Annotated in this window: 222 protein-coding genes, 3 tRNA genes, 1 other RNA gene and 3 pseudogenes (2 of these 229 only partly in view); 123 read left to right on the forward strand and 106 right to left on the reverse strand. The window is 61.6% G+C overall.

What is annotated here, in order from left to right; translation table 11 throughout:
- Positions 1-882: the 5' portion of an NAD(P)-dependent alcohol dehydrogenase gene (locus FFM53_RS11740; RefSeq protein ID WP_138332226.1), read on the reverse strand. Its footprint begins 174 nt before the window's first position; 882 of the gene's 1056 nt are visible here — the first part of the coding sequence; it begins with the start codon at positions 880-882; its stop codon lies off the left edge, out of view.
- 11 nt (positions 883-893) lie between these two features.
- On the reverse strand, positions 894-1325 hold the full coding sequence (locus FFM53_RS11745) for a GlcG/HbpS family heme-binding protein (protein WP_138388399.1): 432 nt from the start codon (positions 1323-1325) through the stop codon (positions 894-896).
- Between the two features lie 280 nt (positions 1326-1605).
- Here FFM53_RS11745 and FFM53_RS11750 point away from each other — a divergent pair, with 280 nt between their 5' ends.
- Entirely contained in the window at positions 1606-4470 is a 2865-nt protein-coding gene (locus FFM53_RS11750) for an ATP-binding protein (RefSeq protein ID WP_138388400.1), read from the forward strand.
- 207 nt (positions 4471-4677) lie between these two features.
- On the opposite strand, the gene FFM53_RS11755 is transcribed toward FFM53_RS11750, so the two are convergent.
- Entirely contained in the window at positions 4678-5208 is a 531-nt protein-coding gene (locus FFM53_RS11755) for a dihydrofolate reductase family protein (RefSeq protein WP_138388401.1), read from the reverse strand.
- Between the two features lie 212 nt (positions 5209-5420).
- Positions 5421-6302, reverse strand: coding sequence for an AraC family transcriptional regulator (locus FFM53_RS11760; protein ID WP_138388402.1), 882 nt, complete (start codon positions 6300-6302; stop codon positions 5421-5423).
- Between the two features lie 288 nt (positions 6303-6590).
- Here FFM53_RS11760 and FFM53_RS11765 point away from each other — a divergent pair, with 288 nt between their 5' ends.
- Complete coding sequence (locus FFM53_RS11765; protein ID WP_138388403.1) at positions 6591-7082, forward strand: GNAT family N-acetyltransferase; 492 nt, start codon at positions 6591-6593, stop codon at positions 7080-7082.
- 106 nt (positions 7083-7188) lie between these two features.
- Here the strand turns inward: FFM53_RS11765 and FFM53_RS11770 are convergent, their stop codons facing one another.
- From FFM53_RS11770 to FFM53_RS11780, 3 genes are all read right to left on the reverse strand, one after another.
- A complete protein-coding gene (locus FFM53_RS11770) occupies positions 7189-7734 on the reverse strand; it encodes a YbhB/YbcL family Raf kinase inhibitor-like protein (protein WP_138332222.1) in 546 nt (181 codons plus the stop codon).
- 38 nt (positions 7735-7772) lie between these two features.
- Positions 7773-8624 carry a helix-turn-helix domain-containing protein gene (locus tag FFM53_RS11775; protein ID WP_138332221.1) on the reverse strand — a complete coding sequence of 284 codons (852 nt, stop codon included), beginning with the start codon at positions 8622-8624 and terminating at the stop codon, positions 7773-7775.
- Positions 8625-8823: 199 nt separating this feature from the next.
- Positions 8824-9720: a LysR family transcriptional regulator gene (locus FFM53_RS11780; RefSeq protein ID WP_138388404.1), complete on the reverse strand. Its 897-nt coding sequence runs from the start codon at positions 9718-9720 to the stop codon at positions 8824-8826.
- Positions 9721-9825: 105 nt separating this feature from the next.
- On the opposite strand from FFM53_RS11780, the gene FFM53_RS11785 reads away from it, so the two are divergent.
- Together FFM53_RS11785 and FFM53_RS11790 are read left to right on the forward strand one after the other, a co-directional pair.
- A complete protein-coding gene (locus FFM53_RS11785; RefSeq protein WP_138388405.1) occupies positions 9826-10200 on the forward strand; it encodes an Atu4866 domain-containing protein in 375 nt (124 codons plus the stop codon).
- Positions 10201-10341: 141 nt separating this feature from the next.
- A complete protein-coding gene (locus tag FFM53_RS11790) occupies positions 10342-11076 on the forward strand; it encodes an SDR family oxidoreductase (protein ID WP_138388406.1) in 735 nt (244 codons plus the stop codon).
- 33 nt (positions 11077-11109) lie between these two features.
- On the opposite strand, the gene FFM53_RS11795 is transcribed toward FFM53_RS11790, so the two are convergent.
- Positions 11110-11673 (reverse strand): methylated-DNA--[protein]-cysteine S-methyltransferase, encoded by a 564-nt coding sequence (locus FFM53_RS11795; RefSeq protein ID WP_138388407.1) that lies wholly within the window; start codon positions 11671-11673, stop codon positions 11110-11112.
- 272 nt (positions 11674-11945) lie between these two features.
- Between FFM53_RS11795 and FFM53_RS11800 the strand changes: the two genes are divergently transcribed.
- The 4 genes from FFM53_RS11800 (at position 11946) to ybaK (ending at position 14726) form a co-directional block, all read left to right on the forward strand.
- Positions 11946-12545, forward strand: coding sequence for a 2'-5' RNA ligase family protein (locus FFM53_RS11800; protein WP_138388408.1), 600 nt, complete (start codon positions 11946-11948; stop codon positions 12543-12545).
- Between the two features lie 105 nt (positions 12546-12650).
- On the forward strand, positions 12651-13712 hold the full coding sequence (locus FFM53_RS11805; RefSeq protein ID WP_138332216.1) for a M14 family metallopeptidase: 1062 nt from the start codon (positions 12651-12653) through the stop codon (positions 13710-13712).
- A gap of 160 nt (positions 13713-13872) precedes the next feature.
- Positions 13873-14223 carry an ArsC family reductase gene (locus tag FFM53_RS11810; protein WP_138388409.1) on the forward strand — a complete coding sequence of 117 codons (351 nt, stop codon included), beginning with the start codon at positions 13873-13875 and terminating at the stop codon, positions 14221-14223.
- Positions 14224-14252: 29 nt separating this feature from the next.
- The gene (gene ybaK, locus FFM53_RS11815; protein WP_130703749.1) at positions 14253-14726 is read left to right on the forward strand and encodes a Cys-tRNA(Pro) deacylase; all 474 of its coding nucleotides are present in this window, start codon (positions 14253-14255) and stop codon (positions 14724-14726) included.
- A gap of 50 nt (positions 14727-14776) precedes the next feature.
- Here ybaK and FFM53_RS11820 read toward each other — a convergent pair whose 3' ends face one another.
- A complete protein-coding gene (locus FFM53_RS11820; protein ID WP_138332213.1) occupies positions 14777-15220 on the reverse strand; it encodes a MarR family winged helix-turn-helix transcriptional regulator in 444 nt (147 codons plus the stop codon).
- A gap of 83 nt (positions 15221-15303) precedes the next feature.
- On the opposite strand from FFM53_RS11820, the gene FFM53_RS11825 reads away from it, so the two are divergent.
- Both FFM53_RS11825 and FFM53_RS11830 read left to right on the forward strand, forming a co-directional pair.
- Positions 15304-15987 (forward strand): glutathione S-transferase family protein, encoded by a 684-nt coding sequence (locus FFM53_RS11825; RefSeq protein ID WP_138388410.1) that lies wholly within the window; start codon positions 15304-15306, stop codon positions 15985-15987.
- Between the two features lie 127 nt (positions 15988-16114).
- Positions 16115-17368 (forward strand): aminopeptidase, encoded by a 1254-nt coding sequence (locus FFM53_RS11830; protein WP_138388411.1) that lies wholly within the window; start codon positions 16115-16117, stop codon positions 17366-17368.
- Here FFM53_RS11830 and FFM53_RS11835 read toward each other — a convergent pair.
- Entirely contained in the window at positions 17316-18227 is a 912-nt protein-coding gene (locus FFM53_RS11835) for an EamA family transporter (protein WP_138388412.1), read from the reverse strand. The two genes, FFM53_RS11830 and FFM53_RS11835, sit on opposite strands and share 53 nt — an antisense overlap.
- 81 nt (positions 18228-18308) lie before the next feature.
- Here FFM53_RS11835 and FFM53_RS11840 point away from each other — a divergent pair, with 81 nt between their 5' ends.
- Positions 18309-18809, forward strand: coding sequence for a MarR family winged helix-turn-helix transcriptional regulator (locus tag FFM53_RS11840; RefSeq protein ID WP_011650088.1), 501 nt, complete (start codon positions 18309-18311; stop codon positions 18807-18809).
- Positions 18810-18812: 3 nt separating this feature from the next.
- Here the strand turns inward: FFM53_RS11840 and FFM53_RS11845 are convergent, their stop codons facing one another.
- Together FFM53_RS11845 and xseA are read right to left on the reverse strand one after the other, a co-directional pair.
- Positions 18813-19406: an NAD(P)H-dependent oxidoreductase gene (locus FFM53_RS11845; RefSeq protein WP_138332209.1), complete on the reverse strand. Its 594-nt coding sequence runs from the start codon at positions 19404-19406 to the stop codon at positions 18813-18815.
- 1 nt (position 19407) lies between these two features.
- Complete coding sequence (xseA, locus tag FFM53_RS11850; protein ID WP_138332208.1) at positions 19408-20988, reverse strand: exodeoxyribonuclease VII large subunit; 1581 nt, start codon at positions 20986-20988, stop codon at positions 19408-19410.
- Positions 20989-21327: 339 nt separating this feature from the next.
- On the opposite strand from xseA, the gene FFM53_RS11855 reads away from it, so the two are divergent.
- Positions 21328-21573 (forward strand): hypothetical protein, encoded by a 246-nt coding sequence (locus FFM53_RS11855; RefSeq protein WP_138332207.1) that lies wholly within the window; start codon positions 21328-21330, stop codon positions 21571-21573.
- 119 nt (positions 21574-21692) lie between these two features.
- On the opposite strand, the gene FFM53_RS11860 is transcribed toward FFM53_RS11855, so the two are convergent.
- Complete coding sequence (locus FFM53_RS11860; RefSeq protein WP_138388413.1) at positions 21693-23561, reverse strand: hypothetical protein; 1869 nt, start codon at positions 23559-23561, stop codon at positions 21693-21695.
- A gap of 160 nt (positions 23562-23721) precedes the next feature.
- Here FFM53_RS11860 and FFM53_RS11865 point away from each other — a divergent pair, with 160 nt between their 5' ends.
- Positions 23722-24729, forward strand: coding sequence for a glycosyltransferase (locus tag FFM53_RS11865; protein ID WP_138388414.1), 1008 nt, complete (start codon positions 23722-23724; stop codon positions 24727-24729).
- Positions 24726-25103, forward strand: a complete 378-nt coding sequence (locus FFM53_RS11870) for a GtrA family protein (RefSeq protein WP_138388415.1) — start codon at positions 24726-24728, stop codon at positions 25101-25103. Before FFM53_RS11865 ends, FFM53_RS11870 begins: the two co-directional genes overlap by 4 nt.
- On the opposite strand, the gene FFM53_RS11875 is transcribed toward FFM53_RS11870, so the two are convergent.
- Entirely contained in the window at positions 25104-26090 is a 987-nt protein-coding gene (locus FFM53_RS11875) for a Gfo/Idh/MocA family protein (protein ID WP_138388416.1), read from the reverse strand.
- Between the two features lie 178 nt (positions 26091-26268).
- Here FFM53_RS11875 and FFM53_RS11880 point away from each other — a divergent pair, with 178 nt between their 5' ends.
- On the forward strand, positions 26269-27216 hold the full coding sequence (locus tag FFM53_RS11880; RefSeq protein WP_138388417.1) for an aldo/keto reductase: 948 nt from the start codon (positions 26269-26271) through the stop codon (positions 27214-27216).
- A 14-nt stretch (positions 27217-27230) separates the two neighbouring features.
- Complete coding sequence (locus tag FFM53_RS11885) at positions 27231-27674, forward strand: GNAT family N-acetyltransferase (protein WP_138388418.1); 444 nt, start codon at positions 27231-27233, stop codon at positions 27672-27674.
- A gap of 8 nt (positions 27675-27682) precedes the next feature.
- Here the strand turns inward: FFM53_RS11885 and FFM53_RS11890 are convergent, their stop codons facing one another.
- Positions 27683-28336: a hypothetical protein gene (locus tag FFM53_RS11890; RefSeq protein WP_138388419.1), complete on the reverse strand. Its 654-nt coding sequence runs from the start codon at positions 28334-28336 to the stop codon at positions 27683-27685.
- A 113-nt stretch (positions 28337-28449) separates the two neighbouring features.
- On the opposite strand from FFM53_RS11890, the gene FFM53_RS11895 reads away from it, so the two are divergent.
- Complete coding sequence (locus FFM53_RS11895) at positions 28450-28947, forward strand: YciE/YciF ferroxidase family protein (RefSeq protein WP_072639965.1); 498 nt, start codon at positions 28450-28452, stop codon at positions 28945-28947.
- Positions 28948-28992: 45 nt separating this feature from the next.
- On the opposite strand, the gene FFM53_RS11900 is transcribed toward FFM53_RS11895, so the two are convergent.
- A complete protein-coding gene (locus tag FFM53_RS11900; RefSeq protein ID WP_138332199.1) occupies positions 28993-29901 on the reverse strand; it encodes a LysR family transcriptional regulator in 909 nt (302 codons plus the stop codon).
- Between the two features lie 125 nt (positions 29902-30026).
- On the opposite strand from FFM53_RS11900, the gene FFM53_RS11905 reads away from it, so the two are divergent.
- A complete protein-coding gene (locus tag FFM53_RS11905; protein ID WP_138388420.1) occupies positions 30027-31022 on the forward strand; it encodes an aldo/keto reductase in 996 nt (331 codons plus the stop codon).
- A 107-nt stretch (positions 31023-31129) separates the two neighbouring features.
- The gene (locus tag FFM53_RS11910) at positions 31130-31489 is read left to right on the forward strand and encodes a nuclear transport factor 2 family protein (protein ID WP_003544625.1); all 360 of its coding nucleotides are present in this window, start codon (positions 31130-31132) and stop codon (positions 31487-31489) included.
- A gap of 54 nt (positions 31490-31543) precedes the next feature.
- On the opposite strand, the gene pheT is transcribed toward FFM53_RS11910, so the two are convergent.
- The 5 genes from pheT to infC form a co-directional block, all read right to left on the reverse strand.
- A complete protein-coding gene (gene pheT / locus FFM53_RS11915; protein ID WP_138388421.1) occupies positions 31544-33967 on the reverse strand; it encodes a phenylalanine--tRNA ligase subunit beta in 2424 nt (807 codons plus the stop codon).
- A gap of 16 nt (positions 33968-33983) precedes the next feature.
- Entirely contained in the window at positions 33984-35066 is a 1083-nt protein-coding gene (pheS, locus tag FFM53_RS11920; RefSeq protein WP_138388422.1) for a phenylalanine--tRNA ligase subunit alpha, read from the reverse strand.
- 150 nt (positions 35067-35216) lie between these two features.
- The gene (gene rplT, locus FFM53_RS11925; protein ID WP_003544622.1) at positions 35217-35621 is read right to left on the reverse strand and encodes a 50S ribosomal protein L20; all 405 of its coding nucleotides are present in this window, start codon (positions 35619-35621) and stop codon (positions 35217-35219) included.
- A gap of 38 nt (positions 35622-35659) precedes the next feature.
- Positions 35660-35863 (reverse strand): 50S ribosomal protein L35, encoded by a 204-nt coding sequence (rpmI, locus tag FFM53_RS11930; protein ID WP_012759782.1) that lies wholly within the window; start codon positions 35861-35863, stop codon positions 35660-35662.
- 311 nt (positions 35864-36174) lie between these two features.
- Complete coding sequence (gene infC, locus FFM53_RS11935) at positions 36175-36711, reverse strand: translation initiation factor IF-3 (RefSeq protein ID WP_072640862.1); 537 nt, start codon at positions 36709-36711, stop codon at positions 36175-36177.
- Positions 36712-36888: 177 nt separating this feature from the next.
- Here infC and FFM53_RS11940 point away from each other — a divergent pair, with 177 nt between their 5' ends.
- A complete protein-coding gene (locus tag FFM53_RS11940) occupies positions 36889-37740 on the forward strand; it encodes an alpha/beta hydrolase (protein ID WP_138388423.1) in 852 nt (283 codons plus the stop codon).
- 138 nt (positions 37741-37878) lie between these two features.
- The gene (locus FFM53_RS11945) at positions 37879-38478 is read left to right on the forward strand and encodes a transglutaminase-like cysteine peptidase (RefSeq protein ID WP_062941438.1); all 600 of its coding nucleotides are present in this window, start codon (positions 37879-37881) and stop codon (positions 38476-38478) included.
- A 294-nt stretch (positions 38479-38772) separates the two neighbouring features.
- Here the strand turns inward: FFM53_RS11945 and mbfA are convergent, their stop codons facing one another.
- Positions 38773-39756, reverse strand: a complete 984-nt coding sequence (gene mbfA / locus FFM53_RS11950; protein ID WP_138388424.1) for an iron exporter MbfA — start codon at positions 39754-39756, stop codon at positions 38773-38775.
- A 172-nt stretch (positions 39757-39928) separates the two neighbouring features.
- On the opposite strand from mbfA, the gene FFM53_RS11955 reads away from it, so the two are divergent.
- A complete protein-coding gene (locus FFM53_RS11955; protein ID WP_138388425.1) occupies positions 39929-40396 on the forward strand; it encodes a group III truncated hemoglobin in 468 nt (155 codons plus the stop codon).
- Between the two features lie 45 nt (positions 40397-40441).
- On the opposite strand, the gene FFM53_RS11960 is transcribed toward FFM53_RS11955, so the two are convergent.
- The 3 genes from FFM53_RS11960 to FFM53_RS11970 all read right to left on the reverse strand — a co-directional run bounded on the left by FFM53_RS11960 (position 40442) and on the right by FFM53_RS11970 (position 43036).
- The gene (locus FFM53_RS11960) at positions 40442-41353 is read right to left on the reverse strand and encodes an EamA family transporter (protein ID WP_138388426.1); all 912 of its coding nucleotides are present in this window, start codon (positions 41351-41353) and stop codon (positions 40442-40444) included.
- Between the two features lie 72 nt (positions 41354-41425).
- The gene (gene recX, locus FFM53_RS11965; protein WP_138388427.1) at positions 41426-42001 is read right to left on the reverse strand and encodes a recombination regulator RecX; all 576 of its coding nucleotides are present in this window, start codon (positions 41999-42001) and stop codon (positions 41426-41428) included.
- A gap of 9 nt (positions 42002-42010) precedes the next feature.
- On the reverse strand, positions 42011-43036 hold the full coding sequence (locus tag FFM53_RS11970; protein ID WP_138332188.1) for a histone deacetylase family protein: 1026 nt from the start codon (positions 43034-43036) through the stop codon (positions 42011-42013).
- Positions 43037-43169: 133 nt separating this feature from the next.
- Here FFM53_RS11970 and FFM53_RS11975 point away from each other — a divergent pair, with 133 nt between their 5' ends.
- On the forward strand, positions 43170-43781 hold the full coding sequence (locus FFM53_RS11975; RefSeq protein ID WP_138388428.1) for an HAD-IA family hydrolase: 612 nt from the start codon (positions 43170-43172) through the stop codon (positions 43779-43781).
- Positions 43782-43796: 15 nt separating this feature from the next.
- Here FFM53_RS11975 and FFM53_RS11980 read toward each other — a convergent pair whose 3' ends face one another.
- Together FFM53_RS11980 and FFM53_RS11985 are read right to left on the reverse strand one after the other, a co-directional pair.
- Positions 43797-44315, reverse strand: coding sequence for a GNAT family N-acetyltransferase (locus tag FFM53_RS11980; RefSeq protein WP_138388429.1), 519 nt, complete (start codon positions 44313-44315; stop codon positions 43797-43799).
- Positions 44316-44339: 24 nt separating this feature from the next.
- Positions 44340-44906 (reverse strand): helix-turn-helix domain-containing protein, encoded by a 567-nt coding sequence (locus FFM53_RS11985; RefSeq protein WP_017989989.1) that lies wholly within the window; start codon positions 44904-44906, stop codon positions 44340-44342.
- A 138-nt stretch (positions 44907-45044) separates the two neighbouring features.
- On the opposite strand from FFM53_RS11985, the gene tenA reads away from it, so the two are divergent.
- The 4 genes from tenA (at position 45045) to FFM53_RS12005 (ending at position 48239) form a co-directional block, all read left to right on the forward strand.
- Entirely contained in the window at positions 45045-45743 is a 699-nt protein-coding gene (tenA, locus tag FFM53_RS11990) for a thiaminase II (protein ID WP_138388430.1), read from the forward strand.
- A gap of 76 nt (positions 45744-45819) precedes the next feature.
- Positions 45820-47652 carry a translation elongation factor 4 gene (gene lepA, locus FFM53_RS11995; RefSeq protein ID WP_138388431.1) on the forward strand — a complete coding sequence of 611 codons (1833 nt, stop codon included), beginning with the start codon at positions 45820-45822 and terminating at the stop codon, positions 47650-47652.
- 57 nt (positions 47653-47709) lie between these two features.
- Complete coding sequence (locus FFM53_RS12000) at positions 47710-47940, forward strand: type II toxin-antitoxin system CcdA family antitoxin (protein WP_138388432.1); 231 nt, start codon at positions 47710-47712, stop codon at positions 47938-47940.
- Positions 47940-48239: a CcdB family protein gene (locus FFM53_RS12005; RefSeq protein ID WP_138388433.1), complete on the forward strand. Its 300-nt coding sequence runs from the start codon at positions 47940-47942 to the stop codon at positions 48237-48239. Before FFM53_RS12000 ends, FFM53_RS12005 begins: the two co-directional genes overlap by 1 nt.
- A 32-nt stretch (positions 48240-48271) precedes the next feature.
- Here the strand turns inward: FFM53_RS12005 and FFM53_RS12010 are convergent, their stop codons facing one another.
- The 4 genes from FFM53_RS12010 to FFM53_RS12025 form a co-directional block, all read right to left on the reverse strand.
- Positions 48272-48862 carry a hypothetical protein gene (locus FFM53_RS12010; RefSeq protein ID WP_138388434.1) on the reverse strand — a complete coding sequence of 197 codons (591 nt, stop codon included), beginning with the start codon at positions 48860-48862 and terminating at the stop codon, positions 48272-48274.
- 14 nt (positions 48863-48876) lie between these two features.
- A complete protein-coding gene (locus FFM53_RS12015) occupies positions 48877-49329 on the reverse strand; it encodes a GFA family protein (protein ID WP_138388435.1) in 453 nt (150 codons plus the stop codon).
- Positions 49330-49520: 191 nt separating this feature from the next.
- A complete protein-coding gene (locus FFM53_RS12020) occupies positions 49521-50069 on the reverse strand; it encodes a sugar O-acetyltransferase (protein ID WP_138388436.1) in 549 nt (182 codons plus the stop codon).
- An 11-nt stretch (positions 50070-50080) separates the two neighbouring features.
- Entirely contained in the window at positions 50081-50857 is a 777-nt protein-coding gene (locus tag FFM53_RS12025; protein WP_173883576.1) for a type 1 glutamine amidotransferase, read from the reverse strand.
- A 90-nt stretch (positions 50858-50947) separates the two neighbouring features.
- Here FFM53_RS12025 and FFM53_RS12030 point away from each other — a divergent pair, with 90 nt between their 5' ends.
- Positions 50948-51241 (forward strand): Rdx family protein, encoded by a 294-nt coding sequence (locus FFM53_RS12030; RefSeq protein ID WP_003544579.1) that lies wholly within the window; start codon positions 50948-50950, stop codon positions 51239-51241.
- Between the two features lie 9 nt (positions 51242-51250).
- Here the strand turns inward: FFM53_RS12030 and FFM53_RS12035 are convergent, their stop codons facing one another.
- Positions 51251-51673, reverse strand: coding sequence for a BA14K family protein (locus tag FFM53_RS12035; protein ID WP_138388438.1), 423 nt, complete (start codon positions 51671-51673; stop codon positions 51251-51253).
- A 168-nt stretch (positions 51674-51841) separates the two neighbouring features.
- Between FFM53_RS12035 and FFM53_RS12040 the strand changes: the two genes are divergently transcribed.
- The 10 genes from FFM53_RS12040 to FFM53_RS12080 all read left to right on the forward strand — a co-directional run bounded on the left by FFM53_RS12040 (position 51842) and on the right by FFM53_RS12080 (position 59917).
- A tRNA-Leu gene (locus FFM53_RS12040) sits at positions 51842-51928 on the forward strand.
- Between the two features lie 724 nt (positions 51929-52652).
- Complete coding sequence (locus FFM53_RS12045) at positions 52653-52937, forward strand: poly(hydroxyalkanoate) granule-associated protein (protein WP_138388439.1); 285 nt, start codon at positions 52653-52655, stop codon at positions 52935-52937.
- A 545-nt stretch (positions 52938-53482) separates the two neighbouring features.
- Positions 53483-54256, forward strand: a complete 774-nt coding sequence (gene rfbF, locus FFM53_RS12050) for a glucose-1-phosphate cytidylyltransferase (RefSeq protein ID WP_138388441.1) — start codon at positions 53483-53485, stop codon at positions 54254-54256.
- Positions 54247-55311, forward strand: coding sequence for a CDP-glucose 4,6-dehydratase (gene rfbG, locus FFM53_RS12055; protein WP_138388569.1), 1065 nt, complete (start codon positions 54247-54249; stop codon positions 55309-55311). The genes rfbF and rfbG overlap by 10 nt, the downstream gene beginning before the upstream one ends.
- On the forward strand, positions 55308-56543 hold the full coding sequence (locus FFM53_RS12060) for a class I SAM-dependent methyltransferase (protein ID WP_138388442.1): 1236 nt from the start codon (positions 55308-55310) through the stop codon (positions 56541-56543). Before rfbG ends, FFM53_RS12060 begins: the two co-directional genes overlap by 4 nt.
- Positions 56540-57082 (forward strand): dTDP-4-dehydrorhamnose 3,5-epimerase, encoded by a 543-nt coding sequence (gene rfbC / locus FFM53_RS12065; protein ID WP_138388443.1) that lies wholly within the window; start codon positions 56540-56542, stop codon positions 57080-57082. Before FFM53_RS12060 ends, rfbC begins: the two co-directional genes overlap by 4 nt.
- Complete coding sequence (locus FFM53_RS36835; protein ID WP_281385730.1) at positions 57079-57204, forward strand: hypothetical protein; 126 nt, start codon at positions 57079-57081, stop codon at positions 57202-57204. Before rfbC ends, FFM53_RS36835 begins: the two co-directional genes overlap by 4 nt.
- A 76-nt stretch (positions 57205-57280) precedes the next feature.
- Positions 57281-58429 (forward strand): DegT/DnrJ/EryC1/StrS family aminotransferase, encoded by a 1149-nt coding sequence (locus FFM53_RS12070; protein WP_138388444.1) that lies wholly within the window; start codon positions 57281-57283, stop codon positions 58427-58429.
- A gap of 32 nt (positions 58430-58461) precedes the next feature.
- Positions 58462-59220 carry a cephalosporin hydroxylase family protein gene (locus FFM53_RS12075; RefSeq protein ID WP_027669193.1) on the forward strand — a complete coding sequence of 253 codons (759 nt, stop codon included), beginning with the start codon at positions 58462-58464 and terminating at the stop codon, positions 59218-59220.
- A 22-nt stretch (positions 59221-59242) separates the two neighbouring features.
- Positions 59243-59917 carry a GNAT family N-acetyltransferase gene (locus FFM53_RS12080; protein WP_138388445.1) on the forward strand — a complete coding sequence of 225 codons (675 nt, stop codon included), beginning with the start codon at positions 59243-59245 and terminating at the stop codon, positions 59915-59917.
- A 6-nt stretch (positions 59918-59923) separates the two neighbouring features.
- Here FFM53_RS12080 and FFM53_RS12085 read toward each other — a convergent pair whose 3' ends face one another.
- Together FFM53_RS12085 and FFM53_RS12090 are read right to left on the reverse strand one after the other, a co-directional pair.
- Complete coding sequence (locus tag FFM53_RS12085; protein ID WP_138388446.1) at positions 59924-60256, reverse strand: hypothetical protein; 333 nt, start codon at positions 60254-60256, stop codon at positions 59924-59926.
- Between the two features lie 61 nt (positions 60257-60317).
- Positions 60318-61949, reverse strand: a complete 1632-nt coding sequence (locus FFM53_RS12090; RefSeq protein WP_138388447.1) for a GumC family protein — start codon at positions 61947-61949, stop codon at positions 60318-60320.
- 134 nt (positions 61950-62083) lie between these two features.
- Here FFM53_RS12090 and FFM53_RS12095 point away from each other — a divergent pair, with 134 nt between their 5' ends.
- The 12 genes from FFM53_RS12095 (at position 62084) to FFM53_RS12150 (ending at position 77844) form a co-directional block, all read left to right on the forward strand.
- Positions 62084-63133, forward strand: coding sequence for a glycoside hydrolase family 5 protein (locus tag FFM53_RS12095; protein WP_138388448.1), 1050 nt, complete (start codon positions 62084-62086; stop codon positions 63131-63133).
- A 2-nt stretch (positions 63134-63135) separates the two neighbouring features.
- A complete protein-coding gene (locus FFM53_RS12100) occupies positions 63136-64416 on the forward strand; it encodes a hypothetical protein (RefSeq protein WP_138332168.1) in 1281 nt (426 codons plus the stop codon).
- Between the two features lie 160 nt (positions 64417-64576).
- Complete coding sequence (locus FFM53_RS12105; protein WP_138388449.1) at positions 64577-65596, forward strand: acyltransferase family protein; 1020 nt, start codon at positions 64577-64579, stop codon at positions 65594-65596.
- 216 nt (positions 65597-65812) lie between these two features.
- Complete coding sequence (gene purU, locus FFM53_RS12110) at positions 65813-66697, forward strand: formyltetrahydrofolate deformylase (protein ID WP_138388450.1); 885 nt, start codon at positions 65813-65815, stop codon at positions 66695-66697.
- Between the two features lie 113 nt (positions 66698-66810).
- Complete coding sequence (locus FFM53_RS12115) at positions 66811-69732, forward strand: aminotransferase (RefSeq protein ID WP_138388451.1); 2922 nt, start codon at positions 66811-66813, stop codon at positions 69730-69732.
- A 521-nt stretch (positions 69733-70253) separates the two neighbouring features.
- Entirely contained in the window at positions 70254-70448 is a 195-nt protein-coding gene (locus tag FFM53_RS12120) for a hypothetical protein (RefSeq protein WP_003544544.1), read from the forward strand.
- A gap of 227 nt (positions 70449-70675) precedes the next feature.
- The gene (locus tag FFM53_RS12125; RefSeq protein ID WP_138388452.1) at positions 70676-71671 is read left to right on the forward strand and encodes a P1 family peptidase; all 996 of its coding nucleotides are present in this window, start codon (positions 70676-70678) and stop codon (positions 71669-71671) included.
- A 55-nt stretch (positions 71672-71726) separates the two neighbouring features.
- Positions 71727-72647: a LysR substrate-binding domain-containing protein gene (locus FFM53_RS12130; protein ID WP_138388453.1), complete on the forward strand. Its 921-nt coding sequence runs from the start codon at positions 71727-71729 to the stop codon at positions 72645-72647.
- A gap of 150 nt (positions 72648-72797) precedes the next feature.
- Positions 72798-74327, forward strand: coding sequence for an ABC transporter substrate-binding protein (locus FFM53_RS12135; protein ID WP_173883577.1), 1530 nt, complete (start codon positions 72798-72800; stop codon positions 74325-74327).
- Positions 74328-74601: 274 nt separating this feature from the next.
- Positions 74602-75549 (forward strand): ABC transporter permease, encoded by a 948-nt coding sequence (locus tag FFM53_RS12140; protein ID WP_138388455.1) that lies wholly within the window; start codon positions 74602-74604, stop codon positions 75547-75549.
- Positions 75550-75552: 3 nt separating this feature from the next.
- The gene (locus FFM53_RS12145) at positions 75553-76416 is read left to right on the forward strand and encodes an ABC transporter permease (RefSeq protein WP_138388456.1); all 864 of its coding nucleotides are present in this window, start codon (positions 75553-75555) and stop codon (positions 76414-76416) included.
- A gap of 36 nt (positions 76417-76452) precedes the next feature.
- A complete protein-coding gene (locus FFM53_RS12150) occupies positions 76453-77844 on the forward strand; it encodes an amidase (protein WP_138388457.1) in 1392 nt (463 codons plus the stop codon).
- On the opposite strand, the gene FFM53_RS12155 is transcribed toward FFM53_RS12150, so the two are convergent.
- The 3 genes from FFM53_RS12155 to FFM53_RS12165 form a co-directional block, all read right to left on the reverse strand.
- Positions 77845-78702 carry a C40 family peptidase gene (locus FFM53_RS12155; protein WP_138388458.1) on the reverse strand — a complete coding sequence of 286 codons (858 nt, stop codon included), beginning with the start codon at positions 78700-78702 and terminating at the stop codon, positions 77845-77847.
- Between the two features lie 11 nt (positions 78703-78713).
- A complete protein-coding gene (locus FFM53_RS12160; RefSeq protein ID WP_064247479.1) occupies positions 78714-79064 on the reverse strand; it encodes a MarR family transcriptional regulator in 351 nt (116 codons plus the stop codon).
- A gap of 178 nt (positions 79065-79242) precedes the next feature.
- Positions 79243-80634, reverse strand: coding sequence for a leucyl aminopeptidase family protein (locus tag FFM53_RS12165; protein ID WP_138332156.1), 1392 nt, complete (start codon positions 80632-80634; stop codon positions 79243-79245).
- A gap of 144 nt (positions 80635-80778) precedes the next feature.
- Here FFM53_RS12165 and FFM53_RS12170 point away from each other — a divergent pair, with 144 nt between their 5' ends.
- Complete coding sequence (locus FFM53_RS12170) at positions 80779-81615, forward strand: tetratricopeptide repeat protein (RefSeq protein ID WP_138388459.1); 837 nt, start codon at positions 80779-80781, stop codon at positions 81613-81615.
- A gap of 47 nt (positions 81616-81662) precedes the next feature.
- Here FFM53_RS12170 and FFM53_RS12175 read toward each other — a convergent pair whose 3' ends face one another.
- The 10 genes from FFM53_RS12175 to FFM53_RS12220 all read right to left on the reverse strand — a co-directional run bounded on the left by FFM53_RS12175 (position 81663) and on the right by FFM53_RS12220 (position 91421).
- Complete coding sequence (locus FFM53_RS12175) at positions 81663-82295, reverse strand: LysE family translocator (RefSeq protein ID WP_138332154.1); 633 nt, start codon at positions 82293-82295, stop codon at positions 81663-81665.
- 202 nt (positions 82296-82497) lie between these two features.
- Positions 82498-83484, reverse strand: a complete 987-nt coding sequence (locus FFM53_RS12180; RefSeq protein WP_138332153.1) for a type II secretion system F family protein — start codon at positions 83482-83484, stop codon at positions 82498-82500.
- Positions 83485-83499: 15 nt separating this feature from the next.
- Complete coding sequence (locus FFM53_RS12185; RefSeq protein ID WP_138388460.1) at positions 83500-84507, reverse strand: type II secretion system F family protein; 1008 nt, start codon at positions 84505-84507, stop codon at positions 83500-83502.
- Between the two features lie 5 nt (positions 84508-84512).
- Entirely contained in the window at positions 84513-85988 is a 1476-nt protein-coding gene (locus tag FFM53_RS12190) for a TadA family conjugal transfer-associated ATPase (protein ID WP_138388461.1), read from the reverse strand.
- Positions 85989-86120: 132 nt separating this feature from the next.
- The gene (locus FFM53_RS12195; RefSeq protein ID WP_138388462.1) at positions 86121-87398 is read right to left on the reverse strand and encodes a CpaE/TadZ family protein; all 1278 of its coding nucleotides are present in this window, start codon (positions 87396-87398) and stop codon (positions 86121-86123) included.
- A 14-nt stretch (positions 87399-87412) separates the two neighbouring features.
- Positions 87413-88165, reverse strand: coding sequence for a CpaD family pilus assembly protein (locus tag FFM53_RS12200; protein ID WP_138388463.1), 753 nt, complete (start codon positions 88163-88165; stop codon positions 87413-87415).
- Entirely contained in the window at positions 88162-89661 is a 1500-nt protein-coding gene (locus tag FFM53_RS12205; RefSeq protein WP_138388464.1) for a type II and III secretion system protein family protein, read from the reverse strand. Before FFM53_RS12205 ends, FFM53_RS12200 begins: the two co-directional genes overlap by 4 nt.
- A gap of 11 nt (positions 89662-89672) precedes the next feature.
- On the reverse strand, positions 89673-90488 hold the full coding sequence (gene cpaB, locus FFM53_RS12210; protein ID WP_138388465.1) for a Flp pilus assembly protein CpaB: 816 nt from the start codon (positions 90486-90488) through the stop codon (positions 89673-89675).
- Between the two features lie 110 nt (positions 90489-90598).
- The gene (locus FFM53_RS12215; protein WP_138388466.1) at positions 90599-91111 is read right to left on the reverse strand and encodes an A24 family peptidase; all 513 of its coding nucleotides are present in this window, start codon (positions 91109-91111) and stop codon (positions 90599-90601) included.
- Positions 91112-91235: 124 nt separating this feature from the next.
- Complete coding sequence (locus FFM53_RS12220; RefSeq protein ID WP_020052412.1) at positions 91236-91421, reverse strand: Flp family type IVb pilin; 186 nt, start codon at positions 91419-91421, stop codon at positions 91236-91238.
- Between the two features lie 379 nt (positions 91422-91800).
- Between FFM53_RS12220 and FFM53_RS12225 the strand changes: the two genes are divergently transcribed.
- The 7 genes from FFM53_RS12225 (at position 91801) to FFM53_RS12255 (ending at position 97367) form a co-directional block, all read left to right on the forward strand.
- A complete protein-coding gene (locus FFM53_RS12225) occupies positions 91801-92211 on the forward strand; it encodes a pilus assembly protein N-terminal domain-containing protein (RefSeq protein ID WP_138388467.1) in 411 nt (136 codons plus the stop codon).
- Between the two features lie 114 nt (positions 92212-92325).
- Complete coding sequence (locus FFM53_RS12230) at positions 92326-92961, forward strand: TadE/TadG family type IV pilus assembly protein (RefSeq protein ID WP_138388468.1); 636 nt, start codon at positions 92326-92328, stop codon at positions 92959-92961.
- Positions 92961-93542, forward strand: a complete 582-nt coding sequence (locus FFM53_RS12235) for a TadE/TadG family type IV pilus assembly protein (protein WP_138388469.1) — start codon at positions 92961-92963, stop codon at positions 93540-93542. Before FFM53_RS12230 ends, FFM53_RS12235 begins: the two co-directional genes overlap by 1 nt.
- Before the next feature lie 211 nt (positions 93543-93753).
- Complete coding sequence (locus FFM53_RS12240; protein ID WP_138388470.1) at positions 93754-94974, forward strand: phosphopentomutase; 1221 nt, start codon at positions 93754-93756, stop codon at positions 94972-94974.
- On the forward strand, positions 94971-95939 hold the full coding sequence (locus FFM53_RS12245) for an adenosine deaminase (protein WP_138388471.1): 969 nt from the start codon (positions 94971-94973) through the stop codon (positions 95937-95939). Before FFM53_RS12240 ends, FFM53_RS12245 begins: the two co-directional genes overlap by 4 nt.
- A 103-nt stretch (positions 95940-96042) precedes the next feature.
- A complete protein-coding gene (gene upp / locus FFM53_RS12250; protein ID WP_003544477.1) occupies positions 96043-96672 on the forward strand; it encodes a uracil phosphoribosyltransferase in 630 nt (209 codons plus the stop codon).
- A 125-nt stretch (positions 96673-96797) separates the two neighbouring features.
- Complete coding sequence (locus FFM53_RS12255) at positions 96798-97367, forward strand: TIGR02281 family clan AA aspartic protease (RefSeq protein WP_138388472.1); 570 nt, start codon at positions 96798-96800, stop codon at positions 97365-97367.
- A gap of 6 nt (positions 97368-97373) precedes the next feature.
- On the opposite strand, the gene deoA is transcribed toward FFM53_RS12255, so the two are convergent.
- From deoA to FFM53_RS12300, 9 genes are all read right to left on the reverse strand, one after another.
- Positions 97374-98681, reverse strand: a complete 1308-nt coding sequence (gene deoA, locus FFM53_RS12260) for a thymidine phosphorylase (protein ID WP_138388473.1) — start codon at positions 98679-98681, stop codon at positions 97374-97376.
- Between the two features lies 1 nt (position 98682).
- On the reverse strand, positions 98683-99459 hold the full coding sequence (gene deoC, locus FFM53_RS12265) for a deoxyribose-phosphate aldolase (RefSeq protein WP_138388474.1): 777 nt from the start codon (positions 99457-99459) through the stop codon (positions 98683-98685).
- Between the two features lie 113 nt (positions 99460-99572).
- Positions 99573-100373, reverse strand: a complete 801-nt coding sequence (locus tag FFM53_RS12270) for a purine-nucleoside phosphorylase (protein WP_138388475.1) — start codon at positions 100371-100373, stop codon at positions 99573-99575.
- Complete coding sequence (locus FFM53_RS12275; protein ID WP_003544464.1) at positions 100370-100759, reverse strand: cytidine deaminase; 390 nt, start codon at positions 100757-100759, stop codon at positions 100370-100372. Before FFM53_RS12275 ends, FFM53_RS12270 begins: the two co-directional genes overlap by 4 nt.
- 1 nt (position 100760) lies before the next feature.
- Positions 100761-101732, reverse strand: a complete 972-nt coding sequence (locus tag FFM53_RS12280; protein ID WP_138388476.1) for an ABC transporter permease — start codon at positions 101730-101732, stop codon at positions 100761-100763.
- Positions 101733-101742: 10 nt separating this feature from the next.
- A complete protein-coding gene (locus tag FFM53_RS12285; RefSeq protein WP_138388477.1) occupies positions 101743-102846 on the reverse strand; it encodes an ABC transporter permease in 1104 nt (367 codons plus the stop codon).
- 7 nt (positions 102847-102853) lie between these two features.
- On the reverse strand, positions 102854-104365 hold the full coding sequence (locus FFM53_RS12290; protein ID WP_138388478.1) for an ABC transporter ATP-binding protein: 1512 nt from the start codon (positions 104363-104365) through the stop codon (positions 102854-102856).
- Positions 104366-104453: 88 nt separating this feature from the next.
- A complete protein-coding gene (locus FFM53_RS12295; RefSeq protein ID WP_029873712.1) occupies positions 104454-105446 on the reverse strand; it encodes a BMP family lipoprotein in 993 nt (330 codons plus the stop codon).
- Positions 105447-105762: 316 nt separating this feature from the next.
- Positions 105763-106080, reverse strand: a complete 318-nt coding sequence (locus tag FFM53_RS12300) for a hypothetical protein (RefSeq protein ID WP_003544459.1) — start codon at positions 106078-106080, stop codon at positions 105763-105765.
- 228 nt (positions 106081-106308) lie between these two features.
- Here FFM53_RS12300 and FFM53_RS12305 point away from each other — a divergent pair.
- Positions 106309-106398, forward strand: a tRNA-Ser gene (locus FFM53_RS12305).
- 103 nt (positions 106399-106501) lie between these two features.
- Here FFM53_RS12305 and FFM53_RS12310 read toward each other — a convergent pair.
- Positions 106502-106978 (reverse strand): Lrp/AsnC family transcriptional regulator, encoded by a 477-nt coding sequence (locus FFM53_RS12310; RefSeq protein ID WP_138388479.1) that lies wholly within the window; start codon positions 106976-106978, stop codon positions 106502-106504.
- A 41-nt stretch (positions 106979-107019) separates the two neighbouring features.
- Between FFM53_RS12310 and FFM53_RS12315 the strand changes: the two genes are divergently transcribed.
- The 3 genes from FFM53_RS12315 (at position 107020) to FFM53_RS12325 (ending at position 108749) form a co-directional block, all read left to right on the forward strand.
- A complete protein-coding gene (locus tag FFM53_RS12315; RefSeq protein ID WP_138388480.1) occupies positions 107020-107640 on the forward strand; it encodes an RBBP9/YdeN family alpha/beta hydrolase in 621 nt (206 codons plus the stop codon).
- A 245-nt stretch (positions 107641-107885) separates the two neighbouring features.
- Positions 107886-108095, forward strand: a complete 210-nt coding sequence (locus FFM53_RS12320; RefSeq protein ID WP_138332131.1) for a KTSC domain-containing protein — start codon at positions 107886-107888, stop codon at positions 108093-108095.
- A gap of 414 nt (positions 108096-108509) precedes the next feature.
- The gene (locus FFM53_RS12325) at positions 108510-108749 is read left to right on the forward strand and encodes a CrpP-related protein (protein WP_003544454.1); all 240 of its coding nucleotides are present in this window, start codon (positions 108510-108512) and stop codon (positions 108747-108749) included.
- Here the strand turns inward: FFM53_RS12325 and pncB are convergent.
- The 8 genes from pncB to FFM53_RS12365 form a co-directional block, all read right to left on the reverse strand.
- Positions 108731-110035 (reverse strand): nicotinate phosphoribosyltransferase, encoded by a 1305-nt coding sequence (gene pncB, locus FFM53_RS12330; protein ID WP_012759708.1) that lies wholly within the window; start codon positions 110033-110035, stop codon positions 108731-108733. The genes FFM53_RS12325 and pncB overlap by 19 nt on opposite strands.
- A gap of 187 nt (positions 110036-110222) precedes the next feature.
- On the reverse strand, positions 110223-110570 hold the full coding sequence (locus FFM53_RS12335; protein ID WP_029873715.1) for a hypothetical protein: 348 nt from the start codon (positions 110568-110570) through the stop codon (positions 110223-110225).
- A gap of 89 nt (positions 110571-110659) precedes the next feature.
- On the reverse strand, positions 110660-111619 hold the full coding sequence (locus FFM53_RS12340; protein ID WP_138388481.1) for a 2-hydroxyacid dehydrogenase: 960 nt from the start codon (positions 111617-111619) through the stop codon (positions 110660-110662).
- Between the two features lie 8 nt (positions 111620-111627).
- Positions 111628-113265 carry an ABC transporter ATP-binding protein gene (locus FFM53_RS12345; protein WP_138388482.1) on the reverse strand — a complete coding sequence of 546 codons (1638 nt, stop codon included), beginning with the start codon at positions 113263-113265 and terminating at the stop codon, positions 111628-111630.
- Positions 113262-114410, reverse strand: coding sequence for an ABC transporter permease (locus tag FFM53_RS12350; protein ID WP_138388483.1), 1149 nt, complete (start codon positions 114408-114410; stop codon positions 113262-113264). Before FFM53_RS12350 ends, FFM53_RS12345 begins: the two co-directional genes overlap by 4 nt.
- Positions 114410-115498 carry a microcin C ABC transporter permease YejB gene (locus FFM53_RS12355; RefSeq protein WP_138388484.1) on the reverse strand — a complete coding sequence of 363 codons (1089 nt, stop codon included), beginning with the start codon at positions 115496-115498 and terminating at the stop codon, positions 114410-114412. The genes FFM53_RS12350 and FFM53_RS12355 overlap by 1 nt, the downstream gene beginning before the upstream one ends.
- Before the next feature lie 150 nt (positions 115499-115648).
- Positions 115649-117481, reverse strand: a complete 1833-nt coding sequence (locus FFM53_RS12360) for an extracellular solute-binding protein (protein ID WP_138388485.1) — start codon at positions 117479-117481, stop codon at positions 115649-115651.
- A complete protein-coding gene (locus FFM53_RS12365; protein WP_173883578.1) occupies positions 117482-117646 on the reverse strand; it encodes a hypothetical protein in 165 nt (54 codons plus the stop codon).
- A 99-nt stretch (positions 117647-117745) separates the two neighbouring features.
- Here FFM53_RS12365 and mepA point away from each other — a divergent pair, with 99 nt between their 5' ends.
- The 6 genes from mepA to FFM53_RS12395 all read left to right on the forward strand — a co-directional run bounded on the left by mepA (position 117746) and on the right by FFM53_RS12395 (position 123807).
- Positions 117746-118822 (forward strand): penicillin-insensitive murein endopeptidase, encoded by a 1077-nt coding sequence (gene mepA / locus FFM53_RS12370; protein ID WP_138388486.1) that lies wholly within the window; start codon positions 117746-117748, stop codon positions 118820-118822.
- Between the two features lie 127 nt (positions 118823-118949).
- Entirely contained in the window at positions 118950-119330 is a 381-nt protein-coding gene (locus FFM53_RS12375) for a methylglyoxal synthase (protein WP_138388487.1), read from the forward strand.
- Positions 119331-119347: 17 nt separating this feature from the next.
- On the forward strand, positions 119348-120373 hold the full coding sequence (locus tag FFM53_RS12380; protein ID WP_138388488.1) for a glucokinase: 1026 nt from the start codon (positions 119348-119350) through the stop codon (positions 120371-120373).
- A gap of 149 nt (positions 120374-120522) precedes the next feature.
- Positions 120523-122310 (forward strand): ABC transporter ATP-binding protein, encoded by a 1788-nt coding sequence (locus FFM53_RS12385; RefSeq protein WP_020052382.1) that lies wholly within the window; start codon positions 120523-120525, stop codon positions 122308-122310.
- Positions 122311-122325: 15 nt separating this feature from the next.
- Positions 122326-123150 carry a 4-hydroxy-tetrahydrodipicolinate reductase gene (gene dapB / locus FFM53_RS12390; RefSeq protein WP_138388489.1) on the forward strand — a complete coding sequence of 275 codons (825 nt, stop codon included), beginning with the start codon at positions 122326-122328 and terminating at the stop codon, positions 123148-123150.
- Between the two features lie 21 nt (positions 123151-123171).
- Positions 123172-123807, forward strand: a complete 636-nt coding sequence (locus tag FFM53_RS12395) for a 2,3-bisphosphoglycerate-dependent phosphoglycerate mutase (protein WP_138388490.1) — start codon at positions 123172-123174, stop codon at positions 123805-123807.
- A gap of 39 nt (positions 123808-123846) precedes the next feature.
- Here the strand turns inward: FFM53_RS12395 and phnF are convergent, their stop codons facing one another.
- The gene (phnF, locus tag FFM53_RS12400; protein ID WP_138388491.1) at positions 123847-124584 is read right to left on the reverse strand and encodes a phosphonate metabolism transcriptional regulator PhnF; all 738 of its coding nucleotides are present in this window, start codon (positions 124582-124584) and stop codon (positions 123847-123849) included.
- A 117-nt stretch (positions 124585-124701) separates the two neighbouring features.
- Here phnF and phnG point away from each other — a divergent pair, with 117 nt between their 5' ends.
- The 15 genes and pseudogenes from phnG to FFM53_RS12475 all read left to right on the forward strand — a co-directional run bounded on the left by phnG (position 124702) and on the right by FFM53_RS12475 (position 137393).
- Positions 124702-125178 (forward strand): phosphonate C-P lyase system protein PhnG, encoded by a 477-nt coding sequence (gene phnG / locus FFM53_RS12405; RefSeq protein ID WP_003544420.1) that lies wholly within the window; start codon positions 124702-124704, stop codon positions 125176-125178.
- The gene (gene phnH / locus FFM53_RS12410) at positions 125178-125786 is read left to right on the forward strand and encodes a phosphonate C-P lyase system protein PhnH (RefSeq protein ID WP_138388492.1); all 609 of its coding nucleotides are present in this window, start codon (positions 125178-125180) and stop codon (positions 125784-125786) included. Before phnG ends, phnH begins: the two co-directional genes overlap by 1 nt.
- 4 nt (positions 125787-125790) lie before the next feature.
- Positions 125791-126897 (forward strand): carbon-phosphorus lyase complex subunit, encoded by a 1107-nt coding sequence (locus tag FFM53_RS12415; RefSeq protein WP_138388493.1) that lies wholly within the window; start codon positions 125791-125793, stop codon positions 126895-126897.
- Entirely contained in the window at positions 126894-127769 is an 876-nt protein-coding gene (locus tag FFM53_RS12420) for an alpha-D-ribose 1-methylphosphonate 5-phosphate C-P-lyase PhnJ (protein WP_003544415.1), read from the forward strand. The genes FFM53_RS12415 and FFM53_RS12420 overlap by 4 nt, the downstream gene beginning before the upstream one ends.
- Positions 127766-128542 carry a phosphonate C-P lyase system protein PhnK gene (gene phnK / locus FFM53_RS12425; protein ID WP_003544413.1) on the forward strand — a complete coding sequence of 259 codons (777 nt, stop codon included), beginning with the start codon at positions 127766-127768 and terminating at the stop codon, positions 128540-128542. The genes FFM53_RS12420 and phnK overlap by 4 nt, the downstream gene beginning before the upstream one ends.
- 97 nt (positions 128543-128639) lie before the next feature.
- Complete coding sequence (phnL, locus tag FFM53_RS12430) at positions 128640-129347, forward strand: phosphonate C-P lyase system protein PhnL (protein WP_138388494.1); 708 nt, start codon at positions 128640-128642, stop codon at positions 129345-129347.
- A complete protein-coding gene (locus FFM53_RS12435; RefSeq protein ID WP_138388495.1) occupies positions 129344-129961 on the forward strand; it encodes a DapH/DapD/GlmU-related protein in 618 nt (205 codons plus the stop codon). The genes phnL and FFM53_RS12435 overlap by 4 nt, the downstream gene beginning before the upstream one ends.
- A 118-nt stretch (positions 129962-130079) precedes the next feature.
- Entirely contained in the window at positions 130080-130922 is an 843-nt protein-coding gene (phnC, locus tag FFM53_RS12440; RefSeq protein WP_138388496.1) for a phosphonate ABC transporter ATP-binding protein, read from the forward strand.
- Between the two features lie 73 nt (positions 130923-130995).
- Entirely contained in the window at positions 130996-131907 is a 912-nt protein-coding gene (gene phnD / locus FFM53_RS12445; RefSeq protein WP_138332115.1) for a phosphonate ABC transporter substrate-binding protein, read from the forward strand.
- A gap of 69 nt (positions 131908-131976) precedes the next feature.
- Positions 131977-132957, forward strand: a complete 981-nt coding sequence (gene phnE / locus FFM53_RS12450) for a phosphonate ABC transporter, permease protein PhnE (protein WP_138388497.1) — start codon at positions 131977-131979, stop codon at positions 132955-132957.
- Complete coding sequence (phnE, locus tag FFM53_RS12455) at positions 132957-134309, forward strand: phosphonate ABC transporter, permease protein PhnE (RefSeq protein WP_138388498.1); 1353 nt, start codon at positions 132957-132959, stop codon at positions 134307-134309. The genes phnE (FFM53_RS12450) and phnE (FFM53_RS12455) overlap by 1 nt, the downstream gene beginning before the upstream one ends.
- Before the next feature lie 120 nt (positions 134310-134429).
- Positions 134430-135125 (forward strand): DUF1045 domain-containing protein, encoded by a 696-nt coding sequence (locus FFM53_RS12460; protein ID WP_138388499.1) that lies wholly within the window; start codon positions 134430-134432, stop codon positions 135123-135125.
- A gap of 13 nt (positions 135126-135138) precedes the next feature.
- Positions 135139-136278 (forward strand): alpha-D-ribose 1-methylphosphonate 5-triphosphate diphosphatase, encoded by a 1140-nt coding sequence (locus FFM53_RS12465; protein ID WP_138388500.1) that lies wholly within the window; start codon positions 135139-135141, stop codon positions 136276-136278.
- The gene (phnN, locus tag FFM53_RS12470; protein ID WP_138332111.1) at positions 136275-136871 is read left to right on the forward strand and encodes a phosphonate metabolism protein/1,5-bisphosphokinase (PRPP-forming) PhnN; all 597 of its coding nucleotides are present in this window, start codon (positions 136275-136277) and stop codon (positions 136869-136871) included. The genes FFM53_RS12465 and phnN overlap by 4 nt, the downstream gene beginning before the upstream one ends.
- A gap of 19 nt (positions 136872-136890) precedes the next feature.
- Positions 136891-137393: pseudogene (locus FFM53_RS12475) on the forward strand (GrpB family protein).
- Between the two features lie 34 nt (positions 137394-137427).
- Here the strand turns inward: FFM53_RS12475 and FFM53_RS12480 are convergent.
- Together FFM53_RS12480 and polA are read right to left on the reverse strand one after the other, a co-directional pair.
- A complete protein-coding gene (locus FFM53_RS12480; protein ID WP_138388501.1) occupies positions 137428-139773 on the reverse strand; it encodes a DNA translocase FtsK in 2346 nt (781 codons plus the stop codon).
- A 275-nt stretch (positions 139774-140048) separates the two neighbouring features.
- Complete coding sequence (polA, locus tag FFM53_RS12485; protein WP_138388502.1) at positions 140049-143048, reverse strand: DNA polymerase I; 3000 nt, start codon at positions 143046-143048, stop codon at positions 140049-140051.
- Positions 143049-143592: 544 nt separating this feature from the next.
- On the opposite strand from polA, the gene FFM53_RS12490 reads away from it, so the two are divergent.
- A complete protein-coding gene (locus FFM53_RS12490; RefSeq protein WP_003583451.1) occupies positions 143593-144009 on the forward strand; it encodes a MarR family winged helix-turn-helix transcriptional regulator in 417 nt (138 codons plus the stop codon).
- 73 nt (positions 144010-144082) lie between these two features.
- Here FFM53_RS12490 and FFM53_RS12495 read toward each other — a convergent pair whose 3' ends face one another.
- On the reverse strand, positions 144083-146467 hold the full coding sequence (locus FFM53_RS12495) for a bifunctional diguanylate cyclase/phosphodiesterase (RefSeq protein ID WP_138388503.1): 2385 nt from the start codon (positions 146465-146467) through the stop codon (positions 144083-144085).
- Positions 146468-146681: 214 nt separating this feature from the next.
- On the opposite strand from FFM53_RS12495, the gene FFM53_RS12500 reads away from it, so the two are divergent.
- The 7 genes from FFM53_RS12500 (at position 146682) to FFM53_RS12530 (ending at position 156465) form a co-directional block, all read left to right on the forward strand.
- On the forward strand, positions 146682-148070 hold the full coding sequence (locus FFM53_RS12500) for a dipeptidase (RefSeq protein ID WP_138388504.1): 1389 nt from the start codon (positions 146682-146684) through the stop codon (positions 148068-148070).
- Positions 148071-148467: 397 nt separating this feature from the next.
- Complete coding sequence (locus tag FFM53_RS12505; protein WP_138388505.1) at positions 148468-149136, forward strand: SH3 domain-containing protein; 669 nt, start codon at positions 148468-148470, stop codon at positions 149134-149136.
- Between the two features lie 542 nt (positions 149137-149678).
- Positions 149679-149900: a hypothetical protein gene (locus FFM53_RS12510; protein WP_129422292.1), complete on the forward strand. Its 222-nt coding sequence runs from the start codon at positions 149679-149681 to the stop codon at positions 149898-149900.
- Between the two features lie 201 nt (positions 149901-150101).
- On the forward strand, positions 150102-152438 hold the full coding sequence (locus FFM53_RS12515) for a transglycosylase domain-containing protein (RefSeq protein ID WP_138388506.1): 2337 nt from the start codon (positions 150102-150104) through the stop codon (positions 152436-152438).
- Between the two features lie 384 nt (positions 152439-152822).
- On the forward strand, positions 152823-154739 hold the full coding sequence (dnaK, locus tag FFM53_RS12520; RefSeq protein WP_062944862.1) for a molecular chaperone DnaK: 1917 nt from the start codon (positions 152823-152825) through the stop codon (positions 154737-154739).
- Between the two features lie 86 nt (positions 154740-154825).
- The gene (gene dnaJ / locus FFM53_RS12525) at positions 154826-155953 is read left to right on the forward strand and encodes a molecular chaperone DnaJ (protein WP_017995672.1); all 1128 of its coding nucleotides are present in this window, start codon (positions 154826-154828) and stop codon (positions 155951-155953) included.
- A gap of 311 nt (positions 155954-156264) precedes the next feature.
- Positions 156265-156465 (forward strand): hypothetical protein, encoded by a 201-nt coding sequence (locus tag FFM53_RS12530; RefSeq protein ID WP_003544370.1) that lies wholly within the window; start codon positions 156265-156267, stop codon positions 156463-156465.
- A 159-nt stretch (positions 156466-156624) separates the two neighbouring features.
- Here FFM53_RS12530 and FFM53_RS12535 read toward each other — a convergent pair whose 3' ends face one another.
- Positions 156625-156990 carry a helix-turn-helix domain-containing protein gene (locus tag FFM53_RS12535; RefSeq protein WP_017962753.1) on the reverse strand — a complete coding sequence of 122 codons (366 nt, stop codon included), beginning with the start codon at positions 156988-156990 and terminating at the stop codon, positions 156625-156627.
- Between the two features lie 449 nt (positions 156991-157439).
- Between FFM53_RS12535 and recF the strand changes: the two genes are divergently transcribed.
- The 3 genes from recF to FFM53_RS12550 are packed head-to-tail and all read left to right on the forward strand — an operon-like array spanning position 157440 to position 159855.
- Complete coding sequence (gene recF, locus FFM53_RS12540) at positions 157440-158564, forward strand: DNA replication/repair protein RecF (protein ID WP_138388507.1); 1125 nt, start codon at positions 157440-157442, stop codon at positions 158562-158564.
- The gene (locus FFM53_RS12545) at positions 158561-159385 is read left to right on the forward strand and encodes a molybdopterin-synthase adenylyltransferase MoeB (RefSeq protein WP_138332100.1); all 825 of its coding nucleotides are present in this window, start codon (positions 158561-158563) and stop codon (positions 159383-159385) included. The genes recF and FFM53_RS12545 overlap by 4 nt, the downstream gene beginning before the upstream one ends.
- Entirely contained in the window at positions 159382-159855 is a 474-nt protein-coding gene (locus FFM53_RS12550) for a GNAT family N-acetyltransferase (protein ID WP_138388508.1), read from the forward strand. Before FFM53_RS12545 ends, FFM53_RS12550 begins: the two co-directional genes overlap by 4 nt.
- A gap of 134 nt (positions 159856-159989) precedes the next feature.
- On the opposite strand, the gene FFM53_RS12555 is transcribed toward FFM53_RS12550, so the two are convergent.
- Positions 159990-160991 (reverse strand): 2-hydroxyacid dehydrogenase, encoded by a 1002-nt coding sequence (locus FFM53_RS12555; protein ID WP_011649963.1) that lies wholly within the window; start codon positions 160989-160991, stop codon positions 159990-159992.
- A 185-nt stretch (positions 160992-161176) separates the two neighbouring features.
- On the opposite strand from FFM53_RS12555, the gene FFM53_RS12560 reads away from it, so the two are divergent.
- A complete protein-coding gene (locus FFM53_RS12560) occupies positions 161177-161716 on the forward strand; it encodes an SH3 domain-containing protein (RefSeq protein WP_011649962.1) in 540 nt (179 codons plus the stop codon).
- Here FFM53_RS12560 and FFM53_RS12565 read toward each other — a convergent pair.
- A complete protein-coding gene (locus FFM53_RS12565) occupies positions 161709-162701 on the reverse strand; it encodes an adenosine kinase (protein ID WP_129422283.1) in 993 nt (330 codons plus the stop codon). The genes FFM53_RS12560 and FFM53_RS12565 overlap by 8 nt on opposite strands.
- Positions 162702-163219: 518 nt before the next feature.
- Between FFM53_RS12565 and FFM53_RS12570 the strand changes: the two genes are divergently transcribed.
- Positions 163220-164167, forward strand: a complete 948-nt coding sequence (locus FFM53_RS12570) for an AEC family transporter (protein WP_138388509.1) — start codon at positions 163220-163222, stop codon at positions 164165-164167.
- 69 nt (positions 164168-164236) lie between these two features.
- Here FFM53_RS12570 and FFM53_RS12575 read toward each other — a convergent pair whose 3' ends face one another.
- The gene (locus tag FFM53_RS12575; protein WP_065281772.1) at positions 164237-164800 is read right to left on the reverse strand and encodes a c-type cytochrome; all 564 of its coding nucleotides are present in this window, start codon (positions 164798-164800) and stop codon (positions 164237-164239) included.
- A 154-nt stretch (positions 164801-164954) separates the two neighbouring features.
- Between FFM53_RS12575 and FFM53_RS12580 the strand changes: the two genes are divergently transcribed.
- Together FFM53_RS12580 and FFM53_RS12585 are read left to right on the forward strand one after the other, a co-directional pair.
- Positions 164955-165710 (forward strand): 3-deoxy-manno-octulosonate cytidylyltransferase, encoded by a 756-nt coding sequence (locus FFM53_RS12580; protein ID WP_138388510.1) that lies wholly within the window; start codon positions 164955-164957, stop codon positions 165708-165710.
- Between the two features lie 10 nt (positions 165711-165720).
- Positions 165721-166575 carry a prephenate dehydratase gene (locus FFM53_RS12585; protein ID WP_003544355.1) on the forward strand — a complete coding sequence of 285 codons (855 nt, stop codon included), beginning with the start codon at positions 165721-165723 and terminating at the stop codon, positions 166573-166575.
- Positions 166576-166599: 24 nt separating this feature from the next.
- Here FFM53_RS12585 and FFM53_RS12590 read toward each other — a convergent pair whose 3' ends face one another.
- The 5 genes from FFM53_RS12590 to FFM53_RS12610 all read right to left on the reverse strand — a co-directional run bounded on the left by FFM53_RS12590 (position 166600) and on the right by FFM53_RS12610 (position 169562).
- Positions 166600-166968 carry a VOC family protein gene (locus tag FFM53_RS12590; RefSeq protein ID WP_138388511.1) on the reverse strand — a complete coding sequence of 123 codons (369 nt, stop codon included), beginning with the start codon at positions 166966-166968 and terminating at the stop codon, positions 166600-166602.
- A gap of 195 nt (positions 166969-167163) precedes the next feature.
- Entirely contained in the window at positions 167164-167424 is a 261-nt protein-coding gene (locus FFM53_RS12595; protein WP_064653543.1) for a hypothetical protein, read from the reverse strand.
- Between the two features lie 71 nt (positions 167425-167495).
- Entirely contained in the window at positions 167496-168191 is a 696-nt protein-coding gene (locus tag FFM53_RS12600; protein ID WP_138388512.1) for a helix-turn-helix transcriptional regulator, read from the reverse strand.
- 4 nt (positions 168192-168195) lie between these two features.
- Entirely contained in the window at positions 168196-169155 is a 960-nt protein-coding gene (gene nudC / locus FFM53_RS12605; protein ID WP_011649957.1) for an NAD(+) diphosphatase, read from the reverse strand.
- The gene (locus FFM53_RS12610; protein ID WP_012759659.1) at positions 169152-169562 is read right to left on the reverse strand and encodes an HIT domain-containing protein; all 411 of its coding nucleotides are present in this window, start codon (positions 169560-169562) and stop codon (positions 169152-169154) included. Before FFM53_RS12610 ends, nudC begins: the two co-directional genes overlap by 4 nt.
- 89 nt (positions 169563-169651) lie before the next feature.
- Between FFM53_RS12610 and ffs the strand changes: the two genes are divergently transcribed.
- The 3 genes from ffs to FFM53_RS12625 all read left to right on the forward strand — a co-directional run bounded on the left by ffs (position 169652) and on the right by FFM53_RS12625 (position 172017).
- Positions 169652-169748, forward strand: an RNA gene (gene ffs, locus FFM53_RS12615) — signal recognition particle sRNA small type.
- A 45-nt stretch (positions 169749-169793) separates the two neighbouring features.
- Positions 169794-171671 (forward strand): DNA polymerase III subunit gamma/tau, encoded by a 1878-nt coding sequence (locus FFM53_RS12620; RefSeq protein ID WP_138388513.1) that lies wholly within the window; start codon positions 169794-169796, stop codon positions 171669-171671.
- A gap of 22 nt (positions 171672-171693) precedes the next feature.
- Positions 171694-172017 carry a YbaB/EbfC family nucleoid-associated protein gene (locus FFM53_RS12625; RefSeq protein WP_003544342.1) on the forward strand — a complete coding sequence of 108 codons (324 nt, stop codon included), beginning with the start codon at positions 171694-171696 and terminating at the stop codon, positions 172015-172017.
- 30 nt (positions 172018-172047) lie between these two features.
- On the opposite strand, the gene FFM53_RS12630 is transcribed toward FFM53_RS12625, so the two are convergent.
- Positions 172048-172677, reverse strand: coding sequence for an MOSC domain-containing protein (locus FFM53_RS12630; RefSeq protein ID WP_138332091.1), 630 nt, complete (start codon positions 172675-172677; stop codon positions 172048-172050).
- 57 nt (positions 172678-172734) lie between these two features.
- Here FFM53_RS12630 and recR point away from each other — a divergent pair, with 57 nt between their 5' ends.
- Together recR and FFM53_RS12640 are read left to right on the forward strand one after the other, a co-directional pair.
- Complete coding sequence (gene recR / locus FFM53_RS12635; RefSeq protein ID WP_003555792.1) at positions 172735-173340, forward strand: recombination mediator RecR; 606 nt, start codon at positions 172735-172737, stop codon at positions 173338-173340.
- Between the two features lie 173 nt (positions 173341-173513).
- Entirely contained in the window at positions 173514-174785 is a 1272-nt protein-coding gene (locus FFM53_RS12640; protein ID WP_138388514.1) for a lytic murein transglycosylase, read from the forward strand.
- A gap of 6 nt (positions 174786-174791) precedes the next feature.
- Here FFM53_RS12640 and FFM53_RS12645 read toward each other — a convergent pair whose 3' ends face one another.
- Entirely contained in the window at positions 174792-175247 is a 456-nt protein-coding gene (locus FFM53_RS12645; protein ID WP_138332089.1) for a GNAT family N-acetyltransferase, read from the reverse strand.
- Between the two features lie 23 nt (positions 175248-175270).
- Positions 175271-176950: an MFS transporter gene (locus FFM53_RS12650; RefSeq protein ID WP_173862984.1), complete on the reverse strand. Its 1680-nt coding sequence runs from the start codon at positions 176948-176950 to the stop codon at positions 175271-175273.
- A gap of 197 nt (positions 176951-177147) precedes the next feature.
- On the opposite strand from FFM53_RS12650, the gene rimP reads away from it, so the two are divergent.
- The 10 genes from rimP (at position 177148) to FFM53_RS12700 (ending at position 189511) form a co-directional block, all read left to right on the forward strand.
- Positions 177148-177753 carry a ribosome maturation factor RimP gene (gene rimP / locus FFM53_RS12655; protein WP_138332087.1) on the forward strand — a complete coding sequence of 202 codons (606 nt, stop codon included), beginning with the start codon at positions 177148-177150 and terminating at the stop codon, positions 177751-177753.
- Positions 177754-177812: 59 nt separating this feature from the next.
- Positions 177813-179414, forward strand: a complete 1602-nt coding sequence (nusA, locus tag FFM53_RS12660) for a transcription termination factor NusA (protein ID WP_138332086.1) — start codon at positions 177813-177815, stop codon at positions 179412-179414.
- Entirely contained in the window at positions 179411-180103 is a 693-nt protein-coding gene (locus FFM53_RS12665) for an RNA-binding protein (protein WP_017989926.1), read from the forward strand. The genes nusA and FFM53_RS12665 overlap by 4 nt, the downstream gene beginning before the upstream one ends.
- A 101-nt stretch (positions 180104-180204) precedes the next feature.
- The gene (gene infB, locus FFM53_RS12670; protein ID WP_138332085.1) at positions 180205-182958 is read left to right on the forward strand and encodes a translation initiation factor IF-2; all 2754 of its coding nucleotides are present in this window, start codon (positions 180205-180207) and stop codon (positions 182956-182958) included.
- A gap of 150 nt (positions 182959-183108) precedes the next feature.
- Positions 183109-183513: a 30S ribosome-binding factor RbfA gene (rbfA, locus tag FFM53_RS12675; RefSeq protein ID WP_138332084.1), complete on the forward strand. Its 405-nt coding sequence runs from the start codon at positions 183109-183111 to the stop codon at positions 183511-183513.
- Between the two features lie 13 nt (positions 183514-183526).
- A complete protein-coding gene (gene truB, locus FFM53_RS12680) occupies positions 183527-184459 on the forward strand; it encodes a tRNA pseudouridine(55) synthase TruB (RefSeq protein WP_138332083.1) in 933 nt (310 codons plus the stop codon).
- Between the two features lie 96 nt (positions 184460-184555).
- Positions 184556-185407, forward strand: coding sequence for an alpha/beta fold hydrolase (locus tag FFM53_RS12685; protein ID WP_138388515.1), 852 nt, complete (start codon positions 184556-184558; stop codon positions 185405-185407).
- A gap of 152 nt (positions 185408-185559) precedes the next feature.
- On the forward strand, positions 185560-185829 hold the full coding sequence (gene rpsO, locus FFM53_RS12690) for a 30S ribosomal protein S15 (RefSeq protein WP_003544317.1): 270 nt from the start codon (positions 185560-185562) through the stop codon (positions 185827-185829).
- 348 nt (positions 185830-186177) lie between these two features.
- Positions 186178-188316, forward strand: coding sequence for a polyribonucleotide nucleotidyltransferase (gene pnp / locus FFM53_RS12695; protein WP_138388516.1), 2139 nt, complete (start codon positions 186178-186180; stop codon positions 188314-188316).
- 178 nt (positions 188317-188494) lie between these two features.
- Entirely contained in the window at positions 188495-189511 is a 1017-nt protein-coding gene (locus FFM53_RS12700; protein WP_138332079.1) for a class I SAM-dependent methyltransferase, read from the forward strand.
- A gap of 96 nt (positions 189512-189607) precedes the next feature.
- Here the strand turns inward: FFM53_RS12700 and fabI are convergent, their stop codons facing one another.
- Genes fabI through fabA form a run of 3 tightly spaced genes read right to left on the reverse strand, consistent with a single transcriptional unit; the run spans position 189608 to position 192212 of the window.
- Positions 189608-190414, reverse strand: coding sequence for an enoyl-ACP reductase FabI (gene fabI, locus FFM53_RS12705; protein WP_138388517.1), 807 nt, complete (start codon positions 190412-190414; stop codon positions 189608-189610).
- A 4-nt stretch (positions 190415-190418) separates the two neighbouring features.
- Positions 190419-191651 (reverse strand): beta-ketoacyl-ACP synthase I, encoded by a 1233-nt coding sequence (gene fabB, locus FFM53_RS12710; protein WP_012759646.1) that lies wholly within the window; start codon positions 191649-191651, stop codon positions 190419-190421.
- Positions 191652-191696: 45 nt separating this feature from the next.
- On the reverse strand, positions 191697-192212 hold the full coding sequence (gene fabA, locus FFM53_RS12715; RefSeq protein WP_138388518.1) for a 3-hydroxyacyl-[acyl-carrier-protein] dehydratase FabA: 516 nt from the start codon (positions 192210-192212) through the stop codon (positions 191697-191699).
- A gap of 301 nt (positions 192213-192513) precedes the next feature.
- Here fabA and irrA point away from each other — a divergent pair, with 301 nt between their 5' ends.
- Positions 192514-192933 carry an iron response transcriptional regulator IrrA gene (irrA, locus tag FFM53_RS12720; protein WP_003544303.1) on the forward strand — a complete coding sequence of 140 codons (420 nt, stop codon included), beginning with the start codon at positions 192514-192516 and terminating at the stop codon, positions 192931-192933.
- Between the two features lie 116 nt (positions 192934-193049).
- On the opposite strand, the gene FFM53_RS12725 is transcribed toward irrA, so the two are convergent.
- On the reverse strand, positions 193050-193685 hold the full coding sequence (locus tag FFM53_RS12725; protein WP_129422258.1) for a trimeric intracellular cation channel family protein: 636 nt from the start codon (positions 193683-193685) through the stop codon (positions 193050-193052).
- A gap of 171 nt (positions 193686-193856) precedes the next feature.
- On the opposite strand from FFM53_RS12725, the gene FFM53_RS12730 reads away from it, so the two are divergent.
- Positions 193857-194330 carry a hypothetical protein gene (locus tag FFM53_RS12730; RefSeq protein ID WP_138388519.1) on the forward strand — a complete coding sequence of 158 codons (474 nt, stop codon included), beginning with the start codon at positions 193857-193859 and terminating at the stop codon, positions 194328-194330.
- A 157-nt stretch (positions 194331-194487) separates the two neighbouring features.
- On the opposite strand, the gene FFM53_RS12735 is transcribed toward FFM53_RS12730, so the two are convergent.
- Both FFM53_RS12735 and FFM53_RS12740 read right to left on the reverse strand, forming a co-directional pair.
- Positions 194488-195276, reverse strand: coding sequence for a YdcF family protein (locus tag FFM53_RS12735; protein ID WP_138388520.1), 789 nt, complete (start codon positions 195274-195276; stop codon positions 194488-194490).
- A gap of 68 nt (positions 195277-195344) precedes the next feature.
- Positions 195345-196067 carry a YoaK family protein gene (locus FFM53_RS12740; RefSeq protein ID WP_138388521.1) on the reverse strand — a complete coding sequence of 241 codons (723 nt, stop codon included), beginning with the start codon at positions 196065-196067 and terminating at the stop codon, positions 195345-195347.
- A 237-nt stretch (positions 196068-196304) separates the two neighbouring features.
- Here FFM53_RS12740 and FFM53_RS12745 point away from each other — a divergent pair, with 237 nt between their 5' ends.
- Positions 196305-196541, forward strand: a complete 237-nt coding sequence (locus FFM53_RS12745; RefSeq protein WP_012759639.1) for a DUF2798 domain-containing protein — start codon at positions 196305-196307, stop codon at positions 196539-196541.
- A 111-nt stretch (positions 196542-196652) separates the two neighbouring features.
- Here the strand turns inward: FFM53_RS12745 and cysE are convergent, their stop codons facing one another.
- From cysE to FFM53_RS12785, 9 genes and pseudogenes are all read right to left on the reverse strand, one after another.
- Positions 196653-197501, reverse strand: a complete 849-nt coding sequence (gene cysE / locus FFM53_RS12750; protein ID WP_138388522.1) for a serine O-acetyltransferase — start codon at positions 197499-197501, stop codon at positions 196653-196655.
- A 106-nt stretch (positions 197502-197607) separates the two neighbouring features.
- The gene (locus FFM53_RS12755) at positions 197608-197751 is read right to left on the reverse strand and encodes a 2-oxoglutarate and iron-dependent oxygenase domain-containing protein (protein ID WP_246412968.1); all 144 of its coding nucleotides are present in this window, start codon (positions 197749-197751) and stop codon (positions 197608-197610) included.
- Between the two features lie 52 nt (positions 197752-197803).
- Positions 197804-198757: a sulfonate ABC transporter substrate-binding protein gene (locus FFM53_RS12760; RefSeq protein WP_138388523.1), complete on the reverse strand. Its 954-nt coding sequence runs from the start codon at positions 198755-198757 to the stop codon at positions 197804-197806.
- 159 nt (positions 198758-198916) lie between these two features.
- Positions 198917-199945 carry an NADP-dependent oxidoreductase gene (locus tag FFM53_RS12765; protein ID WP_138388570.1) on the reverse strand — a complete coding sequence of 343 codons (1029 nt, stop codon included), beginning with the start codon at positions 199943-199945 and terminating at the stop codon, positions 198917-198919.
- A gap of 406 nt (positions 199946-200351) precedes the next feature.
- A complete protein-coding gene (locus FFM53_RS12770; RefSeq protein WP_138388524.1) occupies positions 200352-201281 on the reverse strand; it encodes a TauD/TfdA dioxygenase family protein in 930 nt (309 codons plus the stop codon).
- Positions 201282-201769: 488 nt separating this feature from the next.
- A pseudogene (locus tag FFM53_RS36290) lies at positions 201770-201966 on the reverse strand (DUF1275 family protein); the annotation flags it as partial.
- A gap of 301 nt (positions 201967-202267) precedes the next feature.
- Positions 202268-202543, reverse strand: a pseudogene (locus FFM53_RS12775) (GIY-YIG nuclease family protein).
- 101 nt (positions 202544-202644) lie between these two features.
- Positions 202645-202720: transfer RNA gene (locus tag FFM53_RS12780), tRNA-Ala, on the reverse strand.
- Between the two features lie 149 nt (positions 202721-202869).
- Complete coding sequence (locus FFM53_RS12785) at positions 202870-203253, reverse strand: TIGR02300 family protein (RefSeq protein WP_011649932.1); 384 nt, start codon at positions 203251-203253, stop codon at positions 202870-202872.
- Positions 203254-203528: 275 nt separating this feature from the next.
- Here FFM53_RS12785 and aroA point away from each other — a divergent pair, with 275 nt between their 5' ends.
- From aroA to rpsA, 3 genes are all read left to right on the forward strand, one after another.
- The gene (aroA, locus tag FFM53_RS12790) at positions 203529-204887 is read left to right on the forward strand and encodes a 3-phosphoshikimate 1-carboxyvinyltransferase (protein ID WP_138388525.1); all 1359 of its coding nucleotides are present in this window, start codon (positions 203529-203531) and stop codon (positions 204885-204887) included.
- A gap of 69 nt (positions 204888-204956) precedes the next feature.
- Entirely contained in the window at positions 204957-205604 is a 648-nt protein-coding gene (cmk, locus tag FFM53_RS12795) for a (d)CMP kinase (protein ID WP_138388526.1), read from the forward strand.
- Positions 205605-205780: 176 nt separating this feature from the next.
- A complete protein-coding gene (gene rpsA, locus FFM53_RS12800; RefSeq protein ID WP_003544285.1) occupies positions 205781-207484 on the forward strand; it encodes a 30S ribosomal protein S1 in 1704 nt (567 codons plus the stop codon).
- A 202-nt stretch (positions 207485-207686) separates the two neighbouring features.
- Here rpsA and FFM53_RS12805 read toward each other — a convergent pair whose 3' ends face one another.
- From FFM53_RS12805 to FFM53_RS12815, 3 genes are all read right to left on the reverse strand, one after another.
- Complete coding sequence (locus tag FFM53_RS12805; RefSeq protein ID WP_138388527.1) at positions 207687-209243, reverse strand: hypothetical protein; 1557 nt, start codon at positions 209241-209243, stop codon at positions 207687-207689.
- A gap of 230 nt (positions 209244-209473) precedes the next feature.
- Complete coding sequence (locus FFM53_RS12810) at positions 209474-210100, reverse strand: ribonuclease D (RefSeq protein ID WP_138388528.1); 627 nt, start codon at positions 210098-210100, stop codon at positions 209474-209476.
- 204 nt (positions 210101-210304) lie between these two features.
- Complete coding sequence (locus FFM53_RS12815; protein WP_138388529.1) at positions 210305-211114, reverse strand: MerR family transcriptional regulator; 810 nt, start codon at positions 211112-211114, stop codon at positions 210305-210307.
- Positions 211115-211283: 169 nt separating this feature from the next.
- On the opposite strand from FFM53_RS12815, the gene FFM53_RS12820 reads away from it, so the two are divergent.
- Positions 211284-212564: a 4-aminobutyrate--2-oxoglutarate transaminase gene (locus FFM53_RS12820; RefSeq protein WP_138388530.1), complete on the forward strand. Its 1281-nt coding sequence runs from the start codon at positions 211284-211286 to the stop codon at positions 212562-212564.
- Between the two features lie 66 nt (positions 212565-212630).
- Positions 212631-214112 carry an NAD-dependent succinate-semialdehyde dehydrogenase gene (locus tag FFM53_RS12825; protein ID WP_138388531.1) on the forward strand — a complete coding sequence of 494 codons (1482 nt, stop codon included), beginning with the start codon at positions 212631-212633 and terminating at the stop codon, positions 214110-214112.
- A gap of 56 nt (positions 214113-214168) precedes the next feature.
- Here the strand turns inward: FFM53_RS12825 and FFM53_RS12830 are convergent, their stop codons facing one another.
- Positions 214169-214378 (reverse strand): SlyX family protein, encoded by a 210-nt coding sequence (locus tag FFM53_RS12830; protein WP_138388532.1) that lies wholly within the window; start codon positions 214376-214378, stop codon positions 214169-214171.
- Between the two features lie 180 nt (positions 214379-214558).
- Here FFM53_RS12830 and uxaC point away from each other — a divergent pair, with 180 nt between their 5' ends.
- Both uxaC and FFM53_RS12840 read left to right on the forward strand, forming a co-directional pair.
- Positions 214559-215974 (forward strand): glucuronate isomerase, encoded by a 1416-nt coding sequence (gene uxaC / locus FFM53_RS12835; RefSeq protein ID WP_138388533.1) that lies wholly within the window; start codon positions 214559-214561, stop codon positions 215972-215974.
- The gene (locus FFM53_RS12840) at positions 215971-217428 is read left to right on the forward strand and encodes a mannitol dehydrogenase family protein (RefSeq protein ID WP_138388534.1); all 1458 of its coding nucleotides are present in this window, start codon (positions 215971-215973) and stop codon (positions 217426-217428) included. The genes uxaC and FFM53_RS12840 overlap by 4 nt, the downstream gene beginning before the upstream one ends.
- Before the next feature lie 10 nt (positions 217429-217438).
- Here the strand turns inward: FFM53_RS12840 and FFM53_RS12845 are convergent, their stop codons facing one another.
- The 6 genes from FFM53_RS12845 to FFM53_RS12870 form a co-directional block, all read right to left on the reverse strand.
- Complete coding sequence (locus tag FFM53_RS12845) at positions 217439-219889, reverse strand: GcvT family protein (protein WP_138388535.1); 2451 nt, start codon at positions 219887-219889, stop codon at positions 217439-217441.
- Positions 219890-220765: a phosphotransferase gene (locus tag FFM53_RS12850; protein ID WP_138388536.1), complete on the reverse strand. Its 876-nt coding sequence runs from the start codon at positions 220763-220765 to the stop codon at positions 219890-219892. It abuts the gene before it with no gap.
- Positions 220766-220835: 70 nt separating this feature from the next.
- Positions 220836-221912, reverse strand: a complete 1077-nt coding sequence (locus FFM53_RS12855; protein WP_138332058.1) for an ABC transporter ATP-binding protein — start codon at positions 221910-221912, stop codon at positions 220836-220838.
- A gap of 32 nt (positions 221913-221944) precedes the next feature.
- Positions 221945-223042, reverse strand: a complete 1098-nt coding sequence (locus FFM53_RS12860; RefSeq protein ID WP_173883579.1) for a Gfo/Idh/MocA family protein — start codon at positions 223040-223042, stop codon at positions 221945-221947.
- Positions 223042-223929 (reverse strand): carbohydrate ABC transporter permease, encoded by an 888-nt coding sequence (locus FFM53_RS12865; RefSeq protein WP_138332056.1) that lies wholly within the window; start codon positions 223927-223929, stop codon positions 223042-223044. The genes FFM53_RS12860 and FFM53_RS12865 overlap by 1 nt, the downstream gene beginning before the upstream one ends.
- Positions 223922-224613 carry the 3' portion of a carbohydrate ABC transporter permease gene (locus FFM53_RS12870; protein ID WP_017962699.1) on the reverse strand. The gene runs 268 nt beyond the window's last position, so 692 of the gene's 960 nt are visible here — the last part of the coding sequence; the start codon falls outside the window, past its right edge — the gene reads right to left on this strand; the stop codon is at positions 223922-223924. Before FFM53_RS12870 ends, FFM53_RS12865 begins: the two co-directional genes overlap by 8 nt.

A 224613-nucleotide genomic window follows, 5' to 3' on the forward strand; every position in this document is an offset into this window, starting at 1 on the left:
CTGCTCGCCCGACACGCGGGGGAACAACGGGATATCGATGCGATCGCCGATGAACCCGACATCGGCATAGTGGCCGCTGATCGCCAACCGCGAGAAGGCGAGCTGCATCATCTCGGTCGCGCCGGCGCAATCGATGATCGCATCGAACTTGTCCTGGCCAGTGGCTTTCTTGAGCTCCTTGCCAACGTCCTCGGAGGACTTGCCCTCTATGGCGATGATATGATCCGCGCCATATTTCTTGGCCACCTGCAACTTTTCTTCATTGCGGGCGACCGCGACCACCGGACCGCCGGCGCCAAGCAATTTGGCATATTGGACGGCGTATGCTCCGAGCCCGCCGATGCCGAACACACCGATCACCCGATCCGGGCCGAGGCCACCGGCGTTACGGATTTTCTTGAGGCCGCGGTAGGGCGTCAGCCCGGCGTCGGTCAGCGGCGCGAGCTGCTCGAACTTCAGGTGTTTCGGCACCTTAATCACATAGCGTGCCGGTACCGGGATATATTCCGCGAAGCCACCATCACGGCCGAAGCCGGGCCAGCGGACATTGGGACAGATGTGCGTATCGCCGACCATGCAATGGCGGCAGACACCGTCGCCCCAACCGGGTGCGACCACCACGTGATCGCCTTCCTCGATACCAGCAACCTTTGGCACGACGCTGCCGATTTTCTCGATCGTGCCCGTAATTTCATGGCCGGGAATGACCGGTGGGGGGATATCGCCATAGCCCTGGAAGAAGCCGTCGATCAGCAACACATCCGACCGGCACATACCGCAGGCGGCAACCTTCACCAGCACCTCGTCGGGCTGAATATCGGGGACCGGTATATCCTCGAGAACCAGGGCCTTTTTATACTCCAAGATGCGCGCTGCTTTCATCGCAAGTCTCCCTACGGTTTCGCGTTTGGTGAAATTGCTTCTGCTGCCGCCATGGCGACCGCGATGTCTTGCTCGACCGAACCGGCGCTGGTGCCGACCGCGCCGATGATCTGGTCGTCGTACTTTACCGGCAGACCACCGCCGAAGATCACGACATTGCCACCATTGCTCTGTTCGATCCCGAACAGCGGTGCGCCCGGCTGAGCGAGCTCGGCAAGATATTCCGTCGTCTTGTCGAACATGCGCGCTGTCTTCGCCTTACTGATCGCAAGATCGATGCTCCCGGCGAGCGCACCGTCCTGGCGGGTGAATGCGATCAGCGCGCCTCCGGCATCGACCACCGCGATATTATAGGGGATGCCGAGGTTGGCTGCCTTGGCCTTGCCGGCCTGCAGCATCTGCTTCGCATCCGACAGCGTCAGTGTGTTGAGCGTGCGAGGCATGCGGCCGTTCCTTCGATCCGGTTTCCGCTCTGTCAGTCCGACACGAGCGCTACCGGGAATGGCTACCGGAGGTAGAGCGCCCAAATGCCTGAATGTTTTCCTGCCGACCGACTTGCGCCCGGACCAACCGGTTCAGCCTTTTCTCAAGTTGGCTTGGGAACGTAAATAGCATCGAGGCGCTGACGGCGCCGGTTAAAAAAGGTAAATTTAATGCAGCCGTGGAGATTACCTCGGCCAGGCCCGAGCTTGAGTCCGTGTCGTCGCAGCAAAGGGAGCTACAATGGAAGAATTGGAAGAGGCCAACGTAACAACCTATTGTTTCGGCGACTGCCGCTTCATTCCCGCTCGCCAGTTGTTGCTTCATCGCGATGTTCCAATCCGTGTCGGATCCCGTGCGATCGATCTACTTCATGCGCTCGTGCGGCGGTCTGGTATCGTTGTCAGTAAGGACAAGCTCTTTCGCGCAGCCTGGCCGAACGTTTTCGTCGATGAGAGCAACCTCAAAGTTAACATCGCAGTGTTGCGGCGCGCTCTGGCGCAGGTTGAGCCCGACCTAACTTGCATCGCAACCGTGCCGGGCCGCGGCTATCGGTTCGTCGCGCCACTGCGCGTCCTCGGTGGTGCTGACGAGGCAGCTCTTTCCGACGCGGTCAGAGGCATTACAGGGGAATTGCCGGCCCCACCGGCGCTGATCGGGCGCGACGAGGCTATGGCCGACCTCGCCGGCGCGCTTGCCGAGACCAGGCTGCTTACAATTGTCGGCCCGCCCGGCGTCGGCAAGACGAGCGTAGCAGTCGCCACCGCATGGCAGGTCGGTGAGAGCTTGAAGGACGGCGTCTGCTTCGTCGATCTTGCGGCGATCGATTCTCCGCAGCTGGTAGCGCCGGCAATTGCCTTTGCGTGTGGCCTGAACAGCAATCTCGTCAATATCCTGGCAGGTCTTGTCGAAATGTTGCGCGACCGTGAATTGTTGCTGGTGCTCGACAATTGCGAACATGTGTTGAACGCCGCGGCGACGGTTGCAGACCACCTCAATCACGCGCTTCCGAGGCTTCTCGTCGTCACGACGAGTCGGGAGCCACTCCGGTGCAGGCGGGAGTCGGTCTATCGTCTCGCGCCGCTTCGCTTTCCGCCCGCGGGGAGCGAGCTGGACGCGGCGGCGGCGTTAGGCTTTTCGGCCGTAGAATTGCTGGTACAGCGCGCGGTGACGCAGGGATATCGGCTCGACGATGCGGACGCCTCTTCGCTCGCGGCCATTAGCCGTCGCCTCGATGGTATCGCGCTGGCGATAGAATTGGCGGCGCCGCGGCTGTCCACCGATGGGCCCGCCAAGCTGGCCGACCTGTTGGAGAATGCCTTCGATGCGTTTGTGTTGCAGGGGAACGCGGCGGCGCCTCGGCATATGACGCTGACGGCGATGCTGGACTGGAGCTATAGGTTACTTCCCGAGCGCGAAGCATGTCTGCTGCATCATCTGTCACTATTTAGTGGAACTTTCACGCTGAACGATGTTGTCGGCGTCTGCGGCCATCTCGGGTCGGCAGAGGATGTCGGGGCATGGCTGGAGAGCCTTGCCGCCAGATCGTTGTCGTCTGTCAGCTATCATAGCGGACACCGATACTATCGCCTCCTTGACAGCACGCGCAGCTTCGCCAGCGAACGCCTTCGCGCGAGCGGCGAAGAGCAGGCGGCGATGGCGAGCTATACGCACTACCTGCTGGCTGTGTTCGAACAAGGCGAAGTCGAGTGGAACTGGCGAGCGCGCGAAGACTGGACCGCACGTTACGGCCGTTGGGGAAATGATCTCCACCGAGCCATCGATTGGGCGTGGCGTGATGGACACAACAGGGAACTCGGCATCCGGCTGACCGCAGCCGCCATTCCACTGTGGAACGAGTTGTCCTCCCTCTCAGAGACCCGAACGCGCGTGGCTGAAGTGGTGGAGGGGCTCAATGGTCTGGCTATGGACGATGTTGTGCTCAGATTGAAACTCGTGTCGGCGCACGCCCTCAATCTCAATTTCGGCGATGATCGTGGACCGGAGATTGAAGCGGCGTGGCGTGAAGCGAGGACCCTTGCCGACGAAACCGGGAATGTCGAGTACCGGTTGCGAACGACGATGGGCTGGGCCGGCGCGAAGACATTCGCCGGAAATCATCGCCAAGTCCTGTCCGCCCTGTCCGAACTCCGCGGCTTCCTCAACCAGGAAGGAGGTCACTCGGCGGTGCCCGATGTCACGAGACTGGAATTGGTCAACCGTTTCTACTGCGGCGATATCGAGACTTCGGTCGCGGGCCTCAAGGCGTTGGCACACAGTCATTCCACGGTCGCCTATCGCTCGCAGACGTCGAGGTTTCAACTCGATCGCTTCGTCGGAATACGGTCCTATCTCGCGCCGATGCTGTGGGTAGTCGGCGAGCATCGGGAGGCCTTCGATGTGGCGCAGGAATGCATTTCGGCCGCAACGACGATCGGCCATCCCGTCTCGCACATGCATGCGTTGGCGGTGGGGGGACTTTCTGTATCGCTTTGGTGTGGCCTTCTTGATGTGGCGCAGGACCAGTTGACGCGGCTGGAAGCGCAGTACCAAATCTGTCAGCTGGACATTTGGCCCCCCCTTATTCGATTCTATCGGGCTGCCATCGACACCGCTGGCCGTGACGCGCAGGCGGTAGACAGAATGCGTGACGCTATCGGCGGACTCAGGAGCCGCAATCTGCGGATTCATTTCGCAATGAACCTCGCAATGCTCGCGGACGCCGCTCTGTCCCATAATCGTCTCGATGTCGCGCGCGCCGTCGCGGCAGAAGCCAGCGATTGTCTGGAGCGGGACGAGGTTTGGTGTCGCTCAGAGTTGTTCCGCGTCATTGGCCTGACGCGGTGGCGCGAAGGTGATGTCCTTTCCGCCGCGGAAAATTTGGCCACGGCGGTGCGGGTGGCGCAGCGAAGCGGCGCTCTAACCCTCGAATTGCGCGCTGCGACCCAACAGGCCAAACTCGCGCTGCAAACTGGACATGGTGATATCACGCTAAGTCACTTGGCCTCCGTGTACCAACGCTTCGAAAGCGGCTTGCATACCGCCGATGTGGTCGCGGCGCGCGACCAGCTGGAGGTTGGTCAGATGATCTCACGGGGCAGCTCTTAATCTGCCCACCTCAAATCGTGATTGGGGCCGCCGCCCAATGCTTCTTTGGAGGATGAAGAGGAGGGTGACATGTCGGGTGTCGAAAACGACGCTGATCGCGTCTGCCGGCGGCGCGAAAGGGCTTCCCGTCCAGACCGTCGGCGTCATGGGGGATGGCCGCACCAAGACCAGACTTCCGCGGCGATTTTCATCTGGAGAATCCCGAGATCAAGCCGGAACGTAGGTCAACCTGATCACATCCTCGCCAATCCGGTCATGAGCCATCAGGCGGAGCGGCGGCCGGGGTCCGGCGAAATATGGCTTGCCGTGACCGAGCACGACGGGGTGCAGGTAGATTCGATACTCATCAATCAGGCCAAGTTCGGTGAGGCTTTGCGCCAAATTGGGGCCGGCAACTTCGATCTCCCCGTCGCGTTCTGCCTTCAGCGCGCGGATCGCGGCCGCAAGATCTTCCCCAACAAGCATGGCGTTGGGACCGACCGACTTCAACGAGCGCGAGACGACCCATTTCGGCTGGTTCCGCCACGCCGCCGCGAAGGCCTGTCGCTCTGCATCCCATTCAGGATGTTCGTCGTCCCAGTAACGCATGACCTCATACATCTGGCGACCGTACACACTGCCCGCCTGCCGCTGAGCCTCTTCGATGAAGTGGCGGAAGAGTGTCGGGCTTGGCGCAAACGCCATATGATCGACGTAGCCGTCCAGCGACTGGTTCATTCCGAACACAAGCTTAGCCATCTTCACTTCCTTTCCTAAAACGGCATATCCGCGCGCAGACCTGCTTGCATTATGCAATCGGTTGGAAGTTAGCTCAACTGGTTTTATATCACAATTGGTTTTTGAAGTGCACATAGATCCGCGAGCTGATGGTCGCCAACCGGCCGGCCTGAGGTGGACAACGACCTGTCCGCTACCAGCGATCAGCATGGACAAGCCGCCGTCAGAGGACGCTATTTCAGCGGCAGAAACAGCTCCGCCACCGCCTCATGCTCCGCCACCTCCGGGAAGAAGCTCAGCCGCTGGCAATAGATCGGGAAGTCGCGCACTTCCTCGCCGCTGGCCGGAAGCCAGTCGCCATAAAGGTAGAGCGCGGCGGGCTCCAGATTGTCGGTGTTGCCGACGACACGCAGCACCGCGCAGCGTCCGCCAGGGATCTCGCCGGCTTTGATCTCCTCGCCATTCGCCTCGATCGCTTGATCGGTCCCGACACAAAGGTCCACGCTATAATCGGCAGGCGACTGAGGACGCCGCTCTGAACGCCAGACATTGAAGGTCGGACTTGTCCTGGGGTGCAGGCCAGCGGCCTTGCGCCAGGCGATGAACCGCTGGATGGTGGCGCCGAGCGTGGCCGGGTCGCCCCGATGCTTCATGATCGCCACCGGCGTCGTGGGCACATTGCGAATCTTCACGTCGTCAGTGGTAAAAATCTTCTGCATGAGCTTGCTCCTTGCATTGTCGAGAGGCCCGAAGGCGGCAAGCCACGGCTCCCAGTCGGGAGACTTCCGAAACGACGAAGGCGATTGCCCGAACCGTTGCCGAAAGGCGCGGGCGAAGGCATCCGGTGCATCGTAGCCGGCATCCATCGCTATATCAGTGACGCGTTCTTCGTCCCTGTAGGCCAGCCGGTATGAAGCGCGCTTCATGCGGGCAAGCCGGATATAGCGATGCACTGACAATCCGAAGGTCGCCGTAAACTGCCGGTGGAAATGAAACTTCGAGAAGGCTGCGACACTGCTCAAAACGTCAAGATCGAGATCGTCATCGAGGTGCTGGTCGATATAATCCAGCACTCGCTGCATCCGCTGATGATAGTTCCGAAGCGCTGCGGTCATTCGTTCTGGTCTCCGTGGCAGCTCAAACTAGATCCTTCAGGCAACGCAGCGCTCGACCGATCTTGCGGTTTGGCATGGATCAGCCGGCGGGCCGCCCGATCGGAGCATCTTGCGATCCTAGCCCGGCACTGTTATTCGCATTTCCTTCTTATAGGAGAATGCCTTTGTTTGCCGTCGCAACGATCCAGAACTCACCGGCTGCGGCGGTAGGGATAAAGGCGCTCGGCATCGTGACCGAGAGCTGATCCTCGCTCTATCGCTCGGCCTTTAGGGCGCCAATGCTGGCGCATGTCTAATGTCGAGAAGACTATGATTATCGAACTAACGTCTCATGATTTTGACGCGCTGCTGAAGGGCATCGCGCCACGTTATCTGCGCCTTGTCCAAGACAGCGCCATTGCGCCTCCTGAAATCCTGGCGATGTTGAACCACCTCGCGGCTGACATCGGCGCGGAATTTTCGCCGTCGGCCTGGATGATCGTGGAGGATGACGAGATCGTCGGCCTTTGCTCTGTCATCAAGGTTCCCCAGGATGGAAAGATCCATATCGGCTATGGCGTTGCGCCTTCCCGCCAAAGCCGTGGATGCACCACGCGGGCCATAGGGCAGTTGCTTCAGTGGGCGCGGAACGACCCTCGCGTAGCCCTGGTCTCTACGGAGACCGGGGTCGACAACATCGCGTCCCAGCGCGTTCTTGAGCGCAATGGCTTTATCCGTATCGGCGAGCGTATCGATGCCGAAGACGGTCCGTTGATCTGCTGGGAAGCAATGACCGTTTAGGTTTGCAGGCCAGGGAACCCCAAACAGGAACCGGCCGGCCGAGGTTCAATCACCTCGGCCGGCCGTTGTCATGAGGGAAATGGCGACTGCGGATCCGAAGCCGGCTTCAGCGTCCGTAAGTGACCTCGACGGAGGCCTTGGCGAGCGTATTGGCCCTGACATAGAAGCCAACCATGGCGGCCGGCGCAGTCTCGGGAAGCGGCAGCTTGTCCACCGAGAGCGCGTAGACGGTAAACTGGTAGTGGTGCGGCTGATCGCCGGCCGGCGGGCATGCCCCGCCATATCCGGACATGCCAAAATCCGTGTGACCTTCGACGGCGCCTGCCGGAAGCGTCTTGTCACCGCTGGCGCCGGTGGCAATCTCCGCGGTATCTGCGGGAATGTTGAACACCGACCAATGCCACCAGCCCGAGCCGGTGGGAGCATCCGGATCGTAGGCCATGATGGCGAAGCTCTTGGTCGCCTCAGGCGCACCCGACCAGGTCAGTTCCGGCGAGATGTTCTTGCCCGAGCAGCCGAAGCTGTTGAAGACCTGCGCATCGGCCATCGCCTTGCCGGCAGCCAGATCCTTCGAGGTGAGCTTCATTTCGGCCTGTGCGGCCGTCGCGCCGAAGACGGAGGTAGCGAGAAGTACTGCTGTGATGAAACGCATGCTGTTTTCCTGCGGTTGATAATGCCGGAAAACTATCGTCACCGAGCAAGTGCATCTGCCCCGCGATGCTCAACTTCTACCCCGATCCGCTCAAAACGCTCGGCCCCGCCCCGCACATGGCGTGGATTGACGCCGAACCGCTCTTTGAACCGCGCTGCGAATTGAGAAGGGGAGTCGTAACCGACCTCAAGCGCAATCTGCGCCATCGGCAGGGTTGTCGTCTGGATGAGCCCCAAGGCGCGATTCATTCTTGTATCGCTCAAGATCTCACTGAAGCCGGTACTTTCGGCGGCGAGCTTGCGCCTGAGTGTCGCTTCGCTCATGTTGAACGAGCGCGCCGCGTGCCCCAGCGTCCAGTCAAAGGCCGTATCACTTTCGATCATCTGCCGCAGTCTGTCCTCGAGCCGAGGACTTTGGCATTGCCCCAGCACCGCTCCGCCGAGCGCAAACCAGGTGATCAGCTCCATCAAACGAGCCTTGGCAATGACGCCGGGAAGCCTCGTCAGATTGCCGGGCTGACAGCAATAGTCAAACAATGCCGCGGCTTCCTCCGGCAGGTTCGAGGTGCCTGCCGGGACAGGCCTCGATGGAACGGCGATCGATCCCATCCTGGTATAGGCTTCCTCGAAGAGCTGTCGCGGAACAGGGAGCGCCAGGGTCTGATACTTCTGCGGCGCCTTGGGAATGTTCTCCATCGTCAACGGTCTGTAGTCGGGCAGCAAGCCATAGGCGCCCGCCTCGAGGCGCAAAGCCTTGTCATCTGCCATGACGATCTTCGTTCCCGATTGCACCTGTATCAACAGGGGGCTGGTATTGACGAGACGAAAAAAACAGGCCCGCCCACCCTGACGGATCAAACTGGCCGGAACGGGAAAGACGTCGTCGAGCATATGTTCTCCGGCAACAGGATGGGAGCGCGGCGAGCGGCGGCCTCTATAGAGCGCGCGCTGCCTCGCTGGCCTCTATCATCGGGAATATCAAAGCCGGATGCCAGCGGCAACATTCAGCTCAAGCCGCAGGATTTGAGCCCGTGCGACTGGCCTGAGATCGCCGTCGAGGCTTGCGAGCGCAGCTTGAGACCAGACGGCATTACCGCCGGTCGGACCTGCGGACATAATCGACCAATGCGCGCAGCTTCAGCGGCTGCCTCTGGCGCCTGGAGTAGTAGAGATAGAAGCCCGGAAAGGGTGGACAGAAATCCTCCAGCAGCGGCACGAGTTCCCCGCGGTCGATGACGGACTGGAAAGTCTCCACCATGCCGAAGGTGATCCCTGCCCCGGCGCAGGCCATGCGGATCATCATTCCCATATCGTTGGTCGTGACTGCGGGATCGACGGAGACGTCGAAGTCGCGATCATTCTCGGTGAATTCCCAGCGATAGGGTGCCGTATCCGGGCGTGGCCGCCATCCGATGCAGGCATGGTTCTGCAACTCGCTGGGATGGCGGGGATGGCCGCGGCGCTTGAGATAGCTGCGGGATGCGGCGGCGCATTGTCGCTGCTCTTCGGAGACTGATATGGCGATCATGTCCTGTTCGATCACTTCGCCGAGCCGGACGCCAGCGTCGAACCCGGCCTCGACGATATCGAATTCGTCATCGGTGATGGTGATATCGAGTTTGATGTCAGGGTAGGCTTCCATGAAGCCGGCCAGCAACGTGCCGGATAGAAAGTTCTCGGCGATCGAAGAAACGGTGATCCTGAGCCAGCCGCTCGGGCGCGCCTGCATTTCCCGCACCGCCTGCATTGCGTCCTTGACCTGCCGGACCGATGGACGAACCGCGTCGAAGAACACTTCGCCGGCTTCGGTCAGACTGACGCTGCGCGTTGTGCGCTGGACCAGGGCGACGCCGACCCGATCCTCGAGGCGCTGCAGGGCCTGGCTGACGGCGGAGCGGGTGACGCCAAGCCGCTCGCCGGCGAGCCGGAAGTTGCGCGCCTCCGCTACCGCAAGAAAAACTGAAATACCTTCGAGATCGTCGACCATTGGTTAGCACTTCTAACCAAGCCATCCTGGATTGGCAACTTAATCACTCAGGTTCTCCGTACTATCTTTCAGTCGAGGTCAACGAAGGCTTCGAAAGGCAAGGCAATGCGAAGGATTTTCAGAAGCCCCCTCCTGCAGTTTCTCGCGGTGGTCACCCTGGCTGGCGCGGCGACCAGTTCGTCCGCCGCCGACACCGTGAACGACCGAGAAACTCAGCAACAACAAACAAGCGAGAACAGAATGCAGCAACATCCCTATGTCGGCATATGGGTTACGGATGATGGCCGCGTCCGCCACGAACTTCTGCCCAATGGCCGCTACGACGAAGCTCGTGGCAGCCGGGAAAGCGCCTACCGGGGACGCTACGAAGTCACCGGAAGCCACATCGAATATTGGGATGACACGGGTTTCACGGCCGACGGCGATTTCGTCGACGGCAACACCCTCCATCATGGCGGCATGGTGCTTCGGCGCAAATGATGTGCCGCCTGAAAGGCAACGATGCGCTACGCGCAAATTTCGATGCCTGGGCGGAGACGACGCTCAGCGCCGATTTTCCCACCTGACCACCAAAAACCCTCAGCCGCATCGCCAGGCGAGCGGCGTATAATGGAGCTTGAAATGTCTGATATCAAAGGAAAAGTAATTGCCATCACCGGCGCCAGCAGCGGTATCGGAGAGGCCGCGGCAAAGATGCTGGCTGCCGCAGGCGCCCATATCGTGATCGGCGCCCGCCGCACCGAGCGCCTGGAGGAACTCGCCGGCGAAATCGCCGCAAACGGCGGGACGGTGCGCCTGCGACAGCTTGATGTCACCGACCGTTCCCAGGTGGAGGCCTTTGCAGGCTTTGCCCGCTCCGAATTCGGCCGGCTGGACGTCATCATCAACAATGCCGGCGTCATGCCGCTCTCGCCGCTCGAGGCTCTCAAGGTCGATGAGTGGAACCGGATGGTCGACGTCAACATCAAGGGCGTTCTCTACGGCATCGCGGCGGCGCTTCCGATCATGAAGGCGCAGGGATCAGGGCAGATCATCAACCTGTCTTCGATCGGCGGCCACAGCGTCTCGCCGACGGCGGCTGTCTATTGCGCGACGAAATTCGCGGTGCGGGCGATCTCGGACGGATTGCGGCAGGAGACCGATCGTATCCGCGTGACCGTCATCTCTCCCGGCACGACGACATCGGAACTGGCCGACACCATCACCGATCCGACGGCGCGGGACGCGATGAAGGCTTTCAGGGCGATCACCATCAGCCCCGAGGCCATCGCCAATTCGATCCTCTACGCCGTCAGCCAGCCTGATGATGTCGATGTCAGCGAGATCATCATCCGGCCGACAGCCAGCCCGCATTGAGCGGCGAACGCTGTTGTTAGAGATCGCCGCCGCCTAAAAACCCAGCGACTGCTGGGCGGGCGGCGGCGGTGCAAGGTTGACGCCTTCGAGCTCCAGCATGCGGGCCTTCGATGACGACCCGCCGGGCGCCGAGAAGCCGCCGATCTTGCCGCCGGCCGCGAGTACGCGGTGGCAGGGGATGATCAGAGCGACAGGGTTCTTCGCCATTGCCTGGCCGACGTCGCGGGCGGCTTCCGGCCCGACGCCGAGCTCCTTCGCCAGCGCGCCGTAAGTGGTGGTGCGGCCCCAGCCGACGCGCCTTGCCGCCGCATAAATATCCCGGAAGAAGGCATCCTGGCCGGCAAGATCGAGTTCGACGCCGGAAAAATCCGTCTCCTCACCCTGGAAATAGCGTTTCACCGCCGCGACCGTCTCCAGCACAGCAGGCGTCGGCGTGCCGGCTTCGGCATCCGGCAGGCGGCGCAGCAAGAGCCGTTCGGTCGCTTCTGCTGCTTTGGTCGGCAGTTGGAAGCGGGTGATGCCGGCATCGCTCCAGGCAATGCCGCAGAAACCGCCCGCGGTTTCGAAGATGAGATAGTGGTGCGTTGTCTCAGCCATGACACAGCCTCCGCGTTTTCGATGACCCTCAAAATCGTATGGGACGGCCGCTGTTTCAACCCGTTTCTTGCGCGCGCCGGGCTTTCGGGAAAGATCGCGATCCCCCCAGGAAACGTACATTCCATCCGGCCCCGGGGGTGATGATCTGATTAGTTCGACGGCCAGCATATTGGGAGATTATGTTCTCTTTTTGTTCTTGCTTTTCTTTCTTTCAAGAATATCCTGCTTGCTTTTTGGAGACGACGAGGAGGGTCATGACGACCTGAAATTCTATGAATCAGATGCTCCTCGAGTTCGGAGACGACAAAAAAAGGCGCAGACGGCCGGGCAAGACTCACGATGCTAAACACCGACTTTTCTTCGCCCTCTATCCTCCTGACGCCATCGAGCAGCAGGCGGCGTCGATCGCCCATGACTATTGTCGAGCCTTCTCCCTTTCCGGCAAGCCGCGGCTGACGACATTGCATGTAACGATCATCTGGGTCGGCGACTATGCGAGCCTGCCGGAGGATGTGGTCTTCGCAGCGCTACAGGCCGGCGCCGCAGTCGAGAGTGCCCCGATCGCAATGAGCTTCGATCGGATCATGCGATTCCCGCAGGCCCGAGCGCTTGTGCTTTGCGGCGAAGGCGGTCGGAAACCGCTCACCCGACTGCGTGTTCAACTTGGCGTCAGCATGCACAATGACGGATTTCCCCACAATATTGGCGGCAATTTCAAGCCGCACATGACACTGCTCTACGACCGCAAAGCCGTGCCACCGGCGACCCTCGACACACTCGTTTCATGGACGGCGTCCGAATTCCTGCTCATCCACAGTGTTCTCGGAAAAACCGAACATCGGATCATCGATCGCTGGCCGTTGCTCGGCTGAGGAAAGCGAGATCCGCGGATCTCGGCTTGCGCTTGCCTGATTTCCGCGCATAAAGCTCCGAAAGCCTGTTCCGGGGCATTGGTGCAAACGGGGAGCGAAATCAGCATGGACGTTTCAGAGATCATCATCCCTGGAGATACGCCGGGAACGGAGTGGCGGTTGCCGGTGCTGCGCTTTAAGGGCCGCGATCCGAAGGCGCCGAAGACCTATATCCAGGCGGCTCTGCATGCCGGCGAGCTGCCTGGAACGGTGCTGCTGCATTTCCTCTGCGAGCGGCTGCGGCAGGCGGAAAGCCAAGGCGGGATCGCCGGCGACATCACCATCGTGCCGCAGGCCAATCCGATCGGTGCGGCGCAATCGCATTTTGGCGAGCTGCAGGGTCGTTTCGATTTGGGCTCACGCACCAATTTCAACCGGGATTTTCCGCTGATCTCCATTGTCGATCGCGCGACGCTGATCGAGGATCTTGATGATTACCCGGCTACCGACAGATTGAAGCGGCAGCTGCTGCATATGGCGCTTGGGGCTGATCTCGTGCTCGACCTTCATTGCGACGACGAATCCCTGCAATATGCCTATATCGACGAGGCCTTTTGGCCGGAGGCGGCCGATCTCGCCGCCGCGCTAGACATGGAGGCCGTGCTGCTTTCGGATGGCGAAAGCTCGGCCTTCGAGGAGGCCGTCGGCTTTGCGTGGAAATATGAAGTTCCAGGCGAACGCCGGCCCCGGCTGCCCGGCAAACTCTCCGTCACCGTCGAGCTGCGCGGCAAGCGCGATGTCGATCCGATGCTGGCGAAAAAGGATGCGGACGGGCTCTGGCACTTCCTCGCAACACGGGGGATCGTTGGCGACGAAAAGCCGGCGGCAACGGCATTTTCCGGTCCGGCCGTGCCGCTCGACAATGTCGAGATCATCCGCACACCAGAAGGCGGCGCCGTGCTCTTCCACCGCGATATCGGCGAGAGGATTGCGGAAGGTGACCGCCTAGTGACGATCGTCACCCGGCCGGGGCAGCCGGGCGGCAGCATCGAGCTCACCGCGCCGCAGGACGGGCTGATCCTGACCCGGACCTCCGACCGGCTGGTGCGGCGGCGCGGCGACCTGATGAAGATCGCCTGCGACGAACCCAGCAAGGCTTCCCGCAAGGCCGGCACGCTGGAGAATTGAGCCGCGAGGGCTCTGCCGGCGTTGATCGCTGCCTGAGATGCCAATCAATCCGGAGCTGTTACCATGCTCGCCAACGCGCTCGGGGATAAAACGTCGCACGGCGTTTGCGCCGGCCTTCGTGCATGTTATCTCGCTGCTATCACAGGGAGATCGATCGGGTATGGCTGTCACCATCTATGGCATCAAGAATTGCGACACGATGAAGAAGGCCCGCAGCTGGCTGGAAGAACATAGCGTCGCCTATGAGTTTCACGACTACAAGGCGCTCGGTATCGACCGCGCCCATCTCGAAGCCTGGATCGACCAGGCCGGCCTCGATACCGTGCTCAACCGCGCCGGCACCACCTTCCGCAAATTGCCCGATGCGGAGCGCGAGAAGCTCACCCGCGAGAAGGCGATCGCCCTGATGCTCGACCAGCCGTCGATGATCAAGCGGCCGGTGCTGGAGGCGAAGGGGAAATTGCTGGTCGGCTTCAAGCCGGAGATTTACGCCGGTGCATTCGGTGACTGACAGGCGCCGCTGAACTCACGAGGGAAGAGATGTCCAAGACCACGCGCGCGACACAGCTTCTTTCGCAGGCAGGCGTCGCCTTCACCGTTCATGCCTATGACTACGACCCCAATGCCGAGCGCGTCGGGCTGCAGGCGGCCGAAGCGCTCGGCGAGGCGCCGCACCGGGTGCTGAAGACGCTGATGGCGGAGGTGGACGGCAAGCCGGTCTGCGTCGTCGTGCCGTCGGACCGCGAAGTCAGCATGAAGAAGCTTGCCAGCGCCTTTCACGGCAAATCGGCCAACATGATGAAGCCCGCCGATGCCGAGCGGCTGACGGGCTACCATGTCGGCGGCATTAGCCCGTTCGGCCAGAAGAAGACGGTGCCGACCGCGATCGAGGAAGCCGCGCTTGGCGAACCGCTGGTCTATATCAATGGCGGGCAGCGCGGGCTGCAGGTGCGGCTCGATCCGAAGGCTGCGTTGAAGGCGCTGAAGGCTGTCGCCGCGCCGCTGATTGCCTGATCGGAGCATGATGCCGAAAACTGCAAGCGGTTTTCGGCATCATGCTCCTGCTATAAGAAGCGGTCGAGCAGGCCGGCGATCGTCTTCGCCTCGCTTTCGGCAAGCTTGCAGCCGATATGGGTCTCGATCGATCTGGCATAGACAGTCCACATGCGCTCGCGAAGCTTTCGGCCGGCATCTGACATCACCACCCAGCGGCCGCGTCCATCCTCGGCGAAGGCCTCGCGCCGGACCAGGCCCTCTTTTTCCAACCGGTCGAGCAGCCGGGAAAGATTATACTGGGCCAGCAAGGTCCGCTCCTCAATCTCGTAGGGCCGCAGCCTGCCGTCTTGCGAGCGCGCCAATTCCCACAGCACATCGTACCAGGCAAGCGGCGGGAGGCCGGCCGCTTTCAGGTCGGCTTCGATGGCGCCGAGCAAGCGCTCGCGGGCGCGCATGATGCTCGTCCAGGCAGAGGTGACCGCTTCGCTCGGATTCGACGTTTTTTCGGACATAAATGCAATTACATCTATCTTGAATTCCGCTGCAAGCGATATTAGATGCATCTACATCTATCATCATTGCCAAGGAGACCCCCATGAGCAAGCTTACCCTCGTCAGCCATCATCTGTGCCCCTATGTGCAGCGCGCCGCGATCGCGCTGCTCGAAAAGGGTGTACCCTTCGAGCGCATCAACATCGATCTTGCCGACAAGCCGGACTGGTTCCTGAAGATCTCGCCGCTCGGCAAGGTGCCGCTGCTGCGGATCGAGGAGGAGGATGGCAGCCAGGCCGTGCTGTTCGAAAGCAGCGTCATTTGCGAATATCTGGAGGAAACGCAGCCAGGTGTGGCGCTGCATCCGAAAGACGCGCTGACGCGTGCCCGCCATCGCGGCTGGATGGAATTCGGTTCCTCCGTGCTTTCCGATCTCTGGGGTTACGAGACGGCTGAGGATGCCGCGCAGTTGGAGGCCAAGCGCACTACGCTCATCTCCAAATTCGCAACGCTCGAGAAGGTGTTGACGGATGGCCCCTATTTCGCCGGCAACGACTTCAGCCTCGTCGACGCCGTCTTCGCGCCGGTCTTTCGGTATTTCGATCTCTTCGATACGCTCGGCGACAGCGGCATCTTCGAAGGGCTTGAGCGGGTGAAGCGCTGGCGCAAGACGTTGTCCGAACGGTCAAGCGTCAAGGCCGCCGTTGGCGAAGACTACCCGCAGCGGCTGATGGGATTCCTCGAAAAACACGACTCGATCCTGCTCAGGCTGCCTGCGGCCGCCTAAGTCCCCCACTCAACCGACCAGACACAATCCGGCCGCTGCAATTCGGCAGCGGCGCGCTTCATTTTCGCCGCAAACGGGTCTAAGTCTTCCAGCCTCCCACCGTCGATGACAGAAGGCAGGTTGCACCATGACTTTCATGCCCCAGAGCCAGAACACCGTTGATCCCGTCAAGCTGGAAAAGCTTGCGGAAGTCGCCATCAAGGTCGGGCTGCAACTGCAGAGAGGTCAGGATCTGGTGATCACCGCGCCTGTCGTGGCGCTGCCGCTCGTCCGCCTGATCACCAAGCACGCCTATCAGGCCGGCGCCGGGCTGGTCTCCGCCTTCTATTCCGATGAGGAAACGACGCTGGCGCGCTATCAGTATGGCAGCGACGAGAGCTTCGACCGCGCCTCCGGCTGGCTCTACGAGGGCATGGCCAAGGCCTATGCCAATGGGGCGGCCCGTCTTGCGGTTGCCGGCGACAATCCGATGCTGCTGTCCGAGCAGGATGCCGGCAAGGTCGGCCGCGCCAATCGCGCCAACTCCACCGCCTACAAGCCGGCGCTGGAAAAGATCTCGAATTTCGACATCAACTGGAACATCGTCTCCTACCCGAACCCGTCCTGGGCCAAGGTGGTCTTCCCCGACGATCCGGAGCCGATCGCGATCGCCAAGCTCGCCAAGGCGATCTTTGCCGCCTCGCGCGTCGATGTCAGCGATCCCGTCGCCGCCTGGACCGAACACAATGCCAATCTCGCCAAGCGCTCCGCCTGGCTGAACGGCGAGCGCTTCGCCTCGCTGCATTTCCAGGGACCGGGCACCGACCTGACGATCGGCCTTGCCGACGGGCATGAATGGCATGGCGGCGCTTCCACCGCCAAGAACGGCATTACCTGCAATCCGAACATCCCGACCGAGGAGGTCTTCACCACGCCGCATGCGCTGCGCGTCGAAGGCCATGTGTCGAGCACCAAGCCGCTGTCGCACCAGGGCACGCTGATCGACAATATCCAGGTGCGTTTCGAGGGCGGGCGCATCGTCGAGGCCAAGGCCTCGCGCGGCGAAGAGGTCTTGAACAAGGTGCTCGATACCGACGAGGGCGCGCGCCGGCTTGGCGAAGTGGCGCTGGTGCCGCATTCCTCGCCGATCTCGGCCAGCGGCATCCTATTCTACAACACGCTGTTCGACGAAAACGCCTCGTGCCACATCGCGCTCGGCCAGTGCTATTCCAAATGCTTCCTCGATGGCGCGACACTGAGCCAGGAGCAGATCAAGGCACAGGGCGGCAATTCCAGCCTGATCCATATCGACTGGATGATCGGCTCCGACAAGGTCGATATTGACGGCATCAAGCCGGATGGTTCGCGGGTTCCGGTAATGCGGCAGGGCGAATGGGCCTGACCGGCATCATCGTGCGCTGACTGAGCCACACGCTTGCAAGCACCATAGCGAAACCGCCGATCTGCACCGGCGTCAGGCTCTGGCCGAGCGCCAGCCAGCCGAGCAGGGTCGCGACCAGCGGGCTAAGGAAGCCAAGCGAGGCAACCGCCGAGGGCTCGATGCGCGACAGGCCACGGAACCAGAGCAGATAGGTGAAGGCTGCGCCGATCAGCCCGAGATAGGCAATGCCGGCAATGTTTGCGGCGGTCGGCATCGGCAGCGCCGGTTCCAAGAAAAAGGCAAAAGGCATCAGCAGCATGCCGCCCGCCGTCAATTGCCAGGCGGTGAAGATGAGGTTTGAGACCGGCGGCGCCCAGCGGCGCGTCAGCACCGTGCCGAAGGCCATCGAGACCGCGCCGGCCAGACCGGCAGCGACACCTATCGGATCGAGCCCCGCCTTCGGCGTCAGTACCAGCAGTCCGACGCCGGCCATGCCGGCGAGACCGGCCAGTACGGCAAGCGGCCGGACCGGCTTGCCGAGAAAAAGCTGCGACAAAGCGATGACGATCAACGGCTGCACGGCGCCGACCGTTGCGGCAACGCCGCCTGGCAGCCTGTAGGCCGAGACGAAGAGCATCGCCCAGAAGAACGAGAAGTTAAGCGCGCCGAGAACGAAAGCCCTTCCCCACCAGATGCCGAAAGGCAGCTTTCTGACCAGGAAGAGAAGCAGCAAACCGGCCGGCAAGGCGCGCAGCATCGCCACCGTCAGCGGATATCCGGCCGGCAGGAAAGTGGTGGTGACGATATAGGTGCTGCCCCAGATGGCGGGTGCGAGCGCGGTTGTCGCAAGATCGGCGACGTAACGTGAATTTGTCTTCATATCGAGAATCTCTATTTCAAGATAAATTCATTCTACACCCTCTTATCTTGACGTCAAGATAATGAATGATATCGATGGAGCATGAGCGAAGACGGCAAGATGGACCATGTCGACAAGATCCTGGCGCAATGGCGACGGGAGCGGCCGGACCTCGACGTCGAACCGATGGGCATCCTCGGGCGTCTGAAACGCCTGAGTACCCATCTCGGCCGCGAAGTGGAGGCCGTGCTCATGAAGCAGGGGCTTTCGTCCTCCGCCTTCGACGTGTTGGCGACACTGCGCCGCGCCGGCGCGCCCCACCGGCTTTCGCCGGGGGAGCTTCTGGAGATGACCATGGTCAGCTCCGGCACGATGACGAACCGTATCGACCAGCTGGAGAAGGCGGGCTACGTCGAACGTATCCTCAATCCGGAGGATCGCAGGAGCGTGCTCATCGCGCTGACGGAAAAAGGGCTTGCGACGGTGGAGACCGCCGTCGATGCGCATGTCGTCAATCAGCACCGGCTGTCGAAAAATCTGAGCGCGGCCGACAAGGCGGAACTCGACAGGCTGCTGCGCAAGTTTCTTGCGGACTTCGAATAGCGCCTAGCGGATTGCCGATAGCAGCTTGCGCATGCGATCGAGATGCGCCCTGCGCTTTGCATCGGTGGCGCGGTCCATGTCGTGCAGGCTGAGCATGCGGAAATTCAATCCCTTCGAGCAGAAGGCGGCGATCCCGCGTTTCAAGAGCCGGCGCACCGGATCGCCCATATAGAGACGTACCAGCCACCAGGGCGAGCCTGTCGTCGTCAGCGCATAGAGCAGCCTGATATGGGTCAGCTGCGGCACGATACGGCCGCCGGCAGCATCATGGCTGAAGGCGACGCCCGGGGCGAAGACGCGGTCAAAGAAACCCTTGAGGATTGCGGGGAAATTGAACCACCATTGCGGAAAGACGAAGATCAGGCCGTCGGCAGCCTTCAGGCGGGCGACGATATCGGCAACGGCTGAGGTGTCATAAGGCACGTCGAAATAACCGCCGCGCTCGGCCTTCGAAAGGCGTGGATCGAAATCTTCGCGGTAGAGATCAAGCAGGTCGACCACGTGGCCTGCCGCTTCCAGCGCCTCACGCGCCGTCCTTGCCACGGCAGCGGCGAAACTGTCCTCCAACGGATGGGCAAGCACCAGCAGGATCCGCATGTCAGAACAGGCTTCCCTGCTTCGGCGGATCTGCGGGTCTTGTGCTGCGCTTCTTGGCACTGGCCGGCGGTGTACCGCCTTCCGTGGTCATGGCGCCGACTCGGCCGTCGGCGAATTCGATGGCGATGCCCATGCCGGCGGAGAGGTGAGCAGCCTGCGAGACCGGCCTGTTATCCTCGTCGCGAATGACGGCGTAGCCGCGCTTCAGCACATTCTTATAGGAGAGCGACTGCAGCACGCGGTCCTGCGAAGAAAGCTCGGCGCGCGCACGGGTCAGCTGGTGGCGGATCGCCGTGTCGGCATGGCGCGAAAGATTGCCGAGGCGTTCGCGGCCGCGGTCGGTCTGGGTCTTCAGCCGGGCAGGCAGCGATGCGAGGATGGCTTCGGCGCGGTCGACGCGCGACTTCGAGCGGTCGATCAGCCGCTCGACCATGCGCTCGGCCCGGGTCATGCGCTCGTTCAGCGTCTGGCGGCGCTCGGCGATGCGGCCGGACAGCAGATCGGGGCGTAGATGCGCGCCGACGCGCTCGAAGCCGCGGCGCTTGTTGATGGTGTTGAGCTCCAGCCCGCGGCCGAGACCGGTCGCCGCCTCGTCGAAACGGCGGCGCGGCAAGGCGAGAAGCTGATCGAGCGACGGCAATGCCCGCATCAGCGCACGCACCGACTGGCGCCGCTGATCCATCTGCCGGTTCATGCAGCCCTGCAGGCGCGCGGCAAGAGCGGCGGCCTGCGCCTCAAGCTCCGCCTTGACCGGCACCGCCATTTCGGCAGCCCCCGTCGGCGTCGGAGCGCGGATATCGGCAGCATAGTCGATCAGCGTCCAGTCGGTCTCATGGCCGACGGCCGAGATCAGCGGTATCCGGCTTTCAGCCGCAGCACGCACGACGATTTCGTCGTTGAAGCTCCAGAGATCTTCCAGACTGCCGCCGCCGCGCGCGACGATCAGCACATCCGGGCGCGGGATGGCGCCTGAAGGTTCCAGCGCGTTGAAGCCGCGGATGGCGTTCGCCACCTCCTCACCGGATCCCTCGCCCTGGACCTTCACCGGCCAGACGAGGACGTGCACTGGAAAACGATCGGAGATGCGGTGAAGGATATCGCGGATCACGGCGCCCGTCGGCGAGGTGACGACGCCGATTACGCCGGGCATGAAGGGCAGCCGCTTCTTGCGGGCGGCATCGAACAGGCCCTCGGCGCCGAGCTTGCGCTTGCGCTCCTCGATCAGTGCCATCAGCGCGCCGGCGCCGGCCGGCTCCAGCGTCTCGATGACGATCTGATATTTCGAAGAGCCCGGAAAGGTGGTGACCTTGCCGGTGGCGATGACCTCCATGCCCTCTTCCGGGCGGAACTTCAGCCGTGAGAAGGTGCCCTTCCAGATGACGGCGTCGATGCGGGCGCGGTCGTCCTTCAGCGCGAAATAGGCATGGCCCGAGGAGTGTGGCCCACGATAGCCGGAAATCTCGCCACGCACGCGAACCTGGTCGAAGGCGGTTTCGACGGTGCGCTTGATCGAGCCGGAAAGCTCCGAAACCGAATATTCGGCAAGGTTGGTCGGCGAATCGCCGTCGAAGACGTTGCTCATCCCTCTTTGTATGTCGATCATCGATAAACAGGAAGGTCGGCATTGGTGCAGGAACCGGTTTTCCCCGCCGTCAAAATCGTTGGCGGGAGGGTTCATCACCGGTGCGTCGAGCGCACTCGTCTCAACGCAGCCTCACATGCACTCGTTGCAGCCAGGTGGACAAACAACAAAATCGTGTAAATCTGTTTTGTTGCGGAACGGATAGTTAGAATATGCGTTTTAGCCGAAAGGGATTGCTAACCACCGCAATACAAAGGCTTTTCGGCGAAGATCGCCGGTAAATCTTTGTTAGTTGGCGCTTCCTATGCTTCCCCTCGTTATCTCTGGGAAGGTGCTGAAATGATTATTCTCACAGCAGCAGCATTGGGCGTCAGCGCCGGGCAGACGCGTTCGGCTGGCGTGATCGCGCTGGTCGCCGCGCTGATCGGAATCACATTCGCGTTGGCGGCGATAACCTCGCCCGGGCCGGTGTCTATTCTCGCATTCATCTATGCCGTGCTCGGCTATAATGGTGGCCTCATGCTCTTCGTGCTCGGGCTCTATGCCAATCAGCGCCTTCGCCGCGCCATGCGTGTTTCGCACTGACAGCGCGTTTTCACACTGATAAGCGCGTCGCGATCTTTTAGATCGGCTTCCCGTGCTTGCTTTGTTTTTACGCATGTCGTTATCGCTACATGCTTTATCCTATCCTGAAGATGCCGGCGTCAGTTCGTCGCCGGCCGATAGCGAAAGAACTGAACGCCCACGTCCGCCGTCTTCGGAAGCGGTTCCAGATAGGGCGGGATATTGCCCTTGCCGAGCTCAGCATAGAGCCCATCCGGCTTCAGTTTGGTGATCTCGCGGGTCTGCAGGTCGCCGGGGCAGAAGGCAAGCACCGTCACGCCGGTCCCCTTCAGGAAGGCTTCCGCCTCCTGCGGCTCGGCCATGCCGATATGCAGCTCCGTCAGCATGCCGCCCTGATTGCGATGATAAGGCGCGGAGAGAACCCGGTTCGCGGTGAAGCGGAGGATGGGCACGCCCATTTCCGACGGCGCCGAGACCAGTCCGACCGGTAGCCCGGCGAGCGGCGCCAGCGCCGCTCGCGATGCGCAGGAAATCTTCTTTGCCGGCTCTGCCGCTTTCTTCTGCGCAGCATTCTCCATCTGCAGCGAGACAAATCCGCCGCCGACCGCCCAGGCGGCCGGAGCACTGGCGAGCACGGTGACGATGTAGACGAAGGCTGCTGCGACATTCTCGCTGTCGCCGTTGGAGATGCGGCGGACATCGATAATCAACAGGGCAAGCGGCAGGATGGAGATCAGGTTCGAGAACGTTGAACCGCGCACCTGGACCAGCGCGATTGCCCAGCTCGTCATCAGCAGGAAGAGCAGGACCAAGTGGATTTGCATGCGGTCACGCTGAACGACGCGGAAGATGCAGACGGCGATGCCGAACAGGCCGGCCGCATAGAAGCCACCGATCGAGAAGAGATCGGTGCGTCCGAGAGCGAAAATCGACTGCGCTTCCGAAACATTTCTCAGCCAGAGTTCGACCAGCATCGGGTCGAGACCGGCCAGCGGATCGCTCAGGCATTGCGGTGCGATCACGATCGCCGAACCGAGAACGCCGGCGCCGACGACGGCGAGTGCGGCAAAGCGCAAGGGCCGGCGCAGGTGGCTGGCAAAAACCGCCGAAAACAACAGCAACCCGCCGCCGATCGCCGCCAGGCTGTAGTAGCCGAGCGAGAGATTGTCACAGGTGACCGTCGAATAAAGCCGGGGCGGCACCGTTGCAAAGAAGAGGATGCTGATCGCAATCGCCAGCGCCAGCCCGAAGGCCTTGGCGGCGGCGGCGAAATCTTCGCCTTCCCATGCCCAGAGCAGGGCAATGGTCAGACAGACGGCGGCGACGAAGGGGGTCGTCTCGGCGCCGATGGCGATAGCAACGGCTGCCGCGATGCCGGCAACCGCATAGCTCCAGGCGCGACGCTCTGGATCCAGCAGCATCGCGATCATCGTCGCAACCAGCGCCAGCTGCGCATTGTGATGATCGATGGCGCCCGGCGCGAAACGGTTTCCGGTGTAGATCGCAAGACCGGTCAAGCCGAGACTGATATTCATGGCGGCAACCCCGCCGATGCGCCGGCCGGCAACCGCCATGGCGAGCATGGCGGGCAGGATGAGCGATACCGGCCAAACGGCGAGCGCCAGCGCTTCGGCCGTCTCGCGGGGCGCAAACAGGCCGAAGAACCAGATCAGCGAGGCGATCGGCAGATCGATCAGCCGCGACCAATGCATCAGCGTACCGCCGTCGAGGCCAAGACGGTATTGCATCAGATCGAACCAGCCCTGCCCGGCCAGAAAATCGCGAACCTCGATGAGACGCATTCCGTCATCATTGTCGGGGCCGACGTAATCGGTGGCGCTGGAAAGCTTGGTGATGAGGATGGCGGCGGCAAGGATGACGCAATAGGCGATGACGGTTGGCCAGAGACGCGTCAACAGGTCGCGCACCCCGCCGCTGGGAACGGGCAGCCCGCCCCTGGGAGCGTCGATCGCGGAGGATGCATGGGGGATCGGCTGCACAGCGTTCATTGTGGTTAGCGCTTCGTTTCGATATCCGAACTTTAGCCGCCGCCGATCAAGAAAGTGTAAAGCCGTATGTGGCAGCCGCCGATTTTGCCTGCGTCATAGGGTCTTATTAACGGCGCATGATTTAGGCTGAGCGCGGCTTTCAAGTGTAACGAGTAGAGTCATGGCCCGATCGCGTACCGATAATCTGAATATTGCCGTCCTGCTCCCCTGCTACAATGAAGCGGCGACGATCGGCGCTGTCGTGCAGGGTTTCCGGGCGACGCTGCCCGATGCTGCGATCCACGTCTACGACAACAATTCCACCGACGGCACCGCGCTGCAGGCGATGCTTGCCGGCGCGCATGTCGTGCGCGAGCGGCGTCAGGGCAAGGGCCATGTCGTGCGCCGCATGTTTGCCGATATCGACGCCGACATCTACATCATCGCCGACGGCGACGGCACCTATGCGCCTGAGGATGCCGAGGAACTGGTGCGCACGCTGCTCACCGAGCGCGCCGACATGGTGGTCGGCACCAGGCGCGGTGTGCACGCCGATGCCGGCCGTCAGGGCCATGCGATCGGCAACCGGCTTTTCAACCTGCTCTACCGGATGATCTTCGGCCCCGACTTCACCGATATCTTTTCCGGCTACCGCGCGTTTTCGCGCCGCTTCGTCAAGAGCTTCCCGGCGGTATCAGGCGGCTTCGAGATCGAAACCGAGATGTCCGTGCATGCCTCGCGACTGAAGCTGCCGGTCAGCGAGCTGGAGCTCGACTATGGCCGCCGGCCGGAAGGCTCGCATTCCAAGCTTTCGACATTCCGCGACGGCGCCAAGATCCTCTGGATGTTTGCGATGCTGATGAAGGAAACCCGGCCCTTCGCCTTTTTCAGCGCGATCAGCGCCACCTTCATGCTGGCGAGCCTCGGCTTCATGGCGCCGGTGCTGGCGGAATATTTCGAGACGGGTCTCGTCAGCCGCATGCCGACCTGGGTGCTGTCGACGGCGCTGATGATGATCTCCTTCATGCTGTTCACCGCCGGCGTCATCCTAGATTCCGTTGCGCGCGCCCGCGCCGAACAGCTTCGTATCCATTATATGGGCCTGGAAAGGCCGAGCGCGCTGAAGGCGCCGCTCGGCGACGCAGGGCCGGTATCGCGCACGCGTCCCGGCAAGGCGGATGCGGCATGAGAAAGCTCATCCGCTTCTCCATCGCCGGCGGCATCGGCTTCCTCGTCGATGCCGGCATCCTGTCGGCGCTGCTTGCTCTGACGCCGCTCGGGCCGTTTCTGGCGCGGCTCGTGGCGATCGCCTTCGCCATGGCCGCGACCTGGGCTTTCAACCGGAGCTTCACCTTCGATCGTTCCGGCCGTTCGCTTGCCGCCGAAGGTTTCCGCTACGGCTCGGTCGGGGTGACGGCGGCGCTCGTCAATTACGGGCTCTATTCCGCGCTTCTGCTGTCGCTGCCGGCGCTTCAACCGCTGGCGGCCATGGTGATCGCCAGCGTCGCCTCGATGATCTTCAGCTTCTTCGGCTATTCGCGCTTCGTCTTCCGCGCCGAGTGATCAAACTGCTTCCCAGCCGTCCTTCTCGCTGGCCCGGTAGATCGCGTCGATCACCTTCTGGTTCAGCTTCGAATTTTCGAGCGTGACGATCTCTTCCTTGCCGTTCGTCACCGCCCGGGCGAAGGCCTCGACCTGCCGCCTGTACTGGCGGCTGTCCTGGAAGCGGAAGATGCGCGATTCAGTGTGGCTGCGGTCGGCAAGCTCGATCTCTTCCGGCCCCCAGCGATTGGCGTTGAACGGCGACTTGACCTCAATGTAGCCTTCGGTGCCGTGGAAGACCATGACCTGGCGGTTGGCCATCTGCGTCGAGATATAGAAGCTCAGCTCGAAATCGCCGAAATCGGCCTTGACGCTCGAATAGATATCCGTGCCGAAATCCGCATCGCGCTCGGTGATCGCCTGGATCCAGAGCGGCTCCTTGCCGGTGGAAAAACGCGTGCCCATGACGGGATAGACGCCGATATCGGGAAGGCCGCCGCCACCGAGCTCGGGAACGTTGCGCATGTTGGCGGGGTCGCGGTTGAAATAGGTGAAGGCGCCCTGCACATGCCGGAGCGAACCGATGGCGCCCTCGTCGATCAACGAGCGCACCTTCTGCCAGACCGGCGAATAGGTGATCATATAGGCTTCGCTGATCACCACCCGGTTGCGGTCGCGGGCGGCGATCACGTCGTCGATATCGTCTGCCTTCAGCGCCAACGGCTTTTCGCAGAGCACGTGCTTGCCGGCATCCGCCGCCTTGATCGACCATTCGATATGCTGCGAGGTCGGCAGCGGGATGTAGACGGCGTCGATGAGGTCGGAGGCCAGCATCTCCTCGTAGGAGCCGAAGGCATGCGGCACCGAGAAGCGGTCGGCCATCTCCCTTGCGCGCTTGAGATCACGGCTGGCAATCGCCGTGACGACACAATTCTCCGCATCCTGGATCGCCGGAACGACATTGTCGCGGCCGATCTTCGCCGTTGAAATGATACCGAAACGCAGCATGATCCAAGTCTCCCGAATTGATTTCCGCGAACCATATTCAGGCCTTAGCTGCGGCGCAATGGCGCAATCTGAAATCACGGAAGTTTGCCTTCCCGAATGCGCGGATCGCACTAAGTTGGCCAGGGCGGCGTTCTGCCGTATCCGCGATTTCAATTCCTTCACACTTCTGGAGAGCGTCATGGAAATGCGCCGGCTTGGAAAAACAGGTCTATCGGTCGCGCCGATCGTCATCGGCGGCAATGTCTTCGGCTGGACGGCCGACGAAAAAACATCCTTCGCCATTCTCGACGCCTTCTTCGACGCGGGCCTGAACACGATCGATACGGCCGATGTCTATTCCTCGTGGGTTCCCGGCAACAAGGGCGGCGATTCCGAGGAGATCATCGGGCGCTGGCTAAGCCACGCCAAGGTTTCCCGCGACAAGGCGGTCATCGTCACCAAGGTCGGCTCCGACATGGGACAGGGAAAGACGCTGAAGGAGACCTATATCCTGAAGGCGGTCGAGGATTCGCTGCGCCGGTTGCAGACCGACTATATCGACGTCTATCTCTCGCACTGGCCGGATGCCGATACGCCGCACGAGGAAACGCTCGGCGCCTATGCCAAGCTGAAGCAGCAAGGCAAGATCCGCGCCATCGGCTGCTCGAACTATGATGCGAAACTGCTCCGGGCTTCCTTCGACGCTGCCGAAAAGGCCGGCCTGCCGCGTTATGATGTGTTGCAGCCGGAATATAATCTTTATGAGCGCGCGAGCTTCGAGGGGCCGCTTGCCGATCTCTGCGTCAAAGAAGACATCGGCGTCATCACCTATTTCAGCCTCGCCGCCGGCTTCCTCACCGGCAAATACCGCAGCAAGGCCGATACGCAAGGCCGCGCACGCGAGGGCCGGGTTTCGAAATATCTCGACGACAAAGGCCTGCGCATCCTGGCCGCGCTCGACAGAGTTTCTGCCGAGACCGGTGCCAAGCCGGCGGAAATTTCACTCGCCTGGCTGCTGCGCAAGAAGGGCGTGACGGCGCCGATCGCCAGCGCGACCAGCCTTTCGCAGCTTGAAAGCCTGGCGAAATCGGCGACACTTGCGCTGTCCGACGATGCGATGGCGCTGCTCGACCAAGCCGGTGCCTGAAAGAAAGAGACACCATGACCGTGACGATACGTGATGCCCGCCCCGAGGACGAAGCCTGCTGGCGCGAACTTTGGGCGGCTTACCTCACCTTTTACGACGTCACGGTCGATGCCGATATCACCGATTCCACATGGCGGCGGATCTTCGATCCGGCGTCGGCAATCGCGATGCGCGTCGCCGAAATCGATGGCCGGATGATGGGCTTTGCGCTTTATCTCACGCATGAGGGCACGTGGATCCGCGGCAGGGACTGCTATCTCGAAGACCTGTTCGTCGAAGCCGATGCGCGCGGCAAAGGCCTCGGGCGGGCGCTGATCGACGATCTCATCGCAACCTGCAGAGCCAAGGGCTGGTCGCGGCTCTACTGGCATACGAGCGAGCAGAACAGAACCGCGCGAGCACTCTACGACAGCTATGTCGAAAGCGACGGCCATATCCGCTATCGCATCACCTTCTGAGCACCGCATCAGTTTCTGAGCGGGGGAAATCCTTCGTAACAGGCGGCGTGATCGCCTTCCCAATTGGCCATACCCGCCTTGGTCAGGATACCGCGCGGACTGATATAGCTCTGGATCACTCGTTTTGGCCGTTCGTGCCACTGGATATTGAAGGCCCAGAGCTTCGGGAAAAAGCAGAGCGAGGCATAAGGCAGGTGGTCGTGAATCCACCAGGCAAGCCGCTGCCAGTCGCTTTCATCGTGGTAGTGGTCGACCATCCACGGCACGGCAATGCAGACGGCTGCACCCATGCAGCCGTCAAAATCCCTCATATCCCAGATGTGATGCGCGGCGGTGGCGGCATTGGTCGAGCAGTTCAGCTTGTTCTCATTGCCGAACCTGTTGACCGCGGGCGAACGATAGCCGGAACGGATATGCAGGCGCCCGAACGTCGCCTCTAGCGGCTCGAGCAATTCCTCGCAAAGCCTCTTGCCCGCTTCGATCGCCAGATCCGGATCCTCGGGGATATTGGGGATGCGATAGAAATCGGCGATTTCGGAATGCAGGAAATCGCGAAGGAAGAAGTTTTGCGAGAGCCGCACGCGGCCGAGATCCTCCAGACCCTTCATCGAATTCGGCTTTCGCATGACGTCATTCTCCTGCGCATCGACGGCAGGAATCATCGCCCGGCACCGATTTCCAGTCCACCCGAAATCGATCGGGAACAATTAGCGCGATCTTCGCTTCTTAATGTGTCGCCGCATTCGCGGTTTTCCCCAGAACAAGGATAGAGAAAATGGCCAAGGAAAAGACGTTGGAAGATCTATTCCACGACACGCTGAAAGACATCTACTTCGCCGAACGGCAGATATTGCGCGCCCTGCCGAAGATGGCGCGCGCCGCTCAATCCCCGGAATTGAAGAAGGGCTTCGAAAAACACCGCGAGGAAACCGAAGCTCAGGTCGAGCGCCTGCAGCAGGTTTTCGAGCTGATCGGCAAACGCGCCCAGGGCAAGACTTGCGAGGCGATCCAGGGCATCATCGCCGAGGGCGAGGAAATCATGGAGGAATTCAAGGGCACGGTGGCTCTCGATGCCGGCCTGATTTCGGCCGCCCAGGCCGTCGAGCATTATGAAATCGCCCGCTACGGCACGCTGAAGACCTGGGCCGCGACGCTCGGCCTCAAGGATGCCGTCCGCCTGCTCGATCAGACGCTGCAGGAGGAAACGGCCACCGACAAGACCCTCTCCCAGCTCGCCACCACGGCGGCAAACCAGAAGGCAAAGGCTGCCTGATGCACACGGCGCCCTAGTAAGAACGGGCGGCCCGGTTCCCATTCCTTACCGGCCGCCCGTATCCTGCTCGCTGTATCTGAAGAAATCGATGAAGGCGCGCAACGCCGGGCGCATCTGTCGCCGGGTGGGATAATAGAGAAACGGCCCGGCATAGGGCGCGCACCAATCTTCCAGCACCCGCACAAGTGTGCCGCCCGCCAGTTCGTCATAGACCCGCATGTCGAACAGATAGGCAAGGCCGGCGCCGTTCAGCGCCGCAAGCAGGGCCAGCCGATCCTCGCTGACGATCAGCGGCCCATCGACCGAAACGACGAGTTCCTGCCCGTTCTTTTCGAATTCCCAGCGATAGATCGAGCCGTTGGTGAAGCGCCGCTTGATACAGCGGTGATGGACGAGATCGCGCGGATGCTCGGGCTTTGGATGACGCTCGAAATATTCGGGCGAAGCGGCGATCACCGTCGTCAGATTGGGCGAGATCCTGACCGCGATCATATCGGCTTCCAGGCTCTCTTCCAGCCGGATGCCGGCATCGAAACCCTCCTTGACGATATCGGTGAAGCCGTCCTCATTGGCGATCTCCAGGGTGATATCGGGATAGAGGTTGAGAAAGTCGCCGAGCCGCGGAGCGAGCAGCAGATCGGAGGCGAAGCGCGGCGCGGTGATACGCAGGTTTCCGGCCGGCTTGGCGCGCGTATCGCGGACGGCCTCCAAGGCAATATCGATCTCCTCGAGTGCGGGACGAAGTCTTTCAAGCAGCAGGCGGCCCTCTTCCGTCGGCGCGACGCTGCGAGTGGTCCGCGCCAGAAGCCGCACCCCCAGACTTTCCTCAAGGCTCGATATCGCATGGCTGATGGCCGAGGGCGCGACGAGGAGTTCCTTCGCCGCCGCCCGGAAGCTGCGATGCTCCGAGACGGCGGCGAGAACGGCGAGTTGCGAGAGCTGTGTTCTGTTCATTGATCGAAATGATAGAACAACCTGTTAGAAACTGCATGTATTTTCTGATTGATAGCGCAGCGATATGGTCTGGCGGTACCGCAACCATCCGTAAGCGGCTCAAAATCAGCTCAGAGGAGCACATCATGAAAACCCGGAAACTCGGAAACGATCTGACCGTCTCTGCCGTCGGTCTCGGCTGCATGGGCATGAGCTTTGCCTATGGCGCCAGCGACGATGCGGAATCGATCAAGACACTGCATCGCGCCATCGATCTCGGCGTCACTTTCTTCGATACCGCCGAAGTCTATGGTCCCTTTACCAACGAGGTTCTTCTTGGCAAAGCGCTGAAGCCGTTCCGCGACCGCGTGGTGATCGCCACCAAATTCGGCTTCAAGATCGATGCCAGCAAGCCGGGTACTGCCGCCATCGCCGGCGTCGACAGCCGCCCCAAGCATGTACGAGCGGTCGCCGAAGCCTCGCTGAAACGCCTCGGCATCGACACCATCGACCTCTTCTACCAGCACCGGGTCGATCCCAACGTGCCGATCGAAGAGACGGTCGGCGCCATGGCGGAACTGGTGAAGGAAGGCAAAGTCCGGGCGCTCGGGCTTTCGGAAGCCGGCAGCGCCACCATTCGCCGCGCCCATGCGGTCCATCCGATCGCAGCCTTGCAGAGCGAATATTCGCTCTGGACGCGCGATCCCGAAGAGGAGGTGCTTGCCACATGCCGCGAACTCGGCATCGGCTTCGTGCCCTACAGCCCGCTCGGCCGCGGCTTCCTGACCGGAGCGATCCGCAAAGTGGAGGATCTCGACGCGGACGATTTCCGCCGGCAGGTGCCGCGGTTCCAGGCGGAAAATTTCGACGCCAATGCCGCCCTCGTCTCAACGCTCGAGCGGCTTGCCGCCGAGAAGGGCGTGACGGCGGCGCAGCTGGCGCTCGCCTGGGTGTTGAGCCAGGGCAACGACATCGTGCCGATACCGGGCGCCCGCAAGCTTCATCATCTCGAACAGAACGCCGCGGCCGCCGATATCGTGCTCAACCCGGCGGAACTTGCGAGGCTTGAAGAGGTCATCCCGGCCGGGCAGGTCGCCGGCAAGCGTTATTCGGACGCCTCGCTTGCCATGACGAACATCTGAACCCCTGCCGAAACAAAGAGCGAAAGCCCGGTCGGCCACAACCGGCCGGGCTTGCCTTCGGGCTTGGCGAAACTATCTAACGCCATCTCTGAGAACGGGATGACAATATGTCGGACAGGCAGGCAGTCGAACAGACGGTTCATCTCTATGTCGAAGGCATGGCCTTCGCCAATGAGGCAGCCTTGAAAAAGGCCTTTCATCCGAAAAGCTCGATCATCGGCCATTACGAAAATGCGGTCGAATGGCTGACGCGGGACGAATTCATCGCCGCGATCCTACAGGAGGAGCCGGCCCCGCCCGGCACGCAGCCCTACATGGACATTCAGAGCGTCGATGTCGAGGGCGATGCGGCAAGCGTCAAGGTCACCGACGATTTCGCCGGCATGCGCTTTACCGATTATCTCTCGCTGCTGAAGATCGACGGCCGCTGGACGATCGTCAGCAAACTCTTCCATCTGCATCGGTGAAAAGACCGGCCGCTATTTGCGACCGGTTCATTGTTTGACGACGTTGAATGAAGCTCAGCTTCTGAGGACACCGCCGGTGAATTTCGCAACACTGGCGACGATCTTCTGCGTCAGCGCTTCGAAATCCTCGTCCGTCAGCGTGCGCTCGACCGGCTGGATCTGCACCTCGATCGCCACCGATTTCTTGCCGTCGCCAACCGATGCGCCCTCGAAGATATCGAAGACATTGACGCCGGTCACCAGCTTGCGGTCGGCGCCTGTGGCGGCCTTGACGATGGCGCCGGCTTCCACCGTCTTATCGACGACGAAGGCGAAGTCGCGCCGCACCACCTGGAAGGGTGACAGCTCGAGCGCCGGCTTGGTGCGCGTCGCCTTGCGCTTGGCCTCCGGCATGGCGTCGACATAGACCTCGAAGCCGCAGAGAGCGCCGGAGACATCGAGCGCCTCCAGCGTCAGCGGATGGAATTCGCCGAAATAGCCGAGCACGACCTTCGGCCCCATCTTGATCGTGCCGGAGCGGCCGGGATGATACCATTCCGGTCCACCCTGCTCGATCTGGATATTGCCCATCGGCAGGCCGCAGGCTTCGATGACGGCAAGCGCATCGGCCTTGGCGTCGAAGACGTCGACCGGCTTGCCGCCGCCCTTGGCGGGGTTCGACCAGGCGCGACCGGCGCCGGCATGCGAGGCCGTGCCGCGGCGAATGCCGCCGGCCACACGGCGCTGACCGTCCGGCCTGTCGTTCTCATAAGTGCCGGAGACCTCGAAGAGCGCGACGTCACCGTAACCCTTGTCGGCATTGCGCTGCGCGGCGGTCAGCAGGCCCGGCAGAAGCGACGGGCGCATATCCGACATTTCGGCGGCGATCGGGTTGGCAAGCTTGAGCGTCGGCGAACCGCCGCCGAACAACTTTGCCTGGTCTTCCGGAATGAAGGACCAGGTGACGGCTTCGAGCATGCCGCGCGCGGCGAGCGCCCGCTTAGCGAGGCGGCTGCGGATCTGCAGCGTCGTCAGGATCTTGCCGTTGACGGCCGCATGGCTTTCGAGCGGCGCCGGCTTGATATTGTCGACGCCGTGGATGCGCATGACCTCCTCGACGAGATCGGCCTTGCCATCGACATCCGGGCGCCAGGAGGGAACGGCAACGGAGACGCGCTCGCCGGAACCGGAGACGGTGAAGCCGAGACGTGTCAGAATCGTATTGCTTTCCTCATTCGAAACGTCGAGGCCCGTCAGGCGCTTGACCTCCGAATAGGGGAAATCGACGATCTTCGGTTCGTAACCCTGGTAGCCGACGATCTCGGCCTTGGCGGCCTTGCCGCCGCAAAGTTCCAGCACCAGTTCCGTCGTGCGTTCGAGACCGGGGACCATATAGTCCGGATCGATGCCGCGTTCGAAGCGGTAGCGGGCATCGGTGATGATGCCGAGGCCGCGGCCTGACTTGGCGATGTTCATCGGGTCCCAGAGAGCGGATTCGATCAGCACGTCGACGGTGTTTTCGTCGCAGCCGGAATGTTCGCCGCCCATGATGCCGCCGATCGACTCGATGCCATTCTCATCGGAGATGACGACGTTGCTCGGCGAGAGCTTGTATTCGCGCTGGTCGAGCGCCAGCACCGTCTCGCCTTCGGCGGCACGGCGGACGGTCAGGTTGCCGTTGATCTTGGCGGCATCGAAGACGTGGATCGGCCGTCCCTGATCGAAGGTCATGTAATTGGTGACATCGACCAGAGCGTTGATGGGGCGCAGGCCGATGGCGATCAGCCGCTGCTGCATCCAGCGCGGGCTCGGGCCGTTCCTGACGCCGCGCACGAGGCGGAGCGCAAAGCCCGGGCAAAGCTTCGGATCATCGAGATCGAGCGTCAGCTTCACCGGCGTCTCACCTTCGACGACGAAGGACGGTGCGGGCCGCGTCTTCAGCGTGCCGAGACCGGAGGCTGCGAGATCGCGGGCGATGCCGTGGATCGAGGTGCAGTCCGGCCGGTTGGGCGTCAGGTTGATCTCGATGAGGGGATCGTCAAGATGAGCGTAAGTCGCATAGTTCGTGCCGACAGGCGCGTCGTCCGGCAGGTCGATAATGCCGTCGTGACTGTCGGAGATCTGCAGCTCCTTTTCGGAGCACATCATGCCATGGCTTTCGACGCCGCGGATATTGCCAACGGCGAGCGTCACGTCGATACCGGGAACATAGGTTCCGGGCGCTGCGAAGGCGCCAACAAGACCGGCGCGCGCATTCGGGGCGCCGCAGACGACCTGGACCGGCGCGCCGGAACCGGTATCGACCATCAGCACCTTCAGGCGATCGGCCTGCGGATGTTTTTCGGCCGAGACGACCCTGGCGATGACGAAGGGCTTGAAGGCCGCCTTGTCGTCGACATCCTCGACCTCCAGCCCGATCTCGGTGAGGCGCGTGCAGATTTCATCGAGGCCGGCATCCGTTTCCAGATGCTCTTTCAGCCAGGAGAGCGTGAATTTCATCGTCCCAATTCTCCGTTCAAGCGCTGAGGCCGCCGAACAGCGTCGGCATGTCGAGCGGGCGGAAGCCGTAATGCGTCATCCAGCGGACGTCGGCGTTGAAGAAGTCGCGCAGGTCGGGCATGCCGTATTTCAGCATGGCGATGCGATCGAGGCCCATGCCCCAGGCAAAACCCTGATATTCGTCCGGATCGAGCCCGCCGTAACGCAGCACGTTCGGATGGACCATGCCGCAGCCGAGGATCTCCATCCAGTCGGTACCCTCACCGAACTTGACGATCGGGCCGGAGCGGTCGCACTGGATATCGACCTCGAAAGAGGGCTCGGTGAAGGGGAAGAAGGACGGGCGGAAACGCATCGTCACGCTGTCGACCTCGAAGAAGGTCTTGCAGAATTCTTCCAGCACCCAGCGGAGGTTGGCGACATTGGCCTTCTTGTCGACGACCAGGCCTTCGACCTGATGGAACATCGGCGAATGGGTGGCGTCCGAGTCCTGGCGGTAGGTCTTGCCGGGAATGATGATGCGGATCGGCGGTGTCTGCGTCTCCATGGTGCGCACCTGCACCGGCGAGGTATGGGTGCGCAGCACCTTGCGCTCGCCATTCTCATCCGGATTGAAGAAGAAGGTGTCGTGCATCTCGCGGGCCGGATGACCTTCGGGGAAATTCAGCGCGGTGAAATTGTAATAATCGGTCTCGATGTCGGGACCTTCGGCGATCGAGAAACCCATGTCGGCGAAGATCGCGGTGATCTCGTCGACGATCTGGCTGATCGGATGAATGCGGCCGCGCTCGGCCGGCGAAGAGCGCACCGGCAGGCTGACGTCGACCGTTTCGGCCTTCAGCCGCGCATCGATTGCCGCTTGCCGGAGCGTCGTCTTGCGGGCGGTGAGCGCCTCGGTCACCGCGTTCTTCAGAACGTTGATCGCAGCACCCTTGCTCTGGCGCTCTTCGGGCGTCATGGCGCCGAGCGTCTTCAACAGTTCTGAGACAGAGCCCTTCTTGCCAAGGGCGGAAACGCGCACGGCTTCGAGCGCCGTCTCGTCATCGGCGGCGGCGATTTCGGCGAGCAGCGATGTGTTGAGCTGGTCGATATCTGACATTGTCACTTCTTTCCGTCCAGTATCAGGCGGGCGATCGGGAGGCGGGCGGCGCCGACCGGCGCCAGGAATATAAAGAAAGAAAAACCCGCGCTAGCCCAAACCAGCGCGGGTTTCCCAAAATCATAAATTCAAAAGCTTGGGAAGCGCTGGTTACTTGACCGCGCCTTCAAACTCGTTCGCCGTGCCGGCTTCCTTGAGGTATTCAAGAGCCTTCTTGGCAGCGCTGACCAGCGCGCCGAATGCTTCCGGCTCGTGGATCGCCATGTCGGAGAGAACCTTGCGGTCGACTTCGATGCCAGCCTTGTTCAGGCCGTCGATGAAGCGGCCGTAGGTCAGGCCGAATTCACGCACAGCGGCGTTGATACGCTGGATCCAAAGCGCACGGAAGTTGCGCTTGTTGACCTTGCGGTCGCGGTAGGCGTACTGCTTCGAACGATCGACAGCAGCCTTGGCGGTACGGATGGTGTTCTTGCGGCGGCCGTAAAAGCCCTTTGCGGCCTTCAGAACCTTCTTGTGCTTGGCGTGAGAGGTGACGCCTCTTTTTACACGTGCCATATCATGATCTCCTTAAATCTAGCGTTCGCGGACGAGTCTCAGAGACCGTTCGGCAGGTAATTCTTGATAACCTTGCGGCCATCCGGTTCTGCGAGAACCATGGTGCCACGTGCATCGCGAATGAACTTGTTGGAACGCTTGATCATGCCATGGCGCTTGCCGGCAGCGGCAGCCTTGACCTTGCCTGACGCGGTGATCTTGAACCGCTTCTTGGCAGAGGACTTCGTCTTCATCTTGGGCATTTTGCTACTCCTTCTGTCCTCCCTGCGCGCTTTATCAAAAAAGCCCTTCTCGCGAAGTCCGGTTCTCCGGCCGTCGCAACAAGGTGCGGGAGCGTTTGTTGTTGATCTGCGGCATCGGCGACGAACCGTTCCGCAAGCATTCGAAACTGCCACGGCATGCCCTGCCGGTCAGTTCGGACGCGCGCTTATAACCGCAGCGTCATGAAAGTGCAACGGGGCGGCGGAGGAATCTTCGCTGCTCCCAAAATACAGTGGCAGAAAGCACAAAAGCCGCCCTTGCGGACGGCCTTGGGCGAAAAACTGCCTGGCGCTTATTTCGGCGCCAGCACCATCATCATCTGGCGGCCTTCGAGCTTGGGTTCGGCTTCGACCTTGGCGAACTCGATCGTATCGGCCTTGACCTGCTGCAGAAGCTTCATGCCGAGTTCCTGGTGGGCCATTTCACGGCCGCGGAACTTCAGCGTCACCTTGACCTTGTCGCCTTCGTCGAAGAAGCGACCCATCGCCTTCATCTTCACCTCATAATCATGGGTGTCGATGTTCGGGCGCATCTTGATTTCTTTGACTTCGACGATCTTCTGCTTCTTGCGCGCCTCGGCAGCCTTCTTCTGGTTAGCATATTTCAGCTTGCCCAGATCGAGGATCTTGCACACCGGCGGTTCGACATTGGGGGAAATTTCGACGAGATCGAGGCCGGCTTCTTCCGCCATTTTCAAAGCCTGGTCGGTGGGCACGATGCCGACATTCTGTCCATCAGCTCCGATCAGCTGAACTTTGGGAATGCGGATTTCACGGTTCGAGCGCGGTCCGTCCTTCACGGGCGCATCGGTTTTAAAAGGTCTGCGAATGGTCGTATTCTCCTCGCGTTGTTTTCGGAACGTTGCAGCATCGCGCTCCCGATTAGGGGCACAAACGTGTCGCGTCATCGCTGCAACGGAGTCAATATCATCCTTTAGCGGAAAAATCACCCGCTGTCAGCCTGCCAAGAATCTGTTTTATAGGCCAAAACAACAGGAGTTTCGCCGATGTCCGATCAGATGCCCGATTCCGCGCCGCAGTTCCTGACGGTTGGCGAGGGCGAAGCGGCGCGTGAGATCGCCATGCTCGTCCGCCCGGCGCAAGCCGGCGATGGTGCACCGGCGCTGGTCTGGCTGTCCGGCTACCGCTCCGACATGAGCGGCACCAAGGCGGTGGAACTCGACGGGCTGGCGGCAGAACTTGGGCTTGCCTGCATCCGCCTCGACTATTCCGGCCACGGACTTTCCGGCGGCAATTTCGGCGACGGCACGATCTCGCGCTGGCTGGAGGAGGCGCTTGCCGTCATCCGTCATGTCGCGCCCGATCGGGTGATCCTCGTCGGCTCGTCGATGGGCGGCTGGATCGCGCTCAGGCTGGCACAGGAGCTTGCGCGGCAGGGCGGCGTGACGCTCGCAGGGATGGTGCTGATCGCGCCCGCCCCCGACTTTACCTCGGAGCTGATCGAGCCGAACCTCAAGGCAAAAGAGCGCAAATCGCTGGCCGAGCGCGGCTATTTCGAAGAGCGTTCGCAATACAGCCCGGAACCCAACATCTATACGCGGGCGCTGATCGAGGACGGCCGAAAGAACCGGGTGCTCGACGGCATCATAGAAACCGGCTGCCCGGTGCATATCCTCCAGGGCATGAAAGACGCCGACGTGCCGCATGCGCATGCGATGAAACTGGTCGAACATCTTCCCGCCGACGACGTGGTGCTGACCTTCGTCCGCGACGGCGACCATCGCCTTTCGCGCCCCGGCGATATCGCTCTTCTCCTGAGTGCCGTCAAAGGCATCATCCGTTCATCAACAAATAGGCAGATGCCCACTAGAACGGCAGAGGCGGATAAATTCGCCTGATGCAGGTCCCCAACCCGTTGCATTTTAACCATGTCGGCGAGTCGTAAGGTCCCCCCAAGAAGTAACGATTGACTCTTTTGGGCCCTCTCCATTAACACTTTGTTAATAAATAAGGGGCGATGCAAGGAAAGAGCGGGCGTGCGGATCAAGGGTATCTTTGTGGCCATGATGGCCGTGTTTGCGATGGCGACGGCCGCCATACCGGCCCCAAGCAGAAATGCTTCAATGGTAACGGGCAATGCCACCTCACAGCCGATCGGCCACTACGATTTCTGTCAGATCCACCGCAGTGAATGCGGCGCAAACCGCAATGCAGGCCCGGTCGCCATGAACCCGGGGAAGTGGTCGCTCGTGCGTTCGGTCAACGCCACGGTTAATCGTACGATCACGCCGATGACCGACAAGGAAATCTACGGCAAGGATGAGGTCTGGGCCTATCCGACCACCGCCGGCGACTGCGAAGATTTCGCGCTGCTGAAGCGCCGCATGCTGATCCAGCGCGGCTTTTCGGCTGCCGACCTGCTGATGACCGTCGTGCGCAAGCCTGATGGTGAAGGCCATGCCGTGCTGACGCTGCGCACCGCCGAGGGCGATTTCGTGCTCGACAACCTCGCCGCCGACGTCAAGCCGTGGTTCGGAACCCCCTATTCCTTCGTTAAGCGCCAGTCGAGCTACAATGCCGGCCGCTGGGTCACCATCGAGAACGGCCGCGACGTTCTGGTCGGCGCGCTGCGGTAAGGGCTGCAATAGAGAATGTGGAAAGGCCGGCGGTTTGCCGGCCTTTTTGTTTTTGCGTCTCTCCGTTCGCGCCAGGTCAGTTTTAGAGGCGAGTTGTCCGCCGTTACTTGCCTCTCGCTGCGCTCAAGGCGTTCGTCGCTACCGCTCCTCACCCCCCTCATCTGTCCTTCGGACATCTTCTCCCCGCTGGGGAGAAATGTGCCGCACCGTCTCCCGGCCCTTCGCTTTGGGCTCAGGGCGTTCGTCGCTGCAATCGATTCACTGGATCGATTGCTCGGCTTCGCCGACCGCGCCTCACCCATTCCCAATCAAAATCCCCGCGCCGAGCACCAGGCCGCCACCCAGCACCACCTGGAAGGCAGCGCGCAGGAAGGGGGTTTCCATGTAGCGGTTCTGGATGAAGGCGATTGCCCAGAGTTCGAAGAAGACGACGACGGCGGCAGTGATCGTCGCCGTCCAGAAGTGCGGGATCAGATAAGGCAGTGCGTGGCCGAGGCCGCCGAGCGCCGTCATGATGCCGCAGGCAAGGCCGCGCTTGACCGGCGAGCCTCTGCCGGAGATCTTGCCGTCGTCATGGGCGGCCTCGGTGAAGCCCATCGAGATGCCGGCGCCGACAGAGGCCGAAAGACCGACAAGAAAGGTCTGCCAGGTATCCTGCGTGGCAAAGGCGGCAGCGAAGATCGGCGCCAGGGTCGAGACCGAGCCGTCCATCAGTCCGGCAAGACCCGGCTGCACATAGGTCAGCACGAATTGCCGATGCACCGTCGCGTCCTCGTCGTGCTTGACGTCTTCGGGCGTATGTTTGTCGCCCAGCATGCGGGCGATATCCTCATGCCCCTGTTCGGCGAGGGCGAGATCGCCGAGAAGCTCACGCGTCGAGGCGTCCGAGGTCCGTTTTGCCGCCTCGACATAGAAACGATAGGCCTGCTCCTCCATCGCCTCGGTTTCCTGCCGCATCGCATCCAGCGAAAGGTTTGCCCTGAGCCAGTCGGGCTTGCGCTCGTAGAAGCCCTGCACATGCTCGCGCCGGATCAGCGGGATGCGCTCGCCGAAACGCTGGCGATGAATCTCGATCAACGACTTGCGATGCGTATCCTCGACCTCGGCCATATCCTCGAAGACCTTGGCCGAGGCCGGAAATTCGCGGCGCAGCCTGTCGGCATAGGCAAGATAGATGCGGGCATCGTCTTCCTCGGAGGCGATCGCCAGGGCGAGAATCTCCTGCTCGGTCAGCGATCCAAACGATCGTTTCGAGGATCTGAAAAACCGCGCCAGCATGACCTTCTCCAATTTTTAGAATTATTCTAAATCTAAATAAGGAGGCGGTAACGGTCAAGTGCGCGGGGCAGGCTGCTGACAGATTGCCGCAAGCGGGCACGCACGACTTTGGCGCGCTGCGATAAACACCTATATGAGAGGGCGCCGCATCACGCGGCGCCGGGGTTTTGGAATGGACAATGACATTCAGGGCCGCCCTGCTCATGTCGCGGCGATCCGCGAAAGGGCGGAGGCCGAGATGCGGGAGATGGGCGTCGACGCGGCCTTCATCGACAGGCTGGTCGAGACCTTTTACGCGCGCGTGCTAACGCATCCCGATCTTGGCCCGGTGTTCGACGCCAAGCTGTCCGGCCGCTGGCCGGAGCATATGACGAAGATGAAGAGCTTCTGGTCGGCCGTCGCCTTCCGCAGCGGCGCCTATGGCGGCAAGCCGGTGCAAGCGCATACGGGTGTCCAAAACCTGACACCCGATCTCTTTCCGAAGTGGCTGTCGCTGTTTGCCGCAACGCTCGACGATATCGCGCCAACGCCGGAGGCCAAGGCATGGTTCATGGCAACGGCGGAGCGGATCGCCAAAAGCCTGACACTGTCGCTGTTCTACAATCCGGCGCTCGACGATCCCGCGCGCAAACCCGCCTGACCCATCTTGTAGAGACGGTGTTCCCCGAAAAACGCTGACACCTTTCTAGGTCTTCGCCGCCGAGGCGGTGGCGCCGGCGCTGGCTGCCACGACGAGCGCGGTACCCAGCATCTGCAGCGCGGTCATCGGCTGGGCGAGGATCAGAAAGCCGGCCAGCGCGCCGAGCGCCGGTTCGAGGCTCATCAGGATGCCGAAGGATGCCGACGGCATGCGCCGCAGAGCCACCATCTCCAGCGCATAGGGCAAGAGCGGCACAAGGATGGCAAGGCCGAGAACCTCCACCAGTCCCTCCACCGTGAAGGCGCCCCCCGTCTCGGCCAGACCGAAAGGTGTCGCGACGAGGCCGGCAACGATCAGCGACATGGAGAGACCTTCCAGCCCCTTGAAGGCAGCGCCAACCTTCTTCGTCAGCAGGATATAGACCGCCCATCCCACAGCCGAGCCGAGGGCGAAGAGGACGCCTGAGGAATTGCCGACCCAGCCTTCGCCGTCATGGGCGAGGAAGAGAATACCGGCCGCAGCGATCAACGGCCAGGTAAGCCGCCAGCTCAGGCCATAGCCGAAGACGGCGACCGAGAGCGGCCCAAGGAAATCGATGGCGATCGCCAGGCCGAGCGGCAGCCGCTGGATCGCCGCGAAGAAGCACAGCGTCATGGCAGCCGTCGTCGTGCCGAGCAGCAACGTCGCCCGCCATTGGGCGCCGCTATAACGCAGCACCGAAGGCCTGACGACGGCGGCAAGGATGATTGCCGCGAAAGCAAGCCGCAGCCAGGTAGCGCCGGCAACGCCATAGGTCGCAATGGCTGACGAAGACAGTGCCGCACCGAACTGGATCGACGACATCGACATCAGGCACATGGCGACACCGGCCGCCAAACCGCCCGAAGTCGGCGATATGCCCGGCTGCGCAATCAAGGCTGCGCCGTCTGTCCCGGTCTCGATATTCTTGATGTCCATGTGGCCCCCGATCCTGGTGCGGTTCTAGGCCGAAGACGGGTGAGAACCAAATTCAAACTTTTCATGCCGGGATCAAGAGCGCTGATGCTGAGGCGCCGCAGATCGGCCCGCGAAGATGATCTCTTCGGCATCTTCGAAGCTCATGTCGAAGATCTTCCTGCCGATGTCGAAGCTGAAGCCGTTGCGGGCGAAAGCCGAAAGCTCTTTCGCCTTTCGCTTTTCGTCGAGCTCGACCCGGCGGAAGGGGCCGAAGGCGCGCTTGCGGGCAAATATAGCTGCCGCATAGAGATCGTCTGCCTCCTCAAGCGCCGCCTCTACCTTGTCGCTGGAGACGCCCTTGGCAGCAAGCTTCTGGGCGATCGCGCGCTTCGATTTACCGCCGCGCACGGCAGAGCGCGTGCTGATCTCCGCATAGGCGCTGTCGTCGAGCACCTTGTTGTCATAGGCAAATTTGACCGCGAAATCGGCGATGGCCTTGAGTTGCGCCGCGCTGATTTCCTCGAATTTCTCCTTCGCCTTGCGGGTGATGGCGTCAAACAGCTGCTTTTCCGTCATCATCCGCCGCTCCAGGCGATAGATAGCGGAGTTGCGCGCCCAGCTCAGCATGCGTGATGTCGGGATATCGGATGGAACGGTCTCGTCGGTCATCGGCAGTGATCAGGCTTCCAGACCTTTGAGGACGTTGGCGACGTTGAGGCCGATCTCCGGCACACCGTAGCCGCCCTCCATGCAGGCAAGCACCGGCAGGCCGGCGGCTGATATCATCGCGCCCATGCGGGTGAAATCGTCGGAGGTGAGGCTGAAGAAGGAGATCGGATCGCGCTCGAAAGTGTCGACGCCGAGGGCCACGACGATCGCCTCGGCGCCGAAGGCCTTGATGCGGGTGAGCGCATCGGCAAGGGCCGAAGACCAGATATCCCAAGGCGTGCCTGGCAGCATCGGATAGTTGCGGTTGGCGCCTGCACCCTCCCCCTCGCCTTCCTCGTCGGCATGGCCGAGGAAATAGGGAAAGGCATGCATGGGATCGCCGTGCAGCGATGCGGTGAAGACATCGCCGCGGCGATAGAACAGATCCTGCGTGCCGTTGCCATGGTGGAAATCGACATCCAGCACCGCGACTTTCCTCGCACCGCGGTCGAGCAGCCGCTGCGCGGCGACGCCCGAATTGTTGATGAAGCAATAGCCGCCGAAGAGATCGATGCCGGCATGGTGGCCGGGCGGGCGGCAGAGCGCGAAGGCGAAGCGATTGCCGGCATTCAGCCAGTCGGCGCCTGTGATCGCGCAGCGCATCGAAGCGATTGCCGCCTCGTAGGAACCCTTGGTGATCGAGGTGTCGGCGGCATTGGCGTAATGGCCGATCGCGCCGACGATATTGTCGGGCACGCGCTGGCTGGTGCGGCGAACGGCGAAGGAATTGGCGATCGCCTCGCCGGTGAAACCGGCCGCCACCCAGCGGTCCCAGACGGTGGCGAGGAAATCCAGATAGGCGGGATCATGCACTTTTCGAGCCGTTTCCAACCCGTGCGCATCCGGTGCCACCACGTCGGCAAAGCCCGCCTCCTTGACCGCCGCCAGGATCCATTCGGCGCGAAACGGCGCCTCGAAGGGCGTCACCAGCTGGCCGGCATGCAGCTCGGTCCTGGCATCGCGCAGCTTGTGGTCTTCGGAATAGATGACGCGCATTTCAGATCCTGCCCTTGATTGACAATGGAGATTTACACGGCTCGGCCGCGACAAAAAAGTGGCGCGGGCCCTTGATCGTCTGGAATAGCGACGCCACCTTCGCCGGTGTTTTGAGAACGAGGAAATTTTCCGCATGAAAGTGCTGATGGTCGATGTCGACGGCGTGCTCATTCATGGTCGTCCGGTAGACGGCCTGCCTCTCTTCACCTATCTGGAGCGCGACCTCGGCCTGCGTGTCGACCTGCTGCAGCAGGAATTCTTCCAGACCCACTGGCGCGATATCATCATCGGCCGCGAGGCGTTGGAACCGAGGCTCGCCGACGTTCTCGCAAAGATCGCGCCCCACCTCAGCGCCGAAACACTGATCGACTACTGGTTCGAAAACGATTCCCGTCTCGACCGCAGTCTGCTGGAAGAGCTCGCCGCTCTCAGGCAAAGCGGCATCACTCTCTTGTTGGCGACCAACCAGGAGCATAGGCGGGCGCGCTACCTGATGGAGCAGATCGGCCTTAACGCGCATTTCGACGATATCATCTATTCCGCAGCACTCGGGCACCGCAAGCCTTCTCCCGATTTCTTCCGGCTGGCGACCGAGCGGGCCGGCGTGCTGCCCGGCGAGATCGCTTTCATCGACGATATGGCCGAAAATATCGAAGCGGCGCGGCAGTTCGGCTGGAATGCGGCGCAATGGACGGAGGGCGCGACGCTTGGCGGCGCGCTTCCGGTCTTCGCCCGGCCGGCCTGAGCGAGCCGGGCGCAATCAGGCGAGCCGCTTGTAGAACAGGGTGGTGGCGCAGAAGCCGCCTTCCGGCCACAGCGCATAATCGGGGATAACGCCGACGCGCTGCCAGCCCAAGCGCGGATAGATCGCCTCGGCATCGCTGCCGGTTGCGGTGTCGAGCACGAGCAGGGTCTTGCCACGGCTTGCCGCCTCACGCTCAGCAGCATCCATCAGCAGCCGGGCGAGCCCCTTGCCGCGGGCGGAGCGGTGTACCAGCAGCTTCTTCAAGTCGCCGCGATGCGGCTGGTTCGGCATCTGCGCCGCACCCACCTGCACCGTGCCGACGATCCTGCCGTCGAGTTCGGCGACCAGCAGCAGATTGCCGCCCGCGGCGACGGCATCGGCGACATCGCGCCAATAGGGCTCGGCATCCTCAGGCCCACAGGGCTGCATGAAGCCGACGGAGGCGCCGCCAGCGACGCAATCGACAAGCACTTGCGATAGAGCCGGAATGGCGACGCGGGCCTCCTCGGCGGAAAGGGTACGAATAGCGGGCATGCTGTTCTCCTGAAATGAATGCTGTTATCGGCCGCCGCGATCGAGCACGACGCAATAACGCGCCGGCGCGTTGCCGGGATTGTGGAAGACGTGGCCTTCGCCGACCGGCATGAAGAGGCAATCGCCCGGGCGCAGCCGGTAGACGGTCTCGCCCGCCGTCATCTCCAGCTCACCGTCGAACAGCCAGATATGCTGCGTCATGCCATGGGCGCTCGCATGCGGGGGGAAGCTGACGCGGGCGCCTGCCGGGAATTCGACCTCGACGATATCGACATCGGAAGCCGTGCCCGGCGGTGAAACAGAGCGTCTGAGATAACCGGTTTCCGGATCGCGCCAGACCTGCTGTTCCTGCCTCCGAGCGAGCGGCGAGGCCTGCCCCTCTTCCGCAAAGAAGGCCGACAGCGACAGGCCGAGTGCTGCACAGATCCTTGCCAGCAGCGAAGCGGTCGGGCTCGCCTCCGCCCGCTCGATGCGCGAGATCATCGCCCGGCTGACGCCGGAGGCCGCAGCAAGATCATCGAGCGTCAGAGCCTTTTCCTGCCGCAGCGTGCGGATGCGGATGCCGATCGCCTGTTCGAGTTCCGGTTCCATTTTCCAGCTCCATTATTCTACTATAAGAGAAATACATTATCCGATGATGGAATCAAGTGGCTACGAAAAGCGGCCAAACGCGCCTTGCTTTCGCCGCCGCTCCGTCCATATATGGCGGCGTAATCCGAGGAGAGAGTGATGGACGCCAGCACGCAGAGCACGGAACCGACGGGAAGCTTCACGGCTGCCGCCTGGGACAGGATCGCGCCGATCATGGCTGAAATCGAGGCCTTGCCGCTGCTGCAACGGCTTTCGGACGGCACCTTGCCGCCCGAGGTTTTCCGCCATTACATCCTGCAGGATGCGCTTTATCTGAAGCATTATGCGCGATGCCTTGCGATCGTCGCGGCCAAGGCACCCGACAATGCGCAGGTCCTGCGCTTCCTCGGTTCGGCGCAGAAGGCGATCACCGTCGAGCAGGGCCTGCATGCAGGCTTCCTCACCCAATTCGGCATCAGTTCCGCCGACGTCACGTCAGCTGAGCCCTCGCCTGCCGGCTTTGCCTATACGAACTTCCTGCTTGCCACCGCCTATCACAGCTCCTACGCGGTGGCGCTGTCCTCCATCCTTCCCTGCTTCTGGATCTACTGGCATGTCGGCGAAGCGATCAAGAACCGGCCTGTTATCGAGGGCAATGCTTTCCAGGCCTGGATCAACACCTATGGCGATCCGCAATTTGCCGCCGGTGCCCGCGAGGTGATCGCGCTGACCGACATCGCCGCCCGCGCCGCATCGCCGGTGGAGCGGGCGCAAATGACCGATGTCTTCGTGCGCGCCTCGCAATATGAATGGATGTTCTGGGATTCGGCCTGGCGGCTGGAGACGTGGCCGGTCTGATACGCGCCCGACACAGGACGAAATAGCGTAAACAGCGGGATAATTACCGCTTTGCGGCAGGGGGCGGCGCTGCTATATGGCGCGCATGAGCACCAATTCCACCACTCCGCTGTCCCATATCCGCAACTTTTCGATCGTGGCCCATATCGACCACGGCAAATCGACGCTGGCCGACCGCCTGATCCAGACGACGGGCGGTCTTGCCGAGCGCGAAATGTCCGAGCAGGTGCTCGACAATATGGATATCGAGCGCGAGCGCGGCATCACCATCAAGGCGCAGACCGTGCGCCTGCACTACCAGGCGAACAACGGCGAGAAATACATTCTCAACCTGATCGACACGCCCGGCCACGTCGACTTCGCCTATGAAGTCTCGCGGTCGCTGTCGGCCTGCGAGGGCTCGCTGCTCGTCGTCGATGCCAGCCAGGGCGTCGAAGCGCAGACGCTCGCCAACGTTTACCAGGCGATCGACAACAATCACGAGATCGTCACCGTCCTCAACAAGATCGACCTGCCGGCGGCCGAACCCGACCGCATCAAGGAGCAGATCGAGGAAGTGATCGGCATCGACGCTTCGGAGGCGGTGCTGATTTCGGCAAAGACCGGCCTCGGCATTCCCGACGTGCTGGAAGCGATCGTCCACAAGCTGCCGGCGCCGAAGAGCCCCGGCGGCGAGAAGGCGCCACTGAAGGCACTGCTCGTCGACAGCTGGTACGACGCCTATCTCGGCGTCATGGTTCTGGTCCGCGTCATCGACGGAGTGCTGACCAAGGGCCAGACGGTGCGGATGATGGGCACCGATGCGAAATACCAGGTGGAGCGCGTCGGCGTGCTGACGCCGAAGATGGTCAATATCGACCGCCTCGGCCCCGGCGAGATCGGCTTCATCACCGCTTCGATCAAGGAAGTGGCCGATACCCGCGTCGGCGATACGATCACCGAGGACAAGCGGCCGACGGCCCAGGCGCTGCCGGGCTTCAAGCCGGCGCAGCCGGTGGTGTTTTGCGGCCTCTTCCCGGTCGATGCCGCCGATTTCGAGGATCTGCGCGCCGCCATGGGCAAGCTTCGCCTCAACGACGCCTCCTTCTCCTTCGAAATGGAGTCATCGGCGGCCCTCGGCTTCGGTTTCCGCTGCGGCTTCCTCGGCCTGCTGCATCTCGAAATCATCCAGGAACGGCTCGAGCGCGAGTTCGACCTCGACCTCATCGCCACCGCACCCTCGGTCGTCTACAAGATGTACATGACCGACGGCTCCGAGCGCGAGCTGCACAATCCGGCCGACATGCCCGATGTCGTCAAGATCTCGGAAATCCACGAGCCGTGGATCCGCGCGACGATCCTGACGCCCGACGATTATCTCGGCAGCATCCTGAAGCTCTGCCAGGATCGGCGCGGCATCCAGATCGAGCTCACCTATGTCGGCACGCGCGCAATGCTGACCTACGACCTGCCGCTCAACGAAGTCGTGTTCGATTTCTACGACCGGCTGAAGTCGATCTCGAAGGGTTATGCCTCCTTCGACTATACGCTGACTGACCACCGCGAGGGCAACCTCGTGAAGATGTCGATCCTCGTCAACGGCGAACCGGTCGACGCGCTGTCGATGATGGTGCACCGGACGGCTGCTGAAAAGCGCGGCCGCGACATGTGCGAGAAGCTCAAGGAGCTGATCCCGAAGCACATGTTCAAGATCCCGATCCAGGCGGCGATCGGTGGCAACGTCATTGCCCGCGAGACGATCTCGGCGCTGCGCAAGGACGTGACCGCGAAATGCTACGGCGGCGACGCCACCCGCAAGCGCAAGCTGCTCGACAAGCAGAAGGCCGGCAAGAAGCGCATGCGCCAGTTCGGCAAGGTGGAGATTCCGCAGGAAGCCTTCATTGCTGCGCTGAAGATGGGCGACGAATAACGCTTCTCAACAGTATTTTATGCGCATATGATCTGCGCATAAAATTGAGAGATCGTTATGACTCAGCGGCCAAGAAAGGCAGCGAACCTGTCTCTGGATGAAGGACTCGTCTCGCAGGCGCGCGAGCTCCAGATCAATATATCCCGGGCGGCGGAAGATGGCATCGCACAGGCCATAAAGGCTGAGCGCGAGCGGCTTTGGCGTATCGAGAACGCTGAGGCTATCCGGCTGGAAAATGAATATGTTGAAAAGCACGGTTTGCCGTTCGCCAAGTACCGTCAGTTTTGATGGCGCGCTTTCACGTCTATCGCCTTAAGAGCGGAAATCTCCTGGCCATCGACCTTCAAGCCAATCTGCTTGACGATCTCCCTTCGCGAATCATGATTCCCTTGTATCCGGTGCAACAACTGAGCTGGTCGATCTCGCGACTGAACCCACGTTTTCCCATTGAGGGTGAAACCTATGTCATGGCCACCCAGCGTATGGCATCGGTCCCGACCACGGAACTCGGAGGCGCCATCGCGGATCTTACCGCCGACAGCGACCGCATCGTGGCTGCCGTCGATTTTCTCTTCCAGGGCTTCTGAAATCAATGCCGCACGCTTTTCGGCATCATGCTCTAGCTATCGGTCGCCAGAGCCCTTCGCGGAGTCACGGAAATCCGCCGGCAATGCAGAAGATATTCCGCAGAGCCATCGTCGTCGTTCCATGCATCGGTCTCAGGAATTTCCCGCCATCCACTCAGGGCAGGATCGCGAACCATCCGGTTTTCGCCTGCATCGACAAACGGCGCTGTCTGCATCTCGATCCCTTCAATGATCCAATCATGGATCATATCTGGCGCATCGTCGAAATGGCTGATCTGCTCGAAATAGAAGAACGGGTCGATCCCGATATAGACACGGCCTTCCAGCCATGTTCCAGGGCGCACGTCCTTGGGCGGCGGCACATTTTGAAATGCGGGTATTCCGAAATCCATAGCCCACCAATCTTCGGATATGTGCGTGACACGCCCGCGAGCCTGATAGAACGAGCCGCTCTCACGCCTCATGAAAACATCGCCGCGATGCTCGCTAATCCTCAGCGCCGCTTCATTGTAGAACTCCAGGGCAAAGGCCGCCCGCTGTCCCTTTTGGAATTCGCCGTAGTTTCCATCCATGATGATCCAGGCGGAAAGACCGACGGCTAGTTCATTCAACATGCTTATCATCCCCGGATTGGCTTCTACGATCGCGCCATATATTCCTTCACCAGACCTTCATACGCGTCCATCTCAGGCAGGGCCGCGTAGCTGTACACCGCGCCGGTCTCGGCGAAGGACAGTTTCTCGCTCGTCCATGTCTCGATGAAGGGGGTGAACCAGCTCGGGTCGTCGAGCATGGTCGCGCGCAGATTGACGAACCAGTCCATGCCTTCCGGCCGGGTGAACATCCAGCTCATGCAATGCGGGCAGAAATAATGCTTCGTGACGCCATGCAGGCCGCCGATCACCGGCTCGCCTTGCGTCACCGCGAAGCCTTCGCTCGGGATGGCCGCACTCAGCGAATAGGCGCTTGATGTCATCTTCTGGCACCCGGTGCAATGACAGGCCATGGTGAGCAGCGGCGGGGCGCTGATCTTCAATCGCACCCGGCCGCAACGGCAGCCGCCTTCCATAGGTAAGGTTCGCTCGCTCATGATGTCCTCCCGTTTTGCCTTCTGATCTAGTGGAGCTTTTCGTTGCTGTCGAGGTGGCGAGGTCATCGCGGAATGGCGGCCTTGCCGGCGCTAGAGCGTTTCCGTTTTCTCCGAATCACGGAAATGCTCTATCTCTTTGTTTTCATGCAATTCCGGACGCAAAACCGCTACGCACTTTTGCTGGAATTGCTCTAGCGGATGCGGGCTGGATTGCCGACCACGGTTGCGCCGGCTGGCACATCCCTGGTCACCACCGCACCGGCGCCGACGACCGCACCGTCGCCGATGGTGATGCCGCCGAGGATGATGGCGCTGCCGCCGACCCAGACGTCACTGCCGATGACGACCGGCCGGGCGATCTCGATGCCTGTGCTGCGAAGTGCTGCATCCTTGTGATGCTCGGCGCAATAGATCTGCACGCCCGGGCCGAACATGCTGCGGTCGCCGATGCTCACGCGGCCGGAATCAAGAATCGTGCAGCCGGCATTGAAATAGACGCGTTTGCCGAGAATGATATTGATGCCGTAGGAGCAGTGAAACGGCGCTTCGATGAAGATATCGGATGCAGCCTGCGTAAAGAGCGCCCTCAGGGCCGGCGCGACGGCGCCACGCTCGTCCGGCGGCAGCGTGTTATGCGCGTGGACCGCGGCACGCGCCTGCCGGCGCAAGAGATCGAGCTCGTCATCGAGGCAGCAATACCATACGCCTGCCGCCATCTTTTCGCGTTCGCTCGCCGGCATCGCATCACCCCTCAAGCCGAGGCCTGCGACAGCATTTCGACCTCTTGCCTCTCGATCAGGCTGACCCAGGCACGCGCGATGGCAAGGCCTGCAGCATCGGCGGCTCCGGCATGTCTTGCCGCCAGTTCGGCATGGTTCTCCAGCCAGCCCGGCGCAATGCGCGCGATCGTATCGGGAAATTCGGCCTTCCATTGCGCGACGACCGCTGAATTGGCCTCGAAATGGAACTGGGTGCCATAGACGGCGCGGCCGATGCGGAATGCCTGGTTCTCTGCGACGGGGCTCGAGGCGATACGGATCGCGCCCTCGGGCAGGGAAAACGTATCGGCATGCCATTCGAAGATGGTGAATTCGCCGCCAAGCGCCGACAGCAGCGGATCGGCCCGGCCCTCGGCGGTGACGCCGATCCCGTGCCAGCCGAATTCGCAGGCGATTCCCAAGTGATTGTCGGCGCCATAAGCGCGAGCGAGGATCTGGCTGCCGAGGCAGATGCCGAGCACCGCCTTGCCGGCATCGCCAAAGCGGCGCGTGAGCCGGACAAGCTCCGGCAGATAGGGGTGGGTTTCGTCATCCAGCGCGCTTTGCTCACCGCCGAGAACGACCAGCGCGTCATGGCCGGATATGTCTAGCGGCAGTATGCCATCCTGCCACACCCGGAACCACTCGATCTCTGCGCCTGCCTCGTCGAGGGCCGCGGCAAGCGCGCCGAGGCCGGTATTCCGCATGTTTTCAATGACTGCGACGCGCATAGGCTCTTCCTGGTATGGCCGACCACGGGAAGAGACCATGCTGGAGGACGGCGCGCAAGACGCTTGTGAGAGGGCAATTGCGCGCGCGCGCCACAGAGCTTAAATCTCAGCAAACGAAAGGACATTGCCATGACCGAAAAAGCCCGCGTCACGATCCTCTACTGCACCCAGTGCAACTGGCTGCTGCGCGCCAGCTGGATGGCGCAGGAGCTGCTGCACACATTTTCCGACAGTCTCGGTGAAGTGGCGCTGATCCCAGCCACCGGCGGCAATTTCGAGATCCGCGTCAATGGCGATCTGATCTGGGAGCGCAAGCGCGACGGCGGCTTTCCCGGGCCGAAGGAGCTGAAACAGCGGGTCCGCGACATCGTCGAGCCCGGCCGCGATCTCGGCCACGTCGACCGCGCCTCGCTCGAAAGCTGATCACGACGATCAGCGGTAGGGCGAGCGGCAGGTCTTGTAGATGCCCTCATACGTCAGGAAACGATCCGTCCTCGGATTGTAGGAACGGTACTCGTTGCTGCACCAGGCGGCATGGCTGTTCATGTCACGCGGCTTCGGCTGCACCCGGCGCACCGGCGGCGGATCATAGGTCAGCTGCGGCCGGCCGGCAGCCCCCGGCTGGTAATAAGTCGGCCCGGTCGCGCCGCGCGGACGGTAATTCGGCTGGACATAGGCGGGACGATGCCATTGCTGCGGACCGAAACCGAAGCAGCCGCGAAAATCGCAGAGCGTCGATCCCGTATTGAGCGGCCCGATCCCCGGCTTGCCCAGCTTCAGCGAATCGGCCCCGGCGATTGCGGGCGTGAGAATGGCGAGAAGACCGGCGAGCAGAAGCGTGCGGGGAGCAAGCATGAGGCATTCCTTTCGATGTTTCCTTTATATAGGGCGCACCAGCCGGAGCGCTATGCCCGCCTCGGGCCACTCCCGCCCATGTGATCGGCTGCTTTCTCGCCAACTGTCAGAAAAACTTCAAAAACCCAGTTGACAGTCAGGGGCCACCCCCTTACATCGCTCTCCGTCGCCCAGATGGCGGAATTGGTAGACGCGCCAGCTTCAGGTGCTGGTACCCGAAAGGGTGTGGAGGTTCGAGTCCTCTTCTGGGCACCATTCCATTTTATCCCCTTTGAAATTGTTGAATATTCACCCTTTCAAAGGGGTGGCCGTTCTCGACTGCTACACCGGCCCACACTATGGTGCTACGATTTCACGTGCCATGGCTAATTTGGGACGAAGTAAGCAATATGCGAAGGCAATTGGGTTCGGCCATGACGCTTCCTGCCGTCATACTAGGCGCGAGCCTTCTTTCAGGCTGTTACCTACCTATCGTCTTCTCAGAAGATCACTCATATATAATCTTTGAACGCTCGCAGATCACCTACCGTAGGCACGACAGACCCGAGACAAAGTGTCGGCCTGATGCCGCGCAGCAAGTGATGGCATGTGAGGACGGCACGACATCGAAACTGCAAAGGGTTCGGCTTCCAAATAGCGAAGACGAAGTGACCGAGTTCGATGGTCGCCGATTTTGCCGTATGTTCTTCAATGCAAACCAAGCGGATGGTTCACGCAAACTAGTTTGTTACGACCGGATGGGGTTCGAGCTGGATGCCGCAACAGCGGTGCCGATGAAATGACGGTGCAAGGTGCTCGGCCCCTCAACTCCAAACGTGATCCCCCACGAAACAATTGTCTCCCCAGGATGGGCTTGAGTCCGAATGGGCCGCGCTAGCTGAATTGTAGATCCAGGATCGTCCCCGCCGGAGATTGCTGGCCTCCATTGACTCCCTCACCCCCAAATGCGAACATAAAGCGAACAAAATGGAGTCTTGCGATGATCCGATACGCCACGTCCGCAGCCAGCAACCCCGAGCCTATAAAGGCCCGCGAGGTGTCAGCTGCCAAACCGGCCATTGAAATGCCGCCCCCGAAGCCGGTCATTGAGGTAGCCGCTGCGGCGCCTGCGGCCGGCCTGCTGCTGCCCAGCACCGAGGCAGACGAGCTCGGCTCCGACACTCGACCGAAAACCACCAAGCCAGCACGCCGTGCGGCAACAAAGCGTAAGCCCAAGGTCGTCGAGGCAGACGACACTTCCCTCCAGCTTAGTCTGGAGGCTTAACCGCAAACGATCCGGCCGAGGTTTGGCGGCGCGGAGGGACTCCCACCATAATCTATATAGCACTTCGGAATCCCGAAATTGGTTGCGGGATTAAAATCATTGGATGTTTCTCCACGACGACCGCCCGCGAAAGGCGGCGAATTTCGGGATTCCGAAGCGGAGGGATTTCGGGATTCCGAAGTGGGATTTTTTCTTTCTGCCGAGGCGCCCGCCTTTGTCGGCAGCAATTGGCGGGCAGTATCTGACGCTCTCCTATCAGGATCAGCCGCTTTCTGTTCGGATGAATTGGGCCGCTTGGTGCTCCTCGTAAAACTGGAAGGACGTACCTTCGGCCAACGGGATTCCCGAACGGCGAGCCTGTTCCATTGCTCTACGCACGGCCTGCGAAACGCGCGGCTGCCCGTTCCGATACCCCGCAAGCCTCGCACAAGAACGAAATCGGATACCGGGGCAAGGATGAACATTCGGCCGTTCCGCCTGTAAAGAGCCGGGCGGCTCTGAGGGTGGTCGGGAAACCTGACTAAACACTCTGGAGTTCGCTTGGGATGAAAGTCGTAATTCTCGCCGGTGGCCTTGGCTCTCGTCTTGCCGAGGAGACCAGTATCCGACCCAAGCCTCTGGTCGAAATAGGCGGCATGCCGATCCTCTGGCACATCATGAGCATCTATGCCCATCACGGGCTCAATGATTTCATCATCTGCGCCGGCTACAAGGGTTATATGATCAAGGAATATTTCGTAAACCTTGTTCTGCACCACAACGACATCACCGTCGACCTCGCCTCCAACAGCATCAATTATCACGGCGGCAAACGACCGAACTGGCGCGTGACCGTGGTCGATACCGGCATGTATTCGATGACCGGCGGCCGCCTCGGGCGCATTCGCGACCATCTGACACCAGGCGAACCCTTCTGCATGACCTATGGCGATGGTGTCGGCGACATCGACATTGCTGCCGAAGTCGCCTTCCATCGCGATCACGGCCTGAAGGCGACGATGTGCGCGGTAACCCCGCCCGGACGGTACGGCGCCACGAACATCGAAGGCCAGTTCATCACCTCCTTCGTCGAGAAACCGAGAGGCGACGGCCAGCGTATCAATGGCGGCTTCTTCGTGCTCGACCCTTCGGTGGTCGATCTCGTCCCAAGCGACGACACGATCTGGGAAGCCGGGCCGCTGGAATGGCTTGCCGCCAACAACCAGCTTGCCGCCTTCAAGCATGACGGCTTCTGGCAACCCATGGATACGTTGCGCGAGCGCACCCATCTGGAAGAACTCTGGAATTCCGGAAAGGCGCCGTGGAAGCTATGGGCCTGACGGACTTCTGGAATGGCAGGCGCGTGTTCCTGACGGGACACACTGGGTTCAAGGGATCCTGGCTGTCGTTGTGGCTGGAAAAGCTCTGTGCGGAAGTGGCGGCGGTCTCGCTCGAACCCGAGACCAATCCCTCGCTCTATGGGCGACTTGCGCCCTGGAACGGACAGGGCCACCACATCGCCGACATCCGCGAAGCGGCGACGTTCAAGCAGCATTTCATCGATTTCGAGCCTGAAATCGTCATCCACATGGCAGCGCAGGCGCTGGTGCGGCGCTCCTATGAAAACCCGGCCGAAACCTTCGAGACCAATGTGATGGGAACGGCGAACGTGCTGGACGCGGTGCGGGAAACGCCCTCGGTCAAGACGGTTCTCGTCGTCACTTCCGACAAGGTCTATGCCAACAACGGCAGCGGTGTTCCCTTCATCGAGACGGATGCACTCGGCGGCAAAGACCCCTATTCCAACTCCAAGGCCTGCACCGAACTCGTCGTCCAGAGCTACCGCGACAGCTTCTTCAAGGGGCGCGACATCAGCGTTGCGACGGTGCGCGCCGGCAATGTCATCGGCGGCGGCGACTGGTCGAAGGACCGGCTGATCCCGGACTTCATCCGCGCCTTCGAAAGCGGTCAGCCGATCCTGCTGCGTTATCCCGAAGCGATCCGCCCCTGGCAGCATGTGCTGGAGCCGCTCGGCGGTTATCTCGCCTTCGCCGAGGCCCTGGCGCTTGCCGGCGAAAAGGAACTGCCCGAAGCGCTCAATTTCGGTCCCGATCCGCAGAGCTTCGCGACGGTCTCCGAACTGGCGGAAGCGCTCGGACGTGCTCATCGCGTCGAAGACGTGTGGCGGCTTGCGCCGGGCGAGCATCTGCCCGAAGCGCCGGCGCTGACGCTGAGTTCCGCTCTGGCGCTCGACACCATCGGCTGGCGCCCGCGGCTCAGCCTGCAACAGACCATCGACTGGACAGCCGCCTGGTACAAAGCCAACCGCGAGGGAGCCGACATGCGCGCCTTCTCGCTCGGCCAGATCGCGGCCTATGAGGAAACAGCATCATGACAGCGCATAATTGCCGGTTCTGCAACACTCCGCTGAAGCATCGTTTCGTCGATCTGGGCTCGACGCCGCTCGCCAATGCCTATTTGACCGAAGAGCAGCTCAATAAGCCGGAGCCCTCCTATCCGTTGCGCGCCTTCGTCTGCTCTGAATGCTGGCTGGTGCAGGCCGATGCCTTCGTTCCGCCGGAGGATATCTTCAGCCACTATGCCTATTTCTCCTCCTACAGCGACGGCTGGGTGGAGCATGCCCGCCAGTTTACGATCATGGCGCGTGAGCGGTTCGGCCTCGGTGAGGCATCACAGGTGATCGAGGTCGCGAGCAATGACGGCTACCTCCTCAAGCATTTCGTCGAAGCCGGCGTGCCGGTGCTCGGCATCGAGCCGGCCGAGAACGTTGCGGAAGTGGCGCGGCAGATCGGCGTTCCCACGGAAGCGCGCTTCTTCGGCAAGGAAACCGCTGCCGATCTCGTCTCCCGCGGCCTTGCCGCCGACATTGTCATCGGCAACAACGTGCTGGCGCATGTGCCTGACATCAACGATTTCGTCGGCGGGCTTTCGGCCGTGCTGAAGCCGGACGGCGTCGTCAGCGTCGAATTCCCGCATTTGCTACGGCTGATGGAAAATATCCAGTTCGACACTGTCTACCACGAGCATTTCTATTATCTGTCGTTGCTGGCCGTCGAAAAGGTGTTCGCGGCGCACGGCCTCAAGATCTTCGACGTGGAAGAACTGCCGACCCATGGCGGCAGTCTCCGCGTGCTTGCCTGCCGTGCAACATCCACGGCTCACGCAACCGGCCGCGGCCTTGCCAAGGTGCGCTCCGACGAGGCAGCCGCCGGTTTCGACAAGGTCGAGACCTACGAGGCCTTTCAGAGCCGCGTGGCGCCGATCAAGGATGGCCTGCTCGCCTTCCTCGAACAAGCCAAACGCAGCGGCAAGAAGGTCGCCGCCTATGGCGCTGCCGCCAAGGGCAACACGCTGCTGAATTTCTGCGGCGTCGGCACCGACCTCATCGAATATGTCGTCGACCGCAATCCGCACAAGCAGGGGCATTTCCTGCCGGGCAGCAAGCTGCCGATCTACGCACCGGAGAAGATGGACGAGACGCAGCCGGATTACGTCCTCATCCTGCCCTGGAACATCAAGAACGAGGTCGTTGCGGCCAACAGCAGGATCGGCGCCTGGGGGGGACGCTTCGCGGTCGCCGTGCCGAAACTGACGGTGCTCGGATGAAATTCCTTCCGACCGCGGTTTCGGGTGCTTTTGTCGTGGAAGTCGACGTACGCTCCGACGACCGGGGAATGTTCGCACGAACCTTCGACGCGCAGACCTTTGCGGCGCAGGGTCTCGTGCCCGTCTATCCGCAGTGCAATGTCTCGCAGAACCACAAACGCGGGACGCTGCGCGGCATGCATTACCAAGCCCAACCGCGGCCGGAGATCAAGCTGGTGCGCGCCACGCGCGGCAGGGTCTTTGACGTGGCCCTCGATCTAAGGCCGGATTCGCCAAGCTATCTCAAATGGGCCTCCGTCGAGCTCGATGCCATCAGTCACAACGCCTTCTACATACCTGCTGGATGCGCGCACGGCTTCCTGACGCTCGAGGATGATTGCGAACTCTTCTACCAGATGTCGGAAACCTACGTGCCAAAGCTTGCCCGCGGGGTCCGCTGGGACGATCCTGCCTTTTCCATCGCCTGGCCGTTCATGCCGAGCATCATCAGCGAGCGCGACGCGGCGCTTGAGAGCTACAGCCAGGAGACAAGCCTTTGAGCGGCATCAAACTCAGCATCTGCATCCCGACCTATAACCGCGAAGCCTATCTCAGAAACTCGCTGAACCTGCCCAATCTCGTGTTCCACCAGCACGATGTCGCCCGGCACATCATCATGTGAGCCTCGCGCCAGCTTCAAAAACTAGCGTCGTGGCGGGCGCCTGCGTCTTGATTTCAATTCAACAGAAATTAGCGGCATGACAAACAGGATCTTCTACACCAAGCCTTCGATCACCCAGCTCGAAACGGATTATGCGGCCGATGCCGCCGCCACCGGCTGGGGCGCGCGCTGCTACGACTATCTCAACCGCTTCGAACGCGACTTCAAAACCTATCTCGGCAGCGGCTTTGCGATCGCGACCTCGAGCTGCACCGGCGCCATGCACATGGGGCTTGCAGCACTCGGCGTCGGCGCCGGCGATGAAGTGATCCTCGCCGATACGAACTGGGTTGCGACCGTTTCCCCGATTGTCCATCTCGGCGCAAGACCCGTTTTCGTCGATGTGCGCGCCGACACGTGGTGCATTGATCCCGAGCACGTCGAACGCCATATCACGCCGAAGACCAAGGCCATTATCGCCACGCATCTCTACGGCAACCTCTGCGACATGGATGCGCTGCTGGAAATCGGCAAGAGGACGGGCATTCCGGTGATCGAAGATGCGGCCGAAGCGGTCGGCTCCGTCTGGCACGGCCGCCGCGCCGGCTCGATGGGCGCATTCGGCACCTTCTCCTTCCACGGCACCAAGACGCTGACGACAGGCGAAGGCGGCATGTTCGTCACCAATGACGCGGCCCTCTACGAAAAGGTGCTGACGCTCAGCAATCACGGCCGGGCTCGCGGACAGACGAAGCAGTTCTGGCCGGATGCGATCGGCTTCAAATACAAGATGTCCAACATCCAGGCGGCCATCGGCTGCGCCCAACTCGAGCGCATCGAGGAACTCGTCAACCGCAAGCGCGAAATTCTGGCCTCCTACATGATCCGGCTTTCGGCCCTGCCCGGCATCACGATGAACCCGGAATACACCGGCACGATCAACGGCGCTTGGATGCCGACCGCCGTCTTTCATCCGTCGACGGGCATTACCCGCGAGATGATGCAGCAGACCTTCGAGACCGCCAATATCGACGCGCGCGTCTTCTTCTATCCCCTCTCCAGCCTCTCCATGTTCGAAGATCGGCCCGAGAACGTGAACGCCTGGAGCATTCCGGGCCGCGCGATCAACCTGCCGAGCTATCACGACATGAGCGAAGCCGATATCGACCGGGTAGCGGCAACGCTGCTCGATATGGCGGCCGGGCGGATCTATCACAACAGCACGGCATTGCGGCAGTCGGTCTAAGACAGCCCTACAGCGAAGGACAAAGAACAGTCATGACCACGAAGGACGATCGTCTCGAATTCGAAGCCCACAAGCGGGAAATGTCGCTTGCACTCGGCAAGGACGAGGCAAGTTTCCAACAATCGCTGAACACGCTGATCGGGCTCGACAAGTTCGACTATTTCTATCTCTGGTCATGGATGGGCGTGCCGATCATCCAGCTTCCGGTCGATATCCTGGCGACCCAGGAAGTCATCTGGGCGACCAAGCCCGATGTCATCATCGAAACCGGCATTGCGCGCGGCGGCTCGCTGATCTTCATGGCGTCGATCCTCGCCGCCATGGGCAACGACAAGGCCAAGGTCGTCGGCGTCGACATCGACATCCGCGCCCATAATCGCGAGTCGATCGAATCCCATCCGATGTCGAGCCGGATTAAGATGATCCAGGGCGGTTCCGTCGACGACGACGTGCTTGCCGCCGTGAAGGCCGAGATCCCGCCGGGCGCCCGCGTGATGGTGGTGCTCGACAGCGACCATTCCTACGAGCATGTTCTGGCGGAATGCCGCGCCTACGGTCCGCTGGTGACGGAAGGCTGCTACCTCGTCGTCGCCGACACGCTCATCGGCCACCTGACGGAGGAACAGGCCTTCACAAAGCGCTCCAAGGTCTGGCTGCGCGGCAACGAACCACTGAAGGCCGTCACCGATTATCTGGCGGAAACCGACCGCTTCGAAGTCGATCCGGTTCTGAACGGCAAGCTCGTGTTGTCTTCCTCGCCGGGCGGCTACTGCATCTGCCGCAAGGCGTGAGCGGAATCAGGGATAGTCGTTCATGGCGCAGGTCGATATCGTCAGCCTCAAGGACAATGCGGATCCGGCCAGACGGCTCCGACTTCCGATCAGGGACGATAGCGGCAGGCACGTCGGCGACCTGCAATGCATCGACAGGTCGATGCTTGCCGAACCCGGCCTGATCGACGACCTGACGACGTGGCGCAACCAGTCGATGCCGTTTTTCCTCACCCAGTTTAGCGCCACCGAGGAACGCACACGGCGGTGGCTCGAAACCATCTCACTGCCCGTCGCCGACCGAATCCTATTCGTCATTTGCGATCCAGGCGGAAACCGGTTCGGCAATTTCGGCATCTGTAACTTCCGGCCCGGCTCGGCCGAATTCGACAACGTCATCCGCGGCCGGACGAGCGATACTCGCAACCTGATGTTCCATTGCGGCATGGCACTGCTGGAGTGGATGTTTTCCGGACTTGGGGTCGAAACCGCCGAGCTGCACGTCTTCTCCCACAATGAAAAAGCGATCGGCCTTTACAAGCGGCTGGGCTTTGCGGCGGCCGAAAGCCTGCCGCTGCGGCGCACGGAAGAAGAGGGCATGATCAAATATTCGATCGTCGATCGATCGGAAGCGAATGCCGGCTTCGACTATCTGAGGATGAAGCTTCCGATCGAACGTTTCCGGCGGGCGCATCCATCGGCTTTACTGACCGCCTGAAGCCCCTCACCGCACCGGCTGATAGTGGCCGCGGAGCGGCACCTTGTCGTCCATCGAGATGAAGCCGTCGCGTTCGCAGACATACATCAGCGTCGGCATGCCCCCCGAACGGAAGATCTCGTCATAACGACGGCGGACCTGGACGGTTTCGGTGCGGCAATTGTAGGATTCCTCCTCCTTCTTGTCCGGCTGCGCCTTGACGCCGGGAAGACCCCTATAGGGATAGAGGGGTTGAACGCCAGAATCGACCGATTTCGTCCAGTCGACGGCAAGGGCGGACGAGGGCGTAAGGCCGGACACGGCAACGAGCAATATGGGAAGCATCATCACAAGCCGCATGGCAACTCTCCTGCCGGCGTTGGTGGCCGCTCTGACGATGTAGGAAAGCTCAGCATCGTCATCAAGCTGCCGCAGCAGGCGACTTCCTGAAATAACTTCTGATGACGGGATGGCCGAAGAGGCCGGCAAGGATCGCAAAGCCAGCGCCGACGACAAAACCGGCCAGAAAACCGCCGATGATGCCGGCGACCAGCAGGATTTTCTTTCCCGGACCGTCGGCCTTGACCGGCGGCTCGGCCGGCGAGATGACGCGAATGTTACTCTGATTGAGGTTCTGCTCCTCGCTCGTCTGGCTGGAGCGCTTCAGCACCGTCTCGTAAATATCGCGCGCCGCAGTCGCCTTGCGCTGCAATTCGTTCAATTCCACCTGCTTGTCCGACGAACTGGCGTGCAGCGCCTTCTGCACGGCAAGCTCCTTGGCGACGCTGTCCTCGGCGGCCTTGGCCTGCTCGTATTCGCCCCTTGCCGAGGTGGCGAGACGCTGCAATTCGCCCTTGATTTCGACTGATATGCTCTGCAGCGACGAGCGGGCCGCCTGCAGGCGCGGATGACGCGTGCCCATCTGGCTTTCGAGGCTGCCGACGGCGGCGGCCTGGGTGGCATATTGCTGACGCAGACTGACGAGCGGCGAGGTGACGCCGCCTTCCGCCTGGTTGCCGGCGACGATGTCCTCGACGCGGAGATTGGCGACGGCATCGGCGCGCGCCTTTGCCTGGATGGTCTTTTCCTGTGCCGTCACCAGCATCGTGTTCAGCGAAACGAGCCGCTGGTCGGAGATCAGGTTACCCTCTGTCGCGGCCATGTCGTTGTCGGCGCGGAAGGTTTCGACAGCCTGCTCGGCCTCCAGCACCTTCTGGCGCAGGTCGTTGAGGCGTCCGTCGAGCGTCGAGGAGGTATTTTCGTAGATGCCGTTCGAAGCGCTGTTCTCCTCCTCGGTGAAGGAGGTGACGACCTGGTTGGCAAGCCTTGCGGATTTATCGGCATCATTGGTCGTGGCGGCAAGCGAGACGACATAGGTGCTGGCCTCACGGGTGATAACCAGTGCCTTCTGCAAAGTGCCGATCACGGCGGCGCCATCCGTGCGGCCGCCGGTGAATTCGGGATCCTGGTCGAGCTTCATGGCTTCGGCGACGCGCCGCAGCACATTGCCCGAGGTGAGGATCTGCACCTGGCTATCGATCAGCGCCGAGATCATTTCCGGCGAGGGACCCGAAGATTGCGCGCCGGGATCGGCAAGGCCGATCTGGCGCGGATCGAAATAGAGGCTGCTGATGGCCGTGAATTTCTGGGCGATGCGCGGCGCCACCGCCCCGCCGGCGAGGGCTCCGAGAAGCGCCAGACCCAGCACGATCAGCCGTCGGCTCCAGATCGCGGCGATACTCGAGCGGAGGTCGAGCAGCGGTGCGGCCGGCACGGACTCTACATTCGGCGGTGCGTCCGCGACAGGCTGTCTTGCAGGCTGAGGCTGAGGCTGAGGCTGAGGCTGAGGTGCCGGACGCTCATATTGGCGGGTTTCCGCAATGTTTGCCGGCGGCACGAAGGGGGGCGGGGCGGGTTCGGGCGATGGCCGGACGAAATCATCCGGGCGGACGACGGGACTGCGCACGCGCACGCCTTCCGGTGCAGTCTGAGATGGCTCAAAACTGCGCCAGCCAGGGAGCCGGCTTACCCTGTTCCTGTCATACTGGTTCATACGCGCACTCGTGTCCCGCCCAGCGTGAAAGACTGAAGCCGAGGTGCCGATACTTTAGAAATTCTTAGCTAACGGACAGTTAAAATAACTCTCGCGACGCCGATGTTGCGATTTGACGCGATTGCGAGGATGCCATGAGGACGACACGACATTTGACAGCGCTGCTGCTTGCGGCCGCTCTCGCCCCGTCGCCGGCCCTTGCGGCTGAGGCCCCCTGCTACCGCGGCGTCAATCTGTCCGGCGGCGAATACGGCGAGCGTGGCGGCATCTACGGCACCAACTACACCTATCCGAGCGAAGACACGATCAGCTATTTCGCCGAAAAAGGCATGACGATCATCCGGCTGCCCTTCCGCTGGGAACGGCTGCAGCCCGCACTTGGCGGGCGGCTCGACGAGGATGAACTCAAGCGGATCAAAGATACGATCGGCCTGATCCGCAAGCACGGCATGGCGGTTCTGCTCGACCCGCATAATTTCGGCTATTACGACAAGACCCAGATCGGCACGGCGCCGGCGACGGATGCCGCCTTCGGTGACTTCTGGGCAAGGCTCGCCGTCGAATTCGCCAATCAGGACGGCGTTCTCTTCGGCCTGATGAACGAACCGCACGACATCAAGGCGACGGACTGGCTGGATGCCGCCAATGCCGCGATCCGCAGCATCCGCGCCGTCGGCGCCCGTAACCTCATCCTGGTGCCGGGCACGGCATGGAGCGGCGCGGGCAGCTGGGAAAAGGATGTGATCGGCGGCGCCAACGGAACGGTGATGCTCGGCGTGCGGGACCCGCTCGACTTCTACGCCTATGAGGTCCATCAGTATCTCGACGCCGATTCCTCCGGGACCCATCCGACCTGCGAAGGTGCAGGCGCCGCGGTCGCGGCGATCAACGGCGTCACTGCCTGGCTGAAGCAGAACCACAAGCGCGGCTTTCTCGGCGAATTCGGGGCCTCCGCCGACAAGGACTGCATGAGCGGGCTGACCGAAATCTACGCCACCATGTCTGATAATAGTGACGTCTGGCTCGGCTGGTCCTATTGGGCGGCCGGCGATTGGTGGCCGGCGAACGAGCCGTTCAACGTCCAGCCGCGCAAGGGCCCTGAGCGGCCGCAGATGCAGCTTCTTGCCGAGGTGGCAAAAGCCGGTGCCGGCACTTGCTCCGCCGTCAAGCCTGCGGGGAAATGAGCATGGCGGTCGTCGATCAGAGGACAGCAACATTCACTGTAGCCGGCAACCGGCTCGATGCCGCCCGCGAGGCATCGCGCACCGATCATACAGTGCTCTGGCTCGGCCTGCTCTCCGTGCTCTATAACGGCATTCTCGCCTTCATCAACCACAACATCGTGCCGCTTTCGATGACGCATGTCGCCGCCAGCGAAGGCCTGATCATGGCGAGCGCCATCATCTATATCCTGCATAAGGGGATCTACGAGACCGATCTTCCGGCCTTCCTGTTCCTGCTGTTCACGCTCGTCGTGACCATCTATGTCAGCGTGCTCAACCGCATGCTGTTCATCGATCACTTCCGCAACGTGCTGATCATCTTCTGCTTCACCGGGCTCGGGGGCTGGAGCAATGAGAAAACGATGAAGCTCGCCTTTCGCTGGGCAAGCCTTGCCGTCATGATCTTCCTGATCTTCGAGATCGTCAGCGTGCCGTTCTACGTCAGCATCGTCCATCCGTCCGATTATTTCGCCAATACGCGCGGGCTGCTGCCGCTGAGCTATAATACGACGGGCCTCTTCCAGAACGCCCTCGGCTTTCCCGAGCGCTTCTCCTTCGGCATCATCGACCACCGTTCCTCGTCGATCTTCCTCGAGCAGGTGTCGCTCGCCAATTTCTGCGGCGTGATCGCGGTCTACCTGATTTCGATGTGGGAAAAGCTTGGGCGCTGGGACAGGCTGCTGATGATCGGCACGGCCGTGCTGATCCTGGTGACCAACGACACGCGCACGATGCTGATCTTCTGCTTTGCCTGCATCGTCGGCTATTTCGTCTTTCCGAAGATCCCGAAGAATTTCAATCTGGCGCTGATGCCACTGATCGTCGCCGCGGGCTTCCTCGTCTACGTCCTGAAACCCAACGCGACCGGCGACAACTTCACCGGCCGCATCAATCTGACGATGAAGAAGATCATGGAGCTCGATCCGCTCGCCGTCCTTGGGCTTTCGGTCGACCGGGTCGCCGAATTCGCCGACAGCGGCTATGTCTACCTTATCTACGCGGCGACGATCTTCGGCGTCATCGCCTTATGGCTGTTCGTCTGCCTCTTTCCCGCCGGGCGCACGGCGGCGCAGCGGCGCTGCGCCCATTCACTTTCTCTTTTCATTTTTCTGAATATGATGATCGGAGGAACCGCGGTCTTCTCGATGAAGATCGCCGGTCTCCTCTGGTTCGTCGTCGGATATATGCGTTTCCACGACAGCCCGCGCATCCGGCAGGGTCGTCCGGCAGATGTATTGAGTTGACCGCAGCGGGCGCCTGTCCGCGCGAGCCCTAGAACAGGATGATTTTAGGCCGGATCGGCCTAAAATCTGAATCCTGTTCTAAATCAAAGAAATAGAGCATAATGTCGTCCGGAAACCGCCCACGCTTTTCGGCATCATGCTCTGGGGAGCAAGACGCTCGATGCTTGTCCAGCTTCAATATCTGCGCGCCATCGCGGCGCTGATGGTCGTCTATTTCCACGCGGTATTGCAGCTTGCCAAGGTCAATCCCGCAGTCGACGCCACCGCCTTCGTCTATGGCGAAACCGGCGTCGACATCTTCTTCGTCTTGAGCGGCTTCGTGATGTGGCTGACGACGAGCGGACGCGCGATGAGCCCGATCGATTTCGCCCGCCGGCGCATCAAGAGGATCGTGCCGCTCTACTGGCTGGCAACGCTGTTTTCAGCGACAGTGGCGCTGGTCGCTCCATCATTGCTGAAATCGACGGTGTTCGACCTGCCGCATCTCATTGCCTCGCTGTTCTTCCTGCCATGGGCCAATCCCGCCGATCCCAGCACGATCACGCCGGTCGTCGTTCCCGGCTGGACGCTGAATTACGAAATGTTCTTCTATTTCGTCTTCGCGCTGCTATTGCCGCTACAGGAAGCTAGGCGCATCCCGGTGATGTTTGCCGTCTTTGCCGTCATCCTGATCGCCTGCCGACTGCTGCCGGAAACGACTGTGACCCGGTTCTACGGCGAACCGATCATGCTGGAGTTCCTCGCCGGTGTCGTGCTCGGCTGGCTCTATGGGCAGAAGGTGCTTCTGCCGAACCGCTGGGCTTGGGCGGCCCTTGCCATGGGCTTTGCGTTTCTCTTCATCAACGAGGCGCTGATGCCACCGGAAAGCCGGTTCTATGCCTGGGGAATCCCGGCGATCTTCATCGTCTACGGCGCGATCTCCATCGATTTTTGCAGGCTACCGCTGATCGGATGGCTGAACTATCTCGGCGACTGCTCCTACAGCATCTATATCACCCACGCCTTCACCCTGGCTTTTCTCAGGGTCGTCGCCGATCGCCTGCCGATCGGCATCCTGCAGCAGCCCGTGCTCTTCGTCATCCTCTCGCTGGTGCTCTCGTCGATCGGCGGTGCGATCATCCATGAGATTACCTCACCGCGCCGCCGGAAGGTTGCGGTGGCGAGCCGGCCGCCGGCCTAAAGCGCGTCGAAGGCGAGAATACGCATCCAAGCGGCGCTGACGGTACAGTTTTTCGCGCAACTTCTCCTAAGCTTCAGACTGAGCAATGACAGAACTTGCACAAACGTGATGGTTTATCTTGCAATTTGTCGCATGAATGAAAGTGCGCCGGCCTATTCGCGGTCCGGGCTTTGATCTAAGCACAGCGGCGGCCTTGGAGAGGGAAGAGGGAAAGACATGACAAGTTACGTATTGACGGTATCCTGCAAGTCGACGCGCGGCATCGTGGCGGCGATTTCGAGCTATCTGGCCGACAAGGGCTGCAACATCATCGATAGTTCGCAGTTCGACGATCTCGATACCGGCAGGTTCTTCACGCGCGTCAGCTTCATCTCCGAGGAAGGCGTGCCGCTTGCCGAACTCAAGGAAGGCTTCGAGCCGATCTGCAAGCGGTTCGCCATGAATGCCGAGATCCATGACGGCAATGCCCGCATGAAGGTGCTCTTGATGGTGTCGCGCTTCGGCCATTGTCTGAACGACCTGCTTTACCGCTGGAAGATCGGCGCGCTGCCGATCGATATCGTCGGCGTCGTCTCCAACCATTTCGATTACCAGAAGGTCGTGGTCAACCATGACATCCCCTTCCACCACATCAAGGTGACGAAGGAGAACAAGCTGCAGGCCGAAGGCCAGATCATGGATATCGTCGAACAGACGGGCACCGAACTGATCGTGCTGGCGCGTTACATGCAGGTGCTTTCGGATGCGATGTGCCAGAAAATGTCCGGGAAGATCATCAACATCCACCATTCCTTCCTGCCGAGCTTCAAGGGCGCCAACCCTTACAAACAAGCCTATCAACGCGGCGTGAAGCTGATCGGGGCGACGGCGCATTACGTCACCGCCGATCTCGACGAAGGCCCGATCATCGAGCAGGATACGGCGCGCATCACCCATGCGCAGTCACCCGACGACTATGTCTCGATCGGCCGCGACGTCGAAAGCCAGGTGCTGGCGCGTGCCATCCACGCCCATATCCATCACCGCACCTTCCTGAACGGCAACCGCACCGTGGTCTTCCCGGCAAGCCCGGGCGGCTACGCCTCCGAACGCATGGGCTGAGCGCAGCCCTGCATCTCTTTTGCTGGCAAACGACAATCCCCGTTGCCTGCTAGCGGCAAGTACTTGATTATCTCGTTCAATAGGTAATCGAATCATGCTGCGGGAGGGGTGTCATGACCGACGAGGCGCTTGTTGATCGCATGGCGCTGCCGCGCCCCGACGTGACCGCCATCGACGCGGAAGAGATCCTCCTTGCTCATTACAGCCTCTCCGGCACGCTTGCCGAACTCGGCAGCCAGCAGGATCGAAACTATCGCGTCGATAGCGACAGGGGTCGTTACGTCCTGAAGATCTGCCATGCCGCCTACGAGATCCGCGAGCTCGAAGCACAGAATGCGGCGATCCATCACCTCAAAAGCAGGCAAGGTGCGCCGCGCGTTCCGAAGGTGATCGCCACCAATGACGGGCGGGAGATCGTCGTCCTTACCGTGCGCGGGCAGGGCTATCAGGCCCGGCTGCTGGAATATCTGGAAGGCCATGGGCTGACGGAGCTGACCTATCTGGCGCCGGCTTCCGTTGCAGCCCTCGGCGCGCTCTGCGCCAGGCTGGCGCAGGCGCTTGCCGATTTCGACCATCCCGGTCTCGACCGCAGCCTGCAATGGGATCTCAGACGGGCAGGTCCCGTTGCCGTGCAGCTGCTTTCGGCCATCACCGACGGTGCGGCGCGCGACCGGATCGCCAAGACCATGGTGATGGCCGTTCGCCGCATCCAGCCGTTGGCGCCGTCGCTTCGGCTGCAGGCCGTGCATCACGACGTCACCGGTGACAATGTCGTCGGCCACCGTGACGCCCGTGGCCATATCGTCCCCGACGGGGTGATCGATTTCGGCGACATCATCCGCGGCTGGCTGGTCGGCGACCTCGCCGTCACCTGTGCTTCGCTGCTGCATCAGGCAGATGGCGACCCCTTTCATATCCTGCCCGCCGTCACCGCCTATCAGGCGATCTATCCGCTGAGCGACGAGGAACTGAAGGCGCTCTGGCCGTTGATCGTCGCACGCGCGGTCATTCTCGTCGCCAGCGGCGAGCAGCAGATTTCGGTCGATCCCGACAATGACTATGTCCGCGACAATCTTGACCGCGAGCGGGCGATCTTCGATACGGCGATGTCGGTTCCCTTCGATCTCATGGAAGCAGCGATCCTCAAGGCAGCCGGCGCAGATGTGGCCGCGCCGGAAATATCGGGATGGCTGCCGTTGCTGCCGGACATCGATCCCGCCGGGATCGCCTATGTCGATCTCGGGGTACGGAGCCCGCATTTTTCCGCCGGCAATTGGCTGAATACGGACATGGACTGGCGGCTGCTTGCCCGCATGGCAACCGAAAACGGTACGGCAGCGACGCGCTACGGCGAATATCGGCTTTCCCGCGCGGGAACCGCGAAGGGACAGGCGACCTGCGCCCTGCACGTCGACATATGCCTTGCCGCAGGCAGCGCGATTGCCGCGCCCTTTGCCGGCCGCATCGGCTGGAAGGACCAGCATCTGACGCTCGCCAGCGACACCATGACCCTGCATCTCGATGGGCTCGACCTCTCGGTCGAGGATGGAGCCGAGATCGCCGCCGGCGATTCGCTCGGCACGGTTTTCGGAGAGGCGTCGTCGCTCGGTGGGCTGCGCGTCCAGCTTTGCAGCGTCGCCGGTCTCGAACCGCCGCTCTTTGCTTCACCGCGCGCGGCGGCGGCCTGGTCGGTGCTCTGCCCTTCGCCCTCACTGCTTCTCAGCCCGCAAGCGGATGCGCCGCAAGCTGAAACCGCGGAGCTCTTCGCCAGGCGGCGGGTGCATCTCGCAAGGTCGCAGAAGAATTATTATGCAGCGCCGCCGCAGATCGAGCGCGGCTGGAAGGAGCATTTGTTCGATGTCGAGGGCCGCGCCTATCTCGACATGGTCAACAACGTCACCATTCTCGGCCATGGCCATCCCAAGCTCGCGGCGGCGATCAGCGCGCAATGGCTGCGGCTCAACACGAATTCGCGCTTCCACTATGCGGCGATTACGGAATTTTCCGAACGCCTCGCCGCCCTGTCACCGGATGGGCTCGACGCGGTCTTCCTGGTCAACAGCGGCTCGGAGGCGAACGATCTGGCGCTTCGGCTGGCGCAAGCCCATAGCGGCGCGCGCAACATGCTCTGCCTGCTCGAAGCCTATCATGGGTGGTCGGCGGCAAGTGATGCCGTCTCCACCTCGATCGCCGACAATCCGCAGGCGCGGAGCACCCGGCCGGACTGGGTGCATGCCGTCATTTCACCGAATACCTATCGCGGCGCATTTCGTGGTCCCGATACCGCGGCAAACTATCTCAGCGCGGTAACGCCGGTACTGGAGGCGATCGACGCCGGCGGCAACGGCCTTGCGGGCGTCATCTGCGAATCGGTCTACGGCAATGCCGGCGGCATTCCGCTTCCGGACGGTTATCTCAGGGAAATCTATGCGCAGGTGCGCGCGCGCGGCGGCCTCTGCATCGCCGATGAGGTGCAGGTCGGCTATTCCAGGCTCGGACATTATTTCTGGGGCTTCGAACAGCAAGGGGTGGTGCCCGATATCATCACCATCGCCAAGGGCATGGGCAACGGCCATCCGCTCGGCGCCGTCATCACCACGCGGGAGATCGCGCAATCGCTGGAGAAGGAGGGTACCTTCTTTTCCTCCACCGGCGGCAGCCCGGTCAGTTGCGTCGCCGGCATGACGGTGCTCGACATCATGGCCGAGGAAAAGCTGCAGGAAAATGCCCGGACGGTCGGTGATCATCTGAAGGCGCGGCTCGCCGCGCTGATCGACCGCCATCCGATTGCAGGCGCCGTGCACGGCATGGGCCTCTATCTCGGCCTCGAATTCGTCCGCGACAGAACGACGCTGGAGCCGGCGACGGAAGAGACGGCTGCAATTTGCGACCGGCTTCTCGAACTCGGCGTCATCATGCAGCCGACCGGCGATCACCAAAATGTGCTGAAGATCAAACCACCGCTCTGCCTCAGCATCGAAAGCGCGGATTTTTTCGCGGACATGCTGGAGAAGGTGCTCGAAGAAGGCTGGTGACCCAGGGCTTCCAGCATTAACCAAATCGGTCATTTCGAGGCATTTCGATTTTTAATGAAACGGGGCATTGCCTGATACAGCAAGGCTTCCTATGTCTGCCGCGGTGATCGATCGAAGTTCGATTCTGTCATGCGAATTTAACGAAGAGCTGATATGTTTCTTTCTGTAAGTTCGGGCTACGACGGAATTAATTTTTTCGGATGGTCGATATTTTGACACGTTTCGGAATATGTTTCTGACAGGCTACCGGGTAATCTCTACCAAGTTAGTAGATTATCGAACGCAGCCTTCACCGGCCCCGGGCTCTACCGGGACCCCTCAAGTGCAACGCCAACACAAGGAACGAGCATGATAGACATCGATATTCTCGCCGATCTCCTTGGGCGATCTGTGCTTGGCAATGACCGTCCGGGCGCCCTCTCCCGCCCGAACTGTCGAATGTGACGTTCGTCCTCCTTTCAACGGTACCAGACAAGTCAATTCGCCATGGCTGCGCATATTGTGCGGCAGGAGTTCTATCTATGAAGAAGCAAGTTATCGAATATGCAGGCGTTCCCGTCGGGATCGTCATTCCCGATGAAGACCGGCTGAAGTTCATCGCCGTGAAATTTCATGTCCACGACCTCGACGAGCAGCGTTTCGGCTCGCCGGACGAGGTGCGGCTGGCCATCCATGACCTGATGACCCGCCGTCATCCGAAGCCGCTTCATGCCTGAGGCATGAGGCCGCGATTAGAATTCACGGCTTTTCCCGATGTCCGACCGGTCCCGCCAAATGGGGCCGGTCTTGTTTTTTGAGGGCATTACAGCGCCGCGCGTCTATATCAGACGCGCGGCGCTGTAACACTTTGAATTGCTGCATAATTTTATCCTTAAATCGATTCCGATTTAAGGAATTATGCAGTACAGTCCTACCGGCCGCCTTTCCGCATAAGGATCCGCCCTTGCCCGATCTTCTCAACCTCATCACCGATATCGAAGGCGTTTCCGTCGGCCATGCAACCGACCTTGCGCTCGGTTCCGGCGTCACGGTCATCGTCTTCGACGAACCGGCCGTCGCATCCGGCACGGTGCTCGGCGGTGCGCCGGGCGGGCGCGACACCGGCCTGCTCGATCCATCGATGACCGTCAATGCCGTTGATGCCTTCGCGCTTTCCGGCGGCTCTGCCTTCGGGCTGGATGCCGCCGGCGGCGTGCAGGCGGGCCTGCGCGAACTCGGCCGCGGCTTTACCGTCGGGTCGGTGCGCATTCCGATCGTGCCGCAGGCAATCCTGATGGACCTGCTGAACGGTGGCGACAAGGATTGGGGCCTTCACTCGCCCTATCGCGACATGGGCTACGCGGCATTGAAGGCAGCCACCAAGGGTGCATTCGCGCTCGGCACGGCAGGCGCCGGCACGGGAGCGACGACGGCCACCGTCAAGGGTGGGCTCGGCTCGGCCTGCACCGTCAGCAGTGCCGGGCATCGCGTCGCGGCAATCGTCGCTGTCAACGCGCTGGGCTCGGCAACGATCGGCGACGGGCCGCATTTCTGGGCGGCACCTTTCGAAAAAGATGCGGAATTCGGCGGGCTCGGCATGCCTGATGTGGCCGACCACCGGATGCGGCTCAAGGGCATGAACACGCCGGCAACGACGATCGGCGCTGTGGTGACCGATGCGCAGCTGACCAAGGCCGAGGCGCATCGGCTTTCGCTCGCCGGTCATGACGGGTTTGCCCGGGCACTGCTGCCGGCGCACCTGCCGCTCGACGGCGACACCGTCTTTGCCGCATCGACGGCCAGGCATCGACGAGACGACATGGCAAGCCTGATGGAGCTTTGCCATCTTGCGACCATCGTCATGGCGCGGGCGATCGCCCGGGGCGTCTACGCGGCGACTGCGCTGCCGGTCGAGGGCGCACAAAAGGCATGGTGCGACCGCTATCCGAATGGTCATTGATTGAATAGGGTCTGAACCGGGCAGACCGAATATGCCGAATGGCGGAGAGATGTGAATGCAGATCCGGGCGCTGATGTATTTCGACGAGCTGGTCAGGACGAATTCGATGCGCCAGGCGGCCGAGAACCTGAATGTCGCGCCGACGGCGATCAGCCGGCAGATCGAGAACCTCGAATATCATTTCGGCGCGCCGCTCGTCGAACGCAGCGCCCGTGGCGTCAAGCTGACGGCCGCTGGCGAGCTGCTTGCCGCCCGCGCCGGCCGGACGCTGCGCGAGCTCGATCATGTGCAGCAGCTGATCGAAGACCTCAAGGGCCTGCAGCGCGGCCGTGTCAGCATTTATGCCAATGGCGCCACCGTCGCCAATCTGCTGGCGCCGGCGCTTGCCGAATTCAGCCTGAAATATCCGAAGCTGCGTTTTACCGTGACGATCACCAGCGCGCGGCAGGCGGTCGATGCCGTCAACAGCGCCGAGGCGGATATTGCGGTCACGCTGTTTGCGCCTGTCATGTCCGGCACCAAGGTGCGGCTGCGCTCCGAGATCGCCTATGATCTCATCGCCACGCCGCAGCATCCGGCCGCCGCGCATGCCGAGATCCCGCTGAGGACGCTTGCCGACTACGCGTTGGCGCTGCCGGATCAATCCTTCGGCTTCCGCCAGGCCTTCGACGCGCTGTTCGAGAAGGAAGGGTTGAGCCTCGATCCCGTCTTCGTCACCAGCTCGCTCGAAATGCTGAAGGAACTCGTGCTCAGCGGGGCTGCGGTCACGCTGCTGCCGGCGCTAACCGTCCGCCGCGAGATCGAGGCGGGTCAGCTCCTTGCCATTCCACTGGCCGGCAAAACCGGCATCCGCACCCATGTCGATCTCTGCGTCGCGCCGGACCGGCAGCTGTCCTTCGCCGCGACGAAACTGCTCGACTTCATCGAAAGGTTCATGCGCGAGCGCACGAACCGCCGGGCCGAGACGAAAGACTGACGCTTCGAGCTTGCATTGCCCGCGGATATCAGGTGTAGCTTTTTTGGCTACACTGAGCACACAAAATCATCATTGTGTGTGCACCGGCATAGTGTCACTCTCCTCGCAAAAGGTCGTCGTCATCGACGCACGGCCAGATAAGGGAACATGATGATCAAGCTTTCGTTTGCGCCTTCAGCGCGATTCGCCCGGCGGCTTTCGCTCGGTGCCGCGCTTTCGGCCGGCCTGGTGATGACGGCGATGACGCCGGCCGAGGCGGCGAAGACCACGCTCAATCTCGGCATGAGCGTCGAGCCGACTGGTCTCGACCCAACGATCGCAGCACCGGTCGCAATCGGCCAGGTGACCTGGCAGAACGTGTTCGAGGGCTTGGTGACGATCGACCAGGCCGGTAAGATCCAGCCGCAGCTGGCAAAAAGCTGGGAGATCTCTCCCGATGGCCTGACCTATACGTTCAAGCTGCAGACCGGCGTCAAATTCCATGACGGCGAGGCCTTCGATGCCGCGAGCGCCAAGTTTTCGCTCGACCGCGCCCGCGGCGCCGATTCGGTCAATCCGCAGAAGCGCTTTTTCGCCTCGATCGCCTCGATCGATACGCCCGATGCCGAAACGCTGGTGCTGCATCTCTCGGCCCCGACCGGCAGCCTGATCTACTGGCTCGGCTGGCCAGCCTCGGTGATGGTCGCACCGAAGACGGCGGCCGGCGACAAGACGACGCCGGTAGGTACCGGTCCCTTCAAATTCGCCAGCTGGGCGAAGGGCGACAAGGTCGAACTGGAAAAGAATGCCGATTACTGGAACAAGGATGCGGCCGCCAAGCTCGACAAGGTGACCTTCCGCTTCATTGCCGATCCGCAGGCGCAGGCGGCAGCGCTGAAATCCGGCGACCTCGATGCCTTTCCGGAATTTGCAGCACCCGAGCTGATGAGTTCGTTCGACGGCGATGCGAGGCTCGTCACCAAGATCGGCAATACCGAACTCAAGGTCGTTGCCGGCATGAACAATGCCAAGAAGCCCTTCGACGACAAGCGTGTCCGCCAGGCGCTGATGATGGCGATCGACCGCAAGACGGTGATCGACGGCGCGTGGTCCGGCCTCGGCACACCGATCGGCAGCCACTACACGCCGAACGATCCGGGTTACCAGGACATGACTGGCGTGCTGCCCTACGACGTCGAAAAGGCGAAGGCGTTGCTCACCGAAGCCGGCTACCCCAATGGCTTCACCTTCACGATCAAATCGCCACAGATGGCCTATGCGCCGCGCAGCGCCCAAGTGATACAGGCAATGTTTGCCGAGATCGGCGTGACGATGAATATCGAGCCGACTGAATTTCCGGCGAAATGGGTCCAGGACATCATGAAGGACCGCAACTTCGACATGACAATCGTCGCCCATGCCGAGCCGCTCGACATCGACATCTATGCCCGCGATCCCTATTATTTCAATTACAAGAACCCTGCTTTCAACGCGCTGATGAAGAAGGTCCAGGAGACGGCCGATCCTGCCGCGCAGAATGCGATCTATGGCGAAGCGCAGAAGATCCTCGCCGAGGACGTGCCGGCGCTCTACCTCTTCGTTATGCCGAAACTCTGCGTCTGGGACAAAAAGCTGAAGGGCCTGTGGGAGAACGAGCCGATCCCTTCCAACGTGCTGTCTGGTGTTTCCTGGGACGAGTGAGAGGGTTAGGTCAGGCGCGATGTGATGAGGTGATGGCCTTGGCGCCGGAAGCAGAACAGTCGGATATGGTCGACTCACGCGAACCTCTCGCTCCCTCATTCCTGTGCTTGTCACAGGAATCCAGTGCGCCCAAGTCTTTGGGCGCGGGAGAAGTACTTACTCATCGCATGAGAGTTATTCACGGCGCAGACGCGCCGTGGCTGGATTCCTGTGACGAGCACAGGAATGAGGGAGTGCGGGGAAGCCGCCGTTCCACATCGAAAGCGTGGCACGCATGATCCCACTCCTCGCCCGCCGCTTCGCCGGTCTCATCGTCACGCTCGTCGTCGTCTCGCTGCTGATCTTTGCCGTCATGGACCTTCTGCCCGGCGATCCCGCCTCGATCATGCTCGGCACCTCGGCAACACCGGAAACCCTTGCAGCGCTCCGTGACAGTCTCGGCCTCGAGCAGCCGCTGTTGCTGCGCTACGGGCAATGGTTGGCCGGCGTGCTCTCCGGCGATCTCGGCAATTCCCTGACCTATGGCGTACCGGTGGCAGGATTGATCGTCGAGCGGCTGGCGGTAACACTGCCGCTGGCGCTGATGGCGATCGTGCTTTCGGTGGCGATTGCCCTGCCGCTCGGCGTGCTGGCCGCCTCGCGCCGCGGCGGTATCTTCGACGTCATCGCGACGCTGTTTTCGCAGATCAGCATCGCCGTGCCCGCCTTCTGGGTGGCGCTGCTGTTGATCATCCTGTTTTCGACGAAGCTCGGGCTGATGCCGGCCGGCGGCTTCCCGGGCTGGAGCTCCGGTCTGATGCCGGCATTGCAGGCGCTGGTTATGCCCGCCGTCGCGCTGGCGATGCCGCAGGCGGGCGTGTTGACGCGGGTGGCGCGCTCGGCTGTGCTTGACACGATGCACGAGGATTTTGCCCGCACCGCGGTCGCCAAAGGGCTGTCACGCAGTGCGGTGCTTTGGCACCATATCGTGCCGAATGCGCTGATCCCGATCCTGACGATGATCGGGTTGCAATTCACCTTTCTCGTCGCCGGCGCGGTGCTGGTGGAAAACGTCTTCAACCTGCCCGGCCTCGGACGGCTCGCGCTTCAGGCGCTCTCCCAGCGCGACATCATCGTGATGCAGGATGTCGTGCTGTTCTTCGCAGGCCTGGTCATCGTGATGAATTTCATTGTCGATCTCTCTTATCTGGCGATCGATCCCAGGATGAGAAAGGCGGCCTGACGCATGGCACCGATCGCATCCACCGCAATTGCCAGCCGCCGTCGGGTCTTTATACTTAGCCGGCGAATGAATCTGATTTCAGGAGCTGTGATCATCGGCCTGCTCACCACCGTTGCGCTGCTGTCGCTCGTCTGGACGCCGCTGCCGCCGGCTAAAATGCAGATCATCCACAAATTGCAGCCGCCGCTTGCCTTCGGCCTGCTCGGCACGGACCAGTTCGGCCGCGATGTGCTTTCGATGCTGATGGCGGGCTGCTGGAATTCGCTGTCGATCGCCATCACAGCGGTTACGATCGGCGGGACGCTCGGCTCGATATCAGGCATTTCGGCGGCGGCAATCCGCGGTCCCTTCGAAGCGCTGCTGATGCGCATTTGCGACGTCATCTTCGCGCTGCCGCCGATCCTGTCGGCCATGGTGCTCGGCGCCTTTCTCGGGCCAGGGCGGTTCACCGCGATCACCGCAATCGCCGTCTTCATGATCCCGGTCTTTGCCCGCGTCACACTCGCGACTTCGCTGCAGGCCTGGAGCCGCGACTATGTGACGGCGGCGCGCGCGATCGGCAATACGCGCCTGACCATTTCGCTGCGCCATGTGCTGCCGAATATCGCCAGCCAGATCATCGTGCATGGCGCGATTCAGCTGGGGCTGGCGATCCTGACCGAAGCGGGTCTCAGCTTCCTCGGACTCGGCATGGCACCGCCGGCGCCGACCTGGGGCCGGATGCTTGCCGATGCGCAAACCTATCTGGCGCTCGCCCCCTGGCTGGCGATCCTGCCCGGCCTTGCCATCGCGCTCACCGTCTTCGGCTTCAACATGCTCGGCGACGGTTTGCGCGATCTGCTCGACCCGCGTGAGGCGAGCCGCTGATGTCCTCCCAGGTCGAAAAGCCCGAAAGACCATGCCATGACCGAAACCGACCTTACCATCCACGAACTCAGGCAGCGCTTCGCCGATAAGAGCCTCTCCCCTCTCGAATACTGGCTCGCCCTCGAAGACCGTATTGCCGCCTGGGAGCCGTCGATTTCGGCACTCTACCTCTACGATCCGGCATCGGCGCGCGCCCAGGCGAAAGCGTCGACGGAGCGCTGGGCGAAGGCAGAAACGCTAGGCCCCCTCGACGGCATCCCGGTGACGCTGAAGGAACTGATCGCCACGAAGGGCCAGCCGGTGCCATCAGGCACGAGGGCAGTGGAACTGAAGCCGGCAGAGGCCGACGCACCGGCCGCCGCGCGGCTGCGGGAAGACGGCGCGGTGATCTTCGCCAAGACCACCTGCCCCGATTACGGCATGCTTTCCTCCGGACTTTCGAGCTTTCATCCTCTCAGCCGCAATCCCTGGAACACCACACAGAATCCCGGCGGATCGAGTGCTGGGGCTTCCGCGGCGGCGGCGGCCGGCTACGGGCCGCTGCATATCGGCACCGATATCGGCGGCTCGGTGCGCCTTCCCGCCGGCTGGACCGGCATCTTCGGCTTCAAACCGAGCCATGGACGCATTCCGGCCGATCCCTATTATGTCGGGCGCTGCGTCGGGCCGATGGCACGCACCGTCGAGGATGCGGCTTTTTCGATGGCGACGCTGTCACGGCCGGACTGGCGCGACGGCACCAGCCTGCCGCCGAACGATTTCAACTGGATGGATCTCGACATCGACCTGTCGGGCATGAAGATCGGGTTGATGCTCGATGCCGGCTGCGGGCTTGCGGTGGACGACGAGATCAGGGCCGCGGTCGAAACGGCGGCGAAACAATTCGAGGCGGCCGGCGCGTCGATTCTATCGGTCCAGCCAGTGCTGACACGCGCGATGCTGGATGGGCTCGACAATTTCTGGCGATCCCGGCTCTGGGGCGATATCGCCGATCTCGACGACAACAGGCGCAACAGCATCCTGCCTTATATCAGGGATTGGGCGAAGGGCGGCGCCGACATCCGCGGCATCGATGCGGTCAGAGGCTTCAACCAGACGATCGAGATGCGCAAGAGCTGCGGACGGCTGTTCACCGAGGTCGACGCCCTGCTTTCGCCGACCAATCCGATCATCTCCTATCCGGCCGAATGGGCATCTCCGACCAATGATCCGGCCCTGCCGTTCGAACATATCGGTTTCACGGTGCCGTGGAACATGTCGGAGCAGCCGGCCGCCTCGATCAATTGCGGTTTCTCCCGCTCGGGCATGCCGATCGGGTTGCAGATCGTCGGGCCGCGCTTCGACGACATGCGGGTGCTCAGACTGTCGAAGGCCTTCGAGGATTGGACGGGTGGAGTGAGATCGTGGCCGCAGCCTCCGATCGGCTGATCAGCTGATCGGGCGGCGATAGCCGGTGGGTTGCTCGTAGAGCCAACCGATGCGCTCGACCGTGGCCTCGAAATTCTCGCGCGCTACCGTCATGCTATGGCCGTTGGCGTGCAGAATGGTTTCCTGATCTTCGAAGACGGCGACATGACCCTTCCAGAATACCAGGTCGCCGCGGCGGACTTCGGAGCGAGCGATCGGCTGGCCGAGACCTGCCGCCTGCAGGTCGGCATCGCGCGGCGCGGCTCTGCCCGTCATCAGCATCGCCAGCTGGACGAGGCCGGAGCAATCGATACCGAGGCCGGAACGTCCGCCCCAGAGGTAGGGCGTTTCCAGGAAACGGGCGACGATCTCCACGTAATCGGCGCCATCGAGAGCGCCGATCGGCTGGACGTGCTTGGCAAAGATCGCCGTTCCGTCCTCGAGCACGACGTAGCGATTGCCGCGCGCTTCCGCCTCGCCGGCGACATGAACGCGGCTTCCCATCGACACGATGGCCTGGTGGGGCTTGCGCAGTTCCGGTTCGGGATAGAGGAAGGTGCGCTGGACGGTGACGATATGGGTCGGCGCCGGGCTGCTTTCTAAGAGCGCGTCCGCCGCGACATAACCGACATAACCGTCCGAGGCCGCCTTCACCCAGCACCAGCCGTCGGCGCGATCGAAAACCGCCACATCCTCGCCAAGAAGCAGTTCCGTATCGATGCCGCGGGCAAGGTCCGGTTCAGGGCGCACGGCCAGGACAGGAACGGCGACACGCGCCGGCGCGCCTTTCACAAAGCGCAACGCCTCGACCTTGCCTTCGAGGCCGGCTTCCGCGAGATCGGGCCGGTAGGCATGTAGGCGGCGGTCGAGCATCGTCATTCGCATTCCTTTCAGATCGGCAGCCGGCGGGCCTGATCTCGGATGAGATCGCCGAGCTTTTCCAGGTAAAGCGCGCCGCCGACGGTGCGCTTGATGATCACGTTGCGCCGGTCGGCATCGTCGCGCACGCGATCGACCAGGCCCATCTCGCCCATCGTGTCCAAGGCGCGGGTAATGACCGGCTTGGTGACCTCAAGCGTGGCGGCAAGCCCGCGCACCGTGTGCGGCGGCGGCACCAGATAAATATGCAGCAGGATCGCCATCTGGCGCAACGTCAAATCGCGATCGTCGTGGCGGACCTGATCGAGCGCCGCGCCATGCCAGAGCCCCAGCGCCTGCGAGGCGGTCAGTTCGATCGGCACGGCCCCTCCGGAAGATCGTTACGCTAACGTTTCATTTTCCGGTAGTTGCCATGCACATGCAAGAGGCGCTGGAAATTGCCGCCCGGCAGGGTGAATAAAATTCTAACGATCAGCAGCGAGGCGCAGCGCGTGAACAGAGATCATGCGATGCGCCTCAACGCTTATTTCTGACAGGGCGTCAGCGCAAGCTTTCGCGGATATGGTGAAAGAGCGCGCGGATCGCCTGTGCCTCGCCGCCGCCCGGCGAATGTGGTCGTTCGGCTTGAGCCCAGCCGTAAATGTCGAAATGCGCCCAGCTCTTCGCCTTGCTGACGAAACGCTTAAGGAAGAGGGCTGCGGTAATCGCCCCCGCCATGCCGCCGGCGGGTGCATTGGTAAGGTCGGCGAATTTGGTGCGGATATCCTTTTCGTAGCCGGAATAGAGCGGCAGGCGCCAGATCGGATCGTCGGTTTCCAGGCTCGCTTCGGTCAGGTCATGCGCCAGATTGGCGTCATCGGTGAAGAAGGGCGGGAGATCCGGGCCAAGGGCAACGCGGGCAGCGCCGGTCAGCGTCGCCATGTCGATCAGCAGATCGGGCTCTTCCTCGTCGGCATAGGCAAGCGCATCGGCAAGGATCAAACGGCCTTCGGCGTCGGTATTGTCGATCTGGACGGTCAGGCCTTTGCGGCTCCGATAGATGTCGCCGGGCCGGAAGGCATTGGACGAGATCGCGTTTTCTACGACAGGGACGATGACGCGCAGGTCGACCTTCAGCTTGGCGTCCATGATCATCAGGGCAAGCCCCATGACATTCGCCGCCCCGCCCATGTCCTTCTTCATCAGCAGCATCGAGGCGGCAGGCTTGATGTCGAGACCGCCGGTATCGAAGCAGACACCCTTGCCGACGAGCGTCACCTTGCGATGGCCCTTCTTGCCCCAGCGCAGCTCGAGAAGGCGCGGCGCATCGGCGCTGGCGCGGCCGACGGTATGGACCAGCGGAAAGTTCTGCTTGAGCAGGTCGTCGCCCGATATAACCGATATCTCCGCCTTGTAATGTTCGGCCAGGCCGCGGAAAACGGCCTCGAGCTGGTTCGGCCCCATATCATTCGTCGGTGTATTGATCAGGTCGCGGGCGAGAAAGACGCCGGCAAGCTGGCGCTTGATGTCGGCGGCGTCGGCATCGCGGGGGATCATCAGCGTCGCCGCCGGCGATTTTTCGGATTTGTAACGGTCGAAACGGTAGCTGCCGAGGCCAAAGCCGAGGGCCAGGCGATTTGCCGTCAGCGGCGCGGTCTCAATGTGCCAGTCGCCGGCCGGCAGCGCACGGGCGAGCCTGCCGGTAATGTAAGGCTGCTCGGATGGATTGGTGCCGAGGCCGTAAAGCGCGCCGCCGAGATGGCCTTCGGCCGTCGGAATCAGCAGCAGCGACCCGCTTTCGGCCTTGTAGCCTGCCCTGCGCGCCCAATTGAGCGCGATCGGATCGATCGTGCCGGTCTCGATATGGGCAGGCGTAACGGCAAAGATCGGCAGCGTCGAACCGCCCTTCGTGTTGAAAGGAGTCGGTCTCTCGATAAACTGATAGGGGGCCATGATTGTCCTTCGGCGGTCGCAAGGAATCGTTCCTTAACGGTCTGTTAGGGTTAACAGACTATTGCTGGAGCGAAGATTACGCGTCAAACCTTTCCCTGTTCCGCTTCGAGGTCAGGCGCCGATTTCGGAATCCAGGAACGCGCCATGCCTGCCTCGCTCACCACCACATTCACGAATCGTATCCTGCAGGGCGCTGCGGCATCGCTGCTGGTCCTGGCACTTGCCGGTTGCTCGACGACCAAGGACCGGATGACAACGGGCTCGGTACCGAAACTCACCAAGCCGGTCGAAGAGATGGACGCGACCGAGCTGCGCTCGGCGACGGACCGGCTCGGCCAGGCCTATGAAAAGAACCCGCGCGATCCCGTCACCGGCGTCAACTACGCCAATCTGCTGCGCATGAACGGTCGCGACACGCAGGCGCTCGCCGTCATGCAGCAGGTGGCGATCGCCAATCCCGGCGACCGCAACGTGCTGGCCGCCTACGGCAAGGCGCAGGCGGCGGCCGGCCAGTTTCAGCAGGCGCTCGACACGATCGGCCGCGCCCAGACGCCGGACCGTCCGGACTGGAAGCTGATCTCGGCCCAAGGCGCTATCCTCGACCAGATGGGTCGAGCAAGCGATGCCCGGCAGCGCTACCGCGACGCGCTCGACATCCAGCCGAACGAGCCCTCCATCCTTTCCAACCTCGGCATGTCCTACGTGCTGACCGGCGATCTGCGCACGGCCGAAACCTACCTGCGCTCCGCCGCCAACCAGCCGACCGCCGACAGCCGCGTCAGGCAGAACCTTGCCCTGGTCGTCGGTCTGCAGGGGCGTTTCCCGGAAGCCGAACAGATCGCTAGGCGCGAACTTTCGCCGCAGCAGGCCGATGCCAATGTCGCCTATCTCAGAGGCATGCTCTCGCAGCAGAATTCCTGGCAGAAACTCGCCGCCAAGGACAAGACGCCGCAAGCAGCAGGCGACAGCAGCACCAACTGACCGAATCATGTCGTCGAAAGGCTTACGCTTTCGGAGAGGTCCTGATCTTAGCGGGCGCTCAGGCCTGAAAGAATGAGACGCAAACCCAGGCCGCCCATGACGGCACCGGCGGCCCGGTCGATCCAGCCCTTGGCGGCAAGATAGAGACGCCGCGGATGGCGGGCCGAAAAGGCGAAGGCCACGATCGAATACCACCCGGCCTCCACGGCAAAGACGCCGAGCGGCAGCGCGACGATGAGATCGAGCGGCACCGTCCTCGGCAGGAGTGCCGCAAAGAGGCTGGCATAGACGATGATGGTTTTCGGGTTGCTGATCTGGGTCAGCAGCGCAGTCATGAAGCTCAATCTCAGCGCGCGGTTGCCGTTGACGGCGTCAGAGACTTCGAGCGGCTGACCGGCGCTCCTCCAGATATTGACCGCGATATAGACGAGATAGGCGCCGCCTGCGACCTTCAGCAGGACATAGAGCCATTCGAACTGAGACAGCAGCGCCGTCAGCCCGGCAAGCGCCAGCACGGCAAAAACGACACCGCCGGCGCCCATGCCGAGTGCGGCCGCAAGGCCATCCAGCCTTGAACGCGAGATAGCGATCCTGGAGACGACGACGAAGCTCGGGCCGGGGCTCATCGCGCCGACGGCCAAGGCTGCCATGATGCTGATGAAAATGCCGGCAGAAGACATCGGAGACCTCTCTCTTGGATTGAACGCGCGCCAGGGGCACTGCGGCTGCATCCGCGCGCTTGCCAATGGTCGTCCATCCCGTTTACCAGCTATGCTGGCGGCGGTCACCCGTGATTGAAGGCTGCAGATCGGACCAATGGTCTTTGAGGCAACATCGCCTTCTGCCGAAAGCGGCATCCGCTTTCCGGGGCTGGCGCAATCGTCAGAACTTGTCTGCCACCTGAATGCCGGCCGGACCGAGAATGACGGCGATCAGCACCGGCAGGAAGAACAGGATCATCGGCACCGTCAGTTTCGGCGGCAGCGCGGCCGCCTTCTTTTCCGCCTCGTTCATACGCTCGTCGCGTCCTTCCTGGGCGAGAACGCGCAACGCCTGCGCGACCGGCGTGCCGTAGCGATCGGCCTGGATCAGCGCCTGAGTTACCGAACGCACCAACTCGATCTGGGTGCGCGTGGCAAGATTTTCGAGCGCCGCGCGGCGATCCGGCAGGAAGGAGAGTTCGGCCGTGGTCAGCACCATCTCCTCGGCGAGCGCCGGCGACTGTTCGCCGAGTTCTTCCGACACGCGGCGCATCGCGGCCTCGATCGAGATACCGGACTCGACGCAGATCAGCATCAGATCCAGCGCATCCGGCCAGGCGCGTTTGATCGAGTGCTGGCGCTTGCCCATGCGGTTGGAGATATAGATGTTTGGCGCGTAGAATCCGAGATAACCGACGCCGATGACGGCGAAGAGGCGGATCGGCGTGCCCTTTTCGGCGAGATTGCCGAGGCCGAAGACCCAGAAGGCAGCTAGCGCCAGGAAAAGGAAAGGCAGCAGGAAACGCGCCACCAGGAAGGTATTCAGCGCATTCTCCGAACGGAAACCGGCGGCACGCAGCTTGTTGACCGTGTTTTCGTCGACCAGCGCCTTGCGCAGGTTGAAGCGCTCGACGATCTGACGGACCGAGCGGTTATTCTGGCTCCTGAGCGAGGCCTTGCCGGCGCCGGTTTCCGTGTTCATGCGGGCGCGTTCGCGGGCACGGATCTGTTCGCGCTCTGTGGAAACAGCCTTCATGCGCTTGTTCAGATCGCCGCGCTCGAAGAAGGGAACGGCAATCGTGTAAAAAGTGGCGAAGACGGCGATCGCGACGAGAAGGGCGATCAGCATGCTCGGATTGGTCAGCGTTGCGGCAAGATCCTGCGACATGGTGCTTCCTTCCGGCTAAATGTCAAAATTGACCATGTTGCGCATGACGAAGATGCCGATCGACATCCAGATCGCCGAGACACCCATGATGAAATGGCCGCGCGGATCGGTGAAAAGGATCATCATGTAGTTCGGCGACGTCATGTAGACGAGGGTCGCGACGATGAAGGGCAGAGCCCCGATGATGACGGCCGACGCCTTGGCTTCCATCGAGAGCGCCTGGACCTTGGCCTTCATCTTTCTGCGCTCGCGCAGCACCTTGGAGAGGTTGCCGATCGCTTCCGACAGATTGCCGCCGGCCTGTGACTGGATGGCGATGACGATGGCGAAGAAGTTGACTTCCTGGAGCGGCATGTGGATCGTCATGCGGGCGCAGGCGTCGGGAATGCTGAGGCCTACCTGCTGCGCCTCGATCACCCGCAGGAACTCGCTCTTGACAGGCTCGGTGCCTTCGGTGGCGATAAGGCGGATCGCATCGTTGAGCGGCAGGCCCGATTTGATCGAGCGCGTGATGACGTCAAGCGCATTGGGGAACTCGTTCAAAAACTTGGTCTGGCGGCGTTTGATCAGGAAGCCGACGACCCAGCGCGGCAGGCCGAGACCGGCGACGACGGCGATACCGACCATGACCATCCACGATGCGCCGACGACCAAGGCGACAAGCAGCAGCACGGAGGCGAAGACGGCGCTGATGAGATAGAATTTCGCCGCTGTGATCGTCAGGCCGGCCTGCACCAGCCGCGATTTCATCGACACGGTCTTCTTGGTCTTTTCGTGCTGGCGCTTTTCCAGATCCTTCAGATTGTCCTGCACGGATTTGCGGCGCTTCGACAGCTCTTGCACGCGGTCACGGGCGGCCTTGACCTTGACCCGGTCGCTTTCGGCCGATTTGACGCGATTGATGCGGCTTGCCGATTTCTTGTCGGCCTCGATCTTCGAAAACAACAGGGCATAGGCGACCGCCGCCGCGGAGACGGCGGCGAGGACGACGATTGCCAGCACTATCGGATCGAACCCGAACATCTCGCCTATTCCTTCGTTTTCGCTTCCATCGCGTCGAGGGCGGCGGCAAGACGCTTTTCCTCGTTGAAGTAGCGGGCGCGATCCCAGAAATGCGGCTTGCCGACGCCGGTCGACATGTGCCGGCCGATCAGGCGGCCATTCGCATCCTCGCCATCGATCTCGTAGCGCATCAGATCCTGGGTGATGATGACGTCGCCTTCCATGCCGATCACCTCGGTGATCTGGGTGATGCGGCGCGAACCGTCGCGAAGGCGCGCCGCCTGAATGACGACGTCGACCGAGCTGGAAATGATCTCGCGCACCGTCTTTGCCGGCAGGGTAAAGCCGCCCATGGCGATCATCGATTCGATGCGGCTCAGGCATTCGCGCGGCGTATTGGCGTGGATGGTGCCCATCGAGCCGTCGTGACCGGTGTTCATCGCCTGCAGCAGGTCGAAGACTTCCGGTCCGCGCACTTCGCCGACGATGATGCGCTCGGGACGCATACGCAGGCAATTCTTGACCAGATCGCGCATGGTGATCTCGCCCTCGCCTTCGATATTCGGCGGGCGTGTTTCGAGACGGACGACATGCGGCTGCTGCAGCTGCAGTTCGGCGGTATCCTCGCAGGTGATGACGCGTTCGTCCCTGTCGATATAGTTGGTGAGGCAGTTCAGAAGCGTCGTCTTGCCGGAGCCGGTGCCGCCTGAAATGACGACGTTGCAGCGCACGCGCCCGATGATCTGCAGCACGGTTGCGCCTTCCGGCGTGATCGCGCCGAAACGGACGAGCTGATCGAGCGTCAGCTTGTCCTTCTTGAATTTGCGGATGGTGAGCGCCGGCCCGTCGATCGACAGCGGCGGCGCGATGACGTTGACGCGCGAACCATCCGGCAGGCGGGCGTCGCAGATCGGGCTCGATTCGTCGACGCGGCGGCCGACCTGGCTGACGATGCGCTGGCAGATCGAGAGAAGCTGTGCATTGTCGCGGAAGCGAATCTCGGATTCGATCGTCTTGCCGCCGACTTCGATGAAAGTCTGGCCGGCGCCGTTGACCATGATGTCGGCGATGTCGTCGCGCGCCAGCAACGGCTCCAGCGGGCCGTAGCCGAGGACGTCGTTGCAGATATCCTCGAGCAGTTCTTCCTGCTCGGAGATCGACATCGCAAAGTTCTTGATGGTGATGATGTCGTTGACGATGTCGCGGATTTCCTCGCGGGCGCTTTCGCCGTCGAGCTTGGAAAGCTGCGAGAGATCGATCGTGTCGATCAGCGCGGAAAAGACCTGCGCCTTGGTGTCGTAATATTCATCGGTGCGGGCCGGGCGCTTGCGCTGCGGCGTCTGCATCGGCGGTGGCGTCACCTGCTGGCGTGCGGATTCGCGCGAGGGTTCAACCAGAATGGAGGGGGAAGAGGCCGCAGGGGCGGCGGCCGGATCCGGCGGCGGAGGAGCAATCGCCCCCCCGACCTTTCCGGAACCTTCGTTTCCGCGTTTTCCAAACATGCCACTCGATCCAATCTGCTCGTTCTAGAGCATTTCCCGATCTCTCCGAGTCAAGAAAATGCTCTATCTTTTTGTTTCCACGCAATTCCGGACGCAAAACCGCTGCACACTTTTGCTGGAATTGCTCATCGTCTACTTGCGCTTCAGGAGGCCCAGCAGGCCGCCTTTCTTCGCCTTCTTGATCGCGACCCGGCCGGTGACGATGTGCGATATCTGCGAAAAGGTTTCCGCCGTCGGCGACTTCGGGTCGACTTCGGAAATCATCCGGCCGCTATTGGCGGCGTTGCCGAAGAGATTGATGTCGAAGGGGATGATCGCGATCGGATCGATCTCCAGCGGCTCACAGAAATCCGACGGTGAAATCTCCGGCCGTTTCGGCATGCCGACCTGATTGAGGATGAGATGCGGCGGCCTGTCGTTCGGCCGCATCTTGCGCAGCGCGTCCAGCATGTTCTTGGCGTTGCGCAGATTGGCGAGATCGGGAACCGCTGCGATGACCACCTCGTCGACGCTCGACAGCACCGAGCGCGTCCATTCCGACCATGCATGCGGAACATCGAGCACGGTGACGGGCGCGCTGCGCTGCAGAACGTCGAGCACCGGCTGGAAGGCCTGGCCGTCGAAATCATAGGCACGGTCGAGCAGCGAGGGTGCGGCCAGCAGCGACAGATGTTCGGAGCATTTCGTCAGCAGGCGGTCGAGGAAGACTTCGTCGAGACGATCGGGTGCGAAGACCGCTTCGGCGATGCCCTGGGCCGGATCCTGATCGAAGTCGATGTTGGCCGTGCCAAAGGGCAGGTCGAGATCGGCGAGGATCGTCTCGGTGGAGAAGAGATTGGAAATGCCGAAGGCGCAATTATGCGCGATGGTCGAGGCACCGGCGCCGCCCTTCGAGCCGATGAAGGCGATGCTGCGGCCGAGCGGCTCGGCGTCCGGATCGACAAAGATCGAGGCCATCGCCGTAAGGATATCGGGCATGGCGACGGGCTGGACCATATATTCGGAAATGCCGTTGCGGATGAGTTCGCGATAAAGCCCGATATCGTTGTAATAGCCGATAATGACGACCTTGGTCGTCGGATCGCAGACGGCGGCGAGCGGCGCGAGTTCGCCGAGCAGATTCGCGGCATTCGCCTTGGTCTCAAGGATGATGAGGTTCGGCGTCGGGGCGCCGGAAAACATATTGGCGGCAGCGGCGATGCCGCCGCTGGTGATGCGCATGCTGACCTTCGCGACGCGCCGATCATTGGCGCAGCGTTCCATGACTTGTTGTAGGGCCTCGCTCTCGCAGAAAGCATGGACGGAGATGCGCGGCAGCGGCCGCATGCTTTCCAGATCCGCCATGCGCACCGCCTCCTCGGCGTTGCGAAGCTCGCTGGGATTCCTGATTTCGTATTCGATCGCGCTCATCGTTCCGTTCCGCCTCAGAATCCGCTGTCGCCAGCATCTTCGATCGTCGTCGTTGTTGTCCGGTATTCCTGGATCGCATTGTTGCGCCGCTGCGCATCGATCGGAGTCATACCGCGGGGCGCCACCAGATCTTCCGGATTGGCGATCTGGGCGGCAAGGTTGTTCTGCGAGGCGCAGCCGAAATTATAGTAGTTCTGGTTGGTCAAATCGTTCGATATGTCCTTTGGCCACTGACCGCATTGCGTGGTGACCGCGGTGGTGCCGGTAAAGCTCAGCCGGATGGGCGCCGCATCACCGGGACCGACGGCGGCATAGGAGGTGTTGACGATTTTCGAGCTTGCAATCCCCCTCGATGTCAGCTCGGCACGAACCTGATTGCGCAGCTGATAGGCGGCCGCCGAATTGGGCGAGCCTTGTGGCGACAGCACGTAAACCGGGCCCGAGGCGCGCGAGATATAGTTTGCGGCAAAGCCGCGGATGAGATCGCGCTGGGCGATGGTCAGGCGGCGATCGGTGGAGGCAACAGGTATATCCACCGTCTGCTCCGCTTCCGTCACGATGATCGGGTGGCGGGCACGGTAATCGTCCGGAATGCCGCCGGTCGTCAGTTGGTCATGCGGGCCGGCGCATCCGGAAAGTATCGCCACCGACATGGCGACCGTGGCAAAAAGCGCCTTCGAGTTTCCGAGGCGGGGTGTCGTCGCATTCATATGGGCCATCGCCTGATCTCTGTTTTCTGCCATCGCTGCCGCTCGCGCCCCGCTCATTTGTAAATGAACCCGATCGAGCCGTGGAACTGCGCATCGGCAACGGGCGCCTCGCGGCGGCCATAGACCTTGTTGACACGGTTGAGGAAGAAGGTTGCACCGTCGTTCTCAGGGCTGAAATTGTCGTCCGGCCGGTTGAGCTGGTTGCGCGCCACCGGGCGCACCAGATAGGGCGTTGCGATGATGACGAGTTCGGTTTCCTGACGCTCGAACCCCTTCTGGCGGAAGAGGGTCCCGAGCAGCGGGATCTTCGAAACGCCGGGTGTGCCGCCCATCGTCTGGGAAACATTGTCGCGGATCAGGCCGGCGAGCGCGATCGAACCGCCCGAGGGCAGCTCCACCGAGGTTTCCGCCGAACGACGCTGGTAAGTGGCGTTGCCGCTGCCTGCCACCGGTTCGGAGACATTGGTCTTGATCTGCAGGCTGATGCGTCCCGATGACAGCACGACCGGTTTGAAGGCGAGGTTGATACCGTAGTTGAACGGGACGACGGTGACATTGCCGTCGCTGTCCGTCGTCGAATAAAGCTGCTGGCCGCCGGAATTGAAGGTCGCGGCCTGGCCCGATATCGCCGTCAGCGTCGGTTCGGCGAGCGTCTTGACGACCTTGGCCTGTTCCAGCGCATTGAGGTAGGTCGAAATGTCGTATTTGCCGATCGAGCTCTTGAAGAGCGCCGCCAGGCCGCCGCCGACCGTCGATGTGGCGCTGTCGGCGGTTGGGCTGCCGAGCTGGGCGACCGTCATGCCGGAAGAATTGGAAACCAGATTGTCGAAGCCGAGCTGCTTCAGCACCTCGCGACGAACCTCGGCGATCGTCACCTTGAGGGTGACCTGGTCCTCGCCCTCGATCTGCAGGAGGTTGACGACCTGCGAGCTCTGGCGACCTTCGGCAAAGAGCGCCACCGAGCTGTCGCCGCCGGTGCCGGATGCCGTTTCGGTTCTGGTCGTCGCTTCGCCGCCCTTCAGGAAGACCTGTGCCAGATCGGCCGCCTGTGTGGCATCCTGTGGCGTGCGCACCGTGCCGGTCAGCACGATGTTGTCGGAGACGATTTCAACGTTGATGTTTGAGTCGCGAATGAAGCGACGGAGATTGACTTCGAGGCCGGAGACGTCGCGCTCGATCTCGATGTCGAGATTGACGATCTCCTGTCCACCGGCGCCGAAGACGAAGATATTCGTCTGGCCGACCTTCTTACCGAACAGGTAGATGCGCCGCGAGGTGCGGGTCACGGCATCGGCCATGGTCGGATCGGAGACGAGGATATCATGCGCATCCTCCGGCAGATCGACGACGACAGCCTTGTTGAGCCCGAGCTTCAGCCGGCGATGGGCATTGGAGCCGGTCTGCGAGATCCGGACCAGGCTATCGGAATCGGCGCGCGCCTCGCCTGCAGCGAAAAGCGGGGCGAACGAGGCCGGCGCCATACCGGAGACGCCGATTGCCAGAGAAAGACAGCCTGTCAGGAGAGGTCCGGCGCGCCGCGTTGAATTGCCCATTTGCACGTCCCTTACTCCGCCTTCGGCGCGGCGCCGGCATCCGTGACGATGGCGCCCGATTTGATGACCTGGATGATCGCACTGCCGTTGTCGCCGCTCAGCAGATAGTCTGCGGCGCTGGTATCCTGCTCCTGCGCATCGGCGACCGAGCGCAGCGCGAGCGACAGCCGGTCCGCCATCTGCTGGGCAACGGCAAGAACCTTCGTTTGGTCGGGCGTGAGCTCGAGCGTCGCGGTCGTGCCAACCACCGATTTCGAGCCATCGTCCTTTTCCTGGATCTGCTGGTCGATGGCGAGGACGCGGACATTGCTCAGCACCGTTTCGGTGATGAGCTTGTCGGCTTCAGCGCCCTTGCGGACCATGATGACGTCGACGCGATCATTCGGCAGGATGAAACCGCCCGCACCGGTTGCCACCGATATCTCGGTCGCGACGGCGCGCTTGCCGGCTGGCAACAGCGAAGAGAGGATACGGCTGCTGGAATCAGCGACCTTTTCCGGCCTGATCGGTTCGCCTTCGAAGATCGGCAGACGCACGACGGCACCCTGCAGATCCTTGATCGCATCCGGCTTTTCGGCTTCGGTGATGAGGCCAGGGACGACGCCGCCCTGCGGCCAGGCCATCCAATGCACCGACTGGTCGTCCAGCCTTGCGCCAACCGCCAGATTGGCGCTCGAGACGAGGATGTTGACAGTCGGTTCCTTCTCGACGACCGAGCGGACCTGGGTAACGACACCGCCACTGCCCGCCATTTGCATTGCCAGGAGGCCGGCAAGGCCGGCTGCCACCACGGCGACAGCTAGGATTATAAGGCGGGCCGGTTTCATCGATCATTCCTCAGGGCACGATATGTTCGCCCTGTAGAATGCTCAGCAATTGGTATAATTATGGTTAATGGAATGCTTAGATTTTAAGTTAACAGGCATTTAAAATGCCGTTATTTCAGGCTTTCCAGCGCGGCGAGGAACAGCGGCGAGGAGGGGAAGGCCATGAAGCCGCCGATGGCGATGGCAATCCCGTAGGGGATCTTCTTGGCAAGCAGGACGGAGTTCGGCACCGGCAGCCCGATGGCGAGGATGGTGTCCGATTGCGCTCTTACCAGTAGGATCAGCAAGGTGATGAGGCCGCCGATCATGGCGATGTCGGTCATCAGGAAAAGCAGGGATTCGTTCAGACCAAACCAGAGCGCGGTGGCGCTCATCAGCTTGGCGTCGCCGCCGCCCATCACATTGAAGGCGAAAAGAGCAAAGCAGGCGCTGAAGACGATGGCGGCGCCGGCAAGATGCATGCTGATCATTTCCAGACCCAAGCCGGAGAACGGCGCGAGGACGAGGAAAGAGGCGATCAGGATCACGGAAATGCGGTTCGGGATCGTCATGGTGAAGAGATCCGAGAAGGCCGCCATCGCAAGGCAGAGTGGCAGTATCAGGAAGACTGCGGCTGCGATCATGCTCATACCCGATCGTGACTTGATGCGAAAAGGCTCACGGCCGTTCAGCCTGTGAGCCCGCCCGATATATCGGCCAAAGCAAATCCGGCCGTATCAATTTCAGCGCCAGCTGGCAGCGCCTATCTTAGTTCGACGCCGTAACGCCGGTGTTCATCTTGGTGCCCAAGTTGTTGAACGTGGTGCCGATCCGGTTGCCGAGGGTCGTGGCGCCGGTGATGAGCGCTACGGAAATGAGAGCAGCGATCAGGCCGTATTCGATTGCGGTCGCGCCGGATTCGTCCTTCAGAAAACGGCTAAAAAGCTTGGTCATGGTAACTCCTAACTCCAGTTGATGTTCAGCACGTCCGCCAACTGTTTGCCGTTGATCGGATGACTGCAACCTAGCGAATGGCCGTTTCCATCGGCTTAAGGAAAAGAGTTAACGACATGTGAACGAGACAACATGCCACTGTGGAGTCAGTATTTTCCTACGCATTTCGCTCAATATTTAACGATATTCGTAAAATACCGCTGCATTCATCCGGAAATAGCACATATTCTGCTTCCAACCGGGGCGTGCGCCGTCCTAAATCCGTACCAAATCGGATCATTACGCTTCATCCCGGAACAGAGTGATGAGCTTAAGGCTTCGTTCACCATTTTTTTCCATTCTATGCGGATATTGCGCTGTGATCGTGAAAGAGGACCCAATGTCATCGAGCGGCAAAACCATTTTCTTTGCCGGCATGATCGCCGTTTTCGGTATTTCGGGAGTGTCCGCGGCCGCAGACGATGACATGCTGCGCGTCTATATGGATCACGCGCGCGTCTTGAAGCTCGACCGCCCCGTCAGCAAGGTGATTGTCGGCAATGCCGCAGTTGCCGATGCGACCGTGGCCGACGCCAAGACAATCGTGCTCACGGGACGCAGCTTCGGCACCACCAATCTGGTCCTCCTCGATGCCGACGGCAACGCGATACTCGACGAACGCATCCTGGTGTCGATCGACGAGGGCAATACGGTGCGCGTCTACCGGCAGACCCAGCGCTCCGTGCTGTCCTGCACGCCGAACTGCGAGCAGCATGCGCAGCAGGCGACAACGGGCACCACCTCGCCTTGATCGGCTTGCCTCGGTTCTTCGGCCATTCGTTAAAATCGTCGTGTCAGGTTGAAACGGAAAATCAACGAACGGACCTTAGTCTGACGACTGGAAAATGTCGCTCGGATCCAGGCAATGACGGTAATTGATCAGAAGACGGATAAGGGGCGCGCTTTTGCGCCGTTCCGTTTCTTACGGTTTCGCGCTCTCGCCCGCTCACGCGAGGGTGCTGCGGCGATCGAATTCGCGCTGCTCGCCATTCCCTATTTCCTGGTGATTTTCGCAATCCTCGAAACTTTCGTCGCCTTCGCTGCGGAGGAACTCGTCTCCAATGCCGTCGATACGATGAGCCGCCGGATGCGAACCGGGCAGATTACCTATAATCTCGGCCGCACGACCGATATGAACCAGGCGCAATTCCGCCAGGCTTTCTGCGATGAGGTTTCGATCTTGATCCGCTGCTCGGCGACCGAAGTCGCCACGCCGAGCAAGCTCTATCTGGATGTGCAGACGTTCAGCACCTTCTCGGCCATTCCAACGACGATCCCTAAGCTCTCCACCGATAAATATGCCGACATCAACACGGCGGCCTTCAAATATGCGCCAGGCGGCGCCGGCACGATCAACATGCTGCGCGCTTACTATCGCTGGGAAATCACCGCGGATCTGGTCCGGCCTTACATCACCACGATACGTCCCTCCGACACTTCGATGCCGAGGCAATATCTGATCGTCGGGACCGCGGCCTTCCAGAACGAGCAGTATCCATAATGGCGTTGCGCAACCCGTTCACCAGATTGGTCCTGACGGTGCGGCGGCTGGCCCGCGACCGCAAGGGCGCCGGCGCGATCGAATTCGCGATCCTCTTTCCCGTGCTCGTCATGCTCTATATCGGCGCTTTCGAGATCACGGTCGGCCTCAGCGTCAGCAAGCGCGTGACACGCGCCGCAGGAACGGTGGCCGACCTCGTCACGCAGCAGCAATCCGTCACGAAGAGCGCGCTCGCGCAGATGCCGTCGGTCGCAACGGCGATCTTCGTGCCCTATAATTCGACGTCGCTGACGCTGAAGATCACCGGGATCACCATCGATGCCGGCGCCAATGCGAAGGTGCTCTGGTCCTGGGCGCAGGACGGAACAGTGCCCTATGCCAAGAACGCCACGGTGAGCAACGTGCCAGCGGATATGAAGACGGCGAACAGTTTCCTGGTCCGTACCGAGCTCAGCATTCCCTATACGATGTTCCTGTTCGCCCCGAACTTCATGCCGGACGGCATGCGCACGATCACCATCAGCCGCAGTTATTTCTACCGCCAGCGGCAAGGCGACTCGATCCCCTGCGGCGACTGCTGACGGCCGCCTCCTACTCTTCTCTGCTGCATAACTCCCTCAATCGAAATCGATTGGGGAGTTATGCAGCAATTCAAAGTGTTACAGCGTCCTTTGCGCGTCTGAAAAAGACGCGCGGCGCTGTAATTTGCCAAGCCGGCCGCAGCATTATATGGCTGGATCCCAGCCGCCTCCGACATTCCAGAGGCCGGCGATCGGCTCTCTCGGGTGTAAAATGGCGCGTGCCTTTCTTTTTGTTCTGGATTCCTTCGGCGTCGGCGGAGCGCCGGATGCGGCGGCCTATGGCGACGAGGGCGCTGATACGCTTGGCCATATCGCCGAGTTCTGCGCGGCCGGAGCCGCAGACCGCGCCGGATTGCGCGAAGGGCCGCTTTCCCTGCCCAACATGTCGGAACTCGGGCTGATGCAGATCGCACGGTCCGCCTCCGGCCGGTTTCCGTCCGGTATGCCCGTCCCGGAGAAGGTCTACGGCATTTATGGCGCTGCCACCGAAATTTCCCGTGGCAAGGATACGCCGTCGGGCCATTGGGAGATCGCGGGAACACCTGTCAGTTTCGATTGGGGTTACTTCCCGATAGAGGGCGACGCCTTTCCCCAGGAATTCATCGAGGCGCTATGCAGGCAGGCTGACGTGCCCGGCATTCTCGGCAACTGCCATGCCTCGGGAACGGAGATCATCGCCCGGCTCGGCGAGGACCATATCCGCACCGGCAAGCCGATCTGCTACACCTCCTCGGATTCGGTCTTCCAGGTCGCGGCGCATGAGGTACATTTCGGCCTCGATCGTCTGCTCGCCTTCTGCCGTTTGGCCCGGGGGCTGCTCGATCCCTACAATATCGGCCGTGTCATCGCCCGGCCCTTCATCGGTCAGTCCGCTTCTACTTTCCAGCGCACCGGAAACCGGCGCGACTTCTCCGTGCTGCCGCCGGAGCCGACACTGCTCGACCGGCTGATCGAGCACGGACGACACGTGCATGCTGTGGGAAAGATCGGTGACATCTTCGCGCATCAGGGCATTTCCAGGGTCATCAAGGCGAACGGCAACGAGGCGCTGATGGATGCGTCGCTCTCGGCGATCGACGCGGCTGAGGACGGCGATCTCGTTTTCACCAATTTCGTCGATTTCGACATGATCTACGGCCATCGCCGCGATGTGCCGGGTTATGCCGCAGCACTCGAAGCCTTCGATGCGCGCTTGCCCGAAGTCCACAAGAAACTGAAGCCCGGCGATCTCGTCGTGCTCACCGCCGATCACGGCTGCGATCCGACCTGGCGCGGCACGGACCATACGCGCGAGCGCGTGCCCGTCATCGCCTATGGCCCCGGCATCCGGTCGCGTTCGATCGGCGTGCGCCGCAGCTATGCCGATATCGGCGAGAGCATCGCCCGGCATCTCGACATCCCGGCCGGATCGCACGGAAGGAGTTTTCTGTGACATCGCATTTGAAGAAGGTCGAACTGCACTGCCATCTGGAGGGTGCTGCACCTCCGGCTCTGACCGCGGCGCAGGCACGGAAATATGGCGTCGACATCAGCGCTGAGCTTCGCGACGGAGCCTATGTCTGGCATGATTTCGCAAGCTTCCTCGAATGTTACGACAAGGTTTCCGAGGTCTACAAAACCGAAGAGGACTATGCGCTTCTGACCGAAACCTATCTCGACGAACTCGCCGGCATCGATACGATCTACAGCGAGCTCATCGTTTCGCCCGACCACGGCAAGCGCATCGGGCTGGGTGCCGATGCCTATATATCCGGTATCTGCGAAGGCATCCGGCGAGCCAAAAAAAAGAGCGGCATCGAGGCCCGGCTGATCGTCACCGGCGAGCGGCATTTCGGTCCGGAGAGCGTGATTGGTGCTGCCGAATATGCGGCAAAGGCCGCTAACCCTCTGATTACCGGCTTCAACCTTGCCGGCGAAGAGCGCATGGGCCGTGTGGCCGACTACGCCCGCGCCTTCGATATCGCCCGCGATGCCGGCCTCGGGCTCACCATCCATGCCGGCGAGGTCTGCGGCGCCTTCAGCGTCGCCGACGCGCTCGATGCGGTGCGCCCCTCGCGCATCGGCCATGGGGTGCGCGCTATCGAGGATCTCGATCTCGTAACGCGGCTTGCCGATCTCGGCACCGTGCTCGAGATCTGCCCGGGCTCCAATATCGCGCTCGGGGTCTTTCCCGATTTCGCCTCCCATCCGCTGCCCCGGCTGAAGGACGCAGGCGTGCGGGTGACGATCAGCTCGGACGATCCGCCTTTCTTTCATACTTCGCTCAAGCGGGAATACGAACTTGCGGCCGGGACCTTCGGCTTCAGCGACGCCGAGATCGATGCCATGACGCGCACGGCGATCGAAGCCGCCTTCGTCGACGATGAGACACGCAAGGCCCTGCTCGCTCGAATATGAGGGTTAGAGGCTGGGGATGATCGGCACAAATTGACCGCCACTCTTGCGGTCGGGCCGATTTCCGTGAAAGAAACATTCGATAGAAAGAATGAAAGGCTTCCCCATGGACGGCGTCACGGTCATCGATCATCCGCTTGTGCAGCACAAGCTCACCATCATGCGGCGCAAGGAGACATCGACGGGAAGTTTCCGGCGCTTGCTGCGCGAAATCTCGACCCTGCTCTGCTACGAAGTGACCCGCGATCTCGAACTGACGATGGAAACGATCGAGACACCGCTGCAAACGATGGAGTCGCCGATCCTCGAGGGCAAGAAGCTCGTCTTCGCCTCGATCCTGCGTGCCGGCAACGGGCTGCTCGAAGGCATGCTTGATCTCGTGCCTTCCGCCCGCGTCTCGCATATCGGCGTCTATCGCGACCACGAGACGCTGCAGCCGGTCGAATATTACTTCAAGGCGCCGGAGGACGTGGCCGAACGGCTGATCATCGTCGTCGACCCGATGCTTGCGACCGGCAACTCCTCGATCGCGGCGATCGACAAGCTCAAGGAACGCGGCGCCCACAATATCCGCTTCCTCTGCCTGCTTGCCGCTCCGGAAGGCATCCGCAACTTTCGCGCCGCGCATCCCGATGTTCCGGTCTTCACAGCATCGATCGACAGTCATCTCAACGAGAAGGGCTACATCATGCCCGGCCTCGGCGATGCTGGCGACCGCATGTACGGCACCAAGTAATTTCAACCTTCCTTTACCAAATCGAAAGACTTTGAGGCCCGGAGGTTCGTTCCAGGCCTTTTGTTGTCGACATTAGCAACTTATCAGCACTTGAGGTTTAGCAAGCTTGGAGCATGAGGCCCTGCATGAAGCCGGGTTTATACAGGAAGGATTTCTGTTTCATGCTCGTGCGTACCGTCCTATTCGCCAGCATCGCCGCGGTGCTCGCCACACAGGTGCCTTCCTTCTTCGGAGGCACCAGCCAGCAGCCCGCTGAAACTCTCTCCGCCAATTACGTATCGACCGAAACCGAGCAGCCGGTCGCACCGGAGCCAATCTACGGCAGCAATGCGATCCGCCTGCAGGCCGATGCGCAGGGCCACTATACCGGCAGCTTCAAGATTAACGGCAAGCCAGTGCAGGGCCTGATCGATACCGGCGCCACCTATGTGGCGCTCAACGAGACGCTCGCCCGCCGGCTGGGCTTTACCGCCAACCAGCTCGATTTCCGCTATGGGGTGAACACGGCGAACGGCCAGACGAAGGCCGCGCATGTGACGCTCGACCGGGTCGAGATCGGCGGCATTCGCGTGCGTGAGGTCGAAGCCTTCGTCCTGAAGGACGATGCGCTGACGACGACGCTGGTCGGCATGAGCTTCCTGCAGAAGCTCGCTTCCTATTCCGTCGCCGACGGTTCGCTAAGCCTCAAGCAATAAACCGCGTCAGATCAGGCCCGCAATCACCGGTGTCAGCTCCGGCTTCTCCTCGGTGATGCGGTAGTGCGCAGCAAGTGCCGCAACTGCTCTCTCTGCGGCTGCGTCGTCGGCGGCGTGAACGAGCGCGATCGGTTCGCCCGCATTCACGCGGGTGCCGAGCGGCAGGAGTTCGGAAAAACCGACGCGATGATCGATCCGGTCCGCCGGATGGCGTCTTCCGCCGCCGAGATCGATGACACTGACCCCGATACCGCGCGCATCGCAGGCGGCTAGCCAGCCGGACCGGGCGGCCGGAACAGGCTTTGCGACCGGCGCTCTGGCCAGGTGTCGGTCAGGGTTTTCGATGAGATCGGCCGGGCCGCCGAGCATGGACACCATGCGCGCGAAGACCTCGGCCGCCTTTCCCGATGACAGCGCCCGACGCGCCATTCCCTCGGCTTCATCAGACGAGGCGGCGATACCCGATTTCACCAGCATTTCGGCGGCGAAAGCAAGAACGACGGTCTCAAGCCGCGTGTCGGCCTTTCTGCCCGCTAGGAAATCCAGGCAGTTGCGCATTTCGACGGCATTGCCGGCACTATCGGCGAGCGGTTGGTTCATGTCGGTGATCAGGGCCGAGGTCTTCACGCCTGCGCCATTGGCCACCTCGACCAGCGACTGCGCCAGGATCTCCGCCTGGCCGCGATCGGCCATGAAGGCGCCGTTGCCGACCTTGACGTCGAGCACCAGCGTCTCGAGCCCCGCCGCAAGTTTCTTCGAGAGGATCGAGGCGGTGATCAGGGGAATGGAATCGACGGTGGCGGTCACGTCGCGCACAGCGTAGAGCCTGCCGTCGGCGGGCGCCAAGGTCCCGGTCTGGCCGATGATGGCGCATCCCGCCTCCTTCACGACCTTGTGGAACAGCTCCGCGTCCGGGGTGATCATATAGCCGGGAATGGATTCGAGCTTATCCAGCGTGCCGCCGGTATGGCCGAGGCCGCGTCCGGAGATCATCGGAACGGCGAGGCCGCAAGCGGCGGCGATCGGCGCCAGCATCAGCGAAACATTGTCGCCGACGCCGCCGGTCGAATGTTTGTCAGCGATCGGGCGGTCGATATCGGTCCACTGCAGCCTGTCGCCGGAATCGGCCATCGCCAGCGTTAAGGCCACGATTTCGGCCCGCGACATGCCCTTGAACCAGACGGCCATGGCGAATGCGCCGATCTGGCCTTCCGACAATTGGCCGGCAGCCAACGCAGCGATGAAGGAGCTGATCTCGGCGGCGTCGAGTTCGTCACCATCGCGCTTACGTCGGATGATCTCCTGCGGAATCATTTCAGTAGCTCGACGCCGCAGCCGGTGCCGACTGTGTTCCGCTCAGAACCGCCAGGATATCGTCGAGCAGGTCGGAAGCGCCGAAGCGGAACGTCGACGGCATCGCCCAGTCCGGTGTCATGATGGTTTCGGCAAGGCTCAGATAGAGTGCGGCATCGGCCACCGAGCCGATGCCGCCGGCCGGCTTGAAGCCGACCTTGCGGCCGCTCTCGCGGATAGCGCGGATCATGATGTCGGCGGCTTCGAGCGTCGCATTGACGGCGACCTTGCCGGTCGAGGTCTTGATGAAATCGGCGCCGGCTTCGATGGCGAGTTCGGAGGCATGGCGGATCAATGCGGCATCCTTCAGCTCGCCAGTCTCGATGATGACCTTCAGAAGAACGGGGCCGGCGCATTCTGCGCGCACGGCCTTGACCATGTCGGTCACCGCCTTCTCGTTGCCGGCGAGCAGCTTGCGGTAGGGGATGACCAGATCGATCTCATCGGCGCCATCGGCAATCGCCTCGCGTGCTTCGGCAGCGACATCGGCCACTTCCATATCGCCGGAAGGGAGGTTGACGACGGTCGCGATACGCACGGCATGCCCGGTGCCAAGGATATAGCGGGCCTGAGCGACGAACCGCGGCCAGATGCAGATCGCAGCGCTGGTGCCATAGGGCGTCTGCGCCCGGGCGCAGAGCGCTTCGATCTGCGCCTCGGTGCAATCATCCTTCAAATTGGTGAGATCGAGAAGAGAAAGGGCGACAGCCGCCGTCTCCCGGTTGGAATGGCTATTCATCTTCGCTTCCTCTAGAGCATGATGCCGAAAAGTGTGCGCGGTTTCGGACGACATCATGCTCTAACTATAGAATGTAGAACAGGATTCAGATTTTAGGCCGACCCGGCCTAAAATCATCCTGTTCCAGCCGCAATCATGTCTTTCAATATGGCGGCGAGACGGGCGCCGCCGATGGGCGCCATCTCCTTGGTTTCTTCATGGCTGAGCTCATTGCCGGTCATGCCTGCCCCATAGTTGGTGATAACGGAGGCGGCTGCAACCCTCAGGCCCAGCATTCTTGCGATGATGACCTCGGGCACCGTCGACATGCCGACGGCATCGGCGCCAAGGATGCGCGCCATACGGATTTCCGCTGGCGTTTCGAAGCTTGGACCGGAGAACCACATATAGACCCCCTGCGCCAGCTCGATTTCAAGCTTTACCGCTGCCCTCTGCATCGCTGCGGCAAGCTCGGCATCATAGGCATTGGTCATGCCGACGAAACGGTGATCGCTTTCCTCGCCGATCAGCGGGTTCATGCCGGAATAGTTGATGTGATCGGTGATCTGCATCACCGAACCGGGCGGCAGGTCGTCGCGCAGCGATCCGGCCGAATTGGTCAGGATCAGCGCCTCGACGCCGAGCGCCTTCAGCACCTCGATCGGCAGGCGCATGGCGTTGGCATCGCCCTTCTCGTAATAATGCACGCGGCCGGAGAGCATGACGACAGGCACACCGCCGAGGCGGCCGGCGACAACTTCGCCTGCATGGCCGGAGACGGCACTGACGGGAAAGCCCGGCAGGTCGCGATAGGAAACACGCACGGCGCCGTCCAGCTCACCGACGAGAGAGCCGAGACCGGAGCCGAGCACGATGCCGTGGCGCGGCTTGATGCCGCCGAGCAGTGCGGCGAGCAGGTTGACTGTCGCCTTCATCCGAGTTCGGTCTCGAAGCTGAAGGGGAGAAGCTCTTCCATCGTCATGGTCTTCTTCACGCCTGCCTCATCGCAAAGGTAGATCTTCGTCTCCTTGGAGGCGAATTCGGAGATCTTCTGGCGGCAGCCGCCGCAGGGCGGGCAGAGCGGCAGCTTCTCGGCAATGACCGCCATTTCGACGATCTTCTTTGCGCCGCCCATGATCATGGCGCCGATCGCCGTCGGCTCGGCACACCATCCTTGCGGAAAGGAGAGGTTTTCGATGTTGGCTCCGGTATAGACCTTACCGTCCTCGGCGCGGATCGCCGCACCGACCGGGAATTTCGAATAGGGCGCATGGGCAAAGGCCATGGCGCCGCGGGCGGCTTCGAACAGATCGTGAGACATATCAACGCTCCTTGGTATAGGGCACGCCACCGGCTTTCGGCGGGGTCGCGACGCCGATGAAGCCGGCAAGCAGGACGCAGGTCAGGACATAGGGCAGCGCCTGGAAGACCTGAACCGGCACTTCGCCAATCAGCGGCACCTGCTTTCCCTGCATGAAATTTGCCAGCGCATCGAGGAAGCCGAAGAGCAGGCAGGCAAACATGACGGGCACCGGCTTCCACTTGGCAAAGACGAGAGCGGCGAGCGCGATGTAGCCCTTGCCGGCCGACATGTCCTTGATGAAGGCGGCGGACTGGGCGATTGCCAGATAGGTGCCGGCAAAGCCGCAGAGAATGCCGGCACACATGACGGCGCGGTAACGCAGCCAGGCGACCGAGATACCGGCCGTATCGACCGCGCCCGGGTTTTCGCCGACGGCGCGCAGCCGCAGGCCGAAGCGTGTGCGGTAAAGCACCCACCAGGAAAACGGCACGGCAAGAAAGGCCAGGTAGGTGAGGATATTGTTGCCGGATATGACATTGGCATAAAGCGGGCCGATGATCGGTATGTCGCGGGCGGCGTCGGCGCCCGGCAGGATGATCGGCGCAAAACGCGAATCCGGCGCCAACTGCGGCGTGCGCCCGCCCTGGCCGAACCAGGCCTGACCGAGCACGATGGTGATGCCGGCAATGAAGAAGTTGATCGCCACACCTGACACAATCTGGTTGCCGCGGTTGGTGATCGAGGCAAAGCCGTGCACCAGGCTCAGCGCCACCGAGCAGAGGATGCCGGCACCGAGCCCGAGCCAGGCCGAATCGGTGAGATAGGCAACGCAGGCGGCGGCAAAGGCCGAGCCCAGCATCTTACCCTCGAGGCCGATATCGAAGATGCCGGCGCGTTCCGAAAACAGACCGGCAAGGGCGGTGAAAATCAGCGGGATCGACAGGCGAATCGTGGAGGCTAGAACGCTGATGAAGATGTCATAATAATCCATCGTCCGCTCCTCAGGCTCGCTTTAACTGTTGATAGAGGCGGACCATCGCCGGCCGGAACATGTATTCCAGCGCGCCGGCAAAGAGGATCACCAGACCCTGGATGACCAGGATCATCTCGCGGGTGATATTCGGCATTTCGAAGGAAACCCAGTCGCCGCCTTGGTAGAGAATACCGAAGAGGATCGCCGCCATGATGATGCCGAGCGGATGGTTGCGGCCCATCAGCGAGACGGCGATGCCGACGAAGCCGGCACCACCGACGAATTCGACCTGCAGACGGGCCGACGAGCCCATGACGGGGTTCAGCGCCATCATGCCGGCGAGCGCGCCGGAGAGCAGCATGGCGATGATCACTGTGCGGGCATAGGGGATGCCGGCATAGGTGGCCGCCGTGGGGCTGACGCCCAAGGTGCGCATCTCGAAGCCGAGCTTGGTGCGCCAGACGAGCAGCCAGACGAGGTAGCTGACGACGAGCGCAATGATGAAGGAGACGTTGAACGGGGCAGCCCCCAGCTTGGCGCCGAACAGTTGCATGACCCAACCGAGCTTCGGCAATTGGCCGCCTTCGAGGAAGGTGCGGGTTTCCGGCGCCATCTTGCCTGGTACGATCAGCACATGCACCAGGAGGTACACCATCAGTGCTGCGCCGATATAATTGAACATGATCGTCGTGATGACGATGTGGCTGCCGCGTTTTGCCTGCAGGAAAGCCGGGATGAAGGCCCAGGCTGCGCCGAACAGACCGGCGCCGACAACCGCGATCGGCATCGTTACATACCATGGCACGTAGCGGTCGAGCGCCAGCGCCACCAGCGCGCAGCCGAGGCCGCCGAGATAGGCCTGGCCTTCGGAACCGATGTTGAAAAGTCCGGCATGGATCGCCACCGCGACGGAGAGGCCGGTGAAGATGAAGCTCGTCGCATAATACAGCGTGAAGCCGATGCCTTCGCCATTGCCGAGCGCGCCCTGGATCAGCAGCGACAGCGCATCGAGCGGGCTCTCGCCGATCAGCCAGACGACGAAGCCGGAGATCAGGAAGGCGACGGTGAGGTTCAAAAGCGGGATGAGGCCGTAGTTGATCCAGTTTGGCAGCGGAACGGAAGCAGTGCTCATAAAGGCCTCATGCGGCAATGCCGGCCATCATCAGGCCGAGGGTCTGTTCACCAGCATCGGGCGTCTTCTCGCCGACGACATGGCCGGCAAACATGACAAGGATACGGTCTGAAAGGGAGCGGATTTCATCGAGTTCGACGGAGACGAGCAGGATCGCCTTGCCCGCATCACGCATTTCGATGATTCGGCGGTGGATGAATTCGATGGCGCCGATATCGACGCCGCGTGTGGGCTGGCCGATGATCAGCATCTTCGGATCGCGTTCGATCTCACGGGCAACGACGATCTTCTGCTGGTTGCCGCCGGAGAAATTCGCCGTCTTCAGCCGCGGGTTCGGCGGACGGATGTCGTATTTCTCGATCTTCTCCATCGCATCCTTGCGGATCGCTTCGAGATCGAGCAGCGGGCCTTTGCTGTAGGCCGGGCGGCGATGATAGCCGAGCACGGAATTTTCATATTCCTCGAATTTCAATACCAAACCCATATGGTGGCGGTCCTCTGGAATATGAGCGAGGCCGAGATCACGCAGGCGGGCGGGATCGGCCTTGTCGATCGTCTGGCCGTCGAGAAGAATTTCACCGGAGGTCGGTTTTCGGATGCCGGCAATCGCCTCCAGCAATTCGGACTGGCCATTGCCGGCCACACCGGCGATGCCGACGATCTCACCGGCGCGCACGTCGAAGGAGACATTGTCGACCATAGTGACGCCGCGATTGTCCTTGACCGTGAGGTTGCGGACGGACAGCACGGCGGCTTGCGGGTTCGCCTCGCCCTTCTGCACACGCAGCAGCACGCGGCGGCCGACCATCAGCTCGGCGAGTTCCTCCACCGTCGTCTCCGACGTCTTGCGGGTCGCGACCATTTCGCCGCGGCGCATGACCGAGACCGTATCGGTGATTGCCATGATCTCGCGCAGCTTGTGGGTGATGAGGATGATCGTCTTGCCCTGATCGCGCAGTACCTTGAGGATGCGGAAAAGGTGATCGGCCTCGGCCGGCGTCAACACGCCCGTCGGCTCGTCGAGGATCAGGATCTCGGCGCCGCGATACATGGCTTTGAGGATTTCGACGCGTTGTTGCAGACCAACAGGTAGCTCTTCGATCAGCGCGTCCGGATCGACCTCGAGGCCATATTCCGTTTCCAGCCGCTTGAGCTCGGCACGGGCCGAGGCGACGCCCCTCGCCAGCAGCATGCCGCCTTCGGCGCCAAGCATGATGTTCTCGAGCACCGTGAAATTGTCGACCAGCATGAAATGCTGGTGCACCATGCCGATGCCGGTGGCGATCGCCGCCTGGCTGTCGCGGATAGTGACGGGATTGCCGTTGACCCGGATCTCGCCGCTATCGGCATGGTAGAAACCATAAATGATCGACATCAGGGTCGATTTGCCGGCGCCGTTTTCGCCGATGATGCCGTGGATCGTCCCCTTGGCAACGGTGAGGTTGATGTCCTTGTTGGCATGAACGGCACCGAATTTCTTGTCGATGCCGACAAGCTCGATAGCGGGCTTATCTGTCACTGCAGACTCCAAATAAGAAAAGGGCGTATGGCGAAAATCCCCTCCGCCATACGCCCGATCTCAATCGTCGATCACATTCGGGCGCGGATCACTTCGGGCAAGCGTTGTCCGAGGTGTAATCGTGAACCTTGACGGTTCCCGCGATGATGTCGGCCTTGGCCTTGTCGACGGCAGCCTGCATTTCCGGTGTGATCAGCGACTTGTTGTTGTCGTCGATCGCGGCGCCAACACCGTCTTCCTTGACGCCGAGCGCCTGGACGCCAGCGGTGAACTTGTCGTTCTTGGTGTCGTTGTAGGCATTGTAGACAGCGAGGTCGACGCGCTTGACCATCGAGGTCAGGACCGAGCCCGGATGCAGATGGTTCTGGTTGGAGTCGACGCCGATCGACAGCTTCTTGTTGTCGGCGGCCGTCTGCAGAACGCCGAGACCGGTGGCACCGGCTGCCGCATAAACGACGTCAGCGCCTTGGTCGATCTGGTTCTTGGCCAGCTCGCCGCCGCGGACCGGGTCGTTCCAGGCAGCGCCCGTCGTGCCGGTCATATTCTGGAACACTTCGATATCGGCCTTGACGGAGCGGGCGCCCTGCTCGTAGCCGCATTCGAACTTGCGGATCAGCGGAATGTCCATGCCACCGACGAAGCCGACCTTGCCGGTCTTGGAGGCCATGCCGGCGAGAACGCCGACGAGGTAGGAGCCTTCTTCTTCCTTATAGACAACCGAGCGGACGTTCGGCTTGTCGACGACGGAGTCAACGATGATGAATTTGGTATCCGGGAATTCGGCTGCAACCTTCTCGATGGCCGAGGTCCAGGCGAAGGAAACGGCAACCACTGGATTGAAACCGCGGCTTGCAAAGTTGCGGATGGCCTGTTCGCCCTGAGTGTCGCCCGTCGGCTCGAAGTCGCGATAGGCAATGCCGGTCTCGGCCTTGAACTTCTCGGCACCGTTATAGGCCGCCTCGTTGAAGGACTTATCGAACTTCCCGCCGGTGCCGTAAACCAGCGCCGGCTTGACATCGGCGGCAAGCGCCGTCGTCGACATGGCAGCCACGGCAAAGAGAGTGAGAAGGGATTTTTTCATTGTGCAGCCCTGTTGTTGCTATTCGTTAGGGGTCCTCCCGCAAGCCCTTTCCGGGCATGTCTGCGGAACCACCGACCTCCCCCCGGAGGCCTGGCTGCGTGCATCCTTGCATGGCTCACGGAAAAATTCACCAGAAATTTTTCAGGCGGTAAAGATTTGCAGCGATTGCCAAAAATCAGCTCTTCGGGACTGATTTTTGGACATTCTCTCCCTCAGAATGCGGATTTTCTAGCCAGTCCGGCGGTAAATACCGAGGTCGAAGAGCGGGCGACGCCACAGGGATTTCTCGCCGGATCGCGCCGGCAAAACCACCTTGCTATGCAGTAAAGCGACCGGCTACCGGCGGCTTCTTGTAGCCGATCATCCACAGAAGCAGCGCGATCACCAGGAAAACGGCAAAGGCCGGCTGGAGCATCAGCCACTGGAAGATGAGAGTGTAGAAACGCGGGTGGATATAATAGGAAAGGGAGGATTGCAGCGACGTCAGCGTTGTCGGGCTGACATCCTGCCAGGCATCGGAGATCGGCGTCATCACCACGGAGGACGCCGCAACCGATTGGATCGAATCGATGGTCCCGGCAATAACGGCCGCCGCAAGCGCGACAAGACTCGCCAGACGCAACAGGAAACGCATCAATTCCTCCGACGCTCGATATGCCGGACAATTCCGGCCGGCCGCGCCATTCTCCACCTTAGAGAATTACATAGTCATCGATGAGGTGAAGCACAATGGAGTGGCCGAGGCGAGTTTTATCGCAAGAAGTCAAAAAACTGTTAGATTTCGGTTGATCGGCAAAAATTCATCGGTATATATCGCGCCGTTCCGACGATTTGCTCCTATCCGGGCGCGAACGCCAAAAAAGGACAGGTGGCCGAGTGGTTTAAGGCGCACGCCTGGAACGCGTGTGTACGTGAAAGCGTACCGTGGGTTCGAATCCCACCCTGTCCGCCATATCCCTCGTTTTTCAATATTGATTCAAACCGTATCGAGAGCGGGACGCGGAAGCGTTTATGGCGGCACGCTTCGATAGAACAAGCTGGTCGTCCGCATATTCTCAAACTCGCTGAAGCAGGGCGCGTCCAATCGGCTTCGGGTTCTCGCTGCGCAACACCAGAGATGTCGTCACGGCCCCGAAACGCGCGATCGTGTCCACGATCGTTTCCAGCTCTCCCGGCGACGGAAGCAGCACCTTCAAAAGAAAACAGTCCTCTCCGGTGAGGCGGAATACTTCCATGACCTGCGGCATCTCCGCGAACTGTTTTAGACAGGATTTGATATGCTCATGCGTCGTGCGCAAGCGAAGCACAGCCGTCATTCCAATTCCCAAAGCGGTGGGGTCGATGCGGGCGGCGTAACCGACAATGATGCCGCGGTCTTCCAGCCGCTTGACCCGTTCCGATGCTGCCGGCTGAGAGAGCCCGACCCGCCGACCGAGTTCGGAAATTGCAATGCGTCCATTTTCCTGCATCGCTTCGATAATGGCGATATCGGTTGGATCGAGCAGTACCCGATTGTTTTCCTGAAAAGCCATGGGATCACCTTGAAATCATCGGAAAGAGACGCGGTTTTCCGATGATCATTCATTCCGAAGCAAATGAAAATGCATCATTTTCATCTGCGCGGATGATCAGAGGAAAAGACATGGAGGACATCATCATATTGCCGGGGATTGGCGGTTCGGGCGAGGCTCATTGGCAAACACGCTGGGAAAGGTCGAGCCCGGACATGCGGCGTTTCCAACCGGCCAATTGGGAAAAGCCCGATCTGGCGGACTGGATTTCAGCCCTGGAGCGCGCCGTCGGCGCATCGGCAACCCCTCCCCTGCTGGTCGCCCACAGCCTTGCCTGTCTGCTGGTCGCTCATTGGCAGCAGGTTTCTTCGCTTGCCGTTGCCGGAGCGTTTCTAGTCGCGGTCCCGGATCCGCAGTCCGCGTCATTCCCTGAGGAGGCGGCCGGATTCGCCGATCCGCCGTCGCAAAAGATGCGCTTCCCCACTCTGATCATCGCAAGCGCCGATGATCCTTTCGGCACGCTCGACCATGCCCATGCGCGAGCAGATCTGTGGGGCAGCGGCCTTGTCGCTATCGGTCCTTTCGGCCATATTAACGGGCAAAGCGGCCTTGAAGACTGGGGCCAGGGAAAGGCCTTGCTGACGGCGTTTTCCGCCGGATTGGCAAAATCTGATCGGACTTAATCTTGTTTTCGAGTTCACGATCAAATGGCTCAAACGGGCCTTTGCCTGTGCTGGATGCGTCGAGACGGAGCAACGAAATGCTCCGCTCGCAAGCGTGCGTTCGAGGCTCATCGAGCCTGTCTTTTCCGACCGCGCGGCGAGATTTAAAGCGCCCAAAGATTCCTGAATTTTTACCATGCGGCTTCACCGCGTCTTTGCACGTTTGGGTTTACCGTCTGCAAAATTAAAAAACAGAGGTAAAACAGGTGCAAGAACTTTCGGTAAAGTCGAAGATCATCAAATCCGTCTATTTCAGCCAGGACGACGGACGGCTACGGATTTGTTTCAAGAATGGCGAGGAACGTCTATTTGCAGGCGTTCCCTCCTCGGAAGTGCACGCGATGACGGTGGCGCCGTCTCCCGGCCATTATTATCTCGACCGGATCAGAACCCGGTTTCGCAGATTGGCAGCCTGAAAAACCCGAAGGATAGCTTGTGCGAAATCGGGACGAGGCCGGTGGATATTAACCGGCTGTAAGCCCTCGATATCATCTGGGTTGGATCGCCCCTGCCGGAAAGCGCCAACGTGTCGGCGCTGCCGGCCTGTTCAAGGTCGGCCAGCCGGGAGGCTCGGCGGCGGACCCCAGCCAGGAAGTCGAGCCTCCCCGTCACGGGTGCTCGTTGAGCTTAGTGGCGAAACACATGAGCGGCTTTCGGACGCCGCTACGCCCCTGCTGCCTGATTGAGATGTCCCCGGGCCGTTACGACCAATCATCCCCTAGGCTAGCGAATAGGGGCTAATCCTGTGAAAAACCCAAATTATCGCATCCGGACTCGACAATGCTTTATTAGAATGATTGCATAAATCGGGATAAAGACGGGGGGTAACGATGTTCGAGAATCTGCTTGAGATGCAGGAGCGTGGCGCACGGGACCGTGCGCGTGGCCGCAGTCTGGCCGACAATCCGATGTCGAAGCCGGATATCCTGCCGATCGCCGACTTCCAGGAGTGGTACTCGATGTTCGACGCCTGGCGCTTCGGTTGGTCGATCGAGGATGCGATGGCGGGGCACATCAATATGCCCCGGGACAGCGGCACATTGGCCCAGACCTACACCAGAACGGTCTGATCGATCCTGTCCTCGGCGCCGAAGAATTTCAGGTAGCGTTCGACCTCGGCCGGGTCGCCGGTCGCCTTCTGCGGGTTGTCGGAGAGCTTCACCGCCGGACGACCGTTGGCGTCGCTGACCTTGCAGACGACGGAGATCGGGTTGAGGCCGGAGATCTCGATCGGCGCGCAGCCGGAAAAATCGTTCGTCAGGTTCGTGCCCCAACCGAAGCTCATGCGCACGCGGCCTTCGAAATGCCGGTAGGTATCGATGATGGCGTCGACATCGAGACCGTCGGAGAAGATCAGCAGCTTCTGGCGCGGATCGCGGCCCATCTTCTTCCACCAGTCGATAATCTTCTCGCCGCCTTCGATTGGCGGGGCACTGTCCGGGCGGAAGCCGGTCCAGTCGGCGACCCATTCCGGTGCGTCGCGCAGGAAGGCGGCGGTGCCGAAGGCATCCGGCAGGACGATCAGCAGGTTGCCGCCATAGAGCTTGTTCCAGTCGCGCAGGATCTTGTAGGGCGCGTTGCGCAGTTGCTCGTCGGTTTCGGCAAGGGCGGCGGCCACCATCGGCAGCTCGTGAGCATTGGTGCCGACGGCCTCGAGATCGGAATCCATCGCCAGCAATACGTTGCTGGTACCGGCAAAGGCCGGGCCGATGCCTTCCTTCAGCGCCTCGACGCACCAGCGCTGCCAGAGGAAACTGTGGCGGCGGCGGGTGCCGAAATCGGAGATACGTAGGCCCGGCAATTCCTTCAGCCGTTCGACCTTCGACCACATCTTCGCCTTGGCCCGGGCATAGAGTACATCGAGGGTGAAGGGACCGAGCGCCTTCATCGCCGAGCGCGACCGCAGCTCGTTGACGATGGCAAGCGCCGGGATCTCCCACATGGTGGTTTCTTTCCACGATCCGTGGAAATCCAGCACATATTGCCCGTCCTTCTTCGACAGCTCGTATTCGGGCAGCTGGAAATTGGAAAGCCAGGCAAGGAATTCCGGCTCGAAGATCTGGGCGCGGCCGTAGAAGCTGTTACCCGCAAGCCAGATCATCTCCTTCTTAGAGAGTCTCAGCGTGCGGGCATGATCGAGCTGCTCGCGCAATTCGCCTTCGTCGAGCTCATCGGCGAGACGCACGCGCTTGGTGCGGTTAATCAGGGTGAAGGACGCGTTCACGTCAGGATAGAGCTTCCAGATCATCTGCAGCATCAAAAGCTTGTAGAAGTCGGTATCGATCAGACTGCGGATGATCGGATCGAGTTTCCAGGCGTGATTGTAGACGCGTCTTGCGATATCGGTCCTGGCCATCAAACTCCCGCCCCTGTCCACTCCGGTCAGGTGCTGCCAAATTCCCGGGTACTGCCAAGTTCCCAGCCGGCGCACAAATCCGGCTCGTGCGCCTTCTTATCGAAAAATCAGCAGACAAAGTCCAGACAAAACAATAAACGTCCTGCAGCAGTGGCGCGGCGGGACGTGAACATGATTTTGCTCACGTTTACTGGGCTGGCGTTGCGGGCGCCACATTCGGAGCAGCCGGCGTGGTGTTCGGCGTTTCGGTTGGAACGGCAGTACCGTTCTGTAGCGCCGGCGCGGGGGCCGGAGCAGGCTGCTGCGACTGAAGCTGCTGGCCTGGCTGCTGCGGTGCCACCTCGTTCGCCTCGCGGTTGCCCCAAATCTCGACCGGTATCCAAACCACGAAGGCAAGCACCAGCGCGACGATCAGCACCGTCAGGATGCGATAACCCGTGCGTCCCTGCCTTGCCTTCACGGGCGGGATCAGCTCTTCCTTGTGAAGCTTGCCATCCGACTTTTCCCAGCGTGTTTCGGTCTGATGCGCCATCATCGTCTCCTTCCGCTGTCCTTAACGGGCCAATCCGGCCGCGAAGAATATCCGCAGAAGAAACGGGTGGCAGTCTGGAAGGTTCCGAAAGCTCAATAGCCGGCGGCGCGGTCGACCACGAATTGCAGCGGCTCGCCGCGCTCGAAACGGCCGATCTGCGTCTCGACATGACGGAACAGCGCGTTTTCTTCGGAGACGGCCGCGTCGTGCGGCGTGAGGAAGACGTTCCGTAATTCCCACAGCGGGTGGTCTGATGCAAGCGGCTCCGCCTCGAAGACATCGAGGGAAGCCCCGCCGAGAGTGCCGTCACGAATGGCGGAGACGATATCGGCCTCGACCTGGCTCTTGCCGCGGCCGGCATTGATGAAGACCGGCTGCCCGAGCGCGCCGTTGCGGCGCAGCTTCGCAAACAGCCCGGCGTCATAGAAGCCTGATGTTTCAGGCGTCAGCGGCAGCAGGCCGACGAGGATGTCGGTCCTTGCGAGGAAATTATCCAACTCGCTGGCATCGAAGGTTTCGACGCCATCGATCTGCTTGCGGCTGCGTGACCAGCCGATGACGTTGAACCCCATCACTCTCAGCTTGGCGACCGCATCCTGCCCGAGAATGCCAAGACCCATGACGCCGACCGTCACCTCTGCCGCCTCTGGCGCGATCAGCTTGGCCCACTCACGCTGCCGCTGATGGCTGTCATGGGCGTATTGGCCGCGCAGATGCATCAGGCATTGCATGACCACCCATTCGCTCATGCGCGTCGTCAGGCTGCGGTCGACGAAGCGGACGATCGGGATCTCGGGCAGATCGGCCATGCCGATGATGTGGTCGACGCCGGCGCCGCCGGAGAAGATCACTTTCAGGTTCGGCGCCCGTTTGAAGAGATCGGCATCCGGTTTCCAGAGAAGCGCGTATTCGACCGCTTGGAGATCGCGTGCCCGATTGCCCGGATCGGCGAGGTTGATGCTGCCGCGGTCGGCAAAGGCGGTCTTCAGCACGCGGGCGACGCCTTCGGGATTGAACTTGATGTCGACGAGAATGGGAGGACGGGCGGACATGATCTTCTTTATTGCTGTACGGCGGGCGTCGGCACCGCCTCGATGTTGAAAGCAGCGGCCATCAGTGCCCGGGTGTATTCGTCCTTCGGTGCGCGGAAGATTTCGGCTGACGGGCCCTGCTCCACCACCTTGCCGAACCGCATGACGATGACGTCGTTGGCGAGCGCCTTCACCACCTTCAGGTCGTGGCTGATGAAGAGATAGGCGAGATCGTGCTTCTTCTGCAGATCGCGCAGGAGATCGACCACCTGCGCCTGCACGCTCATGTCGAGCGCGGAGGTCGGCTCGTCGAGCATGACGAAGCGCGGTTTCAGCACCATGGCCCGGGCGATGGCGATACGCTGGCGCTGGCCGCCGGAGAATTCGTGCGGATAACGCCAGCGGGTCAGGGGATCGAGACCGACCTCCTCCAGGGCCCAGCAGACGCGCTGGTCGCGTTCTTCTGATGTCAGCGAGCGCTCGTGCACTTTCAGGCCTTCGGCGACGATATCGCCGACCGACATGCGCGGGCTCAGCGATCCATAGGGATCCTGGAAGACGACCTGCAGCTGGTTGCGCAGTGGCCGCATCTCGCTAAATGAATAGCCGGCTATATCCTTGCCGACAAAGGCAATTCGCCCTTGCGAGGAGATCAGCCGGGTGAGCGCCAGGCCGAGCGTGGTCTTGCCCGAGCCCGACTCGCCGACGACGCCGAGGGTCTGGCCGGCGCGCAGCGAAAGATCGATGCCGTCGACTGCCTTGACGTGATCGACGACGCGGCGCATCAGCCCTGATTTGATCGGGAACCAGACGCGGATATCCGAACCTTCCATCACCAATGGTTTCGACGGATCGGCCAGCGGCGGCTCGCCGCGCGGTTCGGAGGCGAGAAGGTGCCGGGTATAGTCGTGCTTCGGATTGGAAAAGACGTCTTCGACGGTGCCGGTTTCGACGATCTTGCCCTTGGTCATGACGCAGACGCGATCGGCGAATTTGCGGACGATGCCGAGATCATGGGTGATGAACAGCAGCGACATGCCGTGGACGGCCTTCAACTGCCGGAGCAATTCGAGGATCTGCGCCTGCACGGTGACGTCGAGGGCGGTGGTCGGCTCGTCGGCGATCAGCAATTCCGGCCGGTTGGCGAGCGCCATGGCGATCATGACGCGCTGTCGCTGGCCGCCTGACAGTTCGTGCGGATAGGCCTTCAACCGCTTTTCCGGTTCGCGGATGCCGACCTGGTTCAGCAATTCCAGGACGCGCTCACGCGCCGGCTGGCCGGTGAGGCCCTGGTGCAGAGCGAGGATCTCGGCGATCTGCTTCTCGATCGTATGAAGCGGATTGAGCGAGGTCATCGGCTCTTGGAAGATCATGGTGATGTCGTTGCCGCGCACTTCCCGCAGTTCCCGCTCCGACGCCTTCAAGAGGTCCTTACCCTTGAACAGGATTTCGCCGGAGGGATGGCTTGCGGAGGGATAAGGCAAAAGTCGCAGGATCGAATTGGCCGAGACCGACTTGCCGGAGCCGGATTCGCCGACAAGCGCCACGACCTCGCCTTTGGCGATATCGAAGGAGATGTGATCGACGGCGAGCGAGGTTTCGCCGCCCTGATGAAAGGCAACCGAGAGATCGCGGACGGAAAGCAGCGGTTCTGGCATGTCACTCATTGAAACGTCTTCCTCGGATCGAAGGCATCGCGCACGGCTTCGCCGATGAAGATCAGCAGGGAAAGCATGATCGACATGGCAAAGAAGGCCGTCAGCCCGAGCCATGGCGCCTGCAGATTGGTCTTGCCCTGCGCGATCATCTCGCCGAGCGAGGGGGAGCCTGGCGGCATGCCGAAGCCGAGGAAATCGAGCGAGGTCAGCGTCGTGATCGAACCGGAGAGGATGAAGGGCAGGAAGGTCAGCGTCGCGACCATGGCGTTCGGCAGCAGGTGGCGCCACATGATGGTGCGATTGTTGACGCCGAGCGCGCGGGCGGCGCGGACATATTCGAAATTGCGGGCGCGCAGGAATTCGGCGCGCACGATGCCTACGAATCCGACCCAGGAAAACAGCAGCATGATGCCGAGCAGCACGAAGAAGCCGGGCGGCAGGAGTGCGGCGATGATCAGCAGGATGTAGAGCACCGGCATCGACGACCAGATCTCGATGAAGCGCTGCAGCAGCAGATCGGTCCAACCGCCGAAATAACCCTGCACCGCACCCGCCGTCACGCCGATGATTGCAGAGCAGATGGTCAGCACCAGGCCGAAGAGCACCGATATGCGAAAGCCGTAGATGACGCGCGCCAGCACGTCGCGCGCCTGATCGTCAGTGCCGAGCCAGTTGAGATTGCCGAGGGTGCAATCCGGATCGTTCACCCCTTGCGGGTAGCCGGCGCAGCGCTCCTCCTTCGTCATCAGCCAGAAGGGGGCGGTGGGGGCCGAATGCGGAATGTTGGAATTGACCGAGCGGTAGGAATAACGGATCGGCGGCCAGATCATCCAGCCATTGGCATTGATTTCGTCGGCAATCACCGAGGAACGATAGTCGGTTTCGGCCAGGAAGCCGCCGAACTTCTCCTCAGGATAATCAACGAGGACGGGAAACAGGATCTCGCCCTTGTAGGAGGCGATGATCGGCCGGTCGTTGGCGAGGAACTCTGCAAACAGGCTGAGGATAAACAAGACCATGAACAGCCACAGCGACCAGTAACCGCGGCCGTTCGCGCGGAAATTCTGCCAGCGGCGAATGTTGGTCGGCGAGAGCAGGCCTTTGCGCGGCGGCTTGACGGGTGTTGCGACAGCGGGATTTGCGGCGGCGTCCATCAGACATCCCTCCGCTCGAAATCGATGCGCGGATCGATCCAGGTGTAGATCAGGTCGGAAACCAGACTGACGACGAGGCCGAGCAGCGAGAAGATGTAGAGCGTGGCGAAGACGATCGGGTAATCCCGGTTGATGACCGAGAGATAGCCGAGGCGACCGAGGCCATCGAGTGAGAAGATGTTCTCGATCAGCAGCGAGCCGGTGAAGAAAGCGGAAATGAAGGCGCCGGGAAAACCGGCAATGATGATCAGCATGGCGTTACGGAAGACATGGCCATAGAGCACCTGCCGCTGGTTCAGGCCCTTGGCGCGGGCGGTGACGACATATTGCTTCTTGATCTCCTCGATGAAGGAATTCTTGGTCAAAAGCGTCGTCGTCGCGAAGGCGGACAGGGAAAGCGAGATCAGCGGCAAGGTCAGGTGCCAGAAATAGTCGAGCGGCTTCTGCCACCAGGCAAGCTCGTCGAAATTGTCGGAGACCAGGCCGCGCAACGGAAACCAGTCATAGAAGGAACCGCCGGCGAAAAGCACGATCAGGAGAATGCCGAAGAGGAAGCTCGGGACGGCGTAGCCGACGACGATGACGCCCGACGTCCAGACATCGAAGGTCGATCCATCCTTGACTGCCTTGCGGATGCCGAGCGGGATGGAAATGGCATAGGAGAAGATCAGGATCCAGATGCCGAGCGAGATCGACACCGGCAGCTTCTCCTTGATGAGTTCGAGCACGGAGGTGTTGCGGAAGAAGCTCTCGCCGAAATCGAAGCGGATGTAATTCCACATCATCTCGCCAAAACGGGTCAGCGGCGGCTTGTCGAAGCCGAATTGCTTTTCGAGCTTGGCGATCAGTTCCGGATCGAGCCCCTGGGCACCGCGATATTTCGAGCCTTCATCGCTGCCGCCGCCGCTGAGAAGATCGCCACCGCCGGACAGGCGCTGGTCGGCACTGTCGGCCTGACCGGTCAATTGGGCGATCACCTGCTCGACGGGACCGCCGGGCGCGAACTGAATGACGATGAAAGAGATGGCCATGATGCCGACGATGGTCGGGATCATCAGAAGCAGGCGGCGAAGGATATAGGCGCCCATCAGCCTTCAGCCTCCGGGAATGTTTTTCCTGTCTGCCTGCCGTCCAGTCTCATGCCGCTCAATCCGTCAGCCTTCCCTTGCCGGCCCTGCCGGCTTGTCGTGATTCGCTCGTGCCATTTGGAGCCGAGGGCCCCTGCATTGCAAGCCCGCTCATTTTGCCGAGGTCGACCACCAGGCATCGGGGAAGCCAAGGCTGTAGGCCGGAAACTCGGCCGGATGCGTGACCGTGTTCCAATAGGCGATGTTATAAGTGTCGCGGTAGAACAGCGGGATGACGTAGTGATTTGCAAGCAAGACCCGATCCATGGCCTTGATTGCTGCGATCTGCTCGTCGCGGTTCGGCGCGAAGATAATCTTGCGAATGAGCTCATCAACGGCTTGGTTGGCAATGCCGGCATAATTGCGGGAACCCTGCTGATTGACCGAACCGGATCCCCAATAGTCGGCTTGTTCGTTGCCCGGATTCATGGTCTCCGCCCAGACATTCCAGATCATATCGTAGTCGAAGCTGCGTTCACGGTTGACAGATTGCGACGCGTCGACTGTCCGGATCCGCGCATCTATGCCGATTTTCCTGAGATTGTTGGCATAAGGCACCGCCCAGCGCTCCAACATGGGGCTCGACAACAGGATCTCGAAACTCATCGGCTGGCCGGTCTTGGTATTGACCATGCGATTGCCCTTGAGCTCCCAGCCGGCTTCTTTGAAAAGCGCAATTGCCTTGCGGAGGTTATCGCGGCTCTTCTGCGGATCGCCGCCGACGGGATTGGTATAGGGCGTTGTGAAGATTTCTGCCGGCACCTTATCTTTCATGCCCTGCAGAATTTCCAGTTCTCTACCCTGGGGCAGGCCGGAGGAGGCGAGTTCGGTATTCCAGAAATAACTGTCGATGCGTTTGTAACTGTTAAAGGCAACGGTGCGGTTCAGCTCCTCAAAATCCAGACCGTAGTTCAGAGCCTCGCGGACCCTGATGTCCTTGAAGAGGTCGCGTCGCATGTTGGGCACGAGAGCTTGCATGATGCCGGTGGCGCGCAGCGGGTTTGCAACCTCCTCTTTCTTGACACGTCCTTCCTTCACTGCGGGAAAATCATATCCCGTCGCCCAGCGGGCAGCCGTGGTTTCCTGCCAGTAGTCGCTGTTGCCGGCGCGAAAGGCCTCGAACTCGACATCCCGATCACCGAAATAGGTGTAGTTGACGTTGCGGAAATTGTTCTGACCGACATTCACATTGAGGTCCTTGCCCCAATAGTCGTCACGCAATTCATAACGGATCGTTGCGCCGGGCGAGAAGGAAGCGATCTTGTACGGCCCCGAACCCATCACGGGCTCCAGCGTCGTTTTAGAAATGTCGCGCGGCTTGCCATCCGGTCCGGGCGCTTCCCACCAATGCTTCGGCACGACCATCAACTGGCCGAGAATATTCGGCAGTTCGCGGTTGTTCTTCTCATCGAAGGTGAAGGTGACGTCACGCTCGCCGGTCTTTTCCGCTTTGACAACGTGGTGGTAATAGTTCGAGGCGAGGGGATTTAATTCCTTGGTCTTGTCCAGACTGAAGATGACGTCTTCCGGCGTGACCGGCTGACCATCCGCCCATTTCGCTTCCTTGCGCAGGCGGAAGGTCGCGCTCGAGACGTCGGTGGGAAAAGACAATCCCTCGGCAAGCAGACCGTAGGAGACGAGAAGCTCGTCGTCGGCGGGCTTCATCAACGTGTCGTAAACGAGCGTCAGGCCCACTGCCGCCTGGCCTTTGGCGAGCAGCGGGTTGAAGGTGTCGAAGGCGCCGCTTGCGGAGAGGCGCAGATCTCCGCCTTTCGGTGCATCGGGATTGACGTAGTCGAAATGCGCAAAGCCCGGCTTGTACTTCATCTCGCTGATGACCGAGCTTCCGATCTGAAAGGGCTGGTCCTGACCCGTTGCCGGCATTGGCGCCAGAGCACCCGCAAGCGATAGAAACAATCCGATCTTCGACCACAGAGCCGCCATTCACGCTTTCCCCCGATATTGATGGGTTCGACAATACGAAAAATACGGGCGAAAAACAGGAGAGAGTTTGGTTTTTGCCGGGCGCGCGAAATTTTGAGCATCGGCGGCGCAACGCCGCGACGAGGGATCGTAGGCTGCGGCAACGACGATGCGGCGATCGGTCACCGCCGCTTCCCATCGCCAGCCAAAACATCGATTCACCAAAATCGCTTTTCACGATAGATTCGATCGCAAATCACTTCGGCAGCGGTTCAAGGGAACAGTATGGCTTTCGGCTTCTCTCAGGCTTTCAGGACATTTGGCAAACTGACGCTTGCCGGCGCAATCGGCGCAAGCCTTGCCGCCGGTGACGTCGGCGCCCAGCAGAACACGCCGAGCCCGGGCAGCGCCAAGGGGCAGTTCGGCGCCGTCGGTCTGCCGACGCAGGGACCAGCGCAGCCGATCGGCTTTTACGCAAAGGGCTGCATGACGGGTGCGGTGGCGTTGCCGACCGACGGGCCGACCTGGCAGGCGATGCGGCTTTCGCGCAATCGCCGCTGGGGCAATCCGGCGATGATCGCGCTGCTCGAACGTCTTTCGCAGGACGGGGCCAAATATGCCGGCTGGCCGGGAATTCTGGTCGGCGACATTGCGCAGCCGCGTGGTGGGCCGATGCTGAACGGCCATGCCTCACACCAGATCGGTCTTGATGCCGACATCTGGTTTACGCCGATGCCCACGCGCCGCATGACGGCCGAGGAGCGCCAGGATATGCCCTTCACTACCATGCTGCAGAAGGGTAAGTTCCTGACCGTCGACCCCAAGGTGTGGACGCAATCGCACGCGCGGTTGCTGATGCTGGCGGCAAGCTATCCCGAGGTGGAGCGTATCTTCGTCAATCCGGCGATCAAGAAGAAGATGTGCGATACCTGGACCGGCGACCGCACCAATCTTGGCAAGCTCCGGCCGGAATACGGCCATGACTCGCATTTCCACATCCGCATCAAGTGCCCGCCCGGTGCCAAGGGATGCACGCCGCAGGCCCCAGTCGTTGCCGGTGACGGCTGCGACAAGTCGCTCGCCTGGTGGTTCACGCCGGCGCCCTGGGCACCGCCGAAACCGCCGAAGCCCGGCGCCAAGCCGCCGAAGCCGCCGCGCGAGATGATGGTCTCCGACCTGCCCAAGGCCTGCGCCGCCGTGCTCGATGCTGCTTCCGTCGCCTCGATGCAGGCCGCCACCTATGGCGGATCTTCCGCCGCAAGCGCACTCACCGCCGCTCCAGCCGCAGCGCCTGCCGCCGCCGACGACGGCGCTTTGCCCGATGTCGGTCCGGTTCCGAACGACAAGCCGGCGATACAATGATCGAGGTCCTGGGACCGAACCCTGAGACCAAATCCGAGGACGTGACCCGGTATAACGCTGTCTTTCAAATCGCAAATTCTTGGTATAAAGCGGTCAAATCGATTGAATTTCTCGGGCGGAGGGGTTGATGGCCGGCGGCAAATGCCTTGCATTGATTGCGCATGACCAGAAGAAAGACGACATGGCGGATTTCGCCCGCACCAACCGGGACGTTCTCTCTCATTGGAAGATCGTCGCCACCGGCACCACCGGCGGGCGCGTGCTCGACGCTGCCCCCGACCTCCACGTTACGAGGCTGAAAAGCGGACCGCTCGGCGGCGACCAGCAGATCGGCGCGCTGATTTCGACCGGCGAGGTCGACGCCCTGATTTTCTTCGTCGACCCCTTGACGCCGATGCCGCACGATGTCGACGTGAAGGCGCTGATGCGACTGGCGATCGTCTACGATATTCCGATGGCGCTCAACCACGCGACCGCTATAAAACTTCTTCCCACACTCGAAGCCTGATCAGCACGGAACCGGCCATGCCAAAACCGAACAACAGCACCGCTCCGCAGCCTTTCCCGATCCTGATCGGCGATATCGGCGGCACGAATGCCCGCTTCTCCATCCTGACCGATGCCTATGCCGAGCCGAAGCAGTTTCCGAACGTGCGCACGGCGGATTTCGCCACGATCGACGAGGCGATCCAGCAAGGCGTGCTCGACAAGACCGCCGTGCAGCCGCGCTCGGCGATCCTCGCCGTCGCCGGCCCGATCAACGACGACGAGATCCCGCTGACCAATTGCGACTGGGTGGTGCGACCGAAGACGATGATCGAGGGCCTCGGCATGGAGGATGTGCTCGTCGTCAACGATTTCGAGGCGCAGGCGCTGGCAATCGCCGCGCTTTCGGATGAAAATCGCGAACGGATCGGCGACGCTACCGGCGACATGATCGCCTCCCGCGTCGTACTGGGACCAGGCACCGGCCTCGGCGTCGGCGGGCTCGTGCATGCCCAGCACAGCTGGATCCCGGTTCCCGGCGAAGGCGGCCATGTCGATCTGGGGCCGCGCAGCAAGCGCGATTATGACATCTTCCCGCATATCGAGACGATCGAAGGCCGCGTTTCGGCCGAGCAGATCCTCTGCGGGCGCGGCCTCGTCAACCTCTATCACGCCATCTGCGTGGTCGACGGCATCGAGCCGACGATGAAGGATCCCGCCGACATCACCTCGCACGCGCTTGCCGGCAGCGACAAGGCGGCCGTAGAGACCGTCTCGCTGTTTGCCACCTATCTCGGCCGCGTGGCGGGCGACATGGCGATGGTGTTCATGGCGCGCGGCGGCGTCTATCTCTCCGGCGGCATCTCGCAGAAGATCATCCCGGCGCTGAAGAAGCCGGAATTCCGCATCGCCTTCGAGGACAAGGCGCCGCATACGGCGCTGCTTCGCACCATCCCGACCTATGTGGTGACACATCCGCTGGCAGCGCTTGCCGGGCTTTCCTCCTATGCGCGCATGCCGGCGAATTTCGGTGTCTCGACGGAAGGCCGCCGCTGGCGGCGCTAGGCCCGCACGCAAAGCAAATAGAGCGTCCTTGGCGCGTCCTATCCGGGCGCGCGGCGCTCTAGCCAAACCGGTCCCAACTCTTTATAGACCCCGGCAAATGTGCGCGTCGCCTTCGCGGGGCGCTTGGTCCGAGACAGGAAACCTCATTTTTGGAAGCGGCGGAAAGCAGAACGCAGAGCGTCAGCAGCGATACCGTAACCGGCATCCTGAAGCGCATCATCGCTGAAAACGGCCGGGACCATCTCTGGGGCTATGTCTTTGCGATTGCCTGCCTCATCGTGGTGGCGCTTTCGACGGCGTTCACCGCCTGGATCATGCGGGCGATCATCGACGAGGCCTTCGCCAATCGGCGCGCCGACGTCGTCTGGATCATCTGTCTTTCGATCTTCATCGCCTTCGTGCTGCGCGGCTTTGCGAGCTATGGCCAGGCGGTGGCGCTGTCCAGGGTCGGCAACGATATCGTCGCGCGCTACCAGCGCCGACTCTATGCGCATCTGATGACGCTTTCGGTCGGCTTCTTCAGCGAGGCGCGCTCGGCCCATATCGCCGCGCAGGTGAGCCAGAATGTCAGCGGCATCCGCGACGTGCTCAATCTGACGATCACCTCGACGGTGCGCGACCTGCTGACCTTCGTTTCGCTGCTCGCCGTGATGATCATCCAGGATCCGCTGCTCAGCCTTGCCGTGTTCATCATGGCGCCGCCGCTGCTCTATGCACTGCGCTATGTTTCCAAGCGGCTGCGCTCGGCGACCCGCGAGGCAGTGCATCTGAACAGCCACGTTCTCGGCGCCATGCAGGAGACGATCCAGGGCATCGCCATCGTGAAAGCCTTCACGATGGAAGAAGAGTTGGAGCGCAAGGTCAACAAACTCATCAAGGGCGCCGAAAGCCGGGCCAACCGGATTGCCCGGCTTTCCGAACGCACCTCTCCTCTGACGGAGAGTTTCGCGGGCTTTGCCGTCGCCAGCGTGCTTGCCTATGCCGCCTACCGCTCGATCTACTTCAATGTGCCGCCTGGCGCCTTCTTCTCCTTCGTCACGGCGCTGCTGCTTGCCTATGACCCGGCCCGTCGGCTTGCCCGGCTGCAGGTGCAGATGGAGCGCGCCGTCGTCAATGCGCGGATGATCTATGAACTGCTCGACATGGAACCGCGCCAGCGGGACCTGCCGGATGCCCGGCCGCTGACGGTGACGCAGGCGAGGATCGAATTCCGCAATGTGTCCTTCGCCTACGGCAATGAGAGCGTGCTCAGCGGCGTCAATTTCATTGCCGAGGGCGGCGCGACCACAGCGCTGGTCGGCCCCTCCGGCGCCGGCAAGTCCACCGTCATCAGCCTCATTCCGCGCTTCTACGATCCGCGCGAGGGCGAAATCCTGATCGACGGGCAGGACATCGCCCACATCACAAAGAAGTCGCTGCGCCAGCAGCTCGCCTATGTCTCGCAGCAGCCCTATCTGTTCGAGGGCACGATCCGCGACAATATCCGCTATGGCCGGCCGGAAGCGACCGATGCCGAGGTGGAAGAGGCCGCCCGGCTTGCCTATGCGCATGACTTCATCTCGGCACAGCCGCAGGGTTATGAGACGCCGGTCGGCGAGAACGGCGTGACGCTTTCGGGCGGCCAGCGTCAGCGGCTGTCGATCGCGCGCGCCCTGGTGCGCAATGCGCCGATCCTGCTTCTCGACGAGGCGACCTCGGCCCTCGACACCGAATCCGAGGCCGCCGTGCAGAAGGCGCTCGATGAAGCGATGAGCGGACGCACCGTCGTCGTCATCGCCCACCGGCTTTCGACCGTGGTGCGCGCCGACAAGATCGTCGTCATGCAGCAGGGCCGTGTCGTCGAGGAAGGCAATCACGAGACGCTTGCGAAGGTCAGCGACGGTCTTTACGCTCGCCTCAACAATCTGCAGAGGCCTTCGGCCTCCGATTCAAACTGACCTGGTGAGACTGAGATGAGCGATGCTGCGATGAAACTGGTGGTGGTTGGCGCAGCAGGACGCATGGGGCAGACGCTGATCCGGCTCATCCATTCGATCGAGGGCGTGAACCTGCATGCCGCGGTCGAGCGCGCCGGCTCGCCCTTCGTCGGCAAGGATGCCGGCGAAATCGCCGGTCTCGGCCCGACCGGTGTCATCATCGGCGACGATCCGCTCAACGCCTTTCTCGATGCCGAAGGCGTGCTCGACTTCACCTCGCCTGCCGCAACGGTGGAATTCTCAGGCCTCGCCGCGCAGGCCCGCATTGTCCATGTCGTCGGCACGACGGGCTGTTTACCCGACGACAATACCAAGATCGCGGCGGCGGCCCGCCATGCCCGCATCGTCAAGTCGGGCAATATGAGCCTCGGGGTCAATCTGCTCAGCGTGCTCGCAGAGCAGGCAGCGCGTGCGCTCGATCCTGATGACTGGGATATCGAGATCCTGGAAATGCACCACAAGCACAAGGTGGATGCGCCTTCCGGCACTGCTCTTCTCATCGGCGAGGCTGCGGCAAAGGGGCGTGGCATCGATCTTGCCTCGCAATCGGTCCGAGTGCGCGACGGCCATACCGGCGCCCGCGAAGCGGGCACCATCGGCTTTGCGACGCTGCGCGGCGGCTCGGTCATCGGCGAGCATTCCGTGCTTTTTGCCGGCGAGGGTGAAGTCGTCACCCTGTCGCACAGTGCGGCCGATCGCTCGATCTTCGCGCGCGGCGCCATCAAGGCGGCGCTTTGGGCGCGCGACGAGAAGCCGGGTCTCTATTCCATGCTCGATGTGCTCGGGCTCACTTCCTCATAACGATACTACGGAGGCATATTCATGAGCGGTACCCTCGTCCTCGTTCGCCACGGCCAGAGTGACTGGAACCTGAAGAATCTCTTCACCGGCTGGAAGGATCCCGATCTGACCGATCTCGGCGTCCAGGAAGCCAATGCAGGCGGGGCGGCGCTCGCCGAATACGGGATCAAATTCGACGTCGCGTACACCTCGGTTCTGGTGCGTGCGCAGCACACGCTGAAGCTCATCCTCGACAAGGTCGGCCAGCCCGATCTCCTGACCATCCGCGACCAGGCACTGAACGAGCGCGACTACGGCGACCTCTCCGGCCTCAACAAGGACGATGCACGCGCCAAATGGGGCGAGGAGCAGGTGCATATCTGGCGCCGCTCCTATGACGTGCCGCCTCCCGGCGGTGAAAGCCTGCGCGACACCGGCGCCCGCGTCTGGCCCTACTACCTCACCGAGATCCTGCCGCGCGTGCTCAGGGGCGAGAAGGTGCTGGTTGCCGCACACGGCAATTCGCTGCGCTCGCTGGTGATGGTGCTCGACAAGCTGAGCAAAGAAGGCGTGCTCGCCCTCAACCTCGCGACCGGCGTGCCGATGGTCTACAAGCTGAAGGCGGATTCCACCGTCGCTTCCAAGGAAGTGCTCGGCGACATGTCGGGCGCGCATTGATCTCAGCTGATCTTTCCCCGCTTCGGCGGGGAAAGGCGCTCAGTTCTCGATGGTGAACTGGACCCGGTCGGCCGCGAAGCGGCTGATCGAATATTGCACCGGCACACCCTCAAGATCGGTATTCATCGCCTTGGCGATCAGCAGGATCGCGCCGGGGGTGAGTTCGAGGTCCGCCATATCGGCTGCACTCGCATGGGCTGCCGTTACCTCGGTCGTCGCCCGGACGTAGTCCGGCAGGCCGAGTTCGGCGAAAGCCTTGGTGATCGATTCCTCCGTCCGGTAAGCCTCACCGATACCGGCAAAGCGCTTGGCGGGAAACCAGCTCGTCGCCCTTGAAACCGGCCGCTTGTCTGCCTGGCGCAATGTTTCCAGGCGGATCACCTGTTCTCCTTGTTTAAGGCCCAGCCAGCGGGCGATCTCGGCACTCGCCTCCTCCTTCGCCTCATCGAGCAGAAGGCCGCGCATTTCACGCGCCTGATCGCCGATGCCGGCGGTGAAACGCGTGCGCCTGGTGATCGGGAAATTCAGCCGCTCCTTGCGCTCGATCAGCGTGCCGCGACCTTGTACCGCACGGACGATACCTTCCTGCGCCAGCGCCGCCAGCGCGCTGCGCACCGTATGCCGGTTGACGCCGAATTGCAGCGCCAACATGGTTTCCGGCGGCACCATTCCCGTTTCGTCATAGGCTCCGTTGCTGATCGCCTCGCGAATCCGATCGGCGATCTGGCGCCAGAGCGCCACGCCGGTCTGCCTTTGCACCTGCTTCAATCCCGCCATTCCACCCCTGCCCGCCCATTTAACTCACGATGTCACACGCTTGTCACGACATCGATTTAGAGCTAAATGTATCTTGTATGGTTGTCTATATCAATAGACATTTTAAGGGAAGCGGCGATGATATCAGCGGACAGGACAGACGCTGCGTCACAGACGGCATCCGGGCGTAAACGCGCCGCCGATCTGCTGGCGCGTGCGGAACGCAGCGAACTCTCAGCGGCCTTCGATGCGCTGCCGGAAAAGCCTGTGGCCCATCAGGTGCGCGGACCGGAAACCGGGCTGGTGATGGTGCGCGGACGCATCGGCGGCGGCGGCGCTCCCTTCAATCTCGGCGAAGTGACCGTGACGCGGGCGACGGTCCGGCTCGACACCGGCTCGATTGGTCATGCACAGGCGCTCGGCACCGACCGCGAAAAGGCCAGGCTTGCGGCGATCTTCGACGCACTCTGGCAGGAGGATGCGACGAAGGACTTCGTCGAACAGGCCCTGCTTTTACCGATCACTGAGCGGATCGCCGATGCCCAGCGCCGCAAGGCGGACGAGACGGCGGCAACCCGCGTCGATTTCTTCACCATGGTGCGGGGAGACAACTGATGGGCCTCAAGACAGAAGCTCTGACCGGCGGCTTTGCCGAGCCGGTCTTCCATTCCCAAAGCGTGTTCAAGATGCTGATGGACGGTATGGCCTGCCCCGGCACGATCCAGACGGTTCAGCCCGACGTCGCTCCGCCGGCACCGCTCGGCATCGCCGCCGGCACGATCGCGCTGACGCTTTGCGACCACGACACACCCGTCTGGCTTTCCCAGGGACTGGCGAGATCCGCCGTGCCGGAGTGGTTCGGCTTCCATACCGGCGCGCCGTTGACCACCGAAAAGGCCGAAGCGCGCTTTGCCTTCACCGAAGCCGGCACCGCACTTTCCTCCTTCGGCCTCTTTGCATCAGGCACGCAGGAATATCCCGACCGCTCGACGACCCTCATCATCGAACTCGCCGAACTCGAAGGCGGCCGCAGGCTGGCGCTGATGGGTCCCGGCATCCAGAGCGTGGCGGAGATCGCGCCTATCGGCCTGCCGGAGACCTTCCTGCGGCTCTGGACCGAGAACCGCGCGCTCTTTCCGCGCGGCGTCGACATCGTGCTGACGGCGGGCAAGCGTTTCCTCTGCCTGCCGCGCACCACCAAGATCACAGCAACGGAGATCTGAGCTCATGTATGTTGCCGTCAAGGGTGGCGAGGCCGCCATTGCCAATGCCCACCGCCTGCTCGCCGACCGCCGCCGCGGCGACCGTTCGCTGCCGGCGATCGGTATCGAACAGATCGTGGCGCAGCTGGCGCTCGCCGTCGACCGCGTCATGGCCGAGGCCTCGCTTTTCGACCGCACGCTCGCAGCCCTTGCCATCCGCCAATCGCGGGGCGACATGATCGAGGCGATCTTCCTGCTGCGCGCCTACCGCACGACGCTGCCGCGTTTCGGCTATTCGAAGCCGCTCGACACAGCTGATATGACGATCGAACGCCGCATCTCGGCGACCTACAAGGATCTGCCGGGCGGCCAGCTGCTCGGCCCGACCTTCGACTATACCCACCGGCTGCTCGATCCCTCGCTGCTTTCGGACGAGGCGGTAGAGATGCCCGCTCAGCGCACAGCCGAGACCGGCCGCGTCATGCGCGTCTCCGAAATCCTCGGCGAAGAGGGCCTGATCGAGGCCGACGGCGACATGCCGGAAGATCACGAAATCGGCGACCTGACCCGCGAGCCGATGGAATTCCCGATGACCCGGGATCTGCGCCTGCAGGCGCTTGCCCGTGGCGACGAGGGCTTCCTGCTGGCACTCGGTTATTCCACCCAGCGCGGCTATGGCCGCAACCATCCCTTCACCGGCGAAATCCGCATCGGCGACGTCGAGGTGGAATTCGACGTGCCGGAACTCGGTTTCGCCGTGTCGCTCGGCACCATCCAGATCACCGAATGCCAGATGGTCAACCAGTTCAAGGGTTCGGCCAAGGCGCCGCCGCAATTTACCCGCGGCTACGGCCTCGTCTTCGGCCAGAGTGAGCGCAAGGCGATGGCGATGTCGCTGGTCGACCGGGCGCTTCGAGCCGAAGAGCTCGGCGAGGATATCACCGCGCCGGCACAGGACGAGGAATTCGTCATCTCGCACTCCGACAACGTCCAGGCGACGGGCTTCGTCGAGCACCTGAAGCTTCCGCATTATGTGGACTTCCAGGCCGAACTCGATCTCGTCCGCCGCATGCGCCGCGAATTCGAAGCCGCCCGCAACGGTGGCGAAGACATGAAGGAAGCCGCCGAATGACCGATCTGGCCAGCTACAACTTCGCCTATCTCGACGAACAGACCAAGCGGATGATCCGCCGGGCGATCCTGAAGGCAATCGCCATTCCCGGCTATCAGGTGCCCTTCGCCTCACGCGAAATGCCGATGCCCTATGGCTGGGGCACCGGCGGGGTGCAGGTGACGGCCTCGATCATCGGACCTGATGACGTGCTGAAGGTTATCGACCAGGGCGCCGACGACACGACCAACGCCGTTTCGATCCGCGCCTTCTTCCAGAAGGTCGCCAATGTCGCGGTGACGACGCATACCAAGGATGCGACGATCATCCAGACGCGCCACCGCATTCCCGAAGAAAAGCTCGGGGTCGGGCAGGTGCTCGTCTACCAGGTGCCGATCCCCGAGCCGCTGCGCTTCCTCGAGCCGCGCGAGACCGAGACCCGCAAGATGCATGCGCTCGAAGAATACGGCCTCATGCATGTGAAGCTCTACGAGGACATCGCCCATAACGGCCGCATCTCGCGGACTTACGCCTATCCGGTGAAGGTCCATGGCCGCTATGTCATGGACCCGTCGCCGACGCCGAAATTCGACAATCCGAAGATGCATATGTCGGACGCGCTGCAGCTCTTCGGCGCCGGACGCGAAAAGCGCATCTATGCGGTGCCGCCCTATACCGACGTCGTCAGCCTGGATTTCGAGGATTACCCCTTCGATATCCAGCGCTTCGATAAACCCTGCGCCCTTTGCGGCGCCGAGGACGTCTATCTCGACGAAGTGGTTCTCGACGACAAGGGCGGGCGCATGTTCGTCTGCTCCGACACCGATCATTGCGAAGACCGCCGCGCGCACGGACATGCCGGCGAGATGCTGGCCCGGGAGGCTGCAGAATGAGCGATACCCCGCTTCTCAAAGTCCATGACGTTTCGAAATTCTACGGCAACCGCATCGGCTGCCGCGACGTCTCCTTCGAGCTCTGGCCCGGCGAAGTGCTCGCCATCGTCGGTGAATCCGGCTCCGGCAAGACGACGCTGCTCAACTGCCTCTCCACCCGGCTGTTGCCGAGCACCGGCAGCGTCGAATATCACATGCGCGACGGCAGCTACCGCGACCTCTATCGTATGAACGAGGCCGAGCGGCGTTTCCTGATGCGCACCGATTGGGGCTTCGTGCATCAGAACCCTGCCGACGGCCTGCGCATGACCGTCTCTGCCGGCGCCAATGTCGGCGAACGGCTGATGGCGATCGGCGATCGGCACTATGGCAAGATCCGCGCTTCGGCGATCGACTGGCTGGAGCGCGTCGAGATCGACGCCGACCGCATTGACGACCAGCCCCGCGCCTTTTCCGGCGGCATGCGCCAGCGATTGCAGATCGCCCGCAACCTCGTCACCGGCCCACGGCTCGTCTTCATGGACGAGCCGACCGGCGGCCTCGACGTCTCGGTTCAGGCGCGCCTGCTCGATCTCGTGCGTGGCCTCGTCAACGATCTCGGTCTCTCGGCCATCATCGTCACCCACGATCTTGCCGTCGCCCGCCTTCTCTCGCATCGGATGATGGTGATGAAGGACGGCTACGTCATCGAACACGGGCTCACCGACCGCGTGCTCGATGACCCGCGCGAACCCTATACGCAGCTGCTCGTCTCCTCGATCCTGCAGGTCTGAAGGAAGCGCAGAACCGCCCTAACCTTTTGTTTTTACGCAATTCCGGACGGAAAACCGCTTCACACTTTTCCTGGAATTGCCCTAGAAAGAAGAAATCATGGCAACGCCTCTCGTCGTTTCCGAAGTCTCGAAGAGCTTCACCATGCATCTGCGCGACGGCATCAAGCTACCCGTCGTCTCCGATGTCGCCTTCTCCGTCGCATCGGGCCAATGCGTCGTGCTCGGTGGCCCATCGGGCATCGGCAAGAGCTCGCTGCTCAAGATGATCTACGGCAATTATGCCGTCGACACCGGCCAGATCCTCATTCGCCACGACGGACGCATCGTCGATCTCGCCTCCACCGATCCGCGCACCGTGCTCAACGTCCGCCGCAATACACTCGGTTATGTCAGCCAGTTCCTGCGCACCGTGCCGCGCGTCGCGGCGATCGACGTGGTTGCCGAACCGCTGGTGGCACGCGGCGAGGACGCCGTCACGGCACGGGAAAAGGCGGGCGCCCTGCTTGCCAGGCTCAATCTGCCGGAAACGCTCTGGCAGCTTCCGCCCGCAACCTTCTCTGGCGGCGAGCAGCAACGCGTCAATATCGCGCGCGGCTTCATCACCGAGCACACGATCCTGCTTCTTGACGAGCCCACGGCCTCGCTCGATGCCAGGAACCGTGCCGTCGTCGTCGGCATGATCGCGGAAAAGAAGAAGGCGGGTGTGGCCCTTCTCGGCATCTTCCACGACGAAGAAGTGCGCGAAGCCGTCGCCGACCGCATCCTCGACGTCCAGCAGTTCTCACCCAGAAAGATCGCTGCATGAGCCGCAAGCTGGGTATCGAGCCCTATTTTCATGAAACGGCAACCGTCAGCGAATCCACCTTCGGGCGCTATACGGAGGTCTCGGAACGCTGCCGCATCAGCGAGGCCAGCTTCGGCGACTATTCCTACATCATGCAGGATGGCTCCGTCTGGTGTGCGACGATCGGCAAGTTCGTCAATATCGCCGCCGCCGTGCGCATCAACGCCACCAACCATCCGACCTGGCGCGCGACACTGCATCATTTCACCTATCGCGCCGCCGACTACTGGCCGGACGGCGACGTGGAAACGGACTTCTTCGCCTGGCGGCGCGCAAACCGCGTGACGATCGGCAACGACGTCTGGATCGGCCACGGGGCGACCATTCTGCCGGGCGTCAACATTGGCAACGGCGCGGTGATCGGAGCCGGCGCCGTAGTCTCGAAGGACGTCGCGCCCTATACGATCGTTGGCGGCGTACCGGCCAAACTCATTCGCGAGCGCTTTCCAAGAGAGGTCGGCGAACGGATGGACAGGCTTTCGTGGTGGGACTGGGAGCATGACCGGCTGCGCCAGGCGCTCGAGGATTTTCGCAACCTGGACGCGGAAGATTTCCTGTCCCGCTACGGCGGTTAAAACCCCCGATATAGGGGCGAAGAATTGTGACAGGACTTACACAAATATGACATGCGAGGTTCATCAAGCGAGACTAATGCGATGCTGATCAAGGCCTGGATCGCAAGGGAAGAGCATGATGTTCGAGCTGAAGAATGTCACACGTCGTTTCGGAAAAAAGCTCGCTGTCGATTCCGTCACGCTTGCCATTCCCCAGGGCCAGATGGTCGGCATCATCGGGCGCTCCGGCGCCGGCAAGTCGACGCTGCTGCGCATGATCAACCGCCTTCAGGAGCCGAGCTCCGGCTCCGTTCATTTCGCCGGTGTCGAGGTCTCCGGGCTTCGCGGCCAGGCGTTGCGCAACTGGCAGCGCGACTGCGCGATGATCTTCCAGCAGTTCAACCTGGTGCCGCGCCTCGACGTTCTCACCAATGTCATGCTCGGCCGCCTCAACCACCGCTCGACGCTTCTGAGCCTGCTCAACATCTTCACCCGCGAGGAACGCGTACATGCCATCGCAGCACTCGAACGTCTCGGCATCGAGCAGACGGCGCTGCAGGCAGCCGGCACGCTTTCCGGTGGCCAGCAGCAGCGCGTGGCGATCGCCCGGGCGCTGATGCAGAACCCGAAAATGGTTCTCGCCGACGAGCCGATCGCCTCGCTCGATCCGCTGAACGCCAAGATCGTCATGGATGCGCTGCGCGATATCAACGAGCGCGAGGGCATCACCGTCATCACCAACCTTCACACGCTCGACACCGCCCGCAACTATTGTGAGCGCATCGTCGGCATGGCCGGCGGCCGCGTCGTCTTCGACGGCCAGCCCTCGGAGCTGACCGCCGAAGCGGTGAAGGAAATCTACGGGACCGACAAGGACGGCGCCGGCATCGACGAAACGCTCACCTCGACCAGCCTCGAATCCAAACGCCGCGCCGAGGATGTCTCATCCGGCAGGGTGGCCAAAGCAGCCGCCGTGCACTGACCCGTTTCCGGCCGACGGGACAACGGTCGGAAAAATAACTGACAAACAAACCATGTCACAAAAGGAGACTTCCATGTCTGCATTCCGCAAGATCCTGATGGCAACCATCGCCGTCGCCGCCCTCGCCGGCAATGCTGCTGCCCAGGACGTCAAGGTCCTCCGCATCGGTCTCGATGGCGGTGAAAACGAAGCCGACCAGGTTCGCCGCACCGAGTGCGTCAAGCCGGGCCTGATCGCTGCCACCGGCGTTTCCGAAGTTCAGCTCTTCCCATCGCCGAATTACAACGGCGTCATCCAGGGCCTCCTTGGCGGCACGATCGACCTCGCCGTCATGGGCGCCGCCTCTTACGCCGCGATCTATATCAAGGATCCAAACGCCGTCACCCCGGTTCTGACCACCAAGCAGGCCGACGGTTCGACCGGTTATTACTCGATCATGGTTGCCCGCAAGGATTCCGGCATCAAGACGCTCGCCGACGCCAAGGGCAAGAAGCTCGGCTTCGCTGATCCGGACTCTACCTCCGGCTACCTTGTTCCTAACGTTGCCCTTCCGAAGGACACCGGCGCTCCAGTCAAGCAGTACTTCTCTGAAACCGGCTTCGGCGGCGGCCACGAGAACCTCGTTCTCGGCGTTCTCGACAAAAAGTTCGACGTCGGTACCACCTTCGGTTCCGGTCAGGGCGACTGGGCGCAGGGCTACTCCTCCGGCAACCTGCACCAGATGGTCACCAAGGGCTTGCTCGACATGGACGATATCGTCGAAGTCTGGAAGTCGCCGCTCATCCCGAACGGTCCGCTGATGGTTTCCCAGAAGCTGCCGGCCGACCTCCAGAAGAAGGTTACCACCTACTTCGCCGAACTGCCGAAGACAGACAAGAGCTGCTTCGAATCGTTCACGGGCGGCGGCTACGTTGACTGGGCGCCGGTCGACCAGAGCTTCTACCAGACGATCATCGACGCCCGTAAGGCCGTTATCGGCGGCTGATCCTCAGTCTGAACAGTCTTGCGGCGGCATCATGATGATGCCGCCGTTTTTTCAAGAAGGAAGCCACATATGGCGCACTCGGCCGGCGCGGACTCTCTGAGTGAATTGCAGGAGGGCTCCCGCACCATCCTCGATCATTATCAGAGCCAGGTTCGAACGCGGCGGATCTATACCGTCGTTTCAATCGTGGTCTTCCTGATCATCCTCGGCGCCTCGCTCGACTTCGCCAACAGTGCCAATTCGGGCAAGTTCTTCGAGCGCCTTCCCTATTTCTTCGACTTCATGAAGAGCTTCGTGCCGGACAGTCCGCTGGAGATCTTCCGCGCCATGTTCGACCTGCCGTCGCCCTTCTCCGACGGTTCGATCAAATACGACTATACAAGCGACCGCGTCTGGATCACCGATAGTTTCTACATCCCGAATTTCTTCTACCAGCTCGCGATCACGCTCAACATCGCCATCGTCTCCACCATTCTCGGTGCGAGCGGCGCGTTCTTGCTCTGCTTTTTCGCTTCCACCAATCTGGTCGGTGCTGGCGTGACGCGCTGGGTCGTGCGGCGCATCATGGAAATCATGCGCGCCTTCCCGGAAATCGTCGTCGCCGGTCTTCTCGCCGCGATCCTGTCGATCGGTCCGATTTCGGCGATCATCGCGGTATGGGTCCATACTGTCGGCGCACTTGGGAAGCTGTTCTTCGAAGTCGTCGAGAATGCCGACATGAAGCCGGATGAAGGCCTGCGCGCCGCCGGTGCCGGCTGGCTGGAGCGCGTGCGCTTCGCGATCCTGCCGCAGGTGTTGCCGAACTTCGTCTCCTACACGCTGCTGCGGACTGAGATCAACGTGCGCGCCTCGACTATTATCGGCGCCGTCGGCGGCGGCGGCATAGGCGAGGTCTTCAGCCTGTCGATCGGACGCGACCATGCTGCCAAGACCTATGCGATCATCATCCTGCTGCTGATCACCGTCATTTGCGTCGACCAATTCTCTGCCTGGCTGCGCCGCCGGCTGATCGGCAAGCAGTCCCTCGAATTCGGACAGGGAGCAGCCTGATGTCCTCTGTTCCGACCATCAACGCCGCCGAGCGCGAACGACTGCTTTCCGCCTATCCGGACGTCTTCCATCGCAGCTTCATGCAGCGCTGGGGTCTGCTCCTCATTTCAGCAGCGGTCTTCGTTTACCTTGCCTTCTGCTTCGCCTTCTTCAACGTCATCCCCACCTTCGTGAACGGCAACTGGGACCGCGCGGCGATCTATGTCCAGGACTGGTATTCCTGGCGCGCCCAGCCGCGCCTGCGTTTCCAGAACGACCAGGTCGTCCCCCAATGGACGAGCCGCCGCCAGTATCCCGAGGGCGCCGATATCAACTGGCTGAAGCCCAATGCCGACAGCAGCCGATACACCGTCACCTTCGGCAGCGCCGGCAACCGCATGGAAGTGACGCCGAGCCGAGTCGACGTCTATATCGACGGCAAACTCTATCCCGTGACCATCACCCGCGATCGTGCCTCCCTGCCGTCCGATGCACCTGCCCAGATGGAGCAAGACGACAACAAGGTGAACGTCTATTACGGCTTCGCGGGACAGGCGGAAATCCGTACCAACCAGGTCTATGTCCAGCGCCGCTTCCTCGGCTGGGCAAACTTCTTCTTCGATACGCATTCGCCCTTCTGGGGCCGCAGCCTGCCTGAGGTCGTCGGCCTGATGTTCTCCGGCGAACGACTCGATCCGAACCAGTCCAATGCCTCGCTGGCGTTGGACAACTTCCTGAACAATGCAAGCTGGCAGCATGGCGACATCCTGTCGAAGTTGATGCAGACGCTGGTCATGGCCTTTGTCGGCACGCTGTTCGGCACGCTGGTCGCTTTCCCGCTTGCCTTCATCGCCGCGCGCAACATCACGCGCAGCCGCGCTGCGAACTGGGGCACAAAGCGGCTCTTTGATTTCCTGCGCTCGATCGACATGCTGATCTGGGCGTTGTTCTTCACCCGTGCATTCGGCCCAGGGCCGCTTCCAGGCATCGCGGCGATCTTCTTCACCGATACGGGCGCGCTCGGAAAGGTCTATGCCGAAGCGCTTGAGAACATCGACGACAAGCAGCGTGAGGGCGTGAGATCGGTCGGCGCGGCACCGGTGGCCGTCCAACGTTATGGCGTCATCCCTCAGGTCCTGCCGGTGTTCATCTCGCAATCGCTCTATTTCTGGGAATCGAATACCCGCTCGGCAACCGTAATCGGCGCCGTCGGTGCGGGCGGCATTGGCCTCAAGCTGCTCGAATCCATGAAGACCAATTCGGACTGGGACAAAGTCGCCTATATGGTCCTGCTAATCCTCCTCGTGGTCTTCGCCTTCGACAACCTCTCGAATGCGCTGCGTTCGCGCGTGATGGGAAAAAAGGGCCACTGACGAACTGACGCCATCATCATTCTGTCACGGAAATCTTTTAGCCGGGAGCCTGCTTGCGGTTCGCCGCCAAATCACTGCACAGTGCGCTCCCCCGTTTGGACGATCCCCAGGATAAAAGCCTTGCGCTACGCTCTCTATTTCTCGCCGCCGAAGGATGATCCCCTGACCGGCGCGGCCTCGCTCTGGCTCGGCCGCAATGCTTTCACCGGCGAGACTTATCCTGCACCGGAATATGAGCAGCTGGGTGCTGCAGAACAGTTCGAGCTCACCGCCGACCCCCGCCGCTACGGCTTTCACGCCACGATCAAGGCACCGTTTTCGCTCGCCTCCTCCGTCACCGAGAAAGATCTCATGACCGTTGCCGAGGATTTTGCCCAGCGCACGCAAGCCTTCGAGATTCCTGAACTCGTGCTTGGGCAACTCGGCCGTTTTTTTGCCCTCGTTCCCGGTTCTCTTCATCAACCTCTTCAGGATTTCGCCGCGAAGGTGGTAAGGTCGTTCGAACCGTTCCGCGCAGCGCTTTCCGAAGCCGACATGGCGCGGCGCAACCCGGAGAAGCTCAGCGACAGCCAGCGCGCTCATCTGCAGCGCTGGGGTTATCCTTACGTCATGGAGGATTTCGGCTTTCACATGACGCTGAGCGGCCAGGTGCCCGAGACACGCGCCGAGGTGATGAAAGCGATCCTGACCGAGCGTTTTGCCGATTTCACCGGCCGGCCGCTTTTGATTTCCGGCCTTGCCGTCTTCATCGAGGAGACGCGCGGCGCCCCGTTCAAAGTTCATTCCTGGCTGCCGCTTGCCGGTGCCAAAAGCTGAAAGACCTGACGACATGAGCAAAGAGACCGTGTTTTCCAACGCCCGCATCGTTCTCGAGGACGACATCCTCTCGGGCTCGATCCTCATCCGCGATGGAAAGATCGCCGATATCTCCGAGGGTAACTCGGTAGCCGGCGAAGATTTTGAAGGCGACTACATCATTCCAGGCCTTGTCGAGCTGCACACCGATCATCTCGAAGGCCATTATCAGCCGCGTCCCGGCATCCGCTGGAACAAGACCGCCGCCATCCAGGCGCATGACGCCCAGATCGTCACATCAGGCATCACCACGGTGTTCGACTGCCTGCGCATGGGGGCGGACGAGGATGGCGGCTTCGAACATGGCGAGATGCGCGAGATGGCCGATGCCATTCAGTCGGCAGAGACGGAAGGCAGGCTGCGCGCCGAGCACCTCATCCACCTGCGCTGCGAGGTCTCGGCCGACAATGTGCTCGAACATTTCGCCGATTTCGAAAGCGACCGGCATGTGCGGCTCGTCTCGCTGATGGATCATGCACCCGGCCAACGGCAATTCCAGACGATGGATCAATATATCTTCTACTACCAGAAGAAGCGGGGCCTGAGCGACGAGGCTTTTGCCCGTTTCGTCGCCAAGCGCCAGGCAGAATCGGCGCGCAATTCGACGCCGCATCGCAACGCCATTGCCAAGGTCTGCGCCGAGCGCGGCATTACCGTGGCAAGCCATGACGATGCGACGCTCTCCCATGTCGACGAGGCGATCGACAACGGCGTGCGCCTGGCCGAATTCCCGACCAGCTTCGACGCCGCCCGGGCCTCGCACGGACATGGCATGAGCGTGCTGATGGGCGCGCCGAACATCGTGCGCGGCAAGTCGCATTCCGGCAATATCGCCGCCCGCGACCTTGCCGAGATGGGCGTGCTCGACGTGCTTTCCTCCGACTACGTACCGCTCAGCCTGCTGCATGCGCCCTTCATCCTCGCCGACGAGGTGGAGAGCATCAGCCTGCCGAAGGCGATCGCCATGGTGACGTCGACGCCCGCCCGTACCGTCAGCCTCGATGACCGCGGCCGGATCGCAACGGGGCTGCGCGCCGATCTTGTCCGCGTCCATCGTTCGCACGGCGTGCCGGTGACGCGCTCCGTCTGGCGCCAGGGACGCCGTGTCGCATGATGCCGCACGAACCCCACCCCGGAGCCGGAGCCGAGCGCGGCATCATGGTCGTCGTCGTCGGACCGAGCGGTGCCGGCAAGGACACGCTGATGAACCTCGCGGCCCGGCGTTTCAAGGGCCGCGACAATGTGCATTTCGTCCGCCGGGTCATCACCCGTCACCGTGACGCCGGCGGTGAAGACCATCTTTCCGTCTCCCTCGAAGGTTTTGCCTCCATGGAGCAGTCAGGCTCCTTCGCCGTCTGGTGGGAAGCGCACGGCCTGAAATACGGCATTCCGGCCGAGGTCTCGGTAGCGCTGTCGAGAGGCCATGTCGTCGTCGCCAACGGCTCGCGCTCCGCGCTTCACCGCTTCCAGGCCGCCTTCCCGCGGCTGAAAGTCATCAACGTCACCGCCCGCCCCGAAGTGCTCGCCGGTCGGCTGGAGGCGCGCGGACGCGAGACGCATGAAGATATCATGGCCCGGCTTGCCCGCGGACCGCTGACGGTGCGTGGCGAATACGACGTGGTGGAGCTCGACAATAGCGGCTCGCTCGAAGAGGCCGAGCAGAAGATGATCGAGATCCTCGACGGATTGCTGACCAAGGCGCCCTGAACAGATCGAGAGGAAGGGCATGCGCGCCATCAAGGTGGTCGACTACGATCCCTCTTGGCCGCGGCTGTTTGCCGAGATCAGCACCGAGGTCTCCGCCTTGCTCGGCGACCGCCTGCTTTCCATCGATCATATCGGCAGCACGTCGGTGCCTGGCCTGCCGGCCAAGCCGAAGATCGACCTCGATGCCGTGATGATATCCGACGCCTTCCTGCCGGCGGCGATCGAGATCGTGCGCGCTGCGACTTCGTCTTCCACGGCGATACTGGAGAGCAACGATGGGCCTTCACCTGCGATCATCGCGGTTATGGCTTCAGGCTTTATCTTTGCGGGCCTAATAATCGCGCGCATCGGGACCGCATTCTGTTTCGCGACTATCTCAGGGATCACCCCGAGAGGGCCAGGGCCTATGCCGATCTGAAACGCCGGCTGGCTGCGGAGGCAGACGGCGATTGGGATTTTTATACCGGCGGGAAGACCGGGTTTGTCAGCGAGACGGTTCGGCTGGCTGCCTTGAGGATGTAAACAGCAATTCGTCAGACGCCTTGGCCGCCGGCGATTACTCGCCGTCGCCCCGTCCCGATACGATCTCGCGCTTGCCGACGTGATTGGCCGGGCCGACGAGACCTTCTTTTTCCATGCGTTCCACCAATGAGGCGGCGCGGTTGTAGCCGATGCCGAGGCGGCGCTGGATGTAGGAGGTCGAGCATTTTTTGTCGCGCATGACGACCTTGACCGCCTGCTCGTAGAGCTCGTTGCCATCCTCGGAAGCCATGGCGCTCTTGTCGAAGACGGCGCCGGCTTCTTCCTCTTCCGTCTCTTCCTCCTCGTCGGCGGTGACGGTGTCGAGATATTCGGGGCGGCCCTGGGTCTTCAGATGAGCAACGACCTTTTCGACCTCGACATCCGAGACGAAGGGACCGTGGACGCGGGAAATCCGCCCGCCCCCCTGCATATGCAGCATATCTCCCTGACCGAGCAGCTGTTCGGCGCCCTGTTCGCCGAGAATGGTGCGGCTGTCGATCTTCGAGGTCACCTGGAAGGAGATGCGGGTCGGGAAGTTCGCCTTGATCGTGCCGGTGATGACGTCGACCGACGGACGCTGTGTCGCCATGATCAGATGGATGCCGGCGGCTCGCGCCATCTGGGCGAGGCGCTGGATCGCACCTTCGATGTCCTTGCCGGCGACCATCATCAGGTCGGCCATCTCGTCGACGATGACGACGATATAGGGCATCGGCGTCAGGTCCAGCGCCTGGCTTTCCTCGATCGGAGTGCCGGTGCCCTTGTCGAAGCCGACCTGGACCATGACATGGATGGTCTCGCCCTTTTCGCGGGCCTGGGCGACGCGGTCGTTGTAACCGTCGATGTTGCGGACACCGAGGCGCGACATCTTGCGATAGCGCTCCTCCATTTCGCGCACGGCCCATTTCAGCGCCATGACCGCCTTCTTCGGATCGGTGACGACGGGCGTCAGCAGATGCGGGATGCCGTCATAGACTGACAGTTCGAGCATCTTCGGGTCGACCATGATCAGGCGGCACTGTTCCGGCGTCATGCGGTAGAGCAGCGACAGGATCATCGTGTTGATGGCGACCGACTTGCCGGAACCGGTCGTGCCGGCGACGAGCAGATGCGGCATCTTGGCGAGCTCGGCAATGACAGGCTCGCCGCCGATGGTCTTGCCGAGGCCGAGCGCCAGCTTGTAACCGCTCTTCTCGAAATCCTGGCTCTCGATCATCTCGCGGAAATAAACGGTTTCACGCGTGACATTCGGCAATTCGATGCCGATGACGTTGCGGCCGGGGACGACGGCCACACGGGCCGAAAGCGCCGACATCGAGCGGGCGATATCATCGGCAAGGCCGATGACTCGCGACGATTTCACGCCCGGCGCCGGCTCGAATTCGTAGAGGGTGACGACAGGGCCGGGACGGACATGGATGATCTCGCCCTTGATGCCGAAATCCTCCAGCACGCTCTCCAGAAGCCCGGCATTCTGCTCCAGCGTCTCCTGCGACATGATCTCGCCGAGGCGTTCCGGCGGTTCCTGCAGCAGGGCACGCGGCGGGAATTCATAGCCGGATGCGTGGATCCTTTCGGGCCTCGCGGCCAGGCGCGGCGACGGCAGAACCGCGGCGACGGGCGGCGTGCGCTGCGGCGCTGGTGCTGTCTGAGGGGCTGATGCAATTTGAGGGGTTGGCGTGACCTGAGTGGCTGGCGCGGGCTGAGGTGCCAGCATGACCGGTGCCTCGACAATAATGCGCCTGGGCTTTTCCAAGGACGGGGCGGCCGCAGGGTGCACGGCAACCTTCGTGGAGACCGCGGCGGGCTGCGGGGCCGGGCGGGAGGCGACGGGAGCGGTTGCCGGCCGGCCGGGGCGCCATTCCATGATCCGGAACAGCGACGTGATCGATTCGGGCGAGGTCTCGGTCTTCGGGAACGATATCAACGGCGGCGCGCGAACCGGCTCGGCCTCTTCGAAGGCCATGACTTCCCAGAAGGCGAAATCCGAAATGGAAGAAAGCTCGGCGCTGGCGCGGAAAGCCGGCGCGCCGGGCTCGTCAAGCAAAGGTGACTGCTGCAGTTCGACCCTCTGCGGTGCTACGGAAATTTCGTCCGGCCCTGGCAGATAGATATCGAACGGCACATCGACGGCAACCGGCTCTATCCGTATCGCCTGCTGTCCAATCTGCGAATCATCGCGAACGGGCTCATTCGGCGCGCGCCGCCTGCTGATCAGCGTTTCCGGCGTGCGGGTGAAACGGACATTCGGGGCGAGGGAAAAGTTGCTCTGCCAGATGGGTGCCGCCGGCTTCTCCCCTGGGTTTTCCTCCGGAAGGTCCGTTTCAATCTCGCTGGAAAAATCTCCGGCATCCGTCAAATTGGTTCTGGGAAAACGCATGCGTCCGCTACTCACTCATGCTTTGCAAATTACGACCCTACCGGGATAGAAAAGGAAGGTTAATAAGTTCCTTCCTGCCGTATCGTTCCGATACGACTCCGGGAGAGAAATCGCTGCACTTTCAATGAGTTCTGGCGGCGAGAAAAATCTTTGCGATTTTTGGGGAGGCGCTCTAAAGCGCGTCGCAATCTTTCAGATTCGCTGCTGCCGCTTTAGGCTTTATTTCCACGCATGTCGTTGTCGCAAAACCGCTGCACACTTTTGCGCGACATGCTTTAGTGCGCCTCGTCCCAATTGGTGGCGGCGCGGGCATCGACCCTTAGCGGCACGCGCATTTCCAGCGCCGGCATGGTGGCGTTTTCCATGACCGAGACGATTGTTGGCATCGCCTTTTCGACATCCTCGTCCTCGACCTCGAAGATGAGTTCGTCATGCACCTGCAGCAGCATGCGGACGCGATCGGCAAGGCCGACTTCAACAAGTGCCGGCTCTATCTTGATCATTGCCCGGCGAATGACGTCGGCAGCCGAGCCCTGGATCGGCGCGTTGATCGCCGCACGCTCGTTAAAGGCGCGCACGGAAGGATTGGACGAGCGGATTTCGGGATAGTTGATGCGGCGACCGAAGATCGTCTCGACATAACCCTTGTCGCGCGCCATGGCCTTTCGGCTTTCCATATAGTCGCGGATGCCGGGGAAACGCTCGAAATACTTCTTGATGTAGTCGCCGGCTTCCGAACGCTCGATCGAAAGCTGATTGGCGAGGCCGAAGGCCGAGATGCCGTAGATGATGCCGAAATTGATTGCCTTGGCGCGGCGGCGCACCTCGCCCGGCATGCCTTCCACCGGCACGCCGAACATTTCCGACGCCGTCATGGCGTGGATGTCGACGCCATCTTCGAAAGCCTTGGTCAGCTGCGGGATCTCGGCGACATGGGCAAGCACGCGCAGTTCGATCTGGCTGTAGTCGGCGGAGATCAGCTTGTGGCCAGGCGTCGAGATGAAGGCGGTGCGGATCTTTCGGCCTTCTGCGGTGCGAACCGGAATATTCTGCAGGTTCGGCTCGGAGGAGGACAGGCGCCCCGTGGTCGTCGATGCCAGCGAATAGGAGGTGTGGACCCGCTTGGTCTCCGGATGGACATAGCCGGGGAGCGCGTCGGTATAGGTGGATTTCAGCTTGGTGAGCTGGCGCCAGTCAACGATCTTGCGCGGCAGCTCCAAACCGGCGGCGGCCAGATCCTCGAGCACCTGCGCGGAGGTGGACCATTGCCCCGTTTTCGTCTTGTTGCCGCCGGCAAGGCCCATCTTGCCGAACAGGATATCGCCCAGCTGCTTCGGCGAGCCGATGTTGAACCGCTCGCCGGCCAGCACGTAGATCTCGTCCTCGAGCCTTGCTGCACCCTGGGCCAGTTCGCCGGAGAGGCGCGACAGGATCTGCCGGTCGACGGTGATGCCGCGCGCTTCCATGCGTGCCAGTACCGGCAACAGCGGCCGCTCCAGCCGTTCATAGACGCTGGTCAATCCCGCCGCCGCCAGCCGGGGCTTCAGCACCAGCCAGAGGCGCAGCGTCACGTCGGCATCTTCGGCGGCATAGTGGGTGGCGCGGTCGATATCGACCAGATCGAAGGTGACGTTCGCCTTGCCGCTGCCCGCCACGTCCTTGTAAGGAATCGGGGTATGGCCGAGGAATTTTTCCGAGAGCGGGTCCATGCCATGCGCGCCGGTGCCGGCGTCCAGCACGTAGGAGATCAGCATCGTGTCGTCGAAACTCCTGGTCTCGATGCCATAGCGCTTCAACAGCAGGTAGTCGTATTTCAGATTCTGGGCGACCTTGAGAACCGCTTCGTCCTCCAGCAATGCCTTCAACCGCGGCAGGGCATCGCCCATCGGGATCTGGTTTTCGGCAAGGCCGCCGCCGAGCAGATCGCCGACGCCGTTCTTATGGACAAGCGGCACATAGGCGGCGCGGATCTTCGTGCCGGTGGGATCGGCCGTATTGTCGGCGATCGCCAGCGAAAAGCCGACGAGTTCGGCCTGCATCGCATCCAGCGACGTGGTCTCGGTATCGAAAGCAACGAGGCCGGTCGCGCGCGCATCGGCGATCCAGCGGTCGAGCGTTGCCAGGTCGCGGATCGTGACATAGGCCGAATGATCGAAGGGCAGCGTCGCAAAGGCCTCGGCCCGAGCGTTGGCAAGATCGGCGGGCGAAAAGGCGCCTTCGACGGCGGTCTTCGCCTTCGCGCGCGGCGGCAGCGGCACGGATTCACCCGAAACGTCGGGGATGCCGCCGGCAACGGGCTCGGGCTCGGCCGCATCGAGATCCGGGCCGCGGGCCGTCTCACCCCATTCGGTGCGGACGATCGCCGGTTCGATGGCGCCGGCATCGCAAGCGCAGGCTTCGGCGACGCGGCGCGTCAGCGTGGTGAATTCCATCGTCTTCAGGAAGCCTATCAGCTTCGGGCCGTTCTGCGGCTCCAGCACCAGCGCGTCGAGATCGAGATCGAGTGGCACATCGGTGCGCAGCCGCACGAGGTCGCGCGAGAGCCTGGCCATGTCGATATTGGCGAGGATCGTCTCGCGGCGCTTGACCTGCTTGATCTCGGCGGCGCGTTCGAGCAGCGTATCAAGATCGCCGTATTCCTCGAGAAGCTGGGCGGCGGTTTTCGGGCCAATGCCGGGAATGCCGGGAACATTGTCGACCGAATCGCCGGTCATCGCCTGCAGATCGATCATCTTTTCCGGCGGCACGCCCCATTTCTCGATGACATCAGGAATGCCGATCTGCTTGTCCTTCATGCTGTCATACATGTGGACATTGGGGCTGACGAGCTGCATCAGATCTTTGTCGGAGGAGACGATGGTGACATCGGCGCCAGTCGCTTCGGCCTGGCGGGCGTAGGTGGCGATGATGTCGTCGGCCTCGAAGCCTTCGGTCTCGATGCAGGGCAGATTGAAGGCGCGGGTCGCCTCGCGGATGAGGCCGAATTGCGGGATGAGCTCTTCCGGCGGCGCAGATCGGTTCGCCTTATAGGCGTCGTAGAGATCCTTGCGAAACGTCCTGGCGGAATAGTCGAAGATGACGGCAAGATGGGTCGGCGTCACGCCGACATCGGTATTGCGCGCATCCCTCAGCAGCTTCCACAGCATGTTGCAGAAACCGGACACAGCGCCGATCGGCAGGCCGTCGGTCTTGCGGGTCAGCGGCGGCAATGCATGAAACGCCCGGAAGATGAATCCGGAACCATCGACTAGGAAGAGGTGATCGCCTTTTTTCATGCGTGCATGGATAGCGCGGGCATGGGACGAGGTCCATATAGAGTTCGGCATAAAATTCGGCGCGCGGAAAGGATTATGGCGTTCGGAGCGTCACACAGCGCCGCACGTCTTTTCGGACGCGCAAAGGACGCAGAGCACTTGGCGTTGCTGCATAATTTTATCCTTCCATCGATTCCGATCTCAGGAATTGTACGGCACGGATTCCGGCTCACCAAACTGTTACCGATTTGTAACCACGGCCCTCCCTTGAAAAACCACATTCTGAGCCACAAATCGATGTCACCGGCGCTTGATTGCGTCGCGGGTCTGATCACCGGCTTGTCCCCCGCCGCGTCAGGCTTGGACAAAGGCCTTATCCCCCTCTCCGGGCCTTTGTCCCCACTTTAAAGTCGCCATGGCCAACCTCCAGGCCATGGCGACTTTTGTTTTACCAGGCACTCGAAATTCTGATCGCCGCTTGCATGTTTAGGAGCATCGTATGCGATTTGCTGCATTGTCTCCGGCATGGTTTTGAGCCTAACTTGCAATCATGGGATTTAACCGCATGGATTCGGGAGCCTACCTTGCCAGCCAGCTGGCGAAAGGGTTTGCCCGCTCGCTGCACCAGCGCGCGGTTGGGCTCGGTTTTTCTCCGGGCCAGTTCCCCATTCTGCTGGAACTCTGGGCCGAGGACGGGCTGACCCAGAAACAGCTTCTCGAGCGGGTCGATATCGAACAGGCGACCATGGCCAATACGCTTTCGCGCATGGTCCGAGACGGGTTGATCGAACGCCGGCCGCATCCATCCGACAAGCGGGCGCAACTGCTCTTCCTGACGCCGAAGGCCCGCGCCATGGAGGCCGAGGCAATCGAGACCGCGCGCGAGGCCGACCTTGCGCTGTTTAAAGGGTTTCGAGTTTTCGAGCGCGAGCTGACACTCGAATATATCCGCCGGCTTCTGGAAAACGCCAAGGCGCTCTGACCACTGCATAATTCCTTAAATCGGAATCGACAGCGTCCTTTGCGCGTCTGAAAAGACGCGCGGCGCTGTAAGATCACTCGCCAGCACACTGTGCGCGTCGCAGCGACGGCGCGCCGGTTTCGATCTGTGCGGTCAGGGCGTTTTCGTGGGCGGCAAGCTTGATGCTCGGCTCGATATCCGGCTTGCCGAGTAAAAGGCCCTGTACTTGCGTGCAGCCTTCCTCGACGACGATCCGGCGCTGCATCTCGGTTTCCACGCCCTCCGTCACGACAGGCATGCCGAGGCTATGACCTAGGCCGATGATGGCGCGCACGATCGAGCGCGCCGCCGCATCATGTTCCAGCACTCCGGTGAAACTGCGGTCGACCTTGATCTTGTCGAAAGGGAATGAACGCAGGTTGGAAAGCGAAGAAAAACCGGTGCCGAAATCATCCATGACGATGTGAACGCCGAGCTTGTGCAGCCGCAATAGTGTCGTCATCACCCGGTCGCGATCGCGAATGAGGGCCGCCTCGGTGATCTCGAGCTCCAGCCGGCCGGGCGCAAGCCCGGTTTCGGCGAGGATCGCCTCGATCCGCTCGCAGAGGTTCGGCAGCATGAATTGCACCGGCGAGAGATTGACGGCGATCATCAACGGCAGCGGCCAGCGCACAGCCTCCCTGCAGGCCTGCTGCAACACCCATTCGCCGAGTTGGACGATCGAGCCGCTTTCCTCGGCGATCGGGATGAAGATATCGGGCTCGGTCAAGCCGTGACCTGGCCGGTTCCAGCGCATCAGGGCCTCGTAGCCGCCGATCTCGCCGCTCAGCGCATCGAGGATCGGCTGATAGTCGACATGGATCTGATTACGGATGATCGCATGGCGCAGTTCGCTTTCGATCTGGCGGCGGTTCCGTGCCGCCTTATCCATGTCCGCGTCGAAGAAACAGACCTTGCCGCGACCGTCATGCTTGACGCGGTAGAGTGCAGTATCGGCATTGTTGCAGAGTTCTTCAGCAGCAGCGCCATCCGCGGGATAGATTGCAATGCCGACGCTGACGCCGACGGCGGTCGGGTCGCGCGCCGTGTCCATCTCGGCGGCGAATTCGTCGAGGATCGCCGCCGCAAGCTTTTGCGCCGCCGCCGGCTGCTGCCCGGCGGGCTGAATGATGGCGAATTCATCGCCGCCGAGGCGGGCGATCGTATCGCTCTCATCGGCCACGCGGCGCAGGATCGAGGCGACCTTGCGGAGAATACGGTCGCCTTCGGCATGACCGAAGATATCGTTGACGGCCTTGAAGCGATCGAGGTCGAGATAGAAGAGGGCAACCTCGCTGTTCTTTCGTTCGGCCATCTGCAGCGCCTGCCGGATGCGGGTATCGAACAGCGACCTGTTCGGCAGATCGGTGAGCACGTCGTGGTGGGCGAGATGCTCGATCATCTCCTCGGCCTGCCTGCGCTCGGTGAGATCACGCACCGCCAGCACCTCGCAGTTGTGCCCGCGATAGACGATCCTGCTCGCGGTCACTTCGACGGCGATCTCCCTGCCGTCCCTGGTGTTGAGCAGCGTCTCGCTGGGTCTGTTCTGCCCAGTTCCCTGAATAGCAGTCAAAACAGCCGAGGGCGCCTTGCCGGCAAGACCGGCAAGCTTCCAGCCGGAGAGCCCCTGGAAGCGTTCATTGGCATCGATGATCCGGCCTTCCCGCAGGATCAGCAGCCCTTCCTGTGAGGCATTCGCGAGCCCCCTCAGATCCGTCAGGTGGCTTTCGATAAAGACCACCGCCAGCGCGATCAGAATGAGCGCCGTCGCCGCCACAACGACGATCGCAGCAAGCAGGCTGGCGTCGAGCACCGTTGCCGGAACTTGCTTGCCGGGATCCGGCACGAGCGTGATGCTAGCCATCGAGATGAAATGGAGCGCGCAGATCGCGAGGACGAAACTGATTGACGAGGCGAGGAGCCGCCTCAGTCCCTTCAATTGGAAAAATGCGTGGAAGGCGGCGCTCGACAACAGCGCTCCTGCGAGAACCGCACTCAGCGTCATGGAGGGATCATAAAGAATTGCCGCCTGCGTTTCGATCGCCTGCATGCCGGTCAGGTGCATGGAGGCGATGCCGAGCGCCATCAGGACGCCGCCGCGGATGCGAGAAAACCTGCCGCGGCTTTCCGAAGCGACGAGGATCGCCGCCCACGAACCGGCAACCGACAGGAGGAAAGAAAGCGCCGTCAGGCCCAGTTGGTAGCCGATCGGCATGCCGCCGTCATAGGCCAGCATTGCGATGAAGTGCGTTGCCCATACGCCGGTGCCGAAAGCGAAAGCCGAGGCGCCGATCCAGAGCTTGCGCCGCCCGGCATCGCATTCCTGAGCGCGGGAAAGCAGCAGCATAGCCGCCATAGCGCCGACCAGGCAGACGGCGGCCGCCGCAAGCACCAGCCGCCAATCGTGGTTGTCCCGAATACATGTAATGACCGAAAACATCTGCCCCTCCCACAGCTGAATTCGGTCAGGCTATTTAGGTTGTGCTAAATAACTGTAAATTGAATTAGAAATCTCTTCTATATTATCCAGCAAATCTTCCTGATATTGATCTTTGACCGACGGGCCTTTCGCGCCGCCGATTTTTGTTTTTCCGCCTCGCCTGCTTTTCTGGTTTGGTCTATCGTCCGGCCGAATTTCAAAAGAGGAGTCGAAAATGACCGATATCAATCAGGTGCTTGAGCGCGCGGATCAGAACCTTCCATCGAGCCTCGAAAAGCTGTTCGAGCTTCTGCGCATCCAATCGATTTCCACCGATCCCGCCTATAAAGCCGAATGCCGGAAGGCCGCCGAATGGCTCGTCGCCTATCTCGGGACGCTCGGCTTTACGGCCTCGCTGCGCGATACGCCTGGCCATCCGATGGTGGTCGCCCACCATGCCGGCGCTTCCGCCGATGCGCCGCATGTTCTCTTCTACGGCCATTACGATGTTCAGCCGGTCGATCCGATCGAGCTCTGGGAAAACGACCCGTTCGAGCCATCGATCAAGGATGTCGGCGAGGGCCGCAAGATCCTGACCGGCCGCGGCACCTCCGACGACAAGGGCCAGTTGATGACCTTCGTCGAGGCTTGCCGCGCCTATAAGGAGATCAACGGCGCGCTTCCCTGCCGCATCACCATCCTCTTCGAGGGCGAGGAGGAATCCGGCTCGCCGTCCCTGAAGCCCTTCCTCGAAGCCAATACCGCCGAGCTCAAGGCCGATTATGCGCTGGTCTGCGATACCGGCATGTGGGACCGCAACACGCCGGCGATCGCCGCGGCGCTGCGCGGCCTCGTCGGCGAGGAAGTGATCGTGACGGCCGCCGACCGTGACCTGCATTCCGGTCTCTTCGGCGGCGCGGCCGCCAATCCGATCCACATTCTCGTCGAGGCTCTTGCCGGCCTGCATGACGAGACGGGCCGCATCACGCTTGACGGCTTCTATGATGGCGTCGAGGAAACGCCTGACAACATCAAGGCCTCATGGGAGACGCTCGGCAAGACCGCGGAGAGCTTCCTCGGCGAAGTCGGCCTTTCCATTCCATCGGGTGAAAAAGGCCGCTCGGTGCTGGAACTCACCTGGGCGCGGCCGACCGCCGAAATCAACGGCATCTGGGGCGGATATACCGGCGAAGGCTTCAAGACGGTGATCGCCGCCAAGGCTTCGGCGAAGGTTTCGTTCCGGCTTGTCGGAACGCAGGATCCGGCGGCCATCCGCGAGGCTTTCCGCAGCTATATCAGTGCGAAGATTCCCGCTGATTGCTCGGTCGAGTTCCATCCGCATGGCGGCTCGCCGGCGATTCATCTTTCCTATGATTCGCCTGTTCTCACCAAGGCGAAGAACGCGCTTTCCGACGAGTGGCCGAAGCCCGCCATCGTCATCGGCATGGGTGGGTCGATCCCGATCGTCGGAGATTTCCAGAAGATGCTCGGCATGGAATCGCTGCTCGTCGGCTTCGGCCTCAGCGACGATCGCATCCACTCTCCGAACGAGAAATACGAGCTCGTCTCCTACCACAAGGGCATTCGCTCCTGGGTGCGGATACTTCGGGCGCTCGCTGCCTGAAGGAAAAGGCGCGGCTTCCATCAAGCTGCGCCACGCAAAGTCGCGACAAACAAAAAGGCCGGTTCGACCCGGCCTTTCGTCATCCGCTCATCTCAGTGCCAGTTCATCCGTGGTCAAGGAGCAAGCAGGTATTGCAGTGAGACTGCCGCCGAAAGGTTAACGAACCGTTAACAGTACCGGCCTTGCCGGAAGCACCATCGCGGCTCCAAGGCGCGGACAGACATTTCGCCGTTCAAGCTGCGTTCATCGCGAACGACATATAAGCCATTGAAAGATAAGACGAATGATGACGCCCTGACAGCTGCGGGCGATCGCTCTGTCTTTTGTTTCAATGGCATATGCCAAGGAAACGCGGCCAAGCGCTGCCTGAAAAACGTGCCAACAAGGACTGAGAAGCGTGAAAAATCTCTTTGTTAAAATCGCAGCCGCCGGCATGCTTATGCTGGCGCCCGCCATAGCGCAGGCCGCCGAGGGCTACTCGACGGCGAACGTCAACATGCGTGCCGGTCCGAGCACCCGATATCCTGCCGTCGCCGTCATCCCCGCCGGTTCTTCCGTCGAGATCCGCGGATGCCTTTCCGAGGTCAATTGGTGCGACGTCGAATTCTACGGCGGCCGCGGCTGGGTTTCCGGCCAGTATGTGCAGGCCCTCTACCAACAGCGCCGCGTCTATGTCGGCCCGCAATATTACCGTCCGCTCGGCATTCCGATGATTCGCTTCAGCGTCGACAATTATTGGGACCGCTATTACCGCAACCGTGATTTCTATCGCGACCGTGACCGCTGGAGCCGCGGCCCGGATTATTACTACCGCGACCGCGACAATCGGGATCGCGACCGCGATCGGGATAACCGGGATCGCGACCGTAACTGGCGCGAGCGGGATGGCGACCGAGATGGGCGCGACCGCGATCGTGACTGGCGCGACGACAATCAAAGGGACGATCGGCAAAGGGACGATCGGCAAAGAGGTGAACGGCAGAGGGACGACCGGAGAGGCGATGATCGCAGGCCGGACCGCAGGAATTTTGATTGCCGCCCCGGCGATCCCTCTTGCGACGAATGAAACAGAAAGGGACGCAGCGACGTCCTCTTCCGAGGCTTGAAGCCAAGGGAAAACGCCCAAGAAAAAGCCCGGCGCTCCCTTGGGAGGGATGCACCGGGCCTGATGTCGATCGGCACGCGTTGAGGGGAGACGGCCGATCATTCGCGGGACGTGAGGGGCTGTCCCGCTTCTTCATAAACAATCGCGAAGCCTATTGGTTCCGCCTGCCGCATAATTCCTTGAAGCAGAACCGATTTGAGGAAACACTCTGCGGCAATTCAATGTGTTACAGCCTCTTTTATGTCTCTCGAAAAGACGCGCGGCGCGGCAATCTACGTCGTATAGCACGTAACTCACGCCACGCACTTCGGGCCTTTGTTTTCACGACGCATGCCGCTTTGCCGGCGAGCGCAAGACAGGAGCCGCGGGGGAAGCATCGATCCTCGAAAGCGATCACCGACAATTTGACGTGAAGCCATCGCGAGGCACTTGTTTTGCGAGATTCTTTATTGCAGTTTTGTGAAGTTGCGGATTGATTTTGATCCGTTCGAGGCTGGACCCTGATGACACAAGACTACCTGGCTTTCTTCGGGCTTTTCGGCCCTCGGGCAGCCGCCACAGATGTTACCGTTTGGCATAAACACAACCCCATCCTGCCTGTGCGCCTCACCGATGGGGCGAGCCTCAACCCTTCCGGCCAGATCTGGCGCCGCTTTCATCTGGGCGAGTGGGAATATAAGCAGGACCCGGAAACGCTCGACGATTACGAAGCGCGCCAGTTTTGAAGACAAGCGGCGCGATCTGCTTTGCTTTCCATTATTAATACCCCGTTAAATCGCCGCATTTACAGTTCAGTCGGATGATCACGGCGGCACTCAAAGTGCTCCAGCGTCCTTTGTGCGTCTGAAAAGACGCGCGGCGCTGGAGAAGAGCACCGTTATGCGAAGTTGGCTTCGCGATCGAACATGGGGTGTGACCGGTCCGCGATGGCAGGCAGAGGCAGATCAGGCGACAGAATAGAGCCCTCCTTCAGCGGCCGTCCGGCACGCGACGATGACGAATTCTCGCTCGATGCCGACGACCGCATTGCCGGAGGCCGATCCCCGCGGCGCGGCGGCTCGAAACCCCCGCCGCAGCGCCCGGCCCCCCGGCGGCGGCGCGAGCCGACGGAGCGTGAAAGCGGCGGGTTTTTCGGCTTCATGCGCCGCGTGATCTACTGGTGCATCGTGCTTTTCATCTGGGCAGGCATCGGCGTTGCCGGGCTCGTGGTCTATTATGGTTCGCGCATGCCGAGCGCCAGCACATGGGCGATCCCAGAGCGGCCGCCGAACGTCAAGATCACCGCCGTCGACGGTAGCGTCATCGCCAATCGCGGCGCCACCGGCGGCGAGGCGCTGTCGCTCGAAAACATGTCGCCCTATATTCCGGAAGCCGTCATCGCCATCGAGGATCGGCGTTTCTATTCGCATTTCGGCGTCGATCCGCTCGGCCTCGGCCGGGCGATCGTGACCAATCTCACGGCTGGCCACATGGTCCAGGGTGGCTCGACGCTGACGCAGCAGCTTGCCAAGAACCTCTTCCTCTCCCCCGAGAGAACGCTGGAACGCAAGGTGCAGGAGGTGCTGCTGTCGCTCTGGCTGGAGCAGAAATACACCAAGGACCAGATCCTTGCCATGTATCTCAACCGGGTGTTCTTCGGATCGAACGCCTATGGCGTCGAGGCAGCCTCGCGTCGCTACTTCAACAAATCGGCGCGTGACGTAAACCTCGGCGAGGCCGCTGTGCTGGCCGGCCTGCTCAAGGCGCCGTCGCGGCTTTCGCCGGCCCGCGATGCGGAAGCGGCGAATGCACGCGCCCAGCTCGTGCTCGCGGCAATGCGCGAACAGGGTTTCATCACCGATTCCGAGGTCAAAACGGCGATGTCGCAGACCCCGGCTTCAGCCAAGAGCTACTGGTCCGGCGCCGGGCACTATGTCGCCGACATGGTGATGGACCAGTTGCCAAGCCTGATCGGCGACGTCAAGGAGGACGTCATCGTCGATACGACCATCGACAAGTCGCTGGAAAAGAAGGCCGAGCAATCGCTGGTCGACGTACTCGACAAGGAGGGCGGCAAGCTCGACGCCTCGCAGGCGGCCCTCGTCTCGATCGACGGCACCGGCGCGATCCGAGCGCTCGTCGGCGGCAGGGATTATGCGACGAGCCAGTTTAACCGCGCCGTCAAGGCCAAACGCCAGCCGGGCTCCTCGTTCAAGCCCTTCGTCTATGCCGCCGCACTCGAGAAGGGGCTGACGCCCTATTCGGTGTTCAACGACGCGCCGATCCGGATCGGCGACTGGACGCCCGAAAATTACGAGAAGAAATACAATGGCGAAGTGACGCTGGCGACCGCGCTTGCCAAGTCGCTGAACACGGTGGCCGCCCAGCTGGTGATGTATGACGGGCCGGATCAGGTGATCAAGCTTGCCCACCGGCTCGGCATCGAAAGCGAGCTGCAGCCGAACGCCTCGATCGCGCTCGGCACGTCCGAGGTGTCGCTGATGGAACTCACCGCCTCCTATGCCGCCTTCATGAACGGCGGCTACAAGGCGACGCCGCACGTCATCCGCCGGGTGACGACGGCCGAAGGCAAGGTTCTCTACGAAAATACCTATGACAGCCCGCCGCGCGTGCTGTCCGAGCAGATCGTCGCCCAGATGGATGCGATGATGATGGGCGTCATCGACAACGGCACCGGCAAGAGCGCCAAGATCCCCGGCTGGCAGGCGGCGGGAAAGACCGGCACGACGCAGAATTCGCGCGACGCGCTCTTCGTCGGCTTCACCAGCAACCTGACCACCGGGGTCTGGTTCGGCAATGACGACGGCAAGCCGATGAAGAAGGTGACCGGCGGCGGCTTGCCCGCCAAGGCCTGGAAGGAATTCATGATCGCCGCCCACAAGGGTCTTTCGCCGGCACCGCTCTTCGGCAACGGCCAGTTGATCGCCGATCCGAACAATGGTCAGCCGATGGCTGAGGCACCGGGTAATGGGCAGTCGGGCAGCGGACAACCGATGACGGCCGAGGCGCCGCCATCGACGATCGGCGGCATTATTTCCGGCGTCTTCGGCGGCAACGACAACGCAAACCGCTATCCGCAAGCGCCTGTCCGGCAGCAGGCGGCGACCTCCGGCAGCGGCCCGGTTCCGCCCTCAGACATTGCCGAAGGCGGCGGTTCTGGCTATGAGGGCATGGTGCCGCCCGGCGATGTCGGGGGTGCGCAGACCACCTCTTCCGTCCAGCCGCGGCGCACGACGCTGCTCGATCTGATCATGGGCCAGTGAGACCTTTGCTGCATGTCCTACACAAGCCCGATGCTCTAAAGCGCGTCGCGATCTTTCAGAGTCGCTCCTCGCGCTTCAGGTCTTTGTTTTACGCATGTCGTTGTCGCAAAACGGCTGCGCAGTTTTGCGCGACATGCCCGAAAAAATGGCCGCTTTCCGGACATGGGGCGACCTCTTTCCCGGCTACTGTAAAAATTGAACGCAACACATTCGTTTTGCTGGATTCCGGGGCATTTCTCGCCTTGCAGTCCAGAAAACCGCTCCTTATATACGCCGCATCACCGCAATCACGATTGCGTAATCTCAAGTAGACCCATCCCGTAAGGGGCTGTCAGGGAAATGCCTTCTCGGGGTTCCGACAGCTTGCTTCAAGGAGAGAATGACATGGCAAAAGTAATTGGTATCGACCTTGGAACGACGAATTCCTGCGTCGCAGTCATGGACGGCAAGGACGCGAAGGTTATCGAGAATGCGGAAGGTGCGCGTACGACCCCTTCTATGGTGGCATTTTCCGACGATGGCGAACGCCTCGTCGGCCAGCCGGCCAAGCGCCAGGCAGTCACCAACCCGACGAACACACTCTTTGCAGTCAAGCGCCTGATCGGCCGCCGCTACGAAGATCCGACCGTCGAGAAGGACAAGCACCTCGTTCCCTTCACCATCGTCAAGGGCGACAATGGCGACGCCTGGGTCGAAGCCAATGGCAAGGGCTACTCGCCCGCACAGATTTCCGCGATGATCCTTCAGAAGATGAAGGAAACCGCCGAATCCTATCTCGGCGAAAAGGTCGAGAAGGCCGTCATAACCGTTCCCGCCTACTTCAACGACGCGCAGCGCCAGGCAACCAAGGATGCCGGCCGCATCGCCGGTCTTGAAGTCCTGCGCATCATCAACGAGCCGACTGCTGCGGCCCTCGCCTACGGTCTCGACAAGAAAGAAGGCAAGACGATTGCCGTCTACGACCTTGGTGGCGGTACCTTCGATATTTCGATCCTCGAGATCGGCGACGGCGTCTTCGAAGTGAAGTCCACCAACGGCGATACCTTCCTCGGCGGTGAAGACTTCGACATGCGCCTCGTCGAATATCTCGTCGGCGAGTTCAAGAGAGACAACGGCATCGACCTGAAGAACGACAAGCTTGCCCTGCAGCGCCTCAAGGAAGCTGCGGAAAAGGCGAAGATCGAGCTTTCGTCCTCGCAGCAGACCGAAATCAACCTGCCGTTCATCACGGCCGACGCCTCCGGCCCGAAGCATCTGACGCTGAAGCTGACCCGCGCCAAGCTCGAAAGCCTGGTCGACGATCTCGTCCAGCGCACGATCGCGCCGTGCAAGGCAGCGCTCAAGGATGCCGGCGTCACTGCTGCCGAAATCGACGAAGTGGTTCTCGTCGGCGGCATGAGCCGCATGCCGAAGGTACAGGAAGTCGTCAAGCAGCTGTTCGGCAAGGAGCCGCACAAGGGCGTCAACCCGGATGAAGTGGTGGCCCTCGGCGCCGCCATCCAGGCCGGCGTTCTGCAGGGCGACGTCAAGGACGTCCTGCTGCTCGACGTGACGCCGCTGTCGCTCGGCATCGAGACGCTGGGTGGTGTCTTCACCCGCCTGATCGAACGCAATACGACGATCCCGACGAAGAAGAGCCAGACCTTCTCGACCGCCGAAGACAACCAGCAGGCCGTGACCATCCGCGTTTCGCAGGGCGAACGTGAAATGGCTGCCGACAACAAGCTGCTTGGCCAGTTCGATCTCGTCGGTCTGCCGCCGTCGCCGCGCGGCATGCCGCAGATCGAAGTCACCTTCGACATCGACGCCAACGGCATCGTCCAGGTTTCGGCCAAGGACAAAGGCACCGGCAAGGAACAGCAGATCCGCATCCAGGCTTCCGGCGGTCTTTCCGACGCCGACATCGAGAAGATGGTGAAGGATGCCGAAGCCCATGCCAGCGAAGACAAGAAGCGCCGCGAGGCGGTCGAAGCCCGGAACCAGGCCGAAAGCCTGATCCATTCCTCGGAAAAGTCGCTGAAGGATTATGGCGACAAGGTTTCCGAGGCCGACCGCACCGCGATCTCGGATGCGATCGCCGCGCTGAAGACGGCGTCGGAAGCATCCGAGCCCGATGCCGACGACATCAAGGCCAAGACCCAGACGCTGATGGAAGTGTCGATGAAGCTCGGCCAGGCGATCTATGAAGCGCAGCAGGCCGAAGGCGGCGCTGCTGGTGATGCCTCCGCGGAAGGCGGCGACAATGTCGTCGATGCCGACTACGAGGAAATCAAGGACGACGACCGCAAGAAGTCCGCGTAATCCGCGACGGCGTGGTTATGCTTCAACACCTGATCCGGCTGCTCACCATGGCAGCCGGAAAATCCATTTCCGGGGTTTAATCCTTAATGGCAAAAGCGGACTTTTACGAAACTCTGGGTGTAGCCAAGACGGCGGACGAGAAAGAGCTGAAAAGCGCCTTTCGCAAATTGGCGATGAAATTCCATCCGGACAAGAACCCGGATGACAAGGACGCCGAGCGGAAGTTCAAGGAAATCAACGAAGCCTACGAGATGCTCAAGGACCCGCAGAAGCGGGCGGCCTATGATCGCTATGGCCATGCGGCCTTCGAGCATGGCGGCATGGGCGGCGGTGGCGGCGGATTTGCCGGCGGCGGTTTCTCCGACATTTTCGAGGATATCTTCGGCGAGATGATGGGTGGAGGGCGCGCGCGCCAGCGCTCGTCAGGCGGCCGCGAACGTGGCGCCGATCTTCGCTACAACATGGAAATAACGCTGGAAGAGTCTTTCTCCGGCAAGACGGCGCAAATCCGCGTTCCGACGTCAATCACCTGCGACGTCTGTTCGGGTTCAGGCGCCAAGCCCGGCACGCAGCCGAAGAACTGCGGCACCTGCCAAGGAACGGGGCGCGTGCGCGCGGCACAGGGCTTCTTCTCGATCGAACGGACCTGCCCGACCTGCCACGGCCGCGGCCAGATCATTCCCGATCCGTGCCCGAAGTGCCACGGCCAGGGCCGGGTGACGGAAGAGCGTTCACTCTCGGTCAATATTCCCGCCGGCATCGAGGACGGCACCCGCATCCGCCTGCAGGGCGAAGGCGAGGCCGGCGCCCGCGGCGGACCGGCAGGCGACCTCTATATCTTCCTGTCAGTCAAACCGCATGAATTCTACCAGCGCGACGGAGCCGATCTCTATTGCGCCGTTCCGATCTCGATGACGACGGCCGCGCTCGGCGGCACCTTCGACGTGGCGACGCTCGACGGCACCAAATCGCGCGTTACCGTGCCCGAGGGCACCCAGGTCGGCAAACAGTTCCGCCTCAAGGGCAAGGGCATGCCAGTGCTGCGTTCGGTGCAGACGGGCGACCTCTACATCCAGATCCAGATCGAGACGCCGCAAAAGCTCACCAAGCGCCAGCGTGAACTGCTTCAGGAATTCGAGCAGCTTTCCTCCAAGGAGAACAATCCGGAATCGACGGGCTTCTTTGCCCGCATGAAGGAATTCTTCGAAGGCTGAGCCGCGATCGACATGCCCATTACGAAAGCCGGGACGGAAACGTCTCCGGCTTTTTTGTTTTAAGAATCCTGATTTGCGACATTCGCCGTCCATGCCGGCGAATCTGTCCCGGATCGATACGGCAGCGGGCGGGACGACGACTTGCGTTAACGCAGCCAGATGATGCCGCTTGCAAGTTTTCCAAATGAATTCAGTCTCTGCCGTCAGTGCATGACCCCGGGAGCCGGAATCGATTTCGGGGTCATGCACCAAATCAAAGTGATAGAGCGTCCTTAGCGCTAGCGGGAACAAACAAACCAAGGGTATCAGCCATGGCGCCAGCCTTTTCATCTCAGTCCGAAGACGTCGACGTTCTCGCCGGCGCCATCTACACATGGTGCGCTGAGCGCAACATCAAGCTTCGCAGCCAGCAAGGCCTTTCCATTGCCAGCATCGCGATCGACCTCTATCATGCCGGCCACCAGACGCAGGACGATCTGCTGATGGCGCTGCACGAATGCGAGATTCACTGAAGCGCGCGGCATCGAACCTCAATCAGGCGGTCTGCTTCCGGTCTTTGTCCTGATGCAGGTCATCCCCCCAATATTGCTGCACACCCGCAGGTGTCCGGAAATCATCCAGACCTTGAATAGGTCGTGCTTTCCGTGGGAACCGTGATTGCTGCGCTGGAATCAGGCGGTGGTTTCGGCCGCTTCGCCCGTCATGAGGGTGACGATGGTCTTGACCGCTTCCTTGCCTGCCGGTGAGTTCAGCTTGTCGTAGCTCAGCGCAAGCGCATAGGCGTCGGGGCTGAGTTCGACACGGCTGCCGAATGGCGACATGCCGGCACCCTCGAAGAGAGCGGAGATCTCGACGTCGAGAAAAACCGCGATCTGATGCAGCTTGCTGGCGGAAACGCGGTTCGCCCCCTTTTCGTATTTCTGGATTTGCTGGAAAGTCAGTCCGAGTGCTTCGCCAAGCTCGAGCTGAGAAACACGGCGAAGGGCGCGAAACTGTCTGACGTTGCGACCGACGATAATATCAACCGGATCTGGCACTTCATCACTCTCTTATACATAAACGGTCCGTTTACCATATCGCCTGCACCGGATAACTCAACCCTGCAGTTGCAAAATTCAACCAACTTTTTTTGGGCTTTACGTTACGTCAGTAGCCTTAGAGGATGGCGGCAAACCTTGAATATCCGGCGCTGGAAGACATTGGCAATGACTGTCTACGGGATCGGTTTGGCGATGTCAGGCCATCTCGGATGGTTGTATTTTTAACCGAATTTCGAAGCCCCGTGGCTGCCATTCCATCGGGAGGATGTCGGACACAAGGACTTCGGTCACGGGATCATCTGGAATATATGTCCTGCGTGGCGCCAGCCGCCGCGTCCTGACGTCCGGCTGCAGCGGCGGTACGCGATCCACGGCCCAAAAGCTGCCAGCCTTGCCATCGGCGCTGCTTCGGCTTAGCTGTCACGCTTTACGATTCCGGACATTCGATGCCGCACAAGGTTTCTCTTTCCCGTCTGAAGCTGACAGACTTCCGCAACTATGTGGCGGCGGCCCTTGCACTTGATGGTCGGCATGCCGTGCTGACGGGAGACAACGGCGCCGGCAAGACCAATCTCATGGAGGCCGTCTCGCTGCTTTCGCCTGGCCGCGGTTTGCGCCGCGCGGCTTATGGCGACATTACCCGCGTCGGCGCGGCCGGCGGCTTTTCGATCTTCGCCGCGCTCGACGGCATGGAGGGCGACGTCGAGATCGGCACCGGCATCGAAACGGGCGAGGAGACCACCGCCCGCAGGCTGCGCATCAATGGCACGACGGCAAAGACTGTCGACGAACTGACCGACCATCTGCGCCTTCTCTGGCTGACACCGGCGATGGACGGCCTCTTTACCGGCGCCTCTTCCGACCGGCGCCGCTTTCTCGACCGGCTGGTGCTGTCGCTCGATCCCGCCCATGGCCGCCGCGCCAGCGATTTCGAGCGCGCCATGCGCAGCCGCAACAAGCTGCTGGACGAAGGCCGCTTCGATCCTTCCTGGCTTGCCGGCATCGAGGAGCAGATGGCAAGCCTCGGCATCGCCATGGCGCTTGCCCGGCAGGAGATGCTCGGCCTGCTGACCCGGCTGATCGAGGAAACACGAGAAAGCTCGCCCTTCCCTTCGGCATCGCTGCAGCTCTCCGGCTTCATGGACGGCCAGTTCTCGCGCCCCTCGGTCGACCTTGAGGACGACTACGCGGCGATGCTGGCGGAGAACCGCTACCGCGATGCCGGCGCAGGGCGCACGCTCGAGGGACCGCACCGGGCCGATCTTATCGTGCATCACCGCGAAAAGGCGATGGAGGCGGAGCGTTGCTCCACCGGCGAGCAGAAAGCGCTGCTTGTCGGCCTGGTGCTTGCGCATGCGCGGCTCGTCGGCAATCTCACCGGCCATGCTCCGGTCCTGCTGCTCGACGAGATCGCAGCGCATCTCGACGAGGGCCGCCGCGCCGCGCTATTCGACCTTATCGACGGGCTCGGCGGCCAGGCCTTCATGACCGGAACAGATCGCGCGATGTTTTCAGCACTCGGCGACAGGGCGCAGTTTTTCACGGTTTCCGACGGAAGGGTGTTCGAATGACGGAGGCGGCTTTTCCCGGCGTCGGGCGTCATGATAACATCGGCGCCATGGAACCGCTCAGCCCGGAAGAAATCGCGCGGTATCACCGCCACATCCTGCTGCCCGAGATCGGCGGCGCCGGCCAGCAGAAACTGAAAGCCGCCCGCGTGCTGGTGATCGGCGCCGGTGGTCTCGGTGCGCCGGTTCTGCAATATCTGGCCGCAGCCGGCGTCGGCACGCTTGGGATCGTCGACGACGACCGGGTGTCGCTGTCGAACCTGCAGCGCCAGGTGATCCATGATTCCGGCACGATCGGCGAATTGAAGACCGAGAGCGCTGCTTTCGCCATCGCCAGGCTCAATCCGCATGTCCGACTGATCCGCTTCGAAGAACGCTTCTCCCAGGAGGCCGCCCGCCGTCAGCTCTCAGGCTTCGATCTGCTGATCGATGGCTCCGACAATTTCGACACACGTTATGCCGCCGCCGATGCGGCTGATGAAGCGCGCATTCCACTCGTCACCGGCGCCGTCGGGCGGTTCGACGGCTCGCTGACGGTTCTCAAGCCCTATGAAACGGCTGAGGACGGGACGCCCAACCCTAGATATCGTGACCTGTTTCCGGAAGCGCCGCCGGCCGGGTTGATTCCCGCATGCGCCGAGGCCGGCATCATCGGCGCGCTGACCGGCGTCATCGGCACGATGATGGCGATGGAGGCGATCAAGCTCGTCACCGGCACCGGCGAACCGCTGGTCGGACGGTTGCTGCTCTATGACGCGCTCTCGGCTCGGTTTGATACCATCCGCTACAAACGACGCCGTACAACACAGAGACAGGCGGGATGAGGATTGTTCCGCTTGATCAAACTTTCACGCGCTGGGATGAACTGCTGGCGCTGATCCTTTCCGCCTTCGCCTCCATGAATGGCAGGATCGACCCGCCATCTTCGGCGCTCAAGCTGACGACGGCATCACTGGCCGAAAAGGCCGGAACCGAGATCGGCCATGTCGCCATCGACGGCGAAAAACTGATCGGCTGCCTCTTCCTGCGGCCGGAGGCCGATTGTCTCTATGTCGGCAAGCTCGCCGTTCTGCCTGAGGTGCAGGGCAAGGGCCTCGGCAAACGGCTGCTGACAATTGCCGAGGAGACCGCTGCGGCGCTCGGTCTTCCCGCCTTGCGGCTGGAAACGCGGATCGAACTCACCGACAACCACGCCGTCTTTGCCGCCTGGGGATTTTCCAGAACCGCCGAAAAAGCCCATCCCGGCTTTGCCAGGACGACGTTCATCGAGATGCGCAAGGTCCTTGCGTCTTGATGCGCCTCGCGTGATTCGATCCTGAGATGCGCTTAGAGCGGTTCAGCTTTTAACGGAAGCGCAGGACCGCTCTAGCCTTTTGTTTTTACGCAATTCCGGACGGAAAACCGCTTCGCACTTTTCCTGGAATTGCTCTAGCGGCCGGGCAGTACCCGATTCGGCGGCCTGTGACCGTCGATGAAGGTGCGGATATTGATGATGACCTTGTCGCCCATGTCGATGCGGCCTTCGATCGTCGCCGAACTCATATGCGGCAGCAGCACGACCTTGCCCTCATTGGCGAGCTTGATGAGCCTCGGGTTGACGGCAGGCTCGTTCTCGAAGACGTCGAGGCCGGCGCCGGCAATCCGGCCCTCCCTCAGGCATTTGATCAGCGCAGCTTCATCGACCACGTCGCCGCGCGCGGTGTTGACGAGATAGGCCGTCGGCTGCAGCAGCGCCAGACGGCGGGCCGAGATCAGGTGGAAGGTCGCCGGCGTCGACGGGCAATTGACCGAAACGATGTCGACGCGGGCGAGCATCTGGTCGAGACTTTCCCAATAGGTCGCCTCCAACTCGTCCTCGACGGCCGGATTGACGCGCTTGCGGTTGTGATAGTGGATCGACAGGCCGAAAGCCTTGGCGCGGCGGGCCACCGCCGTGCCGATGCGGCCCATGCCGACGATGCCGATCCGCTTGCCGTGAATGCGCCGGCCGAGCATCCAGGTCGGAGACCAGCCTGCCCATTCGCCCGGCTTATCGGTCAGCACGCGCGCACCTTCGCCGAGCCTTCTCGGAACAGCGAGAATCAGCGCCATGGTCATATCGGCGGTGTCCTCGGTCAGGACGTTCGGCGTGTTGGTGACGGTGATGCCCTTGCGCGCCGCCGCCTCGACGTCGATGTGATCGGTGCCGTTGGAGAAGCTCGCAATCAGCTTCATCTGCGGTCCCGCCTGTTCGATCAGCGCCGCGTCGATGCGATCGGTGACGGTCGGCACCAGCACATCGGCGGTCTTGACCGCAGCGATCAGCTCGGGAACCGAGCGCGGCGCGTCGTCGATGTTCAGCTCGGCGTCGAAGAGTTCGCGCATGCGGGTTTCGACGGCATCCGGCAGCTTGCGGGTGATGTAGACCTTCGGTTTTTTCTTCGCTGTCATGGCTGCCTGTGGTGCCTTGTTCAGAGGTCTTTAACCAAGAGGGGTGATAATTTTCCCATTCCGGGCATTTTCTACCAGACCCGCACGCGAAGACAAACAAAACTCGTGGTGCAGCCGGGGAATGTCAGAGCCCGGAGCGCGAGCAGGCCGGGCCTGCCCGCGAATTCGAGCAAACGGAAACTTCCATGCGCAGCAAAGTCCTGAAGTCCTGCCTCGCCCTTGCCATCGCTCTGGCTGCATCCATGGGAAGCGTCGAGTTCGCCCATGCGCAGGCGGCCAAGGGGCCAAGCGGACTGCCATTGCCGCGTTTCGTCACGCTGAAATCCAAGCGCGTCAACCTGCGCATCGGTCCGGGAACGGATTACGCCGTGTCGTGGATGTACCTGAAATCCGGCCTGCCGGTAGAGATCATCCAGGAATACGACAATTGGCGCCGCATCCGCGATGCCGACGGCACCGAAGGCTGGGTCAACCAGTCGCTGCTGTCAGGTCAGCGCGCGGCGATCGCCGCCCCGTGGATGAAGACCAAGGGCAAGGGCATCTATGTCAATCTGCGCCGCGAGGCGCAGCCCTCCGCCTCGATCGTCGCCAAGCTCGAACCCGGCGTAATGCTGACGATCGGCGAATGCAATGGCGACTGGTGCCGCGCCGAATCTGACGGCGCCTCGGGCTGGGTGGCGCAGTCGGAGATCTGGGGCGCCTATCCCGGCGAAGCCTTCAAATAAGCCCTGCCCGTTTGGCGGCCTCGGAAAGCGAGGTCATCGGGCGCGGGCCGATCTGCTGGATGACGATGCCGGCGGCCAGGCAACCGAGCTTGCCGCAATCCTCCAGAGAACGTCCCTGCGTGTAGCCATAAAGGAAGCCGGAGGCGAAAAGATCGCCGGCGCCCGTCGTGTCCACAACTTCCTTGATCCGGATCGCATCGACGTAAAAACGCTCACGGCCCTTCAGGATGACGGCGCCATCCTCGCTCATCGTCACGGCGGCGATCTTGCAATCGGCGGCGATCCTGTTCAGCGCCTCCTCGAAATCATCGGTCTCGTAGAGCGACAGTGCTTCCTGGCGATTGGCGAAGACGATATCGACCTTGCCGGAGCGCATCAGATCGAGGAATTCGCCGCGATAGCGGTCGACGCAGAAGCTGTCGGACAGCGTCATCGACATTTCGCGGCCGTTTTCATGGGCGATGCGGGCACAATCAAGGATCGCTTCCTTGGCGCGCGGCGGATCCCAGAGATAACCTTCGAAATAGGTAACCTTGGCGTCGGCCACGACGTCGGTCTCGACGTCTTCCGGGCCGAGCTCGACGCAAGCGCCGAGATAGGTGTTCATCGAACGCTCGCCGTCCTCGGTGACGAAGATCATCGAACGCGCCGTCGGCGGGAAGGTGCCCTTCGGCCGGGTCTGGTAGTGGACGCCCTGGGCGCGGATGTCGTGCGCGAAGATGTCACCGAGCTGATCTTGGGCGACATTGCCGAAATAGGCAGCCTTGCCGCCGAGGCTCGCCACGCCCGCCGCCGTGTTACCGGCGCTGCCGCCAGAAGCTTCGAGCGCCGGTCCCATGCGCGAATACAAGAGTTCGGCGCGTTCGGCATCGATGAGGTTCATCGCCGCCTTGGTGATCTGGTTGTCAATGAGGAACTGGTCGTCGCAACGGGCAATGATATCCACGATTGCGTTGCCGACTGTCAGAACATCGAATCTTGTCATGAAATGGGGGGTCCCGGAGTTTGTGATAGCCGGGGTTTGGTCTTAGCGAAATTTCCGCGGTTTGGAAGGATAAATGGTGGATGGCCTGTCTATTTCTTCGCAAAAGTGCCGCCTATTCGTCATGTCCCTGTCATTTTCAGTATCTAGAAATACTCGCAAGAAGACCGGCATGAGCAGCTTTCAGTTGCAGCCGAGCTTACGAGGGATGATCCCTTCGATCTTACCGGCGCGATGCTGACCACGGATGAACTGGCAGCTTCGTGATCCGGATATCCGGCAAGGCCGGAGCGGAAAAGCGGGCTGTGCCCGCTTTTTTTGTTTTACCGATGCGCCTGATTGAACGGCGATTGCCTTTTCAATCCAAGCCGTTTGCTGCTACTGCATAATTCCTTAAATCGGAATCGATTTAAGGATAAAATTATGCAGCAATTCAAAGTGCTACAGCGTCCTTTGCGCGTCTGAAAAGACGCGCGGCGCTGTAGACGTCGAATACTCCCCCGCGCAGAGCAGCCTCCCCTATGTCAGCCATCATTTTCGACGTCCTTCCCGTCTTCATTCTGATTCTCATCGGCTGGGTGATCGTTCGCAGCGGATTGATGGCGTCGAATGTCGGCGAAGCGCTCAGCGAATTCGTCTTCAAGATCGCCGTGCCGCTTCTGCTCTTCCGCACCATCGCCGAGGCGGATTTTCATGGCGCCTCACCCTTCCGGCTCTGGATCGTCTATTTTTCCGGCGTTGCCATCACCTGGACGGCCGGCCATATCGCCGCCACACGCCTCTTTAACCGCGACGAACGGATCGGCGTGCTGGCCGGCGTTTCCTCGGCCTTCGCCAACAATATCTTCATCGGCTTGCCGCTCGTCGAGCGGACCGTCGGCGACGAAGGGCTGGTGGCGCTGTCGATCCTGCTTGCCGTGCATCTGCCCGTGATGATGGTGGCCGGCACGGTGCTGATGGAGCATGCCGAGCGCAAGATCGCCGGCAAAAGCGATCGCAGCATGGTGCTCGTGCTTCGCCAGATCGCAGTCAATCTCGTGCGCAACCCGCTGGTGATCGGCCTTGCGGCCGGCATGGCCATGCACCTTTCCGGTCTCACCATGCCGACGACGCTTGCAACGGTCGTCGGGCAGATCGCCGGCATTGCCGGCCCGGCGGCGCTGATATCGCTCGGCATGGCGCTGGAGAGATACGGCGTCTCCGGCAATCTCGGCATCGCCAGCGTCACCTCGAGCCTGAAGCTGCTGCTGCTGCCCGGCTGCGTGTGGGCAGCGAGCCGACTCCTCGGCCTCAGCCCCGAATGGACGGCAGCGATCGTACTGACCTCCTCCGTCCCGACAGGCGTCAACGCCTGGCTGATCGCCAATCGCTTCGGCGTCGGTCACAGCCTCGCCGCCTCGACGATCACCGTGACGACGGCGCTCGGCGCCATCACGGTCTCGCTCTGGGCCTATTTCCTCGGCGCCTGAGCTGATATCCGCACAAAGAAAAGCCCGGCTCGCGGGCCGGGCTTCGATGTCATGCGATTGTCTGCCGCGTCACTGCGTCGCAGCGTTCGGGTCCGGCAGCGGCACCGGCGAATCGGCGAGCGTATGGAGGTAGAGGATGACGTTGGCGCGCTCCTGATCCTTCGCCAGACCGGCGAAGCCCATCGCGGTGCCCGGAACGTCCTTTTTCGGCGCCAGCAGGAACTTGTTGAGATATTCGAAGGTCCACTTCTCGCTGCCACCCTTGGAGAAATCCTTCATGGGAGCGGAATAGGCGAAGCCTGCATGCGAGGCGACCGGGCGATCTACGACACCAAAGAGGTTGGGACCGACCTTGTTCGGCCCCCCTTTGGTGGCGTCATGACAGGCCTGACACTTCTTGAAGACCGTCTCGCCGGCCTTGGCATCTGCAGAAGCGAGCAATTGCGCAATTGGAACGGCAACGGCAGGCGCAGCCTCGCCGCCAGCAGCGGGCGCCTCTTCGGCAACGATCGCGAAACCTTCCTTTTCCGGTGCTTCGGAATGGAAGATTCCTTCGGACGCGATGGAGACCGACATCAGAACGAAAATCGTTCCGAGCAGCGCCCCCACGGCCGTATTGACGTATGAATTCATCTGCAATGCTCCCCTTGCAGCCGGCAGATCATAAACCGGACCATCTTGAAATCGCGCGGAACCTATGTCTTTTGGCTGTTCGTTGCAACTGTCTAAATGGTCTTGCGCATGAGACTTTTTGACACTTTTCAGCCCGGAATAGAAGGCCCGAACAATGAGTGATTCAAATTTAGGCGGCGTGCTCGTATTGATCCCGGCGCGCATGGCCTCCACCCGGCTTCCGGGCAAGCCGCTTGCCGATATTTGCGGTCTGCCGATGATCGTCCAGGTGGCGCTACGCGCCAGGGAGGCAGCCATCGGCCGCGTCGTCGTCGCCGTCGACGACACCCGAGTGTTCGATGCCGTGGCGGCGGCCGGCTTCGAAGTCGTCATGACCCGCGTGGACCACCAATCGGGTTCCGATCGAATCTTTGAGGCGCTGACGAAAGTCGATCCGGAGGGCAAGGCGAAAATCATCGTCAACATCCAGGGCGATCTGCCGACGATCGATCCCGAAACGGTGCGTGCAGCCTTGCGCCCGCTCGAGAACGAGGCGGTCGATATCGGCACGCTGACAACTGAAATCGACAATGAGGAGGACAAGACCGCGCCGCACATCGTCAAGATCGTCGGCTCACCGATTTCCGTCGCCCGGCTGCACGCGCTCTACTTCACGCGCGCAACCGCCCCTTACGGCCAGGGGCCGCTCTACCATCATATCGGCCTCTATGCCTATCGGCGCGCGGCGCTCGAACGGTTCGTCTCGCTCGGTCCCTCGACGCTCGAAAAACGCGAATCACTGGAGCAACTGCGGGCGCTCGAAGCCGGCATGCGCATCGACGCCGAGATCGTTGACACGGTTCCGCTCGGTGTCGATACTCCCGCCGACCTCGAAAAAGCGCGGCGCATCCTCTCCGCAAAGTCGAACTGACGGAACCATCATGAACATCAAGACCAACAGGATCGCCTTCCAGGGCGAATTCGGCGCCAATTCCGACATGGCCAGCCGCGACATGTTTCCGACCATGGAGCCGCTGCCCTGCCAGACCTTCGAGGATGCGTTCACGGCGGTCGACAACGGCGATGCCGATATCGGGATGATCCCGATCGAAAACACGATCGCCGGGCGCGTCGCCGATATCCACCATCTGCTGCCGGAGTCGCGGCTGCACATCATCGGCGAATATTTCATGCCGATCCGCTTCCAGCTGATGGTGCTGCCCGGTGTTACCAAGGACGAGATCCGCACGGTGCACAGCCATATCCACGCGCTCGGCCAGTGCCGCAAGATCGTTCGCGCCAATGGCTGGAAGCCGGTGATCGCCGGCGATACGGCGGGGGCGGCGAAACTCGTGCAGGAAACCGGCGACCGCTCGATGGCCGCCTTGGCGCCACGCCTTGCCGCTGATCTCTACGGGCTCGAGATCATCGCCGAAAATGTCGAGGATACGGAAAACAACGTCACTCGCTTCGTCGTCCTGTCCCGCGACGAGGAATGGGCGCAACGGAATTCGGCGGAAGAAAAGGTCGTCACCACCTTCGTCTTCAACGTCCGCAACATTCCGGCCGCGCTCTACAAGGCGCTCGGCGGTTTTGCCACCAACAACATCAACATGACGAAGCTGGAAAGCTACCAACTCGGCGGAAAATTCGTGGCGACGCAGTTTTACGCCGATATCGAAGGCCATCCGAACGATCCGAACGTGCGTCGGGCGTTGGAGGAACTGCGGTTCTTTTCCGAGAAAGTCCGCATCCTCGGCGTCTACAAGGGGCATGCGATGCGAGGCCTGCTGTAAGGCAAGCCCCGCAAGCCGCCTGAATTATTTATCCGGCTCACAGACACGCAGCCGATGCCCATCCGGATCGAGCACGACGAAGGTCGGGCCGAAATCCAGTTCGGTCAATTCCTGGGCGATCGGCAGACCGCGCTGGCGCCAGTCTTCATAATGTCTGGCGACGGCATTTTCTCCTTCGACCATGAAGGCCACTTCGCCTCGATTGCCGATGGCGGAGGGCTGCGGCTCGACCTTGCTGCGCCGCCAGAGACCGAGCGTGAAACCGCCCTCAAGCGGAAAAGCGACGAAATTCGGCGCTTCCGCAGCCGGTTCGCGGTTCAGCAGATTCCGGTAGAAGCTGGCGCTTTCACCCGGGTCCTTGACGTAGAGAATTATGAGATTGGGGCTGGTCATTTCGGTTCTCCCGTTGTTTAAGAATGGCGCCGCCAGAGATCTCGTCTGCTGACAAATTATGGCAGCAGACTACCGAGGGCGTTGCTATCGCAACGCCCCGTTCTCGTCGGGCAGAATGTTGATAGGGATGGGCGGCCTAAAGCGGTCGCGCATGTCGTTGTCGCAAAACCGCTGCACACTTTTGCGCGATATGCTTTAGAGCGGAAAACGGTCCTCGCAGCGCGGGTCGCGTCCGTCGATGAAGCCGAGGTCGCGCTTCAGGTAATCCGGTGTCGCTTCAAGGTCGAGGCCGGTGCGGTCTCCTCTGCGAAATCGGAAAATGTTCATGACCAGGTGCAGCAGGCCTGACGGTGCTGACTGGCGGACATCGGCAAAAGTCTCGGCCGAAATGACATCGGCAAAGGACTCGGCCGCAAAACGGTCGTTGGTGAAATGAATGGCTGGAGGCGTTACCATGATCAGTACTCCTTCCTGGTGGATTGGCACTGATAATAACTCCATCTGCTGACAGTTTATGGCAGCAGCGTTCAGTTCTCCATCGGCACGTCCTGCGTCTCGCGCCATTCCTTGAGGAGCACCGTGCGGCGGCGTGGGTAGCGCGCCTCGTGCAAGGCCATGTCGATGATGCGGTCGGTGCGGAAGTGTCGAAAATCCTGGCGCAGTTCGCACCAGGCCATGAGGACGCGCACATGCTCGTAATAGCCGAGCCCGAAAGGCCAGACGCGGCGGCGCGAAATACGGCCCTGCTCGTCGCCATAATGCAGTTCGAGGATACGCTCCAGGCGGATCGCCCTGCGGATGGCCGAAACGTCAGCCTTGTCCTCGTCCCTGCGTTTGGGACCGACGAAAAGTGCTGCCGAATCGATCATCTCGTGCATATCGGCCGGCAGCACGGCGGCAATCTTGGCCAGGGCGTCGGCACCGGCACCGGCAAGGCGCGGCTCGGCGGCGCGGGCCACCCAGCGCGAGCCGAGCACCAATGCCTCCAGCTCTTCTTCGGAAAACATCATCGGCGGCAGCATGAAGCCGGGCTTCAGCACATAACCGATGCCGGCTTCGCCTTCGATCATCGCGCCCTGGGCCTGCAGGCTGGCAATATCGCGATAGAGCGTGCGCAGGCTGACGCCGGTCTCCTGGGCAAGCACTGTGCCGGTCACCGGCCGCCGGTAACGCCGGAGCGTCTGGAGCAGCGTCAGCAGCCGTTCCGAGCGGGCAACCGGCATGGCGCTACCGCTTCCACTCCACCCAGTCGCGCATCAGGCGGTGGGCGATCGCCCCTTTCGGCGGCGAGGCCCTGCCTGTCGCGCTCGGGCGTTCCAGCATCTCGATCGTTTCCTCGCGGGTGAACCAGCGGCAATCTTCCAGCTCGGTCTCATCGCGGCTGATTTCGGTGGATTTCGCCTCGGCGTAACAGCCGATCATCAGTGAATGCGGCATCGGCCAGGGCTGCGAGGCGTGATAGCGGATGCGGCCGGTGCGGATGCCCGATTCCTCCAGCGTTTCGCGGCGCACAGCGTTCTCGATGGTCTCGCCGGGTTCGAGGAAGCCGGCAAGACAGGAATACATGCCGGGCGCGAAATGCGGACTGCGGCCGAGCAGGCAGAGGTCGCGCTGCTCGTCGACCGTCAGCATGATGACGACGGGGTCGGTGCGCGGGAAGATCACGTGTTCGCAGGCAGCGCAGACACGTTTGTAGCCGCCGATGTGGATCTCCATCGCCGAGCCGCAGCGGCCACAAAAGCGATTGTCGCCATTCCAGCGGATGAGGCTCGCGGCCTGGGCGAATTCGCCGAGCAACACTTCGTCGATCAGCATTTCGCGAAACAGCGTGCGACCGTCGGCAGGCTTGTACTGGCTGGTGAGGTCGTCGACGTCGATGCCAACGGGAACGGCAAGGCGCGGCTCGCCGCTCTTGCGGTAACCGAGAAGCACGGTCTCGTCCCAATCCGGCTGCAATTCCTGCAGCTCGTAGCGGGCAAAGAGCGGGTCGAGCACCTGGCCGTCATGCTTCAGCACCAGCTTATCCCTGGTGAAGGCGAAGATATGGGTGCCTTCCTTGGCCAGCGCCTTTTCGACGGATTGTTCGTCGCGATGCTCGGAATCGCGGTTGAGGTCGTTGGCGGCAAAGGCCGTGAGATTGCTGGGTTCCGGATGCGGCACATCCGAATCGAAAAGCGAATGACTCATGATGAAAGGGCTTCCCGCAGCTTCGCTATAAATTCGTCTCTCTTTCCGTCTTCGTAGGGTTCAGCGCGCCCGAAGCCCCAGACGGGACCCGGCCAATTGGCATCGCCTTCGAAGCGGGCAATGACATGAACATGAAGCTGGCGGACGATATTGCCAAGAGCCCCGACATTGATTTTTGTCGCGCCGGTGATCTCCTTCAGCGCCTTGGCGACCAGCTCCGTCTCGAAGGCAAGCAGCACCTGGTCGAGCGGCGTCAGCTCGAAGATTTCGGTGATGTCAGCCCGGCGCGGCACGAGAATGAGCCAGGGCCAGCGGGCGTCCCTCGACAATCTCAGATCGCAGAGACCGGTGACCATGATGCTGACGCTGTCGTTTTCCAGCCGGGGATCGAGCGCGAAACCTTTCAAAGGGCATTCCTCCTGTCTTTTCCTACGACTAGCAGTTTTTTCGCATGTTGGCTTGCTTTTGATGACGATATTGCCGATATGTGCATCCGGGAGGTTGGTGGTGGACGAGCCACTCGCCAACCGGGTCAGGTCCGGAAGGAAGCAGCCCTAACGAGCCCGGCACGGGTCATCGTGCCAGCCTCCCACCTTCTCTCCACGAAGTGCCCGACAGTCCGGGCGACAAGCAGGGCGATGAGCGACACCGAGCGACAATCAAAAGATGCCGCCTCGACGGGCACCGGATACCGAGTGCTGGCTCGCAAATACCGCCCCAAGGATTTCACGGACCTGATGGTCGGCCAGGAGCCGATGGTCCGCACCCTCACCAACGCCTTCGAGACCGGCCGCATCGCGCAAGCCTACATGCTGACCGGCGTGCGCGGCGTCGGCAAGACGACGACGGCGCGCATCCTGGCGCGGGCGCTGAACTACAAAACATCGGAGATCGACAAGCCGACGATCGACCTTCGCACGCCGGGCGAACACTGCCAGGCGATCATGGAAGGCCGGCATGTCGACGTGATCGAGATGGATGCGGCCTCCCATACCGGTATCGACGATATCCGCGAGATCATCGAGCAGGTGCGCTACCGGCCGGTTTCGGCGCGCTACAAGGTCTATATCATCGACGAAGTGCACATGCTGTCGACACAGGCCTTCAACGGCCTGTTGAAGACGCTGGAAGAGCCGCCGGAGCATGTGAAGTTCATCTTCGCCACCACCGAGATCCGCAAGGTGCCGATCACCGTGCTGTCGCGCTGCCAGCGCTTCGACCTGCGCCGCATCAGCGCCTCCGATCTCGTCGGGCTGTTCACGACAATCGCGGCCAAGGAAGGCATCGAGGCGGAAGCTGACGCGCTGGCGATGATCGCGCGTGCTGCCGAAGGCTCGGCGCGCGACGGCCTGTCGCTGCTCGATCAGGCGATCGCTCATGGCGCAGGCGTCGTGCAGGCGGAAGCCGTGCGCGGCATGCTCGGCCTTGCCGATCGCGCCCGGATCGTCGATCTCTTCCAGCATGTCGTCAAAGGCGATGTGGCCGCCGCCCTCGGCGAGTTCCAGAACCAGTACGAAGCCGGCGCCAATCCGGTGGTAGTGCTGACCGATCTTGCCGATTTCACCCATCTGGTGACGCGGCTGAAATATGTGCCGGATGCGGCAAACGATCCTTCGCTCAGCGAGGTCGAGCGCACCAAGGCGGCGGAATTTGCGAAGGGCGTTGCAGTGACGACGCTGTCGCGCATCTGGCAGATGCTGCTGAAGGGCATTCCCGAAACGGAAGGCTCCTCGCGAACGGCGGGCGCTGCCGAAATGGTGCTGATCCGGCTTGCACATGCCGCGCATCTGCCGGCGCCCGAGGATGCGGCGCGGCGGCTTGCCGAATTTTCCGGCGACAATGCCGGCCCGCGGCCCTCTTCCCCACCTTCCGGCAATGGCGGCAACAACGGAACACGGGTTTCCTATCAGGGCAGTGTCGCCGCACGCGCGCCGGAAACAGCACCGAGCAAGCCACAGCCTTCAGCGCCGGTGGCGATGCTGCGCGCCGTGCCGAGCAGCCAGCCGGAAACGACGCCTGTCGGGCGGATCGAAACCAAGCCCACTGAAGCGCCGAAGCCGCTCGTCCCGATCAATTCGGTCAACGATATCGTCAACCTCGCCACCGAGAAACGCGATCCGAAGCTGAAGGCGATGGTGCGCACCTTCCTGCGCCCGGTCCGGATCGAAGCCGGCCGGCTCGACGTCAGCCTGGCTCCCGGTGCGCCGACGACGCTGCTCAACGAGCTTGCCGTCAAGCTGAAGGAATGGACCGGCATCCATTGGATTGTCAGCCTCAGCCGCGACGAGGGCCAGCCGACGCTTGTCGAAGCGGAGGCCAGGACCCGGGAACAGCATGTGATCGACGCGCGCCAGGACCCTGACGTGGCGGCAATCCTTGCGCATTTCCCCGGTGCCAAGATCATCGACGTGCGCGTACGGGCGCCCGAACCGGAGGAGGAAGGCCAGGTGACGCCGCCGGCCGCCGCCGAATCCGAGGAAGGTGACATCCTGCCGGGCGACGACATAGAATTCTAAAGTTTCAACAAGGAGCGAGACGATGCGCGACATCATGGGCATGATGGGCAAAGTCAAGGAAATGCAGGCCAAGATGGAGCAGATGCAGGCGGAGATCGCCGAGCTCACGGCCGAAGGCAAGGCGGGCGGCGGTCTCGTCGCCGTCGTCATCACGGGCAAGGGCGAGCTGAAGAGCCTGAAGATCGATCCGTCGCTGTTCAAGGAAGACGATGTCGAGATCCTCGAGGATCTGATCGTCGCCGCTCACAAGGACGCCAAGGACAAGGCCGAGGCGCTCGCCGCCGAAAAGACCAAGGCGCTGACGGCAGGCCTGCCGATCCCACCGGGCTTTAAGCTGCCGTTCTGAGGCGGCCCTCATATCAAGGTGTCAAGTGATCTAGTGCGCTTCGTCGGTTTGGGATTCCAGCATGGCCCGAAGCTTGTAGTGAATTGGGGCCGCGAGATATCGCGCCCGATCTGCGCCCTGAAGCCTTCGGCCGAAGGTCTCCATTAGCTCGGGCATCGTAATCTTGTCTCCCGAAAAAGACGTGTATTCCATCGGCATCCCGGGCTCGACCACGCCGCCCCGGATGACGCGGCAATAAATGCCGGGACGGGCGGCGGCGGTGTAACGCTTGACGAATTTCGGATCGGCCATCCTGGCGGCGAAGGTGGCGCAGGGCATACGGCATGCCGTGACCTCGAGGACGAGATCGCCAGCGGCGAAGCGGTCGCCGACGGCGACGTCGCGATTGTCGAGATCCGATATCACCATGTTTTCGCCGAACGTGCCGGCCTCGTAGGGCTGGCCCAGCTCCTGCGCCCACCAGTCGAGCGTCAGCGATCCCTCGACATAGACTGCCTGGTCGACGCCGCCATGGTGTTTGCGGTTGCAGATCGCATCGCCGACCAGACCTTCGGCATCGATCATCACCGCGCCGTTGACGGCGTGTTTGAAGATGCCGGTCTTGTAGCTCTTGCCCGGCAGTCTTTCCGGATTGCCGGTGCACAAGGCCAGGATTTTCATGGGATGGCCGATCCTTCCGCGATTCCGTTTTCGTTCCATATCAGTTAAGAACGGCGCATGGCAAAACGAGTCACCGGACCCGAAATCGAAAAACTCATCCAGCTTCTGGCGAAGGTGCCGGGCCTCGGGCCGCGCTCGGCGCGCCGGGCGGCACTGCATCTGATCAAGAAGAAGGATCAACTGCTCGGCCCGCTGTCGAATGCAATGGGCGAGGCCTATGACAAGGTGAAGATCTGCTCGCGCTGCGGCAATGTCGATACGGTCGATCCCTGCATTGTCTGCACCGACACCCAACGCGATCAATCCGTCATCATCGTCGTCGAGGACGTATCGGATCTCTGGGCGCTGGAGCGGGCAGGCGCGATGAACGCCGCCTATCACGTGCTCGGCGGCACGCTGTCGCCGCTCGACGGGGTCGGTCCTGACGATCTCAACATTCGCGGCCTGATCGACCGGGTCGGCGAAGGCGGCATCCGGGAACTGATCATCGCGGTCAATGCCACCGTCGAGGGACAGACGACGGCGCATTACATCACCGACCAGTTGCAGGGGCTCGACGTGAAGATCACGCGGCTGGCGCATGGCGTGCCCGTCGGCGGCGAACTCGACTATCTCGACGAGGGCACACTTGCAGCCGCACTTCGAGCGCGGACGGTGATATGAGGGATTTGCATATGCCAAAGAACACCCCCCTCTGCCCTGCCGGGCATCTCCCCCACAAGTGGAGAGATCACAAGCGGCTTTGGTTTCCCGCTTCATTGTCAGTTTGCCGCGCAGAAACGTCGATTATCGGCGGAAACCTCCGCGCCCAGCCAATCTCCCCACCTGTGGGGGAGATGCCCGGCAGGGCAGAGGGGGGTGTTCCACGGCGGCTGCGGATATTCGCACTCGCGTTGGCGGCAGCTCTCCTGCCCCTCTCCTGTTACGCGGCCCCTTCGAAAGCCGATGTCGAGGCGCAGTTCGAGAAATGGGTGCAGAGCGACCTCTGGCCGGAAGCGAAGGCGAACGGTATTTCGGAGAAGGTCTTTCAAGCCGCTTTCTCCGGCATCACGCTGAACTGGAACCTGCCCGATCTCGCCCCGCCCGGTTTCCCGCCGCCGAAGGAGCAGAAGCAGACGCAGGCCGAATTTTCCTCGCCCGCTCCCTATTTCAACGAGGACCAACTGAAGAAGCTTGCCGCAACGGGACGCGGCTTTGCCGCCCAATATGGCTCGACGCTGAAGCGGATCGAAAAGACCTATGGCGTGCCGGGCTCGATAGTGCTTGCCATCTGGGGCCGGGAAACGGGCTTCGGCGCCGCGAAGATCCCGAATTCGGCGATCGAGGTGCTGGCGACCAAGGCCTTCATGTCGACGCGCAAGGAGATGTTCCGCACCGAGCTGGTGGCCGCACTCCATATTCTCGACGGCGGCGACGTCACACCTGCCAACTTCAAGGGTTCGTGGGCGGGCGCACTCGGCCAGCCGCAATTCATGCCGACCAGCTATCTAAAATATGCCGTGGATTTCGATGGCGACGGTCACCGCAATATCTGGACCTCGGTGCCCGATACGCTCGCCTCGATCGCCAATTACCTGGTCAAGAAAGGCTGGCAGCGCAACCGCGACTGGGGCTTCGAGGTGTCGATACCGGAGGCGGTCTCCTGCGCGCAGGAGGGACCCGATCTGGCAAAGCCGCTGTCGCACTGGGCCTCGCTCGGCATCGACCGCATCTCCGGCAAGGGCTTTCCCTCCGGCGAAATGAAGGCTGAGGGCATGATGCTGGTTCCGGCCGGCCGAGACGGACCGGAATTCATCGTCACGCCGAATTTCTACATCATCAAGGAATACAATAATTCCGATCTCTACGCGCTCTATATCGGCAATCTTGCCGACCGGATCGCCTATAATGGCGGCGCCTTCCAGGGCAGATGGGGCGATGTCGGCAAGATGCTGCGCTCGGACGTCGCCGCCATGCAGAAGGCGCTGGAACGGCAGGGCTATGATGTCGGCGGTTCCGACGGTCTGCCGGGCTACAAGACCCGGCGTTCGATCGGCCAGTGGCAGGCAAAGAACGGCATGAAGCCGACATGCTTTCCGGAGGCGACGATGAAGGGCAAGCTGAAGTAACCGGCTTCAGAGCGTGCGTTTCAAACCTTCATGGCTGGCGACGAAACCGAGCTTCTCGTAGAAGCGGATCGCGTCCCCCCGCGTCTTGTCCGATGTCAGTTGCACCAATCCGCAGCCGCGCTCGGCGCATTGGGCGATCGCCCATTCGATGAATTGTGCGCCGAGGCCAGAACCGCGAAGATCGCTTGCGACACGCACGCTTTCGATCTGGCCGCGCCACATGCCCGTCCTCGAAAGACCGGGAACAAAACTCAGCTGCAGGCAGCCGACGACCCGATCGGTCGCGTCATTGGCGACGGCCAGAAGCTGATTGGCGTCCGCCTCGATCGCAGCGAAGGCCGAGAGATAACGCGCGTCGACAGGATCCGAAACGATCTCCCTGCTGCCGCCAAGATCGTCATCGGCCAGAAGCCGGACGATGGCAGCCAGGTCGGATTGGTGAGCGAGCCTGAATCTGTACATGTTTGATCTCTGCACACCTGGTCTCAATGATGCAGATCGATCGGCGCCTTGTGGAAGACGTCGTCACCCGGCGGAATGGCCTGGCGTTCGATCATGCGGTGGACATGCAGCGGACCTTCGCCGCGGTGAAGCGCACGCAGCCTGTCGGTGTTTTCGGCATCGGCCTGCGTGCGCCGCTGGTTGTGCCTTATGTATTCGACCCAGGTCGGCGTATGGTAGGTTTCCGTCCAAAGGCTGGGATTTTCGAGATCACGCATCAGCGCCCAGTTGCGGGCGCCGTCGCGGATGCGGATACGGCGGCGCTCGCCCATCAATTCCATGAACTCGGCAAGGTCCTCGTCGGCAATCTCGTAGTCGACCTGGATGACGATCGGGCCGCTGCGCGGCGTGATGTCGAGACTGAGGGCCGGTTCGGTGAAGCGGTTCAGCGGATCGAGGTTGAGCGAGGCAAAGGCCGGCATGGAAAAGCGCAGGCCGATGGCGATGCCGAGCAGCATGACGACGGATGACATCAGCAGAGCATCGGCGACGCCGTAGCGATCGGCGGCAACGCCCCACAGCCAGCTGCCGCCGGCAATGCCGCCGAAGGTGACGGTCTGGTAGAGCGACAGCGCCCGGCCGACCACCCAGCGCGGCGTCGAAAGCTGGACGATGGTGTTGAACAGCGATAGTGCGGAGACCCAGCAGGCGCCTGAAACGAGCAGCCCGGCGGAGGTCAAGACGGCACTCGGGCTCAAGGCTGCGATGACCGCACTCAGTGCAAAACCGGCAAAGGAGAGGCGGATGATCATCTCGCTGGAAAGCACCTGGCGAAGCCTGGCATTCAGCACCGCACCGCCGATTGCGCCGATGCCGAAGGCGCCGAGCATGAAACCGTAGGTCAGCGGCCCGCCGGCAACGAGATCGAGGGCGACGACCGGCAGCAGCGCCAGGATCGAGCTGGCGCCGATGCCGAAGAGCAGCCCTCTGACGAGGACCTTTTCGAGATTGGGCGACATCGAGACATAACGCAGGCCGGCGAAGATGGCGCTGCCTAGCGCCTCCCGTGGAAGGGTCGAGACGGGCGCGGCTGGCCGCCAGCGCAGCAGGGCATAGATCAAGGCGAGGTAACTCAGCGTATTCACCGCGAAGGCCGCGGCCGCGCCGGCAGCAGCCACGATGACGCCGCCGATCGCCGGGCCGACGCTGCGGGTGATGTTGAAACCCATGCTGTTCAGCGTGACCGCTGCCGGCAGATCGGCGCGCGGCACCATATCGCCGACCGATGCCTGCCAGGAGGGATTGTTGAGCGCGGTGCCGCAGCCGATCAGGAAGGTGAAGAAGAGCAGCAGCCAGGGCGTGATCCAGCCGAGCAGGGCTGAGGCCGTCAGCAGCGCCGAGACCGTGAGCATCATGCACTGCGCCGTCAGCATGACCCGGCGGCGGTCATAATTGTCGGCCAGCGCACCCGATATCAGCGAAAACAGCATGATCGGCAGCGCCGTCGAGGTCTGCACCAGCGCGACCATGTCCTCCGAGGCGGTGATCGTCGTCATCATCCAGGCGGCGCCGACCGCCTGGATCAGGCCGCCGAAATTCGAAGAAAGGCTCGCGAACCAGATGGTGCGGTAGGTATCGTGCCGCAAAGGCGCCAATGTCGACGAAGTGTAGGCCACGATTTCTCCCGCTTTTGTTATTGCGCGCCAACGGCAATATATGCGCAAGACCGGCGCTGGCCATAGGCCTGTTCACGCGCGGCAAGCGAATTGGCCGAATCGGTCGCGGACCTTGCAATTTCGGAAAAACCCGACTATATGCCTCTCAAATTCTTGATCGCTTGATGAAGAGTGGGCCGCAAGGACCCGCTCTTTTTTATTAGCGCGATCGCCGAAAAAGCATGAAATTGCGAGGAGCGCACCGCTTGTCGGATCTGACAAACGCAGACAATGAACGTGAGCCGCGGCTGATAACCGAAACCGGGCTCGACCAGCGTCTTGCCGATATCATCGAACCCGTTCTCGTCGACCTGGGCTTCCGCCTTATCCGCGTCCGCATGATGAACCAGAACGGTGCGACGATGCAGGTCATGGCCGAACGCAACGACGGCACAATGACGGTTCAGGATTGCGAAGAAGTCTCGATGGCGATTTCTCCCGTCCTCGATGTGGAAGATCCGGTCGATAAAGAGTATCATCTGGAAGTGTCTTCGCCCGGCATCGACCGTCCGATGGTGCGGAAATCCGATTTCATCCGCTGGCAGGGCCACCTTGTGAAATGCGAGACGTCGATCTTGATCGACAATCGCAAGCGCTTCCGCGGCAAGATCGTCGAAGCAGGCACAGATGGTTTCACGCTCGAGCGTGACCAGATCGCCTATGGGGAAGAGCAGAAGGTCACCATTCCCTTCACGGCGCTTAGCGATGCGAAGCTCATTCTGACCGACGACCTGATCCGCGACGCGTTGCGCGCCGACAAGCTGGCGAAAGCCCAGGCCGCCAACCAGAACGAAGCGGACGACGAAGAATAACCGATCAACAGACCGCTCCAGGGACGGGACCCCTGGAGTAAAGACGGAGAAACAAGACAATGGCAGTCAGTGCGAACCGGCTCGAACTTCTGCAGATCGCAGATGCAGTGGCGCGCGAAAAAGTCATCGACCGCGAGATCGTGCTGGCCGCAATGGCCGATGCCATCCAGAAGGCGGCACGCTCCCGTTACGGCACCGAGTCCAACATCCGTGCCGACATCAATCCGAAGACCGGCGAAATCCGCCTGCAGCGCCTGCTCGAAGTCGTCGAGAAGGCCGAGGATTATTCGACCCAGATCCCGCTGGAGCTGGCCCGCGACCGCAACCCGGACGCCGCACTCGGCGATTTCATCGCCGATCCGCTGCCGCCGATGGATTTCGGCCGCATCGCCGCACAGTCGGCCAAGCAGGTGATCGTGCAGAAGGTGCGTGAAGCCGAGCGCGACCGCCAGTTCGACGAATTCAAGGATCGCACCGGCGAAATCGTCAACGGCACCGTCAAGCGCGTCGAATACGGCAACGTCATCGTCGATCTCGGCCGTGGCGAAGGCATCATCCGCCGCGACGAAATGATCCCGCGCGAAAACGTCCGCTATGGCGATCGCGTCCGTGCCTACGTCTATGATGTCCGTCGCGAGCAGCGCGGCCCGCAGATCTTCCTGTCGCGTACGCATCCGCAATTCATGGTGAAGCTTTTCACCATGGAAGTGCCGGAGATCTACGACGGCATCATCCAGGTAAAGTCGGTCGCCCGCGACCCGGGTTCACGTGCCAAGATCGCGGTGATCTCGAACGACAGTTCGATCGATCCGGTCGGCGCCTGCGTCGGTATGCGCGGCTCACGCGTTCAGGCCGTCGTCGGCGAGCTTCAGGGCGAGAAGATCGACATCATTCCGTGGAGCCAAGACCCGGCGACCTTCGTCGTCAACGCCCTGCAGCCGGCTGAGGTCGCCAAGGTCGTTCTCGACGAGGATGCCGAGCGTATCGAAGTCGTCGTTCCCGACGAGCAGCTGTCGCTTGCCATCGGCCGCCGCGGCCAGAACGTCCGCCTCGCTTCGCAGCTGACCGGCTGGGATATCGACATCATGACGGAGGCCGAGGAATCGGAACGCCGCCAGAAGGAATTCAACGAGCGTACCAATCTGTTCATGGATTCGCTCGATGTCGACGAGATGGTCGGCCAGGTTCTGGCTTCGGAAGGTTTTGCCGCGGTCGAAGAACTGGCTTATGTCGATCTCGACGAAATCTCTTCGATCGACGGTTTCGACGAGGAGACGGCGCAGGAAATCCAGCAGCGCGCCCGCGAATTCCTCGAGCGTCTCGAAGCCGAGATGGACGAGAAGCGCAAGGCGCTCGGTGTTCAGGACGAACTGCGTGAAATCAACGGCATGACCGCCCAGATGATGGTGGCGCTCGGCGAAGACGGCATCAAGTCGATCGAGGACTTTGCCGGTTGCGCTGCCGACGATCTCGTCGGCTGGTCGGAACGCAAGAACGGCGAAACGAAGAAGTTCGAGGGCCTGTTCTCGAAGTTCGACGTCTCGCGCGTCGAGGCAGAACAGATGATCGTCCAGGCCCGCCTTTCGGCTGGCTGGATCACGCAAGAGGACCTGGCGAAGGGGACCGAAGAAGAGGTCACCGAAGCCGAACAAGAAGCATGATGACCGCGCATGAACCGGACGCTCCTCTCGAGGACGACGATCTTGCAGGTTATGACGTGAACGGACGCATGTGCATCGTGACGCGCGAAAGCGGATCGCCGGAAGAGCTGATCCGCTTCGTCGCCGCTCCCGATGGAACAGTTGTCGCCGATCTGAAGCGCGAGCTTCCGGGACGCGGATGCTGGGTGAAGATCGACCGGTCGCTGGTCGACAGGGCGGTGGCGAAGAAGCTCTTCGCCCGCGCGCTGAAGACGGATGTAAAGGCGGCGGACGATCTCGGCGCGAGTGTCGATCGGCTGCTCGCGGCGCAATTGATGCAGATGATGAACATGGCGCGGAAAGCCGGCCAGTTCGTCAGCGGGTCCTCGAAAGTGGATGCCGCGGTCAGAAGCGGAGCAGCCCTTGCGGTGTTCCACGCGACTGGTGCAGCGGACGATGGCGTCCGGAAAATCGACCAGGCCCGCAAGGCCTGGCACCTCGGAATGGAGACCGAGGAGGAGATACCTTCCTTCCGTCTCTTCTCGGAGAGCGAAATGGAAGGCCTGATGGGCCAGAATGCTTTTATCCATGCCGCAGTGCTTGCAGGGCAGGCGGGTGAAGGTGTAGTGAAGCGCGCAAAGATGCTCGAACAGTACCGTATTGGCGGTCAGTCCCGGGCAGCGGGCGGCGCTGGCCGGCAAAAACAATGAGGCGGTCACCGGCATCGGCCGGTCCCATCCTCATTGATCGACAGTATTGAACGACAGGGTCTGATCTAGTCATCGCTCCCTGTCCGAAGGAACGGGAACGAATGACCGATAGTAACGACGACAAGACAATCAGCGTAGCGGGCAAAAAGACACTCACCCTGAAACCATCGGGGATGAGCCAGGGCACCGTTCGCCAGGATATGGGTCGAGGTCGCACCAAGGCGGTCGTCGTCGAGACCCGTAAGCGGCGCCCGATGCGCCCGGAAGACGAAAAGCCGATCACACCCGTCGCTCCGCCGGCCCCCGTGCGCGCAGCCGAACCGGCGCCCGCACCCGTGCAGGCGCGTCCGCAGCAGCCGACGCCGGCACCGCGGGTTCAGCAGGGCAACAACAACCAGACGAACCAGCGTCCGCCGCAGCAGTCTCACCAGCCGCCGCGCCAGAACGATCGTCCGCGCCCGGTGGTGCTGAACCATCTGTCGCCGGAAGAGATGGACGCCCGCCGCCGCGCGCTTGCCGACTCCCAGGCGCGTGACGCCCAGGATGCGATCCGCCGTGCCGAGGAAGAAAAGCTCCGTGCCGCCGAAGAGGTTATCCGCAAGGCAGCCGAAGCGGAAGAAGCTGCCCGCCGGGCCGCTGAAGAGGCCGTCCGGCAGGCTGAGGCACCCGCTGTTGCTGAACCGGCAGCCGCAGAACCGGCTCCGGCCGAAGCACGCACCGACGCCGCACGGCCGCAGCAGCCCGCATCGTCGGCACCGGCCGCACGCCGGCCCGATGCGGCTGGAGCACCTGCTGCCCGTCCGGCAGCCGGCGCTGCCGTCCCTGGGGCCGTTCGCGGCCGCCGCGACGAAAAGGAAGAAGACGATCGTGGCGCAGCGCGCGGCGGTCCGGTCCGTGGCCGCGTCGTTCGCCCGGAACCCGCAAAGCCGGTCACGACTCGTCCGAAGACGGATGAAGAGCGCCGTCGCGGCAAGTTGACGATCACCACTGCCAACGTGGACGGCGAGGACAATGCCCGCGGTCGTTCGCTCTCGGCGATGCGTCGCCGGCAGGAGAAGTTCCGCCGCGGTCAGATGCAGGAAACCCGCGAGAAGATCTCCCGCGAGGTGGTTCTGCCCGAGACCATCACCATTCAGGAACTGTCGCAGCGCATGTCCGAACGCGCCGTCGACGTCATCAAGTACCTGATGAAGGAAGGCCAGATGATGAAGCCGGGCGACGTCATCGACGCCGACCTTGCCGAAATCATCGCCGGCGAATTCGGCCATACGGTCAGGCGCGTGTCGGAATCCGACGTCGAACTCGGCATCTTCAACGTGTCCGACGACGATGGCGAACTGGTCTCGCGCCCGCCCGTCGTTACCATCATGGGCCATGTCGACCACGGCAAGACCTCGCTGCTCGACGCCATCCGCCATGCCAACGTGGTCTCCGGCGAAGCCGGTGGCATCACCCAGCATATCGGCGCCTATCAGGTGGAGCAGAACGGTCAGAAGATCACCTTCATCGATACGCCCGGCCACGCCGCCTTCACGGCAATGCGTGCCCGCGGTGCGCAGGCGACCGACATCGCGATCCTGGTCGTCGCAGCCGACGACAGCGTGATGCCGCAGACGATCGAATCGATCAACCACGCCAAGGCGGCTGGTGTTCCGATCATCGTGGCGATCAACAAGGTCGACAAGCACGAGGCTGATCCGCAGAAGGTCCGCAACCAGCTGCTGCAGCACGAAGTCTTCGTGGAATCCATGGGCGGCGAAGTGCTTGACGTCGAGGTTTCGGCCAAGACCGGCAAGAACCTCGACAAGCTGCTTGAGGCGATCCTGCTGCAGGCGGAAATTCTCGATCTCAAGGCCAATGCGAACCGGACCGCCGAAGGCACTGTCATCGAAGCCCAGCTCGATCGTGGCCGTGGTTCGGTCGCGACCGTGCTCGTCCAGAAGGGCACGCTGCGTCCCGGCCAGATCATCGTCGCCGGCGACGTCTGGGGCCGCGTGCGCGCTCTCGTCACCGACAAGGGCGACCATGTGAAGGAAGCAGGCCCGGCAACGCCGGTCGAGGTTCTCGGTCTTTCCGGCACGCCGCAGGCCGGCGACAAGTTCGCCGTCGTCGAAAGCGAAAGCCGCGCCCGCGAAATCTCGGAGTATCGTCAGCGTCTGGCCCGCGACAAGGCGGCTGCCCGCCAGTCGGGACAGCGCGGTTCGCTGGAACAGATGATGATGCAGCGCCAGAGCGTCGGCATCAAGGAGTTCCCGCTGGTCATCAAGGGTGACGTGCAGGGCTCGATCGAAGCGATTGCCGGTGCGCTGGAGAAGCTGGGCACCGACGAAGTCCGCGCCCGCATCGTCCATTCGGGCGCCGGCGGTATCACCGAGTCGGATATCTCGCTCGCCGAAGCCTCGAACGCGGCCATCATCGGCTTCAACGTCCGTGCGAATACGCAGGCACGCCAGTTCGCCGAGCGCGAAGGCATCGAAATCCGCTACTACAACATCATCTACGACCTCGTGGATGATGTGAAGGCAGCGATGTCGGGCCTCTTGTCTCCAGAGCGGCGCGAAACCTTCATCGGCAATGCCGAGATCCTCGAGGTGTTCAACATCACCAAGGTCGGCAAGGTCGCAGGCTGCCGTGTCGTCGAAGGCAAGGTCGAACGTGGTGCCGGCGTCCGCCTCATCCGCAACGACGTCGTCGTTCACGAAGGCAAGCTCAAGACGCTCAAGCGCTTCAAGGACGAAGTGTCCGAAGTGCCGATGGGTCAGGAATGCGGCATGGCCTTCGAAAACTACGAGGACATGCGCGCCGGCGACGTCATCGAGTGCTTCCGCGTCGAACATATCACGCGCACGCTCTAAGCTGCTGCGCCTGAACTTTTCCGAAAGCCATCCGCCAGCCGGCGGATGGCTTTCGGACATCTGCTGACTTGACCTTTTGGACCAAAAGAGTCATGGACGCTCTCCTTTGACGGGTTCGATTCCCAGCCGCATCGGCAAATAGAGATAACAATGACCAGAGTAACTTCTTCCGCGCCTTCGCAGCGCATGCTGCGCATTGGCGAACAGGTTCGCGCCGCTCTCACCCAGGTGCTGCAGCGCGGCGAAGTGCGTGACGAAATCATCGAGGCGACCGTGATCTCGATCTCGGAAGTGCGCATGTCGCCGGACCTCAAGATCGCCACCGCCTATGTGACGCCGCTCGGCGTTTCCGACCACAGCATCGTCATCGAGGCGTTGAACCGTCATGCAAGGTTCATCCGTGGCCGGCTCGGGCCGCAGCTTCGGCAGATGAAATACATGCCGGAGGTACGCTTCCGCGACGATACCAGCTTCGACAACTACAAGAAAATCGACGAGCTGCTGCGTTCGCCCGAGGTGAGCCGCGACCTCGACGGCGATAATGACGAACAATAAACAGAAGAGACGCATGTCCAAACCACGCAAACCCAAAGGCCGGCCGATTTCCGGCTGGCTGATCCTCGACAAGCCGGTGGATTTCGGCTCGACGGAAGCCGTCTCCAAGATCAAGTGGCTCTACAAGGCCGAGAAGGCCGGTCATGCCGGCACGCTCGATCCGCTCGCCTCCGGCATGCTGCCGATCGCGCTCGGCGACGCGACGAAGACCGTCCCCTACGTGATGGACGGCCGCAAGATCTATGAATTCACGGTGAGCTGGGGCGAGGAACGTGCGACCGACGATCTCGAGGGCGAGGTGACCAAGAGTTCGGACAAACGCCCGAGCGAACAGCAGATTCGCGATATTCTGCCTGGATATATCGGTACCATCAGCCAGGTGCCGCCGCAGTTTTCCGCTATCAAGATATCCGGTGAGCGCGCCTATGATCTGGCGCGAGAAGGCGAAACCGTCGAAATCCCCTCGCGTGAGGTCGATATCTTCCGGCTGACCTTGCTCGCCTGCCCGGACGCCGATAGCGCGCATTTCGAAGTGGAATGCGGCAAGGGTACCTATGTCAGGGCGCTGGCGCGCGATTTCGGCCGCGAGCTCGGCTGCTACGGCCATGTGTCCGGGCTGCGGCGCACCTTCGTCGCGCCTTTCGCGGAAGAGGCCATGGTGCCGCTTGCGGATCTCGTGGCACTGGAGGCGATCGAGGATATGGACGAGCGCCTGGCGGCCCTCGACGCGCTGCTGATCAACACCTGCGAAGCGCTATCCTCCCTGCCCCATCTGGTCATCAATGACGACCAGGCGCACCGGCTGAAGATGGGCAACCCGATCCTGGTGCGTGGCCGCGATGCGCCGGTTGCCGAAAGCGAAGCCTATGCGACGGCCCGCGGCAAGCTGATCGCGATCGGCGAGATCGGCCAGGGGGAGTTCCGCCCGAAGCGGGTTTTCGCCTGAGCCTATCTGGCTTTCTGACAACGACAGCGATTGTCAGCCGGTAGCGATGCGATATCTTCCCTGTCGGGCCATGGGGGCCCGACAGAGGGAAAGACTATGCGTGGAACTGCTATCGGAATCCTGACGTTCTTTTCGATGTTGCTTGCCGTCACCGGCGCTCAATCCGCCGAGCGCTGGGCCGAGCTTCCGGCCTTTCCTTCGATGCCGGTGGCAAAGACGAGCGGCATGGCCGAGGTGAACGACATCAAGATGTATTACGCCGAATACGGCGAAGGCGACCCGATCCTCTTCATCCATGGCGGTCTTGGAAATGCCGAGGTCTGGGGTCACCAGGTCGCCGATTTTGCCAAGGATCATCTGGTCATCGTTGCCGACAGCCGCGGACATGGGCGCTCGACGCGCAGCCAGCAGCCCTTCGGTTATGATCTGATGACATCGGATTATGTGGCACTTCTTGACTATCTGAAGATCGACAAGGTGACGCTTGTCGGATGGTCGGACGGCGGCATCATCGGCATCAACATGGCGATGAAACACCCAGAAAAATTGACCCGCGTCATTGCCCAGGCAGCCAACGTCACAACAGACGGCGTCAAGGCTGACGTCATGGACAATAAGACCTTCAACGACTACATCAACGTCGCCGGGGAGCAGTACCGGAAGCTTTCGCCGACGCCGAACGAATATGACGCCTTCGTCAAGCAGATCTCCGAAATGTGGGCAACCCAGCCGGCCTGGACGGCCGCCGATCTTGGCAAGATCTCGGTGCCGGTCACACTTGCCATCGGCGATCATGATGAAGCCGTAAAGCTCGACCATACGGAAATGATGGCAAAACAGATTCCGGGCGCCAAACTCGTCATCCTGAAAGATGTGAGCCATTTCGCCATGCTGCAGGATCCTGCAGCCTATGACGGGATGATCCGGGGCGCCATGGCGGGCCGTTGAAGCCGCCAAGGACGACCCCTCTTTCCATTGATCCATATTTGGTTTATAGGCAGCGCCAGCATCGGGTACGCCCGTTTGCATTCACGGCCAAAGCTGGACGACATCCCGGCTTTTGGCGACTTTAATCTCCTCCTCTTAGAAAGGATCACCCGATGTCGATCACTGCTGAGCGCAAGTCTGCGCTGATCAAGGAATATGCGACCGTTGAAGGCGATACCGGTTCTCCGGAAGTCCAGGTCGCGATCTTGACCGAACGCATCAACAACCTGACCGAACACTTCAAGGACCACAAGAAGGATAACCATTCCCGCCGTGGCCTGCTGACGATGGTTTCGAGCCGCCGCTCGCTTCTTGATTATCTCAAGAAGAAGGATGAAGGCCGCTATTCCAAGCTGATCACCAGCCTGGGTATCCGCCGCTAAGATTGTCCGGCGGGCGCTTTCCGAGCGCCCGCCGGATCCTGTTTCGGGACACGGCTCCCGATGAAATGTTCCAACCGCGCCCTATCTTTTAGCGGTGGAAAGACCGGCAGACCCGGATGGGCCGGTTCTGCCAAACCAACCGTTGACCTGTCATGGGGCAGGATTGCCGGATGCTTTCGGCCAAGGCTTGTCAGTGAGCTTTGGCCCGGTTTCTCAGGAACGCCTGAGGAAACCGAGGATGAAAGCCTCCCGTTGTCTTGCCCGTGATACGTCACATTGATTGCGGTCGACTGTGCGCTGCGCCTTGATATCGGCGATGGCGCGTGCTCCCGCATTGAAGGACAAGACATGTTTGATACACACACAGTGGAAATCGAGTGGGCTGGCCGCCCGCTGAAACTCGAAACCGGCAAGATCGCCCGTCAGGCCGACGGCGCCGTTCTCGCCACCTACGGCGAAACCGTCGTTCTCGCCACCGTCGTCTCGGCCAAGGCGCCGAAGGCCGGCCAGGACTTCTTTCCGCTCACCGTCAACTACCAGGAAAAGACCTATGCGGCCGGCAAGATCCCCGGCGGCTACTTCAAGCGCGAAGGCCGTCCGAGCGAAAAGGAAACCCTGGTTTCCCGCCTGATCGACCGCCCGATCCGCCCGCTTTTCCCTGAGGGCTACAAGAACGACACGCAGGTTGTCGTTACCGTTATCCAGCATGACCTCGAAAACGATCCCGACGTGCTGTCGATGGTTGCCACCTCGGCTGCGCTGACGCTGTCCGGCATTCCCTTCATGGGCCCGGTCGGCGGTGCGCGCGTCGGCTACATCAACGGCGAATACGTTCTCAACCCGCATCTCGACGAGATGGACGAATCGAGCCTCGACCTCGTCGTCGCCGGCACCTATGACGCCGTCCTGATGGTGGAATCCGAAGCCACGGAACTTAACGAAGACGTCATGCTCGGCGCCGTCATGTTCGGCCACAAGGGTTTCCAGCCGGTTCTCGACGCGATCATCAAACTCGCCGAAGTGGCCGCCAAGGAGCCGCGCGACTTCCAGCCGGCAGACTACTCCGCTCTCGAAACCGAAATGCTCGGCCTTGCCGAAGGTGAACTTCGCGAAGCCTACAAGATCACCCAGAAGGCCGACCGCTACGCCGCCGTCGACGCCGTCAAGGCGAAGGTGAAGGCGCACTTCCTCCCCGAGGAAGGCGAAGCCCGGTACACACCCGAAGAAGTCGGCGCGATCTTCAAGCATCTGCAGGCGAAGATCGTCCGCTGGAACATCCTCGACACCAAGAGCCGCATCGACGGCCGCAACCTCGAAACCGTCCGTCCGATCGTTTCGGAAGTCGGTCTTCTGCCGCGCACCCACGGTTCGGCGCTGTTCACCCGCGGTGAAACCCAGGCGATCGTGGTTGCCACCCTCGGCACCGGCGAAGACGAGCAGTATGTCGACAGCCTGACGGGCATGTACAAGGAGCGCTTCCTGCTCCATTACAACTTCCCTCCCTACTCGGTTGGCGAGACCGGCCGCATGGGCTCCCCGGGTCGCCGCGAAATCGGCCACGGCAAGCTCGCATGGCGCGCGATCCGTCCGATGCTGCCGACGCCTGAGCAGTTCCCCTACACGCTGCGCGTCGTCTCCGAGATCACCGAGTCGAATGGCTCGTCCTCGATGGCGACCGTCTGCGGTACCTCACTCGCTCTGATGGACGCCGGCGTTCCGCTGGCAAAGCCGGTTGCCGGTATCGCCATGGGTCTGATCCTGGAAGGCGATCGCTTCGCTGTCCTCTCCGATATTCTCGGTGATGAAGACCACCTCGGCGATATGGACTTCAAGGTCGCCGGTACCGCCGACGGCATTACCTCGCTGCAGATGGACATCAAGATCACCGGTATCACCGAAGAGATCATGAAGGTCGCCCTTGGCCAAGCCCAAGGCGGTCGCGTCCACATCCTCGGCGAAATGTCCAAGGCCATCACCGAAAGCCGTGGCCAGCTCGGCGAATTCGCTCCGCGCATCGAAGTCATGAACATCCCGGTCGACAAGATCCGTGAAGTCATCGGCTCGGGCGGCAAGGTCATTCGCGAAATCGTCGAAAAGACCGGCGCGAAGATCAACATCGAGGACGACGGCACCGTCAAGATCGCTTCGTCCTCCGGCAAGGAGATCGAAGCGGCCCGCAAGTGGATCCACTCGATCGTTGCCGAACCTGAAATCGGCCAGGTCTACGAAGGCACGGTCGTCAAGACCGCCGACTTCGGCGCCTTCGTCAACTTCTTCGGCGCCCGCGACGGCCTCGTCCACATCTCGCAGCTTGCTTCCGAGCGTGTTGCCAAGACCCAGGACGTCGTCAAGGAAGGCGACAAGGTCTGGGTCAAGCTGCTCGGCTTCGACGAACGCGGCAAGGTTCGCCTGTCGATGAAGGTCGTCGACCAGGCCACCGGCCAGGAAATCCCGAACGAGAAGAAGAAGGAAGAAGCGGCCGAATAAGCCGCCTTCCAGATTCAATACCGGGCGCGGGAATGCTTCCGCGCCCTTTTTTGTATCCTAAAGCGCGGCGCGATCCTTCAGATCGCTTACCGCACTTCAGGTCTTCGGTCTTGCGTGTGTCGTGCTCGCAAAACCGCCGAACACTTTTGCGCGACATGCTTTAAGACGAGACGAGACCATGAGCAGCGAGACGCTGAAGACCCTGTTCCATCCCTTTGCCAGCGGCACAGTCGCGGCGCCCGGCGAGGGCGAGCGCGTGCTCTTCCTCGGCGCCGAGGCAGGCTTTGCGCTGCCGGAAGGCTTTGCCGCCTCGCTCAGCGCCGTCCAGGGCTTCCGGCCGCTCTATCGCCAGCTGCTGGCGCAGCGGATCGAAGCGAAGCCGGAGATCGACGGCGAGGACTACGATGCGGCTCTGGTGCTCTGCACCAAGCACAAGGGCGAGAACGAGGCCAATCTCGCCGCTGCGATCGCCCGCACGCGGCTCGGCGGCCTGATCGTCATTGCCGGCGCCAAGGAAGACGGCATCCAGCCACTGCGCAAGCGGATGGAAGGTTTCAATCTCGCCGTCGACCATATGCCGAAATATCATGGCGTCGCCTTCTGGTTTGGCCGGCCGGCGGATGCCGACGAGATTATCTCCAAGCTGGCAAAGGCGCCGGTGCGCGTCGACGGTCGTTTCCAAGCGACTCCAGGCATGTTCTCGCATGACCGCATCGATGCCGGATCGGAGCTGCTCGCCTCGCGCCTGCCTGAGGATTTCACCGGCGACGTTGCGGATTTCGGCGCCGGATGGGGCTATCTCTCCGTCGAGCAGGCGCAGAAGTCGCGTGGACTGACGCGCCTCGACCTCTACGAGGCCGACCACGCGGCTCTGGAGGCTGCCAGGGATAATCTGGCTAAGAACTGCCCGAACGCGCCTGCACGCTTCTTCTGGCACGATCTGGCGGGTGAGCCGGTCAAAGACAAATACGATCTCGTCATTATGAACCCGCCCTTCCATGAGGGACACGCGGCCGATCCGGCGCTCGGCCAGGCAATGATCAAGACGGCCGCATCCGCCCTTCGCGGCGGCGGCCGCTTGATGCTCGTCGCCAATCGCGGCCTGCCTTACGAGCCCGTTCTGGCGGCAAATTTCAGGGAAAGCGGCGAAACCTGCCGCAACGCCCGGTTCAAGGTTCTCTGGGCGAAGAAATAAGCCTACGGGGCTTCGACGCTGATCCTATCATCGAACAACAAAAAGGCCGGGCGCATCATCTGCGCACGGCCTTTGAGTTTCAAATGGGGTAGCCGTTTACTCGACGTCCGCCCTGCGCAGCGCTTCCAGCGTTGGCATGGAGGTGACGTTGAAGCCGGCGTCGACGAAGTGGATTTCGCCGGTGACGCCGGACGAAAGGTCGGAGAGCAGGTAGAGAGCCGAGCTGCCGACCTGATCGATGGTCACGGTCTTGCGCAGCGGCGCATTACGCTGGTTCCAGGAGAGGATCGCGCGCGCATCGGAGATACCAGCGCCGGCAAGCGTGCGGATCGGGCCGGCGGAAATGGCATTGACGCGGATGCCGCGCGGGCCGTAATCGGCGGCGAGATAACGCACCGAAGCCTCGAGCGCTGCCTTGGCAACCCCCATGACGTTGTAGTTCGGGATGACGCGCGTCGAGCCATTATAGGTCAGCGTCAGCATCGCACCACCATCTTCCATCAACGGAGCGCAGCGCTTGGCGATCTCGGTGAAGGAGAAACAGGAAATGACCATGGTGCGGCTGAAATTCTCACGCGTCGTATCGGCGTAGAGACCCTTCAGCTCGTTCTTGTCGGAAAAGCCGATGGCATGGACGATGAAATCGAGCTTGCCCCAGCGCTCGCTTATCGCGTCGACGACGGCATCGACCGAGGCGATGTCCTCGACGTCGCAGGGCAGGACGAAATCCGAGCTGACCTCCGCAGCAAGCGGCTTGACGCGCTTACCGAGCGCATCGCCTTGATAGGTGAAGGCGAGTTCCGCACCCTGTGCGGCGAGAGCTTTTGAAATTCCCCAGGCGATCGAGTGGTTGTTGGCGACGCCCATGACGAGCCCGCGCTTACCCTGCATGATTCCCGTCATATTATTATCCGTTATAGCGCTGGAAGACGAGCGTGGCGTTGGTGCCGCCGAAGCCGAAGGAATTGGAGAGGGCAATGTCGATCTTGGCGTCGTCGATACGCTTGCGCACAATCGGGACACCTTCGAATTCGGGATCGAGCTCGGTGATATGAGCGCTTTCGCCGATGAAGCCTTGCTGCATCATCAGCAGGGAATAGATCGATTCCTGCACGCCGGCAGCGCCGAGCGAATGGCCGGTCAGCGACTTGGTCGACTGGATATGCGGGATCTTCGAGCCGAACACTTCGCGGATGGCGCCGATTTCCTTGCTGTCGCCGACCGGCGTCGATGTGCCGTGGGTGTTGACGTAGTCGACGTCGCCTTTGACGGTGGCGAGCGCCTGGCGCATGCAGCGGATAGCGCCTTCGCCCGAAGGGGCAACCATGTCATAGCCATCAGAGGTTGCGCCGTAGCCGACGATTTCGGCATAGATCTTCGCGCCGCGGGCCTTGGCGCGCTCCAGCTCCTCGAGCACCAGCACGCCAGCGCCGCCGGCGATGACGAAGCCGTCGCGGTTGACGTCATAGGCGCGCGAGGCGCTGTCCGGCGTGTCGTTGTACTTGGAGGACATGGCGCCCATGGCGTCGAATAGGTTGGACATCGTCCAGTCGAGATCCTCATGGCCGCCGGCGAACATCACGTCCTGCTTGCCCCACTGGATCATCTCGGCGGCGTTGCCGATGCAATGCGCCGACGTCGAGCAAGCCGACGAGATCGAATAATTGACGCCGTGGATCTTGAACCAGGTGGCGAGCGTGGCCGATGCGGTCGAGGACATCGCCTTCGGCACGGCGAAGGGGCCGATGCGCTTCGGGCTGTTATTTTTTATGGTGATCTCGGCAGCCTCGATCAGGGTGCGGGTGGACGGACCGCCGGAGCCCATGATGATGCCGGTACGCTCGTTCTGAGCGTAGTCTTTCTCTTCCAGGCCGGAATCGGCTAGTGCCTGTTTCATGGCCACATGGTTCCAGGCGCCGCCCTGCGACAGGAAACGCATGGCGCGGCGGTCGACCAGTTCGGCAAGTTCCGCCGAACCGAGCTTCGGACTGCCCCAGACCTGGCACTTGAACCCATGTTCGGCGAAATCGCTCGAAAAGGAGATACCCGACTTTGCCTGCCGCAAGGATTCGGTGACTTCGGCCGCGTCGTTTCCGATCGAGGACACGACACCCAGACCTGTGACAACTACCCGTCTCATCTGATCAAACCTTTGTTGTTTTCGTCAGCCACTCGAAATGCGGTTTCAGGCCGTCTTGTCTTTCGATAGACCGACGCGAAGGTCGGCCGCCTGATATATGGTCTCGCCGTCCGCCTTTAGCCAGCCGTCGGCCGTGCCGAGGACCAGACGGCCGCGCATGACACGCTTGAAGTCGATGCCATATTGGATCAGCTTCGTCTGTGGCCGGACCATGCCCTTGAATTTCACTTCGCCGGTCGAAAGTGCCATGCCGCGGCCTTCTTCGCCGAGCCAACCCAGAAAGAAACCGGTCAGCTGCCACATGCCGTCGAGACCGAGGCAGCCCGGCATGATCGGATTGCCTTCGAAATGGCAGGGGAAATACCAGTCGTCCGGGCGTACGTCATATTCGGCCCGGAGGTAGCCCTTATCGAAAGTGCCGCCCGTTTCGGAAATGTCCGTGATGCGGTGAACCATCAGCATGGGCGGCAGGGGCAGCTGCGCATTGCCGGGGCCGAACAGCTCGCCATGTGCGCAAGCGATGAGTTCTTCATACGAGAAGCTGGACTGTCTGGTCGTCATAAAGTTTCTTTTTCCCCCCGCGTCAAGCCGATGGATGTGAACGTGTAGTCCAAGTTCTTCAGAAAATGAAGCACAAGCAAGGCAGCTTCATTCATCGCCCCGGACCAGGCTTGCGCCATTATTTGGTGGTCGCATACAGGAAGGCTAGGGCTGGGACCAGACCTATTTGCGTCAAAAGCCCGTTTTTGCCGCGTTTATCAGGCTCCCGTCCCCATTGAACTATTGAAAGGCTCCGATGCAAAAGTTATACCGCTTAAAGAAACATGATTGCTTTATGCCAGAATAACCGGAGTTGGTTTTGATGACGGGTGCATTCCCGATCGCAATAGAGGTAAGGCTGCGCGGTGCAGGCCTGCGCCCCACCCGCCAGCGCGTCGCGCTCGGCGACCTCCTTTTTGCCAAGGGCGACCGGCATTTGACCGTCGAGGAACTGCATGAAGAGGCGGTTGCCGCCGGCGTGCCGGTGTCCTTGGCAACCGTCTACAACACGCTGCACCAATTCACGGAAGCCGGTCTCATCCGCGTTCTCGCCGTCGAGAGCGCCAAGACCTATTTCGACACCAATGTTTCCGACCATCACCATTTCTTCGTCGAAGGCGAAAACGAGGTGCTCGACATTCCCGTCAGCAACCTGACGATCGCCAATCTGCCGGAACCGCCTGAGGGCATGGAGATCGCCCATGTCGACGTGGTGATCCGCCTGCGGGCGAAGCAGGGCTGACGACACCTCTAAAGCGTCGCGCCGAATCGGCCTCATGCGACGCCCTTTAGATCTTTGTTTTTATGCATGTCGTTGTCCCAAAACCGCTGCGCGTTTTTGGCGACATGCATTAGGCCTCACATGACATCGTCGGGATGCCGGCCGGGCTTGTGCCTGTAGGTCGGGAAGGTCCAGCCGAACCACAAGGCCCCACCACGGACGGCAAAGGCGGCCACGACGCCGCAGGCAGACGCCAGATAGAGCTGCATTCCGAGCGCATTGGCAGCCGTGAACACGCCGGCGCCGATAAGAGCTGCGGTTACGTAAATTTCCGGCCGCAACAGCACCGAAGGCTCGTTTGCCATCAGATCGCGCAGGATGCCGCCGAAGGTCGCCGTCAGCGTGCCGGTGACGATCGCAATCGTGGGCGAACCGGTGGCGGCGAGGCCCTTGGCGGCGCCGATCACGCAATAGGCGGCAAGGCCGATCGCATCCAGCCAGATCAGCAGGCGATAGCGCGATTCCAGCAGGTGGGCAGTGAAGAAAACAATGACGCCCACGATGCAGCAGACGAGGATATAGGCGGGGTTCAGCACCCAGAAGACCGGCACGCGGCCGAGCACGATATCGCGCACGGTGCCGCCGCCCGTTCCCGTCACCATGGCGAAAAACAAAAAGCCGATCAGGTCCAGTTGCTTGCGCGAGGCGGCGAGCGCGCCTGTTGCGGCAAACAGCGCAATGCCGGCATAATCGAGATAGACGAGCAAGGACATGCGGCCCCCGGAACCGGCGAACAATTTCCGGAAAGAAACACGGCGGCAAGGGCGGCGCAAGGCGGCGCGGCCATAAAGGTGAAGTCTTTGTTTGCTGCATGTCGTTGCCCCAAAACCGCTGCACACTTTGGGCGACATGCATTGGGAGCCATTATCCGAAAGAGGAAAGCCGTGAAAACGCTGGTGCTCGCCGTTCTGAATATCGTCCTGCTGCTTGCCATACCGGCTGCCGCCTTCGGTCAGCAATCGCTGATCTCCGACCCTGAGATCTACGAGAAGAAACATTTCCAGGAGCAGTGCAAGACGGCCGAGTTTGCCGACGGCTTCATCATCCGGCAGGACATCAACAATGACGGCCTGATCGACGCCGTGGTCAACGAGGGCCAGCTGACCTGCGACGGGCAGAAGGGGCCGCAATGCAACGATGACGGCTGCACCTACAATTTCTACCTGCAGGTTGCCGAAGGCGGTTATTTCATGATCGCGACTGCGCAGATCTATGGCTACGATTTCGTCCAGCGCTTCGGCAACATGGTGCTGGCGATGAAGATGCATCCGCGCTTCTGCGACCGCACCGAAGGTGATCCCTGCATCGTGACGGCGCGCGTGCGCGGCACGAAATTCGTCACCATCTCGAAGAAATAACTCACCACGCATAACCCCGAAAGATTTTCGGGGTTATGCGTGGATTCAAAGTGATAGAGCGTCCTTTGCGCGTCCTGGCGGACACGCGGCGCTCTAACCTCTTGTTCTTACGCAATTCCGGACGGAAAAACCGCTTCGCACTTTTCCTGGAATTGCTCTATTGCGGATAAAGCTCCGACATGCGGCCGGCGAGATAATAGCCGACCAGGCCGTACCATTCGCGGATCGCGGTCGCCAAGTTCTGCGCATTGAGGTTCGGCTGGGTGAAATCAAACTCCAGCCTCACTTGGCCGTCGGTGCGATAATCGGTCGGCCAGGGCACGATATCGATGCCGATCTTGCGGAAAATGCCGACGGATCGCGGCATATGAAAACCCGAGGTGATCAGCAGGCAATTGGAAAGCCCCTGGCTTGCCAGGAATTCCTTGGTGTTGACGGCGTTTTCGAAGGTCGTGCGCGATTGCCTCTCTTCGATCAGGCGATCCTTGCCAACGCCGAAGAGCGGGAAGAAGCGCTCGGACGCCGCCGCATCACCTTCATAGATGCCGGAGAGGGAGCCGTCGCCGCCGGATACCAGAACGCGCGACTGCGGAAATTTCTGTGCAAGCCGCAGGGCTTCGACGAAGCGGTCGGCTCCCGCATTAAATTCTATGCCGTGGCGCGCCGTGTTCACCTCGTTTTCGAAGGCGCCGCCGAGCACGATCATGCATTGCAGGTTATCGGGATCCGCGGGCGGCTTTGCGAAACGCTGCTCCAGGCCCCGCATCAGAAGGTTGCCGGCCGTGGTGTAGAGCGTGACGAAAAGGATGAGGGCCGAACCAGCTGCGCCGAGGATACTTAGGATACGCCAGCGCAGAAGGCCGGCAAGCAGGGCAATGAAGACGAGGAAGAATGCCAGCGACAGCGGCTGAGCGAAAATCCAAACAAGCTTCGAAATGACGAACAAGACCTACTCCTCGAGGATGGGCGGCGATCCTTCCTATCCGATTCGACGGTAACAGGAATGCGACGGTTCTATTTCATCCGCGCAACGGCGGATCGATGCGGCGCGATCTTCTGGTTAAAGCGCCGCTGAAGCGGCCGCGGGATGAGTATGGCGGCAAGCGCAAGTGCCATGGCGAAGAGGGAGACCAGCCACAGCGCATACGCTCCGGTCAGTCGCGTCAGCACGGCCCCGGCGATCGCGCCGAGCACCATGCCGCCCCAGGGCACGATCTGGATCGTCCATTCGACACGACGATCGCCGATGATCCAGCGGCCGATGCCGCGGCCGAAACGCGACAGGGCGCCGGTCACGTAGGTCAGCCCGATCGGCAGGCCTTCGATATGCTCGACGGCAGCGTTCACCATGCCCATGGAAAAAACGATCATGTAGAATCGCGAAAGCAGCATGTTCTGCGCCGTCATCATCGAGGCGAGCGCCAGCACGACACCGACGCAGCCGAGCACCACGAAAATGCGGCGTTGCGAAACATGAGAGATGACGATGCCTGCCGCATTGCCAAGCACGAAAACGACGATGGCGGAGATCAGGACCGCCGCGTGATAAAGATTGCCCTCACTCAAGGCCAGGGCGGCCCGCGTCGTGTTTCCCGTCATGAACGAGACGAAATCGCCGGTCAGCAAAAGACCGGTGGCATCGGTCATGCCGGCCAGAAATGAAATCGAGCCGACCAGGGCGAGCCCGGTCAGGGTTCGTCGGGTACGGATGATGCGGCGGCGTCTTGCTCTGGTCATTGGCTGAAGGTCCTGGAGCCGAATCGCTGAGGTTGCGGCAACAAAGATAATTCCTTTCATTGAGGAATTGGCAAAGGCGCTCGGAAGGGGATGGGGCGGGCTTGAACGGCAAGACATTTTCGGCCATAGAGACGGCGTTGCTTCAGATCGAAGCTCCGTAAGCGTTTACGTCAATCAACGCGCAACCCGCCGATCGGCGTTGCGCTATTGTCTGATCGGCACCTTACGGAGATCAAAATGCCCAAAGGCAAACTCCCCAAACGTTACAATACGATCGTCATGCCGCTCATCCTCTCACTGTTGATGACATCAGTCGTCTCGGCGATCAGCATCGTGAGAGCACAAGGCCTGACCGCGCCTGCACTTGCCATGTGGCCCTCCGCATGGGCGCTATCCTGGGCGATCGCCTTTCCCGTCCTGCTATTGATGCTGCCGGTGGTAAAGCGGGTGACGGCTGTTATCGTCGAGATGTGAGGTGAGAGGCGCCGGCGGGCTGTGAGAGCGGCCTGCCGGAGTTGATGTAGGGCGGCGCGATTTCAAGTCACTCGCCACGCCAACCTCGCCCAGACAAGCCTACCCCAGGCCTTAGATCGTATACTCCGGTTCAGACAGGGTCTGGTCCATCGTGATGCCCGGGAGGTTGAAGTGGCGCTTGCCCACCTGCCTCGCCGGAATGCCGGCGACCGAAGTGTAGGCTGCAACAGCATTTATGACCACGCTGCCTGCACCCACCTTGGCGCCGACGCCAATTTCGATATTGCCGAGAATCTTGGCCCCCGCTCCGATAAGAGCGCCGCGCCGTACCTTGGGGTGCCGGTCGCCGGTTTCCTTGCCCGTCCCTCCCAATGTAACATTCTGGAGTATGGAGACGTCGTCTTCGACGACCGCAGTCTCGCCGATGACCAAGCCGCTTCCATGATCAAGCATGATGCTCCTGCCCATCTTTGCGGCGGGATGAATGTCGACGCCGAAAACTTCGGAAATTCGGCTCTGGATGTGGCGCGCCAAATGGAGGCGGTCATGATGCCAAAGCCAGTGGGCGACCCGTTGTCCCTGCAACGCCACAAAGCCTTTGAAATACAGGAATGGCGTCAGGATTTCCGTGTTCGATGGATCGCGTTCCTTGATCGCGGTCAGGTCGGCGGCGGCATCGGCAACAATATTGCGATTACCGACGAACGCCTGGGCAATCACCGCGAGCAGCTCTTCAATGTCGAGGTCGTGATTGGCCAGTTTGATCGCGACCCTCTGAGCGAGCGCCTGAGCGAAACTCGCATGATAAAGCACTGCGGAATTCATGGCGCGCGTGAGTGCTGCATCTTTGGCCGAAGCATTGACGGCCTCCGCGCAAAGAGCTTCCCATATCGCGGCAACCTGAGGCGAAGGGGATGGCTCCGTCGACAGATTGCTCAAGCTGACCAGTGGAACCGTCATGCTAGCTTCCTTCTGCAGGCGGACGTCGTGACGTCCGGCATGCAGACGTTAGGTTAACCTGGCCCGCGATAGATGGTCTAAAATTACGGGGATCTTTGCCTCCGCTCTAAATACCGTGTCCGGCGAGATAGAAAAATCCGAGTGTCCGGCTGACGTCACGAAGCTCCGCCAGCGCATGTTCTCGTTCCAGATGAGCGGATGCAAAACGCCCGAGATCGAGTATCGGAAGCGTCCTTGCTGCAGCAGTCACGGCATTATCCTTTTTGCTGAAACCACGTCGAGCATAGGTGGGAAGATGAGCACTATGCCTTGCCCTTGCGGACAACGTCGGCAATCGTCACCTCCTTGGGAATGAGCTTGAGTTTGAAAAAGGTGTCGGCGATGCTCTGCTGCTGTGCGACGACGGTGTCGTCCAGGCTCTTGATCCCATAGGACTGGCGCTCGAGCGCCTTTACGAGGACAGGTTCGGGGATGCCGACCGATGGTGAGAGTTCCGCAGCCGCAGCCGCGGTGTCGGACTTGGTCCATTCGTCGATCTCGGAAATGGCCTCGATCAAGACATCGATCGCCTGGGCGTGGCCGTCGACCAGTGCCTTGGTGCCGAGATAGAACTGGTGATTGGGGACGATGCCCTCACCATTTCTGAGCTCTCGCGCTTCGACTGCGACTTCCGCCGCTGCCTGGAAGGGATCCCAGATGACCCAAGCATCCACCGCGCCCTTTTCGAAGGCTGCGCGGCCGTCGGCCGGGGCGAGGAAGGATGGTTCCACGTCCTCATAGGTCAAACCGGCTTCTTCGAGCGCCTTGACGAGCAGGTAATGCACGTTCGAGCCCTTGTTGAAGGCGACTTTCTTGCCCTTCAGCTCCGCGACGGACTTTATGGGGCTGTCCTTCGGGACCAGTATGGCTTCGCCGCGCGGGGCGGGCGGCTCGTGTGCGATATAGACAAGTGGAGCGTTCGCGGCCTGGGCGAAGATCGGCGGCGTTTCGCCGGTCGATCCGAAATCGACGGCACCGGCGTTCAGGGCCTCGAGGAGCTGAGGACCGCCCGGAAACTCGGTCCATTCAACTGTATAGCCGATGGATTCAAGTTTCTTCTCCAGCGTGCCTTTGCCCTTGAGAAGCACCAGCGTTCCATATTTCTGGTAGCCGATACGCACGACCTTGTCAGCGGCGCCGGCCAGCCGAACATGCGTCAAAGGTGTCGCGATGGCGCCTGCCACCACTGCAGTAAAAGCTCGCCTTGTGATCTTCATCATACCCTCCGGAATAAGACGAGACCAAATTAAAGTGTCTCTATATTTCATAGAATATACGTACTCCGGCACACGCTTCTTCGGGATTCGCTTTTTTGTTCTGTTCCGACCGTGAGCAAAAAGAACTGCGCCGGGAAATCGATAAGGCCAAGGCTATGTTCAGGGCGCGACGCGCACGATCAGCTTTCCGAAATTTTTCCCTTCCAGAAGGCCAAGGAAAGCCTCGGGAGCGTTTTCAAGTCCGTCAACGATATCTTCCTTGTACTTGAGCCGCCCTTCGGAGATCCACGCTCCGGCCTGATGGGAGAAGTCGGGACGCTGGTCGGCAAATTCGCGCTGTATGAAGCCTCGTATGGTGAGGCTTTTCCGCAGGATGGCACGCATCACCGCAGGAAGCTGATCACGTCCGCTCGAGACAGAGGATGTTTCGTTGTAATGCGCGATGAGCCCACAGACCGGTATCCGCGCGAAGTCGTTCAGCAACGGAAACACCGCGCTCCAGACGTGGCCACCAACATTCTCGAAATAGACATCGATTCCGTTCGGACAAGCGGCTGCGAGTTGTGCCGGAAAATCGCTCGAATGATGGTCTATCGCGACATCGAAGCCGAGCTCCTGGCGTAAGTGGTCACATTTCTTGGACCCGCCTGCAATTCCGACAACACGCGCACCGTAAATCTTTGCCATCTGCCCAACTGCCGAGCCAACCGCGCCGCTCGCTGCAGCGACCACAAGTGTTTCCCCGGCCTTGGGTTTGCCGATATTGCGAAGTCCGGCATAGGCCGTGAAGCCGGGCATTCCAAGAATGCCGAGTGCTGTCGTGATCGGTGCGGTTTCCGGATCGAGCTTCTGCAAGCCCGCACCATCGGAAATCGAATAGCTCTGCCAGCCGGAATGCGAGAGCACGATATCCCCCGCCTTGAACGCCGTGTTGCGGCTGCGTGCGACCTGCGCAACCGTGCCCCCTTCCATCACACCGCCGATTTCGACCGGCTTGGCATAGGACTTGGCGTCGTCCATGCGGCCCCGCATGTAGGGGTCAAGGGAAAGATAAAGCGTCTTGAGAAGAACCTCACCCTCGGCGAGATCGCGAACCGTCTCCCGCTCGAGCCGGAAATTCGCAGCCACCGGCTTTTCGGATGGGCGCGATGCTAGGACGATGCGGGTGGTAACGGGTTGACTAGCCATGGGTGTGCTCCTCTTCGGACTTTTCCTTGGTGTATCAGGAATTTGTTTCAGGCGAACTGAGCGCTCGCCATCTGGGCCGTACCGGCGCACCCCTTGTCGTCGGCGTCCGCTCACAACCGGCATGCCTGGAAATCGCAGCGCGATGGCGGCAATTATCTCGGATGCCTATGTGACAAGCTCGAACCCCTGTGGCTCAGCATGCAACGATCCCAGCGGCACGCCCTGATCGGAAGCATGGATGAGAAAGGTACGGGTCTGGCAGCTCGAAAGCGCGCCGAGCAGCAGTTCCGGGCTTTCAATGGGACCGCGCTCAGTTCGCCCTCTCTGACGCGCGTTCGCCGATCGAGTAGCGCGGCAAGCGCCGCGCTATATCAAGCTTCATGGTCGTTCCCTAGTCCGGCCGCGCTCACGCGGCCTTTGCTTTCGGCTTGGCGGCCTTGACGTGGGTTACGCTGCGGCGGCCGTCGACGCTGATGGGGACGTCGCCGTCAACGGTGGCGCGACGCACGACCCGGTGCTGGTCGCCGTAGTCGTTGACAGCGTAGTGCTGGGTCGCGCGATTATCCCAGATTGCGACGTCGCCGGCTCTCCAGTGCCAGCGCACCGTATTTTCCGGGGCGGTAACGTAGGACTGGAACACGTCGTAGAGTTTCGTGGAGTCGCTCTTCGACAAGCCGATGAGGCGCTGAACGAAATTGCCGAGCAGCAGCGATCTTTCGCCGGTTTCGGGATGGACCCGCACGACTGGGTGCTCGGTCTCGTAGATGGTCGACGTGAAAACTTCCTCGAAGTGCTTCTTCTCGTCAGCGGTGGCGCGAGGGCGCACCGCTGCGTAGTCATAGGCATTGCTGTGAATGGCCCACAAATTGTCCGCCAGCAATTTGAGCGATGCTGGCAGACTTTCGTATGCGGCATGGGTGTTGGACCAGATCGTATCCCCTCCAGCCGCCGGAATGACGACGCCGCGAAGGACCGAGAATTTAGGATAGGCATCCACGAAGGTGACGTCGGTGTGCCACTGGTCCGCCCTGCCGCCACCGCGGCTGGAATCGAGATTGAGGATGGAGGCCGTGCCGGCCACTGGGCCTTGGGTTGGATGAGGCACAAGGTCGCCCAGGCGGCGAGCGAAGGATTCCTGTTCTGGATCGCCAAGATGGTCCTGATCGCGGAAAAAGATGACTTTGTGTTTCAAGAGAAGCTGGTTGATGGCTGCGACCGTCGCGTCCGAAAGGTCACCGCCGAGGCGAACACCCCTGATTTCGGCTCCGACGCGGCCGGTCAGCGGCACGACATCGGACTCGAGAATGATCTGATTGACGAGAACTGGATTGCTCATGGATATCTCCTGGCTGATCTTGGAAGAAGACGGCAAGTCACATGCGCCCAACGACGCATCCGCCGGACGTTCGAAAATCTCATTGTTAAAATCGACAGGGCTATGGAACGCCATAATCCATAAAATCAATAGACAAAATATTCTAATTTTGGCTCTTTGCCCGGAACGGCCGCCCTCGATACTTTCTTATTGCCGATGAATTCTCACTTGTGGCCTCCAGCGATGCATCTTCCATCGCCAAGCGGCTTGCGCGTGGATGCCTCGTACGGGCTCTCATTCATCGCGGTTCCAGCCCTTGCTTTCGGCTGTCTTTGCGACGCGCACCAAAGGATGCGGCAGCGCGTTTTAGTCCGCCTTGGAAGGTTGCGTCATCAAGGCCGCTATAAGGCTCTCCTTCGGAATTCGTCACAGTGAGGAAGATCTGTTCGTCTCAGAACCGCCGCCCAAGCGCTTTTCGTTGCGTCTGCTGCCTCGAAGAATTTCTGCGCGACGGTGGCGGAGATCAGGACCGCCGCGTGATAAAGATTGCCCTCACTCAAGGCCAGTGCGGCCGCGTCGTGTTGCCTGTCATGAAGGAGATGAAATCGCCGGACAGCTGAAGGCCGGTCGCATCGGTCATGCCCGCCAGAAACGAGATCGAGCCGACGAGGGCGAGCCCGGTTAAGGTTCGTCGGGTCCGAATGATGCGGCGGCGTCTTGCTCAGGTCATTGGCTGAGGCGTAGGTCACCAGATGGAAAGATTGCTGAGTGGTACCAGGGCTCGCCAATGCCGCTGATAGAAGACAAGGACCATCTTACATCTGGAACGAAGAATCCGCCGTCCTTGGGGCTCTCATTAAAGTTGCTGAGGAGACGGGCGTCGAGCTTCAACAGTTCCGGCCCGAGGGGCTTAAGGACCGACCGGAAAACTGAAAGTCAGCTCTCAGACGATAGCGTCGCGCAACACTTTCAGACGGCAGAGACGGCACTTAATCGGAATCGATCTTCTAGTTGGCGAGGCGACCCGGATCCAGTTTCGGCTGGACCAGTCTCTTGCTGGCAAAAGCCCTGCCAGAATGCGATTTCAGATATTTTTCGAATTCAAGAGCTTTGAGCTTGTCGGGAAAGGCGCAATACTAGAGCAAATTCCACGGTGCGAATTTGGCAGTGTGGGCAGACTTTCCGGCATTGTGAGCCGCAAACCGCTGTTTCAGATCTGCGGTAGACCCGGTATATTCCTGATCGGGAAAATCGACGCTGCGGAGAATATAGACATACCACATCAGCGTTTCAGCCCGTCGTCGCCCTTCGGGCTATGCCGGGCACTGCTTCGGCCTAACGGTTTCTCGCGGCTGTGCCACGCGAAGCCCGTAAGGGCGAAGCGTGGTGGAGCTAAGCGGGATCGAACCGCTGACCTCTTGCATGCCATGCAAGCGCTCTCCCAGCTGAGCTATAGCCCCATCAAGGTGGTCCGGCTCAGGGCCGGTCCTGGGATGCTCCTCAAGGCGTGCCCTTCGGAGTGGCGGCTTATTACTTCCGGATTCCGGAGATAGCAAGCCTAAAAAATCTGGCCCGGAGAATTTTTTCCTCGCCGGGCCGAAATGCGGTCTCAGACTTCGTCTTCGTCGCCGGTCACGCCGATGATGTCGCTCATGTCGTCATCATCGTCATCTTCGTCGGGTGTGAGGAAGGTATCGTCGTCGTCATCGCCTTCGATTTCGACATCGTCGTCGCCGATATCGGGGATGTCGTCGCCAGAGGCAGCGTCATCGGCATCCTCAAGCGAAACCAGTTCGACTTCGGTGTTTTCAGTATCGACTTCCGCAACCTCGTCTTCCTCGGCAACTTCGGCGATCGCCGAGGTTTCTTCGAAGAAGGACAGAGGGTAGGACTTGCCGGTATAAGGAGAGACGATCGGATCCCGGTTCAGATCATAAAACTTCTTGCCGGTTTCCGGATCGGTACGCTTGGTTCCAAGTTCCGCTTTCGCCACTATAAGCCTCGTGTGAATAGCCGAATATGAGATTCGGCAGATGCCGTTCAAGCCGGCGTTCCATCGGAATTTATAAGCCGGTCCCCTTAATCGCTGTGGCTTCCCATGTCAAAGCCAAACTTTGCGATCCGAGCGCGGGTTTTTTGGCAAGCCGACGGATGACCGCCCGGCGCGTTTATGTTAACGAGCCGCAACAGCTGCAGAAGCGGACGGGAATTGCGACCGGCCAATCCTGTCTTGTGGCAAAAATAGACTGCGTTTGCAAAGGATTACGCATGCTGCACGGCTCTGCGCCCAGGCCCGCCACCGCCCGCAAATCCGCCGGTCTTACCGGCAGCGTCCGTATTCCGGGCGACAAGTCGATCTCGCATCGTTCCTTCATGTTCGGCGGGCTTGCTTCCGGCGAAACCCGGATCACCGGCCTGCTCGAAGGCGAGGACGTGATCAATACCGGCCGGGCGATGCAGGCGATGGGCGCCAGGATTCGCAAGGATGGCGCGCAATGGGTGATCGACGGCACCGGCAACGGCGCGCTGCTTGCGCCTGACGCGCCGCTCGACTTCGGCAATGCCGGCACCGGCGCGCGGCTGACCATGGGCCTCGTCGGCACCTATGACTTTCGCTCCACCTTCATCGGCGACGCCTCGCTTTCGAAACGGCCGATGGGCCGCGTGCTCAATCCGCTGCGCGAAATGGGCGTGCAGGTCAGCGCCTCCGAGGGCGACAGGCTGCCGGTGACGCTCAAAGGCCCGGGAACGCCGAGCCCGATCCGCTATCGGGTGCCGATGGCATCCGCCCAGGTGAAATCGGCCGTGCTGCTTGCCGGCCTCAATACGCCGGGTGTCACCACCGTCATCGAGCCGGTGATGACGCGCGACCATACCGAAAAGATGCTGCAGGGTTTTGGCGCTGCCCTTTCCGTCGAGACCGATAGCGAGGGTGTGCGCACAATCCGGCTCGAAGGGCGTGGCAGGCTGACGGGCCAGGTGATCGACATTCCCGGCGATCCCTCCTCCACCGCCTTCCCGCTGGTTGCGGCGCTGCTCGTCCCCGGCTCCGACATCACCATCGTCAACGTGCTGATGAACCCGACCCGCACCGGGCTGATCCTGACGCTGCAGGAGATGGGGGCCGATATCGAGGTGGTGAATGCACGTCTTGCCGGCGGCGAAGACGTGGCGGATCTGCGCGTGCGCCATTCCGAGCTCAGAGGCGTGACCGTCCCCGAAGACCGCGCGCCGTCGATGATCGATGAATATCCTATTCTCGCCGTCGCCGCCTGTTTCGCCGAGGGGGCGACCGTCATGAAGGGGCTGGAGGAACTGCGCGTCAAGGAGTCCGACCGCCTTTCCGCCGTCGCCGATGGCCTGAAACTCAATGGAGTCGACTGCGACGAAGGCGAGGATTTTCTCATCGTGCGCGGCCGGCCAGACGGCAAGGGCCTCGGCAACGCTGCCGACGGCAGGGTCAGCACACATCTCGACCATCGCATCGCCATGAGCTTCCTTGTCATGGGGCTTGCCTCGGAGCATCCTGTCACGATCGACGACGCGGCGATGATCGCGACCAGCTTTCCCGAATTCATGCAGCTGATGACCGGCCTTGGCGCAAAGATCGAGGAGGTGCCGGAATGATGTGCCAGCCACCATTCCGCGAAGCCAAACTCATTTGCCGTTTCGGCGCGCTGCCGCAGGATTGATCACATGACGAACGAGACCTTCACCATCGCCATCGATGGCCCGGCGGCAGCGGGCAAGGGCACGCTCTCGCGCCTCATCGCAGAGCGCTACGGATATCACCATCTTGATACCGGCCTGACCTATCGCGCCACGGCCAAGGCGCTGCTCGATGCCGGCCTGCCGCTCGACGACGAGGCGGTGGCAGAAAAGATCGCAAGAGAGGTTGAACTCGCTGGATTGGATCGCGATATACTTTCCAAACATGAGATCGGCGAAGCTGCCTCGAAGATTGCCGTCATGCCGGCGGTGCGCCGGGCTCTGGTCGAAGCGCAACGGCGGTTTTCGGTGAAAGCGCCGGGAACCGTACTCGACGGGCGCGATATCGGCACGGTCGTCTGCCCGGATTCGCCGGTGAAGCTCTATGTAACGGCGTCGCCGGAGGTCCGCGCAAGACGCCGTTATGACGAGATCCTCGGCAAAGGCCTGACGGCGGATTTCGATGCGATTTTCGAGGACGTCAAGCGGCGCGACGAACGCGACGTGGGACGGGCCGACAGCCCTTTGAAACCAGCTGATGATGCGCACTTGCTTGATACGTCGGAAATGAGTATAGAGGCCGCGTTTCAAGCTGCTCAATCGATCATCGATGCGGTCTTGAGCCGAAATGCCTAAATTCAAGCGATTTTGCGTGCTCTGAGCATGGATCGCTTCTAATACAGCAAGCCTGAAATTCCGTCCAAGCGCCGGATTGCCTTCGTCAGAGAGGGCGGACTGGGTTCAGGCCCGTTCAACGCAAACCAACCGGCGCATACGTGTCCGCTTCCGTTTCAGGACACGCAGGAGATTTTATGTCAGTAGCTACCCCCTCCCGCGAGGATTTCGCGGCTCTTCTCGAAGAGTCCTTTGCCAAGAACGACCTGGCCGAAGGCTATGTCACCAAAGGCATCGTCACGGGCATCGAGAAGGACGTCGCCGTTGTCGACGTCGGCCTGAAGGTTGAAGGCCGCATCGCGCTCAAGGAATTCGGCGCGCGCGCCAAGGACGGCCTGTTGAAGGTCGGCGACGAAGTCGAAGTTTATGTCGAGCGCATCGAAAACGCGCTTGGCGAAGCCGTTCTGTCGCGCGAGAAGGCTCGCCGCGAAGAAAGCTGGGTCAAGCTCGAAGCCAAGTTCGAAGCTGGCGAGCGCGTCGAAGGCGTGATCTTCAACCAGGTCAAGGGCGGCTTCACGGTCGACCTCGACGGTGCGATCGCCTTCCTGCCGCGTTCTCAGGTCGACATTCGTCCGATCCGCGACGTGACCCCGCTGATGCATAACCCGCAGCCCTTCGAAATCCTCAAGATGGACAAGCGCCGCGGCAACATCGTGGTTTCGCGCCGTACGGTTCTGGAAGAATCCCGTGCCGAGCAGCGTTCTGAAATTGTTCAGAACCTCGAAGAAGGCCAGGTTGTTGACGGCGTCGTCAAGAACATCACCGATTACGGTGCGTTCGTTGACCTCGGCGGCATCGACGGCCTGCTGCACGTCACCGACATGGCATGGCGCCGTGTGAACCATCCGTCGGAAATCCTGAACATCGGCCAGCAGGTCAAGGTTCAGATCATCCGCATCAACCAGGAAACCCACCGTATCTCGCTCGGCATGAAGCAGCTCGAGAGCGATCCGTGGGATGGCATCCAGGCCAAGTATCCGGAAGGCAAGAAGATTTCCGGTACCGTCACGAACATCACCGACTACGGTGCATTCGTCGAGCTGGAGCCGGGCATCGAAGGCCTGATCCACATCTCGGAAATGTCCTGGACCAAGAAGAACGTTCACCCCGGCAAGATCCTGTCCACGAGCCAGGAAGTCGAAGTCGTCGTTCTCGAAGTCGATCCGTCCAAGCGCCGTATCTCGCTCGGGCTCAAGCAGACGCTGGAAAACCCGTGGGCAGCATTCGCCCGCAGCCATCCGGCCGGCACTGAAGTCGAAGGCGAAGTCAAGAACAAGACCGAATTCGGCCTGTTCATCGGCCTCGACGGCGATGTCGACGGCATGGTGCACCTCTCCGACCTCGACTGGAACCGTCCAGGCGAGCAGGTCATCGAGGAGTTCAACAAGGGTGACGTCGTCAAGGCCGTCGTTCTCGACGTCGATGTTGAGAAGGAACGCATCTCGCTCGGCATCAAGCAGCTCGGCAAGGATGCAGTCGGCGACGCCGCTGCTTCTGGCGACCTGCGCAAGAATGCAGTCGTTTCCTGCGAAGTCATCGCGGTCAACGACGGCGGTGTCGAAGTGAAGCTCGTCAACCACGAAGACATCACTTCCTTCATCCGTCGCGCCGACCTCGCCCGCGACCGCGACGAACAGCGCCCTGAGCGCTTCTCGGTCGGCCAGGTCTTCGACGCCCGCGTCACCAACTTCTCCAAGAAGGACCGCAAGATCATGCTGTCCATCAAGGCTCTGGAGATTGCGGAAGAGAAGGAAGCCGTTGCCCAGTTCGGTTCGTCCGACAGCGGCGCTTCGCTCGGCGACATCCTGGGCGCAGCCCTGAAGAACCGCGGCGGCGAATAAGCCTCGCATCCGCCTTTGAATTGAAGAACCCGCCAGAGCGATCCGGCGGGTTCTTCATTTTCAGGCGATGAAAAAGTGCTAGAGCGGTTCAGCTTTTAACGGAGCGCAGAACCGCCCTATCCTCTTGTTTTTACGCAATCCCCGGCAAAAGCGCTTCGCGCTTTACCTGGGAAACCCGCTTCGCACTTTTCCTGGAATTGCTCTATTCCCAGCCGACCATGCGCTGATAGAGCGCGTAGACCGGGTCATCGTCCGGGCGGCCTGGCTGATAAGCCGACGGTTCGGTATCGATCATCCTTGGCGTCCTCCGCTTGGGTGCGGCGTCGGTTTCTTCGGCGTCGGGCTCGGCATCCTCGCCGCCGGACTGCGCCTGCTGCTGATCCTCGGACGCGTCGTCGCGGTGGTGCTGATGCTGGTGATGCATTTCGCCTGCCTTGTCGTTCGACGGCGTGTCCTTGGCGAACTGGTAAGGCAGCTGGGTATAGGCAAATCCCTCCGGCATCCTTGCCGCCAACGGCACATAGGAAGGCGCGGCCGTCTCGGGAACCGGCATCATCTGCGGTTGCGCGGAGATTTCTTTCGGCTGACGGACGGCCGCAGCCACGGTCTCAATATCCATCTGCGACGGACGGAGCGCCGCGGACTGGCGAGGATCGGGTGCTGTGAATTCGGCTGGCTGCCTGGTCAAGGTCTCGGTCGCATCGCTGATGACGGCGTCATCGAGGATCGCATCGATCTCCACGGCCGCCTCGACGGGAACATCCTCCAGCACGGTTTCGATGTCCTGCTCGCGGATGATGGTGGCGATCATCTCGGAGACTTCTTCGGTCATGGAGGCAACAATTCCTGCCCAGTTCCTGGGAATGACAGGATCGACCTTTTCCGACATCGCACCGGTTTCGATGGCAGGCGGCTCCGGCGTTGCCTGCGTATCATCGGCTGCTGCGGCTTCCGTCGACGAGGGTTGCCGGGTTTCAATCTCCTGCGACGCAGATTTTTCCGGGGCGACCTCCCTTGTGGTCGCCGGGGCGGACTGAGCCTGGTTTTCAGCCTTCGGCGCTTCCGGATCGGCAGCTTCCACGGCTTCGGCGATGACCGCTTCCTCGATGGTCGCCGGAGCTGCGGCCTCGACCATTGAATCGGCTGACGCCGTGTCTGCCGGCTGACGCATGGCGGCAGGCAGCCTGTCCTCATGCAGTCTTATCTCGGGCAGCCGGATCTCGGGGCGAGCTTCCGCGCGCATCGGCGATGCATCGTTCTGGCCATAGGAGCGGACGACCGCGCGGGCGGCGAGATCGCGATCCTTATAGCGGACGATTTCCAGATAGGCGACGATGCGAGCGGCTTCAGGGCCTGTCGGGTTCTTCAGGGCCTCGGCGATCGTCCGGAGCGGCACGCTATGCCCATTCTCGGCGAGCTGGCGCTCGACCTCGTCGATCCTTGCGGTTGGCAGCCGCCGGATGGCATCGGCGAGCCGAGAGGCGAAGGCAAGATTGCTCTCGTCCTCGCCACGATCCAGCGAGATCGAGCGGCCTGCCGCATCGATGACATCGAAAAGGGCTTCGACCATGCGCTCGCGCGCCGCAAGGAGCAGAATATTGAGCTTGCCGGCAATGGCGGAATTGAGGTCTGAGGCTTCGACGGCGTTGACAGGCGCAGGGGCAATCACCGAGTGGCCGAGACCACTGGCGACGATCGCCGCTGTCTGACCCTGGGACGAAAAGCTTGCATTGGACGCTGCACGAACGGGAGTCAACATGGCATGCTCCTTTCGTAAAGTGACGATGAAAGCAGGCTCTAGAAAAGGACCGCGCTCATCCGGTCCCCTTGCATCCCAGCAGATCCTCCTATCCGCATGACGCAGTTCCGGCGTCATCGAATGCATAAAAATTAACAGGAATGTTAATAAACAGGCGTTAATGAATCGCTAACGGCCGCGGACAAGTCTGCCGCCTGGTTACTAGCAAACGCAGAATGAAGGCAATTCGCTCAGCTGTGGGCGAAGATATCGGCCTCTTCCCAGCCGAGCAGGTCGAGCTTGGCGCGGGTCGGCAGGAATTCGAAACAGGCCGTCGCATGATCGTAGCGGCCGTCGCGGATCAGCCGTTCCGTCAGCTTATCGCGCAACGCATGCAGATAAAGCACGTCGGAGGCGGCATATTCGAGCTGGGCCGGAGACAGCCTCTCGGCCGCCCAATCGGAAGATTGCTGCGCCTTGGAGACGTCGACGTCGAGCATCTCCTTGAGATTGTCCTTGAGGCCGTGGCGATCCGTATAGGTCCGGATCAGGCGCGAGGCGATCTTGGTGCAGAAAACCGGGGTCGCGGTGACGCCGAAGGTATGGAAGAGCACGGCAATATCGAAGCGGCCGTAATGAAAGATCTTCTGATGGGTGGGGTCTTCAAGCAGGGCGACGAGATTGGGCGCCTCTTTCTGACCGGCGGCGATGCGGATGATATCGGCGGTGCCGTCACCCGGCGAAAGCTGGACGACGCAGAGCCGATCGCGGCGCGGCACCAGGCCGAGCGTTTCGGTGTCGATGGCAATCGCGCCGGTGTAGCGGGCGGCATCGGCCGCGGAAATATCGCCTTCGTGATAACGTATGGTCGCTGCCATGAGACTGTCTTTCGTTCGATGCATCCCCTACAGCGCCGCACGTCTTTTCGAGAGTCGCAAAGGACGCTGTAGCACTTTGATGGCTGCATAATTTTATCCTTAAATCGATTCCGATTTAAGGAATTATGCAGCAGCGCTATAGCGCAAAGGCGCAGAGTGCGAAACCGCTTTCCTGCTGCTGGAGCGCCTTGCGTCCTTAGCCGTTCAGAATGTCGGCGGCGTGTTGATCCAGAGAAGCACGGTTTCACCATCGTGGCGGTTGCGCCAGGAATGGTCGCGGCGGCTTTCGAAATAGAGTGAATCGCCGGGGCCGAGATCGAAGAACTGATCGCCGTCGAGCACCAGTTCGAGCCGGCCGGACAGAACATGCATGAATTCCTCGCCCTCGTGGCGATAGGCGCCCTCGCTGGCAGCACCCGGCGCCAGCACGAAACGATGGCAGTCCATCATCCGGCGGCCTTCGGCGAGAAGCTGCACCGCGACACCCGGCGTCGTTTCCGGCCACCTGCGCCATTCGCCGGCGCGCACCAGCGCCGGCACCTCCCCGCTTTCCTCACCCGAGAGGCGGGAGACGGTGGTGCCGTAATAGTCTGCCAGATCGTGCAGCGTCTTGAAGCTCACGCCCTGCGAGGTGCGCTCCAGCGTCGAGAGTGTCGACGAGGTGACGCCGATGTCGCCGGCCACCTGATCGAGTGTCTTGCCGCTCGCATGGCGCAGGCTGCGCAGCTTGCGGCCAAGGCCGGCATCCTGGCTTGCCTCGGCGCCGTCGGCGGAAGGCTCCTCGCTCTCCAGCGCCTCGCGAATTGCCGCGGGATTAAGGCCCCGCTCGACACGATACCAGGAAATGCGCTTCAGCCGCGCCACATCGTCGGCGCTGTATTGCCGATGGCCGGTTTCCGAACGGCCGGGAACCACCAGGCCCTGGCTTTCCCAGAGGCGCAGCGTCGAGGCCGAAACGCCCGCCAGCCGCGCGGCTTCCGCCACCTTGTAGCGCACAGGCCCGTTATCGTTCATCCGAAACTATCCCCGATTCCAATCGCCCCAGAACCTCCATCAAAAAGCGTGATGTTTGAAGCAAAAAATGCCGCTTGTTTTCTTGCAGGAAAAATGTAGGAGTTTTATATACATCTTGCAGAAATTATACAAGATAGCTTTCCACCCCCTCTCAACGCAGGAGCCATCGATGACCGCGACAAGCCTTACCGACCGGAAGAACGCCGCTATTTCACGCGGCGTCGGCATGACCACTCAGATCTATGCCGATCGCGCAGAGAATGCGGAGATCTGGGACAAGGAAGGCCGCCGTTACATCGATTTCGCCGCCGGCATCGCCGTTCTCAATACTGGCCACCGCCACCCCCGGGTCATCGCAGCGGTCAAGGATCAGCTCGACCGGTTCACCCATACCTGCCATCAGGTGGTGCCCTACGAAAGCTACGTGCACCTTGCCGAACGGCTGAACGCGCTGCTGCCTGGCGATTTCGAGAAGAAGACGATTTTCGTTACGACGGGCGCCGAAGCGGTTGAGAACGCCGTCAAGATCGCGCGTGCCGCAACCGGCCGCTCGGCCGTCATCGCCTTTGGCGGCGGCTTCCATGGCCGCACCTTCATGGGCATGGCGCTGACCGGCAAGGTCGTGCCCTACAAGGTCGGCTTCGGCGCCATGCCCGGCGACGTATTCCATATTCCCTTCCCGGTCGAGCTGCACGGCGTCACCGCCGATCAGTCGCTGGCGGCGCTGAAGAAGCTCTTCGCCGCCGATGTCGATCCGCAGCGCGTCGCGGCCATCATCATCGAGCCGGTGCAGGGCGAAGGTGGCTTCTACCCGGCACCTGCCGCCTTCATGAAGGCGCTGCGCGAGCTCTGCGACCAGCACGGCATCCTGCTGATCGCCGACGAGGTGCAAACCGGTTTTGCCCGCACCGGCAGGATGTTCGCGATGGACCATCATGAGGTGGCGCCCGATCTGACGACGATGGCAAAGAGCCTGGCCGGCGGCTTTCCGCTCGCCGCCGTCACCGGCCGCGCCGCGATCATGGATGCGCCGGGACCGGGCGGGCTCGGCGGTACCTATGGCGGCAATCCGCTCGGGATCGCCGCTGCCCACGCCGTGCTCGACGTCATTGCCGATGAAGATCTCTGCAACCGCGCCAACCAGCTTGGCGGACGGCTGAAGCAGCGGCTGGAATCGTTGCGCGAGACGGTGCCGGAGATCGTCGATATCCGCGGACCGGGCTTCATGAACGCCGTCGAATTCAACGACCGGACGACGGGACTGCCGAGCTCGGAATTCGCCAACCAGGTGCGACTGATCGCGCTCGACAAGGGCCTGATCCTGCTCACCTGCGGCGTCCACGGAAACGTCATCCGCTTTCTTGCACCGATCACCATCCAGGACGAGATCTTCGGCGAAGCGCTCGATATTCTCGAAGCCTCGATGCTGGAAGCGAGCGCGGGCCGTTAAGCGCACCCGAACCGGATTTCAATGGCTGCCGGCAACCGGCAGCCACACTCCCAAGGAGGATATGACATGGCTTTCACCAGCGCACTGACCAAGCACGTTACCTTCTCCTCGCCCCTGCTGCGCGATGCCGGCTATATCGACGGCGTCTGGACATCAGGCGATGCCACAAAGACTTTCGACGTGCTGAACCCGGCAACCGGCGAGCTGCTCGCCTCGCTGCCCGATATGGGTGCGGCAGAGACGCGGGCGGCGATCGATGCAGCCCATGCCGCCCAGCCGGGCTGGGCTGCCCGTCCGGCCAAGGAGCGCAGCGCGATCCTGCGCAAATGGTTCGACCTGATGGTCGTCAATGCCGACGAACTCGCCGCGATCCTGACCGCCGAAATGGGCAAGCCGTTCCCGGAAGCGCGCGGCGAGATCCTTTATGCCGCGGCCTATATCGAATGGTATGCGGAAGAAGCCAAGCGAATCTACGGCGAGACGATCCCCGCGCCTTCCGACGATAAACGGATGCTCGTCATCCGGCAGCCGGTCGGCGTCGTCGGAACGATCACGCCGTGGAATTTCCCGGCAGCGATGATCACCCGCAAGATCGCCCCAGCGCTTGCCGTCGGCTGCACCGTGGTCTCGAAGCCCGCCGAACAGACGCCGCTGACGGCGATCGCACTTGCCGTACTCGCCGAGCAGGCCGGCATTCCGGCCGGCGTCTTCAACGTCATCGTCGGGGTCGACGGCCCGGCAATCGGCCGCGAGCTCTGCGGCAACGAAAAGGTGCGCAAGATCAGCTTCACCGGTTCGACGGAGGTCGGCCGCATCCTGATGCGGCAGTGCGCCGACCAGATCAAGAAGGTGAGCCTGGAGCTCGGCGGCAACGCGCCCTTCATCGTCTTTGACGATGCCGATCTCGACGCTGCCGTCGAAGGCGCGATCGCCTCCAAATACCGCAATGCCGGCCAGACCTGCGTCTGTGCCAACCGCCTCTATGTCCAGTCGAACGTCTATGACGCCTTCGCCGCCAAGCTTGCCGCCAAGGTCGCCGAGATGTCGGTCGGCGACGGCTTCAAGCCGGGTGTCGTCATCGGGCCGCTGATCGACGCGCAAGGCCTTGCCAAGGTCGAAGATCATGTCAGCGACGCGCTTGCCAAGGGCGCCAAGGTGCTGACCGGCGGCAAGCGCATCGACGGCGCCGGCACCTTCTTCACACCGACGGTGCTGACCGGCGTTGCGCGCGGCATGAAGGTGGCGCGCGAGGAGACCTTCGGGCCGGTGGCGCCGCTCTTTCGCTTCGACACGGTCGAGGATGTCATTCAACAGGCAAACGACACGGAGTTCGGCCTCGCCGCCTATTTCTACGCCGGCGATCTGAAGAAGGTCTGGCGGGTGGCGGAAGCGCTGGAATACGGCATGATCGGCATCAATACCGGCTTGATGTCATCCGAGACGGCGCCCTTCGGCGGCATCAAGCAATCCGGCCTTGGCCGCGAAGGCTCGCGGCACGGCGCCGACGACTATCTGGAAATGAAATATCTCTGCATCGGCGGCGTTTGATCCGCCGCCTCATGGCGCAAGACACCCAACGACACGCGGCATTGCGCCGCGTGCCGTCAATAATGCGGCGGGCGGGTGATGCCAGGCGCCTCCAGCGACTGCTCCTCGAGCGACAGGAAGCGTTCGGTCAGCCGGTCGAGCTTGGTGCGCATCTGCTCGACGGTCTTCCATTGCTCGGCGAGCTGATCGGAAAGCTCTTCGATCGCCTTTGCCTGGTGGGCCAGCATTTCTTCCAGCCGGGTGATGTGGTTCGTCTCGTCGGACATCGATCCTCCTTTGCCGAAACCGGCAGAACAGATGGTTCTCCCAAAGCGGAAATAGGCCACCTCGTCAATGCTTTCCATGCCCGGCGCGGCCATGCGCAAAACTGTACCGTTTGGTTACTAAAAGACCTTGCCGCGCCTGATGTTGTGGGGTAGGCCGTTATCCATCAGGGAGGAATACTGATGGATGCAGGAAACGGCTTTCTTCATCCGGACCGGCTTTTTCCGGCTGATCCGGCAACACGGACCATCGCGCGAGACCTCTACGAGACGGTGCGCAATCTTCCGATCGTCAGCCCGCACGGGCATACCGAACCCTCCTGGTTCGCCGACGACAAGCCCTTCGAAGACGCGGCCTCGCTGCTGGTCATTCCCGATCACTATCTCTTCCGCATGCTGCACAGCGTCGGCGTCACCTTGGACGAGCTCGGCGTGCCGCGGCTCGACGGCAAGCCGGTGGAAACGGGACGGGCGATCTGGCGGACTTTTGCCGCGCACTACCACCTTTTCCGCGGGACGCCTTCGAGCCTCTGGGTCGACCACGCCATGTCGGCCGTGCTCGGCTGCACCGAGCCGCTGACATCAGACAATGCCGATGCGCTCTACGACCATATCAATGCCCAGCTTGCCCTTCCGGAATTCCGCCCGCGGGCGCTGCATCAGCGATTCGGCATCGAAACGATCGCGACGACGGATGGAGCGCTCGATCCTCTGGCGCATCACCAGAAGTTGGCGGCCGACGGCTGGATCGGCAAGGTGCGCACCACTTACAGGCCGGACAGCGTCACCGATCCCGATGCCGTCGGCTTCCGCGACAATCTCATCAAGTTCGGAGAGATCACCGGCACCGAGGTAACGCGCTGGGACGGCCTGATCGAGGCGCATCGGCGCCGGCGCGCCTATTTCCGCCAGTTCGGCGCCACCGCGACCGATCACGGTGTGCCCACGGCCTTCACCGTCGACCTGCCGCTTGCGGAAAAACAGGCGCTGCTCGACAAGGCGCTGAAGGGTCCGCTTTCGCCTGAAGAGGCCGAGCTCTTCCGCGGCCAGATGATGACCGAGATGGCCGGACTTTCGGCCGAGGACGGCATGGTGATGCAGATCCATGCCGGCTCCAGACGCAATACCGACCGCGGGCTTTTCTCGACCCGCGGCCCGAATATGGGCGCCGATATCCCGACACGCACGGACTGGGTCGGCGGCTTGAATGCCCTGCTATCAAAATATGGCCACGCACCGGGTTTGCGTGTGCTGCTCTTCACGCTCGACGAGACGACCTATGCACGCGAGCTGGCGCCAATGGCAGGCCATTGGCCCTGCCTGATGATCGGCCCGCCCTGGTGGTTCTACGACAGCCCGAACGGCATCCGCCGCTACCTCGACCAAGTGGTCGAGACGGCGGGCTTTGCCAATATGGCGGGTTTCAACGACGATACGCGCGCGCTGCTTTCGATCCCCGCGCGGCATGACGTCTGGCGCCGCGAAGTCTGCCGCTTCCTTGCCCAGCTTGCCGCCGAGCACCGGATTTCCAAGCGGGACGCCGAGATCGTCGCGCGCGAACTCTCCTATGACAATGCGAAAAAGGCCTACAAGCTGTGAGCGATAGACTACAGAACCTGACCGGCCTTGCGCCGACGGCGAAACTTCCCGCCTATGACAGGAATGCGCTGAAGGCCGGCATCCTGCATCTCGGCCCTGGCGCTTTCTTCCGCGCCCATTTCGCACCCTTCACGGACGGCGCGCTCGCAGCCGCAGGCGGTGACTGGGGCATCGAGGTGGCAAGCCTGCGCACGCCCGATGTCGCCGACAATCTGAGCGCCCAGAACGGGCTCTATACGACGCTGATCCGCGATACCTCAGGCACGAAGGCTGAGGTGGTCGGCTCGATCCTGAAGGCACATGTGGCGCCGCGCGATCCGGCCGGCCTGCTGGCGCGGCTCGAAGACCCCGATATCCGCATCGTCAGCATGACGGTGACGGAAAAGGCCTATGGTTTCGATCCCGCAACCGGCGGCCTCGACCTGAAACACCCCGATATCGTCGCCGACCTTGCCAACCGGCATGCGCCGCGCGGCGTCATCGGCTATCTCGTCGAAGGCCTCGCCCGCCGCAGGCAGAAGGGCATCGCGCCCTTCACGCCGCTGAGCTGCGACAACCTGCCGAGCAACGGCGCCGTGCTGAAGCGCCTGGTGCTGGAATTCACCTCCCGCATAGACCCCGACCTGCATCGCTGGATCGAGGCGAATGTGCCCTTCCCGTCGACGATGGTCGACCGCATCACGCCGGCCAGCACCGCGGCGACCTATGCCGATGCCGAACGGCTGACGGGCCGCACGGATATGGCGGCGATCGAGACCGAACCCTTTACGCAATGGGTCATCGAAGACCATTTCGCCAATGGCCGGCCGGCCTGGGAAAAGGTGCGCGGCGCACTGATGGTCGAGGAGGTCTCCTCCTACGAGAAGATGAAGCTGCGGATGCTGAACGGCGCGCATTCGCTGCTTGCCTATCTCGGTTATATCGGCGGCTATGAATTCATCCGCGACGTGATGGATGACGCAGCTCTGGCAGCACTTGCCTACCGCCACATGCATGCAGCGGCAAGAACGCTCGATGCGGTTCCCGGCATCGACCTCGATGACTATGCCAGCGAATTGATAGCGCGCTTTGCAAACAAGGCGATCGCACACCGCACCTATCAAATCGCCATGGACGGCACGCAGAAACTGCCGCAGCGGCTGCTGGAACCGGCAACCGAAGCACTGGCGCATGGCGACAGGGCAGAGACCTATGCGATCGCTGTTGCCGCATGGATGCGCTATGCGATCGGCGAGCACGGCAACGGCGAGCGCTACGAATTGCGCGATCCCAGGGCTGGCGAAATCGCCGCTCTCATCGCCGATATCCCGCGCACCGGCCTCGCGATCTCGGCGGCTCTTTTCACCCTTCCGGGACTCTTCCCGGCGGCCTTGACAGGCCACCGAGCCTGGACGCAGGATGTGGCTGACAAGCTGGAGATCCTGATCCAGGACGACCGCTTGCCGCTGTTCTAGGCAGCAGCCGCTACGCCTTCACCCGCGCCATATCCGGATCGTAGAGCGGCGACAGCGACACCCTGCAGGGGATGCGTTCCCGCGCGACGTCAAGCTCATAGGTGCCGGAGAGGACGAACTCTTCCGTCACCCCTTCGGGGCTGCGGACGTAGCCGTAGCCGATCGGCTTGCCCAGCGTATAACCGAAGCCGCCGCTCGAAAGCCAGCCGACGCGCTTGCCGTCGCGATAGATCGTTTCGCGGCCGAGCAGCACGGCATCGGAATCCTCGGGAACGAAGCAGGCGAGGCGCTTCTTGACGCCTCCCGAAAGCTGCCGCTCGATCGCCTCACGGCCGCGGAACGGAATGCTCTTCCGCATCTTCACCGCCCAGCTGAGACCGGCCTCAACAGGCGTATGGTCGGGACCGATATCCGACCCCCAGGCGCGATAACCCTTTTCCATGCGGCAGCTCTCAATGGCGCGGTAGCCGGCATTGACGAGGCCGAGCTCGCCGCCGGATGCCATCAGCACGTCATAGACCGTGGTCGCATATTCAACGGGAATATGCAGTTCGTAGCCGAGCTCGCCGACATAGGTGATGCGCAGGGCCCGCACGGGGCAGCCTGCAATGCCGACGGTCCTGACCTTGCCGAAGGGGAAGGCTGCATTCGAGACGTCGCTGCCCGTCACCCTTTCCAGCACGGCACGGGAATTCGGCCCCATCAGCGACAGCACGGAATAGGCGGAGGTGACGTCGACAAGTTCGGCATGCATCGCCGCCGGGATATTGCGTGCGATCCAGTCGAAGTCATGGGTGGCGAAGCCGGTACCGGTGACGATGTAATATTCGTTCTCGGCGATGCGGGCGACCGTCACGTCGCATTCGATGCCGCCCTTGTCGTTCAGCATCTGCGTGTAGACAAGCGATCCCACAGGCCTTGCGACATCGTTGGCGGCGATCCAGGATAGCGCTGCCTCGGCATCCCTGCCCTTCAGCACGAATTTGGCAAAGGACGTCTGATCGAAGATCACGGCCGCTTCGCGCACGGCCTTATGCTCGCGGCCGACCGCCTCGAACCAGTTCTGCCTGGTGTAGCTGTAGATATCCTTCGGCTCCTCGTTGGCGAAGAGATCGGCAAACCAGTTCGGCCGTTCCCAGCCGAGTTTTTCGCCGAAACAGGCGCCCTGCGCCTTCAGCCGGTCATAGAGCGGCGATTTGCGGCAAGGGCGGCCGCTCGAATGTTCCTCGAACGGCCAGGCCATGGTGTAGTGTTTGCCATAGGCTTCGAGCGTGCGTGTCCGCACCCAGTCCGTATCGAAATGCGGCCGGCCGAAACGGCGGATATCGACCGGCCATAGATCATAAGGTGGTTCGCCCTTCGTCACCCATTCGGCCAGCGCCATGCCGGCGCCGCCGGCCGAAGCGATGCCGAAGGCGTTGAAACCGGCGCCGACGAAGAAATTCCTCAGCTCCGGCGCCTCGCCAAGAATGAAGTTGCCATCCGGCGTGAAGCTTTCCGGGCCGTTCAGCAACTGCTTGACGCCGACGTTTTCCAGCGCCGGAACGCGACCGAGCGCCTGTTCCATGATCTGCTCGAAATGGTCGAAATTACTGTCCAGCAGCGTGTAGTGGAAACCGTCGGGGATACCGTTTTTCGCCCAGGGGATGGGGTTCGGCTCGTAGCCGCCCATGACGATGCCGCCGACCTCTTCCTTGTAATAGGTCAGCCGATCGGGATCGCGCAGCGTCGGCAGGTTGGAGGGCACGCCGAAGGATTCGGTGATGATGTATTGGTGCTCGACGGAGACCAGCGGCACGTTGACGCCGATGCGAGCGGCGAAGGCGCGCGTCCATTGGCCGGCACAGACGACGACACGCTCGCATTCGATGCGCCCTTGCGCCGTAACGACGGCACGAATCTTCCCCTTGTCGATTTCAAGGTCGAGGACTTCGGTATCCTCGAAGATCGAAACGCCCGACATGCGGGCGCCCTTGGCCAGCGCCTGGGTGATATCGGAGGGATTGGCCTGGCCGTCGGTCGGGAGGAAGGCAGCGCCAACGAGATCGTCGATCGTCATCAGCGGCCAGAGATCGAAGGCTTCCTGCGGGGTCAGCAATTGCATTTCGAGGCCGAAGGACTGGGCGGTGGTCGCTTGGCGCCTGACCTCGGTCCAGCGTTCCTCGTTGCAGGCAAGGCGCAGGCCGCCATTCATCTTCCAGCCGGTGCCGAGACCCGTTTCCGCCTCGAGCCGCTTGTAGAGATCGACGGAATAGCCGAGAAGCTGGGTGATGTTGGCGCTGGTGCGCAGCTGGCCGACGAGGCCGGCGGCATGGAAGGTGGTGCCCGAGGTAAGCTTCTTGCGCTCCAGCAGCACGGTATCGGTCCAGCCGAGCTTGCCGAGATGATAGGCCGTCGAGCAGCCGATGATGCCGCCGCCGATGACCACGGCTTTCGCCGTCTTCGGTAATTCCTTCGTCATTTATTGGTCCTGTTCAAAGGCTTGATAGGCGCGCTCGAAGCGCGCGAGATTTTCGGCCGTGTAGCCGGCGTAATTGAAATCGATGGTGGAATGGATTTCCGAAATCATGCTCCAGAGCGTCTCGCGTAGCAGCGAGGCACATTTCATCGCGGTATAGCGCCGGCTGAGATTATCGGTCAGCGGCCGGTCGAAATAAGTCTCCAGCATCGCGCGCTCGGCCGCTTGCGAGAGCTCGTTGTTGGAGGCCAATCCGCCAAGATCGAAAAGCGGCGTGTTGAATCCGGCATAGTCCCAGTCGATCAGCCAGAGCCGTTTGCCGTCATCGAGAAAGTTCGCGGCCAGCAGGTCGTTATGGCCGAAGGCGATCTCGAAAGGTCCTGCCGCTTCTTCCAACATATCAGCCTTGCCGACGAGCCCCGCCAGCAGCGGAAGATAGGCGCTCTTCGACACCTTCAGATTGGCGGCGTAGTCGCGGATGACGTGGAAGACCCAGAAGATCATAGCCTGGCCGCGGAAATGCCGGGCAATGTCGCGATGGCAGGCGCGGACCAGCGGCACGACCTGGGCCAGCATTTGCGGCGTCCTGATATCTTCCGGCGAAAGCGCTCTCGCCTCGATATATTCGAGCACCAGGACGCCCGGCGAATGGTGGATGACCGCCGGCGAAATGCCGGCTGCATGGGCGGCACGGCTTGCGGCAAGCTCGTTCTGCCTGTTGATGTGATGGATCGGAATATCGGTGCCGAGCCTGACCACGCAGCGCGCGACGGCATCGCTGACCAGATAATTCCTGTTGGTGATGCCGCCTGCTATCGGCGAGATTTCGATCGGGCCCTGCCAGATGCCAAGCGCATGAATCCTATCTTCAGGCGTCATGCTTGATCCCCCTGCGGCCCCTCCCGAAATGATGGGCCAGAGGAGGATCTGATGTCAAGCAGCGGCGCGCTTAGATCGTCTTGCCGGCGGCATCGAAGACGTGGCAGCGGGCCGGATCGAAGGAGGCCTTCACATTGGCGCCGCGCTCCACCTTCTGCTGGCCGTCAAGCGCGACGGTCAGGAGCTGGTTATCCGGCGTGGTGGTGTAGAGCATGGTGGCGCCGCCGAGATTTTCGACGAGATCGACGTTGACGGTCGAGAGCGTGATTGCGCCATCGGCCAGCGAAAGATGCTCGGGACGGATGCCGAAGGTGACCTCCTCTCCCGCCCCGCCTTTCAGCCGGCGTGGCAGGCGGACGGAATTGCCGCAGACATGGATGCTGGTTTCGGTCTCGCCGACCTGCTCGATGCGCGCCTTCAGAAAATTCATCTTCGGACTGCCGATGAAACCGGCGACGAAGCGGTTGGCCGGGTTGTTGTAAAGATCGAGCGGCGCGCCGACCTGCTCGATGCGGCCGGAATTCAGCACCACGATCTTGTCCGCCATCGTCATGGCTTCGACCTGGTCATGGGTGACATAGATCATCGTATTGCCGAGGCTGCGGTGCAGGCGGGAGATCTCGACGCGCATCTGCACGCGCAGTTCGGCGTCAAGGTTCGACAACGGCTCGTCGAACAGGAAGATGCGCGGCTCACGCACGATGGCCCGGCCGATGGCGACACGCTGGCGCTGGCCGCCGGAGAGCGCCTTCGGCTTGCGCTCCAACAACTTCTCGATCTGCAGGATTTCGGCGGCGCGCTTCACCTTCGGCTGGATCTCTGCCTTCTTGTAACCCGCCGTCTCCAGGCCGAAGGCGAGGTTCTTGTAGACCGACATATGCGGATAGAGCGCGTAGGACTGGAAAACCATGGCGATACCGCGCTTGGCCGGCGCCACCTCGTTCATGCGCTCGCTGTCGAGCAGCAGCGCGCCGCCCGAAATCTCCTCAAGGCCGGCAATCATGCGCAGAAGGGTCGATTTTCCGCAGCCGGAGGGGCCGACAAAAACGACGAATTCGCCGGGATCGATCGTCAGGTCGATGCCATGGATCACATCCATCGCGCCGTAGCGCTTCTCGACCTTCTGAAGAACGACACTGGTTGCCATCTTCTCAAAACCCTCTCTTTTTATTTTGTCAGTTACTTCGTTCTTGCGCGCCAATCGGCGTATTTCGGACTATCGGGACCGACCGGCAGCGGCACGTCGGCGCCGCTGTCGGAAGACTGGTAGATGGCGGTGACGAGTTCCAGCGCGCGGCGCGCGTCCTTTGTCGTCACCGGCAGCGGCGCATGGCCGCTGAGGAAAGCATGGAACTGGCCCATCTGCGTGGTGAAACGCGGCGCGACCGGCTTCCAGTCGCCAACCACCTTGTCGATCTGCTCCCGGACGTCGTCATTCGCGGCGATGATCTTCCAGGGGTCCTTGCCGGGTGTATAGGGCTCGTGGCTGCTTTCGAAAGTGACATTCTCGAAGTGCAGCCTGAGCCGGCTAATCTGTTCCTGTGAACCAAGCGTGCAGGAAAGCGAGACAAAGGCGCCGTTTTCCATCAGCAGGCTGGCGGAGGCACAGTCCTCGACCTCGATATCGTTGACGCGGGTGGCGACGCGGCCGAAGACCCTTGCCGCCGGACCCATCAGATGCATCAGCATGTCGTGCAGGTGCAGCGCATGGGTGACGAGCACACCGCCGAGTTCCGTCGCCCATTTGCCGCGCCAAGGCACGGCGTAATATTCCGGCTTGCGCAGCCAGAAGGTTTCGACCGAAGCGGTATAGGGCTTGCCGGCAATACCGGCGTCGATGATCCGTTTGGCCTTCTGGATGCCGTCGCCGTAACGGTACTGGAAGATCGGCATCAGTACGCCTTTGGCGGTCTTTTCTGCTGCCATGATGGTATCGACGGCGGCAAGCGAGCCCGTCAGCGGCTTTTCGCAGACGACATGTTTACCGGCGGCAAGCGCTGCGACCACCTGTTCCAGATGAATGCCGGGAGGGGTGCAGATATCGATGATGTCGATCGTGTCGTCGGCCAGCAGTTCCGCAAAAGAGGTGGTGCGCCGTTCGATGCCGAACTCATCGCCGACCGCTGCCATGCGCTGCTCGTTCAGGTCGCAGATCGCCACGACCTTGAACTTGTCGGAATGCGGCAGGTAACCCTCGACGATATGGGAGCGGCCGATACCGCAGCCGACGATCGCGACCGTTCTGATGCTCATGTCGCTCTTTCCCGTCATCGCCATCAACGCTTCATGCCCGTCGTGGCGATGCCCTCGATCAGCAGGCGCTGGAAGAACAGGAAGAAGAAGAACACCGGCACGAGCGTCAGGGTCGACATGGCGAACAAACCGCCCCAATCCGATGCGCTGGTGGAATCCACGAAGGTGCGCAGGCCGAGCTGGATCGTATAGGTGTTCATGTCGTTCAGGTAGATCAGCGGACCGAAGAAATCGTCCCAGGTCCAGATGAAGGAGAAGATGGCGGCCGTTGCCAGCACCGGCAGCGACAGCGGCAGCATGATCTTCCAATAGATGCGCCAAGCGCTGCAGCCGTCCATCATCGCCGCCTCGTCCAATTCACGCGGAATACCGCGGAAGAACTGCACCATCAGGAAGATGAAGAAGGCATCGCTTGCCAGGAACTTCGGTACGACAAGCGGCAGGATTGTGTTGACCCAGCCGAGATCGAGAAAGAGCACATATTGCGGGATCAGCGTCACGTGATAGGGGATCATCAACGTGCCGAGCATGATCGCGAACCAGAAATTCCGGCCGGCAAAACGCAGCCGCGCAAAGGCGAAAGCCGTCAGCGAACAGGCGATGACATTGCCCGTCACCACGAGCACCGAGATGACCAGCGAATTCCAGAAGAACCGGCCGAAGCTGACATCGAGGCCGACCCAACCGCGCGCATAGGAGGAGAAATCGATCGACGACGGGATGAGCGAGGTCGACGAGAAGATCTCCGTTTCCGGCCTGACCGATGCCGAAACCATCCATAACAGCGGATAGAGCATGAGGAGCGAAGCGGCGATCAGCAGGGCGTGGATGATGAGCGACGCCGGCAGGCTGCGTTTGGTGATGTCGGATGGCGGCCTGGCCGCAGTGACGGAAGCGGTCATCTCAGTCATCGTAGTGCACCCAATAACGCGAGGTCAGGAAGGAGAAGGCGGTGAAGATCGCGATGATCACCACCAGGATCCAGGCGAGCGCCGAGGCATAGCCCATGCGGAAATTGCCGAAGGCTTCCTGATAGAGGTAGAGCGTGTAGAACAGCGTCGAGTTGATCGGACCGCCGGTGCCGCCTGATATGATGAAGGCCGGCGTGAAGGCCTTGAAGGCATCAATCGTCTGGACGACGGCATTGAAAAAGATCACCGGCGTCAGAAGCGGCAGCGTGATCTTGTAGAATTGCCGGAACTTGGAGGCGCCGTCGAGGCTCGCGGCCTCATACATATCCTGCGGGATCTGGCGCAGGCCGGCCAGGAAAATAATCATCGGCGAGCCGAACTGCCAGACGGACAGCGCCACCAGCGTATAGATCGAATAGTTCGGATGCGAGATCCAGCTCGGACCTTCGATACCGAAATACGAAAGCGCGGCATTGACGAGGCCATCGCTGGCGAAAAGCTGGCGCCAGAGCACGGCGATCGCCACGCTGCCGCCCAGCAGTGACGGCAGATAGAAGATGGCACGATAGACCGACAGCCCGCGCAGGCCGCGGTTCAGCGCCATGGCGACCAGCAATGCGAAGGTCAGCTTGAACGGCACCGAGAAGACGACATAGGTCAAGGTGACATACATGGCGGCCGAGA

It is taken from the genome of Rhizobium indicum, assembly GCF_005862305.2.
GTDB classification, from domain to species: domain Bacteria; phylum Pseudomonadota; class Alphaproteobacteria; order Rhizobiales; family Rhizobiaceae; genus Rhizobium; species Rhizobium indicum.

Coding starts and splice junctions, on each gene's coding strand:
- FFM53_RS11745 (WP_138388399.1), bottom strand. CDS start 1,325: ATGCCTCGCACGCTCAACACACTGACGCTGTCGGATGCGAAGCAGATG.
- FFM53_RS11750 (WP_138388400.1), top strand. CDS start 1,606: ATGGAAGAATTGGAAGAGGCCAACGTAACAACCTATTGTTTCGGCGAC.
- FFM53_RS11755 (WP_138388401.1), bottom strand. CDS start 5,208: ATGGCTAAGCTTGTGTTCGGAATGAACCAGTCGCTGGACGGCTACGTC.
- FFM53_RS11760 (WP_138388402.1), bottom strand. CDS start 6,302: ATGACCGCAGCGCTTCGGAACTATCATCAGCGGATGCAGCGAGTGCTG.
- FFM53_RS11765 (WP_138388403.1), top strand. CDS start 6,591: ATGTCTAATGTCGAGAAGACTATGATTATCGAACTAACGTCTCATGAT.
- FFM53_RS11770 (WP_138332222.1), bottom strand. CDS start 7,734: ATGCGTTTCATCACAGCAGTACTTCTCGCTACCTCCGTCTTCGGCGCG.
- FFM53_RS11775 (WP_138332221.1), bottom strand. CDS start 8,624: ATGCTCGACGACGTCTTTCCCGTTCCGGCCAGTTTGATCCGTCAGGGT.
- FFM53_RS11780 (WP_138388404.1), bottom strand. CDS start 9,720: ATGGTCGACGATCTCGAAGGTATTTCAGTTTTTCTTGCGGTAGCGGAG.
- FFM53_RS11785 (WP_138388405.1), top strand. CDS start 9,826: ATGCGAAGGATTTTCAGAAGCCCCCTCCTGCAGTTTCTCGCGGTGGTC.
- FFM53_RS11790 (WP_138388406.1), top strand. CDS start 10,342: ATGTCTGATATCAAAGGAAAAGTAATTGCCATCACCGGCGCCAGCAGC.
- FFM53_RS11795 (WP_138388407.1), bottom strand. CDS start 11,673: ATGGCTGAGACAACGCACCACTATCTCATCTTCGAAACCGCGGGCGGT.
- FFM53_RS11800 (WP_138388408.1), top strand. CDS start 11,946: ATGAATCAGATGCTCCTCGAGTTCGGAGACGACAAAAAAAGGCGCAGA.
- FFM53_RS11805 (WP_138332216.1), top strand. CDS start 12,651: ATGGACGTTTCAGAGATCATCATCCCTGGAGATACGCCGGGAACGGAG.
- FFM53_RS11810 (WP_138388409.1), top strand. CDS start 13,873: ATGGCTGTCACCATCTATGGCATCAAGAATTGCGACACGATGAAGAAG.
- ybaK (WP_130703749.1), top strand. CDS start 14,253: ATGTCCAAGACCACGCGCGCGACACAGCTTCTTTCGCAGGCAGGCGTC.
- FFM53_RS11820 (WP_138332213.1), bottom strand. CDS start 15,220: ATGTCCGAAAAAACGTCGAATCCGAGCGAAGCGGTCACCTCTGCCTGG.
- FFM53_RS11825 (WP_138388410.1), top strand. CDS start 15,304: ATGAGCAAGCTTACCCTCGTCAGCCATCATCTGTGCCCCTATGTGCAG.
- FFM53_RS11830 (WP_138388411.1), top strand. CDS start 16,115: ATGACTTTCATGCCCCAGAGCCAGAACACCGTTGATCCCGTCAAGCTG.
- FFM53_RS11835 (WP_138388412.1), bottom strand. CDS start 18,227: ATGAAGACAAATTCACGTTACGTCGCCGATCTTGCGACAACCGCGCTC.
- FFM53_RS11840 (WP_011650088.1), top strand. CDS start 18,309: ATGAGCGAAGACGGCAAGATGGACCATGTCGACAAGATCCTGGCGCAA.
- FFM53_RS11845 (WP_138332209.1), bottom strand. CDS start 19,406: ATGCGGATCCTGCTGGTGCTTGCCCATCCGTTGGAGGACAGTTTCGCC.
- xseA (WP_138332208.1), bottom strand. CDS start 20,988: ATGAGCAACGTCTTCGACGGCGATTCGCCGACCAACCTTGCCGAATAT.
- FFM53_RS11855 (WP_138332207.1), top strand. CDS start 21,328: ATGATTATTCTCACAGCAGCAGCATTGGGCGTCAGCGCCGGGCAGACG.
- FFM53_RS11860 (WP_138388413.1), bottom strand. CDS start 23,561: ATGAACGCTGTGCAGCCGATCCCCCATGCATCCTCCGCGATCGACGCT.
- FFM53_RS11865 (WP_138388414.1), top strand. CDS start 23,722: ATGGCCCGATCGCGTACCGATAATCTGAATATTGCCGTCCTGCTCCCC.
- FFM53_RS11870 (WP_138388415.1), top strand. CDS start 24,726: ATGAGAAAGCTCATCCGCTTCTCCATCGCCGGCGGCATCGGCTTCCTC.
- FFM53_RS11875 (WP_138388416.1), bottom strand. CDS start 26,090: ATGCTGCGTTTCGGTATCATTTCAACGGCGAAGATCGGCCGCGACAAT.
- FFM53_RS11880 (WP_138388417.1), top strand. CDS start 26,269: ATGGAAATGCGCCGGCTTGGAAAAACAGGTCTATCGGTCGCGCCGATC.
- FFM53_RS11885 (WP_138388418.1), top strand. CDS start 27,231: ATGACCGTGACGATACGTGATGCCCGCCCCGAGGACGAAGCCTGCTGG.
- FFM53_RS11890 (WP_138388419.1), bottom strand. CDS start 28,336: ATGATTCCTGCCGTCGATGCGCAGGAGAATGACGTCATGCGAAAGCCG.
- FFM53_RS11895 (WP_072639965.1), top strand. CDS start 28,450: ATGGCCAAGGAAAAGACGTTGGAAGATCTATTCCACGACACGCTGAAA.
- FFM53_RS11900 (WP_138332199.1), bottom strand. CDS start 29,901: ATGAACAGAACACAGCTCTCGCAACTCGCCGTTCTCGCCGCCGTCTCG.
- FFM53_RS11905 (WP_138388420.1), top strand. CDS start 30,027: ATGAAAACCCGGAAACTCGGAAACGATCTGACCGTCTCTGCCGTCGGT.
- FFM53_RS11910 (WP_003544625.1), top strand. CDS start 31,130: ATGTCGGACAGGCAGGCAGTCGAACAGACGGTTCATCTCTATGTCGAA.
- pheT (WP_138388421.1), bottom strand. CDS start 33,967: ATGAAATTCACGCTCTCCTGGCTGAAAGAGCATCTGGAAACGGATGCC.
- pheS (WP_138388422.1), bottom strand. CDS start 35,066: ATGTCAGATATCGACCAGCTCAACACATCGCTGCTCGCCGAAATCGCC.
- rplT (WP_003544622.1), bottom strand. CDS start 35,621: ATGGCACGTGTAAAAAGAGGCGTCACCTCTCACGCCAAGCACAAGAAG.
- rpmI (WP_012759782.1), bottom strand. CDS start 35,863: ATGCCCAAGATGAAGACGAAGTCCTCTGCCAAGAAGCGGTTCAAGATC.
- FFM53_RS11940 (WP_138388423.1), top strand. CDS start 36,889: ATGTCCGATCAGATGCCCGATTCCGCGCCGCAGTTCCTGACGGTTGGC.
- mbfA (WP_138388424.1), bottom strand. CDS start 39,756: ATGCTGGCGCGGTTTTTCAGATCCTCGAAACGATCGTTTGGATCGCTG.
- FFM53_RS11955 (WP_138388425.1), top strand. CDS start 39,929: ATGGACAATGACATTCAGGGCCGCCCTGCTCATGTCGCGGCGATCCGC.
- FFM53_RS11960 (WP_138388426.1), bottom strand. CDS start 41,353: ATGGACATCAAGAATATCGAGACCGGGACAGACGGCGCAGCCTTGATT.
- recX (WP_138388427.1), bottom strand. CDS start 42,001: ATGACCGACGAGACCGTTCCATCCGATATCCCGACATCACGCATGCTG.
- FFM53_RS11970 (WP_138332188.1), bottom strand. CDS start 43,036: ATGCGCGTCATCTATTCCGAAGACCACAAGCTGCGCGATGCCAGGACC.
- FFM53_RS11975 (WP_138388428.1), top strand. CDS start 43,170: ATGAAAGTGCTGATGGTCGATGTCGACGGCGTGCTCATTCATGGTCGT.
- FFM53_RS11980 (WP_138388429.1), bottom strand. CDS start 44,315: ATGCCCGCTATTCGTACCCTTTCCGCCGAGGAGGCCCGCGTCGCCATT.
- FFM53_RS11985 (WP_017989989.1), bottom strand. CDS start 44,906: ATGGAACCGGAACTCGAACAGGCGATCGGCATCCGCATCCGCACGCTG.
- tenA (WP_138388430.1), top strand. CDS start 45,045: ATGGACGCCAGCACGCAGAGCACGGAACCGACGGGAAGCTTCACGGCT.
- lepA (WP_138388431.1), top strand. CDS start 45,820: ATGGCGCGCATGAGCACCAATTCCACCACTCCGCTGTCCCATATCCGC.
- FFM53_RS12000 (WP_138388432.1), top strand. CDS start 47,710: ATGACTCAGCGGCCAAGAAAGGCAGCGAACCTGTCTCTGGATGAAGGA.
- FFM53_RS12005 (WP_138388433.1), top strand. CDS start 47,940: ATGGCGCGCTTTCACGTCTATCGCCTTAAGAGCGGAAATCTCCTGGCC.
- FFM53_RS12010 (WP_138388434.1), bottom strand. CDS start 48,862: ATGATAAGCATGTTGAATGAACTAGCCGTCGGTCTTTCCGCCTGGATC.
- FFM53_RS12015 (WP_138388435.1), bottom strand. CDS start 49,329: ATGAGCGAGCGAACCTTACCTATGGAAGGCGGCTGCCGTTGCGGCCGG.
- FFM53_RS12020 (WP_138388436.1), bottom strand. CDS start 50,069: ATGCCGGCGAGCGAACGCGAAAAGATGGCGGCAGGCGTATGGTATTGC.
- FFM53_RS12025 (WP_173883576.1), bottom strand. CDS start 50,857: ATGGTCTCTTCCCGTGGTCGGCCATACCAGGAAGAGCCTATGCGCGTC.
- FFM53_RS12030 (WP_003544579.1), top strand. CDS start 50,948: ATGACCGAAAAAGCCCGCGTCACGATCCTCTACTGCACCCAGTGCAAC.
- FFM53_RS12035 (WP_138388438.1), bottom strand. CDS start 51,673: ATGCTTGCTCCCCGCACGCTTCTGCTCGCCGGTCTTCTCGCCATTCTC.
- FFM53_RS12045 (WP_138388439.1), top strand. CDS start 52,653: ATGATCCGATACGCCACGTCCGCAGCCAGCAACCCCGAGCCTATAAAG.
- rfbF (WP_138388441.1), top strand. CDS start 53,483: ATGAAAGTCGTAATTCTCGCCGGTGGCCTTGGCTCTCGTCTTGCCGAG.
- rfbG (WP_138388569.1), top strand. CDS start 54,247: ATGGGCCTGACGGACTTCTGGAATGGCAGGCGCGTGTTCCTGACGGGA.
- FFM53_RS12060 (WP_138388442.1), top strand. CDS start 55,308: ATGACAGCGCATAATTGCCGGTTCTGCAACACTCCGCTGAAGCATCGT.
- rfbC (WP_138388443.1), top strand. CDS start 56,540: ATGAAATTCCTTCCGACCGCGGTTTCGGGTGCTTTTGTCGTGGAAGTC.
- FFM53_RS12070 (WP_138388444.1), top strand. CDS start 57,281: ATGACAAACAGGATCTTCTACACCAAGCCTTCGATCACCCAGCTCGAA.
- FFM53_RS12075 (WP_027669193.1), top strand. CDS start 58,462: ATGACCACGAAGGACGATCGTCTCGAATTCGAAGCCCACAAGCGGGAA.
- FFM53_RS12080 (WP_138388445.1), top strand. CDS start 59,243: ATGGCGCAGGTCGATATCGTCAGCCTCAAGGACAATGCGGATCCGGCC.
- FFM53_RS12085 (WP_138388446.1), bottom strand. CDS start 60,256: ATGCGGCTTGTGATGATGCTTCCCATATTGCTCGTTGCCGTGTCCGGC.
- FFM53_RS12090 (WP_138388447.1), bottom strand. CDS start 61,949: ATGAACCAGTATGACAGGAACAGGGTAAGCCGGCTCCCTGGCTGGCGC.
- FFM53_RS12095 (WP_138388448.1), top strand. CDS start 62,084: ATGAGGACGACACGACATTTGACAGCGCTGCTGCTTGCGGCCGCTCTC.
- FFM53_RS12100 (WP_138332168.1), top strand. CDS start 63,136: ATGGCGGTCGTCGATCAGAGGACAGCAACATTCACTGTAGCCGGCAAC.
- FFM53_RS12105 (WP_138388449.1), top strand. CDS start 64,577: ATGCTTGTCCAGCTTCAATATCTGCGCGCCATCGCGGCGCTGATGGTC.
- purU (WP_138388450.1), top strand. CDS start 65,813: ATGACAAGTTACGTATTGACGGTATCCTGCAAGTCGACGCGCGGCATC.
- FFM53_RS12115 (WP_138388451.1), top strand. CDS start 66,811: ATGACCGACGAGGCGCTTGTTGATCGCATGGCGCTGCCGCGCCCCGAC.
- FFM53_RS12120 (WP_003544544.1), top strand. CDS start 70,254: ATGAAGAAGCAAGTTATCGAATATGCAGGCGTTCCCGTCGGGATCGTC.
- FFM53_RS12130 (WP_138388453.1), top strand. CDS start 71,727: ATGCAGATCCGGGCGCTGATGTATTTCGACGAGCTGGTCAGGACGAAT.
- FFM53_RS12135 (WP_173883577.1), top strand. CDS start 72,798: ATGATCAAGCTTTCGTTTGCGCCTTCAGCGCGATTCGCCCGGCGGCTT.
- FFM53_RS12140 (WP_138388455.1), top strand. CDS start 74,602: ATGATCCCACTCCTCGCCCGCCGCTTCGCCGGTCTCATCGTCACGCTC.
- FFM53_RS12145 (WP_138388456.1), top strand. CDS start 75,553: ATGGCACCGATCGCATCCACCGCAATTGCCAGCCGCCGTCGGGTCTTT.
- FFM53_RS12150 (WP_138388457.1), top strand. CDS start 76,453: ATGACCGAAACCGACCTTACCATCCACGAACTCAGGCAGCGCTTCGCC.
- FFM53_RS12155 (WP_138388458.1), bottom strand. CDS start 78,702: ATGACGATGCTCGACCGCCGCCTACATGCCTACCGGCCCGATCTCGCG.
- FFM53_RS12165 (WP_138332156.1), bottom strand. CDS start 80,634: ATGGCCCCCTATCAGTTTATCGAGAGACCGACTCCTTTCAACACGAAG.
- FFM53_RS12170 (WP_138388459.1), top strand. CDS start 80,779: ATGCCTGCCTCGCTCACCACCACATTCACGAATCGTATCCTGCAGGGC.
- FFM53_RS12175 (WP_138332154.1), bottom strand. CDS start 82,295: ATGTCTTCTGCCGGCATTTTCATCAGCATCATGGCAGCCTTGGCCGTC.
- FFM53_RS12180 (WP_138332153.1), bottom strand. CDS start 83,484: ATGTCGCAGGATCTTGCCGCAACGCTGACCAATCCGAGCATGCTGATC.
- FFM53_RS12185 (WP_138388460.1), bottom strand. CDS start 84,507: ATGTTCGGGTTCGATCCGATAGTGCTGGCAATCGTCGTCCTCGCCGCC.
- FFM53_RS12190 (WP_138388461.1), bottom strand. CDS start 85,988: ATGTTTGGAAAACGCGGAAACGAAGGTTCCGGAAAGGTCGGGGGGGCG.
- FFM53_RS12195 (WP_138388462.1), bottom strand. CDS start 87,398: ATGAGCGCGATCGAATACGAAATCAGGAATCCCAGCGAGCTTCGCAAC.
- FFM53_RS12200 (WP_138388463.1), bottom strand. CDS start 88,165: ATGAGCGGGGCGCGAGCGGCAGCGATGGCAGAAAACAGAGATCAGGCG.
- FFM53_RS12205 (WP_138388464.1), bottom strand. CDS start 89,661: ATGGGCAATTCAACGCGGCGCGCCGGACCTCTCCTGACAGGCTGTCTT.
- cpaB (WP_138388465.1), bottom strand. CDS start 90,488: ATGAAACCGGCCCGCCTTATAATCCTAGCTGTCGCCGTGGTGGCAGCC.
- FFM53_RS12215 (WP_138388466.1), bottom strand. CDS start 91,111: ATGATCGCAGCCGCAGTCTTCCTGATACTGCCACTCTGCCTTGCGATG.
- FFM53_RS12220 (WP_020052412.1), bottom strand. CDS start 91,421: ATGACCAAGCTTTTTAGCCGTTTTCTGAAGGACGAATCCGGCGCGACC.
- FFM53_RS12225 (WP_138388467.1), top strand. CDS start 91,801: ATGTCATCGAGCGGCAAAACCATTTTCTTTGCCGGCATGATCGCCGTT.
- FFM53_RS12230 (WP_138388468.1), top strand. CDS start 92,326: ATGACGGTAATTGATCAGAAGACGGATAAGGGGCGCGCTTTTGCGCCG.
- FFM53_RS12235 (WP_138388469.1), top strand. CDS start 92,961: ATGGCGTTGCGCAACCCGTTCACCAGATTGGTCCTGACGGTGCGGCGG.
- FFM53_RS12240 (WP_138388470.1), top strand. CDS start 93,754: ATGGCGCGTGCCTTTCTTTTTGTTCTGGATTCCTTCGGCGTCGGCGGA.
- upp (WP_003544477.1), top strand. CDS start 96,043: ATGGACGGCGTCACGGTCATCGATCATCCGCTTGTGCAGCACAAGCTC.
- FFM53_RS12255 (WP_138388472.1), top strand. CDS start 96,798: ATGAAGCCGGGTTTATACAGGAAGGATTTCTGTTTCATGCTCGTGCGT.
- deoA (WP_138388473.1), bottom strand. CDS start 98,681: ATGATTCCGCAGGAGATCATCCGACGTAAGCGCGATGGTGACGAACTC.
- deoC (WP_138388474.1), bottom strand. CDS start 99,459: ATGAATAGCCATTCCAACCGGGAGACGGCGGCTGTCGCCCTTTCTCTT.
- FFM53_RS12270 (WP_138388475.1), bottom strand. CDS start 100,373: ATGAAGGCGACAGTCAACCTGCTCGCCGCACTGCTCGGCGGCATCAAG.
- FFM53_RS12275 (WP_003544464.1), bottom strand. CDS start 100,759: ATGTCTCACGATCTGTTCGAAGCCGCCCGCGGCGCCATGGCCTTTGCC.
- FFM53_RS12280 (WP_138388476.1), bottom strand. CDS start 101,732: ATGGATTATTATGACATCTTCATCAGCGTTCTAGCCTCCACGATTCGC.
- FFM53_RS12285 (WP_138388477.1), bottom strand. CDS start 102,846: ATGAGCACTGCTTCCGTTCCGCTGCCAAACTGGATCAACTACGGCCTC.
- FFM53_RS12295 (WP_029873712.1), bottom strand. CDS start 105,446: ATGAAAAAATCCCTTCTCACTCTCTTTGCCGTGGCTGCCATGTCGACG.
- FFM53_RS12300 (WP_003544459.1), bottom strand. CDS start 106,080: ATGCGTTTCCTGTTGCGTCTGGCGAGTCTTGTCGCGCTTGCGGCGGCC.
- FFM53_RS12310 (WP_138388479.1), bottom strand. CDS start 106,978: ATGGCTTTTCAGGAAAACAATCGGGTACTGCTCGATCCAACCGATATC.
- FFM53_RS12315 (WP_138388480.1), top strand. CDS start 107,020: ATGATCATTCATTCCGAAGCAAATGAAAATGCATCATTTTCATCTGCG.
- FFM53_RS12325 (WP_003544454.1), top strand. CDS start 108,510: ATGTTCGAGAATCTGCTTGAGATGCAGGAGCGTGGCGCACGGGACCGT.
- pncB (WP_012759708.1), bottom strand. CDS start 110,035: ATGGCCAGGACCGATATCGCAAGACGCGTCTACAATCACGCCTGGAAA.
- FFM53_RS12335 (WP_029873715.1), bottom strand. CDS start 110,570: ATGATGGCGCATCAGACCGAAACACGCTGGGAAAAGTCGGATGGCAAG.
- FFM53_RS12340 (WP_138388481.1), bottom strand. CDS start 111,619: ATGTCCGCCCGTCCTCCCATTCTCGTCGACATCAAGTTCAATCCCGAA.
- FFM53_RS12345 (WP_138388482.1), bottom strand. CDS start 113,265: ATGAGTGACATGCCAGAACCGCTGCTTTCCGTCCGCGATCTCTCGGTT.
- FFM53_RS12350 (WP_138388483.1), bottom strand. CDS start 114,410: ATGGACGCCGCCGCAAATCCCGCTGTCGCAACACCCGTCAAGCCGCCG.
- FFM53_RS12355 (WP_138388484.1), bottom strand. CDS start 115,498: ATGGGCGCCTATATCCTTCGCCGCCTGCTTCTGATGATCCCGACCATC.
- FFM53_RS12360 (WP_138388485.1), bottom strand. CDS start 117,481: ATGGCGGCTCTGTGGTCGAAGATCGGATTGTTTCTATCGCTTGCGGGT.
- mepA (WP_138388486.1), top strand. CDS start 117,746: ATGGCTTTCGGCTTCTCTCAGGCTTTCAGGACATTTGGCAAACTGACG.
- FFM53_RS12375 (WP_138388487.1), top strand. CDS start 118,950: ATGGCCGGCGGCAAATGCCTTGCATTGATTGCGCATGACCAGAAGAAA.
- FFM53_RS12380 (WP_138388488.1), top strand. CDS start 119,348: ATGCCAAAACCGAACAACAGCACCGCTCCGCAGCCTTTCCCGATCCTG.
- dapB (WP_138388489.1), top strand. CDS start 122,326: ATGAGCGATGCTGCGATGAAACTGGTGGTGGTTGGCGCAGCAGGACGC.
- FFM53_RS12395 (WP_138388490.1), top strand. CDS start 123,172: ATGAGCGGTACCCTCGTCCTCGTTCGCCACGGCCAGAGTGACTGGAAC.
- phnF (WP_138388491.1), bottom strand. CDS start 124,584: ATGGCGGGATTGAAGCAGGTGCAAAGGCAGACCGGCGTGGCGCTCTGG.
- phnG (WP_003544420.1), top strand. CDS start 124,702: ATGATATCAGCGGACAGGACAGACGCTGCGTCACAGACGGCATCCGGG.
- phnH (WP_138388492.1), top strand. CDS start 125,178: ATGGGCCTCAAGACAGAAGCTCTGACCGGCGGCTTTGCCGAGCCGGTC.
- FFM53_RS12415 (WP_138388493.1), top strand. CDS start 125,791: ATGTATGTTGCCGTCAAGGGTGGCGAGGCCGCCATTGCCAATGCCCAC.
- FFM53_RS12420 (WP_003544415.1), top strand. CDS start 126,894: ATGACCGATCTGGCCAGCTACAACTTCGCCTATCTCGACGAACAGACC.
- phnK (WP_003544413.1), top strand. CDS start 127,766: ATGAGCGATACCCCGCTTCTCAAAGTCCATGACGTTTCGAAATTCTAC.
- phnL (WP_138388494.1), top strand. CDS start 128,640: ATGGCAACGCCTCTCGTCGTTTCCGAAGTCTCGAAGAGCTTCACCATG.
- FFM53_RS12435 (WP_138388495.1), top strand. CDS start 129,344: ATGAGCCGCAAGCTGGGTATCGAGCCCTATTTTCATGAAACGGCAACC.
- phnC (WP_138388496.1), top strand. CDS start 130,080: ATGTTCGAGCTGAAGAATGTCACACGTCGTTTCGGAAAAAAGCTCGCT.
- phnD (WP_138332115.1), top strand. CDS start 130,996: ATGTCTGCATTCCGCAAGATCCTGATGGCAACCATCGCCGTCGCCGCC.
- phnE (WP_138388497.1), top strand. CDS start 131,977: ATGGCGCACTCGGCCGGCGCGGACTCTCTGAGTGAATTGCAGGAGGGC.
- phnE (WP_138388498.1), top strand. CDS start 132,957: ATGTCCTCTGTTCCGACCATCAACGCCGCCGAGCGCGAACGACTGCTT.
- FFM53_RS12465 (WP_138388500.1), top strand. CDS start 135,139: ATGAGCAAAGAGACCGTGTTTTCCAACGCCCGCATCGTTCTCGAGGAC.
- phnN (WP_138332111.1), top strand. CDS start 136,275: ATGATGCCGCACGAACCCCACCCCGGAGCCGGAGCCGAGCGCGGCATC.
- FFM53_RS12480 (WP_138388501.1), bottom strand. CDS start 139,773: ATGCGTTTTCCCAGAACCAATTTGACGGATGCCGGAGATTTTTCCAGC.
- polA (WP_138388502.1), bottom strand. CDS start 143,048: ATGAAAAAAGGCGATCACCTCTTCCTAGTCGATGGTTCCGGATTCATC.
- FFM53_RS12490 (WP_003583451.1), top strand. CDS start 143,593: ATGGATTCGGGAGCCTACCTTGCCAGCCAGCTGGCGAAAGGGTTTGCC.
- FFM53_RS12495 (WP_138388503.1), bottom strand. CDS start 146,467: ATGTTTTCGGTCATTACATGTATTCGGGACAACCACGATTGGCGGCTG.
- FFM53_RS12500 (WP_138388504.1), top strand. CDS start 146,682: ATGACCGATATCAATCAGGTGCTTGAGCGCGCGGATCAGAACCTTCCA.
- FFM53_RS12510 (WP_129422292.1), top strand. CDS start 149,679: ATGACACAAGACTACCTGGCTTTCTTCGGGCTTTTCGGCCCTCGGGCA.
- FFM53_RS12515 (WP_138388506.1), top strand. CDS start 150,102: ATGGCAGGCAGAGGCAGATCAGGCGACAGAATAGAGCCCTCCTTCAGC.
- dnaK (WP_062944862.1), top strand. CDS start 152,823: ATGGCAAAAGTAATTGGTATCGACCTTGGAACGACGAATTCCTGCGTC.
- dnaJ (WP_017995672.1), top strand. CDS start 154,826: ATGGCAAAAGCGGACTTTTACGAAACTCTGGGTGTAGCCAAGACGGCG.
- FFM53_RS12530 (WP_003544370.1), top strand. CDS start 156,265: ATGGCGCCAGCCTTTTCATCTCAGTCCGAAGACGTCGACGTTCTCGCC.
- recF (WP_138388507.1), top strand. CDS start 157,440: ATGCCGCACAAGGTTTCTCTTTCCCGTCTGAAGCTGACAGACTTCCGC.
- FFM53_RS12545 (WP_138332100.1), top strand. CDS start 158,561: ATGACGGAGGCGGCTTTTCCCGGCGTCGGGCGTCATGATAACATCGGC.
- FFM53_RS12550 (WP_138388508.1), top strand. CDS start 159,382: ATGAGGATTGTTCCGCTTGATCAAACTTTCACGCGCTGGGATGAACTG.
- FFM53_RS12555 (WP_011649963.1), bottom strand. CDS start 160,991: ATGACAGCGAAGAAAAAACCGAAGGTCTACATCACCCGCAAGCTGCCG.
- FFM53_RS12560 (WP_011649962.1), top strand. CDS start 161,177: ATGCGCAGCAAAGTCCTGAAGTCCTGCCTCGCCCTTGCCATCGCTCTG.
- FFM53_RS12565 (WP_129422283.1), bottom strand. CDS start 162,701: ATGACAAGATTCGATGTTCTGACAGTCGGCAACGCAATCGTGGATATC.
- FFM53_RS12570 (WP_138388509.1), top strand. CDS start 163,220: ATGTCAGCCATCATTTTCGACGTCCTTCCCGTCTTCATTCTGATTCTC.
- FFM53_RS12575 (WP_065281772.1), bottom strand. CDS start 164,800: ATGAATTCATACGTCAATACGGCCGTGGGGGCGCTGCTCGGAACGATT.
- FFM53_RS12580 (WP_138388510.1), top strand. CDS start 164,955: ATGAGTGATTCAAATTTAGGCGGCGTGCTCGTATTGATCCCGGCGCGC.
- FFM53_RS12585 (WP_003544355.1), top strand. CDS start 165,721: ATGAACATCAAGACCAACAGGATCGCCTTCCAGGGCGAATTCGGCGCC.
- FFM53_RS12590 (WP_138388511.1), bottom strand. CDS start 166,968: ATGACCAGCCCCAATCTCATAATTCTCTACGTCAAGGACCCGGGTGAA.
- FFM53_RS12595 (WP_064653543.1), bottom strand. CDS start 167,424: ATGGTAACGCCTCCAGCCATTCATTTCACCAACGACCGTTTTGCGGCC.
- FFM53_RS12600 (WP_138388512.1), bottom strand. CDS start 168,191: ATGCCGGTTGCCCGCTCGGAACGGCTGCTGACGCTGCTCCAGACGCTC.
- nudC (WP_011649957.1), bottom strand. CDS start 169,155: ATGAGTCATTCGCTTTTCGATTCGGATGTGCCGCATCCGGAACCCAGC.
- FFM53_RS12620 (WP_138388513.1), top strand. CDS start 169,794: ATGAGCGACACCGAGCGACAATCAAAAGATGCCGCCTCGACGGGCACC.
- FFM53_RS12625 (WP_003544342.1), top strand. CDS start 171,694: ATGCGCGACATCATGGGCATGATGGGCAAAGTCAAGGAAATGCAGGCC.
- FFM53_RS12630 (WP_138332091.1), bottom strand. CDS start 172,677: ATGAAAATCCTGGCCTTGTGCACCGGCAATCCGGAAAGACTGCCGGGC.
- recR (WP_003555792.1), top strand. CDS start 172,735: ATGGCAAAACGAGTCACCGGACCCGAAATCGAAAAACTCATCCAGCTT.
- FFM53_RS12640 (WP_138388514.1), top strand. CDS start 173,514: ATGCCCGGCAGGGCAGAGGGGGGTGTTCCACGGCGGCTGCGGATATTC.
- FFM53_RS12645 (WP_138332089.1), bottom strand. CDS start 175,247: ATGTACAGATTCAGGCTCGCTCACCAATCCGACCTGGCTGCCATCGTC.
- nusA (WP_138332086.1), top strand. CDS start 177,813: ATGGCAGTCAGTGCGAACCGGCTCGAACTTCTGCAGATCGCAGATGCA.
- FFM53_RS12665 (WP_017989926.1), top strand. CDS start 179,411: ATGATGACCGCGCATGAACCGGACGCTCCTCTCGAGGACGACGATCTT.
- infB (WP_138332085.1), top strand. CDS start 180,205: ATGACCGATAGTAACGACGACAAGACAATCAGCGTAGCGGGCAAAAAG.
- rbfA (WP_138332084.1), top strand. CDS start 183,109: ATGACCAGAGTAACTTCTTCCGCGCCTTCGCAGCGCATGCTGCGCATT.
- truB (WP_138332083.1), top strand. CDS start 183,527: ATGTCCAAACCACGCAAACCCAAAGGCCGGCCGATTTCCGGCTGGCTG.
- FFM53_RS12685 (WP_138388515.1), top strand. CDS start 184,556: ATGCGTGGAACTGCTATCGGAATCCTGACGTTCTTTTCGATGTTGCTT.
- rpsO (WP_003544317.1), top strand. CDS start 185,560: ATGTCGATCACTGCTGAGCGCAAGTCTGCGCTGATCAAGGAATATGCG.
- pnp (WP_138388516.1), top strand. CDS start 186,178: ATGTTTGATACACACACAGTGGAAATCGAGTGGGCTGGCCGCCCGCTG.
- FFM53_RS12700 (WP_138332079.1), top strand. CDS start 188,495: ATGAGCAGCGAGACGCTGAAGACCCTGTTCCATCCCTTTGCCAGCGGC.
- fabI (WP_138388517.1), bottom strand. CDS start 190,414: ATGACGGGAATCATGCAGGGTAAGCGCGGGCTCGTCATGGGCGTCGCC.
- fabB (WP_012759646.1), bottom strand. CDS start 191,651: ATGAGACGGGTAGTTGTCACAGGTCTGGGTGTCGTGTCCTCGATCGGA.
- fabA (WP_138388518.1), bottom strand. CDS start 192,212: ATGACGACCAGACAGTCCAGCTTCTCGTATGAAGAACTCATCGCTTGC.
- irrA (WP_003544303.1), top strand. CDS start 192,514: ATGACGGGTGCATTCCCGATCGCAATAGAGGTAAGGCTGCGCGGTGCA.
- FFM53_RS12725 (WP_129422258.1), bottom strand. CDS start 193,685: ATGTCCTTGCTCGTCTATCTCGATTATGCCGGCATTGCGCTGTTTGCC.
- FFM53_RS12740 (WP_138388521.1), bottom strand. CDS start 196,067: ATGACCAGAGCAAGACGCCGCCGCATCATCCGTACCCGACGAACCCTG.
- FFM53_RS12745 (WP_012759639.1), top strand. CDS start 196,305: ATGCCCAAAGGCAAACTCCCCAAACGTTACAATACGATCGTCATGCCG.
- cysE (WP_138388522.1), bottom strand. CDS start 197,501: ATGACGGTTCCACTGGTCAGCTTGAGCAATCTGTCGACGGAGCCATCC.
- FFM53_RS12760 (WP_138388523.1), bottom strand. CDS start 198,757: ATGAAGATCACAAGGCGAGCTTTTACTGCAGTGGTGGCAGGCGCCATC.
- FFM53_RS12765 (WP_138388570.1), bottom strand. CDS start 199,945: ATGGCTAGTCAACCCGTTACCACCCGCATCGTCCTAGCATCGCGCCCA.
- FFM53_RS12770 (WP_138388524.1), bottom strand. CDS start 201,281: ATGAGCAATCCAGTTCTCGTCAATCAGATCATTCTCGAGTCCGATGTC.
- aroA (WP_138388525.1), top strand. CDS start 203,529: ATGCTGCACGGCTCTGCGCCCAGGCCCGCCACCGCCCGCAAATCCGCC.
- cmk (WP_138388526.1), top strand. CDS start 204,957: ATGACGAACGAGACCTTCACCATCGCCATCGATGGCCCGGCGGCAGCG.
- rpsA (WP_003544285.1), top strand. CDS start 205,781: ATGTCAGTAGCTACCCCCTCCCGCGAGGATTTCGCGGCTCTTCTCGAA.
- FFM53_RS12805 (WP_138388527.1), bottom strand. CDS start 209,243: ATGTTGACTCCCGTTCGTGCAGCGTCCAATGCAAGCTTTTCGTCCCAG.
- FFM53_RS12810 (WP_138388528.1), bottom strand. CDS start 210,100: ATGGCAGCGACCATACGTTATCACGAAGGCGATATTTCCGCGGCCGAT.
- FFM53_RS12815 (WP_138388529.1), bottom strand. CDS start 211,114: ATGAACGATAACGGGCCTGTGCGCTACAAGGTGGCGGAAGCCGCGCGG.
- FFM53_RS12820 (WP_138388530.1), top strand. CDS start 211,284: ATGACCGCGACAAGCCTTACCGACCGGAAGAACGCCGCTATTTCACGC.
- FFM53_RS12825 (WP_138388531.1), top strand. CDS start 212,631: ATGGCTTTCACCAGCGCACTGACCAAGCACGTTACCTTCTCCTCGCCC.
- FFM53_RS12830 (WP_138388532.1), bottom strand. CDS start 214,378: ATGTCCGACGAGACGAACCACATCACCCGGCTGGAAGAAATGCTGGCC.
- uxaC (WP_138388533.1), top strand. CDS start 214,559: ATGGATGCAGGAAACGGCTTTCTTCATCCGGACCGGCTTTTTCCGGCT.
- FFM53_RS12845 (WP_138388535.1), bottom strand. CDS start 219,889: ATGACGAAGGAATTACCGAAGACGGCGAAAGCCGTGGTCATCGGCGGC.
- FFM53_RS12850 (WP_138388536.1), bottom strand. CDS start 220,765: ATGACGCCTGAAGATAGGATTCATGCGCTTGGCATCTGGCAGGGCCCG.
- FFM53_RS12855 (WP_138332058.1), bottom strand. CDS start 221,912: ATGGCAACCAGTGTCGTTCTTCAGAAGGTCGAGAAGCGCTACGGCGCG.
- FFM53_RS12860 (WP_173883579.1), bottom strand. CDS start 223,042: ATGGCGATGACGGGAAAGAGCGACATGAGCATCAGAACGGTCGCGATC.
- FFM53_RS12865 (WP_138332056.1), bottom strand. CDS start 223,929: ATGACTGAGATGACCGCTTCCGTCACTGCGGCCAGGCCGCCATCCGAC.